Source organism: Xanthomonas euvesicatoria, assembly GCF_013112235.1.
Classification (GTDB): Bacteria; Pseudomonadota; Gammaproteobacteria; order Xanthomonadales; family Xanthomonadaceae; genus Xanthomonas; species Xanthomonas euvesicatoria.
Genome location: NZ_JABFFS010000001.1, coordinates 3,264,482 through 3,495,167 on the forward strand (window position 1 = coordinate 3,264,482; position 230,686 = coordinate 3,495,167).

A 230,686-nucleotide genomic window follows, 5' to 3' on the forward strand; every position below is an offset into this window, starting at 1 on the left:
AAGATCATCGTTCCCAAACCCGCACCCTGATCCACGTTCGCGCTTTACCACCTTCACCGCTGCTTTTTTGGAGAACCCGCATGTTGGAAGCCTATCGCCACCACGTTGCAGAGCGCGCCGCGCTCGGTATCCCGCCGCTGCCGCTGACCGCGCAGCAGACCGCCGAGGTCATCGAGCTGTTGAAGGCTCCGCCGGCTGGCGAGGAAGAATTCCTGGTCGAGCTGCTCAGCCAGCGCGTGCCGGCCGGCGTCGACGACGCTGCCAAGGTCAAGGCCTCGTACCTGGCCGCGGTTGCCTTCGGCACCGAGACCACCGCGCTGATCAGCCCCACCCGCGCCACCGAGCTGCTCGGCACCATGCTGGGCGGCTACAACATCCAGCCGCTGATCGACCTGCTGGACAACGCCGAGCTGGGCGCCACTGCCGCCGAAGCGCTCAAGCACACCTTGCTGGTGTTCGATGCGTTCCACGACGTGCAGGAAAAGGCGCAAGCCGGTAACGCGCACGCCAAGGCCGTGCTGCAGAGCTGGGCCGATGCCGAGTGGTTCACCAGCAAGCCGGAAGTGCCGCAGAGCCTGACCGTGACCGTGTTCAAGGTGCCGGGCGAAACCAATACCGACGACCTGTCGCCGGCGCCGGATGCGACCACCCGTCCGGACATCCCGCTGCATGCGCTGGCCATGTTGAAGAACAAGCGCGACGGCGCGGCGTTCGAGCCGGAAGAAGACGGCAAGCGCGGCCCGATCCAGGCCATTGCCGACCTCAAGGCCAAGGGCCATCTGGTGGCCTACGTGGGCGACGTGGTCGGTACCGGTTCCTCGCGCAAGTCGGCGACCAACTCGGTGCTGTGGTGGACCGGCGAGGACATTCCGTACATCCCCAACAAGCGCTTCGGCGGCGTGTGCCTGGGCAGCAAGATCGCCCCGATCTTCTACAACACCATGGAAGATGCCGGCGCCTTGCCGATCGAGCTGGACGTCTCGCAGATGGAGCACGGCGACGTGGTCGAGCTGCGTCCGTACGACGGCAAGGCGCTGAAGGACGGACAGGTGATCGCCGAGTTCGCGATGAAGTCGGAGGTGCTGTTCGACGAAGTGCGCGCCGGCGGCCGCATTCCGCTGATCGTCGGCCGTGGCCTCACCGCCAAGGCGCGCGAATTCCTGGGCCTGCCGGCGTCGGACCTGTTCCGCCTGCCGATGGACCCGCCGGACACCGGCAAGGGCTTCTCGCTGGCGCAGAAGATGGTCGGCCGCGCCTGCGGGCTGCCGGAAGGCCAGGGCATGCGCCCGGGCACCTATTGCGAGCCGAAGATGACCTCGGTGGGTTCGCAGGACACCACCGGCCCGATGACCCGCGACGAGCTGAAGGACCTGGCCTGCCTGGGCTTCTCGGCCGACCTGGTGATGCAGTCGTTCTGCCACACCGCCGCCTATCCGAAGCCGGTGGACGTCAAGACCCACCACACCTTGCCCGAGTTCATCTCCACCCGCGGCGGCGTCTCGCTGCGTCCGGGCGACGGCGTGATCCACAGCTGGCTCAATCGCATGCTGCTGCCCGACACCGTGGGCACCGGCGGCGACTCGCACACCCGCTTCCCGATCGGCATTTCGTTCCCGGCCGGCTCCGGCCTGGTGGCCTTCGCCGCCGCCACCGGGGTGATGCCGCTGGACATGCCCGAGAGCGTGCTGGTGCGCTTCAAGGGGCAGATGCAGCCGGGCGTGACCTTGCGTGACCTGGTCAACGCGATCCCGCTGTACGCGATCAAGCAGGGCCTGCTGACCGTGGCCAAGCAGGGCAAGAAGAACATCTTCTCCGGCCGCATCCTGGAAATCGAAGGCTTGCCGAACCTGAAGGTGGAGCAGGCGTTCGAACTCTCCGACGCCTCGGCCGAGCGTTCGGCGGCCGGTTGCACCGTGCACCTGGGTAAGGCGCCGATCATCGAGTACCTGACCAGCAACATCACCCTGCTGCGCTGGATGATTGCCGAGGGCTATGCCGATGCGCGCACCCTGGGCCGCCGCATCAAGAAGATGGAAGACTGGCTGGCTGACCCGCAGCTGCTGCAGCCCGATGCCGACGCCGAATACGCGGCGGTCATCGAGATCGACCTGGCCGATATCCATGAGCCGATCGTGGCCTGCCCGAACGACCCGGACGACGTGAAGACGCTGTCGGAAGTGGCCGGCGCGGCCATCGACGAAGTATTCATCGGCTCGTGCATGACCAACATCGGTCACTTCCGTGCCGCGGCCAAGCTGCTGGAAGGCAAGCGCGACATCCCGACCCGCCTGTGGGTGGCACCGCCGACCAAGATGGACGCCTCCGAGCTGACCAAGGAAGGCCATTACGGCACCTTCGGCGCGGCCGGTGCGCGCATGGAAATGCCGGGCTGCTCGCTGTGCATGGGTAACCAGGCGCAGGCACGCGAGGGCGCCACGGTGTTCTCGACCTCCACGCGTAATTTCCCGAACCGGTTGGGCCGCAACACCAACGTGTACCTGGGCTCGGCGGAACTGGCGGCAATCTGCTCGCGCCTGGGCCGCATTCCGACCAAGGACGAGTACATGGCGGATGTCGGCGTGATCAAGACCAGTGGCGATCAGATCTACCGCTACATGAACTTCGATCAGATCCAGGAATATCAGGACGTGGCAGAAACCGTCGCCGCCTGATTCTTCCGGCAGGTTTGCTGTCCCGAAATGCCCGGCACTGCCGGGCATTTCGCTTTTCGGGCAATGGTTTCGTGTAGTCGTCACGATGCCCGGCGTTAAAGCAAATACCAGCTGACTGGATTGTGGCATTGCAACAAAAATCTGAAGTGCGCAGGTCTAGAGTCCCGCCGCTCTACCACTGCCCGTTGATGCCCATGCCCACTTGCACAATCTCCGGTCAAACCCTGCATTACACGCAACACGGCCGCGGTTTCCCGGTCTTGCTCGGCCACAGCTATCTCTGGGACGCTGCGATGTGGGAGCCGCAGATCCAGGCGCTGTCGCAGCATTACCAGGTCATCGTTCCCGAGCTATGGGGACACGGGCAGTCAGGTCCGTTGCCGCACGGCACGCAGCAGATCGGCGATCTTGCCGGGCACATGCTGGCCCTGCTGGACGCACTGAAGTTGCCGCAGTGCGCGGTGGTCGGCCTGTCGGTGGGCGGCATGTGGGCCGCCGAGCTTGCCCTGATGGCGCCGGAGCGCGTGCGCAGCCTGGTGTTGATGGATACTTTCCTGGGCGCCGAGCCAGCCGCCACGCGTGCGCGCTATTTCGGCCTGCTTGATGCCATCGAGACGGCCGGGCAGGTGACGCCTGCGCTGATCGAGGCGATCGTGCCGATCTTCTTCCGCCCTGGTATCGATCTGAGCTCGGCATTGCCGGCCGCCTTCGCGCAGCGTCTGGCGGCGATGTCGGCCGAGCAGTTGCGCGCATCCATCGTGCCGCTGGGCCGGCTGATCTTCGGCCGAGCCGACCGCCTGGATGCCCTGTCCGCGCTGGATCCGGCCAATACCTTCCTGCTCGGTGGCGCCGAGGACATTCCGCGCCCGCCCGAAGAGGTGTGGATGATGGCCGAGGCAATCTGTTGCGATTACGAGCTGATCCCGGACGCAGGCCATATCGCCTCGCTGGAACACCCGGCCTTCGTCAACGCGCAGTTGCTGGGATGGCTGAAGCGGACGGTGGGTGAGACCGAGGTGGAGCTGATGCGAGTGGGATGAGGTAATGACCTCGCCCGACGAGGGATGAGGCGACTGGTTCCTTCTCGCCGCCTCACTTTTTACGGACAGGAGGCGGGCTTGAAGCGCTCTCTCCTTGGAGATGGCTGAAGCGCCGCCGTTGTCAGGATGATGTTTCCCTTTTCCGGTTGGGACACTGTCCTCCTTTATGGAGGAGAAGGTGCCCGCGGGGCGGATGCGGGTACGGCGTCGGCGCGATGCGTGGTTGGCCGTACCCTCACCCCAACCCCCCTCTCCCGCGGGGAGGGGGGCTTAAAGCCCGCTTTCGTAGGGAAGGGCTTGCAGCGCTGCTCTTCTGCAGGAGGAGGCTCATGACTTGCCACGCCATGGCCCGCCTTTCCTGGCTGGAAGGAAGTTCGAAGCGGTGATCGTTCGACGGTTGCGTTATGACGGTTGCGCGCCCAGCCAGGCTTCCAGTGCCTGGGCCGGTAGCGGCCGCGAGAACAGATAGCCCTGAAGCACCTCGCAACCCAGGTCGGCGAGGAACAGGCGCTGCGCTTCGTTTTCCACACCTTCGGCGACCACGTGCTTGCGCAGGTGCTCGCCGATGCGCAGCACCGAGGTGGTGAGCGCGCGCGCGTCTTCGCTGTGTTCGATATCGCGGACGAAGCTCATGTCCAGTTTGAGTTCGTCGATCGGCAGGCGATGCAAGTGGCTCAGGCTGGAATAGCCAGTGCCGAAATCGTCCAGCGACAGCGAGATGCCGGCTTCGCGAATGGCGTGCAGGTTTTCCAGCACGCCCGGTTGCCCGGACAGCATCACGCTTTCGGTCAGTTCCAGGGTCAGATCGGACGGCTGCACGCCCAGTTCGGCGATCAGCTGCAGCAGGTCGGGAAGCATGCGCGGGCTTTCGAAGCCGCTTGCCGACAGATTTACCGACACGCGCGCCACCGGCACGCCACGCTGGCGCCAGTCCGCGACCTGTTCGCAGGCACGTCGCAGTACCCAGGCGTTGAGCTGCGGCATCATGCCTTGCTCTTCAGCCACCGGCAGAAACCGCGCCGGCGATACCGCGCCCAGTTGCGGATGATTCCAGCGCAGCAGCGCTTCCACACCATACAGGGCATGCGGCGCGGCGCTGTGCATCTGCGGCTGGTAGTGCAGCTGCAATTGATCGCGGCCAATGGCCTGGCGCAGCTCGGCCTCCAAGGCCACGCGTTCCTGCGCCATGCGGTTCATGTCGGAACTGAAAAAGCGGAAGCGCCCACCGCCTTCCTTCTTGGCGCGATTCATCGCCAAGTCGGCATGGCGCAGCAGGATGTTGATGTCGTGGCCATCCTCGGGAAACATCGCCACGCCGATACTGGCCGAGGGATGCACGGTCATATGGCCAACCGGCAGCGGACTGGCGATGCTGACCAACAAACGCTCGGCGGCGGCGCTGGCCTGCTCTGCGCTGCATTGCGGCAGCGCGAGCGCGAACTCGTCGCCGGATAGCCGCGCCAGCATCGCTGTGGCGGTGATCTGGTCGTTGACGCGCAAGGCGATATCGCGCAGCAGGCCATCGCCTGCGGCGTGCCCCTGGCTATCGTTGATGAGCTTGAAGCGATCGATGTTGATGAACATCAACGCGGCCGGTTCGCCGGCGTATTCGGCCTGGGTCAGTGCCTGCTCGGCACGCGCGCTGAACATGATGCGGTTGGGAAGGCCCGTGAGCGTGTCGTAGAACGCCAGTTGATGCACGCGCTGGCGGATCTGCTCGCGTTCTAGCGCCAATGTGCACAGCTGCTGGCACAAATCGGTGAGCCGCATATGCCAGGCATCGGCACGTTGCGGCTTGCGGTAATACAGCGCGAAGGTGCCGAGCACGCGCGCGCTGTTGGAGCGGATCGGCGTGCTCCAGCAGGCGCGCAGGCCCCAAGGCAAGAGCGTGTCGCGATATGCCTCGAACAATGGGTCGGTGGCGATGTCTTCCACCATCACCGCGCGACCGCGCCAGGCCGCGGTGCCGCAGGCGCCGGTGCCCGGGCCGATCTTCAAGCCGTTGACTGCGTCGGCGTATTCGGGCGGCAGGCTGGGCGCAGCCAGCGAATGCAGGCGACCTTGATTGTCCGCACTCATCACCGTGGCCAGCACATCCGGTGCGATGCGTTCGACCTCGGTGCAAATCAGCGTCATCACCTCGATCAACGGGCGTTCCTGCACCAGGGCCTCCAGCACGCGGTGCTGCAACACCTCGTGCATCTTGGTGTCGGTGATGTCGGTCAGTACCGCCACGTAATGCGAGGGAGCGTGGTTGGCGTCGTAGATCGGGTTGAAGTTCAGCGAGATCCACAGCGGCGTGCCGTCCTTGCGATAGACCAGCAGGTCGGCACGGGTGTGCTGCAAGGCATCGGCGCGATCGCGAACGCGAGCGACCTCGCTTTGGTCGCTTTGCGCACGGGTCAGGACATCGGAGGGACGCAGACCGACCAGCTCGGCTTCGGTGTAGCCGAACATGCGCTGGAAGCCGTCGTTGGCGTACAGCAGGCGCGATTGCAGGTCGCAGATGAGAATGGCGCTGCTGCTGCCATCCAGGGCTTCGGCGAGCAGACGCGCGCGGCGTTGGTCGGGTTGTTCGCCAGCCTTGGCCATGCCGGCGGTGACCGGGCCGGGCCTGATCTGGCCCGTGCCTGGGGCGTTGGCATGGATCGGCTCAGCCGTCAGCGGCGTGCGGTCCATCGCTGCATCCACGCCAGCGCCCACCGCGCTTCCCGGTGCCGGAGGAAGCGTTGGGTTGGTCGGGTGCGAGGGATGCGCGGCCATGCCGGATCAGCGCGCCTGCGCCGACAATGCGAGCAAGCGCTCGGCCACGCGGTCCAGCGGCACCACTTCCTGCGCGGCGCCAAGTTTGTACGCGGCACCGGGCATGCCCCAGACCACGCTGCTGGCTTCGTCCTGCACCAGCGTCGGCGCGCCGGCCTGCAGCATTTCCAGCAGGCCGCGTGCGCCGTCGTCGCCCATGCCGGTGAGGATGGCGCCCACCGCATTCGGGCCGGCATTGGCGGCAACGGAACGAAACAGCACGTCCACTGCCGGCTTGTGGCGATTGACCGGCGGGCCATCGTCGATGCGGCAGCGCCAGCGCGCACCGTCGCGAATGATGCGCAGATGCTGGCCGCCCGGCGGCAGATACGCATGGCCGGGCAGGATGGCCTCGCCATCGGTGGCTTCGCGTACCGACATGGCCGAATGGCGGTTGAGGCGCTCGGCGAATGCGGTGCTGAAGCTGGCAGGCAGATGCTGGGTCATCACCACCGCGGGCGCATCGGCGGGCATGTGTTCGAGCACCACGCGCAGCGCTTCGGTACCACCGGCGGAGGCGCCGATGGCGATCAAGCGGTCGGTCGTGCGAAAGCGCAGCGCGCTGCCGGCCACCGGTGCCGATTGCATATCCAGCGTGACTTTGGGCGCGCTCGGACGATTGAGTGCGCTGACCTTGGCTTTGGCCGCCATCTTGACCTTGCTGACGATTTCTTCGGCGTAGCCTTCCAGCCCGCGTGCGACGTCGATCTTGGGCTTGGACACGAAGTCCACGGCGCCCAGCGACAGGGCCTGCAAGGTGGTGTCGGCACCGCGCTCGGTCAGCGATGAAATCATCACCACCGGGGTAGGGCGCAGGCGCATCAGGTTTTCCAGAAATACCAGGCCGTCCATGCGCGGCATTTCCACATCCAGCGTGATGACGTCCGGATTGAGGCGCTTGATCTTTTCGCGCGCCAGCAACGGGTCGGCGGCCGAGCCGACCACTTCGATGCCGGCGTCGCGCGACAAAATTTCGGTGAGCATCTGACGCACGACCGCCGAATCGTCGACGATCAATACACGCACAGGGGTTTCCAGCGTCATTCGAACAACTCCACTCCACCGGTAACCGGTGCTTTGGACAGACGGGCGCGCACGGCCGATTCGGTGGCGGCGACTTCGGCTTCGTGTGCGTGCGGCAAGCGCTGCACGACGACGCGGCCAGTGGTCGCGAAGAACCACACCTTGCGCGGATGGATGCCACACAGATCTTCAGCGATGATGGGAATATGTTCGGCCTGCAGGTACTGGCGCACGAACTCGGCGTTGCGGGTGCCGACCGGGTTGCTGGTGAAGCCCTTCAGCACGTTGGCGCCACCGAAGACCTTGGCTTCGATGCGTTTGCGGTGCGCGCCGCGCTTGAGCATGTCGTTGATCAGCAACTCCATGGCATAGCTGCCGTAGCGCGTGGGCGCTCCGTCGCCGACCTGGCCTTCGGGCAACAGAAAGTGGTTCATGCCGCCGATCTTGAGCACCGGGTCGCGCAGGCAGGCTGCAACGCACGATCCCAAGGTGGTCGTCAACGCGGTGTCGTCGTCCACCACCAGGTATTGGGTGGGCAGCAGTTTGGCGGCAATGGTCTGGAACCGCGAATCGCGGTAGCGCATGACGTCGTCGACTTGCACGGCGGTACTCATGCTCAGGCTCCTGCGCGCGGTGCGCGCCGATACAGCGTGCGCCCGCACGGCTGGATCAGATCGGCCGCGTGCAGGTAGTTCTCCGAGTGCCCGGTGTAGAGCAGACCGTCCTCGCCCATGTGGCTGACCAGGCGCGACAGGATGCCGCGCTGGGTGGGCTTGTCGAAGTAGATCATCACGTTGCGGCAGAACAGTGCCGCATACGGACCGCCGACGTCGTAACGCGGTGCCAGCAGATTCAACTGGCGGTATTCGATGAGCTGGCGCAGCGCCGGAATGACCCGGCATTTGCCTTCATTGGGGCCGCTGCCGCGCTGGAAGTACTTGCGCTTGATCGCTGCATCCAGCGAGGCGACACGGTCGATGGCATAGACGCCGCGCGAGGCGGTTTCCAGTACCTGCGTGTCGACGTCGGTGGCGACGATGCTCACCGGCGGGGTCAGCGTGCCGAAGGCTTCGCAGGCGGTGATGGCGATGGAGTAGGGCTCCTCGCCGGTGGAAGCGGCGCACGACCAGATCTTCAACGGCGCCTGCGAGGCGCGCTTTTGCAGTTCTTCGCGCAGCTTGTCGAAATGGTGCGGCTCGCGGAAGAACGAGGTCAGGTTGGTGGTCAGCGCATTGGTGAATGCCTGCCACTCTTCTTCATCGTTGCCGGCTTCGAGCTGGTCGAGGTAGTCGCGGAACGAGCGCAGGCCGAGCACGCGCAGGCGACGCGACAGGCGGCCATACACCATGTCGCGCTTGGCCGGCGCCAGTGCGATGCCGACACGCTGGTAGATCAGGTCGCAGACACGCTTGAAGTCGCGGTCGCCGAAATCAAATTCGCGTGTGTCTGAAGCGGAAGTCGTTGTCGTCATATCCATACGCGTCGTGAGCTATAACTGGATATCGGCCACGGAGCCGCGCAACTGAAGCGCCAATGCGTGGATTGGGCGCGGTTGGGTTCGCTAGCTCGTCCGATGGGGACGGCGGCTGGCGATGGGCGCTCAGAGGCAAAGATGCCCCATCGGTGTGCTGCCGCAGCGGACGCGGGGATCAACGCAGGTGCCTGGCCCAAATGCACAACGCCCCGGCAGTGCCGGGGCGTTGTGGTAATAGCGGTGAATCAGAACTCTTGCCAGTTACCGTCGGCCAGTGCGGCCTGGGATTTGGCTGGCCGCGACGCGCTTGCTGCTGCGCGTGCCACCGGCTTGGCGGCGCTCTTCACTGCAACCGGGCGCGAGGCGATCGGCCGGACGCGTGTGCTTTGTGGCGCCTGCGTAGCCGAGTCGTCCAGCTTGAACACCGACACCGCTTCGGCCAGATGACCTGCCTGCTCTTCCATCGAGCGGGCGGCGGCAGTGGCTTCTTCCACCAGCGCAGCGTTTTGCTGGGTGGTTTCGTCCATCTGGGTGATGGTCTGGTTGACCTGCTCGATGCCGGACGACTGCTCCTGCGAAGCGGCAGAGATCTCGCCCATGATGTCGGTCACGCGCTGCACGCTGGCCACGATGTCGGCCATGGTGGCGCCAGCCTTGCGCACCAGTGCCGAGCCTTCGGCCACCTTGTGCACGGAGTCGTCGATCAGGCCCTTGATCTCCTTGGCCGCACTGGCCGAACGCTGTGCCAGCGTGCGCACCTCGGAGGCGACCACGGCAAAACCGCGACCCTGTTCGCCGGCACGCGCTGCTTCCACCGCTGCATTCAACGCCAGGATATTGGTCTGGAACGCGATGCCGTCGATGACGCTGATGATGTCGGCGATCTTCTTGGACGAGGCTTCGATGCCGGACATGGTGGTGACCACTTGCGACACCACTTCACCGCCTTGCGAAGCCACGCCGGTGGCGCCGATGGCAAGCTGGTTGGCCTGACGGGCGCTTTCGGCGTTCTGCTTGACGGTGGAGGTGAGCTCCTCCATGGAGGCGGCGGTTTCTTCCAGATTGGCGGCCTGCTGCTCGGTACGGTGCGACAGGTCGCTGTTGCCCGAAGCGATTTCGCCAGCGGCCGAATTGATCGCAGTGGACGACATCTTGATGCGCCCGACGATGTCGGCCAGCTGCTCGGCGGTGGCATTGGCATCGTCACGCATCTGCGCGAACACGCCGCTGAACTCACCATGCATGCGCACGGTCAGGTCGCCACGCGATAGCGCGGACAGCAGGGTCGAAATCTGTTCCAGGCTGCCGGCATTGGCATCCAGCAAGCCGTTGAGCTGCTGCGCCAGCTGCAGGAAGAAGCCCTGCTTGCCGTCGGTTTCCACACGCCCGCTCATGTCGCCACTGGCGGCAGCGCGCACGATACGGGCCACTTCTTCTTCCACCTGCACTTCGATGGTGCGGTCGCGCCATTCGCAGACTTCGCCGCTGGTCTCGCCCTGTTCGTTCTTGATGGAGGTGACGGTCTGCGCCAGCACCACTTCGCCGAAACGCTCTTCGAAGCTGGTGACGCCATCGCGTTCCAGTGCGGCAATGGCCTTGCGCACGGTCGCATCCGACAAACCCAGGTAGCTGATGTGCTGGCCGATCACCTTGCTTGCGTCGAATTCGGGCGATGCCAGGCGGATGCTGCTTTCGTACTGCGCCACGATCTTCTTGAAGGCGTCGTTGGCGTAGATCATCACGCGCTCTGGATCGGTGATGAAGGTGCCGGTCGAGGACTTGTCCAGCGCGGTGCGGATGCGCAGGTTTTCGTCGGCAATCTCCTGGTCGCGTTCAATGCGTTCCTTCAGGTCGCGCTGCATGCGCTGCATGGAGCGCATCAACTCGCCCACTTCGTCCTGGCCCTGTACGTTGATCTGGCCGTCCAGCTTGCCGCCGGCAATTTCGGTGGCCGTGGTGACCGCGCCGCGCATGCTCTTGACGATGGAACGGGCGAACAGGAAGGCCAGGCCCAGGCCGCCGGCGATGCCGATCAACAGCACCACCAGGGTCAGCGTGACGGAGGTGGCGTGGACCTTTTCGGCCTTGGTCTTGGCCGCCTGCGCGAGCAGGTTGTCTTCGGCAATCAAGGCAGCCAGCGAATCCTTGGCCTTGTTGTGCAGGGTACGGGTCTCGCCGACGAAGGTGTCGATGGCGTCGTCGGGCAGATTCAGCTCCATCATTTCGTCGACGCTGGCATAGGAGGCCGATGCCTTCTTCCAGTCCGCCACGAACACGTCGAACAGCTTCTTCTGTTGCGGGCTTTCGATCAGACGCGGGTAGCCCTTGATGGTGGCTTCGATCTCGCCATTGAGCTTCTTGGCGCGGACCTTGGCTTCCTGCTTGACCGAATCGCTGGCGCGCACCAGGTTCTGGTAGGCCGCATTCCGGTATTCGCCGAGCATGCCGCGCAGATCGCCTGCCTCGCGCACGCTGGACATGGTGTTGCCGGCCAGGTCGCGGGTGACATTATTGAGCGAAGCCAGGCCCGAATAGGCGATGACGCCCTGGACGAGCATGATCAGCAGCACGATGCCGAACGCCAGCATCAGCTTGGGCATCAGTTTCAGATTGTTGATCCATTGCATTGACACGATTCCCCGTAGAAGTCAGTCCGCATAGCCGCAACAGCACATCGCCACGCGCGAGGGCGTGGCGATGTGCGAGGCGATTACTTGATGGTGGCGAGCTTCAGGCTGGCCGGGGAGCTGACTTCGATTTCGGCGCGCGAACTGTCGCGCTGGATCTTGCCGAGGACGCAGACGTCCTTGCCTTCGAGCGTTTCGGGGGCGAAGCTGAACTTGCCGCGGTTGGCGCCGTCGATGCGTGCGGAGAAGGTGTGGCGCGGGAACATGCCGCCCATGTACAGGAAGGTGGGTTCGCCTTCCGAGCTCTGCGCGTACTTGGCCTTTTCGACCTTGCCGCACACCATGCCGTCCTTGCCGACGAAGCGCGTCGCCATTTCCGGCGGAATCATTTCCTGCGACTGGGCCGACAGCGTGGGAGCAACGATCACGAGAGCAGCGACGGGGAGGAGCGAGAGCAGGAACTTCATTGGGATTCTCCAGAAATCAAAAGTCGAACGGTGACCCGTTGTGTGGACGCGGGCTTCATTCAGCTATCGGCTAACCGCCGTTCAACTTGAATCCGGAAAACGTGATTTTTATCTCATTTCCATCGAGTGGTGCGTCGCGTGTCGGGAGCTTCCTGACACGCGATCGTCGTAGATGCGATCGCACAAAAGCGTTGCGGCCGCCGGAGCGGTGCAGTGGGTGCAGGGTGCCACCGCATACGCTGAAAAGCGGCTACCGAACGGAGCGAATCAGCCAACGGTGGCGAGGGGCGCAGAAGCCGGAGTGCACATGTGCGACATCGGGATTCGGAGCGCCGACCACGCGCGTTCTGGCGGCCTGGCAGTCGTTTGGTAGCCGCTTGTCGTACATGGCGGCTCCTGCATTCCTCTACACCTCTCCGGCGACCGCAGGCGAGGCAACGCAGCCGTTTGAATCAGGCGGCTTCTTCCACCAGCTGCTGACCCAGCTCGGTGCTGTCCAGCAGGGTTTCGATATCCAGCAGGATCAACATGCGATCGTCCTGGGTGCCGATACCGGAGATGAAACGGGTGTCGACCGACGCACCGAATTCGGGGGTAGGACGGATCTGGTCGTCGTTGAGCGGAATCACGTCGGACACGCTGTCCACGACGATGCCGACCACGCGGTCCTCGACGTTGAGCACGATCATCACGGTGAAAGCGTCGTAGCGCGCTTCTTTCAGGCGCAGCTTCAGGCGCAGGTCGATCACCGGCACGATGGTGCCGCGCAGGTTGATCACGCCCTTGATGTAGTCCGGCGCGTCGGGCAGACGCGTGACCGAATCGTAGCCGCGGATTTCCTGCACCTTCAGGATATCCACGCCGTAGTGTTCTTCGCCCAAAGCGAAGCTGAGGAATTCACCACCTGTGCCGGTGGCAGTGCTTTTATCGTTCATGGAAACTCCGGGCGTTGCGGCTAAGTGTCGGGTTAGGCAGGACTGCGGCAGCAGAGACGGATGCGGGATGCCCTAGCAACATCGGCGGGGTAGGCGGCAACTTTAGGTGCCGGCCCCGCGTGGTACGCGAGGGTTCAGAACACGCCGCTCTTGCGCGCATTGCGCTGGCGGTCGACACGGAAAATGTAGCGCTGGATGGTTTCGTCGGCGCCGCGCGGCAGGTCGCTGAACTGCATGCCGATCCGGAAGCCTTCGCTGCCGTTGGGCAGGGCCTGCTTGTGCTGGCTGCACACGGTCAGCGGCAGCGTGATCGGGGCGGTGTCGGGCAATTGCAGGATGCAGTTGCGGTAGGTGCGTTGCAATTCGAGCAAGGGCATCCCGTCGGTGAGGGACACCGCCAGGCCGCCGCTGCTGATGTCGATCACGCGCAGCTGCAGGTTGAACTCGTTTCCCTGCGCCGCTTCCTGGCGGATGGTGCAGACGGGCGAATCGGTGATCGGCGTTTCCAGCCGGTACGATTCGCGCCGCTGCATGTGGTACATCGCGGCAGGCAGGTCGACGCGGAAGGCGACGTGGATGTCGCGCTCGATCCGTTCGGCCTTTTCCAGGCGGAAGCGGATGTTCACCCGTTCCAGTTGGGCGTAGCACAGCAGGTATTTGGCGCCCTCGATGGCGCGGTTGGAGGCATCGTTATGGCTGCCGTCCAGGATCACGCAGTCGTCGTCTTCGTCCACTTCCAGCACGGCGGTGGGCACGGCCATGTCGCGGCCAGCCACATGCATGGTCACGATGGCGCGTTGGTCGAGCAGCTGGCGCAGCAATCCACGGATCTGCCGCTTGTTGCGCAGCAGGTAGCGCTCGTCACCTTCGACGAGGTGATCGGCGTCGTGGTCCAGCTCTGAGGTATCGCCTTGGGACATGGGCACAAGCACAGTAGAAGCGGGAAGGCGCCTGGCGGGTTGTCCCGGCGTCGCCTTGATATCGGCGGCAAAGCCAAATCTTTAAGGCGGCCGACCAAACTCTATGCCGATCGGTGGCCAGGCGCAGCCGCGATGGTCTGTGTGCAGCGCGTTCAGCCAAGCAAGCGCCAAGGTCTGGCGCGAGGTCTTCGCTCTTCAATACGCCACCAGCGAACTAGCGGGTTAGGCACCGCGCCTTCAATGTCTTTGTGTTGGCTGCAGGGTCCTTGCCCGCCCACCATCGCAGGACACGCTGCAAGTGCGTCCCTAAGCTCCGTGGCGGCATCCATGCCGCCAAGGGTCCCGCGACGTTGGGCGGGCAAGGACCAGTCGCGTTGGTCGATGTGCAGGGTTTCAACACAGCAACCAGCAACCTCAAGCCGCGCGAAGCGGTGTCCTAAGCACTTCAGCAGCGCCAGCAGAAAACTGTCTGGCGCGGTGTCCTTGCCGGTTGCCGGACCGTTGGCGGCATGGATGCCGCCATCGAGCCGCCATGGACGGTTTTATGGCATGTCCCGCGGGCGGTGAGGGCAGCGCGCCCTCGATGCTGTGATCTGGCTGCAATGAATCGTCGTTGCCGTCTCAGCTGTAGGCATGGCGTGCGTTGGACAGCAGGGTGCTCAGGCGGTCCTGTGGCTCCAGGCGGAACACTGCCACCGCATCCACCAACTGTGCGGCCTGGTCTTCCATCGAGCGCGCGGCGGCAGTGGCTTCTTCCACCAGCGCGGCGTTCTGCTGGGTGGTTTCGTCCATCTGGGTGACGGTCTGGTTGACCTGGGTGATGCCTGCGGCCTGCTCGCGCGAAGCGCTGGTGATTTCGCCCATGATGTCGGTGACGCGCTGTACCGAGGTCACCACCTGCTGCATGGTGCTGCCGGCTTCGGAAGCCAGTGCCGCGCCGTTGCCGATGCGGGTGACCGAGTCTTCGATCAGGTGCTTGATCTCCTTGGCCGCGCCGGCCGAGCGCTGTGCCAACGTACGGACCTCCGAGGCCACCACAGCAAAGCCACGACCCTGCTCGCCGGCACGCGCCGCTTCCACCGCCGCGTTCAAGGCCAGGATATTGGTCTGGAAGGCGATGCCGTCGATCACGCTGATGATCTCGGCAATCTTTTTCGACGAGGCGTCGATATCGGCCATGGTGGTGACCACGCGGTTCACCACATCGCCGCCCTTTGCCGCCACACCGGCAGCATCCAGCACCAGGCGATTGGCCTGGTCGGCGTTGTCGGCGTTCTGCTTGACGGTGGCGGTGAGCTCTTCCATGGAGGCTGCGGTTTCTTCCAGCGCGGCCGCTTGCTGTTCGGTGCGACGCGACAGGTCGCCGTTGCCGGTGGCGATTTCGGTGGCGGCCGAATTGATCGTCAGCGACGAGTCCTTGATGCGGCGCACGATACCGGCCAACTGGTCGGCGGTGGCGTTGGCGTCGTCGCGGATGGTGGCGAAGACGCCCTGCAGCGCGCCGTCCATGCGTGCGGTCAGGTCGCCTTGCGACAGCGACGAGAGCAGGGCGGAGACGCGCGACAGACCGTCTGCGTTGTTGTCCAGCAGCGTGTTGAGCTGTTGGGCCAGCAGCAACAGGAAGCCCTGCTTGCCGCGCACGTCGATCCGCTCGCTGAGGTCGCCGGCCGCGGCGGCTTCCACCACGTGCGCGACTTCCTGTTCAACCTGCACTTCCTGGGTACGGTCGCTCCATTCGACCACATAGCCCATGCGCTCGCCGGTGGCAGCCACGACCGGGCTGACCACTTCCTGCACGATGCGGCCGCCGATTTCGACCTGTGCGGTGTGCGTACTCTTGAGTTGATCCAGCAGGCGTGCCTGCTCGGGATTGCGATGGAACTGGTCGATGCGGGTATTGCCCAGTGCAGCGGCATCGAAGTTGGGAAGATCGTGCCGCAGGACGTCCTGCATCTCCGAAAGCATGCGCTGCAGCGGGCGATTGACGTAAATGATGCGGCGCTCGGCGTCGGCGATCATCACATTGGTGCTGACGTCGTCCAAGGCGGTGCGCACGCGCAGTGCTTCGCTGGCGATCAGGTGGTCGCGTTCCAGGCGCGCGCGCAGGTCATCGCGCATGGTGCGCGCGTTGAGCAGCAGGCGACCGAGTTCGTCATGCCGGTCGATGTCAATCGCGTTGTCCAGGCGGCCGGCCGCCACGTCGCCAAGCACGCGTTCCACTGCCAGCAGCGGGCGGGTGACCATCTTGCGCGCGGCAATGAACACCACCGCGATGCACAGTGCCAGCACCACCAGCGAGAACAGCAGCATGCTGCCCATCAGCGCGTCCAGCGGGCCGTCGATGGCACTGCGCGGCTGCGCGCCAATCACTGCCCACTGCCACGGCGCGTAGCGCTGTGCGGTGACTTCGAAGGCCTGGCTGGCGCCCTTGCCATCGCGCAGCTGCAGGTTGGCGCTGGGCTGCTTGCCGTCCAGCACTGCCTGCAACAGGGCCTGCTGTTCGGCCGGCACCAGTGCCGCTAATGTGGCCGGGGTGCCCGGCGGAGCCGCGATGATCTGGCCCTGGTGATCGCCCGGCGACATGTCGGCAATGACGAAATAGCCGTCCTGGCCCAGTTTGGTGGTGCTGACCTGGGCCTTGAGCGCGGCCAGGCCTTGGGTGTAGTTGCGCCCGACGAACAGCGCGCCAATGACCTCGCCGGCGGCATCGCGCAGCGGCTGGTAATGGGTCATGTACTGCTCGCCGAACAGCTGCGCCTGGCCGGTGAAGCTCTTGCCTTGCGACAGGGCGGCGTAGGCCTTGCCCTTGCGATCGAGCAGGGTGCCGATGACGCGTTCGTTCTGCTTGTTACGCAGCGAGGTGGTGATGCGCACGAAGTCGTCGCCGGTACGGGCGAAGATCGTGGCAACGCCGCCGGTCGCCTTGGCAAAGCGGTCCACGGCGTCGAAATTGAGATTCAATGCCTGCTTGCCGGCACGCAGCGAGGGGGTGTTCTGCTCGCCGATGGTGACCGTGCTGGCGCTATCGAGTTCGCGCGCGCCGGTGGGGAGCATGTCGTCGAACACGCTGCCCAGACGCTGGGTGCCTTCGCTGAGCGTGACGTCGTACATCGCCACCGACTGCTGCATCAGTCGGGTGCTGGAGCGCAGCTCGGCCTTGACCTGCGATTCGATATCGCCAGCGGACTGGCGATAGATGGTCAGGGCCAGCAGCCCCAGCGAAATGGCGATGACCAGCGTGAGCAGTGCGGAGAGCCGCGTACCGACCGAGAGGCGGTTGAAGGAATGCATGAGGAATCGACCTTGCCCGGGGGAGGGCGTTACGAATGCGTGAGTTTGGTAGCGGCCGTTTATGCTCGAAATTGATTGTTCCCGTTGAAATCAGCACAAAATTGGGCATTCCATTCAGCATTCGCTGGCTGAAAGCGGTTTCACATCGTCCACCTTGTCACCGACGATTGTAAATTTTGGGTGAAACCAAAAGTGTCCTTGAGGGAGGCGACGGGCCGCATACGGCGGGCGAAATGGCGCCTTGCGGCCGCCCGTCCGAGCAACATCCTGGGCAACCAATGCGAGGGTTGCGCAGTCGCCAGGCGGTTATGGCCGGAGCCGGAATTGGCTCACATCCTCGGTTGCTACGCACCGCTTCGCCTGAAGAGCGCTGGTGCGGTCTGTCGGTCTTACTCCGGGATGGCAGCAAAAAAAAGGCCGCTTCCCCTCGCAAGGGAAGCGGCCCACAAGATCTGCGGAGCGCGGATCAAAGGCTCTCGAAACGTCTGTGTTGCTGGACAACGGTGTTGCGTGAAACGCGCATCGGCAGCTGCGACCGGTTGACGATGAGTACGGCGGCCGAATGCACCACCGCGACTAAAAACGATCCCGCTGGCGGTGCCGGTCGCCCGCCACTGCCGGCGACCGGTGGGCTCCGGCGCCGTCGCTTAAAACTCCTGCCAATTGCCATCGCCAACGGTCGACGTGGTTGCACTCACTGCCACGCGCCGCGGTGTCGCCGCGGCCACGGCGGCACGTGCAGCCGGGCGCGTCGCCGGCCGCTGGTGGCTCACAGCGCTGGCGATGGCTGACAACTTGCGTGCCACCGGTGCGTTCGCATCGACCTTGAAGACCGCCACCGCTTCGGTGAGTTGCTGTGCCTGTTCTTCCATCGCGCGCGCGGCGGCAGTGGCTTCTTCCACCAGGGCAGCGTTCTGTTGGGTGGCCTCATCCATCTGCGTGACGGTGAGGTTGACCTGTTCGATGCCGGCCGATTGCTCCTGCGAGGCAGCGGAAATTTCGCCCATGATGTCGGTGACGCGCTGCACCGATGAGACGATTTCGGCCATGGTGCGGCCCGCCTGGTCCACCAGCTGCGAGCCGTCGGTGACGCGCTGCACCGAGTCGCCGATCAGGTCCTTGATCTCCTTGGCGGCGGCTGAGGAACGCTGCGCCAGCGTACGCACTTCACTGGCCACCACGGCAAAGCCGCGGCCCTGCTCGCCGGCACGTGCCGCTTCCACCGCCGCATTCAAGGCCAGGATATTGGTCTGGAACGCGATGCCGTCGATGACGGAGATGATGTCGGCGATCTTCTTCGACGAGGCCTGGATGCCCGCCATGGTGTCCACGACCTTGCCGACGACCTCGCCGCCTTGCGACGCCACGCTGGCCGCACCGATCGCCAGTTGATTGGCCTGGCGTGCGCCCTCGGCATTCTGCTTGACGGTAGAGGTGAGCTCTTCCATCGAGGCAGCGGTTTCTTCCAGGTTGGCGGCCTGCTGTTCGGTACGTTGCGACAGGTCGTTGTTGCCGGCGGCAATTTCGCTGGCAGCCGCATTGATCGAGACCGCCGAGGTCTGGATGTGCCCGACGATACCGGCCAGTTGCGTCACCGTGGCATTGGCATCGTCGCGCATCTGCGCAAACACACCCTGGAATTGGCCATCCATGCGCGCAGTGAGATCGCCCGCAGCAATGGCCTGCAACATGCCCGACAACGCTTGCAGGCTGCCATCGGCAGTGGCCATCAGCTGGTTGAGGCTCTCGACCATGATGCGGAAGTCGTACTGGAACCGCGCTGCGTCGCCACGCGCACTGAAGTCGCCGGCCGCAGCGGCTTGCGCCAGCTGCTTGATCTGCCGATTCATCGCGGCCAGGTTGTGTTTGACCTGCGCCATGGTCTCGGTGAGTTTGGCCTGTTCGCCGGGCAGGGCGTCCATGTCGTCGCTGAGGTCGCCGATCGCATAGCGGCCCATGATCTGCGCCAGGCGCGCGGTGACCTGGATGTGGCTGTCGACCAGCGCATTGGTGTCGCCGGCCATGCGGCCGTAGTCGCCGGGGAACACGCCGGCATCCATGCGGAAGCTCACCTGGCCGGCATCGTGGCGCTTGGCCATGTCCAGCTGGGCGGTAATGAGGTTGCGCACCTGCGACTGCATCTTGTCCATGGCCTGCAGCAGACGCCCGGTTTCGTCGCTGGCATCGCTGTGCACAGCGTTATCGAGCTTGCCCTCGGCGATCGCTTCGGCAGCGCGGGTGGCGCGGCTCAGCGGCCGGGTGAGGCTGCGGGTGATCAGCAAGCCCAGAGTGCCGCTCAGCAATACCACCATCAGCGAACCGCCCACCAGCAACTTGCGCGAATCGTCCATGGACTGCAATGCCACTTCGGCTGCTTCGGAGGCGAGCTTGTCCTGAAGGGCAATGTTCTCGCCGATCTTGTCCTGCCATTTCTGCATCGCCGGTGCGGCCTGGGTAAGCATCAGCGGCAATGCTTGATCGCTGTGGCCAGACATCACCAGGTCGACGACCTGGTTGTTCAAGTCGCGCACCGGCTGCCCGAGGCGGTCGATCTCGGTACGGATGCCGATGCCCTGCGGCGAAGACGGGATGGCGTACAGCGCATCGTGCGCCTTCGCGTAGTCGGCGCGCGCCTGCTTGATGGATTCGATGAATTTCAGATTGTCTTCGTTGCTGGTCGGCAACACGACATTGCGTAGCTCCGCGGCGATGACGTAGTTGGCATTCATCATGTCGTTGGAGAGGCGGATCTTGGTCATGTTCTGGTGCACCAGGGCATCCACCAGCGCACGTGCAGAGGTCAGCCCGCGATAGCCGATGAAGGCGATGAACCCGGACAGCAGGATCAGCACGGTGAAGGCGGCAGCCAGGCGCGGCCCGACATTGAAACGCAGCAGAAGAGAGTTCATGGAATCGCTCGGCTCTAAAAGGTGGAATGCGGTTGCGCTGACAGGCTGGAAAAACGCATTGCGCTCACGTTGCTTGTCGCCAAAGCAGCGTTATCGGCGCTGCCTGCAATCGATTGAGTGAGCTCGGACGCTTGATACAGCTGGTTCTCAGGAATAAACACGGCAGTCGTTCGCAACCGACTGCCGTGCGTGACGCTGCCTTTGCGATCAGAACTCCTGCCAATCGCCCAGCTCTGCGGCCGATGTGGCGTTGCCCGCAGGACTGCGACGTGGCGATGCGGCCGCCGGGGTGACGCGTGCTGCCGGGCGCGGCGCGAAGCGGGCATTGGCCGGTGCGCTGGCAATGGCCGACAACCGACGCGCCACCGGTGCATGCGCAGCCACCTTGAAGACCGCCACCGCTTCGGTCAGTTGCTGGGCTTGTTCTTCCATTGCGCGTGCGGCGGCGGTGGCTTCTTCCACCAGCGCGGCGTTCTGCTGGGTGGTTTCGTCCATGCTGGTCACGGTCTGGTTGACCTGCTCGATACCCGCATACTGTTCCTGCGAAGCCGAGGAGATCTCGCCCATGATGTTGGTGACGCGCTGCACGCTGGCGACGATCTCGGCCATGGTGGTACCGGCCTGATCGACCAGGGTTGCGCCTTGCGTGACCTTTTCGACCGAGTCGTCGATCAGGTGCTTGATCTCCTTGGCAGCACCGGCCGAACGCTGCGCCAGCGTGCGCACCTCGGAGGCGACCACGGCGAAGCCGCGACCCTGTTCGCCGGCGCGCGCCGCTTCCACCGCCGCATTCAAGGCCAGGATATTGGTCTGGAATGCGATGCCGTCGATGACGCTGATGATCTCGGCGATCTTCCTGGACGAGCCCTGGATGTCGGACATGGTGGTGACCACCTTGGCCACCACATCGCCGCCTTGCGAGGCCACCGCAGCGGCGCCGATGGCGAGCTGGTTGGCCTGGCTGGCGTGCTCGGCGTTCTGCTTGACGGTGGAGGTGAGCTCTTCCATCGAGGCGGCGGTTTCTTCCAGGTTGGCGGCCTGCTGTTCGGTACGCTGCGACAGATCCTGGTTACCGGAAGCGATTTCGCCCGAGGCCAGGCCGATCGCGTCGGCTGCGATCTGGATGCGGCCGACGATGCTGGCCAGTTGTTCGGCGGTGGCATTGGCGTCGTCGCGCATCTGCGCGAACACGCCCTGGTATTGGCCACTCATGCGCGCGGTGAGGTCGCCGGCAGCGATCGACTGCAACAAGCCGGAGAGCGATTGCAGGTTGCCGTCGGCGGTGGCCATCAAGGTGTTGAGGCTTTCCACCATGATGCGGAAATCGAACTGAAACTGCTCGGCATTGCCACGCGCGGTGAAGTCGCCATTGGCCGCAGCCTGCGCCAGCTGCTTGATTTCGTTGTTCATGGTCGACAGGTTGTGCTTGACCTGGTTCATTGCCGCGGTGATGGCCGCCTTCTCGCCGGGCAACTGCTGCATGTCTTCGGACAGGTCGCCGATGGCATAACGCTCGATCAGGTGGATGGTCTGCATCTTCACCTTGATGTGCGCGGCCACCAATTCGTTGGTGTCATTGGCCATGCGGCCGAAATCGCCCGGGAACGCGCCGGCATCCATGCGGAAGCTGATCTGGCCTTCTTCATGGCGCTTGGCCATGCCCAGCTGTGCGGCAATCAGATTGCGCAGCTGGCCCTGCATGTTGTCCATGGCATGCAACAGGCGACCGGTCTCGTCGTTGGAGTTCGCGCTGACGTCGTTGTCCAGGTTGCCTTGGGCAATGGCTTCGGCCGCGCGCGTGGCGCGCGTCAGCGGAACCACCAGGCTGCGGGTGATCAGCCATGCCAGCAAGCCGCTGATCAGCACCACCGCCAGGCCGCCACCAATCAACATGGCTCGCCCGCGGGCCATCGCCGTGGTGGCCAGCGCATTGGCTTCCTGGGCACGTTGGCGCTGCAACGCCGAATACTCCAGCAGCGCGTCCTGCCATGCCTGCGTGGCCGGTGCGGCACGCTGCAACAGCAAGGGCATCGCTTCGTCGGTTTTGCCGGCCAGGTCCAGGTCGATCACCTGCTGGTTGAGCGCGCGGGCGGCCTGGTTGTTGGCATCGATCCTCTCACGTAGCGCCTGAGCTACAGGCGTTGCCGAGAAGGTGTAGAGCTTGTCGTGTGCTTCCTTGTAGATGCGGCGTTGCTCTTGGATGATCGCCACGAAGTGTTGATTTTCTTCGTCTGGCGTCGGCAATACGATGTTGCGCAGCTGCACGGCAATGACCGACACCGCGTTGTTCATTTCCTGCAGCCGCTGGACGATCACCATGTTGCGATTAGCGAGCGTATCCAGGCTTTGGCGCGCCTGCGCCAGCGTATACAGGCCAGCGACGACCAGGGCGCAGGACAGCAGGATCAGCGTGCCGAAGGCGAAGCCCAGGCGCTTGCCGACGTTGTAGCGTTGAAGAAGAGCAATCATGTTGGGATCTCGAGGGCGATGGGCAGGAAAGGGGCAGTGCGCAGGGCGGGGAGGCGTACTGGGTACGCTGGTGGCGCCGATGCGGGCATGCGTCGAACCGATCCATCGAGCGTTGCGACATCAAAAGGTCGCAACGCCAGCGATTGCAGGGCAGGTACACGTGCTTGAGGTTGGTAACGGCGCCCTGTCGGTGCTGCTGAACTCGCTAGCCCGGACGCGTATGGGTTGGCGTCACCGAGGTGAGCCTGGTGTGCACAACCGCCTGGAAATGCCTGTCAAACGGGGCATTCCTGGGGCTCTGAAAGATCGCGCCTTCACTTCCTGCTCACAGGCCTGACAGCCCATCAGGCGCCTGGATCCAGGGCGGTTTGGCATGTGTGGCTTGGATCTGCGCTCGCGCAGGGCCGCTCGACGCCTGCGCGCTGGCAATAGCGCTCTGCCGATCGCACTGGGCGAAGCGCGTGCGCGTTGATGATGTGCGGCCGTTGCGCCGGTGCCTGACCGATGCAGGCAGCGGGCAGTGAAAGGTGGGACGCAGGCGTGCGCGCAGCGTCCCAGGGGCCGATCGACCGCCAGGCGTTGCCTCAGGCAGCGTGGCCCAGGCGGCGATGCGCAGACCCGGCCTGCAACTGGAACACCGAGACCGCATCGCGCAATTGCTGCGCCTGTTCTTCCATCGACCGGGCGGCGGCGGTGGCTTCTTCCACCAGCGCGGCGTTCTGCTGGGTGGCCTGGTCCATCTGCGCGACGGTCTGGCCAACCTGTTCGATGCCTTGCGACTGCTGCTGCGAGGCCTCGCTGATCTCATGCATGATGGTGGTGACGTTCTGCACCGAATCGACGATGTCCTGCATGGTGCGACCGGCCTGGCCCACCAGCTGGCTGCCGTGTTCGACCCGGCTGACCGAGTCCTCGATCAGGTGCTTGATCTCTTTTGCCGCGCCGGCCGAGCGTTGCGCCAGCGTGCGCACTTCACTGGCCACCACCGCAAAGCCACGGCCTTGTTCGCCCGCGCGTGCCGCTTCCACCGCCGCGTTCAAGGCCAGGATATTGGTCTGGAAGGCGATGCCGTCGATGACGCTGATGATGTCGGCGATCTTCTTGGATGCAGTCTGGATGCCGGCCATGGTGCCCACCACCTCACCCACCACCGCACCGCCTTGCGAGGCGACCGTGGCCGCACCGACCACCAGCTGGTTCGCGCGGCGCGCATGCTCGGCGTTGTTGCGCACGGTGGAGGTGAGTTCTTCCATCGAGGCAGCGGTTTCCTCCAGATTGGCCGCTTGCTGTTCGGTGCGCTGCGACAGGTCCTGATTGCCGGTGGCAATTTCGCTGGCGGCATCGTTGATGGCATTGGTGGACTGCTGGATGCGCCCGACGATATTGGCCAGCTGGGTCACGGTGGTATTGGCGTCGTCGCGCATGCGCGCGAACACGCCATGGAAATCGCCGTGCATGCGGGCGGTGAGGTCGCCCGCCGCAATCGCCTGCAACACCGTCGAGAGCGCGTGCAGATTCGCATCGGCGGTGGCCATCAAGTGATTGAGGCTGTCCACCATCGCGCGGAAATCGTACTGGAAGCGCTGTGCGTCGCCGCGTACGCTGAAATCGCCATTGGCTGCGGCCTGCGCAAGCAGCTTGATCTGGCTGTTCATCGCCGACAGGTTGGCCTTGACGGTATCCATGGTGTCGGTGAGCACGGCCTTTTCGCCAGGCAGGCGCTCCATGTCCTGGCTCAGGTCGCCGATGGCATAGCGCGACATGATCTGCGCAAGCTTCATCTTGACCGCAATGTGCGAGCCCACCAGCGCGTTGGTGTCGTGCACCATGGTGGCGTAGGCACCGGGGAAACTGTCTGCCTGCATGCGGTAGCTGATCTGGCCGGCATCGTGGCGCTGCGCCATTTCGCTTTGCGCGCTGAGCACGCGCTGCAGTTGCCCTTGCATCTGGCGCATGGTGTCGAGCAATTGACCGGTTTCGTCGCGGCCGGCGGCACTGACCTGATCGTCCAGCCGACCCTGCGCGATATTGGCGGCCACCGTCGCGGCGCGGCGCACATTGCGGGTCAGGCGCGACAAGGTGTACCAGCACAGCGCGGCGATCAGCAGCGCCAGCACCGATAGGCCGGCGATCGCTTGCCACATCGCGTTGCGTGCGTCGACCAGGTGACGTTCGGATTGCCGCTGCAGCGCTTGCAGGGACACGTTGCTGAGGTCCCGCATGGTCTGGCCCAGCGCATCGAGTGCGGCATTCCACTGTGCGTCTGCCTTGGCATCGCTGCCGTCCAGGGCGGACCCCAGTGCAGCCAGTGCGGCGCTTGCCTGGGTCGCTTCGGCCTTGGCGGCATCGGCCAGCGCAGGGTCGGGCTGTTCCAACAAGCCCATCGCCTTGTCCAGTTCATGGCGGAAACGCACATGGTTTCGGTCAAGTTGATCGAGCTGCTCGCGCAGCATGGCGCGGCTGTCGCCCGCCTGCGAGGGGTCGCTGGCGGCGTCCAGACGGGTCAGCGATTCGGTGGTCTCGGGGCTGTAGATCAGCGTGGACACCACCAGGTGGTAGCTCTCGATGTACGGGGTGTAGACCAGCTGGCTGTCGTCGCGCAATGCATCGAGCGCGGCGAAGGCCTGCTCGCTCACGGCGGCGTAGCCTTCTGCGGCGGCACCGGCAACATGGCGCTGCTGCAAGGCCAGCAATTGCTTCTGGCTGCGTTCGAAGCCGGGCATGCCGGCCGTGGTGGCGAGCAGCTGGGCGAGATCGCGCTCGGCGCGCTGCGCGGCGTCTTTGGCGGCGCTGCCGCTATCCACATGGGCTGCGTGCAGGTCGGTGATCAGGCCCAGCATTTGGCCAAGCGGCGCGTAGCTGCGCAATTCGTTGCTACTGATGGCGACGCTTTCATTGAGCTTGCCGCTATAGAGCAGCACCGGAATGACCAGCCCCACCAACGCAAGCACGCCGATGATGCCGAGTTTCCTGGCGATGGCCAGGTCGTCCCAACGGCTGGTCCAGCGGCGTGGCGAAGCGGGAACGGTCTGCGGCGACAGGGTGGGTGAGGTGGTCATTGTTGCGTCTCATGGATGTAAGCAGGCTATCGGCTAACGACGTGTACGCCTTTAACGGGTCGGCAGCGCTGCCGACCCGTCCGGTTCAGTCAGTGCTGGCGATCTGTTCAGAACTCCTGCCAGCTGCTGTCGTTGCTGGGCGCAGCGACGACGGCGCGCAGCGTGGCGGCAGGGGCGCGGCCGGCTGCCGCCGCCCTGGCCGAAAGCGCGGGCGCTGCTGTCGGGCGTCGTGAGGCTGCACGCGATGCCTGCGATGCATCACTGCTGTCGGTCTTGAAGACCGCCACGGCCTCGGTCAATCCGAGCGCCTGTTCTTCCAGCGCGCGTGCGGCGGCAGTGGCTTCTTCCACCAGCGCGGCGTTCTGCTGGGTGGTTTCGTCCATCTGGGTCACCGTCTGGTTGACCTGCTCGATGCCGGCCGACTGCTCCTGCGAGGCCGCGGAGATCTCGCCCATGATGTCGGTGACGCGCTGCACGCTGGTCACGATTTCGGCCATGGTGGTGCCGGCGCTGTGCACCAGCAGCGAGCCTTCGGCCACGCGCTGCACCGAATCGTCGATCAGGCTCTTGATCTCCTTGGCCGCTGCGGTGGAGCGCTGCGCAAGCGTACGCACTTCGCTGGCCACCACGGCAAAGCCGCGGCCTTGTTCGCCAGCGCGCGCCGCTTCCACCGCGGCGTTGAGCGCCAGGATATTGGTCTGGAACGAGATGCCATCGATGACGCTGATGATGTCGGCGATCTTCCTGGACGAAGACTCGATCCCGCTCATGGTCTGGACCACCTTGCTGGCGATCTCCCCGCCCTGCGACGCAACGCGGGCGGCGCCGATGGCGAGCTGGTTGGCCTGGCGTGCGCTTTCGGCGTTCTGCTTGACGGTGGAGGTGAGCTCTTCCATCGAGGCCGCGGTTTCTTCCAGGTTGGCGGCCTGTTGTTCGGTACGCTGCGACAGATCCTGGTTGCCGGCGGCGATTTCGCCGGTGGCCGCGCTGATGCTGCCGGCCGCGCCCTGGATCCGCACCACGATGCGCGTGAGCTGTTCGGTGGTGGCGTTGGCGTCGTCGCGCATCTTGGCGAACACGCCGTGGAAGTTGCCGTGCATGCGGGCGGTGAGATCGCCGGCGGCGATCGATTGCAACAGTGCCGACAAGCTGCCCAGGCTGGTGTCGCTGACCTCCATCATCGCGTTGAGGTCCTGCACCATGCGCAGGAAATCGTGCTCGAACCGCTGCGCATCGCCGCGTGCGCTGAAGTCGCCGGCAGCCGCCGCGCTGGCCAGGCGCTTGATCTCGGTGTTGATCGCCAGCAGGCTGGCCTTGGCCGCATCCATCGATTCGTGCAGCACCGCGCGGCTGCCTGGCAGGCGCCGTGCATCGCGGCGCAGATCGCCGCGTGCGTATTCGTTGAGCACTTCGATGGCATCGACGATGGCGTCCAGGTGCTCGAACATCATCGTGTTGATGCCCTTGCTCAGTTCGCCATACACGCCGGGGAAGTCCTGCGGCATGCGGTGGCTGATGTCCTTGTCGGCGTGCAGCGCGATCATTCGCGTGGTTTCGCCGGAGAAACGCTGCAACTGCGTCTGCATCCTGGCCATGGCGCTGAGCAGCCGGCCCGGCTCGTCGGTGGCGGTGGTGTGCACGTCGCTGTCCAGGCGACCTTCGGCGATGGCCTCGGCGGCACGGGTGGCACGGCTCAACGGCTGGGTCAGGCTGCGGGTGATCCACCAGGCCAGCAGGCTGCTGACCAAGATCACCGCAAGGCCGCCGGCGATCAGCAATGCCCGGCCACGATCCATCGCGGTGTTTGCATCGGCATAGGCCGCCGCGCCACGGCTGCGCTGGCGTGCGGCATATGCATTGAGCGCGTCCTGCCATTGCTGGTTTGCCGGTGCGGCCTGCTGCATCAGCGCCCTGAGCGCCTGGTCGGGCTTGCCGTTCATGCCTAGGTCCAGCACCTGCTGATTGGCGACACGCGCCTTTTCGCGGGCAAGATCGATTTGCCGACGCATTGCCGCACCATTGGCGTCGGACGGCGGGATGGCGTACAGCTTGTCGTGGATGTCGCTGTAGTACTGCCGCTGCTGCTCGACGATTTTTGCGAAGCCGATGTTCTCTTCCTGCGTGGTCGGCAGCACGATGTTGCGCAGGTTGACGGCAATGTCCGCACTGGCGCTGCGCATCTCGCCGACATATTCCAGGATCGTCATGTTGCGCTTGACGATCGAATCCATGCGCCCGCGCGCTTGCGCCAAGGTCATCAGGCCCGCGACCACCAGGCCGCAGGACAACAGGATCAGAAAGCCGAACGCTGCGGAAAGGCGGGTACCGACGTTATAGCGTTGGAGAAAGCCGATCATGAAACATACCTGCCGGGAAGGAGGAGAGGGAGGCGCTTGGAGGCAACGGCGGCGGCCTCGCGATCACGGTCGGCACCCGCTGCAAGCTAGGGCGGCCGCATGACGCCTGGCGCTGGCGCTGCTGGCGTGCGTCGGCTCCGTCCCGATTGCAGGGCAGGTAGCGGCGACCTGGTCGTATACTTGAGCTCGCTATTTAGCGTTTGTTATAGCTGGCATCGTTCACGGAAGCGGGCAGCGACGCGTGCCGATGCAAGGCCCTGCCGGGCGAGGTGCAGCAGCGATGAGCGCGCGCGAAGGGAAGGGCGCTCGACATGCACGCCGGTCGGGGCGCCAATGCCACCTTGCGGCTGATGTTCCAGTGGGTCTTTGGGGAAGGGCCGATCAGAAAGGGGCAAGTCAGCCGACGCGTGCCGGCTGCAGGCGCGTGTCGCCCTGGCGGTTCGCGCTGGCAGTCGACGCCCTCCAGGGCGCAGCAGTCTGGCCCATCGCCAGCGGCGCCCATCAATGCAATGAGGGCCCGAGCCAGCGCATGCGGGTTGCATATGCTGGCTCGGGCCCTGCGTGTTGCAACGACTGATGTGTGGAGCGGCTGCCTGGCGCACGGCATCAGTGAGCACTCCCACCGACGCCAGTGCGTGCTGATCAGAACTCCTGCCAGCTGGTGTCGACGGTCGTCGATGCAGCAACCGCGCGCGGCTTGGCGGCAGCGCTGCCGCCGATCGAGGTCAGCTTGGCGCGCACGGCCGGCGCCGCCTTGGCGACGGATGCCGTGCGGACCGTGCTGGTGGTGCCTTGCTCGGTCTTGAAGACCGCCACGGCCTCGGTCAATCCGACCGCCTGTTCTTCCAGCGAGCGCGCGGCGGCAGTGGCTTCTTCCACCAGCGCGGCGTTCTGTTGGGTGGTTTCGTCCATCTGGGTGACGGTCTGGTTGACCTGTTCGATGCCGGCCGACTGTTCCTGCGAGGCGGCAGAGATCTCGCCCATGATGTCGGTGACCCGCTGCACGCTGGTCACCAGCTCGCCCATGGTCCTGCCAGCGGTATTGACCAGCACCGAACCGGCGGCCACACGTTCGACCGAGTCGGCGATCAGGTCCTTGATCTCCTTGGCGGCGCCGGAAGAGCGCTGCGCCAGCGTGCGCACTTCGGAAGCCACCACGGCGAAGCCGCGGCCTTGCTCGCCGGCACGCGCCGCTTCCACCGCCGCGTTCAAGGCCAGGATATTGGTCTGGAAGGCGATGCCGTCGATGACGGAGATGATATCGGCGATCTTCTTCGACGAGGCCTCGATGCCGGCCATGGTTTCGACCACCTGGCCGGCGATCTCGCCGCCCTGGGTGGCCACGCTGGCCGCGCCGATGGCGAGCTGGTTGGCCTGGCGTGCGCTTTCGGCGTTCTGCTTGACGGTGGAGGTGAGCTCTTCCATCGAGGCGGCCGTTTCTTCCAGGCTGGCAGCCTGCTGTTCGGTACGCTGCGACAGGTCGCTGTTGCCGGCAGCGATCTCGCTGGCAGCGGTCTTGATCGAGATGGCCGAGGCCTTGATGCCGGTGACGATTTCGGCCAGCTGCACGGCGGTGGCATTGGCATCGTCGCGCATCTGTGCAAACACGCCATGGAACTCCCCGCTCATGCGGGCGGTGAGGTCACCGGCAGCGATCGACTGCAACAAGCCCGAGAGGGATTGCAGGTTGCCGTCGGCAGTGGCCATCAAGGTGTTGAGGCTGTCCACCATCACCCGGAAGTCGTGCTGGAAATTCTCGGCATCGCCGCGGGCGCTGAAGTCGCCATTGGCGGCGCATTGGGAAAGGTGCTTGATGGCGTGATTGACCGAAGACAGGTTGCCCTTGACCTTGGCCATGGTGTCGCTGAGCACGGCCTTGTCGCCGGGCAGGGCTTCCATGTCTTCGCGCAGGTCGCCGACAGCGTATTGGCCCATGATCTGCGCCAACCGCATCATCACGGCCACATGCGAGGCGGCCAGGTCGTTGTTGCCGCGCACGATGGTGGCGTAGTCGCCAGGAAACGCTGCTTCGTCCAGGCGGAAGTTCAGCTCGCCCTGATCGTGCCGGCGCTTCATTTCCTGCTGGCCGTGCAAGACTTTCTGCAACTGCTGCTGCATCTTGCTCATGCTGGCGAGCAGGCGACCAGTCTCGTCGGTGCCGCTGCTGTCCACGCTGATGGACACGTTGCCGGCGGCAATCGAATCGGCCACGTGCGAGGCCTCACCCAGGCGATTGATCAGGCGACGACGGATCAGCCAGCCGCTGGCCAGCGCCACCAGCACCGCGACGCCGCTGCCGATGATCATCGACCAACGGCTGCTGGCCTTGGCGGCCTTCAAGGTTGCGCTGCGCTTGACCAGCAATTCGTTTTCCTGCGCTTCGAAGTCGACCAGCAGCTGACGGATCTGGCCCATCGCCGCACGTTCATGGCCGGCCTTGAATTGCGTCAGCAGTGCGGACAGCTCTGTATCACTGCTTTTGCCGCGCAGCGCGATCAGGTTGTCCTCAAAGCCCATGAACTGCTCATACGCCGCATGCAGGCGCTGCAGGCGTTCCTGCTGCACCGGGTTGTCGGCGGTCAAGGTCTTGGCGTTGGTGAATTCCTGTTCGAACTGCACCTTGCCGTTGTTGTACGGCGTGAGATGCTGGTCCTGCCCGGACAGCATAAAGCCGCGCGCGCCCGTCTCGATGTTGACCGTGGCAATGGACATGGCGCGGCCGGTGCCGATGACCTGATAGGTGTGGTCGTTCATGGCCACCGCGTCCGACAGCTGGGACTGCCCACGTAGGCCTACCGTTGCGACGATCAAGAGCACAAGAACAACTGTGCCGAAACCCAGTGCCAGTTGTGTCGAAAGACTTAGCTGTTTCATCGAATGTGCCTTGAGGTGGTAACAATCTGAGTAGTGGGAGCCATCCGTTCGGTCCCCCGTGATCGGCCGTGTGGTGGCGCAGTGCAGTGAGGCGTTCTCGCGCTCGCAGGCGTGCCTCGTTGCTGACATAGCTAGCGGCGCAACCACTCTCGACTGAAGAGTTTCGTCACGCATTCGTCACGCAATTTCGATGGCATTTATGTTCGAAAAAAGCGGGCTCTGCCGATGCGGGCTGTTGGCGATGGCACCCCGGTCTGATCAAGCGCATGCAAAGCCGGGGCGGGGCGTCAGTGCAGGCGCCACCGGAGGTTTTTTGTGTGTGCGCAAGCCCCATGCGGCCGTGCTGCCGCGACGCATGTGATGCCCGGCAATGCGCCTGGCGCCAGAAGCACTGCCCATAAAAAAACACCGCGCTCGCCGGCGAGCGCGGTGTCCAGGTGCAGCCCCGGGGCCGGTATTAGAACTCGGCCCAATTGGACGCGTCGTTTGCGACCGACGCGACGGCGGCGCGTGCCGTCGGGCGTGCGACAGGCGGCTTGATTGCAGGCTTGCTCACCGCAACCGGACGCTTGGCGGCAATCTGGCGCACCGCCGGCGCGGTGCGGGTTACCGTTTCCATGTCTGCCGACAGACGGAACAGTGCCACCGCTTCGGTCAGTTGCTGGGCTTGTTCTTCCATTGCGCGTGCTGCAGCGGTGGCTTCTTCCACCAGCGCGGCGTTCTGCTGGGTGGTTTCGTCCATGCTGGTCACGGTCTGGTTGACCTGCTCGATCCCGGCAGACTGCTCCTGCGAGGCCGCGGAAATCTCGCCCATGATGTCGGTGACGCGCTGCACGCTGGCCACGATCTCGCCCATGGTGGTGCCGGCGCTGTGTACCAGTACCGAGCCTTCGGCCACCCGTTGCACGGAGTCGTCGATCAGGTCCTTGATCTCCTTGGCCGCGCCCGAAGAGCGCTGCGCCAGGGTGCGCACTTCCGAAGCCACGACCGCAAAGCCACGGCCCTGTTCGCCGGCGCGTGCGGCTTCCACTGCCGCGTTCAAGGCCAGGATATTGGTCTGGAACGCGATGCCGTCGATGACGGAAATGATGTCGGCGATCTTCTTGGACGAGGCTTCGATCCCGCTCATGGTGCCAACCACCTTGCTGACGATCTCGCCGCCCTGCGAGGCCACTTTGGCCGCACCGATGGCGAGCTGGTTGGCCTGGCGTGCGCTTTCGGCATTCTGCTTGACGGTGGAGGTGAGCTCTTCCATCGAGGCAGCGGTTTCTTCCAGGTTGGCAGCCTGCTGCTCGGTACGCTGCGACAGGTCCTGATTGCCGGCGGCGATTTCGCTTGCCGCACCCCTGATCGACGTGGCCGAGGCCTTGATGCCGCTGACGATCTCGGCCAGCTGCGTAGCGGTGGCATTGGCATCGTCGCGCATCTGCGCAAACACGCCGTGGAACTCGCCACTCATGCGGGCGGTGAGGTCGCCGGCAGCGATCGCCTGCAACAAGCCCGAGAGCGATTGCAGGTTGCCGTCGGCGGTGGCCATCAAGGTGTTGAGGCTGTCCACCATCACGCGGAAGTCGTACTGGAAACGCTCGGCATCGCCGCGGGCGCTGAAGTCGCCATTGGCCGCCGATGTCGCCAGGTGCTTGATCTCGGTATTCATCGCCGACAGGTTGGATTTGACCTGCGCCATGGTGTCGGTGAGCACGGCCTTTTCGCCGGGCAGCTTGTCCATGTCCTCGCTAAGATCGCCGATGGCGTAGCGGCCCATGATCTGCGCAAGCTTCAATTTCACCGCGATATGCGATGCGACCAGATTGTTGGTATCGCTGGCCATGCGTCCGTATTCGCCTGGGAACGCCTCGGCATCGATGCGGAAGCTGATCTGGCCTTCATCATGGCGACGGGCCATGTCGGTCTGCGCGCTGAGCAGATTGCGCAACTGCTGTTGCATCTTGCTCATCGCCTTGAGCAGGCGCCCGGCTTCGTCGTTGAAGTGGGTGTCCACGTCGTTGTCCAGCTGGCCGTCGGCGATGGATTCGGCGGCGCGGGTCGCGCGGCTCAACGGCTGGGTCAGGCTGCGGGTGATGAGCACGCCCAGGGCGCCGCTCAACAATACGACCAGCAGCGAGCCGCCGATCAGCAACTTGCGCGAGTCGTCCATGGACTTGAATGCGACAGCCGATGCATCGGCTGCCAGCTTCTCCTGCAGGGCGATGTTTTCGGCAATTTTGTCCTGCCAGACCTGCATGGCGGGCGCCGCCTTGTTCAGCAGAAAGGGAAGTGCTTCGTCGCTGTGACCGGTCATCACCAGATCCATGACCTTGTCATTCAAACCCTTGACTTCGGCGCGGCGCGCATCGATCTCTGCACGCAGGATCTTGCCTTGCTCCGAGGCCGGCATGGCATACAACGCTTCGCGCGCCTTGGTGTAGTCGGCACGCGCAGACTGGATCTTGGCAACGAACTGGCGATTCTCTTCATCGCTGGTAGGCAATACCAGATTGCGCAGCTGCGTGCCGATAATGAAATTGGCGTTCATCATGTCGTTGGACAGGCGAATCTTCGCCATGTTCTGGTTCACGATGCCGTCGACCAAAGCACGTGCTGACGTCAATCCGCGATAACCGATCAAGGCGATCAGGCCCGACAGCACAATCAGCACAGCGAAGGCGGCCGCTAGACGTGGGCCGACGTTGTAACGTTGAAGAAGTGAGGTCATGACAGGGTTCCTGGCAAGCGTTGCGCGATAAAAGCGAGCGATGCGGAAACGCCAGTCGAGTGCAGTCTGACGTCTCGCTATGCCCAATAACGGCGCCTGAGAGCATCTACTGAATACCTCGATATCAAAAAAAATATAACTCAAGTTAGGCTTGTGAAATAAATTTTTATTCTGTCGGAGTTTTCCCTGTGGATTATGGTTGGCAATGCGAGCTCTACAGTATAAATTTAATTCAAATATGAAATTTATCTAATATTATATTGAATCGTACTGAAGAGTCTGTTTTCGACTGTGCGCCAAAATGAAAGCCGCGCTTTTTGAGGGCGCGGCTTCGATAACAGTTGCCATTTCAAGGCCATGCGGCTGATTGAACGACCGTACAACATGGCGAATAGTCCTACACTCGGAGACAGACTTCAGGATCCGCATACCTATGTGGTACTTGCCAGACCCGGCACAGGTCGCGCCCACTTGGCGGTGAGCGCAGCCGTCTCGCGCGCTTAGAACTCGGACCAGTCGGATTCGTTGGACGGCGCCATTGCCACTGCGGCGCGGCCCGCCGGACGCGCGGCATGCGGTTTGGTGGCAGGCCTGCTGGCCGCCACCGGGCGCTTGGCGGCGATCTGGCGTACCACCGGCGTTGCGCGGGTGACCGCTTCCAGTTCGGCCGAGAGGCGGAACAGCGCCACCGCTTCGGTGAGTTGCTGCGCCTGCTCTTCCATCGAGCGTGCAGCGGCGGTGGCTTCTTCCACCAACGCGGCGTTTTGCTGGGTGGCCTCGTCCATGTGGGTGACGGTCTGGTTGACCTGCTCGATGCCGGCCGACTGCTCCTGCGAGGCGGCAGAGATTTCGCTCATGATATCGGTCACGCGCTGCACCGAGGAGACGATCTCGGCCATGGTGCTGCCGGCCTGATTCACCAGTGCCGAGCCTTCGGCCACCTTGCTCACCGAGTCGTCGATCAGGCCCTTGATCTCCTTCGCTGCACCGGCCGAACGCTGCGCCAGCGTGCGTACTTCCGAGGCCACCACGGCAAAGCCACGGCCCTGCTCGCCGGCACGCGCCGCTTCCACCGCGGCATTCAAGGCCAGGATGTTGGTCTGGAACGCGATGCCGTCGATGACGCTGATGATTTCGGCAATCTTCTTGGACGAGGTTTCGATGCCGGACATGGTGGTGACCACCTGGCCGACCACGTTGCCGCCGTGCGATGCCACGCCTGCCGCGCCGATGGCCAGCTGGTTGGCCTGACGCGCGTGCTCGGCGTTCTGCTTGACGGTGGAGGTGAGCTCTTCCATCGAAGCGGCGGTTTCTTCCAGGTTGGCCGCCTGCTGCTCGGTGCGTTGCGACAGGTCGTTGTTGCCGGCGGCAATCTCGCCGGCGGCCGTGTTGATCGCCAGGGTGGAGTGCTTGATGCGGCCCACGATGTCGGTCAGGCGCTGGGTGGTCGCGTTGGCGTCGTCGCGCAGCCGTGCGAACACGCCGTGGAATTGCCCGTCCATGCGCGCGGTCAGGTCGCCCTCGGCCACGGCGCCGAGCAGCTGCGACAGCTTGCCCAGGTTGCGGTCGCTGACTTCCATCATCGAGTTCAGATCCGACACCATCACGGCGAAGTCGTACTTGAAGCGCTGCGCATCGCCACGCGCACTGAAATCGCCGGAGGCGGCCGCCTGTGCCAGGTGCTTGATCTCGGTGTTGATCGACAACAAGCTGGCCTTGGCCGCATCCATCGCTTCATGCAGCACCGCGCGGCTGGCCGGCAGGCGACGCGCATCTTCGCTCAGGTCGCCCTGGGCATATTGATTGAGGATGCGCACCGCATCGATGATGGCGTCGAGATGCTCGAAGATCATCGTGTTGATGCCGGTGGCAAGGTTGCCGTACACGCCGGGGAAATCTTCCGGCATGCGGTGGGTGATGTCTTCGGCAGCATGCAGGTGCGACATGCGCGCGGTTTCGTCGGAGAAACGGCGCAGCATCTGGGTCATGCCACCGGTGGCCTCCAGCATCTGGCCGATCTCGTCCTTGCTGGTCTTGCCGACCTGCACGCCCAGATCGCCACGCGAGACCGCCTGGATGGCGCCCAGCGCCTTGGCAAGCGGGCTGGTGATGCTGCGCGCGATCAACCAACCGAAGGTCACCGACAAGGCCGCCATCAGCAAGGTGCCGATCAGCAGCACGGCGCTGGTCAGCTTGAACGAGCTGGCGCTGGCAGTCACCATGTCGCCCAGCGCCTTGGACTGCTGTGCATACAGCTTGTCCACCGAGGCGAACAGTTCCTTGCGGATCTCGCCCGATTGCTTGCGCGAAAACTCCATCGCAGCGGCGCGGTCGGGCTCTGCATAGAGCTTGCGCAGCTGCTGGTTGGCGGCGAAATAGCGGGCGCTGGCATCGGTGAGCCTGGCGTACTCGGCCTTCAACGGCGAGGCCGCATCGATCTTGGCGTCCAGCTGCTTCTGCGTGTCGGCGTACTTGGCCTGGATTTCATCCATGCGCTTGAAGAAATACGCGTAGCGCTCCGGGTCTTCCAGGTTGAGGAACTGGCCCACTTCGTAGACGCGGAATTCGCCGGCAAAACCGCGCAACTCGGACAGGCGGCTCAACACCGGCACCACGTCCTGGTTGATCAAGGTGGTTTCGCTCTGCATCTGCTTCATGCGCGAAAAGCCCAAACCGCCCAGTAATGCGGTGAGCACGGCACTCAGACAGAAGGCAAACATGAGTTTGCGGCGGATTGGCCAGTCGTTGAACTTATTCATCACTTGCTCCGAAACATTGCCTAGTGGCGTTATCCAGCAAGCTAACGGCTGAAACCCCAACTTCTTTAGTTGTGAAGTATTAACGGGCAGGCAAGCGCCTGCCGATTACGCGAAAACGCCGCAATACAGTTGTCGCGGCGATGTGGCCGAGTCGCATGGCCGCTAAACAGCGCTCTGCGTCACGGCGCCAGATCCGGGCCGCCGTCGCGCGCCGGTCTTGCTCAGAAGTCCTGCCACTGGCTGTCGTTGCCGGCGGTGGCGGCGGACGCGTTCACTGCCGGCTTGCGAGCGCTCGGCGCACGCGTGCTGGGCTTGCTTGCCCGGGCAACGGCGACCACGGCGGGCGTTGTGGCCACAGGCATTGCAGCCTGCGCCTGCGGCGCATCGGCCAGGGTAAAGCGCGACACTGCGTGCGCCAGCTGGCTGGCCTGGTCCTCCATGGTGCGCGCAGCGGCAGTGGCTTCTTCCACCAATGCGGCGTTCTGCTGGGTCGCCTCATCCATATGGGTGATGGTGAGGTTGACCTGCTCGATGCCCGACGACTGTTCCTGCGACGCGGCAGCGATCTCGCCCATGATGTCGGTGACGCGCTGCACGCTGGCGACGATATCGGCCATGGTGGTGCCGGCCTGATGGACCAGCTGCGAGCCCTCGGCGACCTTGCTCACCGAATCGTCGATCAGATGTTTGATCTCTTTCGCGGCACCGGCCGACCGCTGCGCCAGCGTGCGCACCTCGGAGGCGACCACTGCGAAACCGCGGCCCTGCTCGCCGGCGCGCGCCGCTTCCACGGCGGCGTTGAGCGCCAGGATGTTGGTCTGGAACGCGATGCCGTCGATCACGCTGATGATCTCGGCAATCTTTTTCGATGAGACTTCGATGCCGGACATGGTGGTGACCACCTGCGCCACCACCGCGCCGCCCTGCGAAGCCACACCAGCCGCACCGATCGCCAACTGGTTGGCCTGGCGTGCGCTTTCCGCATTCTGTTTGACGGTGGAGGTGAGCTCTTCCATCGAGGCGGCAGTCTCTTCCAGATTGGCCGCTTGTTGTTCGGTGCGCTGCGACAGGTCGTTGTTGCCGGCAGCAATTTCGCTGGAGGCGGTATGAATGCTGCCGGCGGCCTGCTGGATACGCCCGATCACCAGCGCCAGTTGCTCGGCGGTGGTATTGGCGTCGTCGCGCATCGTGGCGAAAACGCCATGGAACTGGCCCTGCATGCGCGCACTCAGGTCGCCGTCGGCCAGCGCGCTCAGCAGGCGCGACACTTCGGCGATGCTGACCGCGTTGGCATCGAGCAAGGCATTGAGCTGTTGCGCCAGTTGCAGGAAAAAGCCTTGTTTCCCGGTACTGTCGATGCGCTTGGAAAGATCGCCGGCAGCGGCGCTACGCACCACGTCGGCAACGTCGATTTCCACGCGCGCCTCGGCCGTGCGGTCGCGCCACTCGCAGACAAAGCCCAGATGCGCGCCGGCCTCGTCGCGAATTGCCGAAACGTTCTGTGCGATGCAGGTGCTGCGGTACTGCACCTCGCGCTGGGCAGCGCCCTGGCGGTCCAGACGCTGATAGATCTCCGCGTCCTGTGCGTTGCCCACTTCCAGCAGCGAGACCGGTTGGCCGACCAGGTTGGCGGTGCGATTGAACGCGGGCGCACAGGCCTGGATATCGTCTGCGTAGGTGTGCAGCAGGTTTTGCAGCGCACTATTGGTGTAGATGATGGTGAGGTCCGGGTCGGCGATGTACATGCCGGTGGAAGCGTTATCCAGTGCGGTGCGGATGCGCAGGTTTTCGGCTGCGATGCTGCGCTCGCGCTCCAGACGCTCGCGCAGGTCGCGCTGCATGCGCGCCAATGCGGCCATCAGGCTGCGGCTGTGCTTTGCGGCGACCGGGATCGGTTGGTCCAGGCGGCCTTCGGCGATGTGTTGCGCGGCAGCCATGGCCAGCTGCGGCTCGCCGCCAAGCAGGCCGAATACCGAGCGCAGAATCCAGCCGGCCGCTAGCGCCAGGCACACGAATGCCAGCACCACGGCGCTACCCTGCTGCCACATCACGCGGTGGCTGTATTGCTCGGCCTGGCGGCGGCTGGCCTCGTTCAAGGCCAGGATGCGCTCGCTGATGGCGCCCATGCGGGTTTCAAGCTGGCCGAATTTATCGTTGAAATCCGCGTAGGCCGCTGCGCTGTCCGCATGCGTTTCGGCAGCCTTCACCACCTGGTCGGCGGATGCGATATAGGCCTGCAGCGCCGGCGTCACCGCGTCCAGATCGGCGCGCAATGCGGGGGCCAGCGGCAGTTTGCGGTTGGCTGCCAGCGACTCGCGGAATTCGCCGGCGTGTTCGCCCAATGCGCTGCGCGCGGCCGACACGGCTTTATCGTCTTTCGTGGAGGCAGCAAGCAACGCCGCGGTGACATCGCCGCGCAGGGCGTCGTGCATCATGTCCGCCTGCATATGGTTGCGCAGCGCATCGGAGGAGATGACCTGTGCGGCAATCGCATCGAGCAGGCCGCGTTGGCCGTTATAGCCCACGCCACCCAAGGCGAGCAGCGCCAATGCGGCCACCAGCACCAGGACGCCCAGCATGTGCATGATCTTCATGGTGCAACTCGTGTCAGAAGCGGAAAGACAGGCCCACGCCGAGCGCGTGATCCGGTGAGCGGTCGTTGAGTCCGCGGCTGTAGACAGCGTCCAGTTGGACGTCGTTGCTCAGCAGCCAGGCCGAGCCGACATCGAGCAGGGCCACGGTGCCGCCATCGTCGCTGTTGGCGATCTGCGGCAACGCCACTTCGACGAACGAGCGCACGCGGTCGTTCCAGGCCTTGCCGAGAACGGCACCGAAGATGCCGGCGGTATATCGATTGCCCTGGCCATCGTCGTCCCAGATCACTCCGGGCATCATGCCGGCGGAAATGCTGTCGCTGAGCTCCCATTCGGCCACCAGCCGGAACGAGGGGCGTGCACCATGGCCGCGCAACGCCTGCGCGCCGCTGGGCAGATCCACATGCAGCAACCAGGCCAGCGAAGTCTTGCCATCGTCGGAGCTGGCCAGGTGGTGCTTGATGCCGAGCGAGACGTCGGACATGCCGCTCACCTGCGCATCGCCGGGCAGGTCGATGCGCTGCCAGCCATCGGTTTCCAGCCGCAGTTCCCAGGTCTGGCCCAGGCCGTAGCGCAGTAGGGTGGGTGTGGAATACGCATCCACCGCGTCATCGCGTTCCCACGCGACGCTGGTTTCCACCTGCACGCGGCGGTCGCCGACAGTGAGGCTGGATTCCACGAAATCGGGGCGGTCGGTCGCGATCGGGTCTTCAGCGCGGGCATGACCCATCACACCCAACAGCACAAAACAGCTGGCGATAACAGACGGCTTCATGGCATCCCTTGCGTGACGACCTGCGGAAACAACTATCCGGATGCATGCGCTGGCTGCGTTGGTCGCGACAGCACGCATGCACTGCTGGACCGGCTGCTGCGGTGTGGCGCAGGCAGTCGATGTCATCCACACTAACGGCAACGCTGCATGATTCTTGATGCGCGTCGGACGAGCGGAAGGGGCAGGGCATGCACGGCGCGCCGATGACGCGCCGTGCGGGATGCAGTTGTGGAATGCAAGTAACGCTGCGTGCGTGCGATTACGCTTGTGTTCGCTTGCAATCCACTGCGCGCAGGGCGGTTAGAAATCCTGCCACTGGCTGTCGTGACCGGCAGTGCCGGAGGACTTGCCCACGGAGTGAGGCAGCAGTGTCGCCGCGCGCTTGCCGCGGGCGGCTGCCGGCTTGGTGGTGACCACCGCGCGCACCGCTGGTTTGACAGTGGACGCAGCCAGCACGGGCTTGACCGCATGATTGAGCTTGAAGACCGCCACCGCCTCGGTCAGCTGGCCGGCCTGTTCTTCCATCGCACGCGCTGCGGCAGTGGCTTCTTCCACCAGCGCGGCATTCTGCTGCGTGGCTTCATCCATCTGCGTCACGGTGAGGTTGACCTGCTCGATGCCCGACGACTGCTCCTGCGAGGCGGCGGAGATTTCGCCCATGATGTCGGTGACGCGCTGCACGCTGGCGACGATCTCGCTCATGGTGGTGCCGGCCTGATGCACCAGCGACGAGCCTTGTTCCACCTTGCTCACCGAATCGTCGATCAGGTGCTTGATCTCCTTGGCAGCACCGGCCGAACGTTGCGCCAGCGTGCGCACCTCGGAGGCGACCACGGCGAAGCCGCGGCCCTGTTCGCCGGCGCGCGCCGCTTCCACCGCCGCATTCAAGGCCAGGATATTGGTCTGGAACGCGATCCCGTCGATGACGCTGATGATCTCGGCGATCTTCTTGGACGAGGTCTCGATGCCCGACATGGTGGTGACGACCTGCGCCACCACCGAACCGCCATGCGATGCCACGTCGGCTGCGCCGATGGCCAGCTGGTTGGCCTGACGCGCATGCTCGGCATTCTGTTTGACGGTGGAGGTGAGTTCCTCCATCGAGGCGGCGGTTTCTTCCAGATTGGCGGCCTGTTGTTCGGTGCGCTGGGAAAGATCGTTGTTGCCGGCAGCAATTTCGCTGGCGGCTGCGCTGATCTGCGTGGCCGAGGTCTGAATGCCGGAGACAATGCCGGTGAGCTGCGCCACCGTGGCGTTGGCATCGTCGCGCATGCGGGCGAACACGCCCTGGAAGTCGCCGTCCATGCGTACGGTGAGGTCGCCTTCGGCCAGCGCACTGAGCAGGCTGGAAATCCGCTCCAGGCTCAGCGAAGTGGTTTCCAGCAGGCCATTGAGCTGCCGGCCGAATTCCAGATAGAACCCATGCTTGTCGTCCAGCGCCAGGCGCTGGCCGAAATCGCCCATCAAGGCGGACTGCACCAGCTCGGCCACTTCCTGCTGGGTGCTGACTTCGGCACTGATATTGCGCCACAGCAGCATGCTGCCGCTACGACGGCCATCGGGGGCATACAGCGGGGTCATGGTCAGATCCAGCGTCACCGGCCCGAAGCGGTAGCGCTCGGTGGTGGTGGACTGCAGCTGCCGCAGACGCTGCGTACGCGCGGCGCCTTCGCCATCGTTGCCGAACACGTAGTCCATCGGCTTGCCGACCACCGCATCGGCACTGAAGCCGGTCTGGCCCTTGGCATGAAAGGCGGGCTCGCCCTGCTTGAAGGAGGTGTGCAGCGCCTGGGTGATGAACACCGCGTTGTGCTGTTCGTCGGCCAGCAACACTTCCATTTCCGAATGTTCCAGCGCGGTGCGGATGCGCAGGTTTTCGTTGGCCACCTGCGCATCGCGCTCGATGCGCTCGCGCAGGTCGCTCTGCATGCGTTGCATGGCGCCCATCAGGCGGCCCACTTCGTCCTGGCGCTGCACGGCGATCTGGTTGTCGAGCTTGCCCGAGGCGATCGCATCGGCCACGTGCGCGGCGGCCTCCAGCGGCCGCACCACCTGGCGACGCAGCAGCGCAAACAGCGCCACGCTGAGCACCAGCGCCGAGCCAAGGCCGACGGCAAGGATGGTCCACAGCAGGTGATGCGCCTGCTGCATGATCGTGGCATACGGCACCACCACGCCCAGCGCGAAGCGCTCCTGCGCCTTGCCGATCTGCAGCGGAACGTAGGCGCTGACTGCGCCGTCTGCATCGGGGGTGAAATCCAGCGCGTCCTTGCCGGCCTTGATCGCCTCCAGCATGGTGCGGTGGCGTGCGTCGGTGACCTGCTTGCCGATGCGCGTGGTGTCGTGCGATGCCAGCACCACGCCGGCAGGCGAGAGCAGTTCGACATAACCGTCCTGCATCGGGCGCAAGGCGCCAAGGCGCTGCTGCAATGCCGCCAGTGCCACGTCCACGGTGACCGCGCCCAGATACTTGCCGTCCTGCAGGATCGGCGTGGACAAGGTGGTCATCAGCACGGTCTTGCCGCCGATCTTGTAATCGTAGGGTTCGGCCACGGTCTGCCGCAGCAGTGCACGCGGTTTCAGGTTCCAGTCGCCCAGGCCGGGGGTTTCGTAATCGGTGAGCGGCTCGCGGACCAGTGTCTGCTCACTGCGTCCCCAGTAGGTCATGAAGCGGCCGGTGGCGTCGTGGCCCTTGGCATTGGCAAATGCGCTGTCCTTGCCATCGAAGGCCTGTGGCTCCCACAAGGTGCCCATGCCGACCCACTCGGGGTGGTCCAGCAATTGGTCGTGCACCACTGCCGCGGCGCTGTCGCGGCTGATGCCGCCATTGGCGCGTTGCACCAGCAAGGTGGTGGCCAGCGATTGGCCGGTCGTCAACGCCTGGCCAAGCTCGCTGCCGATCTGCTCGGCCTGGTAGCGCGCGGCATTTTGCATCGTGGCCTGCGCAGAGGCGCTCAATGCGCGACTGCTTTGCCAATAGGTGATGGCTGCGGTCAAACCGAAGCACAGCGACGCAATGACTGCCGTACCGAACATCAGGCGGTACGCCAGGCGTCCGCTGAAACGTGAGTGGGTGGAAGGCGAGGTCATGGGCGTAGCCGCGGAAGGAAAAAGGAAAAGGGAGAAGACAACCCGGCCGAAGCGGGGCATGTGCGGTCAGTAGGTGGCCAGCGCAACCCGCGCCGGCGCGCGTGTGCCAGCATGGCCGAACGTCTTGGAGGTGGCAGCGACGATCCGGAAGCTGGACACCGCCTCATCCAGCTGCTGCGCCTGCTGCTGCATGGCATTGGCCGCTGCGGTGGCTTCTTCCACCAGCGCCGCGTTCTGCTGCGTGCTCTCGTCCATCTGGGTGACGGTGAGGTTGACCTGTTCGATCCCGGCCGACTGTTCCTGCGAGGCGGCAGAAATTTCGCTCATGATGTCGGTGACGCGCTGCACCGAAGAGACGATCTCGGCCATGGTCTTGCCGGCCTGATCCACCAGCAGCGAGCCCTCGGACACCTTGCCCACCGAATCGTCGATGAGGTGCTTGATCTCTTTGGCCGCGTTGGCCGAGCGCTGGGCCAGCGTGCGTACTTCCGAGGCGACCACCGCAAATCCGCGGCCTTGTTCGCCGGCACGTGCGGCTTCCACCGCGGCATTCAGCGCCAGGATATTGGTCTGGAAGGCGATGCCGTCGATGACGCTGATGATCTCGGCGATCTTCTTGGACGAGGTCTGGATACCGCACATGGTGTCCACCACCTGGCTCACCACCTGGCCGCCCTGCGAGGCCACGCTGGCGGCGCCGATCGCCAACTGGTTGGCCTGGCGTGCGCTTTCGGCATTCTGCTTGACGGTGGAGGTGAGCTCCTCCATCGAGGCGGCGGTTTCTTCCAGATTGGCGGCCTGCTGTTCGGTGCGCTGGGACAGATCGTTGTTGCCTGCGGCGATTTCGCTGGCCGAGCCGGTGATGGAACTGGCGGCCTGCTGGATGCGCCCGACGATGCCGGCCAGTTGGGTGGCCGTGGTGTTGGCGTCGTCGCGCATGCGCGCGAACACGCCATGGTACTGGCCATCCAGGCGCGCAGTGAGGTCGCCTTCGGCCAGGGATGCCAGCAGCTCGGACAGCTTGCCCAGGTTGCGGTCGCTGACCTCCATCATCGCGTTGAGGTCGTTGATCATGCGCGCCGAGTCGTGCTTGAAGCGCGTGGCATCGCCGCGTTGACTGAAGTCGCCGTTGGCTGCAGCTTGCGCCAGTCGCTTGATCTCGGTGTTGATCGCCAGCAGGCTGGCCTTGGCCGCGTCCATCGCTTCGTGCAGCACCGCACGCGTGCCGGGCAGGCGCGCGGCATTGCGCGACAGGTCGCCTTGCGCATACTCGTTGAGGATGCCGATCGCATCGACGATGGCATCCAGGTGCTCGAAGATCATCGTGTTGATGCCGGTGGCCAGTTCGCCGTAGACGCCCGGGAAATTGGTCGGCATGCGGTGGGTGACATCGTCGCCGGCATGCATGTGCACCATCACCTTGGTCTGCGCGGAGAAGCGCTCCAAGGTGTGGACCATCTCGTCGGTGGCCTTGAGCATCTGGCCGATTTCATCGGTGCCGTGTTCGGCAGTACGCACGCTCAGGTCGCCGCGCGCCACGCCCTTGATGGCCGCCAGGGCACGCGACACCGGCTCCAGGATGGAATTGCCGATCAGCCAGCCCACCAGCAGGTTGATCAGCACCAGGGCGCCACCGGCGAGCGCAACGATGCCGGTGAAAACCAGCGCCTGCGATTGGGTGTCGTCCAGGTACACGCCGGTGCCGATCACCCAGCCCCACGGCTTGTACAGCGCCGCGTACGAGGTTTTCTGCACCGGATCCTTCTGCCCTGGCTTGGCCCAGGTGTAGTCGACATAGCCGCCGCCGGCCTGCGCTGCGGTGACGAATGCTGGAAACACGCGCTTGCCGTCCGGGCTGAGCACGTCGCTCAACGGCTTGCCGACCAGGTCCGGGCGGGTGGGGTGCATCAGCATCGTCGGCGTCTGGTCGGTGACGTAGATGTAATCCACACCGCCACGTGCACGCATGGTCGACAGGGTATGCAGCGCACTCTTTTTGGCGGTCTCCACGTCGATCTCGCCCTTTTCGGCGCGCTCGGCATAGCCATTGACCACCGCAGTCGCCATCTCGATCTGGCTCTTGAGCCCATCGCGGCGCGTATCGGTCAGATCGAAGTACTGCATGCGTGCGGCGATCACCGCCAACGCAATGATGCCCAGCGCAACCAGGGCAGTCTGGGCGAAGAACCTGCGCTTGAGCGGCACATTGGCCAGCGTTTTTGCAACCGTGGTCTTCAGCGTCATGGCAGATATCCAGCAAAGGAATGTGACCGGCGTAAGTCGAATAGCGACCCGACTCCGAAAATGTTGAGCCGGGCGCACCGCAGGGTTGCGGACGATGTGTGGCGCAGGCCACGTGCGAATGGCCTGACTTTGCTCAGTGCGTTAACGCGCTGGCACGGCGCTTTGCGTGCTCGGCGCAGTGGCAGCGCGCTGGGCATGACAGCGAACCAGACAGTGCCTCAAAGACATGCTGTCACGCGATCGCCGACGGCGTGGGCACGGTGGCGGTTTGCACTTTCGGCGACCATTGAACGGCTCACAGCTGCCCGGCGAATTCATCAGGCAATGCGGTGACGGCGCTCAGCGTCCTGGCGCAGGCGCTGCGCATGCAGCACCGGGCAGCGCGCACGGTGTGAACGGCACCGGCGGGCGGGCCGGGCGTTTGTGCAGTCGCCGCGCCGATGAACTCGGCCGCACAAGGCGTGATGGTTCAGCGTGAACTGGCGCGTGCTACGCGTGATGTTGCCCGGGCGCTGCGTGGCAAGGTTTGCCTGCAGCGGCTCAGTTGCGCTGCGCGACGTTCACGCTGGCGACCGATTGCTGCAGGCTCTGCAGTTCGGTCCACAAGACGTGGCGAGTATCGCCGCTATGGCCCAGCGACAAGGCTTGTGCGTATTGCAGGTCGCCTTCGTGCAGGGCGCGATTGGCCTGACGGTGCTGTGCCAGGTACTTGCCCAGCTGCTGCTGCACCAGCGCGAATTTGCGTGCCTGTTCGCCCTGCGGCGCGGTGGCCTGGAAGTAGCCGGCATGCCGTGCGATCCGCTGGTGCAGATTGCCCAGACGCTCGTCGTAGGCTTCGATACGCGCCGCATCGTGCCTGGCGGCAAGCTGTGCACGTTGATCGTCGCGCAACTGCGCCAGATCCACCGCCAGCGCCTGCAATGCGGTAACCGGCACATTGTCCAGAAGCACCGAGACCGGCGCTGCCGGGGCGGCGAAGGAGGGCGGCAACGAGACGCCCGCAGCCAGCAGCGCGACGGTGAACACACAGCCCAGCACGGTGCGGGCAGAGCGGTTGGAGTTGGCGGTGTGCATGCGGACGTCCTTCGATCTAGCGCGGGCAATGCGGCCCTCAGTGCTTGTTGTATCGGCCGCACGGGCCTGCGCTTGACCGATTTTCGACCAGCGGCACGCTTGCATGGTCGTCGCAGTGACTCCCTTCTCGTGCGGGGAAAAAGCTGGTGCGCAGCGCCGGATGAAGGCACGCGCACAGCCTCATGCGCCCACCGCAAGCTGTCGACAACGACACGCGACACTGCCTCGGCAGGGTTTCCCCGCCAAAAAAAAGCCCCGACATTGCTGCCGGGGCCTGGGGACCACCTGCCGTCTGATCCGGCGGCCGTGTATCTGCAGTGGGCTTAGAACTCCTGCCAGTTCGACTCGCTGTTGCCGGCCGCGGCAGCCAGCCGGCGTTGCGCTGGGGCGGGGGCGGCGCTGGGTTTTGTAACAGCCGAGCCGGTCACGCGTTTGGCAACGCTGGCCGACGTGGCGGCGGCCAGGCGCAGCGGTGCAGGGCGCTTGGCCGCGGGCACCACACCGGCGACCTGCTGCACCTTGAAGATCGATACCGCATCGGACAACTGACCGGCTTGCTCTTCCATTGCACGTGCCGCGGCCGTGGCTTCTTCCACCAGCGCCGCGTTCTGCTGGGTGGTTTCGTCCATCTGCGTCACGGTGAGGTTGACCTGCTCGATCCCGGCCGACTGTTCCTGCGAGGCGGCAGAAATCTCGCCCATGATGTCGGTGACGCGCTGCACGCTGGCGACGATGTCGGCCATGGTCTTGCCGGCCTGGTCCACCAGGACGGAGCCTTCGGCGACCTTGCCCACCGAGTCGTCGATGAGGTGCTTGATCTCCTTGGCTGCGCCGGCCGAGCGCTGTGCGAGCGTGCGCACTTCGCCGGCCACCACCGCGAATCCGCGGCCCTGGTCGCCTGCGCGTGCCGCTTCCACTGCGGCGTTCAACGCCAGGATGTTGGTCTGGAAGGCAATGCCGTCGATGACGGAGATGATATCGGCGATCTTCTTCGACGAGACTTCGATGTCGGCCATGGTGGACACCACCTTGCCGACCACGTCGCCGCCTTGCGACGCCACAGCCGCCGCGCCGATCGCAAGCTGGTTGGCCTGGCGTGCGCCTTCGGCGTTCTGCCTGACGGTGGAGGTGAGCTCCTCCATCGAGGCCGCGGTTTCTTCCAGGTTGGCGGCCTGCTGCTCGGTGCGCTGCGACAGATCGTTGTTGCCGGCGGCGATCTCGCTGGCCGCGGTATTGATCGACACCGTGGCGTGCTGGATGCGCCCGACAATGCTGGAGAGCTGTTCGGTGGTGGCGTTGGCATCGTCGCGCATCTGCGCGAACACGCCGTTGAACTCGCCCTGCATGCGCTGGGTGAGATCACCTGCAGCAATGGCCTGCAGCACCTTCGACAGCGCGCCCAAATTACCGTCGGCGGTGGCCATCAGCCGGTTGAGGCTTTCCACCATTGCCAGGAAATCGTGCTGGAAACGCGCCGTATCGCCGCGTACGCTGAAGTCGCCATCGGCCGCAGCCTGGGCCAGCAGTTTGATCTCGCTGTTCATCGCCGTCAGGTTGGATTTGACGGTGTCCATGGTCTCGCTCAACACGGCTTCTTCGCCCGGCAGGCGGTCCATGTCCTGGCTCAGGTCGCCGATGGCGTAGCGCGACATGATCTGCGCGAGCTTGAGCTTGACCGCGATATGCGCATCTACCAGAGCATTGGTATCGCGCACCATGCTGCCGTATTGCCCGGGAAACGCATCCTGGTCCATGCGGAAGCTGATCTTGCCGCTGTCGTGCTGGCGGGCCATCTCCTGCTGCGCGGCGGCAACGGCCTTGAGCTGCTCCTGCATGCCGCGCATGCTGGTCAACAACTGGCCGGGCTCATCGCCTGGCTGCGGGCCGATCGGGTGATCCAGATCGCCGTGGGCGATCGCATCGGCGACCTGCGTGGCCTGCTTCAGCGGCCGCACCAGGCTGGCCGAGATCAGCCACGCCAACGCGGCGGCCAGGCCGGCCGCGAGCAGGCCGAAGGCGATCAAGGCACGGTTTGCCAGCGCCACGCTGCCCAGGATGGTGGCCGCGCCGGCGGCATTCTGCTGATTCTGCAATTCCACCGCGGCAGCAATCGCCTTGGAGCGGCGCTCCAGCAACGGCTGCGCCTGCCCACTGAGCAGCTGCTTTGCGCCCTCCAGGTCGCCTTCGCGTACCAGGCCCAGCAGTCGGTTGTTGGTGGCGCGGGCAGCGGTGAGGCTGTCTTCGATGGCCTGCCGAGCACGTAGGCCGTCGCTGTTGGTCGGCAGCTGTTTCAACGCGGTCCACAACTGCGCGTAATGTTCGCGATTGGCCTTGAGCTGCGCATCGACAGCGGGCCGCTGCTGCGGGGTCGCCAGCATGAAGTCGCGGATGTAGCGCTCGCCGAGCATGTTGCTCTCGCGCATCTGACTGAGCAGCGCTGCCTTGCGGTTATTGACCTCGACGATGATCGCGACCTGATGTTGGACGGTCTTGAACTGGGACAGCGCCAGGGCGGTGGAGCCGGCAAGCAACGCGATCAGCAACGCGAATGCCACCGCCAGGCGTCGCCCGACGGTCATGGAATGCAGGAATTTCATGGTGTTTCTCTCTGGGGAGGGTGGAAAAGAGATACACCGGTAGCGTTCGCCACCCGGAATTCTGAAGTCGCATGTTGCATTGCAGCATGCTGGCGTTCATGGTGCTCGGTGGGGCCAGCGCGAGGCATGGCCAAGCGATGCATCGCGCAGGCGTGGCGGCTGCGAGAATCTGCTGCTGTAATGGATGTTGGGATGCGTGCGCGTGAGCGTTGCTACAACCCGCACGCGCCAAAAAAAAAGCCCCGACATCGCCGCCGGGGCTTGCTCATGCTTGGTCGCCTCGTCGCCTGCTCCACGCAGAGGCGGCGGTCAGAACTCCTGCCAACTCGACTCGCCGTTGGCGGCTGCGGCAATCACCGGGCGTGGCGTTGCTGTGGCCGTGGCCGCGACACCGGCCGATACAGGGGCGCGCTTGGTCGTGGCCGATCTGGCAGCGCCTGGTTTGGCGGCGGCCAGGCGCGGCGGAGCAGGGCGCTTGGCTGCAGTGGCCACGGCAGCGACTTGCTGCACCTTGAAGATCGACACCGCATCGGACAGCTGACCGGCCTGCTCTTCCATCGCACGCGCCGCGGCCGTGGCTTCTTCCACCAGCGCTGCGTTCTGCTGGGTGGCTTCGTCCATCTGCGTCACGGTGAGGTTGACCTGCTCGATCCCGGCCGACTGTTCCTGCGAGGCGGCAGAAATCTCGCCCATGATGTCGGTGACGCGCTGCACGCTGGCGACGATGTCGGCCATGGTCTTGCCGGCCTGGTCCACCAGGACGGAGCCTTCGGCGACCTTGCTCACCGAGTCGTCGATGAGGTGCTTGATCTCCTTTGCCGCGCCGGCCGAACGCTGCGCCAGCGTGCGCACTTCCGAGGCGACCACGGCAAAACCACGGCCCTGCTCGCCGGCACGCGCCGCTTCCACGGCGGCATTCAAGGCCAGGATATTGGTCTGGAAGGCGATGCCGTCGATCACGCTGATGATGTCGGCGATCTTCTTCGAGGACACTTCGATGCCGGACATGGTGGTCACCACCTGCGCCACTACGCTGCCGCCTTGCGAGGCTACCGTGGCCGCACCGATGGCGAGCTGGTTGGCCTGGCGCGCATGCTCGGCGTTCTGGCGCACGGTGGAGGTGAGTTCCTCCATCGAGGCGGCGGTTTCTTCCAGGTTGGCCGCCTGCTGCTCGGTGCGTTGCGACAGATCGTTGTTGCCGGCGGCAATCTCGCTGGCCGCGGTATTGATCGACAAGGTGGCGTGCTGGATGCGCCCAACGATATCGGCAAGTTGCGCGGTGGTGGTATTGGCATCGTCGCGCATCCGGGCGAACACGCCATTGAACTGGCCTTGCATGCGCTCGGTGAGATCGCCCGCGGCAATGGCCTGCAACAGCTTCGACAGCGCGCTCAGGTTGGCATCGGCGGTCGCCATCAACTGATTGAGGCTCTCCACCATCGCCTGGAAATCGTACTGAAAACGTGCCGTGTCGCCGCGCACGCTGAAGTCGCCGTTGGCAGCGGCCTGCGCCAGCAGCTTGATCTCGCCGTTCATCGCCGACAGGTTGGCCTTGACGGTATCCATGGTGGAACTGAGCACGGCCTTCTCGCCGGGCAGGCGGTCCATGTCCTGGCTGAAGTCGCCGATGGCGTAGCACGACATGATCTGCGCGAGTTTCATCTTGACCGCGATATGCGAGCCGACCAGGCTGTTGGTGTCGCGCACCATGGTGCCGTAGTCGCCTGGAAACGCATCGTGTTCCATGCGGTAGCTGATCTGGCCGGCTTCGTGGCGCTTGGCCATTTCCGACTGCGCTGCAAGCACGGCCTGCAATTGCCGCTGCATGCCTTCCATGCTGTGCAGCAGTTGCCCGGCTTCGTCGCGGCTGTCGACGTGGATGGCGTTATCCAGTTTGCCCTGCGCGATGGCACTGGCCACCCGCGTGGCGCGAGCGAGCGGGCCGGCGATGCTGCGGGCGATGAACCAACCGGCAAATGCAGCCAGCAGCACGACCAGCACCATCGCCACGAGCATGACCTGCACCGAGCGTTGATAGGTCGCCTCGGCCTGCGCGATCTCGCTGTCCATGTGGGCGACGTTGAACTTGGTCAGCTCGACCAATTTCGCGAACAGGTCGCGCCGCGCCGGGCGCGATTGCTCATCGGAAACGCGATTGGCAGTGACCAGATCGCCGGCACGCACCGCGGCGCTGAGTGCGGCGTTGGCCTTGTAGTACGCGTCCAGTTTCAGTTTGACCTCGTCGTACAACTCGGTCTCTCTGCCGGCCGTGGTGGTCTTGGCGTAGGCGTCCTGCGCCGTCGCGACGTCGGCGCGCGCCTTGTCCATGCGTTCGAAATAATTCTGCACCGCCTTCGGATCGTCGGCGTGTGCCAGCTGGGCAAGTTCGTAGGTGCGGAATTCGCCGAGCAATGCGCGCATTTCGCTCAGTTGCTGCACGGCCGGTGCCCACACGGTGCCGATCTCGCGCAACAGATGTGCGCTGGACTGCATGCGCACGAGCGCAAACCCGCCCAGGCTCAAGGTGATCAACGCGGTAAAGGAAAACGCCACGGCCAACTTGCGGGCAACGGCAAGATTGCGGAACCAGTTCATAGCGGTCTTCTCGTATTGCAGAGAACGACTGGCCTGGTGGGCGCCCGTCAGTGGTTGGGCGAATGACGATGGCAGCGTCGAAAGATCCGGACAAAGGGCCAGAATCTCCGCCGGTCGTGTCGGGCCGGACGGGTGTTGCTGATGCCGGCAGTCCCCATACTGCCGGCGATCGCTCCAGCACCCATCGTGCATCGATGGCGTGGTGGAGCCTTGCGCCGCGGCATCCACGCCGCGGCGAGTGCATTACGCGGCTTGCGGTACCTTGAGCGAGCGCACCAGTCCACCGATGTCCACGATCAGCGAGACCCGCCCATCGCCGAGGATGGTGGCGCCGGAAACGCCCGGGATGCGGCGGTAATTGTTCTCGATGTTCTTGACCACCACCTGCTGCTGGCCGAGCAACTCGTCCACTTCCAGCGCGATCTTCTGGCCGTCGCCTTCGACCACCACCACCAGCGATTCCTTGGAGGACTGTTGCCCGCCGAAGCCGTAGTAATTGGTGAGCGAGAGGATCGGCAGATATTCGCCACGCACCCGCAGTACCCGACCGTCGCCGGCCATCGCGCGGACGTCTTCCGGTGCCGGCTGCAGGGCTTCGAGCACGTAGGACAGCGGCAGGATCAGGGTTTCGCCGGCGACCGAAACGGTCATGCCGTCCAGAATGGCCAGGGTCAGCGGCAGACGGATCAACACGCGGGTACCGCTGCCGGCGTTGCTTTCCAGCTGCACTTCGCCACCCAGGCCCTGGATGTTGCGGCGGACCACGTCCATGCCCACGCCACGACCGGACAGGTCGGTCACCGCATCGGCGGTGGAGAAGCCCGGTGCGAAGATCAAGTCCCACACCTGCGCATCGGTCGGGTTGTCCGGCACGGCGATGCCGCGTTCGGCCGCTTTTTCCAGGATCTTGGCGCGATTGAGGCCACGGCCGTCGTCGCTGACTTCGATCACGATGTGGCCGCCCTGGTGCGATGCCGCCAGGGTAATCGTGCCGGTTTCGTCCTTGCCGGAGGCGCGGCGCGCATCGGGCATTTCCAGGCCGTGGTCGATCGAGTTGCGCACCAGGTGCACCAACGGATCGGCGATCTTTTCGATCAGGCCCTTGTCCAGCTCGGTGCTTTCGCCAATGGTGCGCAGGCGCACTTGCTTGCCGAGGCGGCTGGAGAGGTCGCGTACCAGGCGCGGGAAGCGGCGGAACACCGCATCCACCGGCAGCATGCGCACGCCGATGACCGCTTCCTGCAGATCGCGGGTATTGCGCTCGAGCAGATCCAGGCCGGCGAACAGCTGTTCGGCATGCGCCGGGTCCAGGCCGGTGGAGACCTGCTTGAGCATGGCCTGGGTGATCACCAGTTCGCCGACCAGATTGATCAATGCATCGACCTTGTCGACGCTGACGCGGATCGAGCTTTCGGCTTCGGCAGCGGCGGCCTTGGCCGGTGTCGCCGCGGCGGCAGCAGGTTCGGCAGCGGCGCCCGGTGCAGCGGCAACGGCTGCAACCGGTGCGGCCGCCGGAGCGTCCACGGCCAGGCTCGGCGGCGGGCCGGGCACCGCCATCGGGCGGATGTCCAGCTCGCAATCGTCCACCACCCAGGCGAAGGTGTCTTCGATCTTGCTGCGCGGAATCTTGCCGATCAGGCCCAGATCCCAGGCCAGGTAGGCTTCCAGCGGGTCGATGTTTTCAAAACCCGGCATGCGCTCCAGGCGTGCGGCAATCTGCAGCGGGCCCAGGTGCTCGAGCTCACGGATGATGCGCAGCGGGTCGTTGCCGCTCATGAACAGCGACGGCGCCGGGGTGAAACCGATATGCCAGGCTTCGGGTTCTTCTTCCTTGGGCTTGGCGACCGCCGCGGCGGCCGGCGCTTCGCCAGCGAGCACGGCATTCAACCGGGTGTGCACGGCCTTGACCGCAGCCGGATCGGCCGGGGTGCCGTGTTCGGCTTCGCGCAACAGGGCGCGCAGCACATCGACCGAGCCAAGCATGGCATCGACCGCATTGGGTTCGAGCTGGCGCTTGTTGGAGCGCAGCTCGTCCAGCAGCGTCTCCAGCACGTGGGTCAGCCCTGCGACGGCGTCGAAACCGAAGGTGGCAGCGCCGCCCTTGATCGAGTGCGCGGCGCGGAACACCGAGTTGATGATTTCCGGGTCGCGGTTGCCTTCTTCAAGCGACAGCAGCCCGGCCTCCATCGCGTCGAGCCCTTCACGGCTTTCCTCGAAAAAGGTGGCGTGGAAACGTTGCAGGTCCATGCTCATGGGCGTGAAATCCGAAGCTGAAGCGAGGAGGGTTTAACCGAGAACTTTCTGCACGGTGGCGATCAGCTGTTCTGGGTTGAACGGCTTGACCAGCCAACCGGTGGCGCCGGCTGCCTTGCCTTCGGATTTCTTGTCGGCCGCCGACTCGGTGGTGAGCATGAGCATCGGGGTGAACTTGTAGTCCGGCAGCTGGCGCAGCTCGCGGATCAGCGAGATGCCGTCCATGTTGGGCATGTTCACGTCGGTGACCACCGCATTGAAGCGCTGGCCCTTCGCGCGGCCCAGCGCAACGGCGCCGTCTTCGGCTTCTTCGACGGCAAAGCCGGCAGAGGTGAGGGCGAAAGAGACCATCTGGCGCATCGACGCCGAATCGTCCACCACCAAGATACGTGCGCTCATGCGGCGTTCTCCACAGATTTCAGGTTGTCATTGGATGCGGGGAGTCCGAGCGCGTCGGTGACGCCGAGCAGACGCGCTGCATCCCTAAAAGTGTCGTTGCAGCCATCGAATTCGGTGTGCAGGCCGGCCTGGCGGCGGCTCTGCACAAAGGCGCAGAGCAACTGCACGCTGGCGGTGTGGATGCGTCGGACTTCACCGGCATCAAGCACCAGGTCGCCGTCCTGGGTGAGGAATCCGGCAAGCTTTTGCTTGAGGTCGGCGCTGGTCTCGATGCCGAGATCCTCACCCAATGTCACTGTGCTCATTGTTGCTCCGAACGGATGGTTCTATGCGTACTAACGGCGGGGGGCGGAAAAGCTTTAACGGCGAATCGTTGTGCGTGCAGGTGCGAGCAAGCTAGGCGCGCATCAATGCAGCAGATGGGTGGCATCGAGCAGGATCATCGGCTGATGGCCCAGACGTGCGACACCGCGGAACAGGTTGTTGTAGATGCGGCACAGCCGGGCGTTGTCCGGCGGCTCGATCTGCTGATCGGTGAGGCTGGTGACGTCTTCCACGGCCGACACGCGCAGGCCCATGGTTTCGCCGTTTTCTTCCAGCACCACCACGCGGGTCTGCAGGTCCATGTCCACCGGCGAAGAGCCCAGGTGGATGCCCAGATCGATCACCGGGACCACCTGGCCCCGCAGGTTCATGATGCCCAGCATGGCGCTGGGCGTGCCGCGCAGCGGCAGCAGCGGCACCGGCAGCACCACTTCCTGCACCTTGAGCAATTCCAGCGCATAGGTCTGCTCGCCGCAGCGCAGACGCAGCCAGCGGGTGCTGCGTTCGCTGGCGCGGCGTTCGGCGTGAATCTTGTCGGCCTGGCCGGGTGCCAGCAGTGCCTGCAGCCCGGTCGGTGCCGGCGCGCGTGCCGGCGCCGGTGCCGCACGGGGGGCCGGGGCGGGCGCCGGTGCCGGGGCGGGTGCAGGCACCGCGACCGGTGCGGCCTCCAGCCCGAAGGCCGGGTCGGCATCCATTTCTGCCAGCAGATCGGCGGTGATCAGGTCCACTGCAGTGGGCGCGGTTCCGAACGCCGGATCGGCATCCATTTCGGCCAGGAAGTCGGCGGCGATGTCGGCGGCGCTGGGCGCGGCCTTGGCCGGCGGGGCGAATGCCGGGTCGGCGTCCATTTCGGCCAGGAAGTCGGCAGCGATGTCGGCGGCGCTGGGTGCGGCGTTGACCGGCGGTGCGAACGCCGGGTCGGCGTCCATTTCGGCCAGGAAGTCGGCAGCGATGTCGGCGGCGCTGGGCGCGGCGTTGACCGGCGGTGCGAAGGCCGGGTCGGCGTCCATTTCGGCCAGGAAGTCGGCGGCAATGTCGGCAGCGCTGGGCGCGGCCTTGACCGGCGGTGCGAACGCCGGGTCGGCGTCCATTTCTGCCAGGAAATCGGCGGCGATCGCATCGGCGCTGCGCGCTGCGGCAATCGCGTTGGAGGTGGCAGCTTCGGAGACGGTAGCGGCTTCGGGAAGTGCGGCCGTCTCGACCGGCGGCTCGGCCAGCGCAAGATCTGCATGCGCAAGTGCCGGCGTTTCGACCGTGGCTGCGGTGGCCGCAGGTGGGGCAACGCTCTCCACGCCCGCATCGTGCAGCAGGCCTTCCAGATAATCGTCCAATTCACCGTTGGCGGTGGGGTTGCTCATGCGGCTTGCTCCATACGCATCGCGTCATCGGCCAGCACCCATTCCAGCGCGCGGCGATACGCGGACAGGCCGCGGCCCTGATAGTCGCCGCCAACGGCGGGCACGGTCAGGGCGGCGGCGTTGCAGATTCGGGTGTCCACCGGCACCGCGTCTTCCCAGACGACCGGGCCGTAGGTGGCCTGCATTTCCTTCAGCGTTTCGGTGCCGGCGCGGGTGCGGCGGTCGAACAGCGTAGGCAGGATCGACACCGGCAGCCCGCGCCGGCGCGAGCGCTGCACCATGTCGGCGGTGCGCACCATGCTGGCCAGGCCATGCAGGGCAAGCGGCTCGGCCTGGGTCGGCACCACCACGCGGTCGCAGGCGGCCAGTGCGTTGATCATCAGCAGGCCCAGGGTTGGCGGGCAGTCCAGCAGGATGTAGTCGTGCTGGCCGGCATGCCGGGTCATGGCGTTCTGCAGCGCCAGGCCCAGGCCGGGCTGGTTGGCGCTGCGGCGTTCCAGCGTGGCCAATGCGGCTTGCGCGCACACATACGACAGGCCCGGAATGCTGCTTTCATGCGCCAGGCTGGCCAGGTCGCTTGGCGGAGTGCCGAACAGGTCCAGCACCCCGCGCGGCGGCGGGTCGATCGCCACGCCGAAGGCGCGGGTGAGCGAGGAGTGCGGATCGAGGTCGATCAACAAGACGCGGTGGCCGAGCGCGGCCAGGCCGCGACCCAATGCCAGCGTCGTGGTGGTCTTGCCGACGCCGCCCTTTTGGTTGGCGATTGCCCAGATACGCATGTCACTGCACTCCTTGAATTACGGCGGGGACGGAACTTGTGCCGCTTTCGGTGGTGACGGCCGTTTGGCCGCCGTCAGACTTGGGAAGCTTGGGCGCCCCGGCGGCGGTCGCATTTAATTGCGATGGCGGATCGGGTGCGAGTGAGCCAGCCGAGTCAGCGAGGATGATCAACACCACACGCCGGTTCGCATTCCGTCCCGCCTCAGTGCTGTTATCGGCACGTGCGCGGAATTCTCCATAGCCCACCATCGCCAATCGTTGCGGGGCGATGCCGTCGTCGGCGAACAGGTGCACCACGCTTGCCGCACGCGCCGCAGACAGCTCCCAGTTGGAGGGGAATTGCGCCGTGGCGATGGGCTGGTTATCGGTATAGCCCTCCACGCGCACGCCATTGGGCGCATCGCGCAGCACCGAGGCCAGCGTGGACAACGTCCCGCGGGCGCGGCCGGCCAGGGTGGCCGAGCCGGTGCCGAACAGGATGTCGCTGTTGATCTCCACCTCGATCCACAGATCGTTGCGGCGGATGGTGATCAGTTGCTTGTCGATCAGCGGGGCCAGCGTCTTGCTCAGCTGTTGCTCCACTGCATCCATCTGCCGCTGCGCACGCGCCAGTTGCGCCTGGTTGCGCAGCGACACCGGCATGCGCATCTGCGCGGCCATCGACGGCAGCAGGGTGGGGTCGGTCGGGCCATTGGAGGCCGCCATCGGCGCGCCGGCCTTGATCACGGATGGGCGGTCGTAATCGGCGCCCAGGGTCTGGGTCTTGCCCAGCTGCACCGGGCTGGCCTTGTTCGACGAGCCACCGAAGGCGCTGGTCAGCGCTTGCGCCATGACCTTGTATTTGCCTTCGTTGAGCGAAGAGATGGCGTACATCACCACGAAGAACGCCAGCAGCAGCGTCATCAGATCGGCATACGGAATCGCCCACGCTTCGTGGTTGCCATGTTCTTCGTGGTGTTTGCGACGACGGGCCATAACGCGCTAATGCAAGTAGCCTGCCAATTTCGACTCGATGTTGCGCGGGTTCTCGCCCTGGGCGATGGCGATCAGGCCTTCGATCGCCATTTCGCGCTCATTGGTGCTGCAATGGATCACGCTCTTGAGCTTGGCGGCGACCGGCAGAAATAGCAGGTTGGCCGAGGCGATGCCGTAGATGGTGGCGGTGAAGGCTGCCGCGATGCCATGCCCGAGCATGGCCGGGTCGGCCAGGTTCTTCATCACCGCCATCAGGCCCAGTACCGCGCCGATGATGCCCAGGGTGGGCGCATAGATGCCCATGCCCTCGAATACCTTGGCCGCGGCAAGATCCTGACGCTCCTGGTTGTCCACTTCGATCTCCAGCATGTGGCGCATGGATTCGGGCTCCACGCCATCGACCAGCATCTGCAGGCCTTTGCGCAGGAAGGCATCGTCCTGACGCGGCAACTGGTCTTCCAGGCCCAGCAGGCCCTGGCGACGGGCGATATTGCTCCATTCGACGATACGCGCCACCAGTTGCGGGCGATCGCTGGCCGGCGGCTGGATCACCCAGCGCAGGATCTTGAACGCGCGCCGGAAAACCGCCGGCGAGGTGTGCAGCAGGATCGCGGCCACCGTGCCGACGATGACGATCACGAAGGCAGCCGGCGACCACAGCGACGAAATGCCGGCACCTTTCAACACGCTGCCGCCCACGATCGCCACGATCGCCAGCACCAATCCGATTACGCTGAGTCTGTCCATGCATGCGGTATCGGCCCAGGCCCGGCGGACTTGATAGATGCGCCCGGTTGGCGCGCCAGAAAGTTGTCGTTCTGGGGGATGGGTCTGCGAATTGCCGACGTCGTTGCGGGCAATCGCGCGGGCGGGGACCGGTTCCCCGGTCGTAGAAGGTTGCGATGAACTCAATGGTGCCTCAGGTCAGCCCACGCGTTACCGAGACGGACACAGGAAGACACGACCGACGCGGCACTAAAGCCCCTCTCCCGCCGGGAGAGGGGTTGGGGTGAGGGTACGTCCATGCGCAGCTTCTGGTCCCCGGCTTAGGTGAGGGCGCGAGCGCGGCCGGGAACCGTCTCTTCGACTCTGCAACATTCTTGATAACTCGCCATCACCGCACGTCCCTGTAATGGCGATAGCCGGCAAGCGACGTGCTGTGGCCATGGGCAAGAGGTGCCGACACGCAGTTCGACCCTGCTTCTCGCTGAGCTCGGTGAGTGATGGAACGCGCGCAGGCGCCACGGTAAACCGCTTGCGCCTGGTTGCAGGCGAGGGCGCTTGCGGGCCGCGATTGAGCGGTTGCTGCAGCAGGCAGGCTGTAGCGTGTCGCGTGCAAGCGTGGCGAGCCCGGCCGCAATCGTGGCGCTTGCAACGCCGCCGGCCTGCTGCGCGGCAGAATGCGTTGGCGCATGGGCTGTGCTACTTAGGTTTGCACGGCATTAGAACGATCTAATCGCATCCGCGCAGAAGAGGGGAGAAGACCAGGAAAACCGGGCGCCGCAACGGTGCCGGATGTTTTTGCGTTACTTCGCGCGGCGTTGTTGTCCGGTCGTTGGATCGATACAAAGCCGCCGAGGCCGATCACCATTGGGAGAGCACGACCGAAATGAACTGCACGCCATTCGCACGCAACCGCAGCACGCTGTACGCCGGTATCGCCATCGCCTTGTTCGCGAGCGCCGCCTCCACCACTGTTTCCGCCCAGCAGGCCGACGGCACTCCGGCGCCCACGGGCCAGGCCGCGATGCAGGCCACGGACCTGGACGCGGTGACGGTGACCGGCTACCGCTACGCGATCGAAAAAAGTCTGGAGCAAAAGCGCAACGCCAACGCCGTGGTCGATGTCATCACTGCCGAGGACGTGGGCAAGTTCCCCGACAAGAACGTGGCCGATGCGCTGCAGCGCGTGCCCGGCGTGGTCATCAGCCGTGACGGTGGCGAGGGCAAGAACGTCAGCGTGCGCGGCCTGTCCTCGGAGCTGGTGCTGACCGAATTGAACGGCAACTACATCGCCACCGCCGAATCCAACGGCGACCCCACGCGCTCGTTCAACTACACGCTGCTGCCGTCGAACCTGCTGGGGAGCGCGGAGCTGTACAAGACCCCGGAAGCGCGCATCGACGAAGGCGGCATCGGCGGCACGGTGATCCTGCAGACGCGGCGCCCGCTGGAACTGGAGCCAAATTCCGGCTTCGTTTCCGCCGAGGGCACCTGGTCCGATACCAGCAAGAAGACGGACGGCCAGTTCTCCGGTTCGTACTCCTGGCACGACAAGGACAACCGCTTCGGTGTCTTCGTTGGCTACACGCAGCAAAAGCGCACCGCACGCACGCTCGATGCCAGTACCGAGAGCTGGCAGTGGTACGGGCGCGACGAAGTTGGCCCGGCGGTCGACGTCAACGGAAATCCGTCGGACTTCAACGCCAACTGGTGGGGCGGCACCGGTTTCTGGAACCAGGACGGCAATTACTCCACCGGTTTCATGATGCCGACGGCGGTCAGCCTGGACGCCAAACGCGAGGAGCGCGAGCGCAAGGGCGGGCAACTGACCCTGCAGTTCAAGCCCACCGACGACCTGACCCTGACCGCGAACTACTTCCGCTTCGACCTGTCGCAGAATTCGCAGACCAATACCATCAAGATTCCCGAGTGGAACATTGCCCGCTATTACGGCGACGGCAACTGGCGCGGCGGGCGCCTGCTCGACGCGCTGCAGTTCGATCCCAGCGGCACGATTGTCACCGGCGCCGCCTACAGCCTGCGTCCGGGCAAGACCTACTACTGCAGCGAGGCGCAGGCCGCCGCGGCCGGCCTGCCGCCGGGCGGCTGGGGCTCGGACGACTGCACGGTGCCGACGCCGCAGATCACCGGCAGCTACAACATCGAGAAATCGCAGTCGCAGACGGTGGACCTGGGCGGCGAATGGCGTGGCGAGCAGGTGGACGTGGCGTTCAAGGTTGGCCGCACCTGGGCCAAGGGCGGGCCGGAGCTGCAGTTTTCCTTACCGATCAAGCCGCGCCTGCAGAACGCCGACGGCAGCTGGAGCAACGGCAATTTCGCCAGCGCCTGGGACCTGACCGGCACGCCGTCCATGACATTCTCACCGCAGCTGATGCAGAACCTGCGCGACGGCATCCTGCAGGTCGACCTGGGCTCCACAGGCTCGTCCTGGACCCGCAACACCAATCAGCAGCAGTACGCGCAGATCGATACCACCTGGCATTTCGATGGCGAGGTCTTCGACTCGCTGCAGTTCGGCCTCAAGCGTCGCGACGGCGGCATCCACCGCAGTACCGGCAACAACTACTGGGTGTGCCCGGGCACCGATCCGGGCGACTACGACAACCGCTACTGGAACGGGCGCTGCAATGCCATCGCCACCCAGTTCTCGCCGGGCCTGCTGTTCGCGCAGGACAACCTGGCCGGTGGCGTCAACGCCAGCGCGTTCCCGGCGATCAACTTCCCGGGCTACATCGGCTACTTGAACCAGACATATGGCGCGATGCAGACCCGCAACGAAGACAACTTCGTCTACAACGTCGACGAAGAGATCTACTCCAGCTACCTGCAACTCAACTTCCACACCGAGCGGCTGCGTGGCAACGTCGGCGTGCGGGTGGCGCGCACCGGCCAGCGTGCCGCTTCCACCGACAAGGTGACTGCCTACAACGACTATTTCTTTGACGGCGCCGACGGCAATCCGCTGGCCTGCCAGCAGGGCGCCGCCACGCCCGGCGGCGCGCCGGCCGACACCTATTGCGGGACCGAAGGCTACTGGCGCTTGGCCGACAGCGTGCAACGCACCGAGTCGTTCGTGGTCAGCGGGCTGGACCGCAACTACACCGACGTGCTGCCGAGTTTCAACCTGGCCTACGACCTGACCGAGAACCTGTTGCTACGCGCAGCAGCCGCCAAGGTGATCGCACGCCCCAGCTACAACGACATCGCCGCGCCTGGCAGCCTGGAGTTCTACAGCCCCGAGTACGTGGCCGACCGGCGCCTGACCGGCGGTGCCAGCGAGCAGGGCTGGTACGGCTCGGGCAGCAACAAGAACCTGGAGCCATACAAGGCCAACCAGTTCGACCTGGGGCTGGAATGGTATTTCCACCCGGGTTCGGTGGCGGGTGTGGGGTTGTTCCGCAAGAACGTGGAGAACTTCGCGGTCGACGTGATCAGCGACGTCAACATGATGGTCGACGGGCAACCGGTCACCGTGCAGAACTACAGCACCCAGGCCGGCGGCCAGGACGCGGTCTCGCAGGGCGTGGAGCTGTACGCGCAGCACACGCTGCCGTTCGGCCTTGGTGTGCAGTTCAACTACACCTACAACGATGCCAGCAAGGCGGCGGTGCGGCTGGAAGACGGCACCGAGGCCGGCAAGACCTCCATGCCGGGCAGCGCCAGGAACCAGACCAACTTCACCGTGTTCTACGAAACCGACAGCCTGCTGCTGCGCGCCTCGTACAACCGTCGCGGCGAACTGGTGCAAGGCCTGGTCAATGGTCTGAACGTCTTTGAGGAGCCGTACTACCAGATCGATGTGAACGCGGCCTACAACATCACCCCGGCGCTCAGCCTCACCGCCTCGGTGCTGAACCTGACCAAGCAGGAGTCGCGCCAGCACCTGGGCGATGACACCCGCGCCCGCTTCTATACTGGCGGCTACGCCGGCCGGCTGGCGTACCTGGGGCTGACATACAAGTTCTAGCTCCCAATGTGTCGCGCCCATGCCTGCCGCGTGGCGGTATGGGCGCGATGGTTTGGCGATGGCCGAGCTGAGGTTCTATTGTCTGCGGCGACACTATCGTGTGTGCGCGGTCGTTTACCGCGGGATCTCTTCGCATGAAGTCTTTCCTGCTGCGAATGCTCGCACTGTCTGTGGCTAGCTATGCCGACGCTGGCTACCGCGGTGATCGGGCATGCCGATGCGGGTGGGTCGGCGGCCGATGTTGGCGGCAATGATCGCGGTAGGCGCACGGGCCATGTGACTGATTGCGGCGTTCCCCGGAGCCTCCCTTTCAATTGAACCATCCGGCGACGCCTCCCTGGAGCCGGAACTTGCTGAAAGAAGTGAACCTGGAACCGTTATTGGCGCGCTACGCCAGCGCGCAGATCTGCAACCGTACATTGGCCGTCCGGGAAGACTCTTGTCTCCGATTACCACGCGCGATTTGCCGCTGAGTCCCGCAAGCGGCCGCCTTCACTGCTCCAAGCACCTATGATTCGGACGGACTCAACAGCCGCTAGCGCCACGCGCCTGGCAGCTCAGGCCAGCCATCGACATTCGGTGGCGCGGAACAACATTGGTGCTATCAGGTACGCTGTTACCACATCTAGGCGGCGGCTGGTATCCCCATGCACATTCACCCGTAAGCGAGCGAATTCGAAGACTAGTCGTGACTCGCTGACCGTCACCCTAGATCCGTCAGGAGATTACATGCTATTAGTGAGGGCAGAATCAGACAGAAGCCACGAGGGGTGGCTTTGTGGCCAATCGGCTACCTGCTTTGTTAAACAGAGATTGCTAGCAGGTCAGGGAGGAACTGTATCAAATGAGGTTGGAAATTCAGCAGCGCATTGAAGCATTCAAAAAAATGCTCCTCGCAAACGGCATAGAACGAACGATGAATGAGTTAATTCTTCGGCACGATTGTTCAATTATTGGCGGCAGCATGGAAAGCTCCATCAGGACTGAAATTGCAGATTACTTAGATGTAGAGACCGAGGAAGTAATTATTGTTGGTTCAGCCAAGCTCGGCTTTAGCCCCAAACCGGGCCAGTGTTTCAAACCTTTTGATGAAGCATCGGATATCGATGTAGCGATAGTCTCACCAGAGCTTTTTGCAGCAATTTGGCACGAAGTTTTGGATATGAAAGCTGGAGGAGCTTTTATCAAAGACATCCAAGGCTTCCAGCACTATCATTTTCAAGGATGGATGCGGCCGGACAAAATGCCGGCATCCAGTACATATCATCGGTGTAGGGACTGGTGGGAATTTTTTCTGAGTCTTTCCAAAAAAGAAGAATACGATCGTCGCCCCATCAGAGGAGGGTTGTATTACGACACCTCCTTTTTGTCAAGATATCAAACGACGGCATTAGCTCAGATTCAGCGCCAAATATCCAAGAGCAATCCATGAAAACCTCTGCAACTAATCGACGAGTACACCAGCTTCTTACAGCAATTGCGAGCGGTAGACTGAACCCACGACCAGATTTTCAGCGACGCCAAGTCTGGACCAACGACGATAAGATAGCCTTTATCAGAACTGTTATTAGCGGGCTACCGTTCCCCGAGATATATGTCTGCGCGGGCACGCTCGACCCTGAGACCGGCGAGGCAACTGAATTTTTAGTTGATGGACAACAACGCATAACGACGCTACACCAATACTTTACCGCTTACGCAGACCTTAGACTCGGTGAACTTATGCCCTATGCTGAGCTGACACGTCCAGAAAAAGAGGAATTCCTCGAGTATGAGGTAGTTGTCAGAGACCTTGGTAAGCAACCGATCGAGGATATTCGGAAAATTTTTGAGGTCATAAATTCTGCCAACTATGCACTTAATGCAATTGAAATTCAGAACGCCAGGTATGCGGGAAAATTCAAGCAATTTTGCGAACGAATAGCAGATTCTGAGTTCTTTAAAAACTGGAAAACATTTACGCCAAGCGACATACGCAGAATGCAGGATTTGCGATTTTGCCTGCTTTTAGTAAGTACTGTTTTGTCAACTTATTTCAATCGAGACGACGGGATCGAGGATTTCCTCAAACAGTACAATGACGAATTTCCGCTGGAAAACGATCTGGAAGGGCAGATTCTTGAAACCATGCAATTTGTTAATTCATTGGAATTTGACAGGCACTCACGCGCACTTCGAAGAACTGATCTGTTCACTCTATTAGTAGAGACTTACCGAGCTCTTTTCAACAGAAGAGTCAGCCTAGATGGCGCAACCGCGCAACACAGATTGAATGAATTTTATGAAAAATTCGGCAACTACAGCTTTGCCGACACGCGCTTGGGCATGACCTACTACATTGCTAGCTTGAGGTCATCAACTGATCGTGTAAATCGGTATCGCCGGGGCGAAATTATTCAAAGCTTACTCGACCCTGAATATATTCCGAAACTTGATTTCACAGCGTTAGATGAAGCCTTTTCGAACGATCCCCAACAGCAAAGCTTAGATTTTACGACAGACGAACCCTGACCACGACCTGTGTAGCGTTACCTTTTGTATTCCCCATCTCATGACGGATCAAACGATTTACACCAAAAAGGGGTAGTAATTGCGAAGGCGATCACCTCATCGCTCACCCAGTCGTTGATCTTCACATGCGCGCCTGCGGCGGTTTGAGCTCGTTGGCTGCCCATACGGCTACGGCTTCACGGATCGAGCCGAAGCCGCCTGCGTTCTGCGGCACGATGCCTATGAATTGCAGCGGGATGCGCAGCGCGGCCAGCATGTCCTCGCGGGAAATGCCCTTGATGCCGCTGAACTCATCCTCGGCCGCCACTTCGCTGACCGGGAGCAGCTTCAGGCCATCCTAGTTGCCGCCTGGAGAGTACAGGAACAGATTGCGGAAGTTGCCCGTTCCCTTGACGCCCTTCATCGAAATAACGGTTCCAGGTTTTACTTCCACTACCGCCTGGCCTTCGCCAAACCACGCGCCCATGCCTGCCACGCGTCGGTATGGGCGCGACGGCCCGGATCTAGGGTCATCTGCACCAGCTGCGTTACCTGCAGTTTGAACGCGTTATCGACGGCTGCGGTTTTTCGTTGTATCTAACGCGGGCTCGTGGGGGTGTCGACTCCCCGCAATTCAATGCCAGCTAAAACTAGAGGTCTGCGGTTGATGTTGATCACGGAACTCAGCGGGCGTTAGTCCGCCCAGGCTGTCGTGCGGGATCTGTTGGTTGTAGTCGGCAAGCCAGTGTTCGGTCTGTTCGCGGACCTCGCTCAGCGTGCGGAAGAGATGCATGTCCAGCACGCCGCGCCTGTAGCTGCCGTTGAAGCGTTCGATAAAACCGTTCTGCATCGGACGCCCCGGTTCAATGAAGTCCAAGGCGATGCCCTTACGCTCGGCCCACTCGGACAAGGCCAGCGCGACAAATTCCGGCCCGTTGTCCAAACGTAGCTTGTTCGGATAGCCGCGCCAAGCTGCGATGCGTTCCAACGTGCGGATGACGCGGGCGGCCGGAAGATTCAGGTCCACTTCGATCGCCAAGGCTTCCCGACTGAAATCGTCGATGACATTGAACGTGCGAAAACGCCGACCGTCCCATAACGCATCGGACATGAAGTCGATCGACCATCCAGCATTGGGTCGATCACCGCAGGCCAGCGGCTGTGGATGACGCGTCGGTACCCGGCGCCTGCTGCGACGACGTTGATTGAGCTTCATCAGGCAATACACGCGCCAGACCCTCTTGTGGTTCCACACATGTCCGCGACGGCGGATGATTTGAAAAAGTTTTCCAAATCCACGCTCAGGAAAACGCTCGGCCAACTCGGACAACAGCGCGATAACCTCATCATCCCGATCGGGACGACGCTGATAGCGCATCGTCGAGCGCGCCACGCCAACCACCGAACAGGCCCGGCGCTCGCTCCAGCCATGCTGCTCGATGAGCCAGGCCAGAAGCGGGCGCTTGTGCGCCGGGTCTACAGTTTTTTTGCGATGACATCCTTCAATGCATGGTTTTCCATCGCCAGCTCGGCGTACATGCGTTTGAGCTTGTTGTGCTCGGTCTCCAGGTCGCGAAGGCGCTGCACATCAGCGGCCTCCATGCCGCCGTACTTGGATTTCCAGACGTAGTACGTCGCATCGGAAATCCCTAGCTCACGACACACATCCTTGACTTGGCGGCCACCCTCGACCTGCTTCAGCGTGGCGACGATCTGGCTATCGGTGAACTTGCTCTTGCGCATTGGTGGTCTCCTTGATGGCTAGTGTGCCCGGAGACCTCTAGTTATGGCTGGATCAAGTTTACGGGGAGTCGACAGGGGAGGGTCATCCCAATTGAGGGTCCACGAGCATTAGACAAGAACACCACCGCGTAGCCGCACGTAGCGGCGTAAATCGGGGCTAGAGGAAAACAACAACGGCCGCGCGAGGCGGCCGTTGTCGTCAAACCAGACAGACAAGATCGTCTTGCTGAATACCAAATCCCGATTCCAATAACGGTTCCAGGTTCACTTCCACGCAGCATGGCCTTCGCCAAACTATCTCGCCCATACCTGCCACGCGGCGGTATGGGCGCGATAGTTTGGCTCTCGGATCATCTGCATTATCTGCAAGTTGAAGGTGTTATTGACGGCCCTGGGCTTTCGCATAGCGCGGGGTTCGTGGGGAGGATCATCCCCATCGAGGTGTCTACTAGCATTGGATCAGCACACCAACTTACCGCCGCGCGCAGCGGCGTAGATCGGCAGCGAGGCTGGTAGTGAAACGACAACGGCCGCAGTACTCGGCCGTTGTCGTTAGGACCATGATGGGGTCAGGTGCACTTATCAGGCGACGGCGCTCGGCTCGCGTGGCCCGTATGGAACTACCCCAGCGGCGCACACAGCCGCGCGAGACCCGCCAGCGTGTATTGACACACCAGACCGTGCACTTGCAATCTACGGCCAAGGAGCGTCGAAACTCCTCTCATAGCGGTACCCACCTCCGTCAAACCGGTGGGTTTTTTGTGCCTGCATCCTGCAGGTACAAGCCGACGCGATGCCTGCGTCGGGAGGGCGGCTAATACAACACCCGCAAGGGGAATACGCCCGCCGGCTATGAGCGGTTTCGAACCTCCCGACATCCCGTCGCCGTTGGCGGCGGTTCTTGGGTTGTTCCAGGAGGGCGTTGCCATGTCTATCGCACCATCCATGCCGGCTTCGGTGCCGGGTTATCTGTTGCCAGCTTCCGCCCACAGCTTTCTGAGCGAAGTAGGCGAAGTACTGCGCCGGCTGGCCGCACGCGCGGCCGTTGAGCAGGCCAGCGACGATCTTGCGCAGCAGTTGCTCAACCAGCCCGGCGTGTTGTCGCAGGCTTTGCATAGCCTTTCTGCACGCATCGACGTGGCGTTGCAGCAGTGCGTCGCTGCACCCAGCGCTACCCGCCGTCAATCGGAGGCGCCATGACACGCCACCGCCCACCCACCACATCTGCCAGCACGCGGCCCACCCGCACGCGTGCGCGCCCCACGCCGCCCAAGCGGGTGCAGTGGGTCGTTGTGGAACCCGACCGCACCAAGCTGCCACCGATGCTGCCACCCGATCCGGACGCCTCTCCGCAAGGCCCCGGCACGCTACGCGCACCCCGCCGCGCCCGCCGCCCAGGCCAATGCACCGTTAGCTACACCCATTACCCCGGCGCCCACGACCATGCCGGCGACCAACACGTACCCCATGTCCGCCTCAGCGGCTTGTGGCTGGAACAACTGGGCTTCGCCATCGGCACCAAGCTGCGCATCACCGCGAGCGAAGGCCAGTTGTTGATGGAGGTGTTGCCGCCGGTGCAGGTGCCGGCCAAGGCGCGCAGCGTGCGGCGATGATGCTGCGACTGCCAGAGACCTTGCGATTGACCTGGGTGCCGGAGGCCACTAGCGTCGCAGCCATACCAGCGCACAACGGACGCTTCATGATCGCGCGCCCCCTCTACGCCTTGCTCGCCACCCTCGCTCTGGGCGCATGCGCCCACACGGCGGCCACCCCAGCCCCGGCAACCGTCACGGAGACATCTGCCATGAATTCATCCAGTCCTACCACTGTGCCGCCTAACAAGCCCACTGCGGAAGGCTTGCTTGGTCAGCTGCTTGTGTTAATCAAGGGCAGCCAGAACATCTCCGATTTCACTCCCGAGCGTCTGAATTCCACGATGGGGCAGGCGGTTCAGTTCGTGAAAGGCGACGAACGCCGATATCGGGCCTTCGGCCCGCTCACTAAGGATTGGAGTTATGGATTTGGAGTCGATGAAACCAAGCTTGATGGCAGATGGTTCGAATTCCGCTTCGATCGCAATGTGGCCGGTGCATCGCCTGCGATGACCGAAATTTGTCGCCTGGACTTTGATCGTTTTACCCAGCAGCTTGAGCAGATGGGATTTGCGCGTGAGCGCAACATCGTCGAAGACGGGCGCTGGATGAGTGATTTCTTTACGCGCCCAGGAATGCGAGTAGAGGTCTTTCCGCGAGGTGAGGCTGCGGAACCGCAAGAGTTTGTGGCGCACAAATGCGTCGAATGGGTCTACATCCGTTAAGTCCAAGGAGCGGACATGTCACTCAGTCCTGATGCTTTGAAAGTTTTGAATGATTTCGGCAATGAGCCTGGAGTTACCAAACCTCACGTCGATCAACTGAGGCAGCTTCTAACCGATTCGCCGGAACTTACGCGCCAGCTGAATGTGGCAATTGATCAAAAGCTGGTGACTAGTTTCAAGCCTCTCACCGATCCGCATGCTGGAGGCTCGTTTGATCCTGTTGGCCACTCAATCCAGTTGCCACTGACAAAGCTGGTGGGCCCCAATGGAGTTGCTCCCCCATCTGCCGGGGATCTGACTTTTGTCCTTGGGCACGAGTTGCAACACAGCACCTTCAGCCCGGACGCGGAGGCCGCAAGGCAGCAGTTTATGACTGAAGCTCGTACGATTGCGCGCACCACACACGACTACACGTCAGCCGCTGAAAAGGTCATTGCTAGCAACCGTGAGGATGAATCACGTGCAGAGATCGCGGGTTGGAACGCCACCCTCAGCAGGGTGAAGGGCAGTACACCTCAGCCGACCTTGGAGGATATCTATCGTGCGGCCCCAGGACGGATGCGTGACTTCATCGATACCGCTGCGGGAAGCCAAGGTCTCGTCTACACCTTAAAGCCAAATCTTTCCTTGAATCAAGATTTGACCATGTCAGCCACGCCGGCAAATATCGAGGCAATGGGTGTCAACTATTTCGATAAACCAGCACAGGATACGCAGATCGGTTATGGCGGCCTATCTGACTATCACAACCACTACGGACCTTGGGTCATCGGCACCGCAGCGATCTTTGAGCGTCACTACAATAAGGCGCAGCAGGGCACGCCTGAGCAACCGATGATCTTTAACCTGCAGCGGCTTGGTCTCAAAGAGGATGCACTAGAACGCAATGGTATTGACCTGGGCAGCAATACGCGCCCGATGCCTTACCTAGATAGCAGCACCCAGCCCCCGACGCCGGGCTTGTTCCAGCACAGCAAAAACACTCATCTGCATGTCTCGCCGATCTCTGCACAAGAGCTGGAGCAGGAGCTCCGTGCACGTGAATCCCCATCGCAAGGGACGTCACTTCACCTTCTTCCGTCAGATCCAGGCCATGCTGATCACCCGCTGTACCAGCAGATCAAAGACGGGGTGCAAAAGCTCGATAGCGCACATGGTAGGCAGTGGGATGCATCGAGCGAGCGCATGACAGCTAGCCTGCTTGCGCTGGCAAAAGAGGAAGGGTTGTCGCGGGTGGATCATGTGGTGCTCAACAACCCAACGGCTCAGCTTGCGGGCGGCGAGAAGGTCTTCGTCGTTCAGGGCGCCCTCAACGACCCGGCTCACCAGCGTGCCCATATGTCGACCATGGACGCCGTGCAGACACCAGAGACCCAGTCGTTCGATCGCCTGCAGGCAATCAACCAGACTCAGGCTCAGGCGCGCGAACAGCAGCAGGCGCTGGAGCAGTCCCAGCAAGCCGTCAGCCAGGCTGGTCCGTCGATGACGCGCTGAGTGTTTCGCAACAAGATAACGAGGTCCAAATAACGGTTCCAGGTTCACTTCCACGGCAGCCTGACCGTCGCTAAACCATCGCGCCCATGCTTGCGCGTAGCGACATAGATCAGCAGCGATGCTGGTAGTGAAACGACAACGGCCGCAGTACGCGGCCGTTGTCGTTAGATCAGGCAAACAGGATCGTCTTCCCGATTCCCGATTCCCGATTCTCCCAATCCCGAATCCCGAATCCCCAACCTCAATGATCGCTGGAACGCAGCCCATCCACATCCAGGATCAGCGCCATGCGGCCATCGCCGATCAGGGTGGCGCCGGCGTAGCCGGGCAGGCCGCGCAGGGCACGGGGCAGGGGCTTGATCACCACTTCCTCGCGGCCGCGGACCTGGTCTACCACCAGGCCGAAGCGGGTTTCGCCGGCCTGCAGCAGCACCACGGTCAGTAGCGGCGGCTGTTCGGCAGGCACGCCCAGCCAGCGGCGCAGGTCGATCAGCGGCAGGGTGTGCGAGCGGCGGTCCAGCACGGCGCGGCCGTCGAACCAGCCCAGCGAGGTTTGCGGTGCATGCAGCACTTCCACCACGCGCGCCAGCGGCAATGCGTAGACCGCTTCGCCGGCCTGCACCAGCAGGGTCGGCAGAATCGCCAGGGTCAACGGCACGCGGATCATGAAGCGGCTGCCGCGGCCCAGTTCAGACTGGATCTGGATCTGCCCGCTGAGTTCGCGGATACGCGACTGCACCACGTCCATGCCGACACCGCGGCCGGAGATGTCGGTGACTTCCACCTTGGTCGAGAAGCCCGGCATGAAGATCAGATGCAAGCACTCGTCGGTGCTCAGACGCGCGGCGGCTTCGGCGTCGATCAGGCCCTTGTTGCGGGCGATTTCGCGCAGGCGCTCCGGGTCGATGCCGGCGCCGTCGTCCTGGATTTCGATGCTGACGTAGTCGCCTTCCCAAATAACGGTTCCAGGTTCACTTCCACGTCGCCAAATCATCGCGCCCATGCCGGCGCGCGTAGCGGCGTAGATCGGCAGCAAGAAATAACAGTTCCAGGTTCACTTCCACTGCAGCCTGGCCGTCGCCAGGTCATGCGCCCGACCATGATTGGGTCAGGTGCACTTATCAGGCGACGGCGCTCGGCTTGCGTGGCCCTTATGGAAGCGCCAGCGGCGCACACAGCCGCGCGAGAACCACCAGCATGTATCGACACGCCAGACCGCGTACTTGCAATCTAGGCCCAAGTAATGTCGAAACTCTTCACGTAGCGGTACCCACCTCCGTCAAGCCGGTGGGTCTTTTGTGCCTGCATCCTGCAGGTAAAGGCCGACGCAATGCTTGCATCGGGAGGCTGCGCACCAGGACGAAAATCCGCCAGAAACCATAGCGGACCCGGACGGCTGCAATCTCTTCGATCCGTCGAATCAGTGGCGCGTCATCATTATCCCGAGGCTGGTAATACCAAGTCGATCGACTCTGCTTGACGACCGCGCAGGCTCCACGAATGCCAACGCGATGCCGGTCAATCAGATGGCCCACGTGCGTTTTGCGCTGCGCGGGCCTCAAAGCTTTTCTGACATCACGTCCTGCAACATCACGTTGTCCAGGCTCAGATCGGCCTCGAGCTGCTTGAGCTTGCGGTTCTCTTCCTCAAGCTGGCCTAGCCGGCGCAGTTTGGCGACGCCGAGCCCGCCGAACTTCTTGCGCCACGCATAGAACGTGGGCTTGGCTGATGCCCATCTTGCGGTAGATCTCATCGAACGTGGTGCGATCTCGGCCTGCTTCAGGGCGAACGCGATCTGCGCTTCGGTGAACTTCGACTTCTTCATGGCGACTGGCCTCCTTGGGCCTGAGTGTCGCCGAATTTTCTGGTTCGGGCCGGCCCAAATTATATGGATTAGGTCAGTCGACGTATTACCGCAACTTGCAGAAGGAAGCCGACGCGAACCTTAAAACCCTTTGACCGCTTGAGTCTGCACTGATAGTGTCGGCAAGCCACGGTTAAGCTCGCTTTTTAAGAAGCAAAACTTAAGGAGATCACATGGATTTGTGCTCAACGCTGCTACCAAAGACACTTACCTTCATCACAACGTACCGTTGCACAGCAGCCTGCACACAGTGCTGCTTCGAATCCAGCCCCAATGTTAAAGGGCGTCTCAGTCGCGACGAAATGATGCAAGCCCTTCACGATGTGAAGGACAGCTTCCCATCACTGCGCGTGGTGGTATTCACCGGGGGCGAAGCCACGCTGTTAAAGGACGACTTAATAGCCGTGATTGCAGAAGCTGCCTCGCTCGATTTGGTTACGCGAATTGTTTCCAATGGTTCTTGGGGCAAGACCAAGGCCTCTGCCACACGGATGGCCGGAAAACTGGCCGGCGCTGGGCTACGCGAACTGAACATTAGTACCGGTAAGGACCATCAAGAGTGGGTGCCGCACGAATCGGTTGTCAATGCCGCGGAAGCAGCCTTCAATGCGGGCGTGCTGACCTTATTGACGGTTGAGGCGGACACAGCAGAAAGCGATAAGTTGTCTGCTCTTGCGCGCGATCCAACTGTAAAGAGTCTCCGTGACAGGGGCCTACTGTTGCAATCGAACAGCTGGATGTCGTTCATTGCCAAGGGGGAGGAGCGCGAGCACGTTCTGCATACCGGACGCCGCGCAACGCCTTGCGAGCAAATCCACAACAATATCGCCATCACACCCTATGGAGAGGTGTCCGCCTGCTGTGGCTTGACCTTGGAGCACATCCCCGAAATGAAGTTGGGAACGATGGCCGAAGGTGTGTCCAACATCTACCTCCGTCAATATGACGACTTTATGAAGTACTGGCTGCGCATGGATGGGCCTGCGGAGATCGTGCGTAAGGTCATGGGAATAGAGCGCGCTGATCAATTGCTAGCCGGGTCGGTGCACATATGCCATGACTGTGCGGTATTGCATAAGAACCCGGAGATCCGCGAAAAGATCTCCGCCACCTATGAGCAGTTCGTACCGGAAGTGATGAGTCGCTATGCCTTGGCATCAGCGGTCGATCAAATCGTGGAAAAGCAGGGAGCGCAACGATGAAGCGACGCAAGTTCATTGAATCAAGCTTGGCAGCAGGTGCAGTCGCATCGTCCTCTGGTGGTGTCGTGGCTGCTGATCAAGCTATGCGTGTATTTGGTCAGCCTGCTAGCCTAACCGGCGGCACCGCTAACAGCGCTGCCACGAAGATGCTGCTTCCGCTCTCCCGTGGCGGTATGCCGACCGAAGGTTGGGACAGGTGGTCGAAGTTGACGGCCGCAGTAGTCGAAATGTTCTCTGATCCTTCGCAGCGAAGAGCCTTCAACAACAACCCGCATAAATTCTTGGCCAACCTTGGTTACGACAGCAGCGCGATGGAGGCACCAACCCTAGCATTGCTTGTTGCGTTGTCTGATCCGCTGGTGCAGAGCGCAGCGCTCGAAAAGGATTATATTTCGCTGCTCAATTACCTGCATGTGGCCGGCGCGCTCGAAAAGCCCAAGTCGGACGTCCTGACCCAGCAAATGTCCAAGGTGCTGTCCAGCAACCTTGCGATAATCAAAGATACGTTAGGTTTAGCACCCGACGCGCCGCTTGATGCCGAGACTGTTAAGCGTTTCGTGGGTGCGTCAGCTTCAGTGCCGACCGCTGCGGATCTCGCTGCCATTGGCAATATTGCCCAGTTGGTCCGCGTGGCGCCCGGGCAGGCGGTTGCGGGCGCGATTGCTGCAGTTGTGGCTGCCGTGGAGGCGGCGGTGGGCGTGCAAGTGGTGGCTGTGCTATTCAATTACGTCACGTTCGTTACGCATACTTCAGTGACGGGAGCAACGCCATCGCCGGGACAGCCACAAACATCGCAGTCAATGTCAACTGGAATATTCACGGGGCAGATGAGTAGGCTCGACCCGGATATTTGCGACAGTTGTACCGTGGCGCAGCGTGCCGCTGCAATGCTTGGCGCGCCTGAGTTGTACTCAGAGCATGCCAAGCTGGTCATTCACAACGAGGTGGCGTCTTTTCTGCGCGCCATGCAGCAGGTTGGATTGATTGGCTTCGAGGAATCGTCATTCGAGGCAATAGTGGATGCCGTGTACCAATACGGCATGCGTACCATTACAGCTTAAATAGGAAGTCAGCTATGAACTGTGACATCCCGCTGCACTTGGCCAATGGGAAAACATACTTAAGTATTTTTGGCCCATTCGTGTTCGCTCTGGCTTTCGTTGCGTTTCTCTACTTAGCTGGCAAGGCCCCGACACCACTGAAGAAGGGGGCTCTTGTGATCGTTGTCTTGGCCAATGTAGCGATAGCCGGTTTCTTGGTCTGGCAAGCTAGGAGCGCACGCGTGAGCATCAGTGGGAATGCCCTCATGCTGCGGGCCGGGACGGATAGTGTCGTTGTGCCATTGGGCGCCTTGCGTTGGGACGAAGCAGCAGACGCTAGCGCTATGCGCTTTCCCTTCCGTAAGGCGGGGACCGGCCTTCCCGGGATGCACGTCGGTTGGTTCCGTCGAGAGGGAGGCGGCGATGCCTTCCTGCTGCGCTCTTCGGAGCCCGCTACGCTTATCCCAACCACTAAGCAATTCGATGTGGTCATTCCTACCACCGCTTACGAACAAGCGCGCAAATGCGTTTATGACCATAAAACGGCTGAATAGTTGACTCTTTTCGCCGGTGGAACGGCTCATCCCTTTGAAAAGTAGCTGGTTAGGGACGATGTGTGCCTACAGGCAAATGGTTGCGGATATAGCCAGTGATGTAGGTCATGACGACTTGCACTCCAGCTGTCGTGGTCAAGTTTTGGTGGACAGCGCGATAGGTGATTTCAGGTAGTGGCTTTCTAGTAGTCGGCGGGTGATCGGTTGCCGAGCGCGGAGTGCAGCCGGAAGGTGTTATAGGAAATAGCAGTTCCAGGTTCACTTCCACGCAGCATTGGCGTCACCAAACCATCGCGCCCATGCCTGCCACACGGCGGTATGGGCGCACGATCCGGCTCTCGGATCATCTGCATTACCTTCAGGTTGAAGGCGTTATCGACGTCTGGAGTTTTTACCCGGTGCGGGGCTCGTCGAGGAGGATCACCCCATCGAGGTGTCTACGAGCATTAGACCAGCACACCAACTTACCGGCGCGCGCAGCAATGCTGCTAGTGAAACGACAACGGCCGCAGTACGCGGCCGTTGTCGTTAGATCAGGCAACAAGGATCGTTTTGACGATTCCCGATTCCCGATTCCCGATTCCCGCTTCTCCCAATCCCGAATCCCGAACCTCAATGATCGCTGGAGCGCAATCCATCCACATCCAGGATCAGCGCCATGCGGCCGTCGCCGATCAGGGTGGCGCCGGCGTAGCCGGGCAGGCCGCGCAGGGCGCGAGGGAGTGGTTTGATCACCACTTCCTCGCGGCCGCGGACCTGGTCCACCACCAGGCCGAAGCGGGTTTCGCCGGCCTGCAGCAGCACCACGGTCAGTAGCGGCGGCTGTTCGGCAGGCACGCCCAGCCAGCGGCGCAGGTCGATCAGCGGCAGGGTGTGCGAGCGGCGGTCCAGCACGGCGCGGCCGTCGAACCAGCCCAGCGAGGTTTGCGGTGCATGCAGCACTTCCACCACGCGCGCCAGCGGCAATGCGTAGACCGCTTCGCCGGCCTGCACCAGCAGGGTCGGCAGAATCGCCAGGGTCAACGGCACGCGGATCATGAAGCGGCTGCCGCGGCCCAGTTCAGACTGGATCTGGATCTGCCCGCTGAGTTCGCGGATACGCGACTGCACCACGTCCATGCCGACACCGCGGCCGGAGATGTCGGTGACTTCCACCTTGGTCGAGAAGCCCGGCATGAAGATCAGATGCAAGCACTCGTCGGTGCTCAGACGCGCGGCGGCTTCGGCGTCGATCAGGCCCTTGTTGCGGGCGATTTCGCGCAGGCGCTCCGGGTCGATGCCGGCGCCGTCGTCCTGGATTTCGATGCTGACGTAGTCGCCTTCCTGCTGCGCCGACAGACGCACATGGCCGCTGCGCGGTTTGCCGGTGGCTTCGCGCAGGGCAGGCGATTCGATGCCGTGGTCGATGGCGTTGCGCACCAGGTGCACCAACGGGTCGGCGAGGGCTTCGACCAGATTACGATCGAGCTCGGTTTCGGCGCCGATCAGTTCCAGCTCCACCTCCTTGGACAAGGTGCGCGCAACATCGCGGGCCACCTTGGGGAAGCGGGCGAACACCTTGCTCACCGGTTGCATGCGGGTGCGCATGACCGCGGTCTGCAGGCGTGCGGTGGCGATGTCCAGCGTGCTGACCGCGCGGTCCAGTTCTTCGTCGCGCAGGCGGGTGCGCAAGGTCTTCAGCCGGTTGCGCGAGAGTACAAGTTCGCCGATCAGGTTGACGATGGCGTCCAGGCGCTTGGTGTCCACGCGCACGGTCTGTTCGGCTTCGGCGCCGGTCTTGGCCGCGCCCTTGCCGGCCGCCTTGGGGGCGGGCGCATGCGCATCGTCGCCGTGTGCGGCGGCAACCGGCTTGGCCGCGGCCGCCTGCGGCGCGGCCTTGACCGCCGGCGGGGCGCTCTTGGCGTCGAACTGCGCGATCAACGTGGCCGGTGCGTGCGGCACGGCTTCGCCCGAGCCCATGGCATCCAGCATGGCCTGCAGATAATCCAGCGATTGTTGCGCGGCATCGAAGTGATGCGCCTGCAGCACCGCCTGGCCCGAGCGCGCCATGCCCAGGGTTTCTTCAGCGGCGTGGCACAGCTCCACCATGGGCTTGATCGCCAGAAAGCCGGCGCCGCCCTTGAGCGTGTGGAAGCCGCGGAACACCGCGTTGAGCTGGTCGGCTTCTTCTGGCGCCTGTTCCAGCGAGACCAACTGTTCGCCGAGGCGATCCAGGATTTCCTGGGCCTCGACGATGAAATCGGCAGCAATATCGTCTGGAACAGCACTCATGGTTACAGCCCCAATCCGGACAGCAGGTCGTCGGCATCGTCCTGCGACACCGCGTGACGGTCCAGGCCCTTGACTGCAGGACCGGCAAGACCGCCGTCGTCTTTCTTCGGTTCGATGTTCTTCGGCGGCAGGCCGAGCGCACCGAAGCCTTCATGCACGCGCCGCACGATACCGGCCACGCGCCGGATGATCTGGCCGCTCAGGTCCTGGTAGCTCTGCGCCAGCGACAGCTCGGTCAGGTTGTGGCGCATCTTTTCCAGCAGCGCGCCCTGGTCCTGATTGAGCCCGCCGTTGCGCAGCTGGTTGGCCAGCTCGCGGCATTCTTCGACCAGATCCAGCGTGCGATGGCTGGCCTTTTCGGTCATTTCCACCACGTGGTCCAGACGCGAACAGGCATCGTCCAGTTCGCCGGCTTCTTCGGGGATGGTGGGCAGCTCGCCCAGCGCCTGGCCGAGTTCGCGGGCGAGCCGGCTCAGGCTCTGCATCATCGGGCGCGTGCGCAGGGCGGCGAGATGATCCACCTCGCGACGCCAGGCGACCTGGTCACCGCTTTCCAGTGCATCGAGTGCGTTCTGCAGGCGCTCGATCAACGCGGCACGTTCGGCATCGGTTTCCATGGTCGCGTTCATCAGGCGGTCGCCGCCAGACGTTCGAACACCTTGCCCAACTTTTCTTCCAGCGTCTGGGCGGTGAACGGCTTGATGATGTAGCCGTTCACGCCGCACTGGGCCGCTTCGATGATCTGCTCGCGCTTGGCTTCGGCGGTCACCATCATCACCGGCAGGTGCTTGAGCTTGGCGTCGGCGCGGATGTTGCGCAGCAGGTCGATGCCGGTCATGCCGGGCATGTTCCAGTCGGTGACCACGAAATCGAACGGGCCGGCACGCAACGCCGCCAGGGCGCTGTTGCCGTCTTCGGCCTCTGCGGTGTTGGTGAAGCCGAGATCGCCCAACAGATTCTTGACGATACGTCGCATCGTCGAGAAGTCGTCCACGATCAGGATCCGCATGTTCTTGTTCACATCAAGCTCCTAACACGAAAAATTACGCGAAAAATTCAGTCGTCGACTTCGACGCCGGCATCGGCCAGTTCGAAGACTTTGAGGCGGCCACGCAAACGCACCACCGCCTGGCCGTGGATCTGGCACACGCGCGATTCGCTGACGCCCAGCACGGCGCCGATTTCCTTCAGGTTCAATTCCTGTTCGTAGTACAGCGACAGCACCAGCTGCTCGCGCTCGGGCAATTGGCCGATGGCCTTGCCCAGCTCGCGACCAAATTCGCCACGCTCCATCATCTGCTGCGGGTTGGGGCCACCCTTGGCGGTGGTGTCCAGCTCGCCGTGATCTTCGATGCGCGATTCCAGGCTCAGCACCTGGCCACGTGCGGCATCTTCCATCAGACGCAGGTAATCGGGCAGCGGCATTTCCATGGCGGCGGCCACTTCGGTGGCGGCGGCGGCGCGGCCGGTGTTCTGTTCGATCTTGCGCACGGCGGCGGCAGCGTCGCGGGCGCGGCGGTGCACCGAACGCGGCACCCAGTCGCCCCTGCGAATCTCGTCGATCATCGAGCCGCGGATGCGGATCGAGGCATAGGTTTCGAACGAAGCGCCCTGTTCGGAGTCGTAGCTGCGCGAGGCTTCGATCAGGCCGATCATGCCGGCCTGGATCAGGTCGTCCACTTCCACGCTGGCCGGCAGGCGCGCCGCCAGATGGTGGGCGATGCGGCGGACCAGGTCGGCGTGCTGGGTCACCACGTCGTTGGCGTTGTTGCGCTGCACGGCGCGGTACTGCGCGCTGGCCGTGGTTGCGGTAGCGGTGCTCATGCGGCCACTCCCCGTTGGATGATGCGTTCGACAAAGAACTCGACGTTGCCGCGCGGCACGGTCGGGGCCTGCCAGCGCGAGGTACGGCGTGCGATTTCGGCGATGGCCTGCGCCGACGGACTGGCGGGGTAGGCCTTGATGACCGGTTGCTGGCGCTGCACCGACAGGCGCAGCCAGTCGTCCTGCGGCACATGGCCGAGATAGTTCAGCGACACATCGCCGAGGAACTTTTCGCACACGCGCGAGAGCTTGTCGTACAGCAGGCGACCTTCGTTGGGGTCGCGCACCATGTTGGCGATGATCTGCAGGCGGTCCACGCCGCGTTCGCGCGAGAGCACCTTGATCAGCGCGTAGGCGTCGGTGATCGAAGCCGGCTCGTCGCAGACCACCACCACGGTGTCCTGGGCGGCCTGGCAGAAGGTCAGCACGCTGTCGGTGATGCCGGCGGCGGTATCGATGACCATCACGTCCAGGTCGCGTTCCAGTTCGGAGAACACGTTGACCAGGCCGATGTGCTGGGCCGGGGCCAGTTCGGCCATGTGGCGGCGACCGGAGGCGGCCGGCACCACCAGCACGCCGCCGGGGCCTTCGATGATGACTTCATCGAGCGTGCAACGGCCGGCGATCAGGTCGGCCAGGGTGTACTTGGGCGCCAGGCCCAGCACCACGTCCAGGTTGGCCAGGCCGAGGTCGGCGTCCAGCAGCAGCGTGCGTTTGCCCATGTCGGCAAGCGCCACGGCCAGGTTGGCGGAGATGTTGGTTTTCCCCACGCCGCCCTTGCCACCGGTCACGGCAATGGTGCGCACCGGGCCCAAAGGCTCGGGACGGGTCGCCGACAGGGGGAAGGCGTTGGTCAGCTTGGCGTATTCACGCGACTGCATGGTTGTGCTCCGGAGTACAGGGCTTATCGGCAGCGCGCCGCAAATCTTCAAGGCGAAGAACGAGACTGGCGGCATTGGCGCGGTGCAGGTCGTCGGGGACCCGCTGTCCGTCAGTCACCCAGGTGATGGGCATTTGGTGGTCGACCACCACCGACAAGGCGCTGCCGAAGCGGCCGGTCTCGTCGAGTTTGGTCAGCACCACGCCTTGGGGCTTGGCGTGGGCGAAGCGACGTACGACCTCGTCGAGGTCGGAAAAATGGGCGTTGGCAGGCAGTACCAGCAGCGAGGTGACCTGCTGGGCGGCACGCAGCCAGTTCAGCTGGGCGGCCAGGGCGCGGTCGCGCTGGCCCATGCCGGCGGTGTCGATCAGCACCAGCTTGTAGTCGCGCAGGCGCTCGAGCAGGTCCAGCAGGCTTTCGGCGCTGTCGGCCTCGTGCACCGCGATGCCGAGCTGGCGGCCGTAGCTGTGCAGCTGTTCGCGGCCGCCCACGCGCTGGGTGTCGGTGGTGACCAGGGCCACGTCGCGCGGGGCGTGCTGGGCGGCAAAGCGCTGGGCGAGCTTGGCGATGGTGGTGGTCTTGCCGGCGCCGGTCGGGCCGACCAGGGCGATGACGCCGCCACGTTCCAGCGGGTCGACCGGGGACACCGGCAACCGCTTGGACAGCAAGCCCAGCATCAGGCCGCGGCCACGGTGCAATTCGGTATCGGCCGGGATCTGCAGGGCGATATCGCGGGTCAGGCCGGCGTCGAAGCCGTAGTCGTCCATCAGTTCCAGCGCCTGGGCGCGCACCGGCGAGCCACGCAGGCGCTCGTCGGTGAGGCGGTTCATTTCGCGCTCGATCATCTGCCGCATCAGCGCCAGCTCACCGCGCAGTTGCTTGAGTTCTTCGTCGTTCTGCGGGATCGGCGCGGCCGCCACCGGCACTGCGGCCAGCGCAGCGGGGGCGGGCGGGGCGACCACGATCGGCGGCAGCGCGGCCGGCGGCAGGATCTGCGGAAGGGCGTCGTCCAGATCGAAGTCGGCTTCATCGGCGAAGGCGTCGTCGTCCTGGCCTGCGGCAGCAAACGCCGGGGCGGTGACCGTTGCCGCCGCGACCGGCGCGGGCGCCTGCACCGCCGTGGCCGGGACGGCCGGGCGCTGCACCGGTGCAGTGGTCAAAAAGTCGGCGAACAACTGTTCCGGTACGGCCGACAGCGCGTGTTCCTGGCGCGGCGCGGCGGTGACGGCAACCGCGTGGGCGAGTGCCTGGGCAGCGGGCGAAGGGATGCTGGCGGTACGCACCGGCGCGGCGACCGGCGCCTGGCGCGGCACGCTGACCGGCTGGCGCAGCGCCATGGCGGCAATCATGTCGTCGGCGGCGCTGGCGACGCGCTGGCGCTGGCTTGCTTCGGTGTCGGCAGACGGCTTGAGCAGGGCGTGCACCGGTGCCGAGGGCTTGGCCGGGGCTTGCGGGGCAGGCGCCGGCTGAGCGGGAGCCTGCTGGTGCTGTGCGGGGGCCGGGGTGTCGGAGCGCGCGGTTTCCAGGGCGCGCTGCACGAGCTCTTCGTCGTAATTGCTGGCAGCGACGATCTCGATGCCTTCGGCGGTGCGACGGTTGGACAGGATCACCGCGTCCGGGCCGTGTTCTTCACGCACCATGCGGAATGCGGTGCGCATGTCCGGGGCGACAAAGCGTTTGATCTTCATACGAAGTGCCTCCAGGAACGGGACCCGCCGGACGCCGGACGGGTGTGCGATGAATGTGGGTGTGTTGCCAGCGTCATGAGTTGCCTGTCCCGTTCGTTCGTCCAGTTCCGCAGCGGTGGTGCTGGCTGTGGTCTCGGCAGAGCTAATGCATGCGGTGTGCCAAAACGCGGTGCCAGCGTTCCGGCGCGGGGCGCCGGAGCATCAGGGCGGGGTGGGCGCTGTGCGTCTGGTCCCGTTGGAAGGCGTCAAGTCAATGAATTTATTGACTTTTTTCCGGGGCGGCGCGGCGCTGGCGTCTTTCTGCGGACCGCTGCACTCGCAGGCCGGACGTCCGGCCGGGCGCATCGGGAGTGCCTCGCAGCGGCCAGCGCCACGCAATCGATTGGAGGTCCGGGCCGGTGGCGGCTTTCCGACGCCGGGTGCGGTGGTCGGTTGCGGCAGGTATCCATCGCTGGCTGGCATGTCGGCCGGGCACGGGAATGGCTTGGTAGGAGCGCACTTGGGCGCGACGGGCTGTCCGGTAAAGGCGGTCGCGCCCAGGTGCGCTCCTACGGTGGTGTCGGGGCGGATGGCATGTTTCCCGGTCGCCTTGGATGTCGTAGGAGCGCACCCGGGCGGGACAGGCCGTCCCGGCAAGCCCGGCGGGGGATGGGTGCGTTGTGGTTGGGCGGTCTCAGCTGATCGTGCCGACCAGCTTCAGGCGCTTGTCTTCTGGCACTTCGCTGTAGGCCAGCACCGACAGGCTGGGCACGCTGTGGCGCACCAGACGGGCCAGTGCGGCGCGCACCTGGCCGGGCACCAGCACCACCGCCGGTTCGTTGCGGGCTTCCTGCTTGCCCACGCAATCGGCCAGGCTCTGGTGCAGGCGTTCGGCCAGCCCGGGCTCCAGCGCCACGCCGTTGCCGTGGGTGGATTCCTGCAGGACGCGCTCCAGCTGCGGGGCCAGGGTGAACACCGGCAGCTCGGCCGACATGCCGGCGATTTCCTGCACGATGAAGCGGCCCAGCGAGGTACGCACCGCGGCGGTGAGGGTGGCCGGGTCCTGGCTATGCGGGGCGTGTTCGACCAGCGCTTCGACAATCTTGCGCAGTTGCCGTACCGGAATCTTCTCGATCAGCAGGTTCTGCAGCACGCGCACCACCACCGACAGCGGCAGTGCCTTCGGGGTGAGGTCTTCGACCATCTTCGGCGCGGTCTTGGCCAGCGTGGCCAGCAACTGCTGCACTTCTTCATGGCCGAGCAGTTCGGGCGCATGCTCACGGATCAGGTGCGACAGGTGGGTCGCGACCACGGTCGCCGGGTCGACCACGGTGTAGCCCATCGATTCGGCATAGGCGCGCTGGTGCGGCTGGATCCAGGTGGCGTCCAGGCCGAATGCCGGATCCTTGCCGGGGATGCCGTCGAGCTGGCCGAGCGCACCGCCCGGGTCCAGTGCCAGTTCGCGGTCGGAATAGATCTCTGCGGTGGCCACCGGCACGCCATGCACCAGGAGCCGGTAGGCATTGGCCGACAGTTCCAGGTTGTCGCGGATATGCACCGGCGGCACCAGGAACCCGATGTCCTGGGTGAGCTTGCGGCGCACGCCCTTGATGCGCGCCATCAGTTCGCCGCCCTGGTTCTTGTCCACCAGCGGGATCAGCCGGTAGCCCACTTCCAGGCCCAGCGGGTCGATCGGGCGCAGCTCGTCCCAGCTCAGCTCGGCGCTGGCCTGGGCGGCGGTCGCCGCGGCCGCCGCCTGCGGATCGGCCGCCGGATCGCCGGCCGCCGGCTTTGCCAGGCTGCGCTTGTACAGCTTCCAGGCGATCACGCCCAGGACCAGGCCCAGCGTCAAAAACGCGACGTTCGGCATGCCGGGCACCAGGCCGACCAGGCCAAGGATGGCCGCAGCCACCGCCAAGGCGCGGTGCTGGCCGAACACCTGGCTGACCATGGCCCCGCGCATGTCCTGCGCACGCGAGGCGCGAGTCACCAGCAAGGCGACCGAAGACGAGACCAGCAGGGCCGGCAGCTGCGCCACCAGGCCGTCGCCGATGGACAGCAGGGTGTAGGTGGAGGCGGCATCCATGAAGCTCATGCCGTGCTGGAGCATGCCCACCGCCATGCCGCCGATGAGGTTGATGAACAGGATCAGGATGGCGGCGATGGCGTCGCCGCGGATGAACTTGTTGGCACCGTCCATCGCACCGTAGAAGTCGGCTTCCTCGCGCACTTCCTCGCGGCGGGCCTTGGCCTCCTCGCGCGTCAGCAAACCGGCGTTGAGGTCGGCGTCGATGGCCATCTGCTTGCCGGGCATGGCGTCCAGGATGAAGCGCGCGGTCACTTCCGACACGCGTCCGGCACCCTTGGTGATGACCACGAAGTTGATGATGGTCAGGATCGCGAAGACCACGATACCCACGGCGTAATTGCCGCCGATCACGAACTGGCCGAAGGCCTCGATGACCTTGCCGGCGGCGGCGTGACCGTCCTGGCCGTTGATCAGGATCACGCGGCTGGAGGCGACGTTCAGCGCCAGCCGCAGCATCGTGGTCATCAACAGCACGATCGGGAAAATGGTGAATTCCAGCGGGCGCTGCACGTACACCACCGCCAGCAGCACCATCAGCGAGATGGCGATGTTGAAGGTGAACAGCGCATCCAGCACCGGTGCGGCCAGCGGCACCATCAGCATGGCCAGCATGGCCATCAGGGCCAGCGGGGCGCCCAGGCCGTTGCGCAGCAGCTCCATCACGCGGCGGGCGTTCATCGGGGCGGGGCGGGCGCTCATGCGCTGGCTCCCTTGCCGAACTCATCCACCTCGAGCGAGGGCAATTCCGGCATCGGGCCGCCGTTCCAGCCACGCAGCTGGTAGACGTAGGAGAGCACCTGGGCCACGACCGAATAGAGTCTCACGGGAATTTCCTTGCCGATTTGCGCTTCCCTATACAAGGCGCGTGCCAAAGGCGGGGCAGTGACGATCGCCACCCGGTGCTGCTCGCCGGCTTCGCGGATGCGGAAGGCCATTTCGTCCACCCCCTTGGCCACCACGATCGGGGCGCGCATCTTGCCGCCTTCGTACTTGAGCGCCACCGCGTAGTGGGTCGGATTCATCAGCACCACATCGGCCTTGGGCACCGCTTCCATCATCTGGCGCTGCGACATCTGCATCTGCATCTGGCGGATGCGGCCCTTCACTTCCGGGCTGCCCTCGCTTTCCTTCATCTCGCGCTTGATCTCCTCGCGCGTCATCTTCAGCTTCCGCAGCCAGTTCCACTTCTGGTACGGCGCGTCGATGGCGGCCAGCAGCACCAGCGCGCCGGCGGTGTAGAACAATAGGCTCTTGGTGAAGTCCAGCCCGTTGCCGATGGCCTGTTCCAGCGGCTGGTTCACCAGCGAGCGCAGGCCGTGCAGGCCCTTGGAAATGCAGAAGCTGGCGGCCAGCCCGACAAACAGCAGGCGCAGCACCGACTTGATCAGCTCAGCCAGGCTGTTGCTGCCCCACATGCGCTTGATCCCGTTGGCGGGGTTGAGCTTGCTGAGGTCGGGCATGATGGCTTTGCCGGAAAAGCGCAGGCCGCTCATCATCAGCGGGCCGGCCAGCCCGGCAGCCAGGCAGATGCCGATCAGCGGCAGCATCACCCACAGCAACTGCAGCAGCAGATCGCCGAAATGGCCGAACAGCGCCATCGGGGTCTCGCGCAGCTTCGGGTCCGGGCTGAGCGCGGTCTTCATCCACACCGCAGCGCCATCGCCGATGCCGCGGGCCAGCACCATCAGCGCGAACACGCCGGCACCGAACACCGCTGCGGTCGACAACTCGCGCGATTGCGGGATGTTGCCCTGCTCACGGGCCTCGCGTAGGCGTTTTTCGGTGGGAAGCTCTGTACGCTCGCCGCCGTCTTCGGACTCGGACATGGAGGTGCCGGTGGGGGATTAATCCAACCGATGCAAGCGGCGTTCCAGTTTGTGGAGCTGGGAATCGGGATTCGGGATTCGGGATTCGGAAAAGCGGTGGCTGCGGGTTGCACCGTAGGCCAGACGCCGGGGCTGCAGCGAGCGGCTCAGCTGGCCAGGCGGCGCGGGCCGTCGCGCTGGGCGACCACGGTGGCGATGAAGCGTTCGGCGTCCATCGGCCGGCCCAGCAGATAGCCTTGCAGCTGGTCGCAGCCCAGCCGTTCCAGGGTGTTGCGCTGGGCGAGGGTTTCCACGCCTTCGGCCACTACTTGCAGGCGCATGGTGTGCGCCAGCGCGACCACGGCCGCCACGATGGCGATGTCTTCGGCGCTGCCGTCCATGGCCTGGACGAAACTGCGGTCGATCTTGAGCTCGTGCGCCGGCAGCTTGCGCAGGTAGAGCAGGTTGGAATAGCCGGTGCCGAAGTCGTCGATGGCAATGCGCACGCCCAGCGCGTTGAGCTGGCCCAGGGTGCGCAGGCAGGCCTCGGCGTCGCGCATGGCCATGGTTTCGGTGATTTCCAGGGTGAGCTGGCCAGGGGCCAGCGCATATTCGCTCAGCGTGGTGGCCACTTCGTCCAGCAGGCTGGGCGAGGCCAGCTGGAGGGCCGACAGGTTGACCGCCACCCGCCAGTCGCCGTGCCCAGCCTGCCGCCAGTCGCGCATCTGGCGGCAGGCCTGCCGCAGCACCCAGCTGCCGAGCAGGCCGATCATGCCGCTGCGTTCGGCCAGCGGAATGAAGCTGTCCGGCGGCACCAGGCCGCGCTCGGGGTGCTGCCAGCGGATCAGCGCTTCGGCGCCGATCGGGCGGCCGTCCTCGGCGCAGTACTTGGGCTGGTAATGCAGCACGAACTGCCCCAGTTCCAGCGCGCGCGGCAGTTCCTGCAGCAGCTGCAGGCGGTCGCGGGTGGTGGCCGTCATCGAGCGTTCGAAAAAGCTGTAGCGGTTGCGGCCGGCATGTTTGGCATGGGTCATTGCCGCATCGGCATGCGTCAGCAGCTGGTGCTCGCTACCGGCGTCTTCCGGGTACAGCGCAATGCCAATGCTGCTGCTCAGGCGCAGCTCGTGGTTGGCCACCAGGAACGGCACCGCCAGCGCCTGCACCAGGTGCGCGGCCAGCGCAGCGGCATCTTCCGGGTCGGCGATGTCGGCCACCAGCACGAATTCGTCTGCGCCCAGCCGCGCCAGGCTGCCATGCGCGCGCCGATGCGCGTTCAAGCGCTCGGCCACCACCACCAGCAGGCGGTCGCCCAACGCATGACCATAGCCGTCGTTGATCACCTTGAACCCGTCCAGGTTGATCAGCATCACCGCAAAGCGCTGCCCCTGGCGCTGGGCGCGTTCGATGTTCTGCACGAGATGCTCGTGCAGCAGGATGCGGTTCGGCAGCCGGGTGAGTGGGTCGTGCAGCGTGGCCAGTGCCAGTTCGGCATTGGCCTTGGCCAGCGACTGCGCCAGCACATCGGTGCGCTGCTGAAAGCGGCGCGACAGCAACGAAATGACCAGCGCCAGCATCAGCAGGACCAAGGTCACCAGCACCACCACCGCCGTCAGCCACGACAACGGCAGATGCGTATCGGCCACCGCGCCACACACGCTACCGGGCGCGAACCGGGCGGCGGCCATGCCGGTGTAATGCATGCCCACGATGGCCACGCCCATGATCGAGGCGGCGATCAGGCGCAGGCTGGAGCGCTGCCCATCGTGGCGCAGCCGGAACGCGATCCACAACGCGGCGGCAGAGGCGCCGATGGCGATGGCGATCGACAGCCCGAACAGCAGCGGGTCGTAGCGAATGGCCGGCACCATGCGCAGCGCATCCATGCCCATGTAATGCATCAGCGCAATGCCCAGTCCCATCAACAGCGCGCCCAGGCCCAACCGGAGCAACGGCAGGTCCGCGCGCGAGGTCAGCCAGAGCGCCAGCGCCGAGGTCAGGATCGCCGCCAGCATCGAATAGCACGTCAGCGCCAGGTCGTAGCCGACCGGAATCGGCAGGCGAAACGCCAGCATGCCGACGAAGTGCATCGACCAGATGCCGATGCCCATGGCAATGGCGCCGCCCACCAGCCACGCGGCTGCGATGCCGCCACGACTGGCAGTGGTGCGTGCGGCCAGATACAGCGCGGTGTAGGAAGCCAGCACGGCCACTACCAGCGACAGCATCACCATGCCAGGGTTGTAGGTTCCGACCACCTATCCACTTCCCACGTCGAAAGACGCGTTGCCCAAGACCTAGCGACCCCTTGGCCGACTTCTTGAGCGCGGGGAAGCGGCCAAGGCCATCAACCCGGCGTTGCCGCCAGAGACGGCACGCTCGAAGGTCCTGCGGCCGCCCTGCGTGCGCTGTCGGCATACGCAATCACGGCATGGTCGCGCATCGACTGCCGGTGCGCCGTGGCTTGCCGATGAGACGCGTGCGCTGCCTGCCTGCGTGTGCCCGCCGGGCCTGGCCGCCTGCGCGGCTCATGCCACCGAACTTTCCCGTTCCTCCGGCTCGATCCGGTTACGGCCGGAGCGCTTGGCCCGATACAGCGCCTCGTCCGCACGCGCCAGCAGCGAGGCAGCGGTATCGCCGACGCGGAACCAGGACACGCCCACCGAACAGGTCACCTGCAGCGGGCGTGCGGCGCCCACCTCGTAGGGCGCAATGCTGAGCGCTTCGTGGATGGCGCGCAGCCGGTGCTGGCTCTGTTGGCTCATGCCTGGCAGCAACAGCAGCAATTCTTCGCCGCCGTAGCGGCCCACCTTGTCCGAATCGCGCAGGCAGGCGGTCAGCCGCGCGCCCACCTTGGCCAGCACCGCATCGCCGACCAGATGCCCATGTTCGTCGTTGACCTGTTTGAAGTGGTCCAGATCGATCAACACCACCGCCAGCGGATGCTCGCCGTGCGCGCAGCCCTGCAGTTCTTCGGCCATCGCTTCCAGGATGCCGGAACGGTTGAGCAGGCCGGTCAGCGCGTCGTGGCTGGCCTTCAAGGCCAGCGCCGCACGTGCGTTTTCCAGTTCGCGTTTTTCGCGCTCCAGCTGGTAAGTGCGCTCGGACACCAATTCGGCCAGCATGCGTTCGCGCGCCACCAGATGGCGGTGCCGCCAGCGCCACAGGCCGATCAGCAGGCCGCCGCCGATCAACACGTACAGCGCGATCGCTGGCGGGCTGCGCCACCACAGTGGTGCGACCGCGAAGGGCAGGTCGGCGATCGGCGAGGCGGTGCGACGGTAGCGGTCCAGCACCTGCACCTGCAGGCGGAAGTGCCCGGAAGGCAGCGGTGGCTGGTCGATGGACAGGTTGTCGCTCTGGATCCATTGGTCGTGCAGGCCGAGCAGGCGATAACGCACCGTCAGGCGGCTGGGGTCGTCGTAGACCTCCATCGTCGACAGCTCGATGTGCAACGGCTTGTCGCTCCAGCCCAGCAGCTGCCCGCGCTGCACCGGCATGCCGCCGCGGCTGACGCTGTCGATGCGCACGCTGGGTTGGCGTTCGTCGAACAGGCGCGCCGGGTCGCTCACGTGGCTCACCCCGCGTGCGGTGCCGATCCACACCGAACCGTCCGGATCTTCGGCGAACGCGGCTTCGGAAACGTCATCCCAGATCAGCCCCTGCGACTGCGACAGATGCGCCCAGCGCTCGCCGTCGTAGACTTCGACGCCGCGCGCATGACCCACCCAGACCCGGCCGAAGCTGTCGCTGCGCAGCAGGTACACGCCGACATCGCGCAGCGCCTCGTCGCTGATTTCCTGCAGGTCCAGGCCGTCGTGCAACAACATGCCGTGCCACAGGCCGGGGCGATAGAACGCCAGCCACACCTCACCGCTGTCGCTGATATGGAACTTGGCGATCCATGGCTCCGGCGCGACGCCGTTGACCTTGACCCTGACCTTGGACCACCGCCCATCGCGCAGCTGAAACAAGCCGTTGGAGCTGGAAACCCACAGCGTGCCGTCGGCGGTTTGCTGGATGTCGGTGTAGGCGATGGCAGGCACGTCGGCCACGGCCTGCATGCTGCCGCCGTCGAGCGGGTGTTCGATCACGAACAAGCCGCCGGCGCTGAGCATCCATAGCCGGCTCTGGCGGTCGATCAGCAGGCGGCGCGCAGTGCGCGGCAACTTGGCGATCTGCGCGCTGCGCCCATCCGGCCAGGTGCGGCGCAGGAAACCGGCCGAATTGAGCGTCCACAAGCTGCCGTCTGCGCTGCGCTGCATGCCCACGACCTGGATCCCGGCGCTTTGCAGGGCCGGGACGAAGCGCTTGTCCGGCTCGGCCTGGCGGCCGATGCCGTGCTCGTTGCCGACCAGCAGTGCGCCTTGCGTGTCGCGGGCGATCGACCAGGTCGGCGCGGCCGGCATGCCTTGCGAGGCGTCCCAGTTTTCGATCCATTCGTAGCCGGCCCAGCGCACCAGACCTTCGCCGTCCACGGTCATCCAGATATCGCCATCGCGGTCCACCAGGATCGCGTCGCTGCTGCCGGGCGGTAGCCCATTGTCCGCGCCGAAAGTGCGCCAGTGGCCGTTTTCCCAACGCGCCAGGCCGTCGTTACGACGCACCAGCACGCGTCCTTCGCTGTCCATCACCAGTGCCGCCGGCCGCCCGACCGTGCTGCCATCCAGCAGCGGAAGCGAGCGAACACTGAAGGCACTCGCCCCGCGTGCGCGATAGAGCAGGGTGCCCGCACCGCGCACCCACAGCCCGCCGTCGTGGTCGCGCAACACGCTGTACCACCGGTCGTCCGGCACCCCGTGTTCGGGTCCGAATACCTGCACCTTGCGCTGCGCATCGATGGCGCACAGCTTGCGTGCGCAGCCCACCCACAGCGTGTCGCCGTCCACCGACAAGCTCAGCGACTTGGACAACTCGGGAACGCGTACCCGGGTTGCGGTGTCCAGCAACGGTTCGCTGTGCCAGCGATCGTTGGCGCGGCCCTGCAGGATTTCCAGCGTGCCGCCATTGGCCAGCACCGTGCCCCAGGGCAGGCTGGCGAGCTGCATCTGGTCCCCCAGGTGCTCGGCTTCATCGGGCTGCAGTTTGCGGAAGCCGTGCTCGTCGCCGACGAACAGGGCCTGGAAGCCGGCCACCCACAACCGCCCATCGGCGGTTTCGGCGATCGAGGTGGTGGGCTCGTTGCGCAGGCCATCCAGCGGCACCTGTTGGAAGATGCGCCCGTTGTAGCGATACAGCCCGCTCTCGGTGCACACCCACAGCAAGGTGGCGCGGGTCTGCAGCAGGCAGGTACCGGCAAGCCCGAGCAGGCCCTGGTCGTGGGCATAGCGGCGGATGCTGGCGCTTTGCGCACCGGCCAGGTCGGCCAACGACAGCAATGCCAACAGCACCACGACGGCAAACGGTGCACGCCGGTGCGACGACCTCCATTGGCGGTGCTCAAACCCCACGGACGTTGCAGTCTCCCACGCATCGGCAATGCGGTCCGCGCCCCTCGCGCGGTGTCTCAGGCTTGCCTTGGCAGCCCCCCGTTGCAGGCCGCATTGGAATCACTAGCGGCTGCCGACGCGTAATCCTTTAATGCTTCAGCGAGCACGACGGCGTGAGGAACTGGCATACGCGGCTGGTTGCTGGCGTGTTGTAGGACGCAGGTCACACGGGTGCGCAAGCGCGATTCACCTGTCGTCCCTGCCGGGCTTTGCACGGCGCGGTACTGGGCGGGCGCACGCTTGCGCTTGACCAGGCGTTGCAATCGATTGTCGGCGCTTGTGCGTCTCCGGCGTGCGGGTCGAACGGGTGCAACGCGCGGCAAGCTCAGCTGCGCTGCCGTCACACCTGATCGAACGTATCCAGCGGCACGTGGTCGTAATCGACGCGATTGCGGCCACTGCGCTTGGCCCTGTACAGCGCCGCATCGGCGCGAGCCAGCAGTTGCTCGAGCGTTTCGCCACGCTGGAACCAGGCCACGCCAACCGAACAGGTGACATGCAGCCAGCCGCCATCGATGGGGTAGTCGCCGCAGATGCCGTGGTGCAGGGCGTCCAGCCGATGGGTGGCATCCAGGTTCAGGCCTGGCAGCAGCGCCAGCAATTCTTCGCCGCCGTAACGGCCGATGCGGTCGTCGCCGCGCATCAGCGTGTCCATGCGGCGGCCGACCCCGGCCAGGACGGCGTCGCCGGCCAGATGGCCATGCTGGTCGTTGACCAGTTTGAAGTGGTCCAGGTCGATCAACACCACCGCCAGCGGACGCCCGGTGTGTTCGGCGTGCAGCAGCATCTCGCGCAACGCGGCCAGGATGCCGGCGCGGTTGAGCAGGCCGGTGAGTTCGTCGTGGGTGGCCTTGAGCGAGAGTTCGGCGCGCGCCGCTTCCAGATCGCGCTTGTCCTGTTCCAGCTCGGCGGTGCGCTTGGCCACCAGTTGCTCCAGTTCGCGCTTGCGTCGCAGCAGTTTGGCGGTGCGCCAACGCAGCAGCGCGATCACCGCCGCGATGCTCAGCAGCACGTACCCGACAATCGCCGGAACGCCCCGCCACCACGGTGGCACCAGCTCGAACCCGAAGCGGGTGATCGGGCTGCTGCTGCGCTGGTAGGCATCCATTGCCTGCACTTCCAGCGTGTAACTGCCTGGCGGCAGCAGCGGGTAGGTCAGGTGGCTGAGCGAGGTGCTGGTCCAACTGGCCTGATGGCCTTCGACCCGGTACCGGAAGCTGATGCGGTCCGGGCCGCCTTCCGCCCCCGGGGTGCTGAGCTCCACATCCAGCGGCACCTGCGACCACTCCACCCGGGATTGCGGCAGCAGCGGTTGGCTGCCGCGGCGCACATGCAGGATGTCCACCCGCAGCGGCGGTGCGGCGAACAGGCGCATCGGATCCAGCAGGTGGGTCAGGCCACGGCTGCTGCCGAGCCAGACGCTGCCATCGGTGTCTTCGAAAAATGCATTGGCCGACATGTCGTCCCACAACAGCCCTTCCGTGCGCGTGGCCCGCGACCAACGACCGTTCTGGTACACATCCAGGCCCTGGCTGCTGCCCAGCCACAGCCGGCCCTTGCTGTCGTGGCGCAGGATGAAGGGCATCACCCGCGCCACCAGCGGGTCGTCCACGGCGGCAAGCGTCAGCACGCCGTCGGCCTGCAGCCGGCCATGCCACAGCCCGGTATCGCGCAGCGACAGCCAGACCTCGCCATCGGCGCTGAAATCGAGCAGGAAGAAATCCTGGCTGGGCAGGTCGCCGCGCACCTGCACGCGCTGCCAGTTGCCGTCTTTTGCCTGCAGGAACAGGCCTTCGCGTGTGCTGGCCCACAGCCGCCCCTGCGGATCCAGGTCGATATCGCCCACGAAGGCTGCCGGCAGGGCCGTTTCGCGCTCGGCCCGCAGCGGCGTGCCGCGCTGTACGCGGTACAGCCCACGCGGGGTGGTGATCCACAAGGTGCCGGCCGTATCGAACATCAGCCTGTTGATCGGCAGGTCGAGCTGCAGCACATCGGTGGTCTTGCCGCTGCGCGGGTCGCGCCGCGCCACGGCTCCGGACGAGCGCGCCACCCAGGCCGCACCATCGTCCGGCGACAGTGCAATGGAAATGGATTGCAGCAGGGGTTGGCCGTTCTCCAGCGTCCACGGCTGCATGCGCCCGCTACGCGGATCGAGCATATTGGAACCGGCATCGCCACCGACCAACAGCTCACCGCTGGGCAGTCGCTGGCTCACCCAGGTCGGCGCTTCGGCCAGCCCCTGGCTTTCGTCCCAGTGTTCGACGGTGCCGTAGCCCAGCCAGCGCTGCACACCCAGGCCGCGCGTGCCGATCCACAGGTGGCCGGTGCTCTGCATCATCAACGGGCCAACCATGGGGCTGATCTGCAGCCCCTGGCTTTGGCCGAAGTAGCGCCAGTGGTCGCCTTCCCAGCGCACCAGGCCGCGGTCCGAACGCGTCAGCAGGCGGCCCTGCGCGTCTTCCGACAGCGTCGTGGCACCGGAGAGGGTGTTGAACCGGGTGCCCGCCGGCGCCGGACGATTGCGGAACACGCGCTCGCCGGCAGCGCGTGAGAGCACCAGCCCGCCCCCACGCAACCACAAGGTGCCCAGGTGATCGCGAAAGATCGCGCGCCATTGCCGTTCGGGCACGCCATCGTCCTCGGACAGCAGGGTGATCCTGCCGCCGGCATCGATCCGGCAGACGTGCTGGCCGCAACTGGCCCATAACGCGGTTCCATCGGCCAGCAAGGCCCTGCCGGCCGGCAAGAGGCGTCCATCGTCCATCTGCAAGGGCAGGGGGTTGACCGACCAGCCGCCTGCGGCATTGGGCGACACCCGCAGCAGGCTGTTTTCGCTGACCACCACCACGCCATCGGCGTAGGCGGCAACGACATTGCCGCTGTCGGCACGGATCGGCTTGCCCTCGCGCAGCACCTGCACGAAGTCGTTGCCCTCGCGCACGAACAGGCCATTGGCGCTGGACACCCACAGACGTCCGGCCGCATCCAACCCGAGCGCGCGGATATAGCGCGCATCCAGCCCGCTCTCCTTGCCGACCGGGGTGAAGTGTTCGCGTTCGAAACGGTGCAGCGCCAGCTCGGTGCCGACCCAGACCACGCCCTGGCGATCTTCGAGCAGGCTGTTGACGGTCATGCCCTGCAGGCCATCGGCCTGGGCGTAATCGCGGAAGCTGTAGGTTTGCGCCCAACTTGTGCCGCAGATCAGCACCGCTGCCAGCAACAGCCACGCCCTCGCACGCAGGCGAGCGCCTTGCAATCGCATCGGGGCCAACAGCGCAGGCACAGTAAGCATCGATTCCCGTGGGATGGGTAAGTGTTGGACGACGATACGCAGCGTCAATCGTGTAGGGGCTTTAGCGGCTGCGCGGCTAGAAACTTGAGGCGTGTCACGGTTTGGAAGGGTGCCGGCGGGGCGGCCCCGTCGGAGTGGTGGCGGCGCCGGCAAGTTGGCGGCCTGCCGTGCTTGCAGTGGTCGGCCATTGTCTAGTGTGGGTCAGGCCGTCAGCTCTCTGGCGGCATCGAAGGCGGTATCGAACATGCGTTGCACCGGCGGGGCGAACTCGCTGGCGAAACTCGACAGCAGGAACAGCCCCAGCAACACCGTCAGCGGCAGGCCCAGTTGCATGGGATTCAATGCCGGCGCCGCCTTGGCCAGCGCGCCGAAGGCCAGGTTGACCGCCAGCATCGCCACCATCATCGGCAAGGCCAGGGTCAACCCGCCGCGCAGGATCTGCAGGAACAGGGTGGGCGCCACTTCGGCGAATGCGCCGGCATCGGGCAACGCGGTCCCGATCGGCAACGCCTTGTAGCTGTCCACCAGCAATGCGATCACCGCCAGATGCCCGTTGGCCGCGAAGAACAGCAGCCCGAAGCCGAGATAGAACCACTGCGCGATCACCCCCGACGTCACGCCGCGCATCGGGTCGGACATCTGCGCGAACGACAGGCCGGTGGACTGCGACACCAGTTCGCCGGCCAATGCGCCGGCTTCGAAAATCAGCTTCAGCATGAAGCCCATACTGGCCCCGACCGCCAGCTCGCGCGCAATGCTCAGCACTGCCTGGGCGGTAAAGCCGTCCCACTCCGGCACCGGCGGCAGGATCGGCGCCAGCACCATCGCCAGCGTCCCGGCCAGCATCACCCGCACCCGTCCGGGCACCGCCCGCGTACCGATCAACGGCATGGCGGTGAGCAACGCACCGGTGCGCAGCATGGTCCACATGATCGCCCCGACCATCGCGAACGCGCGCTGGCCATCGATCACCATCTGGGTTGCAGAATCCATCCGGTCTGGCCCGCTAGCCGATCAGGTGTGGAATGCGCTGGAACAGCGCGATGGTGAACTCCACCAGATGCCCCAGCAGCATGCTGCCGGTGGCAAACAGCGTGGCCGTCAGCGCGACCGCCTTGGCCACGAAGGCGATGGTCGGCTCGTTCAACTGGGTGGCGGCCTGCACCACGCCAATCACCACGCCGACCACCAGCACGGCCAGCAACATCGGCCCGGCGATCCACAGGACGGTGACCAGGCCACCACGCAATTCAGTCAGGGCGATTTCAGGGCTCATGGGAGGTGCTGATGCAAGTGGGGTGCCAAAGGGGCGGGGATTCGGGATTCGTGGTTCGGGATTGGTTGGCGAACGGGGATCTGAGTTGCCTCGTGTTGCACTCGCTGTCGCTGTCGCTGTCGCTGTCGCTGTGCTCTGGCTTTGGTTTGCTGTTGCCTTGCTGTCGGCTTTACGGGCCCCCATACCGCAGCGGCAAGCCGGGTAGATACAACCCGGAGGGCGGCGCGCATGGATGCGCGACGTTTTTGTAAGGGACAAGGATGTCCCTTACAAAAATTTCTACCTGGATTGCGGACCTGGAGCGCGCAGCGCGGAAGGCGCGAGGACGGGGTGTGTTTCTTTGGTTACTTGATCAGCCTTCGGCTGCTGTAAAGCTCTTCTTTGCACAAGCAAAGAAAGTAACTCGCCCCCCGAAGGGGGACGAAAGCCTTGCACTTGCTTGTAGCTCTTGTTCGTCCATTTGATCCGGATACAGATCAAATGCTTTCACGCCCTGCGGGCGCGAGTCACTTTTCTTTGCTTGTGCAAAGAAAAGTAACCAAAAGAAAGCACACCCCGTCCTCGCGCCCTCCGCGCCTGCGGCGCTCCGGGTCCGCAGGCCATTCGGGAATTTTTCAAAGGGACGTCCATGTCCCTTTGAAAAACGTCGCGCATCCATGCGCGCCGCCCCTGCGGGGTTTGACCCGAATGGCCTGCCGCTGCGGTATGGGGCCCCGGAGAAGCAAGAACCTAGAACCTAAAATCAAGAGGCAACAAGCAACAACTAAGCACGAGGCCGCAAGCGCCTGGCCACTACAGCTGTGCTGCGCGGCGGCTTCAACAAGACACATTCAACTAACTGACAAGCGCTACCGCGCGCACCGCGCGTCCACACCTACGACGCATTAAAGCTCGCAGCCAGCGTCCCCACCACCAGCACCCACCCATCCACCAGGATGAACAGCAGGATCTTGAACGGCGCGGAGATCAGCATCGGCGACAGCATCATCATGCCCATCGACATCAGCACGCTGGCCACCACCAGGTCGATGATCACGAACGGAATGAAGATCAGAAAGCCGATTTCGAACGCGGTCTTCAGCTCGCTGGTCACGAACGAGGCCACCAGCACCGGGAACGGTACCGCGTCCGGGCCGGCGTACTTGCCGTCGCCGGCCATGCCGGCGAAGGTCATCAGATCGGTCTCGCGGATCTGGGCCAGCATGAAGGCGCGCAGCGGCTGCGTGGTAAGCGTCCAGGCAGTGGAAAAATCGATCTGGTTATTGAGATACGGCTGCAGTCCGGCGCCCCACATCTTCTGCCACACCGGCATCATCACCAGTGCGGTCAGGAACATCGCCAGGCCCAGCAGTACCTGGTTGGAAGGGGTCTGGCCGGTGCCCAACGCCTGGCGCAGCAGGCCCAGCACGATGGTGATGCGGGTGAAGGCGGTCAGCACCAGCAGCATCGACGGCAGCAGGGTGATCGCCGTCATCAGCAGCAAGGTCTGCAACGGCAGGCTCACCGGCTGGTCGCCGATGCGGCCCACGCTCACGTTCGGCAGCGACGGCAACTGATTGGAACCGGCCGGTACCGCGGCAGGGGTCGCCGCCGGTGCCGCGGCCTGCGCCATTGCCGGCAGCGCGGCCGGGCTGGCCGCGGCCAGCAGCGGGCAACTCATCACCAGCAGGATCAGCACCAGGCGCACACTGCGCCCCCAACGATTCCAACGGCTCAACATGTCACGGGTCCTTGCGCAGCTTCTGGGCGAGCAGCTGGGCGAAATTGGGAAGTTGCTTGAAAGTGGGCAGGGTGGGTGCGGGCGTGGGCGGCAGCGGTTCGGGCAAGGTGTGCAAGGTGCTGATGCCGCCGGCGGTGACGCCCAGCAACAACTGCTGGCCGTTCACCTCCACCACCACCACACGTTCCTTGGCACCGACTGCCAGGCTGGTCACCACACGCAGGCCCTCGGTGCTGCGGAATCCGCTGCCGGGCATGCGCTTGAGCAACCAGCCCAGGCCGACGATCAGCGCGAGCACCAACAGCAATGCAAAGACTGCGCCAAACAGACCGGGCGAGGACGGCGCCTGCGCGCCAACCCCGGTCGCCTTGGCCGCGACCGGCGCGGCAGTGGCCAGCAGGCCGATCACCGCAGCCTCCGGATGCGTTCGCTGGGGCTGACCACGTCGGTCAGGCGAATGCCGAAGCGGTCGTTGATGACGACCACCTCGCCGTGCGCAATCAGGGTGCCGTTGACGTAGACATCGAGCGGTTCGCCGGCGCCGCGTTCCAGTTCCACCACCGAGCCCTGGTTGAGCTGCAGCAGGTTGCGGATCGGGATGCGTGCGCGGCCCACTTCCAGCGACAGGGTCACCGGTACGTCCAGGATCACGTCCAGGTTGAGGTCGGCGGCGTTCTGGTCCTGCTCGGCCTGCAGGCTGTCGAAGGTGGCAGGCGAGGCGTCGAGGATGTCGGAGTTGATCATTTGCTGGGGTCCTGGGAGGGAACGGCGCGTGGGGCTTGCACGCCGGGCGGGCGTACGGCGGTGATCTTGACGGCGTTGTTGCCATTGGAAACGCCGAATTCGCCGGTGAATAACGGGATGTCTTCCACGCACAGCGGCACCTGGGCGGGCAGGTCGATCGGCAGGATGTCGCCGACCTTCAACCCGGTGAGCTGGCGCAGGCTCATGCGCTTGCTGGCCAGCACGCTGGAGAGCGTGACCTCGGCGGTGTCCAGCTGCTCGCGCAGCATCACGTTCCAGGAGTCGTCGCGGTCGTTGCGGTCGCTCTGGATGCCGGCATCGAGCAGTTCGCGGATCGGCTCCAGCATCGAATACGGCAGGGTGATGTGGATCTCGCCGCCGCCGCCTTCCAGCTCCACATGGAACCGGCACACCACCACGTACTCGCGCGGGGTGACGATGTTGGCGAAGTGCGGGTTGATCTCGGAGTTGATGTACTCGAAGTCCACGTCCATCACCGGTGCCCAGGCTTCCTTCAGGTCGGCGAAGGTCTGCTTGAGCATCAGCTGGATCACACGCATCTCGGTGGCGGTGAATTCGCGGCCTTCGATGCGGGTGTGGAAGCGGCCGTCGCCACCGAAGAAGTTGTCCACCACGGTGAACACCAGGGTGGGTTCGAACACGATCAGCCCGGTACCACGCAGCGGCTTGAACCGGATCAGGTTGAGGTTGGTCGGCACGTACAGCGAGTGCATGTACTCGTTGAACTTGACCAGGTCGATGCCGCGCACCGACAGGTCGGCCGAGCGCCGGATCAGGTTGAACAGGCCGATCCGCCACAACCGCGCGAAGCGCTCGTTGACCATCTCCAGGGTCGGCATGCGCCCACGGATGATGCGGTCCTGGCTGGACAGATCGTATTGGCGCGCCTCGCCGGGCAGCGGCTCCGGCTCGGTGTTGACCGCGCCCGAATCCACGCCATGCAGCAGGGCATCGATCTCGTCTTGGGAAAGCAGATCACTGACGCTCATCGGGCAGGCCTTACTGGGTCACGAAACTGGTGAACAGCAATTCTTCGACGCACTTCTTGCCGGTCTCGCTGGTCATGACCTTCTGCGCTTCGGCCAGGGCGGACTTCTGCAGCTTCTGCTTGCCAGCCAGGTCGGCCACGTCGGTGGCCTTGACCTGCGACAGCAGCATCAGCAGGTGCGCGCGAATGGCCGGCGCGTTCTCGGTGATGAGCTTGAGCTCTTCGGGGTCGCGGGTGACCAGCTGCACTTCGACCTGCAGGTACTGCGGGCCATCGCCGGGGTCGGCCAGGTTGACCACGATCGCCGGGTCCATCGGGAAGTACTGCGCCGGCTTGGGCACTTCGGCCACCTTGGGGGCGTCGTGCTTGCCGCCTTTTTCCTCGCCCTTGTGGCCCAGGAAGAACCAGGCGCCGCCGCCAGCGGCTGCCAGCACCACCACGCCGATGGCGATGAGCAGGATGGGCTTCTTGCCGCCCTTCTTCTTCTCGCCCTTGTCGTCTTTGTCGTCGGTCTTCTTGGTTTTTTCGGCCGCTGCCACAGTCTGCTCCAGGGGAATGCTCACCCTGTCAATGCAACTGGCATGCCAAAACCGCGTCGGTTTCCTGGCGCAGGCTGCGTGGAAACCAGAAAACCCCCGCAGGCCTTGCGCCGTAGGGGTGGAAGGGCGTCATCGGCCCCCGGCCGGGGGCGAGGATCAGCGATGCCGGGGTGGGTCCGGCGGGTCGTCTCAGGCGTAGGCGTCCAGCAATCCACGCTGGCGTAACACCACCGACGGAATTCCGACGGGCGGGGCGTCGTCCAGGGTCAGGCCGTTGCCGCTGTCGTTGCCGCCATTGCGATTGCCCGCCGACTGCTGCTGTTGCTGGCCGACATCGGCCTGGCCAAGCTGGAAGCCATTCTGGCCGAGCATTTCGCGTAGCCGCGGCAGGCTCTGTTCCAGCGCCTGGCGGGTGTCGGCATTGGCGGCGGTGAAGCTGGCATTGACCTTGTCGCCCTCCAGATGCAGGCGCACCTCGACCGGACCCATCTCGTTCGGAGTCACCTTGATGTGGGCATGGCCGATTTTCTGGTCTGCCAGCCAGCTCATGCGCGCGCCGATGGCATCGTCGAAATTGTCGCTGCCCAGGTCCGGGGTGGGCGTGGGCGAGGCGCTGAAGATCGGTGCGGCGTCCTGCAGGCGGGTGAGTGCCGGCGCGGTGGTGGTCGGCAACACGAACGCCGGGGCGTCCGGCGCTGCGGCAGCGGCGCTGTCGTCGGCGGCCGGCTCCAGCGCCTTGGCGGCCATGCTCATCAACGCGGCCGTCTGCGCATCGCCGCTTACGGCGGTGGTCGAGGTCGGCTTGGCGCCTGCAGCAGCGGCCGGCACCGGCGCTCCCAATGCGGGCAGGGCGGCGCCGGCGTTTGCCGTGGCGGCGGCTGCGGCTGCATCGGTGGGCAGTGCGGTGGCGGTCGCCGTCGCGCCGTTGGCGCCGGCCATGCTGGCCGTCAGTGCGGCGGCTGCGGCCGCCAGCACGTCGCCACCCGGCAACGCCTGCGCCAGCAGGCCCATGCCGAAGCCACCCAGGCCAGCCGGCGGCCAGCCGGCATCGGTCGCGGTGGCTGCTTCTGCGGGCGCGTCTTCGCCGGTCGCGGCGGCCTTGGCCGGTTTGCCGGTCTTGCTGGCAGTGGCGGCTGTGCTCTTGTCGGTGGTTGCCGCGTCCTTGGCGGCACCTGGCTTGGCCTGCTTGGCATCGCCGTCCTGCGCCCGCGGCCGGGCAGTGGCATCGCCGGCTGCATCGTCGTGGCTGTCCTCGTCGCTGCGGTTCTTGTCGGGCTGGTTGGGCCTGGGCGCGGCCTGCTTGGCAGGCACGCGCTCGGGTGCCTGCGGGGGGGCCTGGTTCGGCGTGTTGGCCGGATTGAGCATGCGCGCAAACTGGTCCTGGCCCGCGTCCGGTTCGGACGACGGGTCGCTGTAGCTGGATTTCTTGCCGGCGCCGGCAAGCGCACCAAGGCCGGCGGCGAAGGCGGACAAGGGGTTCATGCGGATTCTCCGTGGGTGTCTTGGCTGCGGGCCAGGCGCGAACGACGCGCGCCGAGGTCGTCCATCTCACGCTGGTCGCGGCGTTCGATCACTTTGTTTTCCTGGGCACGGTAGCTGGCGGCCAATTGCTCCAGCACCTGCTTCTCGCGGCTGGCCAGCAGCAGGCGGGTGCGCTCGGCTTCGACCTTGGCGATGTTGCTTTGCACGGTCTGCGCCTGTTGCAGCACGGCGCTGTCCAGGCGGTCCAGGAAGGCGCGGCGGTTGCTCAGCGCCACCGCGCTGGTGCCGGCCATCTGGCTGTTGGCGTATTCCTCGGCGTAGCGGCGCAATTCTTCCAGGCGCGACTGGTGGGTTTCCAGGACGCGCTGGCGCTCGGCCAGATCGCGGGCGACCTTGTCTTCCTGTTCCTGCGCGCGGCGCAGCAGTGGGTCGATCCGTTTGGACTGCATCATGGATTAGTTCTCGGGTTCGACCAGTTGTTGCAGGGCGGACAGGCTGTCGCTCAGGAGCGAGGCCTTGTGCACGTCCTGGCCGAGGAATTCGACGATTTCCGGCCAGCGCGCCAGCGCTTCGTCGGTGGCCGGGTCGCTGCCACGCTGGTAGGCGCCGATGGCGATCAGGTCGCGGTTGGCGGTGTAGGCCGAGAGCAGCCGCTTGAGCTTGCGGATGCGCAGGCGCCAGGTGTCGTCGGCGATGTCCTGCACCACGCGGCTGACCGAGGATTCCAGGTCGATGGCCGGATACAGGCCGCTGTCGGCCACCCGACGCGAGAGCAGGATGTGGCCGTCCAGGATGGCGCGGGCAGCGTCGGCGATCGGGTCCTGCGGGTCGTCGCCTTCGGTCAGCACGGTGTAGAAGGCGGTGATCGAACCGCGCCCCTTGGCGCCGTTGCCGGCACGTTCCACCAGCGCCGGCAATTTGGCGAACACCGACGGCGGGTAACCGCGGGTGGTCGGCGGCTCGCCCACCGACAGGCCGATCTCGCGCTGCGCCTGGGCGAAGCGGGTCAGCGAATCCATCAGCAGCAGCACGTTCAAGCCCTGGTCGCGGAACCATTCGGCGATGGCGGTGGCGCGGTAGGCGCCATGCAGGCGCGCCAACGGCGGGCGGTCGGCTGGTGCGGCCACGACCACGGCGCGGCGCAGGCCTTCTTCGCCCAGGGTGGTTTCGACGAAATCGCGCACTTCGCGGCCACGTTCGCCGATCAGCCCGACCACGATCACGTCGGCCGAGGTGAAGCGGGTCATCATGCCGAGCAGCGTCGATTTACCGACGCCGGAGCCGGCGAACAGGCCCACGCGCTGGCCACGGCCGATCGGCAGCATGGCGTTGATAGCGCGCACGCCGACATCCAGCGAGGTGGTGATGGGCTCGCGCGCCAGCGGGTTGATCGACACGCCGGCCATGCCGATGCTGCCTTCGGCGCGGATCGGGCCCTTGCCGTCCAGCGGGGTGCCGTCGCTGTCGATCACACGGCCGAGCAGGCCTTCGCCCACTTCCACGCCGCCGCGGCGGCGCGAGGGCACCACCCGGGCATTGGGCAGCAGGCCATGCAGTTCGGCGCTGGGCATCAGGTAGGTGCGTTCGCCGGCGAAGCCGACCACTTCAGCGTCGACCCAGCCGCCATCGACCTCGACCTTGCAGGTCGCGCCCATCGGCGCTTCGCAGCCGGTCGCTTCCAGGGTCAGGCCGACCGCGCGGCGCAGGATGCCTTCACGGATCAGGGTGCGACCGGCGGTGGGCTCCAGGCCGAGGGTGCCCAGGCGCGTGGCCAGGCGCAGATTGCGTGCATCCAGCCAATCGGCCGGGGTGGCACCGAACAGGGCGCTCACAGGCCCGCTCCGGATTTGCGCATGACCGTCTCCAGCGCAGCCCGCAGGCGCGCGTCCAGGGTGCCGTCGATGCGCACGCTTTCGGCGTGCACACGCAGGTCGCCGCGGCTCAGGCTCATGTCCGGGGCCACGCGGGTGGTGCTGCTGGGCGCCAGATGCGGCAGCAGCGCGGTGATGTCGTCCGGGTGCAGGCGCACTTCGACCTCGCGGCCGGCGCCGCCAACCGCATCGACCGCCTCGCCGACCAGGTCGGCCAGCACTTGCGGGTCGGCCTGGTAGGCACGGCCGACCAGCTGGCCGGCAATGCGCACGGCCAACTCGCCGAGCGCGCCGACCACTTCGTTTTCCAGCCGCGCCAGCGGGCGGGTGAAGTTGTCCAGAATGCCGTCGATCTGCGCGGTGAGGCGGCGCACTTCCGACTGGCCCTGGGCGAAGCCTTCGGCATGCCCACGCGCGAACCCTTCGTGCTGGGCGGCATCTTCGATGGCCTGGATCTCTTCCAGGGTCGGCGGGCGCAGCACCGGCTCGAGCATGGCCGGTTCTTCGTAGTCCGGTTCCGGCAGGGCTGGGACAAGCTGCAGGTCCGGGGCCAGCCAGCGGGTGACCACCTCGTTCATACCATGGCCTCCGCACCGGCGCCGCCCAGGCTGATGGCGCCTTCGTCAGCCAGGCGGCGGACGATGGTGAGGATTTCCTTCTGCGCCGCTTCCACGTCTGCAAGGCGCACCGGGCCGCGCGCTTCCATGTCCTCGAGCAGGATTTCGGCCGCGCGCTGGGACATGTTGCGGGTGATCTTTTCGCGCACCTTGACGTCGGCGCCGCGCAAGGCCAGCCCCAGGCGCTCGCCGGAGACTTCGCGCAGCAGCGTCTGCAGGCCGCGGTCGTCCAGGTCCACCAGGTTGTCGAACACGAACATCAGGTCCTGGATCTTGCCGGCCAGGTCGGCGTCGATCTTGCCGATCTCGCCCAGCACGCCCTGGTCGGCGCCGGTGTCCAGGAAGTTGAGGATGTTGGCCGCCACCTTGATGCCGCCCACGTTGGACGACTTCAGGTTCTGGTTGCCGGCGAATTGACGCTCCATGATGTCGTTGAGCTCGCTCAGCGCATTCGGCGGAATGCCGTCCAGGGTGGCGATGCGCAGCAGCACGTCGGCGCGGGTGCGCTCGGGCAGCAGCTTCAGCGCCTCGGCGGCCTGGTCGCTGTCCAGATGCGCCATGACGATGGCGATGATCTGCGGGTGCTCGTTGCGCACCAGGTCGGCGACCGCGCGCGGGTCCATCCACTTCAAGGTGTCCAGGCCGGTGGTGTTGCGGCCCAGCAGGATGCGGTCGATCAGCCCGCCGGCCTTGTCGGCGCCCAGCGCCTGGATCAGCACGTTGCGGATGTAGTCGTCGGCGCCCACGCCCAGCGAGGTCTTGCCGGCCAGTTCGCCGTTGAACTCGTCCATCACCTTCTCGACCTGGTCGCGCGAGATGCCGGTCATGGTGGCCATGGCGATGCCGATCTTCTGCACCTCCTTGGGGTCCATGTGCTTGAGCACTTCGGCCGCGTCGCTCTCACCCAGCGACAGCAACAGCACCGCGGCGCGCTGCACTCCAGTCATCGGTTGTGTATCAGGCTTCACTGGCGACCCATCCCTTCACGACTTGTGCGACACGTTTTGAATCGGCTTTGACGGCCTCGCGCGCCAGGCGCATGCGCTCTTCGTAGGCGTCTGGCAGAGCGATCGGGGTCTTCTTGTCCTGACCGATCTGCGCGGTGTCTTCTTCCAGGCGGGGCATCAGGTCGTCGTCTTCGTCGACCATCCGCACGTCGGCGCTCTGTGGAGTGCCATCCTTGCCAGCCTTGCCTTGCTTGTCCTTGACCGCGGTCACGCCGGTGAGCTGACGCAGGGTGGGGCGCACCACACCGAACAACAGCGCCAGCACCACCACCGCACCGACCAGCAGGCGCAGACCGTTCTGCACGCGCGGGTCTTCCCACCACTTCGGGCCTTCCTCGCCCGCCACCGCTTCGCGCACGAACGGGGCATTCATCACCGACACCGTGTCGCCGCGTGCCGCATCGAACCCCACTGCCTGCTTGACCAGGCCTTCGATACGGGTGAGCTCGGCAGCGGTGAGCGGCTGTTCGACCATCTTGCCCTTGGCGCCGGGGCGCGGGACGTTGTCCAGCAGCACCGCCACCGAGACGCGCTTGATGCGACCGGCCGGCTGGCGGGTGTGTTGCAAGGTTCGGTCCAATTCGTAGTTACGCGTGGCGCTCTTGGAACTTTCGGTCGGCGTGGCCGGGGCCGCGGCCTGGCCATTGGCGGCCGCCGGGGTGCCCGGCGCGCCGGCCACGGCCGGTGCCGGCGGCTGGCCGGGGCTATTGCTGGTGGCGCCCGGAGGGCCCTGCGGGCCGGTGGCGCTGGTGCTGGTGTCGCTGACCTGCTCGCTGCGCAGCTTGGCCGGCTCGCCGTTGTAGAGCTCGCGGGCTTCTTCGACCACCGAGAAGTCCATGTCCACGCTGGTTTCCGGATTGACCCGGCCCGGGCCGGTCATCGGCTCCAGCAGCTCGCGGATGCGCTGGTTGTAGGAGCTTTCCTGGCGGCGCACCTGTTCGAACTGGGCGGCGTGCTGGGCCGCGTCGCTGTTCGGGTCGGCAATGGAGAGCATGCGGCCGCTCTGGTCGACCACGGTCACGCGTTCGGGGGTCATGTCCGGGATGCTGGACGCCACCAGATTGACGATGGCATCGACCTGGTTGCGCTCCAGGCCCTGGCCGCCGCGCAATTCCAGCACCACCGAGGCGCTGGCTACATCGCGCTGGCGGGTGAAGGCGCTGGGCTTGGGAATGGCCAGGTGCACACGGGCCTCGCGGACCGGGCGCAGGGTGCCGATGGTGCGCGAGAGTTCGGTTTCCAGCGCGTGCTGGTAGCGGGCGTTTTCCACGAACTGGCTGACGCCGAAGCCCGGGTCCTTTTCCATCAGTTCGAAACCGCCGCCGGTTTCCTTGCCGGTCAGGCCGGAGCCGGCCAGTTTGAGGCGGGCGTCGTACAGACGGTCCTGCGGCACCGAAATGGCGCCGGTGGCCTGGTCGATCTTGTAGGGAATCTGCGCGGTGCGCAGCAGGTCGGCCGCTTCGGCATTGCCCTTCTCATCCAGGCCGGTGTACAGCGACTGATAGCCAGGCTTCTGCGACCAGAAGAACACCGCCAGACCGGCCGCGACCGCCAGGGCGATCATCGCCATCATGGTCAGCTTGCGGGTGATCTGCAGGCTGCGGACACGGTCGAACCATTGCCCCGCCTTTTCGGCGTTCTGGTTCATGTTTTCTTTGCTGATCGCGAGTGCCATGTGTCGTCAACCTTTACAGCGGCATGTTCATGACGTCCTGATAAGCCTGGACGAGACGGTTGCGGACTTCCACGGTGGCGCGGAAGGCCACCTGGGACTGCTGGGAGGCGACCATGACCCGTGCCAGATCGGCATTGGGGTCGCCCATTTCGAATGCTTTGGACAGCGCGCCGGCCTTCTGCTGGGCCTCGTTGACGCCGCCGATGGCGCCGCGCAAGGTCTCGCTGAAGCTCGGTGCCTGCGTCGCCGGTGTTCCCTGTGCGCCGGCCAGGCCCTGGATCTGGTTGCCACGCGCCGCATCGCCCACCGCGCCCATCGGGCCTTGGCCCATCTGCGTCTGGTAGCTGCGGATCTGCGAGAGGATGGAGGTGACGGAATCGCTCATGGGTGCGGTCAGCCAGGGAGGCATCCACACCAATGCAAGCGGCGTGCCGAAATGGCGCCGGGATTCCGGCGCGGGGGCGTTCCGGTCGCGGCCGCGTCGCAGCGATTGGCTTGTTTTCTCCCGCAGCCAGGTGTTCCTTCTCCCGCCTGCGGGAGAAGGTGGCGCGCAGCGCCGGATGAGGGCAACCCGGTGGGTGGTCAGCTGAAGCAGCGCATCCGCATTAGTCCGGCAACCAGGCGGCCCGCCAGGTGTCCAGATTGCTGCCGCTGAGCATCCAGTCGCGCCGCACCACCTCGCGCAAGGCCGCACCTTTGGCGCGTGCTGCGTCCAGGTCGGCCAAGTGCTCGCGGATGGCGCCGATCCAGTCGCGGTAGCGGTTCTTCACCAGCGTCACCGGCAGGCTGCCCTGGTAGCAGCGCACGTCGCTGGCGATCACCGGATAGCCGCAGGCGCCGTACTCCAGGAGCCGCAGATTGCTCTTGCATTCGTTGAACAGGTTCTGCTCCACCGGCGCCAGCGCCAGATCCAGGTCCAGCGCCGCCAGCGCGGCGGGGTACTCATCGATCGGCACACCCGGCTGGAACTGGTGAATATGCTGGCGCAGCGCAAACGGGTACATCCCCATGAACACCCATTCCACTTCGCCGGCCAGCTCCTTCACCACGTCGGCAATCAGCTCCAGGTCGCCGGTATGGCTGGCGCCCCCAGCCCAGCCGATCCGCGGCTTGCCACCCTGGCGTTCGGCCCGCGCAGGCAGATGTTCCCACCAATGCGGCGGCAGGCGGTTTTCGGCCACGCGGATATCGCTGTGCAACCCGGCGAACGCCTCGGCCAGGGCAGGGGTGGAGACCACGAAGCGGTCCACCATGCCGAGCCCGCGCCGCACCGTCTTCAAGATGTCCTTGGGCATGTGCTCGCGGTGCGCATTCTTCAGCGGCAAATTGGGCAGGTAATCGTCCAGTTCGTACACCTTGAGTGCGCGCGACAACGCCTTCATCCGCCGCATCGCCTCCAGCCGCGCTTCGCCGACCTGGCGTTGCAGGATCACCACGTCGGGATCCTGGCGCGCCAGCTCGCTGATCTCCAGATAGCCGTTGAACAACACCCCTTCGGCCATCCCGGCCTCGCGCAAGGCGCGCAGTGGCTGGATCACCCGGTAATGCCCGCAGCCTTCGATATCGGCCGGCAGCGCGATCACGCTCGGCAGCGGACGCCACGACTGCAACGGCCGCCAGCTGGCGCGCGGGTCGGCCAGCTGGAAGCCGGCGCCCGGGTCCAGCGAAAACCCCGGGTTGTAGGCCGGGTCGTTGGCCATCAGCGGCAGCCAACGCGCATACATTGCCTCTTCGTCCAGCGCCGTGGCGGCGGGCGCGTCCAGCGGGTCGATCAGCAGCTGCGCACGTGCGGCAAAGACATTGAGGTAGCCGGCCTGCTGCAGGCGCAGGCACAGGTCGACATCGCTCCACTGCGCCAGCGCCGGCTCCAGGTCGAAACCACCGGCGTCCAAAAACAGCTGGCGCGGCAGCATCAGGCATTCGCCACTCAACGCGCTGTAGTTCTGGTCCAATTGCAGGCGCTGCAGATAGCCCGATTCATCGAACGCCGCACCTTCGAACGCACGCGCTGCAGGTGCCCCCAGGCCGAGCAGCAGTCCGGCGTGATGCACGGTTCCGTCGCCGCGCAGCAGCTTGCCCGCAACCGCACCGACCTCCGGGCGCAGCGCGTGGTTGAGCAATTGCTCCAGCCAATCGGCTTTCATCACCGCCGCGCCTGCTGCCAGCCACAACAACACCTCTCCATGCGCGTGCTGGACCGCGGCATTGCACACCGCCTCACGCGGCGGTTCGGCGGCAAAGCGCAGCACGCGGATCTGCTGCATGCCCAGATTCTCGATGCCGCTCAGCCAGCCATGCAGATCCGGCTCGGTGGTGCCGCGATCCAGCAGCAACACCTCGTAATGCGGGTAGCTGGTATTGGCAAGAATGCTTTCCAGGCAGCGCTGCACCTGCGGCAGACGGCCATCGACCGGTACCAGAATGCTCACCAGCGGTTGTTGCGCATGGCGGTAGTCCAGCGCGTGCCGGCCGGGACCGGCACTGTGCACTACGGCGTCCACGTAACCGCGTGCGGCAAGATGGCGCGCAATCGCCTGGCGTTCGTCTTCGTCGTCGTGCTGCGGCGTGGCCGATGCGATCAGGATGGGTTCTGCAATATGACGGATGCAGGCCAACCCGTAACGCTCGATCAGGCCGAGTTGGTAATCCAGCTCGAATGCCGCGCTGGGCCCGGTGGGGAAGCCGCCATCGGCCAACAGCGTGCGGTGCCGGAACGCCCAGTGCCGCGAAAGCGTCGCCGGTGCGCTCAACAGCATGTCCAGATACAGCGCTGGCCGCAGCGCCAGCCCCAACTGGCCATTGTCCAGCGCCATCACTTCATCTGCGTAGACGGCCTGGCAGTCGTCGGGTAACGCGAGCATTTCCAGCGCCAGCATCATCAAGCCGCTGGCAGTGAACAGGCTGCCGGCATCAACCAGCAACACCCAATCGGTCGCATCCTGTGCGGCGATCACCCGGTTGAGCGTCGCTGCCAGGCCGTGCGCCTCGATCAGCACCCCACGCTCGCCGTGCGCGGCAACCTGCTGCGGCGAGCTGCTGATGACCCAGGTTCGATGCTGTTGATAGCAAGCGACCGCGTCCAGGCTGTCGCGCGTTGCAGCGACCGCTGCGGCATCGCCGTGACGGTCGATCAGCAGCACCGCGATGCGCGGCCCGCCGGCATGCGCATGCAGGCGCGCCTGGATCAATTCACGTTGCACCATGCTCGGATGGCGCACGCCCAACCAAGTCGTCGGCGACACGCGCTCGGCCATGCCGGCGCTTTGCATCAACGCATTGACCAGATCCACCGGCTTGAAGACGCGCGCCTTGTGCGGGCTGAGCGGGGCCACGCGCACCTGTCGATTGTCGCCAGTCTCGCGTCGCCAGCCGAGCTGGCGGATGCCCTGGCGCAGGTCGTCGTGTCCCTGGTCGCCGACCCCGACCTGATCGCGGCCGCCCTGGCTGAACTGCGCGCTGGAAACGCGGAACTGCGTCAGCGGGCTGGCCAGGAACGCCAGGTTGCCGTGGCGCAGCAGCTTGACGTAGATCGCCAGATCGCCCACCCAATCGATGGCCTTGCCGTTCAACGCCATCAACCCGTTGCCCAACGCCAACAGATCGGCGCGCCGCGCAAGTACGCAACTCGGCTCACCGATGAAATTGATGGTGTGGTCGGCCAGGAACGACACCAGTTCCGGCCCGTCGATCAGCACGTCGTCGGCAAACGGAAAGCAGGTGGCCAGGATGTCCGGCAGTGGCTGGCCATCGCCGTCGATACGCTGCCGGCGCGAGGAGGCCATCGCCGTACCCGGGTTGCGCTCGATTGCTTCCACCAGCTGCGCAATGCAATCGGGCGCCAGCACATCGTCGTCGTGCAGAAACTTGACGTACTCGCCCTGTGCCAGGCCAATCCCCTTGATCGTGCTGACCAGCTCGCCAAGCCGTGGCGTGTTGCGGTGGTAGCGAATGGGGAAGGGCGCATCCGCCAACCTTGGCGCCAGCAGCGCTTCGATGGCGCCATCGGCATTGTCGTCGCAAATCACCAGCTCCAACGCCGGATAGGTCTGCGCCAGCGCGCTCTCCAGCGCCTGCGCAAAGTAGCGCGACTTGTAGGTCGGCATGACGATGCTGACAAGATTCGGTGTCACTTTGCTTCACCCGAAAACCTGCTGAGGTAATCCAGATACTCCTTGCGCGTCAGCCCAGGATAGCGCCGTCTTAGGAGTTGGAATTTATTTACCAAGCGTCGAGATACTTCTCCGCCGTGTTCTCTCCGCACAACAAGCTCGCGGTCCAGATTCTCTACGAGTTCGGTGTAGGCTTCATGTAGCTCAGCTGCAACTGAGGGGCTAGTGCTTTTCTTTAGATTCGGAAATTCAAAGCACGGCCTGTCGTGGGATGCGGTGCAGGGCATAAGGCCGACCACATGGAGAAAATCAAGAAATTCCTTGTGCAGAGCTGGGTAAGCATTGTTCATTTCCGAGAGGTCAAGGTTCTCGAAAACTTCACGGATGTTGCTTCGGCTGTGAATGGTAGGGTCATAAGGGATGCGGAGGTATTCGCAAGTTTCCCTGGCCCTGGAATCCGGGTTGGTCACAATGGCGGGGACGCCGCTATTAATCGAGAGAATTCCGGAGTGAAGTCGGGTTCCAATCGTGAGGCAATGGTCGTTGCTTTTGAAGAACGTGGCCCATCGGCTGTAATCAGAGAAAAATTCCAGCCGTCCAGCCATGGCCTTGGCCAATAGTTGGAAGGACGTGGGTATTTCGTCGAGATTGAAAGGTTGCGCTGTGATGTTGCGGGTCGATGGCAGCGCTTTTTCAAGATAGAGCAAGTTGATGAAATACAATTCATCCTGCAGCAGATGGGATGTCCTCGGCAGCCCGGAATTGAAGAATGTGGCCGTAGTGATGACCTTGTCCGCATCCCACGGCTTTTTTTGCAGAGCCCGGGTGGGTCCGTTCTCGAAATAGCTCGGGCAGCCAATCACTCTGACGTTCTTTATGCCAAGGCTATTCAGGATCTCGGCGGAATAATTTCCGCGAACACCAATTAGCTTGGACTTTTCAGAGAGAAGGGAGAAATTTCGCTTTTGATTGGGGCTGAGGCGCTCGGCCAGGTTCGGGTCGTAGCCGTTGAATGAGTTCGCGCAAAGGCTCACCGGCACGATCGGGATCGTGATTTTTTCAAGAAAGTGCGTGATTCTCTCAATAGGGAGGCCCGAGAAGTCCTCCCGGATGTCGTCCTTCATCGTCCAGACAAGATGCGAATATTTTTGGTTGATCTCTTCTGCAAGTTGATCGGAGAGCTTTGCCTCAAGCGCGTTAGAGATGTGGTCAACTTTCACCGGGCGCCCGAACAGCGCTTTCAAAAAACCGTAGGCGATATAGCCGTTTCCTATATTCTGGCCTCTGACATTGTCTTGGGACGGCCCCATGCCTTTCAGGAAATCCGAAATTTCCAGGGATTCAGGAAGAGCTGAGTTGAAAAGGAAAATCTTGCTTGGGTCAGTCATCGATCCGCTCATTTTTAAGGCAGAGCGTTAATAAAAATAAAGGCAGGTATCCCAGCGATCCGGCGTGTGATGGCGCAGGCCGATCCTGTAATCCGGGTTCAGAGATAGGGCAAAATCGCTTAGATCTAGCAGGTCGGTAGCTCTGTGATAGGCGGAGATCGCCATCTTGGGCTTGCACTGAACAATCGCATTCTGCGCACCTTTCAGTGCCGAAAGCTCCGACCCCTCGATGTCCATTTTGATGAAGGTGGGTGCATCGTCGATGACATCGTCGATGCAACATACGTCGATCATGTCTGCCGGTTCGCAATCCTCACTCGAAGGCTTGACGAAGCCGCCGTGGCCACCCTCATGATTGAATGGGACCCTGCCTGTTGTCTCGCCTACGCCGCAGTCATGCAGACTGATTCTGGACGCCAGAGCTGTGCCTTCGTAGCGGCGCAGTACGTTCTTGAGTGTGCCGACGTTGATCCGATCGGGTTCAATCATCCAAGAACGCGAGAATTGGCCTTTGGTGGCGCCAATCAGGCCTGCGAGCGACTCGCCAATCGAGGCGCCGCAATCAACCATCTTTTCTCCGCTACCGAATTGCAGCAGGCCGGAGCGGAAGTACAACGTGGTGTAGGGGCGTTCGATTTCGTGGTAGTACTCGGGGTCACACGTCAGGTGGAAGTTGAGGACAGAGAACAGGGTTTGTGCCGAATAGGCATCGGAAAAGCGTTCTGCCAGGCGCTGAAACCTGGGAATGTTGCGCACGATCTCCCGTCCCCAATCGTCCACCCGGAAATCTACACGCCCCTGTAGACCGAAAGCGCGAACGGCCTGTTCAAAGTTGATATGAGCAATCCCGTGCTGCCTGCAGACCTGGTCAAAAAATCGCTTGGGTCCGTCATATCGGCAGGTGTTGAGGGCGATGATGTCGCCAGACTTGGTCAGTTCGATGAACCTGTCCGTCGAGATGATCGGAGTGCCGTAATACAGCGCACCGGAGTGATAGCGGAAGTCGTCCACCGAGGCGATCACATTGCAGTGCCGGTCCTGCTTCAGGTTCAGCAAGTGCGCGCCGAACCCCCCGGTTCCTAAAACGATCACCTTGACTTCGTCGCCAAATTTGGCAATGAGGTGGCGAACGTCCTCGGGAATACCGAACATCGGATCACCAGTCAGGCCTTCGGCGGCGACCTGAAACGTCTCTTCCGATGCCTGCGGGTCGATATTTAGTTTGAATTGGATAGCGGTTTGCATGATTGGTCCCCGGCTTAGGCTTCATAAACATGGATTGGAGTGTCGTAGCGGGCGTGGAAATAGGTCTTGGCCGGCACGTCCTCGCAGTAGACACGTGACCAGCCAAGTTCGCAGCTTCGCCCCACCTTGACGCCCCCACTCACGATGGCGCCGGTTCGCAGGATGCTATTGCTGCCGATCTCGACGCCCGCGCCGATTTGCACACCATGCTCTATCCAGCATGACGATTTAACGCGGCATGCGGGTCCCAGGTGCGCTCCGGCATGGATGACGGTGTTGTAGTCGATCCTGCACCCGTGCCCGACGACAGCATTGGCACCCACGAATGCGTTGAGGCCGATGACAGTGTCCGTGCCGATGGCGGCGCTGGGGTGTATGAATGGCTCCAGCTTGAAGCCACGCTCCATTGCTGCCTGCATCAGTTCCATGCGCTTGAAGTTGCCGAAGCGTTCGTCGAAAGCCACGAACATGGCGCCGTCGGTCGGATTCAGTCCATCCAGCACTTCCAGATCGAATTCGTGTTCCGAGTCCTGTGGTACATCGATCCTAATGACCGTCTCGTCCTGACGCGCATGCTTCCAGGCGTGAAAGGCCAGATCGAGGTATTCGCTGCCGCCGATGATCCACCTAGATCTCATGTTCGGTCTCCATCAGCGCCGTGTACCAGCGCTCAACCAGGCGATTCATGGATTCATAGGCTCCCTGGGTGGGTAGCGGGGCGTCTGTATGCAGTGCCGCCTGCACCCGCTCCATGATGTCCACGTCTTCTCCCACTACCACCTTGCTGCCGTGCATCTGCGCAAGCAGCACTTGGCTGGAAGAACGGTAAGGCTGTTTCTTGCGTGCGCTAAACCAATAGATTTCCAGGTCGGTCCGGTCCGGTGCGACGGGGATGTGGTGTTCCAGAGTGAAGGAATAGCCCCCGTTGGCGCTGGCGATATGCAAATTCGGGAAGGCAAGCCAGTTAAAGTAGGCGTCCTGCTTGCCCCAGCGTTCCACTTTAGCGTGCCAGCCGAAGTGCTTAAGGTTGGGGATGGTGGCTTCCGGGCCGCCGAAACTGAAGCGGCGCATCTCGCGCCTCAGCGCTACGGGCGATGTGTCCTGCAAGGCCTCCATGGACTCCTTAGCTTGTTCCTCGTTTACCTGGGGAGTGAAGTTGACGCTTTTGGCCAGGGTCTTGGGGTGGACAAAGCGCGGGTGGTTGGCGTCCCGCAGATTCTCGTAGGCCAGCTTCCAGTTGTACCGGCCATGCCATGTGGTCACCATGACCTCAGTGTCATAGGCGTTGGAACTACTTTCCAGCAAGGCGATGAAGTCTGCCGAAAACTGCTCCTCGATTGGCATGGGGTCTGGATCGAGGTTGACGAACAACAGGTTGCCGATGGCGCGCAGCGAGAATTCGCGCAGCTTCAAGTTGGCCTTTTCACTATTGTCCAGGTGGTAGATCGCATCGCAGTCCGGGATGTTCTTTACCCGGCCTTGTTCGTCGTAACTCCAGGCGTGGTAGGGGCACACCAAAGGCCGGCAACCGAGAGCAGCGGTTTGAATCAGTGCACTGCGGTGGAGGCAGACGTTCTCGAACGCACGGATTTGCCCGTGGAAGTTCTGGATCACCAGAGGAACACCCGCGATCTTGCGTGTGATAAAGCAATTGTGATCCTTCAGCAGCGTTTTGAGTCCTGCGAACAACCAGACCCTGCGGAAGATCTTGCGCTGTTCGCAGTCAAAGATTTCCTGCGACAAGTAATACTTGGGGTGCATCCTGGAGCGCATGGATCAGTCCATCTTGATGTTCTTGTGGAATACGATCTTGGCCGGATTGCCAAATACCGTGGCGCCCGCCGGCACATCCTTCAGCACGACCGCACCGGTGCCGACGACAGCGTGCTCACCTACCTTGACGCCAGGCACTAGGGTGGCACGTGGGTGCACGACTGCGAAATCGCCTATCTGCACACCGCCTCCCATGAAAACCTGTGCGCCCACATGAGCATAATTGCCAATGCGGACATCGTGTCCAATCACCGACCAAGTGAGCAGATTGGCAAAATCCCCGATCCACACATCGGGGCCAACGTGTACCTGGTTGCCGAGAAAGCAACCTGTGCCCAGACGCACGCGACGACTGAGGTGCGCCTCGGTGCAGATTGGGATGAACGCGGCCCCCTTTGCAAGCAGCGGTTGAATGTATTTATGCCGTTCCAATGGGTCGCCTTGCGCGCAGACAAAAGCCTCGTTGCCACGCGGCACGTATGTCAAAGGGTCACCGACGATGGGTACCCCGGTATCGAAGCCATCGAGAATATGCTCGCGGCTGTCCAGGAATCCGGTGACTTCCCATTCCTTGCGATGTGCAATATCACCTTGCATCTGCTCAAGAACCTCCCGGCCCCAGCCGCCCGCCCCGACGATGAGCACGGAATAGGTCATAGGACAGACCCACCGTCCATTACCAAACTGGTCCCGGTTACCCAGCGGCTGGCATCGGACAAGAGATAGATCGCAGCGTTCGCTACGTCCTCTGAGGTGCCCAAACCGAGCGGGTGGCGTTTTCGCTGTGCTTCCAGATGGGTTGCGTCCCAAATGGGCGTTATGACTGCAGAGGGAGACATGCCATTGACCCGGATCTTGCGTTTGGCCTGCTCCATGGACAGGCAGCGAATGATGCCGAGCAGGGCTGACTTCATGGCCGAATACGGTCCTACCCCGGGTGTGCCGATATGGGCCGCAGTGGAAAGCATGAAGACGATGGAACTTTGAGGCGCAAGAGCGTTGGCCTGCAACAGCCGCTGGGTGAGCATGACAGGGGCCAGGAAATTGACCGCATAGACATCGGTCATGAGCTTCTCGGTCAACTGCCTGATAGGGCTCAAGCGCTGCCTGCCAGCGCAGTGGACCAAGCCATCTAGGCTGGAAATGCCCTGTACTAGTCGTTCACGGCCTTCGGCTTCGGTCAGGTCGGCCAGCACTTGAAGGTGGCCTTGGCCATTCAACAAGTTGTAGGTTTCCTGCAGGCGTTCTGCATCCCGCCCGGTGATGACCAGGCGCGCCCCACGCCGCGCGCAGGAAACAGCGATTTGCCTGCCGATGCCTGATGAAGCGCCTGTGACCAAAATGGTCTTGCCATCCAGTGAAAAAGCGCGTTGCGCCGCGTTGGTCATGCGTAGATGTCCATCGGTACAGAAAAACCGCCATCAAGAATGAAGTGGTTGCGCGTGATCCAGCGGCTGGCATCGGAAAGATAGAACACTGCTGCATAAGCCACGTCTTCCGGCTCGCCCATGCCAAGTGGCGTCAATTCAAACAGGCTGTCCATATTGCCGCCGCTTCCCTGCAACCCATCCAACAAGGGAGTGCGTACATAACCCGGTGCAATGCAGTTGGCGCGCATACCTTGCTTTGCTACTTCCATGCCAAGCGAGCGCATCATGCCCAGCAGGGCGCTTTTGCTGGCAGCGTATGCGCTGCTTGCCAGTGGGCCGATATGCGAGGCAATTGAGGCAATGAATAGCAGGGATCCGCCCGGCGCGATCTGCTTCTTCGCCAATAGGCCTCGCGTCAGTAGCATGGGTGCGTAGGTGTTGCTTGCAAATGTCTCGTCAAGGTGCGCTTGACCGATCATTCGAAAGGGGGTCAGCTTGGACATGCCAGCTGCGTGCGCCAGGCCGTTGATGACACCGCTCGCAGCCACCACGTGGTCAATACCCTCCTGTACCGCCAAGTCCGCCACCACTTGCGTGTGGCCTTGGCCGTCCAGTTGGTCGAATGTGGCTTGCAAGCGCTCGGTGTTGCGTCCGGTGATGACAACGCTCGCTCCCATCTGTGAGCAAGTGATTGCAATTTGACGACCAATACCCGATGAAGCACCAGTCACGAGGACGCGCTTGCCTTCTAGGGAAAACGGATCACGCTCGGCGTTCATGCTTCGATCAGTGCCGGAAAAGCCGCGTTTTCGACGTCCACGATCGCCGTGCCCCACGACAAGCCGATACCGAAGCCGGCAAGCAACAGTCGGTGCCTGGCATTGATCAGCGTATCGTTCAGGCGGACGGTCATGGTGACGGGCAGGGAGGCGCCACTGGTATTGCCGAAGTCTCGCAAGGTTGACGGAACTTTCTCCGTCGGCAGCGCCAACTTCTTGCGGATGGTTTCGTTGATCATCTTGTTGGCCTGATGGAAAACGAAAAAATCAACGCTGTCCTTATCAACACCAGAATACTCAAGCAATCTTTCCACCGCTGGAGGTACTCGCTGGGTTGAGAAACTCAATACGGCAGGGCCATCCAGAATGAGTTCACCCGGCCAATGCAGCACACCGTTCTCGTCACGTGTAGGAGAGATATGTTGGGGGCCGTAAGGCTCACGATGTCCGCCTATGGGCAACATGATGGCTCGGTAGCCGCTACCGTCGCTGTTCAAATCGAAATGCATGGGTGGTGCATTCTTGTCGAACTCCAGCGCCGTGGCGGTGCCCGCGTCGGAGAACAATGGGTCCAGAAGCGTGGCCGAGCGGTCGCCGACCAGCAGAAGCGCCTTTTTGATGGTGCCCGCTGCAATCATGCTTCCCACCAGGTGTAGGCCAAAGGGATAGCCGGAACAGCCGAGATTGACATCAAAGGCGATAGCGGTCTGTGGCAATTGCAGCCGGTGCTGCATGATGATGGCCGTGGCCGGGATGGGGTAGTCGGGTGATTGCGTCACGACAATCAGTGCATCGATTTCTTCCTTATCCCATTGCAGCTCTGCAAGCAGCTTTTCCGCAGAGATGAGCGCCAAATCGGAAAATGTCTGCCAGCTTGGGCAAATGCGACGAAACTCGATGCCGATGTTACGCACCAGACGCTCGCGTTCTGAGCGCATCTTCGGCGGGCAATCGGTCAGGTTGGAAATGATCCGCTTGGGCACGCAACTCGCCATGCCCGCAAAACGGACATTGCTAAGAGTGGACAGTCCCATGGCTTTACCCCAGCAGTTTGTGAAGATCGTTCAAGGTGGCGCAGTTCTTGAGATCTTCGCCGGTAATGACCTTTCCGTAATCCACGTCGAACATGACGATTACCCCCAACGCGGAGAGCGAATCCCACTCAGGCAAGTCGGCCAGTGCGGTGTCCATGGTGACCTCCACCGGTTCCTGGAAGTCGGTGGCGGAGAGGAAGTTCTCGATAAATGTTGCCTGGGTCATGCGAGCTCGCCTGGTTGCCTGTTGAAGAGATGGGAGTCTGGAATGCAGCTGCAGCGTGTTGCGATCATGTTGCCTGTGCGCCGGCGATCAGATCGGCAATGGTATCGACCTGGTCGCGGGTCAGGCCAGGAAAGATTGGCAGGCACAATACCTGTGCGGCCACCGAGCGCGCGACCGGCAGCCATGCCGGCGCCGAGGAGGGTAGGGCGCGATACATCGGGAAATCGCTGATCAACGGATAGAAGTACCGCCGCACCAGGATGCCGTGCTCGCGCATCACTTGGTACAGCGCATCGCGCGACAGCGGGTAGTCGTCCTGCACCAGGATCGGAAAGTACGCGTAGTTGGCGCTGGCGTGATCGGGCCGTGCCACGCAGCGCACGCCGCGAACATCGCTCAGGCGCTGCCGATACTGCGCATCGATGGCGCTGCGCTGGGCGATGGCGTGATCGATGTGCTTGAGCTGCAGCAGTCCGAAGGCTGCGCTGATCTCATTCATCTTGCCGTTGATGCCCGGTGCCACCACCGTGGTCTCATCGACAAAGCCGAAATTCTTCAGATGCCCGATGCGCTGATAGGTCCTTTCGTCGGGACAGACAATCGCGCCGCCCTCGAAGGTATTGAAGACCTTGGTTGCATGGAAGCTCAATACGCTCAGGTCGCCGTGGCGCAGGATCGAGCCGCCGTCATCGCGCACCCCAAAAGCATGCGCCGCGTCGTAGATCACCTTGAGGTTATAGATATCGGCGATGCGGGTGATTGCGCTGGTGTCGCAGGCGGTGCCATAGCAGTGCACCGGCATGATCGCGGTGGTCTGCGGGGTGATGGCCGCTTCGATCTTCGAAGGGTCCATGTTGAGCGTCACCGGGTCGATGTCCACGAACACCGGGGTGATGCTTTTCCACAGCAGCGAATGCGCGGTAGCCACGAACGAGTAGGGCGTGGTGATCACTTCGCCGGTGATGCGCAGCGCCTGCAGGGCGGTGATCAACGCGGTGGTGCCATTGGTCAGCAGTGCAAGGTGCGGAACGCCCAGGTAATCGCACAACGCCTGCTCCAACGCCCGGTGCATCTCGCCACCGTTGCTGACGATGCGGCTGGTCCAGATCCGTTCCAGATAGGGCAGGAACTCTTCCAGCGGCGGCAGCAGCGGACTGGTGACGGGAATGGGCATCAATGCCTCGCTGGTGCGGGTGGATGTCGGGATTCCGCCGCAGCCGGCAGCTGCGAACGGAGTGATCCTGCTGAAGCAAGCGCTATGCCAGCGAGCGTGACCCGAGCGTGTGCTGGCTCAGTTGGCCAGCTCGGTCTGCTCGCGATCGATGCCGTACTTGCGCAGCTTCTCCACCAACGTGGTGCGGCGCAGGCCCAGCAGCTGAGCGGCATGCGCCACCACGCCCTGCGTGCGTTCCAATGCTTCGTTGATCAACGCCAACTCGATATTGGCCATATGCCCGCGCAAATCGATGCCATCGTCCGGCAGGCTGGACGTGGCGGCCGGTTCGGCATCGGCGGTCTTCGGTTGCAGCGTCACCACATTGCTCGGCAGGGCGCTGACTTCGACCGGTGCGGCCACCAACGCCGGCTCCGGCGGCAACTCGACCGGACTGGCCGAAGCGAAATCGCCGCGATAACGCGCCGGCAGATCCTGCACCCGCACCAGCCCGCCGGGATGCAGCACAGCCAGGCGCTCGACCAAATTGGTCAGCTCGCGCACATTGCCCGGCCAATCGTAACTGCGCAGCGCCTGCAGGGCCTCGTCGGCAAAGCGCACTTCGCCGCGACCGGTGCGTGCCAGCTGGCCCGCAATGGTCTGTACCAGCATGGCCAGATCGTCCACGCGCTCGCGCAGTGCCGGCATTTCGATCGGAAACACATTCAGGCGATAGAACAGGTCCTCGCGGAACTGGCCATCGCTGATGCGCGATTCCAGATTGCGGTGGGTCGCGGCGATCACGCGCACGTTGCAGCGGATGGTCTGCCCGCCGCCAACGCGCTCGAAGCTGCGCTCCTGCAGCACGCGCAGCAGCTTGACCTGCATCGGCAGGCTCATGTCGCCAATCTCGTCCAGCAGCAGCGTGCCGCCCTCGGCCATCTCGAAGCGACCCTTGCGGGTGGTCAGCGCGCCGGTGAAGGCGCCTTTTTCGTGCCCGAACAGTTCGCTTTCCAGCAGATCCGGCGGGATCGCGCCGCAATTGATCGCGACGAACGGCCCGTCGCGCCGCGGCGAATGCTGGTGGATGGCGCGCGCCACCACTTCCTTGCCGGTGCCGGATTCGCCCAGCACCAGCACGGTGGTGTCGAACGCGGCCACCTGGTCGATCAGCCGGCGCAGGCGGGTCACTGCCTCGCTGTTGCCGGTCGGGCCGGAGTCCTGCTGCACACCGGCCTGGTGCTCGGCGTCCAGCCGCTTGAGGCTGGCACGGCGCAGCAACGCTTCCAGCTGCGCATGCCGCAGGGGAGTGTCCAACGCCCACACATTGGCTTCGTGCAGGCCGTGGGATTGCGCAAATGCGCTCGGGCTGCCCTCCATCAGCAGTACCGGTGGCGGCAGCTTGGCATCGGCCAGCCAGTCGAAGAATTTGTCGGCCTGTGCGGCGTCCTGCGCCGAGCCCACCATCACCGCCATCCACTCATCGTGGCGGTGACGGCCAGGATTGATGTCGGCGCCGTCGGTGACCCAGCGGGGATTGAAGTCCATGAACTCGAGCAGCGACACGGTGCGCTCGGCGCGCACGGCGTCACTGTCGATCAACAGAATGCGGGACTCACTCATTCCTGGCTCCTTCCGTCAGGCCCTCCAGGATTGGCATGACTTCCTGGATATAGGACAGCTTGCTGACAAAATTGTCAGCACCCGCGCGAAGAGCGTGTTCACGATGCTCGGCATCATCGAAGTGGCTCGCGATGACAATATACGGCGGATCGTCCTGCGTCTTGATCAGACGCGTGGCCTGCAGCCCGCCCATCTCCGGCATGGCCAAGTCCATCAGCACGACATTGGGGCGCAGCGACTCAGAGCGCTCGATCGCTTCCAGCCCATTGGCGGCACTGCCCACGATATTGAGCCAATCGACCTTGCGAAAATGACGCATCGCAGCGTTGATGAAGCCCTCGTGGTCGTCGACCAGCAGCACGGTGAGTTTGCTCATAGTAGTCCTTATCCTGCCCGGGCAAGCAGCGGTTTAGTGGTGCGGCGGCGCTCGCGTGCCGGTGCGATATCAAGTTGTTCGCGGTACTTGGCCACGGTGCGGCGCGCAATGTTAACGCCTTGCCGCGACAGCAATCCGGCAATCGCCTCGTCGGCCAGCGGCCGGCCGGCCGGCTCGCTTTCGATCAAGCGGCGCACCATCGCCTTGACGGCCTGGCCGGAGACGCTGGCGCCTTCCAGCCGCACGGCGAAGAAGTGCTTGAGCTCGAAGGTGCCGCGTGGAGTCTGGATGTATTTGCCGGTGGTGATGCGCGAAATGGTCGATTCGTGCATGCCGATCTCGTCGGCGATTTCCTTCAGCGTCAGCGGTGCCATTGCTTCTTCGCCACGCGCCAGGAAGGCGGCCTGGCGTTCGACGATGGCACGCGTGGCGCGCAGCAGGGTCTCATAGCGCATCGACAGCCCGCGGGTCAGCCAGCGCGCTTCCTGCAGCATGTCGCGCAACGGCTGCGCGGCCTCGCCGGCGTCGGCCAGCGCGCGTTCGTGCACCGGATTGATGCTGACGCGATGGGTGGTGGCCGGGTTGAGTGCGACGCGCCAGCTGTCGTCGGCATGCCAGGCGAGCACATCAGGAATCACGCTGGCATTGCTTTCCTGCAGCAGGTCGTCGCCGGGGCGAGGTTGCAGCGACAGGATCAGCCGCACCGCTTCGCGGGCATCGTCCACTTCGGCATCGTGTGCGCATGCCAGCACCGTGTAGTCGTGCGCGGCCAGCAGCTCCAGATCGCCGTCGAGGATGCGCGCAGCCAGGTGGCGTGCCGGGACGCGGCCGGGCAGGGCGCTCAACTGGGCCTGCAGACACTCGCGCAGGTCGCAGGCGGCCAGGCCGGCCGGGTCGCCGTGCAGCAACCGCTGCCGGATCGCTTCCACCGCCTGCACGGTCATGCCCAGACGGGTGGCGCCCAGCTGTTGCAGCGTCGACAGCGCTTCGGTCAGATAACCGGCGTCGTCGGTCTGCTCCAGCCAGAACGCAGCGGCCCCCAATGCCGCCTCGTCCAGGTCCAGCGCCAGCTCGCGCAGGATGCGCACATGCGGGTCGGTCGACTCGCCGGCGGCCACGCGCTGCATGCGATCGTCGTCCCCATCGTTCCAACTGCCGCCCTGCACGTCCCACATCGTGCTTTCCGGCAGTTCGTCGAACGCGGCGATATCGCTGGCGCCATCGTTGTCGGTGGCGGCCTGATCCCCGTTATCGGCCAGCTCTTCCAACTCCAGCAACGGATTGGTTTCCAGGGCACGACGGATTTCCAGTTCTAATTGCATGCCGTCCAATTGCAACAGACGGATCGACTGCAGCAACTGCGGGGTGAGGTGCAGTTGCTGGCCAAGCTGGGCGGAAATGGTCGTCTTCATGGAAGCGCTTCCGATGGGCGCTGCACGCAGCAGCGATGGAATGCATCTTGCAGGACAACGCGACGGGTTTCTAATCAGGGAGTCAGGTGAGGTGACTCATGATTTTCCCGACAGTTTGTCAGGAACTTCCTGACGTTGCAGGCGGGCTCAAGCGTGCCCGCCGGAATCCCGTCACTGTTTTCAGCGTCGCTGGCCCACGCTTGCCCGGATGGCGCGTCAGACCAACTCGTTGTGATGTTTGGCGGCCAGCAGCACCAGATCGTTGGCGCGACGGCATCCGAGCGATTCCATCATGCGGGCGCGGTGGGTTTCCACGGTCTTGACGCTGATGCCCAAATCGGCGGCGATTTCCTTGTTGCTCTGTCCGCGGCCGATTTCGCGCAGGATCTCGCGCTGACGCGGCGACAGCGCGGCAATGCCGACCGGCTTTTCGCGGCCCAGCATCGGCGCAATCATCTTGGACGAGATCTGCGGGCTCAGGAACACCTGCCCGGCGGCGGCGGCGCGCAACGCCAATTCCAGTTCCAGCGGCGCGGCGTCCTTGACCACGAAGCCGACCGCGCCGCGATCGAGCGCATCGCGCACATGCACCGGGTCGTCGTGCATCGACATCATCACCACGTGCGTGCGCGGCGCGGCGCGCAGCACGTCGGTCATGGCATCCAGGCCGCTGCGGCCGGGCAAAGACAGGTCCATCAGCACCAGGTCGGGCCGGTGCAGGGACGTCATGTCCAGGGCTTGTTGCGCATTGCTGGCTTCGCCCACGACATCGATGCCGGCGAAGGTTTGCAGCAGCCTGGACAGGCCGGCACGGACAAGGGTGTGATCGTCGACGATGATGACTCGCACGGCGCAGAAGAGACCTTTTTCAGTAAAGGGCACCTTAGCTGACCCGGCGCCCGGCGCCAACTATCGGATCAACGCTGGCGGCGGGCGTCGGCGATCTGACGGCGGTGCAAGCGAAACAGGTGGCGTTCCAGCGCGTCCTGCAGGCCGGGCGCGAGCGGGGCAAACCGCAGCCACAGCCAGACATCGTGGCCATCGCTCGCGTTCGCCAGCACGGTAGCAGGAAGCTGTACAAGTTCAGGAAGCCAGTCGGACGGCTGCAGGCAAACGGCGCCGGTTGTGCCGGGCGGGTGACTGGTTGCGCAACTCAGGCGGATCCCGCGCACCGACCAATGCACCATTCCCTGGCTCAGGCCGCTGTCGCCCTGGCGCACCAGGCGGCCGATCAGCGCCAGCATCAAATCCAGTTTGGCGTCCATGCGCTGCACCAGCAGCGGCAGTTCGCCGCGGTCCTCGCTGGTTTCTTCGCTACGCAGGTCTTCGACCTGGCCAAGACTGCGCAACAGGGTTTCAGCGGCGCTGTGCGCGCCCGCATCGCTCCCGGCGCGGAAGCCGGCCGGCAACTGCAATTGGCAACTGAGCGTGTCGGCAAACAGCTCGGCATCGGCGGATGGCGCGAGTGTGCCGAGCGCGCTCATCAGATCCGTCCGACCCGCGCGTAGGCGCGGCTGGCCGACGATGAGGTGCGCTGTGCGCGGATCAGTTCCAGCAGCTTGCGCTGCCGCTCGCGCATCATCCGCATCAAGTCCTGATGCATGGTGAGCAAGGCCTGCAGCGCGTCGCGGTCCTGCTGGATGTCCACCTGCTGCGCGTATTCGCGCAGGTGCAGGTCGTGGTTGTCCAGCATCTGCGGCATCGCCTCGAACTCCTCTTGCGCCATGGCCAGGCGGAGGTCGGCGATTTCTGCTTGAAGGCTTTGCACGCTATGCATGGCAGGACTCACGAAACGGCGGAAAGGCCGCGTTGTTCGAGGGGGATGGAGTTCCACGCCGAGTCGATTTCGCTGAGCAACCTCAGCGCTTCGGTCAACGCGGTCTCGTCGTTGTGCAGGTTGGCCGCGGTCAGCCGCTGCATCACGTAGTCGTACAGGGCCGAGAGGTTACCAGCGATCTCGCCACCGGCTTCGTGATCGAGCGAGCCGTTCAAGTGACCGACGATCGCGCAAGCCTCGCCGATGGCCTTGCCCTTGCGCGCCTGGTCGCCCTGCGCCAGGCAGGCCTGGGCCAGACGGATGCGTTGGCAGGCACCGGCAAACAGCAGCGAAACCAGCTTGTGCGGGTCGGCTTCGGTCACGCTGGTGGCCACGCCGACCTTGCGATATTGCTCGGCATACTGACGATTGGAACCGTACATGGATGACTCCTCAATGGGCTGACCTTCGCTGGTCCCGTAGCGCTGCGCTCCTGCGACGACGCTCCTGCCGGAAGGCAAGGCCGAAATCACGATAGGCCTTACTTGTATCGGCAATACCCTGACAGGACTTGAGGATCGTCATCACGGAAATCAGCTTGTCAGCAGGCCGCTGAGCGAGCTGGTGCTGCCTTGCAACTTGCTGATCATGGCGTCCATCGCGGCGAACTGCGCGGTGTAGCGGTCGCTGAGTTTTTCCATGCGCGCATCGAGATCGTCCAGCTCCGATTCATAGCCCTTGATGGTCTTGTTCAAACTGTCCGAGCGCAGGGTCAGCGTGCCGTTGGTTGCATTGACGTTGCTGTCCAGCAGCTTGGTCAGGTTGCCACCGAATTTGCTGTCCTTGCCCAACACCTCGGCCGCGGCGCCGCCGTCGGAGGCGATGGCGGTGTCGAACTTGGCGCCGTCGAAACTCATCACGCCATCCTTGTCGATGGTCAGGCCGAGCGCCTTGAGTTCGTTGACGTTGCCGCTGACCTGGCCGCGCAGCTGTTGTTGCAGGCTGCGCACCAGCGAATCGCCGGTCAGCGCCGAGGCAGTCTTGGTGGTGGCGTCGTAACTGCTGCTCTTGGCCAGCAGCGTGTTGGCGGTGTTGTAGGCCGCGGCGAACGCGGTGAGGTTGCCCTTGAGGCCGCTGGTGTCGGCGGCCACGCCCAGATTGAACTTGGTGCCTTCAGCGGCCTTGGTCAGGGTGAGCACCACGCCGGGCACGATGTCGCTGACGGTGTTGGAGCTGGACGTGCGCTCGAAACCGTCCACGCGTACCAGCGCGTCGGCGGCAGCGACGGTCTGGTTCAGCCCGCCGGTGACGCCGGGGCCGTAGGTGAGGCTGCTCAGGCTGGGGTCGCTGGCGCTGATGGTCAGGGCGCCCTTGGTACCGGAGTCGACCGCATTGAAGACCAGGTGCTGGCCATCGTTGGCGGTGACCACGCTGGCAGTCACGCCCTTGCCGCCGGCGGCCTTGTTGATGGCTGCAGCGATGTCGGTGAGCTTGTCGGTGCCGCTGATGTCCACGGTGACGCTCTGATCGCCATAGCCGATCGTCAGCGTGCCGCTACCCACGGTGGCATCGGCAGCGAATGCACCGGAGGCCAGTTTCTGCGAGGTCGCCAGCGAGACCACTTCCACCGAATAGTTGCCCGGCGCCGCCGAGCTGGTGGTGGTGGCGGTGAAGCCGGCATCGGTCGGCACCGTGGCCTTGTAGGCGTTGGTGTCGGCGCTGCTGATCACCTTGTCCAGCGCAGACTTGAGCGTGGTCATGCTGCTCTTGATCTGGCTGATCGCCGACAACTGCGTGGTCGCGGCGGTGCCGGCCTTGTTGATGCGTGCCTGCTCGGGGTCTTTCTGCCGGGACACCAGGGTGGACACCACGGTAGGGATGTCCAATCCGGAGGCGGAAGTGCTGATCACCGATGCCATGTTGCATTCCTCGTCTGGGCGTCCGAAACAGACGGACGCATGGGATTACGTGACGGGTATCGGCCGCATCCGCTAGGACTTTAGCGGCGGCGAGGGTCACGTGCACGGTTGCTATCTGTGCAAGTTCCATGCCCGTCGCGGCCGGCGGCGCGCGTCAACAAACCGTCCATGGCGGGCGTGGACGGGCTGCGGCCACAAAATAGCCCCTCCGAAGAGGGGCTTTGGACATGCTGTGGAGCGCTGCCGCATTGCTGTGGCAGGTGACTGCCCGTTACTGCAGCAGGCTCAGCACGTTCTGCGGAACCGACTTGGCCTGGGCCAGCATCGCGGTACCGGCCTGCTGCAGGATCTGCGTGCGGGTCAGTTCGGCGGTGGCCTTGGGATAGTCGGTATCGGCGATCCGGCTGCGTGAGGCCGACAGGTTTTCCGAGGTTGCGCTCAGGTTGGCGATGGTGGAGGTGAAGCGCTTCTGCACCGCACCCATGTCGGCGCGCGAGGAGTTGACCGTGGTCAGCGCCTTGTCGACGATTTCCAGTGCTTTCTGTGCGCCGGAGAACGTGGAGATATCCAGGCTGCCCAAGGTCGAAGCGGTGGAACCGGAAGCGGCCGAAGCGGTGGTGATGCCGGCGCCGACGGTGATGCCAGCGGCGCTGGAGGTGCCGGCCGACAGCGAGGTGAAGTCCTGGCCAGCCTTCAGCGATTCGATCTGCACCGAGCCGTCGCTCTTGATCGAGGCGTACATGCCGGTCTGGTCGAGCTTGTCGTTGATCGCCGAGGCAACCTTCTTGTTGACGTCGGCAGCGGTGTCGCCGGCAGCGACCTTGACGTCGGCAATGGTGATGCTCTTGGCCGAACCGCTGGCGTCCTTGAACGACAGGCTGATGCCGCTGACAGAACCGGAGGCGGTGGCGGTGCCGCTCACGCCGGCGCCGGAAACGGCGGCAGCGAAGTTGGCCTTGCCCAGCGAATCGATGTTGGCGTCGGCGATGCTGTTGATGCCGATGGTCTGGCCGGCGTCGGCGCCGACCTGGAACAGCGCGCCGGAGAACGAGCCGTCCAGCAGCTTGGTGCCGTTGAAGCTTGTCTGATTGGCGACGCGGTCGATTTCCGCGGTCAGCTGCTTGACTTCGGAATTCAGGGCCTCGCGGTCGGTGGACGAGTTAGTTGCATTTGCCGACTGCACCGACAGCTCGCGGATACGCTGCAGATTGTTGCCGATTTCCTCCATCGCGCCTTCGGCGGTCTGGGACAGCGAGATGCCGTCGTTGGCGTTGCGCGAGGCAACGTCCAGGCCGCGGATCTGGGTCGTGAAGCGCTCGGCGATTGCGCCGCCGGCTGCGTCTACGGCAAAGCTGGTGATGCGCTTGCCAGACGAGAGCTGCTGGATGCTCAGCGCCAAGCTGGAGCTGTTGGTGTTGAGGTTCCGCTGAGCGTTCAGCGACATTACGTTGGTGTTGATTACCTGTGCCATTTTGATTTCTCCTAAGCGATTTTTCCGGCAAGGGGGACTTGCCTGGAGCCTCCGCAGGGGGGCCATCAAGTTGGCCGTTGCCGCTGCTGAGATGAATAACGGCGTTGCGTCGGGAACCTTTAGCGAAATTCAGTATTTTTTACTGTCTTTCTGCGTCGGGACGAAATACGTAAGCGTTGTGTATCAACGGTTTGGTTTATTCGGCAGCACCCCGCCAATCTTTAGCGTTGGTATAACTCTTCGGAAAATAAACACCGTACGCCTGCGCAAGCGCTCACGCGCAGGAGCGAAGAAAGCCCAGGTTTTCTGCGGCAAAATCAGCGGATGATGTTGAACAACGACGACGACTGCATCTGCTGAAAAATCGTTTGAGCGGCCTGCAACGAGGCCTTCTCGAGTTGGTACTGCCCAATCGCCGAGGCGTAATCCAGATCGCGGATCGACGACAGGCTGGTCTTGAGGGTGACTTCGTTGGATTCGAGCAATGCGTTGGCATTGTCGATGGCCGACAACTGCGCGCCGCCGGAGGCGCGCGCATCGATCATCTTCGAAGACGCCTGGGTGATGTCGCGCATCGACGACTGCAGCGTGTTGATCATCGCTGTCTTCTGTGGCGCGGTCAGCGTATCGGAGTTGAGCGCGCCGACCAGGTCGCCGATGGTGGAGAACACATCCTTGGTGCCGGAGGCGCCAATCTGGAAACTGTCGCCCACCGCCGGTGCGCCGCTGATGCGCATGCGCACGCCGGCGGCGTTGATGTCTTCGCCCTCCTTGTAGGTGCCGGTGCCGACCACCGTATTGGTGCTGTCGCGCACTTCATAGGTGTCGGCGGCGGTGAACTGCACGCTGTAACTTCCACCGTTCCAGCTGCCGGTGCTCGCGTCGCGGCTGAAATCCAGCAGCAAGCCGGTCCCCGTGTTGGCGGCGTTGGCGTGCGCATCCACGGTGCCGTCGCCGGTGCGGATGCGCATGAAGATTTCGCTGCCGGGCAGGGCGTCGCTGACGAAGGTGTCCGGCGCCACTTCGACCTGCTTCTGGGTCTGGTCGCCGTTGTAGGTGACGCTGCCATTGCTCTTGATGAAAGGCGCACTGCCATCGGCGGTGCCGCCGAACAGGTAGCGTCCGGTGCCGTCGGTGCTGTTGGCCAGGCTCACCATGCTCTCGCGCAGCGCTGTCAGTTCCGAGGCGATCGCCTTGCGGTCATCGGGGCTGAGCGAAGAATTGCTGGCCTGCACCGCCAATTCGGTGACGCGCGCCATTTTGTCGCCGGCTTGCGAGAGCGCGTTTTCCTGCAGCCCGAGCCGGTTCTGCACGTTGTTGGCGTTTTCGCCGAAGCGCGTGATCGCCGCCAGGGCACGGTCCAGGCCGACCGCCGTGCCCGCAGCCACCGGGTCGTCCTTGGCGGTGACCAGGCGCTGCCCACTGGAGAGCTGCGATTCGAGCTGGTTCAGCCGCGACTGCTTGGCGCCCATCGAGGCGACCGACTGGCTGTACATCATGCTGGTGGAGATACGGTCGGTCATCAGCGTACGGCACCCAGGATGGCTTGGAAGACGGTGTCGGCGGTAGAGATCATCTGTGCGGCGGCCTGGTAGGCCTGCTGCAGCTTCAGCATGTTGGCGGCTTCCTCGTCGAGGTTGACGCCGGAAATCGAATCGCGGCTGGCCTGCGCCTGGTCGTTGATGACCTTCTGCGCATCGGCCGAATAGCTGGCCGCACGCGCGGCCGAACCCACCGAGGTGGTCAGGCCGGAGAGCGCGCCATTGAGGGTGACCGTGCCGCCGCTGAGCGCCTTGGCATCGTCGATGTTGGCCAGCAATTTGGCATTGCCGTTGTCGCTGGAGCCTGCGCCCATCGGGCCGACGCCGAAGGTGTCGCCGGCCTTGGGTGCGCCGTCCAGCGCGAAGCTCCAGCCGTTGGCGCTGATGGTCTGGCCGGCGGTGTAGGCGAACGGGCCGGCGCCATCGATGGTGTACTGGTTGGCGTCGATGAACTCGATCGACGAGGGGGTCAGCAGCGCGGGATTCTGCGCATTGGTGACCTTGACGTCGCTGATCTTGCCAGTGCCCAGGTTGGCGACCGTGGCGGTGGCCTTGACCGGGGTGGCGGCGGCAATCCGCGAGGGATCGGTAATGGCCACCGACAAGCTGCCGGCCAGCCCGGCGGTGGGCTGCAGCAGGAACTTGTCGCCGCTGGCCGGCGTGCCGCCCACCACCATGCTGACGCCATTGAGCACCAGCGGGTCGGCGGCGGTGCCGGTACCGGTCATCGGCACGGCAGAGCCGGTACTGGCGTTGATGGCTTTCCAGGTGGTGCCGTCGAAGCTGAGCGTGACGTTCTGGCCGTCAACGGCACTCACGTTGCTGAAACTGGCGCTCAGCGATGCGCTGCCGGTATTGCTCGGATTGGCGGCAACGGTAGGCGAACCGATATTGAAGAAGTTGCCGCCCATCGCGCCATACAAGTCCATCCCCTGACTGTGGCCGGCATTGAAGGTGCTGGCCATGCCCACGGCCAGGCGGCCGAGTTCGGCCTGGGTCGGCTCCAGCACGCTGCTGCGAAATTCCAGCAGACCGCCGATCTGGCCGCCCAGCGAACTGGCGCTGAGGCTGACGTTCTGGCCTTGGGTCTGCATCGCCACCTGCAGCTTGGTCGGCTGATACGGGTCGGCAACGGTGACGAGTTTGGAAGAGGTGGTACCGACCACCAGCGGCTGGCCGCCGGCGGTGAAAACATTCATGAAGCCGCCGTCCTGGATCACCGCCGTGCCGCCGGTAAAACCGACCAGCTTGCTCACCAGCGCGTCGCGCTGATCCAGCATGTCCGGCGCTGCCGCCTGGGCACTGCTGCCGATGGTGCCGTTGAGCTTGGCGATCTGCTGCGTCAAGCGGTTGACTTCGTCCACCGAGGAGGTCAACCCGCTGTTGACTTCGTTGCTCAGGCTGTCCATCTGCCCGTTGAGCTGCTTGAAGCGCGTCGCCAGCGAATTGCCGCTGTCGAGCATGCTCTGGCGCTCGGGGGTGGAGGAGGCGTTGGACGACACCGCGCTGGTGGAATCGAAGAAATTCGACCACAGCCCGGCCACGTTGGTGGCGGTGTTGGAGTACAGCGCGTCGACGCGGTTGGACAGCGAGGACAGCTGCTGCAGGCGCGAGAGTTCGCCGCCGCTGTCGAGCAGGCGCGAGATGGCCAGCTGGTCGGCGACCCGGCCCACATCGGTGATCTTGGCGCCATTGCCCACGAACGCGTAGCCCATGTCGGTGGGCGTGCGCGTTGCAAATTCCACACGTTGGCGGCTATAGCCTTCGGTATTGATGTTGGCGACGTTATGGCTAACGGTCGACAACGCCCGTTGGAAGGCGATGAGCGCGCTGGTCCCGGTGGACATGATGGACATGAGCGTTTACCTCAGCGACGGATGGTTCCGAGCCCGACCGGCTCGACGGTACTGGCATAGCGGTTGGACAGATCGGCCGCCGCGTTGCCGATGGCGGCCACCGCACGGTCGATGGTCGGGCCGTTGGCGATCGCCGCGATCTTGGCCGCATAGCCCGGATCGGTGGCGTATCCGGCTTGTTGCAAGCCGCGTGCAAAACCCTTGATATCGGTGCCGGCCTGCAGCGCGGGCTGGTAACGGCTGTTGTTCTTCAGCAGCCGCACGTAGTCGGCAAAACTCTCCTCGGCCGAGCCATAGGCGCGGAAATCGGCGGTTTCGGTGGTTTTGACGCCGTTGACGTATTCGTGGGTGCCGGTGGTGACCTTGTCGCCGCTCCAGCCGGTGGCCTTGATGCCGAACAGGTTGTTGGAGTCGCCACCGTTGCCGATGCCGCGACGGCCCCAACCGGTTTCCAATGCGGCCTGGGCCACCAGCGCGCGCGGGTCCACACCCAGTTCGCGCGCAGCCTTTTGCGCATGCGTCCAGATCTTGGCGACAAAGCCTTCCGGGGTGCGTTCGCCCAGGCTGGCAGCGGCGCTGCTGGCGGCGCTCGCATTGACCGCGGCATTGGCATCGGCTGCATCGCTGGCGGCCACATCGGCCCAGCGATCGTTGGCCGACGGCCAGCTCAGTGCTGCAGCATCGTCGCTGCCGGCTTCGCCAGCGCCGGTACGCCCGGCAATCAGATCCAGCACCTGGCTCATGCCGATGCCGCTCAAGTTGCCTGCGCCCAGGGCCGCCTTCGCCACGCTGCTGGTCGTGATGCCGGTGGCCGCGCCGTCGCGGGCGGGCAGCGGCAACGAGGCGTCGCGCTTGCCGGCAACCAGGGCGTACGCCTTGGCCGCTTCGGCAGTGTTCAACGAGGTGTTCAAGGCCGGGCCGCCCGTGTCGCCACTGAGCTGCTTGGAGATCATCGCCGACAGTCCCAGCCCCTTGCCGTCGGTCAACGCCTTGGCCATCTGCTGGTCGTACATTTCGCGGAACATCTGGTTTTGGCCCGGAAACATCGGGTCGCCGGAGCTCGCATCGCGCATGCTCTTGACCAGCATCTGCGCGAACTGACCTTCGAGCTGACGGGAGACCTTGTCGATCTTTGCCGGATCGGCCTTGGTGCTCGGGTTGAGATCAATGGGCGAGGCTGCGATACGCATGTCAGATCACCTCTAGCTCCGCCGTCAGCGCACCGGCTTGCTTGAGCGCTTCCAGGATGGCCACCAGGTCGCCGGGCGCGGCGCCCACTTCGTTGACTGCGCGTACGATCTGATCGAGCGTGGTGCCGCCTTCGAACTTGAACATGCGGCTGCCTTCGGAGGTGGCCGTGATCGTCGATTGCTGGGTCACCGCAGTGCGGCCGCCACTGAAGGCGCCCGGCTGGCTGACGTTGGTGTTTTCGCTGATGGTGACGGTGAGCGAGCCATGCGCGATGGCGGCCGGCATCACCCGCACCAGCTGGCCGATGACCACGGTGCCGGTACGCGCATTGACCACCACCTTGGCCGGTGCATCTCCCGGGGAGAGCTCGACGTTTTCCAGCCGCGACAACAGGCCGATCCGCGCACCCGGGTCGGTCGGCGAGCGCACCGCCACGGTCACGCCGTCGACCGCACGCGCGGTGCCGGCGCCGAAGCTGCTGTCGATCGCCGCGACCATGCGCGAGACGGTGGTGAAGTCGTTCTGGTGCAGGTTGAGGGTGATCTCGCCGGTGCCGGCGAACACGTCCGGCAATGCTCGTTCGACAGTGGCGCCGTTGGGAATGCGCCCGACGCTGGGCACATTGACCGAAACGCGCGAGCCGTCCTTGCCTTGCGCACCGAAGCCGCCAACGACCAGGTTGCCCTGAGCCATCGCATAGACCTGGCCATCGGCGCCCTTCAGCGGTGCCATCAGCAGCGAGCCGCCGCGCAGCGACACTGCGTTGGCGATCGAGGAAATGGTGATGTCGATGGGCTGGCCGGGCTTGGCGAACGGCGGCAATTCGGCATGGATGGCCACGGCCGCGACGTTTTTCAGCTGCGGGTTGACGTTCGCCGGAACATTGACGCCCAGCTCGCCGAGCAGGTTCTTCAGGCTCTGCACGGTGAAGGGTGCCTGGCTGGTACGGTCGCCGCTGCCGTCCAGGCCAACCACCAGGCCGTAGCCGACCAGCGCGTTGCCGCGCACGCCGCCGACCTGGGCAAGATCCTTGATGCGCTCGGCGCTGGCCGGCGCGGCAATCGCGCACAGCGCGACGGCGGCAGCCAGCAGACGGAAGGGCAGGGAAGACAGGTTCATGGTCGCAGGCTCAGTAGGGCGACAGACGGGAATTGAAGAAGCGGCTCAGCCAGCCCATTGCATTGGACTGCGCGATCGCGCCGCGGCCGCCGTAAGCGATGCGGGCGTCGGCCACCTTGCTGGAGGGCACGGTGTTGTCCGGGGCGATGTCGGCGGCGCGCACGATGCCTTGCACCTGCACCAGTTCGTCGCCCTGGGTCAGGCGCAGGTTCTTCTGCCCCTGGATCACCAGGTTGCCGTTGGGCAGGCGTTGCATCACGGTGACGGTGACGCTGCCCTGCATGCGGTTGCTCTGCGCGGTGTTGCCCTTGCCGGCAAAGCTGCGGTCGCCGCTGGTGCTGTTCTCAAGCACGTTCAAGCCACCCACGGTGAGCGGCGCGCCCAGCAGGGTCGGCGCGGCCATGGTGGTGGCGTCCTTCTTGCTGATGCTGGTGTTGGCGGTGGACGAGGCGGTGGTGCTTTCGACCAGGTTCACCGTCAGCAGATCGCCGACATCGCGGGCACGGCGATCGCCATACAGGTTCAGGCTGGGGCCGGCGGCGTAGATCGCACCGGCGGTCGGCTGCGCCACCGGTGCCACCACCGGCACGATCGGCGCCAGTTCGGCGAACGGACGTACATCGCCGGCGGCCACGCAGCCACCCAGCAGCGCGCTGCAGGCAATGGCGAGGCACAGGCGGGAGAGAGAAGGCAGGCGTGACATGGCGTTGATTCCTGTGAGGGCGAGGAGCGGCGAGCCGATCAGACGTTGTTGTTCAAGTAACCGAGCATCGAGTCGGTGGTGGAGATGGCCTTGGCATTCATTTCGTAGGCGCGCTGCGTCTCGATCATGCTCACCAGCTCTTCCACCGTATTGACGTTGCTGCCTTCCAGCGCTCCCTGCACGGTGGTGCCCAGGCCGTTGAGGCCAGGCGTGCCGTTCTGCGCGGGGCCCGAGGCGGTGGTTTCGACGAACAGGTTTTCGCCCTTGGCCTGCAGGCCCGAGGGATTGATGAAGTCGGTCAGCGTCAATGCGCCGATTTCCTGCGCGGCGGCCTGGCCGGCCAGCGTCACGCTGATGGTGCCGTCGTTGCCGATGGTCAGCGACTGCGCGCCTTCCGGCACCTGGATGCCCGGCTGCAGCGGGTAGCCGCTGTTGGTGACCAGTTCGCCCTGCGCGTTGATCTGGAAGGTGCCGTCGCGGGTGTAGGCCGAGGTGCCATCAGGCATCTGCACTTCGAAGAAACCGCGACCGTTGACCATCACGTCCAGCGCGCGGCCGGTCTGCTGCTGGCTGCCCTGGTCGAACCCCTTGAAGGTGGACACCACGCGCACGCCGGTACCCAGTTGCAGGCCGGTCGGCAGCTGCGTCTGCGCGGAGGTCGAGCCGCCGGGCGCACGCACCTGTTGGTACAACAGGTCTTCGAACGCGGCACGGTCGCGCTTGAAGCCGGTGGTATTGGTATTGGCCAGGTTGTTGGAAATGACCGACATGCGCGTCTGCTGCGCATCCAGCCCGGTTTTGGCGACCCACAAAGCCTGATTCATGACCCGATTCCTCGTTAGACCCGGGGATGTGTTCCGGGTACGGGTGGGTATATGCACGTGCCGTGCCAAACCCGCGTCGGATTTCTGCCGGGTGTGCAGTGGGTCACGTGGGGTGGGGGGGGGGGGGCGAGCTGCGTGGGGCAGGGGCGGCAGCTAGCGGCAGCGGTGGGGCTGCGTGATAGATCCGCTTGGAGGTCTGTTGCAGGTTGCCGGTTGTAGCGTCTTGCTCGCTTGGCGGAGAGCGGTGGAGTTTGTTAGCCGCTTCTTGTTAGCGTGGTCCTGGATCAGGGCAAACTCTGAGTCGGTCGAGTGTGCGGTGCCCTCTCCGCTCGCGGGACACGCCGTGAACCCATCCCTGGGGGCTCGATGGCGGCATCCATGCCGCCAACGGTCCCGCAAGCGGCGAGGACACCGCACCAGAGAGTTTGTCGGTTCCTCCCTTAAAACTTGTCCATTGCCAGGTCTGAGGCCTGCATGGAGAAGATGACTGGATGGGCCGTGATCCCAGCAGCCCACGTCAGGCACGTGTGCACCATGCGCACCGACCATCTCGACAGGTCCTTGCCCGCCCACTGTCGCGGGACCTTACGCGGCATGGATGCCGCGTAAGAGCCTACAAGGACGTACTTGCGGCGTGTCCCGCGATGGTGGGCGGGCAAGGACCCTGCAGCCAAGTCACAAACCAGCCGCTCTGCAGCGAACCCGGGCGGCGGCCATCAAGGTGCTCGGCAGAGCAGCGAGCCACCGACGGTGCGGCCTTGGGCGCCAGTGGCGCTTAGCCGCTCACCCGCAACAGCGAATTGGCCGATTGCGCGTTGTCGTCGCCGTTCTTGATGATCTTGACCTGCATTTCGAACTGCCGCTGCAACTGGATCATTTCCACCAGCGCGCCGGCCGCGTCCACGTTGCTGCCTTCCAGCATGCCGCTGTTGACGGTCTTGCCGGTGGCCACCGCAAACGCCTGTGCCGGGTCGGTGCTGGTGTTGCGCATCAGCCCGTCGGGGCGCCGCGTCAAACGGTCGGCGGGCGCATCCACCACCTTCATCTTGCCGACGATGGCCATGGTCTGCGGGCCTTCGCCCTGCGGAATGATGGAGATGCTTCCGTCGCTGCCGATTTCCATCGCCTGGTGCGGTGGGATGGTCATCGGGTTGCCGCCTTCATCCAGCACCGCATGCCCGTTGGCGGTGACCAGTTGGCCATTGGCGGTGAGCGCCAATTCGCCGTTGCGGGTGTAGGCCTCGCTGCCGTCGGGCGACTGCACCGCCAACCAGCGGTCCTGTTGCAGCGACACGTCCAGCGGGTTGCCGGTGACCTTCTGATGGCCCTGGCTACGATCGAACCCTTGGTCTACATGCAGCGCATCGATCCGCGACGGATAGCCCTTGCCCTGGATCTTGAACGCCTCGGTGTTGGCCAACGCGGCCTTGAATCCCACCGTATCGACATTGGCGAGATTGTGCGAGACGGTGCTTTGCGCCTGCAGTGAGGCGCGGGCACCGGTCATCGCGACGTAGAGGGCTTTATCCATGGGACACCGGGATTTGAGATTCGGGATTTGGGATTCGTAAAAGCGGGCTGTTGCGACTCGGGATTTGAGGGGGCAGGGCCGGTCACCGATTGACGGAGTGCCGGCTTTTACCAATCCCTAATCCCGAATCACCAATCCCGGCTTTTAACGAATATTGATGATCGTCTGGGTGACCTGGTCCTGGGTCGAGATCATCTGCGAGTTGGCCTGGAAGTTGCGCTGGGCCACGATCATGTTCACCAGCTGCTCGGTCAGGTCCACCGTGGAGGCTTCCAGCGAGCCGGATTCGATCTGGCCCAGGTCCGAGGTGTCCGGCGCGCCGGTGCGGGCGGCACCGGAGGTGTAGCTCTCGGCCCACATGTTGTTGCCCTGCGACTGCAGGCCCTGCGGGTTGACGAAGCTGCTCAGCGCCACCTGGCCCAGCGGCTTGTCGGCACCGTTGGAATAGCGCGCGAACACCACGCCGCTGGTGTCGATGCTGATTTCGTTGAGCTTGCCGCTGGCGTAGCCATCCTGGCGCGTATCGCGCAGGGCGAAGGCTTCGCCGTACTGGGTGGAGCCAGTGACGTTGAGCTGCATGTTCAGCACGCCCGCGCCGGTGCTCGGGGTGAACGGGTCCATCGCGATGATGCCGTTGGCCGGGGTGGTCAGCGCGCCGGTATCGGAGAACTGCAGGGTGGTCGGGGCACCGACCGCAGCGCCGTCCACGTAGTTGTAGACCTGCCACTCGTTGGGGTTGGCGGTCTTGACGAAGTAGGAGGTCTGCACATGGCTGACGCCCAGCGAATCGTAGACATTGATGCCGCCGGTGGAATGGCTATAAGTCTTGTCGTCGGCCGGGTTGAACGGGGTCACCGTCGGCGCGGTGGCATTGCCGGGCAGGGTGAAGGCCAGGTTGACCGTGGAGGTGGATTTCGGCGGGCTGTCGGTGGTCAGCAACTGCAGGTCCGACAGGCGGCCTACGTCAAACCCGTTGCCGCTGGGATTGGGCGCGAACACCTGCAGGCGTGCGCCCTGCGGGTTGACCACATAGCCGTTGGCATCGGTCTGGAAATTGCCGGCGCGTGTGTACATCTTGGCGCCGTTGGACGAGACGGTGAAGAAGCCTTCGCCGGAGACCGCCAGGTCCAGGCTGCGCCCGGTCGGGTCGATATTGCCCTGCGAGAACTGCTGCGCCACGTTGCTGACGCGCACGCCCGAACCGACCGCATTGCGCGACAGGCCATAGCTGGTGCTCTGGAACATGTCGGCAAATTCGGCGCGTGATTCCTTGAACCCGGTCGTGTTGACGTTGGCGATGTTGTTGGAGGTGACGTTCAGATCGGCATTGGCTGCGTTGATGCCGGACAACGAGGTATTGAAGCCCATGGATGAGTTCCTTTAGGTGTTGGTTGCCGGCTCAGCTGACGCGGAGCACGTTGGCGAGCGGGGAAGTGCCTAGCCCGGTCAGGTTGAGATACAACCCGTCCGAGCCGATCGTGACGCTGTCCACCGGTGCCTGGACATAGGTAGACAACTTGCTTTTGGAGCCGGCGGTGTCGGTCTGGGTGGCAGTCACGCCGTATTTGCCGGCCGCCATGCGATTGCCGTTTGCGTCGGTGCCATCCCAGTCGAAGGACACCTCACCGGCGGCGCTGGCCGGCACGCTGATCTGTTTGACGAAGGTGCCGTTGGCGTCGGTGATTTCGAAATTGACGAAACCGGCCGAAGTCGCGGCCACCACGCCCTTGGCCGAGCCGGTGGCATCGATCGCTACCTGCGCCGAGGGCACCAGCACGTTGTGGCCAACCAGCGCCGCGCCCTTGAGCACCTGGTCGCTGTTCATCGAATCGGAAAAGTTGCTGACCTTGGTATTGAGGTCGCCAATGCCCTGCACGGTGGAAAACTGCGCCAATTGCCCGAGAAACGCGCTGTTTTCCATCGGCTTGAGCGGGTCTTGATGCTGCAGCTGTTCGGTCATCAGTTTGAGGAAGTCGGCCTGGCCGAGTGCCTCCTCCTTCTTGGCGACGGTGCTGCTGGTACTCAGGCCAAGGCTTTTGTAGAGATCGCTGCCGATCGTGCTCATGTGGAGTATTCCGTTGGTAAGGGTCAGCTAGGAAGGGTCAGCGACCCATGGTGAGGGTCGCGAGCGCCAGTTCCTTGGCGGTATTGAGCATTTCCACGCCTGCCTGGTAATTGCGCGAGGCGGAAATCATGTTGACCATCTGCGAGACCGGATCCACGTCGGGCGAGAACACGTAGCCGTCGGCGTCAGCCAGCGGGTGGCCGGGTTCGTAGCGGCGGATCGGCGGCGCATTGGTGGTGGTGATCTCCTTGACGTTCACCGAGGTCAGGCTGGGGTCCTGGCGGCTTTGCTGGGCCTGGAAGATCGGCTCGATCGGCTTGTAGGTCGCCTCGGCCGAGCCTGCGACCGAATCGGCGTTGGCCAGGTTGGAGGCAATGGTGCTCAGGCGCACCGACTGCGCGTGCAGCGCCGAGCCGGCCACATCGAAGATGGGAAGATTGCTCATGACTTATTGGCCCGTGATCGCGGTGAGCATCGAGCGCACCTTGGATTCGAGGAAGCTCAGCGACGCGCGGTATTCCAGCGCGGCGCGGCCGTAGGCGGCGCGTTCGGCATCGGGATCGACGGTATTGCCGTCAAGGCTGGGCTGATCGGCTTCGCGGGTGAACTGGAAAGGGTTGAGCCCGGCGCCGCCGCCCACTTCGTAATGCTTGGCGTCGGTGGTCTGCAGCAGACCGCCATCCTGCTCGCCCTGCGCCGACTTCAGCGCCGCCTCGAAGTTCAGGTCCTTGGCCTTGTATCCGGGCGTGTCCACATTGCTCAGATTGCTGGCAATGAGCTTCATGCGCTGCTCGCGCAGCGTCAACGCGTCGCCATGGACGCCGAGGAACGAAGAGAAGGGGCTGGACACGGTGCTCTCCCGCGAAGTGTTGCCAGGGAGCAAGCAATGTTTGTGCCAATCGAGGTGGTACGGGCTATGGAACGCGGAGAATGATCGGCGCTGCCGACGCACGCACGGCAGCTTGCTCTCCGAAAACGCGATGGCCACGCCATCCGTCGCGGAATTGGCGCGGTCACACTCACAGGCCGGAAGGTTCGACAGTTCCGAGGCGCAGTCTGGCGTCAGCAGATGTGACGTCGAAATCGCGTGGACGCGCTTGCCTCACCTTTCTGCGCTGCAGTGCTTCTGCAGCTGGGCAGCACCTTGTGGCTGCCATCGGCTCCGACCCGGCAGCCGCTTGGTCTTGCTCAGGCCGCTTCGGCGACCACTTTCAGGCGGGCCAGCACATAGTCGGCCAGTTCATGGGCGCTGTACTTGGCCACGAAGGCATTGGCGCCCACCTGCTCGACCATCGCGTTATTGAACACGCCCGACAGGGAGGTGTGCAACAGCACATATAGGCCTTGCAGGCCCGGCGTGCGCCGGATTTCCGTCGTCAGCGTATAGCCGTCCATTGCCGGCATTTCGATGTCGGAGATCACCATGGCGTAGCGGTCGGCCGGGTTTTCGCCCGAGGCGGCCACCTGCAGCAGGTGATCCAGCGCCTGGCGGCCATCGGACAGCAGGGTTGCCGAAACACCCAACTGGTCGAGCACGCTGCGGATCTGCTGCCGCGCCACGCGCGAATCGTCCACCACCAGTACCTGGAACTGGCGGTCGTAGGCCACCAGCTGCAGCGAGGGATCCAGCTGCACGTCCTTGCTTACCTTGGCGATATCGGCCAGCACGCTCTCCACGTCGATGACCTGGATCAGCTCGCCCTGGAAACGCGTCACCGCCGTCAAATAAGTGGCTTCGGCACCCAGTTCCGGCGGCGGGTGGATATCCTCCACCGCGATATTGACGATGCGTTCCACTCCGCTGACCAGGAAACCCTGGACCGAGCGGTTAAACTCGGCAACGACCAAATAGCCGGGGCCGTTTTCCGAATGCGAATCGCGTTCCGGGTGGCCGATGGCCAGGCCCAGATCCAGCACCGGCACCGAGCGCCCGCGCACGTCGGCCACGCCGGCGAACTCGGTCGGCAAGCCAGGCACCTGGAACAGTTCCGGCCGGCGCAGCACTTCCTGCACCTTGAAGACGTTGACGCCAAAAAGCTGGCGTCCGCCCAGCCGGAACAGCAGCAGGGCCAGTCGGTTGTGGCCAGCCAGTCGCGTGCGCTGGTCGATGCGGTTGAGCAGATCGTGGGTCATGGGGCAGATATCGACAGCGCCCTCTGGAAACTTGAGGGCTTTATGGTTGGTCGGGGGCGCTGTCGGGAATGGAGAGTCGGGAATGGGGAATCGTAAAAGCGAGGGATGCGGTTTTCCGCAGCAGGTCTGAGGCGAGGGGCTGTGACGTTGCTTGCTGATAGCGGTCACCTAATAAATCGCACGGCAGCAACGAAGGCCGACCACCTCTCAGCCACCAACCGATTCCCCATTCCCCATTCCCGATTCGAAAACAGGCACGCCGCTTGCAACGCCTGTCCCGTCTTCCTCCGGATCTGGTCCCATGCGCCTGCTCCTGCTTGTCATCTTGTTGGCTGCCGCTCCGGCCTGGGCCCAGAGCTATCAGTCCGTCGATTCCATTCGTGCTGCGGCGCTGGCCACCGTCGGCCCGGACGCCGAGGCCGAGGCCACGCTCGATCCGGGCCTGCGCATGCCGGCTTGCCCGATCGCGCTGCAGGCGCAGCCCACCGGCACCAATACGGTGGAAGTGGCGTGCCCGCAGCCGGCCGGCTGGCGCCTGTTCGTGCCGTTGAAGGTGCGTCGCAACCAGGACGTGCTGGTCTTGCGCCGCGGCATCAGCGCTGGAGAAACCATCTCGCTGGCCGATATCAGTATCGAGAAGCGTGACGCCGCCCGCATCGTCGGCGCGGTGCTGGCCGACCCGGTCGCTGCGGTGGGCAAGACCGCCCGCCGCGTCCTGCCGGCCGGCTCGCTGCTCTCGGCCAACGATCTGGTGACGCAGCGGCTGGTCCGGCGCGGCGACACCGTGCCGCTGGTCTCGCGCAATGGCGGGCTGGAGGTGCGCATGAGTGGTCGCGCCCTGTCGGACGCCGGCGAAAACGAGCGCGTATCGGTGGAAAATTCGTCCTCGCGCCGGGTGGTGCAGGGCATCGTTGAAGCGAGCGGAACCGTTGTGGTCTCCAGGTAAAAAATTTCTATAAAGTTTTTTTTCTGGGTGCCGTTATCCCCTACGACCTGTAGAGGAGTTCCTGACATGACCCAGAAAATCGAAGGCAATCTACCGACCGCTGCCACTCTTCGCACCACGGCCACCAGCAGCAAGATCGCTTCGGCCGGCGAAGACCGCGCGTCTCCGGTTGCCGCAACCCCGCCGACCGACAGCGTCAAGTTGACCGGCGAAGCCACCAACCTGCAGAACCTGCAGCGCGAGCTTTCGCAGTCCTCGGCGATCGACACCGGTCGCGTCCAGGCGGTGAAGGATGCATTGCAGAACGGCAGCTATTCCATCAACCCGGACGCCATCGCCAGCCGCATGATGGATCTGAATCAGCAACTGGCGGGTTGATCCCCGACGGAAAGGATGAACGTGAACGAGTTCCTGCAACGTCTCAGCGATGCGCTGGCCGGCGAACGCCAGGCATTACTCGAGAACGACATCGATGGGCTGATGCGACACACGCAGGACAAGCTGTCGGCGCTGCAAGCGCTGGAAGCGGCGATGCCTGCAGGCGAAGAAGAGCGGCTGCGTGAGCTGGCCGAAGCCAACCGCGCCAATGGCGCGCTGCTGGCACGCCGGCGCCGCGAAGTGAACTGGGCGCTGCGTCACCTGGGCCGCACCGAAAGTGCGCCGTCCTACGATGCCAAGGGGCAATCGAGCGTGTTGCGCGGCGGGCGTTCGTTGGCAGTGGCCTGAGTTGCAGGCTGTTCTGCAGCACGCCGGGCTGCAGATGGTGCGGCAAGCCTGGGCGAGCAGGCAGTGCCGTTGGCTCTGCGTCCCATCGCCGGGTAATGCAAGACGACAATACGGAGCGTCAATGGTTCGGCGTATATTGAGGCATCCTCTACGCCGCCTGCTCCCGTGACCGCCAAGTTTTTTCTCAATCAAGCCTTACTGCCTTCCCCGGATATCCTGCGCGCCTTCGGCGACCAGATGATGGAGGGGCTGCTGCTGTTCCGCGCAGACGGAAAGCTGATTCTGGCCAATGCCATCGCACGCCAGAGCCTGTGCAAGGAAGACCCCACCGACGATCGCAATCTGGGCGAGCGCATTTCGCAGGTATTGCCATCGGACGCACTCAATCAGGCGCGTAGCAAGGGCAGCTGGACCGGTAGCCTGCCGGTCGCCGACCGGGTGGTCATCGCGCATCTGTATTACAACGAAGAGTCCGGGCCCGGGCATTTTCTGGCGCTGTTCCACAACATCGAAGGCCAGCAGGATTACGAGCGCGAGCTGCAACAGCGCCATGCCGAATTACGCCAGGCCTATCTGCGCCTGAACGGTGCGCAGGACAAATTGCTGCAATCGGAAAAGATGGCCTCCATCGGCCAGCTGGCCGCAGGCGTGGCGCACGAAATCAACAATCCGATCGGTTATGTGCACTCCAATCTGGGCAGCCTGCAGGAATATCTGCGCAGCTTGTTCACCCTGATCGAAGCCTACGAGCGCGCGCTGCAGGCGCCGGATCCCAAGGCGCTGATTCCGGAAATCGACGAAATCCGCAACCGCGCCGACATCGACTTCATCAGCCGCGATCTGCCGCAATTGATGGCCGAATCGCGCGAAGGCATCGAGCGGGTGACCCGCATCGTGCGCGACCTCAAGGACTTCTCGTACTCGGACCGGTCCGAGTCGTGGAAGATGGTCGACCTGCATGCGGGTCTGGAATCCACCATCAACATCATCTGGAACGAGCTCAAGTACAAGGTCACGCTGGAGCGCAACTACGCCGAGTTGCCGCTGGTGGAGTGCCTGCCATCCGAGCTCAACCAGGTCTACATGAACATGCTGCTCAACGCCGGCCAGGCTATCGTCGAGCGCGGCACGATCACCGTGACCACCGGTCGCGACGAAGCAGAAAACGTCTGGATCCAGTTCCAGGACAGCGGTGCCGGCATCGCCCCGGATCTGTTGCAGCGCATCTTCGACCCATTCTTCACCACCAAGCCGGTCGGCAGCGGCACCGGCCTGGGCCTGTCGATTTCCTACGGCATCATCAACAAGCACCACGGCCGCATCGACGTGGAAAGCACGCCAGGGCAGGGTGCCAGTTTCAGGATCACGCTACCGATCCGGCAGCCGCGCTGACGCGCTGGGAATCGGGAATCGGTAAGGCAGCTTTTCGCTCGCTTGATCTGGTTGCGTGTTTGAGAAGCAACAACACGCAGAGGTCTGCTCTACCGATTCCCCAATCCCGATTCCCTATTCCCGGCCATTACGCAACTCATCATGCGTGCGGAATGCCTGGCGAATGTGCTCGCGCAGCTCGTCGTCGTTCCAGGGCTTGGTCAGGAAACGGTAGATCGCGCCGCGGTTGATGGCCTCGGTGACGGTGGCCAGGTCGGTGTAGCCGGAGAGCACCAGGCGCACCGTGTCCGGGTAGAGCATCTTGACCCGGCCCAGGAACTCGGTGCCGCTCATGTCGCTCATGCGCTGGTCCGACAGGATCACCTGCACATCGTTGGTGGCCAGCAGGTCGAAGGCGTCGCGCACGTTGCCGGCTGCCAGAATCCGGTAACCGTCGCGGCGGAACAGCCGCACCAGCGAGCGCAGCACGTTTTCTTCGTCGTCCAGCAGCAAGAGCGTGCGGTCGGGGCGGCTTTCGGCGAACGATTCCGGGCGCAGGTAGCGGCGACGCAGTGCCATGCCGGCCGACTCGGCCGACATCGGCTCGCCGAACAGGTAGCCCTGGAAGATGTCGCAATCGTTGCGGCGCAAAAAGCCCAGCTGCGCCTGCGATTCCACGCCGTTGGCAATCACCGTCATGCCGAGCTGGTGGCCCATGGCGATGATGGCGCGCGCAATCGCCGCCTCGCGGCTGCCGGCCGGTGCGCTCTTGATGAAGCTGCGGTCGATCTTGAGCCGGTCCACCGGGTAGCGCACCAACGCGCTCAGGCTGGAATCGCCGGTGCCGAAGTTGTCCAGGCTCAGGCTGATGCCTTCGTTGCGCAGATTGGCCATCGTCTCGTGGACGAAATTGACGTTGTTGGTCAGCGCGCTTTCGTTGATCTCCAGCGTGACGAACTGCGCCGGCACACCGGCGGTCTGCAGCATCGCCATCACTTCGTTGAAGAAGCCCGGGCGCAGCAGCTGCAGCGTGGAAACATTCACTGCAATGCTGAAATCGTCGAAACCCTGGTCTCGCCACAGCCGCGCCTGGCGCACTGCGTTCTGCAATACCCATTCGCCGATCTGCACGATCACGCCCAGGCGCTCGGCGGTACGCATGAAGCGTTCCGGCACCAGCATGCCCAGGGTGGGCGATTGCCAGCGCAGCAGCGCTTCCATGCCCACGATGCGGCCGTCGCGCGCACTCACCAGCGGCTGATAGCGCAGGCGCAATTCGCCGTGCGGAATCGCATCGACGATCTGCCGCGCAATGATGCTTTCGCTATGCGCGTTGGTGGCCGAGTTGCGCGTGTACAGCCGCACCGTGTTGCCGCCTTCGCGCGCGGCCTGGTAGCTGGCTTCTTCGGCGTAATCCAGCAGCGTGGACAATGAGGTGGAATGTTCCGGACACAGGCTGATGCCGACCTTGCCGGTCATGAACAAGGTATACGGCAGCACCGACAGCGGCAGTTCCAGTTGCTGGCGGATTTCCTCGGCAAAATCTTCCGGCAGGGGCGTGTCGTCGCGGCGCACCGCCACAACCACCATTTCATCGCTGCCGTGGCGCCACAGCTTGCCGCGCGTGCCGAGAAATTCCTGCAGCCTGCGCGCTGCCAGCGTCAGCGCCTGGTCGCCGACCTCGCCACTCATGTTCTCGTTGATCGAGGCGAAGTGATCGATATCGACGTGGAAGATCATCAGCGGCGGGCCGCCGGACGCGGCCGCATCCACCAGGTGCAGCAATTCGGGGTTGCCCGCGCCAAGCCGGGTGGGCTTGACGATTTCCAGTCCGGGCGGGATTACGGGACTCCACATGACTCAACGTCCACCATCGTCGTGGACGGACTCGCCGACCGGGTGATAGGGCAGGCGCAACGTCACGCGCGTGCCTGCTCCGGGGGCTGATTCTATCGCGAGCGTGCCGCCGACGGTTTGCGCACGCTCACGCATCACGATCAGTCCCAGCCCACGCGGACCCTCCGGCTCGAACCCATCGCCGTCGTCGCTGACTTCCAGGCGGAAACTGTCGCCATCGATCGAATGCAGACGCAGGTGCACTTCGCCGGCGCAGGCGTGCCGCAACGCATTGGTCAGGCTTTCCTGCGCGATCCGGAAGCAGGCCTGTTCGATCTCGTTGCCCGGCCGTTCCTCGAGTGCCTGAATATCGAGCTCCAGCCGAACCTGCGAGGCGCGGAACAGCATCGATGCCTGCCAACGCAGCGCTGCCTCCAGGCCCAGGGCATCGAGTTGTGGCGGGCGCAACAGCATCGACAGATTGCGCAGCTTGGTCACCGTGGTGTCGGCCAGCGACACGACTTCCAGCAAGTCCTCGCGGCGCGCATCCGCGTCCGGCTCATCCAGGGCTGCGTGCGCAGACAACTTCATCGCAGTGATCGCTTGCCCGATGTCGTCATGCAGGTCGCGCGAGATGGCACGCCGCTCATCTTCCTGCAACGAAAACAGACGTTTGGCCATCGCCTGCAGTTCGGCATTGCTCTCGGCCAGGGCATCGCGCATGCGCTCGGGTTCGCTCAGATCGCGCACCACCAGCAACTTGCAGCTGCGTCCGCCGTAGCGGATGTCGCCGGCCGACAGACCTGCGTAGAAGGTGCTGCCGTCGCGACGACGCATGGCGCGTGCGCTGGAGACCGGCTCATTGCGATCGCTGCCTGCGCGCAGGTATTCGCGCACCACCGGCAGGTCGTTGTCGCCCACCAGGGTCTGCAGTGGTTCGCCCAGGATGGTTTCGCCCTGAAAGCCGAACTGGGCCGAGCCGGCCGCGTTGGCGTACATCACATGCTCGTCGGCGAGAATCAGCACACCGTCGGGCAGCACGCGCACCAACTCGCGAAACTGCTCCTCGCGTTCGCGCAGCAGCCGGCGCGATTGCTCGCGTTCGCTCACGTCCTGCAAGGTGCCGTGCACATGGCGCACGCCGCTGGGGCTGGTCACGCTTTCGGCGCGCAGATGCACCGTGCGCGGTTGCGAATCGCCACCGGTCAGCGGCAGCAGCACATCGATCTGCACCTCGCCACCGGTACACATGTCTTCGATCATGCGTTCGATGCGCACCTGGGTCGCGCTGTCAGAGGCGGTCAGCAATTCTTCCAGCCGATGCTCACGACGGTGCATCGGCACGCTGCGCCCCAGCAGGCGGTAGACCGCCGGCGAATAGCGCCCCAGGCCGGTGGTGCGATCCAGTTGCCAGGAGCCCAGCCGCGCGATGCTTTGCGCCTCTTCCAAGCGTTCGAGCGCCTCGTCGCGCAGATCCTGCGCCCGGCGCTCTTCGCTGCGGTCTACGGTGACGACCAGACGGGCAGGGCCGCTGGCCAGATGCAGCTGGTTGCTGCGCACCTCGACATGCCGCGGGCCGCTGCGCGTCATCAGGTCTTCGTTCAACACGCAGGTGGCATCCCCCTTGCCACGGATCTGCGCAATGATCTCTTCCAGCCGCTCGCCATCGGCATTGGGCCAGATCGCCTGCAGCGTCTGCTGCAGGAACTCGTCGCGCTCCCAGCCGAAGAATTCCAGCGCCGCCGGATTGGCGTCGAGGATGCGCATGGTGGCCAGGTCGTAAATGAAGGCCGGGCTGGGCAATGCCAGGAACTTGGCTTGCAGCAACGCCTCGGACTGCGCCAGCTGGGCGTACTCGTCCACGATCAAGCCGGTAAAGCGGCGCAGCACCAGGTGGATGACGATGCTGGACAGCACCAGAAAGCTCGCGTCCGACCAGCGCTCCGGCATGGCGGCGCCGGCCAGGTTGAGCAGCCGGTTGCCCAGCAGCAGCCAGATCACGCCAACCAGCAGGTACAGGCCGGTCAGTGTCCACAAGCCTTGCTGCAGGCGCTCGGCCAGACGGAGGCAGGAGACGGGGGCAGACGAAAATGCGGGCGCGGCGACGGGCTGTTGCATGGATCCGCGGACGACCTTGAGTGCTGGCGATGCGGCCATCTTAGCCGTAACTCGGGCCGGTTCGGTCCAGCTCGCAACAGGTGCCTCAACTATTGGCCGGCACGGCCGTTATCCATTGCGACTCCGAAGGCCGGGGTCGATTCTTCGGAGTGTTCCAGAGTGGACTCAGGCGTCATTGCAAGCATGCTGCAGCACCCGCTGACCTCGGCGGTGGTGTTGTTGGATGCGCATGGCCAGCCTCTGGCGGCCAACCGCGTTGCACAATCCCTCGGATTGCCGGCAACCCTCGGCGCATACGCCGATGTGTTGGAAAGCAGCCGTGCCCAATTGGCCGAAAGCGGGGGCATGGCGCCCTGCGTATTGCCAGGCACCGGCGGCGGGCGGCTGGAGGGCTGGCTGCGTGCGGTCTGCGACGAGCACGGCCAGATCATGGCATTCACCCTGAGCATTCCCGAGCCCAAGGGTGCCGATGGCACCAGTCGCTGGGAGATAGGCCTGGACAGCGCCGATCATGGCTTGTGGGATTGGGATATTCCGGCCGATGTGGTGTACCGCTCCGAGCGCTGGACGCGCATGCTCGGTTATTCCGAGCAGCCGCTGCCGAACAATCTCACTGCCTTGTCCGGGCTGATTCATCCGGAAGACCATGCGCATGTCAGCGCGGCGGTGCAGGCGCATCTGGAAGGCCGCACCGATACCTATGTGGCCGAATTTCGGCTACGCCAGCACGACGGCCAGTGGCGCTGGATCCTGGATCGCGGCCGCGTGGTATCGCGCACCGCCGACGGACGTCCGTTGCGCATGGTCGGCACGCATACCGACGTGCACCATCACAAATTGCTCGAGCAGCAGCTGCGCGATCAGCAGGCGCAGCTCGAAGAAGCCCAGCGCATTGCCAGCATGGGAAGCTGGAGCTGGGATTCGCATCACGATGCGCTGTGGGTGTCGCAGGATTTCCTGCAACAACTCGGCATGACCCAGGTTCGTCTGCAAGGCATCCGCGACATCCTGCGCCTGCTGGCTGGGCCTTCGGTTGCGCAACTGCGCAGCGCCTGGCGCAAGATCAAACACGAAGGTATGCCGGTGCACTTCGAGATGGAAATCAACGGCCTGCTCGGTGCCAACCCGCATCATCTGCGCGTGTGGGCACAGCCGGTGTTCGATGGCGACGGCAGCATGGTGCGCGTGCTTGGCCAGCTGCAGAACGTCACCGAACAACGCCAGACCGACGCGCTGATCCGTTGGCGCACCGAGCTGCTCAATCGCGTGTCCGCGTTGGGCAAGATCGGCGGCTGCGAGATCGAGGTCGACACCCGGCGCATGCAATGGACCGAGGAGTGCTATCGCATTCACGGCCTGCGCAAGGAAAACATCACCCTGGAGCAGGCGCTGTCGCTGTATACGCAGGATTCGCGCGACGCTTTCGAGGCCGCGCTGCTGCGTATCTCCGATGGCGGCCTGCCCGAGCAGCTGGAGCTGTGTTTCTATCGCAACTCCGGCCAGCGTGTCTGGGTGCAGGTGCTGATCGAACTGGATCGTCGTGAGGGCTTGCCGCCGCGGTTTGTTGCCTTGTTCCGCGATATCACCCGCGAGCGCGAAGCCAACGAGCGCATCGAGCTGCTTGCCCATTACGACCGTCTGACCGGTTTGCCGAACCGCTTCTTGTTGCGCGAGCAGGCAGAAAACGCCATTCGCGAAGCGAGCGAGCGCGGCCAGACATTGGCAATGCTGCTGATCGATCTGGATGGCTTCAAGAGCATCAACGATTCGTTCGGCCACGCCACCGGCGACAACCTGCTCAAGCTGGCCTCGTCGCGCCTGCATCAACATCTGCGTAATAGCGACCTGTTCGGCCGCTTCAGCGACGACGAATTCATCGTGCTGCTGCGCGATATGTCCGAGCCCGAAGATGCCGGCCACGTGGCGCGCAAATTGATTGCTGCGCTCGGCGAGCCGCTGCGCAAGGAGCACGTCACCCTCAAGCTCGGCGCCAGCATCGGCATCGCGCTGCAGGGCGAAGGGCTGTCGGATTTCGACAGCCTGTTGCGTGCCGCCGACGCGGCGATGTACGCAGCCAAGGAGTCCGGGCGCAATACCTACCATTACTACAGCCAGGACGTGCTGCTGCGCGCGCAGCGCCGCCTGGAGCTGGAGCATGCGCTGCAAGGCGCGCTCGAGCGCGAAGAATTCACGCTGGTCTACCAGCCGCTGGTCAACACCGTGGACGATGCATCGCCGGCGATCGAAGCGCTGATGCGCTGGAATCGCCCTGGCCATGGACCCTGCAGCCCGGTCGAATTCATCCCGATTGCCGAAGAATGCGGCGAGATCGTGCGTCTGGGCGAGTGGGTCATCGGCGAAGCGTGTCGTCAGGCCGTGGTCTGGGATCGGGCCGGGCTGCATTTCAGCCGCGTTGCGGTGAATGTGTCTGCGGTGCAATTGCGCGAACGCGGCTTTGCCGAGCGCGTGCTGGAAATCTGCCGCGACAATGGCTGGCCGCCTTCACGCCTGGAGCTGGAGCTGACCGAATCTGCCTTGATTCGCGACTCCGATTCGCTACGCCGCTGCTTCGAATTGTTCGAACAGAACGGCGTGCTGCTGGCGGTGGACGACTTCGGCACCGGCTTCTCCAACCTGCATTACCTCAACCGGTTCCCGGTACAGCGTCTGAAGATCGACCGCAGCTTCGTGCAAGGCATGCTCGACGACGCCAATACGGCCGAAGTCACCCAGGCCATCGTCCATCTGGGGCATGCCCTGGGCATGCAGGTGGTCGCAGAAGGCGTGGAAACCGTGCAGGAAGATGCACTGCTGCGCCAGCAGGGCTGCGACGAAATCCAAGGTTACTTCTACTCACGCCCGCTATCGCCGCGCGACATGGCGCAGTGGTTGCGCGAAGCCGACGCCGGCATGCGGTTGGGCGCACGGCTGGTGATTGCCAGCTAAGCCGCTGACCTGCTGGCTGCGCATATGTGGTGTCGCGCACGATCACCCAGTGATGTGATCGGCTCCGTGCCGCTGCGGTACGAGGACAGGCGACAGCTTTGCTGCTTGCCTGTTGCTGGCGATCTGAGCCAAATCCCTACGTGATGTCCAGCACGTGCATCGCAAGCGGCGCGGATCGCGCCTGCTCATCCCACGGGGTATTGGCACTTTCTGCTGCAGACACCTAGATGGGGTCGTTGCTGGCCAGGGGCACAGTCCGGTCCAGACGCATCGCCTAATGGATCAATGCGGGATGTTATGGATCTCCCCGGAAGCGATTGGAGCATCCTCCGAACGGATCCAGAATGGCTCGATGGCGCGACGAAGAACCAGGGCTGTTGTCCCGTACGTGCATGCATGACTGCCGGCGTAGCCGTTTCACCCGGTAAGCATCGACTGATGCAGTGTGATCAATCGACATCCTACCGGTCATTCCGGTTCGAACAACAGCTCGCGCCTCCAGAGCAGCGGTGTGCGCGCTCGCCGTTGATCAGGGAAGAAAAGCGACAGATAGCCGGCCGCGATCGCACGGCTGCGAAGTTTCAAGCCAACGCCTTCCGCTGTCACCACGGTGACCCCGGTCACCGTGCCTTGCGGATTGACCTGCATTTCCCAGATAAGGCGGCCATGCCACTCGGCCGGTGGGATCGCTGCGTCATAGTTCGGGCGGCCGACGACATACGGTGTTCCCGGATCATTCGACAGGGGTGAGTCTGCCAGCCTGGCATGGACCTGCAGCGTCTCTTCCCCCGTGCGCCCGTCTCCTGTGCTAGCGCGAAATGTCCATAGGCCAGGCTTGCCTCCCTGGCCCAGATCGGCATCGTAACAGTGCTTGACGCCACGGTAGTCGGGGTACTGGTGGCTCGACACTTCCTGCCCGGAGGCATCGAAGGCCTTCACTACCAACCCACCTACATCGGTCTCGGCGAGATTGGTCGCGACACACACCTGGTGAGTGTGCTGACCATCGGTCAAAAACTGGATGGTTTGCTGGCGGGCAATCGAATGAGGTGGGCGGGCATCCCAGAGAAATTCGAGATACACCTTGTCATCTGCCGCAGTGGCCGAGTTAGAAAAGGCTGCCGCACACAACGCCAGGCAACGGATTTTCATGACATCCAGCGCTCAGTCCGAAGAAGGCAGCATGCTGATCGCCCGGGTTGGTGACGGGCTCAGGAGGAGAGGTGGATGGTAGAGGCCTTGGCCAGACCTGACAAACCACCGCCGGTGTGAGCGCGTCTCGGCCGGGCAGGGGGACAAGGAGCGCGTGCGCACGGCATCAGCGCTCCCGGGAGCAGCGAAAGCAGTGGACGGCTCAGAAAGCTGAGATCGGGCAGTTCAAACAACACAGCAGGGCGCCTGCCGAGGCATGCCCCGCTGTGCGGCGCTGGGCTTACCGCGCCGATCCGCTGACCGCGGCACCATCCAGACTGAGATCCCAGGCCACGGTTGCAAACAGCAGTTCTTCTTCGCTGCATGCACGGCGCGGGTTGATCAGGGCCAGCAGCTCCGCGCGTGCGCTGTGTTCCAGCCGTTCCAGCGCGGCCGGCATGCGGACGCGCCGCAATGCAGGCCTGGCCGCATCGCTTTGCGCGATGCGCTCGGCTTGTGCGGCTGCCAATGCAGCGGCCTGCAGTGCGGCGGTAGGGGCATCGATGGTCGGGGCAACAAGCGTCATGGGCGGAACACCAGGTCGTAACGGAACGACAAATCCCCGGAAGGCCGGGGAATGTCGGAATCAGCAGCTGCGTGGCGGCATCGGTCTTAGAACAACTCGACCGTGCCGGCACCCATGCCTTGCTGCGCCACCGGCTTGTGCGGCGGGCGCTCCCACTCCACGCGCATGTCGCGCAGGCGGTTGGACACCTTGGCCAGCGCGGCGACCAGATCGCTGTCGTATACGCCGCCATTGCGATGCAGCAGTTCCTGCAGCGCCACCGCTTCGCGGTTGATCGCGGTCAGGCGATCCAGGTGGGTGTGGATACCGCTCAGCGTCTGCGTGGCGATGTCCTCGAACTGCAGGGCACGCACCGCTTCGGCCACGCTGCCATCGATCGAGCGTGCGCATTCGGAGATCTCGCGCATGCCATCGCCCAACGAGGCGTTGATCTGGGCGACGTTCTCCAGCATGGCGGCCGATTCATGGCGCGCCTCGCGGGAGCGGTCCATGTGGCGCGAGGCCAGCTGCGAGACCGTTTCACGCACCTTGGCGATCGACTCCTTGGAGCTGTGTGCCAGCTTGCGGATCTGCTCGTTGAAGGTGGTGGAACGCTCGGACAGGTTGCGCACCTCGTCGGCAACCACGGCGAAGCCGCGACCGGCTTCACCGGCACGCGCTGCTTCGATGGCGGCGTTCAAGGCCAGCAGGTTGGTCTGGTCGGCAATCGACTTGACGTCTTCCAGCAGCGCGAAGATGCCATCCAGATGCTGCGCCATCTCGTCGATGTGATGGACGGTATTGGTACTTTGGCCGCTCACCTGTTCCAGCGCTTCCACCAACTGCTCCATGCGGGAGCTGGCGTGCTGGGCGAAGCGGGCGACGTCGACGCCGGCGCTGCCATCGTCACCGGCACGGTCGACGATGCGGGCCAGTGCCTGGCTTTGCTGACGCGATTTGCGATTCATCGCTTCGAAGCTGCCACCCAGGCCGGACACGGCCTGGCGGATCAGTTCGCGGGCACGCTCGACTTCCGAGCGCGAACCGTCGACTTCGTTGCTGACGAACGTGCGCAGTTCGTTGAGCAGTTGGTCCTGCTCGCGCAGGATGCGGGCCTGGTCCGGATTAGGCCGGAACTGGGAATACGTCACCCAGGCAGCGAAACCCAACCAACTGAGGGTCATGGTCGCCAGGATCGCCCAGCGCACCGAAGCGGGCCAGTCGAATCCGACAGCGAAGGGGAACAGCAAGGTCAGAGCCAAAGGAGCGGCTAGACGGATGAGTGGACGTGAATACATGGGCGTTCTCGGCAGAGTCACGGTTGCTGTATCGGCACTGCCCCCGTTGTCTTTAGCGACGATCGCCACATCGCCTGGCCCATTCAACCGCCGTTGGCGCGCGTCAGCGGCCGCTAGCGCGCAGATGCAGGCGGCTTTTTCGCGCCATTTAGCGCAACGCGCGGTCCACCGCTTCGATCATCGCGCGCTTGGCGAACAAAAAATCCCACAGGCTGCCGCCCATCTGCCGCCACAGCACCGCCGAGCGCACTGCTGCCAGCAACAGCGCGCGGATCTCCGCGACCACGCCGGCCTGGCCCAGGTAGTGCGGGTTGCCTTGGACCATGACCTTGGGCCGCAAGTGGCTGATGGTCTGTGCGTACAGCCCGCCGAGCGAGCTCAATACATCGGGGTGGCTGCTGTCGCCCAGCTGCTGGGCCTGGCGCGCTGCCGCGTCGATTCCGCTGGCGACAGTGGCGACGGTGCTGGTATCGCGCACGAACCGGCGCTCCAGCTGCAGCACGGCCAGCGCCAGACGCGGCAGCACTTCGTCCTGGCCCTGGTTGCGGAAGTAGTTGTGCAGCAGGCGCAGGCCAGGCGCCAGCGCCGCTGCCGAGCCGTAAACGGCCTCTGGCGAGGCGGCGTCCACCCGGAACACGCTGTCCATGGCGGTACGCACCGTCGCCGCTTCCGAATGCCCGGTCTCGGCGATCCGCCGCACCTGTTGCAGGGCCTGAGCGACGCCGGCAAGCGCCAGCACACGGTGATCCATGGAAACACTCATCAAGCCACTACCTCAGAGGAAAAAGAAGATCCCGCCAACTGGCGTTCCAGCGGTGCGTCGGTGGCGGCGATGACCGCGCCGCCCAGGCACTCCTGCCCGTCGTACAGCACCAGCGACTGCCCCGGCGTCACCGCCCGTTGCGGCCGTTCGAAGCGCACCTGCACGCTGCCATCGTCCTGCACATCCACCGTGCAGGGCTCGTCGGGCTGACGGTAGCGCGTCTGCGCAGTGCAGGTGAACCGGCGTGCTGGCGGCGCCCCGGTCACCCAGTGGGCTTGTTCGGACTGCAGCCAGCGCGATTGCAGCAGCGGGCTGTCGCGGTCCTGGTCCACATACAGCACATTGTTCGCCACATCCTTGCCGACCACATACCACGGCGCGGCCGCCCGCCCGCGCACGCCGCCGATGTTCAGCCCTTCGCGCTGGCCCAGGGTGAAATAGAACACCCCCGGATGCTCGGCGATGCGCTGCCCCTGCGGGTCGCGGATCTCGCCGGCGCGCGCGGGCAGGTAGCGGCCCAGAAACTCGCGGAAATCGCGTTCGCCGATGAAGCAGATGCCGGTGGAATCCTTCTTGGCATGGGTCGGCAAGCCGGCATCCTGGGCAATCCGGCGCAACGCGCTTTTTTCCAGGTCGCCGATCGGGAACAGGGTGGCGGCCAACTGCGCCTGCCCCAACTGATGCAGGAAATAACTCTGGTCCTTGCCGCGGTCGGCGCCACGTAGCAGCCGCCACCGCCCGCCGCGATGCGCCACCTGCGCGTAATGGCCGGTGGCGATGCGCTCGGCCCCCAGCGCCTGTGCTGCATCCAGAAAATGCTTGAACTTCACTTCGCGGTTGCACAACACGTCCGGGTTGGGCGTGCGTCCGGCCGCATATTCGGCCAGGAAATGCGCGAACACGCCGCTCCAGTATTCGCCGGAGAAATCGCGAAAATGAAACGGGATGCCCAGCACGCCGCACACCGCCACGGCATCGCGGCGGTCGTCTTCGGCGCGACAATCGCCGCTGCCGTCGTCGGCCCAGTTCTGCATGAACAGCCCCGCGATCGGCTCGCCTTGCTGCGCCAGCTTCCACGCCGCCACCGACGAATCCACGCCGCCGGACACACCCACCACAATCCGTGGCGTACTCATGCGACGTGCCGCACCAGGGAGAGCGGATAGCGCTGCCCGGCCAGGTAGTCGGCAACCACCTCCCACACCAGTGGGCTGCGCAGGCGCTCGGTGGAGGCGCGCAGTTCGTCCGGGGTCATCCACAGCGCGCGCACCACGCCGGTGTCGAGGCTGCGTTCGGAGTGATGGGCTAGCGCATCGGCAACGAATGCAAAGCGCAAAAAGCACTGTCCGTTGGGGGCAACCCATTGGTAGGTACCGATGAACTGGGTCAGGCGCACGTCCCAGCCAGTCTCCTCGAGGGTTTCGCGCACGGCCGCATCCAGCAGGCTTTCGTTCGGCTCCAGATGCCCGGCAGGCTGGTTCAACAGCAGGCGGCCGCCGATGGCTTCTTCCACCTGCAAAAAGCGTCCATCGCGCACCACGACGGTGGCCACGGTCACATCGGGATGCCAGCGTTGCTCTGGCGTACTCATCGAATCTGCTCCAACGCGGTCGACCACCTGTGCGCCGCTTGCGCGGCGGGGCCGGCATCGCGGTGCCACCCCGGCACGGCTGCGCCGTCGTGTGCGGTGCGCATCGGGGCATCTGCGGTCGACGACGGCGCCAGCAGCTGCGCGGTCATGGGATCGGTCATCAAGGGCCAGCCAGGGAATTGGAGACAAATTGTGCGGGGCGCAGCGTAAATCGTCCAATGCGTGCAAGGTTGAACCGTATAATGGCCGGATGCCTCGGAATACCTCACACGAACACGACCACGGCCTGATGGTCGAAGCCAGCAAGCCCGAAGTGGCGCCACCGCCGCGCTACCAGGTGCTGTTGCTGAACGACGACTACACCCCGATGGACTTCGTGGTGACCGTCCTGGAGCAGTTTTTCAACCTGAATCTGGAGCAGGCCACCCAGATCATGTTGCACGTCCACACCCGCGGACGCGGCGTGTGCGGGGTCTACAGCCGAGAGGTTGCGGAGTCGAAAGTGGCCCAGGTCAACGAGTTTTCGCGCATGAACCAGCACCCGCTGCTGTGCACGATGGAACAGGCCTGAGGCGCCCGGCAGGTCATTCCAGCAGCGCAACAGTGTGGCTGCGATCACGTGCTAACGCTGTCTGAACATGCCTATCCGATAGGGTTGTGGAAAATCCCAACAAAAGCCGCATATTGTTGGCAACAGCCGTTCGGAGTTACCAATGTTCAGCAAAGACCTAGAGCAAACCATCGGCCAGTGCTACAAGCGAGCACGCGAGGCGCGTCATGAGTTCATGACCGTCGAGCACCTGCTGCTCTCGCTGCTGGACAACCCTTCCGCCCAGGCCGTGCTCAAGGCCTGTGGGGCAGACCAGGTGCGCCTGCACAATGACCTGGAACAGGCGATCGAGGCCTCGGTTTCGCGCCTGGCCGAGGACGACGGGCGCGACACGCAGCCCACCCTGGGATTCCAGCGGGTGTTGCAGCGCGCGGTCTACCACGTACAGTCCTCGGGAAAGAAGGAAGTTACCGGCGCCAACGTGCTGGTCGCGATTTTCGGCGAGAAGGACTCGCATGCGGTGTACTTCCTGAACCAACAGGACATCACCCGCCTCGATATCGTCAATTATCTCTCGCACGGCATCGCCAAGCTGGGTGAGGACGGCGAGCAGCCGTCCGCGCCGGATGGTGAGTCCAAGAGCGAAGGCGGCGAGGGCGAAGCCAAGGGAGACGCCCTGGCCGAGTTCGCCACCAATCTCAACGATCAGGCACGCAACGGCAAGATCGACCCGCTGGTCGGCCGTAGCGATGAGATCGAGCGCACCATCCAGGTCCTGTGCCGTCGGCGCAAGAACAACCCGCTGTACGTGGGCGAGGCCGGCGTTGGCAAGACCGCGATCGCCGAGGGCTTGGCCAAGCGCATCGTCGACAACGACGTGCCGGAAGTGCTCGCCGATGCGGTGATCTACTCGCTGGATCTGGGCGCCCTGGTGGCCGGCACCAAGTACCGCGGCGATTTCGAAAAGCGTCTCAAGGGCGTGCTGGCTGCGTTGAAGAAGGTGCCGAATGCGGTGCTGTTCATCGACGAGATCCACACGATCATCGGTGCCGGATCGGCGTCGGGCGGCACCATGGACGCCTCCAATCTGATCAAGCCGGCGCTGTCGTCGGGCGAGCTGCGCTGCATCGGCTCGACCACGTTCCAGGAATATCGCGGCATTTTCGAGAAGGACCGTGCGCTGGCGCGTCGGTTCCAGAAGATCGATATCGTCGAGCCGACCGTGGGCGAGACCTTCGAGATCCTGCAGGGCCTCAAGCCCAAGTACGAGGCGCATCACGGCGTGACCTACGCCGATGACGCGCTACAGGCCGCCGTCGACCTGTCGGTGAAGCATATCGGCGACCGTTTGCTGCCGGACAAGGCGATTGACGTGATCGACGAGGCTGGTGCGCGTCAGCGTCTGCTGCCGGAAGGCAAGCGCAAGGAACTGATCGATATCGAAGAGATCGAGACCATCGTCGCCAAGATGGCACGCATTCCGGCCAAGCAGGTCAGCGCGACCGACAAGGACGTGCTGCAGCACCTGGAGCGCAACCTGAAGATGGTGATCTTCGGGCAGAACCCGGCGATCGAGACGCTGGCCGGTTCGATCAAGCTGGCGCGCTCGGGTCTGGCCAATCCGGAAAAACCAATCGGCAACTTCCTGTTCGCCGGCCCCACCGGTGTCGGCAAGACCGAGGTCACCAAGCAGCTCGCGCTGCAGCTGGGGATTGAGCTGGTGCGTTTTGACATGTCCGAGTACATGGAAGCGCACTCGATCAGCCGTCTCATCGGTGCGCCCCCGGGCTACGTCGGTTTCGATCAGGGTGGCTTGTTGACCGAAAAGATCGTCAAGACACCGCACTGCGTGCTGCTGCTGGACGAAGTGGAGAAGGCGCATCCGGACATCTTCAACATCCTGTTGCAGGTCATGGACCGCGGCATTCTGACCGACACCAACGGGCGCGAGGCCAACTTCAAGAACGTGATTTTGGTGATGACGACCAATGCCGGCGCCACGCAGGCATCGCGTCGGTCGATCGGTTTTACCAAGCAGGATCATTCCACCGACGCGATGGAGTCGATCCGTCGCGGTTTCACGCCCGAATTCCGCAACCGTCTGGATGCGATCGTGCAGTTCCAGCCCCTGGCGTTCGACCACATCCTGCGGGTGGTGGACAAGTTCATTATCGAACTGGAAATGCTGTTGCAGGAAAAGCACGTCTCCCTGTCGGCCACCCCGACCGCGCGCGACTGGCTGGCCCAGCATGGCTTCGATCCGCTGATGGGTGCGCGGCCGATGTCGCGGGTGATCCAGGAGAAGATCAAGCGCCCGCTCGCCGACGAACTGCTGTTCGGCAAATTGGTGGACGGTGGCCGGGTCAGCATCGACGTCAAGGATGGCGAACTGGTGGTCGAGGCGCATCCGGAACCCGAACGCCTGCTGCCCGCGACGGTTGATTGATCGTAAGGTTGTTTTCGCAGTTGAGGAAAAGCCGCTCGAAAGAGCGGCTTTTTTACGTCTTCAGCGCGCATCGCGATCAGGCACCCTGACGATAGCACGCTTGGCGGGGATGGCCGCTGGGTGATGCGTTTCTACGCTGCCGGCAAGTCTTGCCGAGCCGCCGGTGCGGAGCAGGGCAGTGCGTCCGGGTAGGTGCCTGTCACTGTGCGCTCGAATTGCGGGCACGACAAAAAGCGGCCAATGGCCGCCTCGCGTCTCGGTACCAAAACCGCTTACTTCATGCGGTAGGTAATACGACCCTTGGTCAGGTCGTAGGGAGTCATCTCAACTTTGACCCGGTCGCCGGTCAGGATGCGGATGTAGTTCTTGCGCATACGTCCGGAGATGTGGGCGATGATTTCATGCCCGTTCTCCAGCTTGACCCGGAACGTGGTGTTGGGAAGCGTCTCGCTGACGCTGCCTTCGAATTCAATGGAGTCGTCTTTCGACATGTAATCCTGTGCAGTCACGGCTGGCCCGGCAGGGCCGTAAGGGACAGCATTTTACGCGCCATCTCCCTGCGGTGCAAATTTTATGTTAAGCGGGTCTCACGCAGGTCGCTGGCGGCGTGTTCGCGGTAACGCGCAGACCAACTACCCGGCGGTTCCGTCAGGGCAACCTGGCGTTGCACCTGGTGCAAAAAGTCAGCGCGCGGCAAGCGTTCGGCGCCCAGGCTCAGCAGGTGCGGATTTTCCACCTGCGCATCGATCAGTGGCCACCCTCGGCCATGCAGATTGGCGGCCAAGGCGGCTAGTGCCACCTTGGAGCCGCCGCTTTCCCCGCTGAACATGCTTTCGCCAAAAAACATCCGGCCGATCGCGACGCCGTAGATCCCGCCAACCAGGCGCGCGCCGTCGAACACCTCGATCGAATGCGCGTGGCCGAGACGGTGCAAGGCGATATAGGCCTGCTGCATTTCCGCGGTGATCCAGGTGCCGTCCTGGCCAGGGCGCGGACTCGCAGCACAGGCGTCGATCACCTGTTCGAAGGCGGTATCGGCGCGAACCGTCCAGGTGCTTGCGCGAAGCTGGCGCTTGAAGCGAGAGGACAGGCGCACGCCGTTAGTGCGAAAGACCATGCGCGGATCCGGGCTCCACCACAGGATCGGTTGGCCCTCCGAATACCACGGGAAAATGCCGTGCGCGTACGCGTTGAGCAGGCGCTGGGGCGACAGATCTCCGCCAACGGCAAGCAGTCCGTCGGGATCGGTCAGGGCGGCCTCGGCAGGCGGGAATGGGGCCGAGGCGGAAGTGCCCAACACGGTGGGACGACGAAAGGGCGTCATCACGCCGGCCACCGGCCGGATCGCCACGGCGCGCCACGCAGGCATGGAAATGGAGCGGCAAAGGGCATGGGCAGGTGCCTGGTTCGGTTCCGGCGATGGTACAGGTGCGCCTGCGGAGCACCCAGCTGGCTCAAGCCCGTCGCTGCCGGTCCCAGCTGGCGTAGTGCTCGTGCAAGGTCTGCTCGACCGGACGGTAGTCCACGCCCAATTCCTGGCGCGAGCGCCGGTTGTCCAGGCCGAAGCGGATGCCGAGATGATTGCGAATGTACTTGGGGCTCAGCCCGAAGAAGTGGCCGAGTAGCCGCAACGCCAAACCGGGAATCTGCAGACGCGGCAACAGGTAAGGGCGGCGGTGGACCTTGCGCAGGAACCGCGCGATTTCCAGGAACGAGATCATCTGTGCCGAGGCGACGATGTAGCGGCCGTGCGCGCTGGGCCGCTTGGCCGCGGCGATGTGTGCGTTGGCAACTTCACGCACGTCCACCGTGGCAAAGCTCAGGTCCGGCACGCCATAGAAGAACAGGCCGCGCATCAGTTCGTCGAGCAGGAACAGGCTGCCCGAATCCGAGCCTGCGGCCGGGGACGGACCGAGCACCAGGCCGGGATTGATGCAGACCAGGTCCCAGCGCTGCTGCGCACGGTACATGGCCCACGCCTCCTGCTCGGCGACCACCTTGGAGTAGTGGTAGGGATTGTGATCGAGGCTGCTGGTGGTGTTGAAGAAGGCTTCTGACAGCGTTTGCCCGGGCATGTCCAGCACGTCGCGGTAGTCGCCGAAGATCGCGCCGATGGTGGACGTGAGCACCACCCGCTCGACGCTGGAAGTCGCGTTCACCGTGGTCAGCACGTTCCTGACGCCTTGCAGCGCGGGTTCCAGCAGTTGGGTGCGGCCGTTCTTGATCTTTTCCGGCATCAGGAACGGCGAGGCGACGTGATGCACCACAGAGCAGCCCTGCATCGCACCGACGAAGGAGCCGGGTACCAGCAGGTCTGCTTCGAACAACCGCAATTGGTCCGGGTGGTCCGCCTGCAGCTGCCGTAAAGGCCGCAGCTTGGGCGAATCGTGCAGGCTGCGCACGGTGGCGTGCACGGTGTCGCCCGCTTCCAGCAACTGCTTCACCAGCCGGCAGGCGACATAGCCACTACCGCCGGTGACCAACACCGTTTGCTTCATGGGCCGATTCCGGTGCGGGCGACATGCCCGAATCAATAGTCAACGCTAGCATATTCTGCGGTAGCGTCCGCAAGTTCGGAATGATCGGGTACCAGGCACGGCAAATGCGCGGCTTGCGCAAGGGCTACGATGAGGACTGATGAACGGGTCTCGCGCGACGGCGCAGAGGCCTGCCACGTCGGCCTGCCACGTCAGGCGGTGCCTGGATTTGTGCGGCGGCGGTGCGATGTATCGACCCGGGATGGGTGGAGAAGCCGCCGCAGGGCGATCACGCTTGGCGGAACGGCGAATGGCGCAGCAGGGCGGCGGCGTGCTGCTCGACCTCGGCCCGCTCTTGCGCGCACCAGTCCGCCAGCGGCTCGCGAAAGCCCGGATCGGCAATCCAGTGGCGGCTGCGCACCAGCGTCGGCAGAAAGCCGCGCGCGATCTTGTGCTGGCCTTGTGCGCCAGGTTCGAAGCGGGTCAGGCCTTCGCGCAGGCAATATTCGATGCCCTGGTAGTAGCAGGTCTCGAAATGCAGGCCGGGCAGGGCTTCACCGCCCCAGTAGCGGCCGTACAAAGTGTACTGCCCGCGCAGGCAGAGTGCACCGGCGATGGGTTGCCCATCGAGGTCGGCCAGGAACATCACCAGCTGGCGCGGCATGGCCGTGGCCAGGTGCTGCAGGAACTGCGGCGTCAGCGCGGGCGAGTTGCCGTACTCGTTGAAGGTCTTGAGATAAAAGCCGTACATCGCGGCCAGCTCCGCATCGCTGGCCTCATCACCGTGCACCACGCGCAGTTGCACGCCGGCGCGCTGCACCTTGGCGCGTTCCTGGCGAATGTTCTTGCGGTGCTTGTGATCCATCGCCGACAGGAACGTCTCGAAGTCGCCCCAGCCGCTGGCGTTGTGCCAGTGGTACTGCAGGTCGTTGCGTTCCAGCCAGTCGGCATCGAAGGCGGCGTCTTCACCAGCGGGGTAAAAGTTCACATGCGCCGACGACAGTCCGCTGCGCTCCACCAGCTCGCGCATCGCCTTCAGCAGGTGGCCGCGCCACGTGGGCGCACCGAGCAGGCGCGGGCCGGTGACGGGCGAGTAGGGCACCCCACACAGCCATTTGGGGAAGTAGTCCTGGCCATAGCGCGCGTACGCATGCGCCCAGGCATGGTCGAAGACGAACTCGCCGTGCGAGTTGTTCTTGAGGTAGCCGGGAGCCGCGGCGACCAGAGTGTCACCCTCCCACAAGGTCAGGTGCAGCGGGTTCCACCCCCAATCCGGGCGCAGGCAACCCTCACGTTCAAGGCCTTGCAGAAACGCGTAGCCGATGAAGGGATGCGTGCCATCGTGCAGCGCATCCCAGGCGCCGGCCGGCAACTCGTCCAGCTGGCGACACCAGCGTGCGGTTATGCCCATGCGGGCAGCCCCTCGGCGATGCTGGCCGCGTGGCGCGGCCGGCAATCAGGCGCCATCTCAGGCGCTCTTGTCGAGGAAACGCTCGGCATCCAGCGCGGCCATGCAGCCGAAGCCGGCCGAGGTGATGGCCTGGCGGTAATGCTGGTCGGCCACGTCGCCGGCGGCGAACACGCCGGCCACCGAGGTCTCGGTCGCGGCGCCGTTCAGGCCGGAGCGGATTTCCAGGTAGCCGTTGTTCATTGCCAACTGGCCATCGAACAACTGCGTGTTCGGGTGATGGCCGATCGCCACGAAGAAACCATGCGCATCGATGTCGCGGGTGCTGCCGTCGATGGTGGACTTCACTCGGACGCCGGTAACCCCGGCATCGTTGCCCAGTACCTCGTCGATGGCATGGTGCCAGACGGTCTCGATCTTGCCGGCGGCCACTTTGGCGAACAGCTTGTCCTGCATGATTTTTTCTGCGCGCAGCGTATCGCGGCGATGCACCAGGTAGACCTTGCGGGCAATGTTGGACAGGTACAGCGCCTCTTCGACCGCGGTGTTGCCGCCGCCGACCACCACCACGTCCTGGTCCTTGTAGAAGAAGCCGTCGCAGGTGGCGCAGGCGGAGACGCCACGCCCCTTGAAGGCTTCTTCGGTGGGGATGCCCAGGTACTTGGCGGTAGCGCCGGTGGCGATGATGAGTGCGTCGCAGGTGTACTCGGCCCCGTCGCCGATCAGCCGGAACGGACGCTGCGACAGATCTGCCGTGTGGATATGGTCGAAGATGACCTCGGTCTCGAAGCGCTCGGCATGCGCCTGCATGCGGCTCATCAGGTCAGGACCCATCAGGCCGTGGGGGTCGCCCGGCCAGTTGTCCACCTCGGTGGTGGTCATCAGCTGGCCGCCTTGCTGCAGCCCGGTGATGACCACCGGCTTGAGATTGGCGCGGGCGGCGTAGACCGCGGCGGTCCAGCCGGCCGGGCCGGAGCCCAGGATCAACAGGCGGGAATGCTTGGCGGGGCTGGCAGAAGAGGCGCTCATGTATACTCGCGATCTAGGAATTGGTGGGGCAGGCGAAGTAATTCGCGCCCCCGTGGCGGCATAGAGTGGCGGTCCCCACCCGGTGAATCAAGGCGGCGCGATGGAACTGCTTGAACCGCAGATGGCATGCTCTGCTCCAACCACGTGCTCGACGCCGCCTTGTGCGGCGTTTTTCGTTGAGCGGCGCCTGGTTGGATGGCCAGGGCGCATGCAACTGCTGAAACCGTGGCTTCAGTCGTTTATTATCAAACACTAACAGCATTTTTCTAAGGTCTGGCTACAGGTGGCAAAGCAGGTTCCCGAACGCAGCAGCAAGCCCGCAGAGGGCAAACCGTCGTCGCGCAAGACGGCGGTGGCGGACAATCCGCGGCGGCAGAAGCTCTGGCGCGATCTGGCCTTGATCGCGGTGGCGCCGTTGCTGCTGTATTTGCTGGCCAGCCTGTTCACTTACTCGGCGACCGATCCGGGTTGGTCGCGCACCGGCAATTTGGTTGCGCCGATCCATAACATGGGCGGCCGATTCGGCGCCCTGGCGGCCGACGTGCTGCTGCAGCTGTTCGGGTATGTGGCCTTCCTGCTGCCGGTGCTGTTGGGAGCGGTCGCCTGGATCGCCTTGATCGGCGAGCGCGAGGAGCAGAGCCAAAGCGACCTGGGGCCGGCGCTGCGCCTGGTCGGGATGGTGGGGTTCCTGATTTCCTCGACCGGCTTCCTGCACCTGCGCCTGTTCCAGGGCGAGGTGGCCGAGGCCGGCGGCATCCTGGGCAAGTTGGTCGCCGGCTCGCTCAGTTCCGGCTTCGGTGCCTTGGGCGCGAACTTGTTCGTGTTGGTGCTGCTGCTGGTGTCGATCACCCTGGCGACCGGCTTGTCGTGGTTTGCGGTGATGGAGCGCATCGGCAAGTGGGTGCTGGCGCTGGGGCCGCTGATGCAGCGCAAGACCCATCAGGCCACCGAGTGGCAGCAGACCCGGGTGATGCGCGAAGAACGCGAGGAAGTGCGCAAGGTCGATGCGGTCAAGCAGGCCAAGCGCGAGCCGGTCAAGATCGAGCCGCCGCCGGCGCCGGTGGTGGAAAAGAGCGAGCGCGCCAAGCGCGACACCCAGATTCCGATGTTCCAGGGCGTCAGCACCGACGGCTCGGACCTGCCGCCGCTGGCGCTGCTGGACGACCCCAAGCCGCAGACCAAGGGCTATTCGGAAGAGACGCTGGAAACGCTGTCGCGCCAGATCGAGTTCAAGCTCAAGGACTTCCGCATCGAGGCGCAGGTGGTCGGGGCCTATCCGGGCCCGGTGATCACCCGCTTCGAGATCGAGCCGGCGCCGGGCATCAAGGTCAGCCAGATCAGCTCGCTGGACAAGGACATCGCGCGCGGGTTGTCGGTGAAATCGGTGCGCGTGGTGGACGTAATCCCGGGCAAGTCGGTGATCGGCCTGGAAATTCCCAATGTCAGCCGGGAGATGATCTTCCTCTCCGAATTGCTGCGCTCCAAGGAGTATGACAAGTCGGCCAGCCCGCTGACGCTGGCCCTGGGCAAGGATATTGCCGGGCGCCCGACCGTGGCCGACCTGGCGCGCATGCCGCACTTGCTGGTCGCCGGTACGACCGGCTCGGGCAAGTCGGTGGCGGTCAATGCGATGGTGCTCAGCCTGCTGTTCAAGGCCTCGCACAAGGAACTGCGGATGCTGATGATCGATCCGAAGATGCTCGAGTTGAGCGTCTATCAGGGCATCCCGCACCTGCTGGCGCCGGTGGTCACCGACATGAAGGAGGCCGCCAACGGCCTGCGCTGGTGCGTGGCCGAGATGGAGCGCCGCTACAAGCTGATGAGCGCGGTGGGCGTGCGCAACCTGGCCGGCTTCAACAAGAAGGTCAAGGACGCCATCGACGCCGGCCAGCCGATGATGGACCCGCTGTTCAAGCCGAACCCGGAACTGGGCGAAGCGCCCCGGCCGCTGGAAACGCTGCCGTTCATCGTCATCTTCATCGACGAATTCGCCGACATGATGATGATCGTCGGCAAGAAGGTCGAAGAGCTCATCGCGCGCCTGGCGCAGAAGGCGCGTGCGGCCGGCATCCACTTGATCCTGGCCACGCAGCGGCCATCGGTGGACGTGATCACCGGCCTGATCAAGGCCAATATCCCCACCCGCGTGGCGTTCCAGGTCAGCTCCAAGATCGACTCGCGCACCATCCTGGACCAGTCCGGCGCCGAGGCGCTGCTGGGCAACGGCGACATGCTGTACCTGCCGCCCGGCACCGCGCTGCCGGATCGCGTGCACGGGGCTTTCGTCAGCGACGAGGAAGTGCATCGCGTGGTCGAGCATCTCAAGGCCAGCGGGCCGGTGTCCTACGTCGAAGGCGTGCTGGACGAAGTGCAGACCATGGGCGATGGCACCGTGGTCGGTGCCACCGGCTTGCCGGAAAGCAGCGGCGGTGGCGGCGACGAATCGGATCCCTTGTACGACGAAGCCTTGCGCATCGTCACCGAGACCCGGCGTGCGTCGATTTCCGGCGTGCAGCGGCGTTTGAAGATCGGCTACAACCGTGCCGCGCGTCTGATCGAAGCGATGGAGGCGGCCGGCGTCGTCAGCCCGCCCGAGCACAATGGCGACCGTACCGTGCTGGCACCGCCGCCGCCGAAGTAGGCGCCGGCGATGTCGTGGCGCGTTTTATGTGCAGCTTCCGATCGGGCGCCTGCAGCAATGCCGCATTGTTGGAAGCCCGTGCCTGTCATTGCCTGGCACAACGGCTACCCTGTGGGTGAGGGCCGCTCCGGCCCGCCGTGATCGAGACCCATGTTGCATCGTCCCTCGTTAGTGCTCGTGCTGCTCCTCTGTCTCCCGCTGCTTGCCCAGGCACAGCAACGGCCCGCGCCCACTGCCAGTGCTGCAACACGCACGCAGGCCGACACCAATTACAGTTTCGTGCGCTACCGCGCCGACTACGAGGTGCGCGCCGACGCCAGCAGCGTCGAAACCGACGAATACGAGATCCTGCTCAAGACCAAGTCGGCCGTGGAGCAGTTCAGCCAGGTCCGGCTGAGCTATAGCGAGAAGATGGAAACGCTCGATGTGCTGCAGGCGTATACCGTCACGGCCGAAGGGCTGCGCCAGGACGTGGCGGCCGACAAGATCTATACCCAGGAAAGCTATTCCAGCGCCTCGGCAGCGATGTATGCCGACCGCAAGGTGAAAGTGGTGGTGTTCCCGAATCTGGCGCCGGGCGCGCGCATTGTGTACCGCGTGCGGCGGGCACAGAACACGCCGTATTTCCCCGGTTACTTCAGCCTGTGGGAGACCTTCAGCGTCTTCGCGCAGTACGACGATGCGGTGATTACGTTGGTCGCGCCGAAGGGGCTGCCGATGCATCTTTCTGCACGCGGGCTGCAGGGCAGCACCAAGCCGGTGGTGCGCGGCGACCAGGCACGCTGGGAGTGGCGCTACCAGCGCACCGCGCCGATGAAAAACCAGAACTGGAGCGCTGCGACCTGGGAGTTCAGCCCCACCTTGATGGCCAGCACCTTCGACAGCTGGTCGCAGATGGGCCTGGCGTACCACGTCAAAGGCGGGCGCGCTGCGGCGGTGACGCCGGCGATCCAGGCGCTGGCCGATGAGGTCACCCGCGGTATCGATTCCCCGCGCGCGCAGGCTGCCGCGCTGTATGCATGGGTGGCGCGCAACATCCGCTATGTGGCGGTGTATCTGGGCAATGGTGGGCTGGAACCCAACAGCGCCGAGAGCATCCTGGCCAACCATTACGGCGATTGCAAAGACCACACCGTGATTCTGGAGGCCCTGCTTGCCGCCAAGGGGATTGCCAGCACACCGGTGCTGATTGGGGCAGAGGGCGGCCCGACCTTGCCGCAGATCCCGGTGCTGGGCCGCTTCAACCACGCCATCACCTACATTCCCGCATTCGATCTGTACGTGGACTCGACCAACCCCTACGCACGCTTCGGCCAGTTGCCGGCCGGCGATCTCGGCGCGCCGGTGGTGCATACGCGCGATGGCAAGGTCACGCAGACGCCGCCGAACGACCGCAAGGTCAATCGCTATGTCGCCCGCACCGAATACCGGTTCACGCCGCAAGGCGATCTGCAGGGCACCACCACGCTCGACAGCGGGCAGACCGGCGAAGTGGGCTTGCGCGCGATGTTCGTGCAGCTCAATGCGCAGAATCGCAACCGGATCGAAGAGTCGATCCTTGCCCAGTCCGGTTTCGACGGCACCGGCGATCTGCTGATTCAGGGCGACCCGCTGGATCTGGATGCACCGTTCAACTACCGCTACACCTTCCAGGCCAAGGACGCGGTGGACTTCTCGGTGGTCGGCGGCATGACCTTGCCGGATATGCCAGGTGCCGAGTCAACGCGCGCCATCTACACCACCACCTCGGCCGAAAACAATCTGACCCCGTTCTACTGCAACGACAGCGTGCGCGAAGAAACCTACGTGGTGAGCTTTCCCGAGACGGTGCCGATCATCGCCATTCCGCGCAGCAGCACCTTTCGCAATGCCGCCGGCGAATACGTGGTTGAGTGGACACGGCAGGGGCAGACGGTCACCGCCGTGCATCGCCTGCAGCGTGCCGCCGTGCGCGGGCCACAGGCGTTGTGCCAGCCGCAGGATTACCGTGCGTTTCGCGAGCTCTACCAACAGGTGCGGCGCGGGTTTCGCGGGCAGATTGTCTATGGCGATCTGTCCAGGGTGCAGACGGCACGATGAGGCGGATTGCCGCGCACACGCCGCCATCTGAACATGCCGTGCGATAGCGCTCGCCCATTCATCTATGAAGTATCAGAATCTACGCATGTCCTTCTGGAAGACCGCGATGCATCGCCAGCTCCGTTATGCCGTCCTTGCCACTGCTCTGTTCGCCAGTACCGCGTTTGCCGGTGCGCGCCAGGAGCTGGACACCTTCACGCGAGGGTTGAAGGGACTGGATGGGCAGTTCAGTCAGCGGGTGACCGACGCGAACGGCCGGGTCAAGGAAACTTCGAGCGGGCGGGTCGCACTGGCGACACCGCGTCAGTTCCGTTGGGAATACGCCAAGCCCTATAAGCAGCTGATCGTGGCCGACGGCAAGAAGGTCTGGGTATTGGATCCGGATCTGGAGCAGGTCACCGTGCGCGCACAGGGCAGCGAAGAACAGAACAGCCCGCTGGTTGCATTGATCGACCCGGCGCTTCTGGACAAGAAGTACGATGTCAGCGAAGAAGCCGCGCCACGCGACGGCCTGCAATGGTTGTCGCTGACGCCCAAGGTGGACACCGACGCCAGCTTCCAGATCGCCTCGCTGGGGTTCGGCAAGGAGGGCCTGGCCAGGATGGAAGTGGTGGACGCAGTCGGCCAACGCACCGCGATCAGCTTTAGCGGCTGGAAGCGCAACCCGGCGTTTGCTGCAGACACCTTCCGCTATACGCCGGCCAAGGGCGTGGATGTGGTGGGCGACGCGCAGTAAAGCGTCTGCGGGGCTCTCGGGATGAACGCATGGCGCAGCGAGCGGCTGTGCCTGCGAGCGCGCAGCAGTTGTCGTGACCTGACAGATGCACCCGCACAGGAGCGATGCCACCACGCTACGGGACTGGCTCGTACGGGATCCACTGACCAACCGTCCGACTCGCCTCCGCTGCCTGGTTGGTCTGGCGTTTGATGAAGAAATCGAGGCCACGTTCGCGCTGGCGTTTGCCCTTTTCGCGCAGGATTAAAATGGTCGGTTCCCAAATGCTTGGGTGGCTGATGAGCTCATCGAACGCGCGATCGGCTTCTGCCGCTTGCGCTTCGCATCCGGCGACCCGCAATAGCTGGGCCTGCGCGCGCAGCGCGTCCAGGCGTGGTGCAGCCTCTGCCTGCAACACCCAGTCCACGATCAGCGAGGCGAACTTGTTGTCTTGCATGTGGAGGCGGACCCGGTCGATGAAGTCCTGCAACTGGCGCTCGGCCACCATATAGAGCCGTTGGTCATCGACCTTGCCCTGCAGTTTGGAGATTCCGTAGTGGGTCCATAACTGCCAGTTGCGCTTCACTTCGCGTTCGAATGAGGCGAAATTGAAGAATTCGAAGCCACGATCGGTGCGCACGGGATCGATTTCGTTGTTGAACATCCACAAGGTGGAGAACGTCGTGCTGCCGGCCGAGCGCAGTTCCCTGCTGTAGCCGAGATCAAGCGTGGCCATGGACAGCCGCGCCACTGGTGTGGGCGGCGCATTGCCGGTGCCGGGGTGCGTCCACTGCCGGGCGACGACACTGGCCGATGCGCGCCCTGCGATCTCTACCCTGGATTGCGCGCTCGAATCCTTCAGCACCATGGTCATGTAGCCTTCGATCGGCGTCTGCGACCGGGAGGTTTCGCGCCGGGCTTTCACGCCGAGCGACGCGCCCAGGGTGGCGCGACGCGGTTGGCCATCCATGTTTCCCACGCGCACGCCGGCAGCGACGCTGAGGCTGGATTCGGTGGCCGAAGTATTGCGTTCGGCATGGCCGATCAAGCCAACGGTGATGCTGGGGTGGTGCGCCAGCAGCTCCCCCAGGAAGTCGCGCTCGCTCAACTGGCCTGCATCGCCGCCGGATTGCTCGGCCAGTTGCAGCAAGTGTTCGAACATGGCCAGGAATTGCGCGCGCTGCTCCAGCTCCTGGCCCTTGCCCCGTCGCGGTACGCGGATTTGCACGCCATGCTCGATGCCCGATTCCTTTTTCATGCGCCATTCGGCTGCGCCCGTGATACCCACCGGTGCACGTTCGGTGCCCGGCAGCAGCACGCCCGCGCTAATGCCGGTACTGGCGTTGAACTGCCGCGCCTTCTGCCGCCCGATCTGCAGCGACAACCCGGTCCGCCCCATGTAAATCTCCACCGAGCGATCGGAACTGGTCTGGCCGCCCGCGGAGAGTTTCAGTCCCAGGCCGCTGGGGATGATCGCAAGTGCGGCCGACAGCGGCGTCGTATTGAGTCCGATCACCCGTTGCTCGGTAAGACGCAGCTTGTCGCGCCATTCCAGCCGTTCCAACAGGTTGCGCAGGCATTCGAACAGCGCACGTGGCGATCTGACGCGGGAGGTGTCGCCCTCGTGCAGAAGGCGACTTGCATGACCGATGGCCTGATGAAAGTGGGTGCGCGCGTCGGACGCCAGTTCTTCATCCAGGGTCGCTGCACCGACCGGCAGGTCGCTCGGCTGTCCGGCGTGGTCGAGCAGGCCACGCTGGATCAGACGCAGCGTTTCGGGCAGACGCATGCGGCCGGCGCGTAATGCACCCCATGCGGATGCGATGGCCGGATGGCACGCCGCCGGCTGCAGGTCGTCGGTCTCGTTCACGGAGGCAGCCACCGAGCGCTGAAGCTCCTGGGCACGCCGTTCGATCGTGCCCAGCACCTTGGCGGTGAAGGTCAGGTCGGTTGCGTTCTGCTCGTGTGGGAGCCATTGCACGTATTCCAACAGTGCCTGCATTGCCAGCTCGTCCTGCGACGGCATTCGCCCGCCCGCCAGCTGGATCTGGCGGCGCGCGACGAGCCAGCTGGTCAGGTAGCCGGCCGCTTCGCGAAAAGCGTCGTTGGCACGCCGCACGGCGGTGGGAAGCGCTTCGGAGGCGCCGACCTTCATTCCCAGCTCAAGTGCGTTGAAGGGATTGAGGGCGCGCCTGCCGCGCCGCCCACTGCCTGCGACCGCCCATTGCGCAAACATCTGCAGGCATGCGTTGACGCGCGCATAGGGTGAACCTGCCCGGGTGGTTTCGTAGCCATTGCGGAATGCGTGAAATGCGCTGCGCTGGGCATCGGTTGCAGACTGCAGGCCCTGCAGCGGCGAGTCTCCATGCACGGCATGGCGCGCTCCCATCTGCGCATCGCCCAGCCAGCTGCGTTCAGCCTGTTCTGCGTCCGGCGTCAGTGCAAGCCGGTGGCTGGCACGCAGATGGACCTGCGCCGCCTCCAACCATTCCCTGGAGGGGGGCGTGGCTTCTTCGCGCAGCATGTGCGAAAGAACCTGCATGCCGCGCGGAACGCTGGCCAACAGGCCGACGCAGGCGGTGACGGTCTCCATTGGCTGGGCCGCCTCGGCAGCGATGGAGACCTGTGGCCGCGGAATCAGCTCACGCAACCGCACCATGCCCAGGCGTCGCAGCACGTCGGCCGCTGCGGCGGCATCGCCTTCGCTGGCGATCGCCAAGGCCTGCAGGGCGATGCGCAACGTGTCGACCGGCTGCAAGGCGTCGCTCCCGAACGCAGCGCTGCGGCCATGCAGAGCGTCAGCCCAGGCGCGCAGAACCTGTCGACTCACGGGGTCGATGGTTTCCTCGCGAAAGCCGGGCAGGGCCTCAAGCAGTGCGTCCATGGTGTCGGCGACGATATCGGCAGCGACGGGCCGGGCCTCGTCGGCCGGCGACTGCGCGGCTGCATGTTCCGCCACGCGCTGCATGTCGCCGTTCGCAGCTTCCAGCGCGTTGACCGTCTGTTCGTGCTGCCACACCTCCTCGGTGTTGATCCGCGACGAATGCCGCGCTTGCTGCAGTTTTGCCTCGACCTGGTCGAGGCGCTGCTGTAGGCGCCGCGCATGCCGCCGACAGCGCTCGGCATGCGTGCGTTGCAGGGTCAGCATGTTCTCGTTGCGTCCCAGCCGTGTGCGCAGTGCCTCGACTTCTCGGTTTCGCTCTGCAGCAAGGTGCGCGCCGAGCGTGCGCAACGCCGGCCTGTTGGCAGAGTTGCCTGCTTGATCCGACTGCAACGCATCGCGTGCTTGCGCATACGCGCTTCGCAATCGATCGATTTCCGCGTTAGCTTCCGCAAGTGCTTGCTCTGCTTGTGCTGCCTGTGCCGAGCCGCGGCCGAAAAAGACCGCTTTGGCCAGCGCATCGCCGCGTGCGCGCGCCTGCTGCACTGCGTGCTCGAGCCGGGTGCAGGCGCGCTGCAGCTGTAAGCGATCGACGCCCTGCTGCGCGTCGGCCGAGGATGAGCCCGCGTGCGCTGCGACAGCGCGCGACGGCTGATCGTGCGGTAGCGCGTTCAATGCGGCGCGTGCGGAGAGGATGTCCGACTCGAGATCGTGGATCGCGGCCGCCACGGCATCAGTCTGCGCATTGCATCCATGCAGCTGTTGCAGCAGTTCGGCACGTTCGCGCGTCAGCGCGTTGATGCTGTCGCTCAGGTTGGCGGCGCGCCGGGCTCTCAGGGCCAACTGCTCGCGTGCAGCCTGTAGCGTTTGTGCATGCGCGTAGCTCAGCTCGTCCTGGCGACGCCGCCAGATGCGTGCGGCCAGGTCGTTGTTGGATTGTTCCAGGCGGGCGATCAGCGCCTCATTGAGATGCTGGGTGGCATTGGACAGCAGCGGGGCTGCTCGCAGATCACGGGCGGCATCGGCGTTGCAATCCGATGGGCCGGCTGGTGTGTCCCGCGCGTACTGCACCGAGGAATAGCGCAGCAGGCTCGTATGTGGTTCTGGCGAACCGCTACTGAGCCCCAAGCGTTCTGCGGCCTTCCTGCAGGGACGCGGGAGGGCGTGTTTGCGTTTGGGAGCGGCCTTCAGTCCGGGATCGACGACGCTTGGCTGTCTTGCTTGCTCAAGTAGCGTCGCGGACCAACCCAGCGGATCTTCCTGTGCCTGGATCAGTTCCGCCTCGAACGCGCATGGGTCCGGAGTCGCCAATTTGTTGTGCGTCTGCCGCCGCGCAGAAGGCTTGGATGGATGCGCAATGGTCTCGGCCATCCCTGGAAGGCAAGCGGCGATGACGGAGGGGCGAAGCGGAATGCGAGGCATGGTGGAATCCGTGCGCTGAACCTGCCGCTTGCGCTTGCGCAGCTCGTGGCCGATGCGGAATGCCGGCAAGCGATTGCGGTCACTCGTTACTCAGTAACAGTATTGCGCTACGCAGTCGATGCGTTGCACCTGCGCGAAGTGGTCGCTTGAAAAGAGAACGTCGGCGTGCCAGCGATGGCCGAACACTGCGTTGTGGAACGTCCATCAGGCGCAGGCGGTAGAATGAAGGGGTGAGCAAAGCCAAACGTCCCGACTCGATCACACCCGATCTGCTGCACGTCGATCGCAGCGCCATGGGGCCCTTGGCAGAGCGGATGCGGCCGCGCACGCTTGACGAGATGGTGGGCCAGAAGCGATTGCTGGCTCCCGACAGCGCCCTGCGGCGCGCGGTGGAATCCGGCCGCGTGCACTCCATGATCCTGTGGGGCCCGCCGGGATGCGGCAAGACCACATTGGCCTTGTTGCTCGCACATTACGCAGACGCCGAATTCAAGGCGATCTCGGCCGTACTCTCCGGCTTGCCGGAAGTGCGGCAGGTGCTGGCAGGGGCGGCGCAGCGTTTTGCCGGTGGCCGCCGCACCGTGTTGTTCGTCGATGAGGTGCATCGCTTCAACAAGGCCCAGCAGGATGCGTTCTTGCCGCATATCGAACGCGGCACGATTCTGTTCGTCGGCGCGACCACTGAAAACCCGTCCTTCGAGTTGAATTCAGCGCTGTTGTCGCGCTGCCGCGTGCATGTGCTGGAAGGCGTGTCGCCGCAGGATATTGTCGAAGCCTTGCAGCGTGCCTTGCGCGATGCCGAGCGCGGCTTGGGGGCAGAGACGATCCAGGTCAGCGAAGCGTCGCTGCTGGAAATCGCCAGCGCCGCCGACGGCGATGTGCGTCGGGCACTGACGCTGTTGGAAATTGCCGCGGAACTGGCGGCAGGCGAGGGTGGCGAGATCACGCCACAGACGTTGCTGCAGGTGCTGGCCGACCGTACGCGCCGCTTCGACAAGAACGGCGAGCAGTTCTACGACCAGATTTCGGCGTTGCATAAGTCCGTACGCAGTTCCAACCCGGATGCAGCGCTGTACTGGCTGACGCGCATGCTCGATGGCGGGTGCGACCCTGCGTATCTGGCGCGTCGGTTGACCCGCATGGCGATCGAGGACATTGGTCTGGCCGATCCGCGCGCGCAGAGCATGGCGCTGGAAGCCTGGGACATCTACGAGCGCCTCGGCAGCCCGGAAGGCGAGTTGGCATTCGCACAGCTGGTGCTGTACCTGGCCAGCACTGCCAAATCCAATGCCGGCTACGCTGCCTTCAACCAGGCCAAGGCCGAAGTGCGCGCCACCGGCACCCAGGAGGTGCCGCTGCATCTGCGCAACGCGCCGACCAAGCTGATGAAGACGCTGGGCTACGGTCAGGATTACCAGTACGACCATGATGCCGAGGGCGGCATCGCGCTGGATCAGACCGGGTTCCCGGATGCGATGGGCGAGCGCGTGTACTACAACCCGGTGCCGCGCGGGATGGAGATCAAGCTGAAGGAAAAGCTCGATCGGCTGCGCGAGGCGCGCGCGCTGGCACGGGCTGACAAGGCCGGCAAGCCCACGGCATAATCGGCCGCACAGGAGATGGCATTCCTCCTCGAACCGCGCGCACCCTGCGCGCTGATGATGCCTGCCCACCCCGCCGGGGCGGCAGGCCTGTGCCCCGGCATCGCTTTTGACTCACAAAGGATGACGCCGATGTCGCACACTTTTTTTTCGAACACACGCTCTGGTCGCGGGGTGCGCGTATGAACGCACCGGTGTGGTGGCAACAGCTGTTGTTGGCGATGACCGGTGGCGCACTGGGATCGGGCTTGCGTTTTGCGATCGGTGCCTCGTTGATCCAGCGCTTCGGTACCGGCTTCCCTTGGGGAACGCTGACGGTGAACCTGCTCGGGTCGTTCGTGGCCGGCGTGTTGCTGGTCTGGCTGGATGCACGCGGGCCCTCGAGCTGGCCGCTGCGGGCCCTATTGATCGTCGGCGTGATCGGTGGGCTGACCACGTTTTCGTCGCTGATGATGGAGTGCCTGGTGTTTGCGCGCACCGACCGCTCGACGATGATCGGCATCTATCTGGCGGTGACCTTGCTGGCTGGACTGGCGCTGGTCGTTGCAGGGGCGCGGACCGGTCAATGGTTGGTGGCGCGCTGAGCGTCGCCGTTTGCTAGCGGTATCTGCGGCGTCCCTATTGCGACAGCTGGATCGACGGCTTCAGTGGCCGCAGCGACATGACCGATGCATCAGAACGCAACGCTCAGCGTTTCACTGGGCACGCGGGGATATGCGTTGGATCGCCGCGACGTTGGCAAGACCGCATTGACCGATAAAGGAAAGGGCGTGCTTGCGCACGCCCTTTTGGGCACAGCATGGCAATGTGATCGCTAAAACCTGATCTCCGCGGATGGATGACACAGATGGAAACACCAGACCGACCCGGAAGGCCGACCCGGCGCTCCAATGCGCTTCACAGCGCTTCGATGATGCCCGCAGCGCCCATGCCGGTACCGATGCACATGGTGACCATGCCGTACTTCTGCTGACGACGGCGCAGGCCATGCACCAGCGTGGCGGCACGGATCGCGCCGGTGGCGCCCAGCGGGTGGCCAAGGGCGATTGCGCCACCCAGCGGATTGACCTTGGATGGATCCAGTTCGCTGTCGCGGATCACGGCCAACGCCTGTGCGGCGAAGGCTTCGTTGAGCTCGATCCAGTCGAGTTGATCTTTGGTCAGCCCGGCCTGCTTGAGCGCCTTGGGAATGGCGGCGATCGGTCCAATGCCCATGACTTCCGGGCGCACGCCGGCTACCGAGAAGCTGACAAAACGCGCAAGCGGTGTGAGGCCGTAATCCTTGATCGCCTGCTCGGAGGCCAGCAGCACGGCACCGGCGCCATCGCTCATCTGCGAAGAATTACCGGCGGTGACGCTGCCGCCGAACTGGCCGTTGCGGATCACCGGGCGCAACTTGGCCAGGCCCTCGAGCGAGCTATCCGGACGCGGGCCTTCGTCGGTGTCGACCAGGCGCTTGCGCAGCGCGATGACGTTGCCTGCCAGATCGGGCTGGTGCGAATGGATTTCGTACGGGCTGATTTCGTCGCGGAACTCGCCGGCGGCAATTGCGGCGATCGCCTTTTGATGGGAGGCCAGCGCAAAAGCGTCCTGGTCTTCGCGTGACACCTTCCACTCTTCTGCGACCTTCTCGGCAGTGATGCCCATGCCATAGGCAATGGCCACATGGTCGTCGGCGAACACGCTTGGCGACATCGCCACCTTGTTGCCCATCATCGGCACCATCGACATCGACTCGGTACCGCCGGCCAGCATCAGGTCGGCATTGCCCAGCCGGATCTGGTCGGCGGCCATGGCGATGGCCTGGATGCCGGACGAACAGAAGCGGTTGATGGTCTGGCCGGCCACCGAATTGGGCAGGCCCGCCAGCAATACGCCGATGCGGGCCACGTTCATGCCTTGCTCGCCTTCGGGCATGGCGCAGCCGATGATGGCGTCGTCGATGCGCGAGGTATCGATGCCCGGCGCCTGCGCGACCACCGCGCGCAGCACATGCGCCAGCATGTCGTCGGGACGGGTATTGCGGAACACGCCCTTCGGCGCCTTGCCCACCGGCGTACGCGTGGCGGCAACGATGTAGGCTTCTTGAATCTGCTTGCTCATGGCTATCTCCGATAGCCGGGATTCGGGATTCGGGATTTGGGATTCGTCAAAGCGAATCCGCGTGCCCGAATGTTCCTGCCCGGCGGATGAATTTGGTGGAAGCGAGAAAGTTGGAGGGCGGGGACCCGCTGTTGCGAATCCCCAATCCCCAATCCCGACTCTCAGTTCCTGAGTGGCTTACCCGTCTTGAGCATGTGCCCAATCCGCGCCTGGGTCTTTTCCTGCTGGGCCAGTTCGACGAAGTGCTTGCGCTCCAGCTTGAGCAGCCATTCTTCATCGACCAGCGCGCCGCGATCCACTTCGCCACCGCAGACCACCGTGGCGATGCGGCTGGCGATTTCGTAGTCGTATTCGCTGATGAAGCGGCCTTCCAGCATGTTGACCAGCAGCATCTTGAAGGTGGCGATGCCGACGTCGCCGGCGACCTGGATGCGGCGTGCCGGCAGCGGGGCGCGGTAGCCGCCCTCGGCCAGTGCGCGCGCTTCGGCCTTGGCGATGTGCAGACTCTCGTAGCTGTTGAACACCACCTTGTCGGTGGCACGCAGCAGGCCCAGTTCCTTGGCATTGACGGCCGAGTTGGAGACCTTGGCCATTGCCACGGTCTCGAAGGTCTTCTTCAGCTCGGCGAACACGTCGCCGCCCGGACCTGCGGCGATCGACGCACGCACCGCGATTTCCTTCAGGCCACCACCGGCCGGCAGCAGGCCGACGCCGGCTTCGACCAGGCCGATGTAGCTCTCCAGCGAAGCCACGGTCTTGGCGCTATGCATCTGGAATTCGCAGCCGCCGCCCAGCGCCAGGCCACGCACGGCCGAGATCACCGGCACCTGCGCGTACTTGATGCGCTGGCTGGTGGCCTGGAAATTGGCGACCAATGCTTCGAACGCATCGACCTTGCCGGCCTGCAGCAGGCCAAGCGCGCCGGCCAGATCGGCACCGGCGGAGAAGGGCTCCTTCTGCTGCCAGATTACCAGACCGGCGAAGTCTTTCTCGGCGCGGCCAACCACTTCCTGCAGGCCATTGAGCACGTGGTCGGAGACGGTGTTCATCTTGGTCTTGAAACTGACCACGGCGATGTCATCGCCGTCGTGCCACATGCGCACGCCGTCATTTTCGAACACGGTTTCGCCCGGCGAGAACTGCTCGCCCAGCAACGGATCGGGGAAGCGCTGGCGCTTGTACACCGTCAGCGATGAGCGTGGCAGCTTGGCGTCGCGCGCCGGGCTGTACGAGCCTTCGGCGCCATGCACGCCATCGCGACCGTCGAACACCCAGTTCGGTAGTGGCGCGCTGCTCATGCTCTTGCCGTTGGAGATGTCTTCGGCAATCCACTGCGCCACCTGCTTCCAGCCAGCGGCCTGCCAGGTCTCGAACGGACCCAGCGACCAGCCGTAGCCCCAGCGGATCGCCAGATCCACGTCACGTGCGGTCTCGGCGATATCGGCCAGGTGGTAGGCGCTGTAGTGGAACAGGTCGCGGAAGCTGGCCCACAGGAACTGCGCCTGCGGGTGCTGGCTTTCGCGCAGCTTGGCGAACTTTTCGGCCGGGTTCTTGATCTTGAGGATCTCGACCACTTCCGGCGCGGCGCTACGATCGGCCGGGCGATAGTCCTGCTTCTCCAGGTCGACCACCACGATGTCCTTGCCGACCTTGCGGAAGATGCCGGCACCGACCTTCTGGCCCAGCGCGCCCTTGCCGATCAGCGCATCCAGCCACTTCGGCGACTTGAAATACTGATGCCACGGGTCGTCGGGCAGGGTGTCGCCCATGGTCTTGATGACGTGCGCCATGGTGTCCAGGCCGACCACATCGGAGGTGCGATAGGTGGCCGACTTTGGGCGACCCACCAGCGGGCCGGTCAGCGCATCGACTTCGTCGAAGCCCAGGCCGAATTCCTGCGTGTGGTGGATGGTGGACAGGATCGAGAACACGCCGATGCGGTTGCCGATGAAGTTCGGGGTGTCCTTCGCATACACCACGCCCTTGCCGAGCGTGGTCACCAGGAAGGCTTCCAGGCCTTCCAGTACCGCCTTGTCGGTGCCCTTGGCCGGGATCAGCTCGGCCAGGTGCATGTAGCGCGGCGGATTGAAGAAATGCACGCCGCAGAAACGGTGACGCAACTGCTCGGGCAGCACGTCGGAGAGCTTGTTGATGCCCAGGCCGGAGGTGTTGGAGGCCAGCACGGCATGATCGGCCACGAACGGGGCGATCTTCTTGTACAGGTCCTGCTTCCAGTCCATGCGCTCGGCGATCGCTTCGATGATCAGATCGCAGTCGCGCAGCTGTTCCAGGCCGCTCTCGTAATTGGCCGGCGTGATCGCCTCGGCCAGCGCCTTGCTGGCGAGCGGGGCGGGGCTCAGCTTGCCGAGATTGGTGATCGCCTTGAGTACGATGCCGTCTGCCGGGCCTTCCTTGGCGGGCAGGTCGAACAACACGGTGTCGACACCGGCATTGGTGAGGTGCGCGGCGATCTGCGCACCCATGACGCCGGCACCGAGCACGGCGGCACGACGGACTAGCAACGGGTTGGACATAGCGATAGGCCTCTTGTGGAACGTTTACGGTGTGGAATGAGCGCGGAACCCGGGTTCCGCGAAACGGATGAGTTCGCGCGCCGCGCGCGCACGATGGTCGGCCTCGCTGACGCCCGCAGGCCGCTTGATGAGCCCGAAATCGGCCATGGCATAGGTCAGTGCGCCGGCCAGGAAGTCCAGCCGCCAATACAGCTCTTCCTTGCTCAGGCCCGGCACGCAGCCGGCGATGGCCTTGCCGAATTCGCGCAGCACATGTCCGTAGTGGTCGGACAGGAACTTGCGCAGGTTGTCGTTCTTTTCCGCGTAAGCGCGCGCAATCACGCGTACGAACGCGCCGCCGTTCTGGCGGTCCTGCGCCATGGCCAACGCCGGCTCGACGAAGGCAGCGAGCACGGCCGTGAGCTCGCCGGGCTGGGACTTCTTTGCCGTTTCCAGCTGCTGCAGGCGCGAGGCGGTCATCTCGTCCATGCGCCGGCGGAACACCTCGTTGACCAGGTTTTCCTTGGAGCCGAAGTGATAGTTAACCGCGGCGATATTGACGTCGGCCTGCGTGGTGAGCTGGCGCAGCGACGTGCCGGCGAACCCGTGCTGGGCGAACAGCTCCTCGGCCGCACCGAGAATGCGGTCCTTGGTGGAGAAGTGGGCGGGCTTGGGCATGCGCGAAGAGGGGACTCAATCAAACGATTGTTTGAGTCTACGGGCTCGCATGCGAGCGGGTCATGTCGCAACGCAGCACGATTCAGTGGGCGGTGTGCAAACGCAGCGTTGACGAGATAGAATTGACCATCGCAAAGAAGCCTAAGCCCGCGTTTTGTCGCGGGTTTTTTTCATGATAACCTCGGGCCTTCAGTGGCCCGCCCAACGGAGAACTTCCCATGGCGCTGGAGCGCACCCTGTCCATCATCAAGCCCGACGCCGTTGCCAAGAACGTCATCGGCGAAATCTACAGCCGCTTCGAAAAGGCTGGCCTGAAGGTCGTGGCCGCCAAGTACAAGCAGCTGTCGCGCCGTGAAGCCGAAGGCTTTTACGCCGTTCACCGCGAGCGTCCGTTCTTCAACGCGCTGGTCGAGTTCATGATCTCCGGCCCGGTGATGATCCAGGCGCTGGAAGGCGAGAACGCCGTTGCCGCACACCGTGACCTGCTGGGCGCGACCAATCCCAAGGACGCTGCGCCGGGCACCATCCGCGCCGACTTCGCCGATTCGATCGATGCCAATGCCGCCCACGGCTCGGATTCGGTCGAGAACGCTGCCAACGAAGTCGCGTATTTCTTTGCTGCCACCGAAGTGGTCTCGCGCTGAGGCCGAGTGAGTCGAATCGTGAATGAGGTCGTGATCCCTTCCGTGCTGCAGGACGGCTCCGTCCGTCCCCCGGAGCCGCGCAAGCAGAACCTGCTCGACCTCGATCGCGAGGGTCTGGAGCGCTTCTTCGCCGACACGCTCGGCGAGGCGCGTTACCGTGCCCATCAGGTGATGAAGTGGATCCACCATCGCTACGTCACCGATTTCGACCAGATGACGGACCTCGGCAAGGCGCTGCGTGCGAAGTTGCACCAGCATGCCGAGGTCCTCGTCCCGAACGTGGTGTTCGACAAGCCTTCGGCCGACGGCACCCACAAATGGCTGTTGGCCATGGGCGCCGACGGCAAGAACGCCATCGAAACCGTGTATATCCCCGACAAGGGCCGCGGCACGCTGTGCGTGTCCTCCCAGGTCGGTTGCGGCTTGAACTGCACCTTTTGTTCGACCGCCACCCAGGGCTTCAACCGCAACCTCACCACCGCCGAAATCATCGGCCAGGTGTGGGTGGCGGCGCGCCATCTGGGCAATGTGCCGCACCAGCAGCGCCGTCTCACCAATGTGGTGATGATGGGCATGGGCGAGCCGCTGATGAATTTCGATAACGTCGTGCGCGCGATGAGTGTGATGCGCGACGATCTTGGCTACGGGCTGGCCAGCAAGCGGGTCACGCTGTCGACCTCCGGCCTGGTGCCGATGATCGACCGGCTCTCCACCGAAAGCGACGTGTCGCTGGCGGTCTCGCTGCATGCCGCCAACGACACGCTGCGCGAGAGCCTGGTGCCGTTGAACAAGAAATACCCGATCGCCGAGCTGATGGAGTCGTGCGCGCGCTACCTGCGCGGCAGCAAGAAACGCGATTCGGTGACCTTCGAATACACCTTGATGAAAGGCATCAACGACCAGCCGGAGCATGCGCGCCAGTTGGCCAGGTTGATGCGGCAGTTCGACAACGCCGTGCAGTCCAAGGACGCCGGCAAGGTCAATCTGATTCCGTTCAATCCATTTCCTGGAACGCGCTATGAGCGCTCGGGCGAGACCGAGATTCGCGCGTTCCAGAAGATCCTGCTCGATGCGCAGGTGCTGACGATGGTTCGCCGCACTCGTGGCGACGACATCGACGCCGCATGCGGGCAGCTCAAGGGGCAGGTCATGGACCGTACCCGTCGCCAGGCGGAGTTCCGCCGCACATTGGAAGGGCAGGCCGATCGAGATGCGGCAGCGTGAACTCGCGTTAATGGCGGCCGTGGCGATCGCGCTGAGCGCGGTCGGCTGCGGTGGTCGCAATGCCAAGGCCGGCTCGGCCAAGAGTGTGGAGGAAGTCGCGCCGGTGTACTCGTTCCGCGACGACAAAGCCACCAAGAATCGCTTGGCTGTCCAGGAAAAATTAGGCTTGGCACGCAATCGGCTGCAGACCGGCGATTACGCCAGTGCCGAAGAGCAGGTGCGCGCCGCCTTGAAAAAGGACGCGCAGTCGGTGGATGCCATCGGCCTGCTGGCGCTGATTCAGGGCGCCAGGGGCGATACGGCGGCGGCCGGGGCGTCGTACCGGCAGGCCGCAGAACTCGCACCGCAACGCGGCGACGTGCTGAATAACTATGGCGCCTGGTTGTGCGCGAATGGCTCGCCCGCCGAAGCGTTGACATGGTTCGATCGTGCGCTGGCCGACCGGACGTATGCCTCGCCTGCGTCTGCCTTGGGCAATGCCGGCGGTTGCGCGCTCAAGGCAGGACAGCCTGAACGAGCAGCGGGCGATCTGCGCAAAGCGCTCGATCTCGACCCGAATAATCCGTATGCGCTCGAATCGATGGCACGTCTGGAAGCCGGGCGCCGCAATTATTTCGAAGCCCGCGCTTTTATCGAACGCCGCCTTGCGGCTGCACCGGCAACTGCTTCCGTGTTACAACTCGCCATTCAGATTGAGCAAGGGCTAGGCGACAAGGTAGCTGCCGGCCGTTACCAACAGCGGTTGGTCAAGGAATTCCCTGACGCAGCGACCGCTACTCCCGGGGCCAATGCATTGTGATCAGTGATTCCAATCCGAACCTTTTCGAGCAGGAAAAGGGCTGCGGACAGCATTTGCGCGAAGCGCGCGAGGCAGCAGGTCTGAGCGTGGACGAGGTGGCCGGCAAGCTGCGCATGCCGGCCCACGTGGTGCACGCGTTGGAGCAGGAAGACTGGCAGCGGCTGGGCGCGCCGGTGTTCGTACGCGGGCAGCTGCGCAGCTATGCGCGCTTGTTGCAGGTCGATCTGGAGCCGCTGTTGCAGCAGGCCACCATTGCGCCGATCGAGCCGGTCAAGCTGGTCAGTCACACGCATACGCCGCGTGCGCGGCGCATTCTCGAAAGCACCGCGCGCAAGGCCATGTACGTGGTCATCACCGGCGTGTTTGCGGTGCCGGTCTGGTACGCGACGCGCTCGCATCTGGATGGCAAAGCGCCTAGCACGGTGTCCTTGGACAGCATGCCTGAGGCTGCAAAGTCCGCTGCGCCAGGTACGCCGGTAACGCAGCCGGCCGCCGCGCCGCGCGAGCAGCCGGCGCCGTATATCGCGTCGATGACCCCGGTGCCGCGTGCGACCGCCGACGCCAAGGCGCCTGCGGCAGCAGCTGCTCCCGGCGGCAGTTTGTCGCTGAGTTTCAGCGGCGACAGCTGGGTGCAGATTTTGGCACCGGATGGCAGTGCGGTGGAAAAAGCCCTGATACGTGCCGGTGAACAACGCACGTATTCGCCCGGTCAGGTGGGGCGCATCGTGCTCGGTAATGCCTCGGCGGTACAGGTTCAGCAAGGCGGCAGTATCGTCGACGTGAAACCGTTCCAGCGCGCTAACGTGGCCCGTTTTGCGGTATCCTCCGACGGCTCCGTGGTACCTGCTTCCGAGTGAAGCGGACTGCGGTTTTTCATTTATCCCTTTTGATGTTCCGTGCCTCCGGGATGACGGAGCGAGAGTACGCATGGCGATCGACGATCTGCTGGACGAACACGAACAAGGCGAACGCGTTCGTTCCTGGTTGAGAAAGAATGGCGCAGGTCTGGTGGGCGGTGTCCTGCTTGGTCTGGCACTGATCCTGGGCTGGCAGTGGTGGCAGACGCGCACCAATACCGCATTGGTCGAGGCCAATGGCCGCTACGAGGCGGTGGTGAAGTCGATTCAGGCCAAGGACCTGGACAAGGCCGCCAAGGACATCGTGGCACTGGACGACGGCAAGGGCGGTATTTATGCCGAGCTGGCGGCGCTGCGGCTGGCCAAGGCCCAGGTCGATGCCGGCAAGAATGCCGAAGCGATCAAGACCTTGCGCGACGTGCCCGCCGAAGGCGAGCTCAAGCAGATCGTGCAGCAGCGCCTGGCGCGCGTACTGACCGAAAGCGGCAAGCCCGACGAAGCGATCAAGCTGCTGGCCGACGCGCAGGACCACGCCAGCCTGGAGATTCGCGCCGATGCATTGGTCGCGCAGGGCAAGCCGGATGAGGCGCGTGCGCTGTACACCCGCGCCCTGACCACGGTGGATGTGGCTTCGCCGCAGCGCCGGTTGCTGGAAACCAAGCTGATGGATGTGGGCGGCAAGGTGCCCGATCCGGCGGAGCAGATTTGATGAAGCAGGTTGATATGTATAAGCGCGTTGCGTTGATTGCCGTGATGGGTCTGTCGCTGGCTGGCTGCAGCACCGTGAAGGGCTGGTTCGCCGGGAAGGACGCTGCTGCCAAGAAGGCGCAGGAACCTGCCGAGCTGGTGAAGTTCGAGCCGTCGGTCAAGGTCGAGAAGATCTGGTCTGCCGGTGTGGGCAAGGGTGAAGGGCATATCGGTGTCCGTCAGCGCCCGGCCGTGGCCGATGGCAAGGTGTATGCAGCGGCGATCACCGGTGGCGTGGAGGCACTCGACCTGCAGACCGGCAAGCGGGTCTGGGAATACAAGCCCAAGAAAGAAGAGCGTAACGACCGCAAGTTCAAGCAGCGCCTGTCCGGTGGTCCCGGTGTGGGCGAGGGCCTGGTGGTGATCGGTAGCCTGTCCGGCGATGTGATCGCCTTGAACCAGGCCGACGGCACTGAAAAATGGCGGGCCAAGGTGCCGAACGAAGTGATTGCTGCGCCGGCCATTGCACAGAACCTGGTGCTGGTGCGTAGCAACGACGGTCGCGTGACTGCGTTTGATGCGGCAACCGGCGAGCGTCGCTGGTTCCATGCCGAAGAAGGCCCGACCTTGTCCGTCCGCGGCAATGCGCCGATCGTGACCGGCCCGGGCGTGGTGTTCGTCGGTAACGACAGCGGCACCTTGAGTGCGCTGGCGCTGCAGGACGGTCGCCCGTTGTGGGAGCAGGCCATCGGCGTGCCGGAAGGCCGTACCGAGCTGGAGCGCATGTCCGATGTGGATGGTGCGCCGGTGCTGGATGGCACCACGCTGTACGCGACCAGCTTCAAGAATGAAACCCTCGCACTGGAAGGCCCGAGCGGCCGTCCGCTGTGGACGCGCGATCACGGCGGCGCCGGTGGCGTTGGTGTGTCGTCGGCCGTCGTGGTGGTGTCCGACAATGCTGGATCGGTGTGGGGGCTGGACAAGAGCAGCGGTGCGGCGATGTGGTCGCAGGCTGCGTTGGCACGCCGTTCGCTGACCGGTGTGGCCATCCAGGGCGATTACGCCGTGGTCGGCGACTACAAGGGCTATCTGCACTGGCTGAAACTCAGCGACGGCGCACTGGCTGCGCGCGCACGTGCCGGACGCGATACGCTGCTGGCGCAGCCGCAGGTGGTCGACGGCATTTTGCTGGTACAAAACACCGACGGCGATCTCACCGCCTTCCGGTTGGCACAATAAGGACCTTGCGATGCTGCCCCTGGTCGCCCTGGTTGGACGGCCCAATGTCGGCAAGTCCACCATCTTCAATGCGCTGACGCGCACCCGTGACGCGCTGGTCCACGACCAGCCTGGCGTCACCCGCGACCGTAACTACGGGGTCTGCCGTCTCGACGAGCAGCAGCCCTTCATCGTCGTCGATACCGGTGGTATCGCCGGCGACGAGGAAGGTCTTGCTGGAGCCACGGCCCGCCAGGCACGGGCCGCCGCCGGCGAAGCCGATCTGGTGCTGTTCGTGGTCGATGGCCGCGAAGGCGCGTCCTCGCTCGATGACGAGATTCTGGCCTGGTTGCGCAAATTGGCGCGGCCGACCGTGCTGGTGATCAACAAGATCGACGGCACCGACGAAGAAACCGTGCGCTCGGAATTCGCGCGCTACGGCTTCTCCGACGTGGTGGCGTTGTCTGCGGCGCATCGGCAGGGCATCGACGAATTGCTTGACGAGGTGGGTGCGCGGCTGCCCGAGGAAGGTGCCGGCGAGCTGCTGGACAACGATCCGGCACGCGTGCGGATCGCCTTCGTGGGCCGGCCGAATGTCGGCAAATCGACGCTGGTCAATCGCCTGCTGGGCGAAGAACGCATGATCGCCTCGGAAGTGCCGGGCACCACGCGCGATTCGATCGCGGTGGACCTGGAGCGCGATGGCCGTCAGTACCGCCTGATCGATACCGCCGGCCTGCGCCGGCGCGGCAAGGTGGAAGAGGCGGTCGAGAAGTTCAGCGCGTTCAAGACGCTGCAGGCGATCGAGCAATGCCAGGTGGCGGTGCTGATGCTGGACGCTACCGAAGGCGTGACCGACCAGGATGCGACGATTCTCGGCGCGATCCTGGATGCCGGCCGGGCGCTGGTGGTGGCGATCAACAAGTGGGACGGGCAAAGCGATTACCAGCGTGCGCAGGCCGAAGACCTGCTGTCGCGCAAGCTGGGCTTCGTCAATTGGGCAGAGGCGGTGCGGATCTCTGCATTGCACGGCTCGGGCATGCGCGAGCTGTTCCAGGCCATCCATCGTGCGCACGCCTCGGCGACGCACGAATTCAGCACCAGCGAAGTGAACCAGGCACTGGAAATCGCTTACGAGACCAACCCGCCGCCGAGCATTCGCGGGCATGTCTCCAAGCTGCGGTATGTGCACCCGGGCGGTGCGAATCCGCCGACCTTCATCGTGCATGGCACGCGCCTGAAGGTGTTGCCGGAGTCGTACAAGCGCTATCTGGAAAACTTCTTCCGCAAGCGTTTCAAGCTGGTTGGTACGCCGGTGCGTTTCATCTTTCGCGAGGGCGCCAACCCGTACGAGGGCAAGAAGAATCCGCTCTCCGATCGCCAGGTGGCCCGCAAGCGGCGCCTGATGCGGCATGTCAAAGGGAAGTAAGGGCCCCAGGCTGCCTGAGCTGTGATGTTCAGGCGGTTCGGCAGGCGCGCAGATCGGTCAGGCTGCGCGTTCGCCGCGTGCAGGCAGGGTTCTAAACGTTCCGCGCCTCCTCCCGATCGCTCGATCGATACGTGAGGCAGTTCCTGCCGCGTGCAGCTTTTCGGTCTTTGGCGCGGGTGGCGGCGCGTGCCGGTGCAATCGAAGTCGCTCGCAGCGCGGCGCGTCGTTAAAGCCCATCTCCTTTGGCCGACGCGTGGCGCGGCCACCCTTCGCGTTGGCGATGCGCTGGTATCCTGCGCGGCATGACCGATTATCCTTCCCGCATTCCGTACGCGCAGGCGCTGCAGATTCTGCGCAGTGTCGCGGCCAGCAACCGTTCGCCCGATGAAAACATCGCCACCTCGCGCGCCGATGGGCGGATCTCTGCCGGCGACCTGATCGCACCGCTGGCGCTGCCGCCGTTTGCCAATAGCGCGATGGATGGCTTTGCGCTGCGGCACGCCGATGTTGCTGGCGGCGATGCGTCGCTGCAGCTGGTTGGCGAACAGTTTGCCGGCGAGCGCTGGGCCGGCACACTGGGCGCCGGGCAATGCCTGCGTATCACCACGGGCGCGCCACTGCCCGATGGCGCCGATACCGTGATTCCCAAGGAAGATGCCGACGAACGCGATGGCATGATGCAGTTTAAGACCGCGCCTGCACCGGGCGCAGCCGTGCGCCTGGCCGGCAGCGATGTGCGTGCCGGCGACCTGGTGATCCAGGCCGGGCAGGTGCTGACGCCTGCACGTATCGGTCTGGCCGCTGCGCTGGGCGTGTCGCGGCTTGCGGTCGCGCCGCGCCCGACCATTGCGGTGCTGGCCACCGGCGATGAGCTGATCGAGCCGGGCATGCCGCTCGGCCCGGGTCAGATCTACAACAGCAACCGCGACATGCTGATGGCGCAGCTGCGTGCACTGGGCTATGCGCCGACCGCGTGGCCGACCTTGCCGGACGACCCGCTACGTATCCGCACCATGCTGGAAGATGCGGCCGCAGCGTTCGATGTGGTCATCACCTGCGGCGGCGTTTCTGCTGGCGAAAAGGATTATCTGCCGCGTCTGATCGGCGAATTGGGGCGCATCCATTTCTGGCGTGTGCGGATGCGCCCGGGCATGCCGGCGGTGTTGGGGCAGATTGGCCGCTGCCTGGTCCTAGGCTTGCCGGGCAACCCGGTCTCTGTGCTGGCAACGCTGATCGCCTACGGCGTCCCGTTGCTGGATGGATTGCAGGGACGCAGCGAGCCGCGCCCGGTCTGGCATGCGGCGTTGGCAAGCCCATGGGACAAGCGCCACGAACGGCTGGAATTCCTGCGTGGGCGATTGGAATGCGGCGAAGATGGGCGGCTGACCGCGCTGCCGCACCGTGGCGATGCCTCGCATCTACTGCGTGGCGCGGCCGACAGCAATGCATTGATCGTGCTGCCCGAGCAGGCGCGGCGCTTTGAGGCTGGCGAGATCGTGCGGGTGATTCCTTACGCGTTGTGAGTGTTTGCTCGATCGTTGGTGCCCGGCAGAATGATGCGCGCCCTGTTGGAGTGTTTACGTCATGGGCAGCGCATGCGACGTGCGTGTCGCGGCGTTTCAACATGTAGGGCGATCGTCAAACTGCTCAAGCGTCTTGGGCGTGGCCTGGAAGCGAACGCCTCGACAATGGGAGCCAATCGCTCGATAGCCGCTCTCCCGGTGGGAGAGTGGTGAGGTGGGGCGCAAGACAGCCATCCACGCAAACGTCGCCGAAGTGCTTGACGTATCGATATACCTCGCATTGCATCGGTGGCAAGCCAATCAGTCAGCGACCGACACCACACGCCGCTGTGGGCTCGCTCAACCAACCGCACTGCCGCAGAACGCCGCGTAATCCGCATAGCCGCGAAATGCCGCGCCAGGCGCGCACACCGGGCAGTGCGGGTCCGGCGGCAAGCGGATGTCGCGAAAGCGCATCGCCAATGCATCGAAACTGAGCAGGCGGCCAGTGAGGCCGTCACCAATGCCGAGCAGCAACTTGATCGCTTCGGTGGCTTGCAAGAGTCCGATCACTCCGGGCAGTACGCCGAGCACACCAGCCTCGGCACAACTGGGCGCAAATTCCGGCGGCGGTGGTTCGGGAAACAGGCAGCGGTAGCAAGGCGCATGACCGCGGTGGCGGCCGGCATCGAACACGCTGACCTGTCCTTCGAACTGCTGCACGGCGCCGTAAACCAGTGGTTTACCGAATTTGACGCACGCATCGTTGAGCAAATACCGCGCAGGAAAATTATCTGCGCCATCCACCACCACATCCACATCCTGCAGCAGCGCTTCGACATTGTCGGCCGTCACGCGGGTTTGCACCGCCTCGATGTCCACGCGCGGGTTGAGCGCGGCAATGCGCTGCGCGGCGGAGTCGACCTTTGCAGTGCCGACGCTGTCTTCGGTGTGCAGAATCTGGCGTTGCAGGTTGCTGCGGTCCACCACGTCGTCGTCGGCAATGCGCAGATGCCCCACACCGGCTGCGGCGAGGTAGAACGCGGCCGGCGAGCCTAGTCCGCCTGCGCCGATCAGCAACACCCGCGCGCGCGCCAGGCGCCGCTGACCTTCCAGGCCGACCTGGGACAGACGCAGATGGCGTGAATAACGCTCAAGAAAATCCTGCTCGTCCGCCGGCAACGTCGGGCGTACCAACGGCAGGCCGGCGCTGGCCCATGCGCTGGTGCCACCGGCCACCGACGCCACGTGCGCATAGCCGTGCGCGCGCAAGATGGCGGCCGTGTGTGCCGAGCGTTTGCCGCTCTGGCAGATCAACACGATTGCGCGGGTTTGCTCCGGCAGATGGGCTGCAGGCTCGGTTTCCAGGGAGTTCTGTGCGATCGCCAACGCGCCTTCGGCCTGGCCGCCGGCACGCTCATGCAGTTGCCGGATGTCGACCAGCAGGGCGCCTTGCAGGGCGCGGGCACGGGCGTCGGCGGGAGAGATGTCGTGGCTGCTCATGCGGCCATTGTCGCGCAAACGCAGCAGCTGCGATGTGCAGTCTTGCCCATGACACGCACGCACCTCGCCGTTGATGAAAGGCGCGTCATGATTGCGGCGCGATGGCGGACGCGATCACGCTGCACTGCGAGCGGCACCGCTGTAATTCGGCCTTGTTCAACACCTCGCGGCTCGTCCGGCCCGGTTTGCCTGACTTGCGCGGGCGCGCCCAGCCGCGCGTCATCGCACTGCTGCCCCAGGAGGCCATCATGCTTGTTCCGTCGCAGCATGCGTCTGTCGCGCGGCGTGCCATCACGTATCGGCCGCTGGGTGTGTGCATCGGTTTGGCCCTGAGTTGCAACGCGGCGGCGCAACAGGCCGCGCCCAACCCCGATCCCGCGGCGCCGGCCACATCCACGTTGGAGGCGGTGCAGGTCAAAGGCGTGCGCAGCAGCGTGGAAAGCGCCATCGCGATCAAGCAATCGAATGCGGAAATCAGCGATTCCATCGTCGCCGAAGACATCGGAAAGCTGCCCGACAACAGCGTGGCTGCGGCCCTGCAACGCGTGACCGGCGTGCAGGTGGCGCGCGCCGGTGGCGAAGTGGGGCACGTGCTGGTACGCGGCTTGCCGAACGTCATCACCACCCTGGATGGGCGCAACGTCTTCACAACGGTGGGTCGCGACATGGAGTTGGCCGATGTTCCGGCCGAATTGCTGCGCAGCGTGGATGTGTATAAGACCACTGGCGCGCAATTTCAGGAAGGTGGGATCGCCGGGGTGGTCGATGTGCATCTGCGGCGGCCATTCGATTTCGATCAGGACAGCACCATTGCCGGCAGCATCAGCGCCTTGCGGGGCGACCAATCAGGCAAGACCGTTCCCAATGGCAGCCTCACCCTCAGCCAGCGCCGCGACACCGGGCTGGGCCGCATGGGCTGGATGGGAAGCGTGTCCTATCAACGCCGCCCGTATCAGGAATCCAACACGTTGTACGGCACTTACGACCGGAAGGCGAACCCGCTCGATCCGGCCCAGCAGATTTACGTGCCTTACAGCGCAGGCGGATTGATGGCGCGCGGCGATCGCAAGCGCAAATCGGCGAATTTTTCGTTTCAATGGGCGCCAAGCGAGAACAGCGAGGTGTATTTCGACACGCTGTACATCGGGTACGACAACCGGCCCCAAGTGAATTACTGGTTGCCATTCCCAGGGCTGGCCACGCCAGAGAACACCGAAGCGGTCAGCCTGCGGCCGGGCAGTGATGTGCTGGCTGGCCTGGTGGCGCGCGAGGTGCGCACGCTCTCCAGCACGCAAGCGCACAAGAACGCATCCGATACCTACCAAGCTGCGCTGGGCTGGCGTTGGACCGGCGAGCGCATGCGTGCGAGCAGCGAGCTCGCCTATACCCATAGCACTGCCGAGAACCGCTCGTTCACCCTGGACATGACCACGCAGGCGCCGCGATTGAACATGCGTTCGTCAGGCGGCGCTGCAGATGTCTGGATCACCCAGGCCGATGGCAGCGCTTATGACGTCACAGCGCCAGGAAATTGGGAACTGAGTCAGTACTACGACAGCTGGAACACGCAGAGAGGCGAAGAGTGGGCATGGCGGGCCGATGCCACCTTCGACCTGGAGCTGGGCCCGTTGCGATCGGTGGACGTAGGTGCGCGCGCAAGCCGGCGGACGGCGACCAATCACTCCGGCGATACCGGCGCGCGCAACAATCTGACCGGCGCACCGATCTACTTGAGCGAGGTGTCCGGCCTGGCATCGGTAACGCCCGGCAACATGCTCGACGGGGCGCGTGCATTCACCAGCGATCGCTGGGCATCGGCCAACCAGGACGTCCTGCTGCAGCAAAGCACCCGGTTACGTACCGTGATGGGGCAGCCGCCGGGCCGGCCCGATGAAAACCCTGCCTTGTTCTTCGACGATCGCGAAGACAGCTATGCGATCTATGCGCAGGTGAATTACGGGTTCTCGCTTGGGTCCATTCCTGTCGATGGGCGTGTGGGGGCGCGCGCGACGCGATTGGATTCGCAACTGCAGGGCAGCCAGTCGGTGGATGGCGTGCTGAGCCCGGTCAGCATCGATCTGCGTATCGACGAGGTGTTACCCAACTACAGCGCCAACCTCACCTTGCATGACAACCTGATGCTGCGGCTGGCAGGCAGCACCACGATCACGCGCCCGGAATTTGCCGATCTCAATCCGCAGCTGGCCTTGTATCAGTCCACCGAATCGTTGCCGGCGCGCGGCAATGGCGGCAACCCGCAGCTGCGTCCGGTGGAATCGCGCAATGCCGATGTGTCGCTGGAATGGTATTTCCGTCCCGGCTCATTGCTGTCGGTTGCCGGCTTTCATCGCAAGATCGATGGCTATATCCAGAATTACGCAGCCGATGAATCCATCGGTGGCATCGTCTATTCGATCAGCCGGCCGCGCAATACCGGCGAGGGCAGCTTGAAGGGCGTGGAGGTGGGATACACGCAGTTCTACGACTTTCTGCCGGGTGGGTGGTCCGGCTTCGGCAGCCAGCTCAACTACACCTATATCTCGGCGAAGGCCGAATCGCCGGAAGGGATCAGCCAGCCGTTGACCAACGTCTCCAAAAATTCCTATAACGCGATCCTGATGTACGAATACGCGCGGTTCTCGGCGCGGGTCGCCTACAACTGGCGTGGCGACTATGCGGTGAGCTTCAACAGCTCAGGCGATCAGCCCGAGCAAATCAATCAGGGGCGGGAGCAATGGCTGGATGCCGCCTTCAATTACGAGCTCAACAGGCATGTGACCTTGTTTGCCGAGGCCACCAATCTGCTCGGCACCACGACCAACAATTATTTCGGTCAGCGGCATGGCGATTTCCCGCGCGAGATCGCATCGCCCGAGCGGACTTACACCCTGGGTTTTCGCTTCCGTTTGTGATGCGGATAACGTTGATGCGGATAACGCGGTCTGCGCACCACGTTGGCATCGGGCTCACCGGCGCAGCGGTAGCGTGAGCACAGCAGAGGAGACCGTGATGACACCTGACATCGATGCACAATTGAAGCAGCTTGCCGAAGCGTTGCCGGAGATGCGCAGTCAGCACCCGGACGATTTTTGGGATGTGTTCCGGGCCCGTTCCGAGAAGATCACCGGTGCGGCGCAATCGCAGGAGCAGGCAGCGCAGATCGTCAAACGTATCGACGAGATATTGGCCGCCAATCAGCTGGGGCCGGCGGATCCTGGCGCATGACACGGGACGCTGACGGGATGCGGTAGGCTCGACCCTATGCCGTGAATCGACGTTGCAGCGACAAGCGCTGCAGCGACAGCTTGCCCGTGATTACGCCCTTGCTGCGGGACAAAGCGGCTCGCGGTGCGCGTGCATCGCCACAGCACTGCCAGTGGGACGATTGCAGCACAAAATGCACGTAGAGCCGATCCTCGATGTCTCGGGGGAAGCCGACCATTGCCTTGATGATTGCAGCGCCAGGCGCTGGCGGCGAGCGATTACGTTCCCAAACAGGGTTTTCGATAGCCGATGATGCGGTATCCCGCGCTGCCGCGCAGCGGCATGGTCGTCAGCGAATTCAAAGTTGGAGGAAAACCCCGACTGCGTGACCTTCACACAGTGTGACGATGCGTTGCGCTGCAGCACGCAGCCTTCGCCAGTTCTCGACGCTAGCGCGACGATCGAGTCACGCAGCCAAGCCCAGCATCGAGCTACATCATCCAGCTGGAGACTTCCATGAACACACGTCGCCCGATCATCCTTGTCCTGGCCCTGTGCGTTGGCGCCAGCGTATCTGCGCAAGCACAAAACCTGACACAGTCTGCAATGCCCGCCGGGCAGCAAACCGCGGGTGCAGCGACACCCAGCGAGGACGAGCGCGAGGCGCTCGGTATGCTGAGTGCCATCAACACCAGCGAAATCAACGCGGCAAATCTGGCATTGCAGAAGCAGGTGCAAGGCGGCGCACGCGACTACGCCACGCGCATGATCAAGGAACACACCGACAACAACCAGAAGATCGCCAAATGGCAACCGGACACGTCCGCCGCGGGTGCAAAGCTGCAGATGACGAAGGGCAAGGCGGAGTTGGCCAAGCTGCAGAAGCTGGACGGTCATGCATTCGAAACGGCCTATATCACTGCGATGGTGAAAGACCACACCGACGCATTAACGGCGCTCGACAGCAAGCTGATCCCGCAGGCAAAGACATCGCCGGTGCTCGAACACCTGCAGACCACGCGCCATCACGTCGCCGATCATCTGAGCAGCGCCAAGGCATTGCAGGCCGACGACAAGAACGCCGGAGCCCGCTGAGCCATGGCTGCATTACCGACCGATCCGGTACGTACCGACGATGACGGTACGCACATCGTACGCAGCATGACCATCCGTGCCGAACCTCATCAGATACTGGATGCCTGGTGCGATGCGAATGTGCAGCAACGCGTGTTGGAAGGTGCTGCCGAGCTGGTCTCCGGCGACGGCCATGCGTCCCGCTGGAAGCTGCACGCGCCGCTGCGTCAGGATGTGGAGGTGACCTTGCGCCGCGCAGATGCGCGGCTGGGCGAGTCGGTGCGTTACGAGGCCGAGGGCGAACATGGGCTGCAGCTCGCTATCGTATTGCAGGTGCGCCCTGCACGTGGGCGCGAAGCCAGCGAAGCGACGCTAAGCCTGCACTATGCGGTCGAAGGCCTGCTGGCGCAGGTGTTCACCAAGCTGGTGAATCCCGCGCCGTACGTGCTGGTCGGCAAGGGACTACGGCGATTGCGCGCATGGCTGGAGGCCGGCGAGGTGCCGACCTTGTTGCATACCCCAGCGGCGCGCGCGTCGACGCACGCGCATTCTTGAGGAGGGCTTTTCTGTGCGAGCACTGTGCTGGAATGGCATCAACGATTTGCGCGTGGAAACCGTGCCCGATCCGGTGCTGGTCAATCCCCGCGATGTGATCCTGAAGGTCGGGCTCACCACCACCTGCGGCTCTGATCTGCATTTCATCGATGGCTACCTGCCAACCATGCGCGAGGGCGATGTCATCGGCCACGAGTTCATGGGTACGGTGGTGGAGGTGGGCAACGCAGTGAAGAATGTGCGCGTGGGTCAGCGCGTGGTGGTGCCGTCATTTATTTCCTGTGGCGGTTGCTGGCATTGCGAGCGCAAGGAATTTTCGCTGTGCGACAACACCAACCCCAACTGGGAAATGCAGGAACCCTTGCTTGGGCATGCGACCGCCGGGATTTACGGCTATACGCACGCCTTTGGCGGCTACGCAGGTTCGCACGCAACCTACATCCGCGTGCCGCATGCGGATGTGGGGTGTTTCGAGGTGCCCGATGGGGTCTCCGATGAAGATGCGCTGTTTCTCTCCGACGCGGGGCCGACTGGCTTCATGGGTGCAGACTTTTGCAATGTCCAGCCCGGCGACACGGTGGCGGTGTGGGGATGTGGTGGCGTGGGGCTGATGGCCCAGCAAAGTGCACGTATTTTGGGCGCAGAACGCGTGATCGGCATCGACCGCTTGCCGGAGCGTCTGGCAATGGCGCGCGATGTGTTAGGTGTGGAGGTGATCGATTATTCGGCGGTCGACAGCGTGGTGGATGTCCTGCGCGAAATGACCGGTGGGCGTGGCCCGGATGCCTGTATCGATGCGGTCGGAATGGAGGCGCATGGCACCGGGATCGGCCATACCTACGATCGGGTCAAGCAGGCTTTGCACCTGCACACCGATCGCGGCCAGGCGTTGCGCGAAGCCATCCTCGCCTGCCGCAAGGGCGGCATCCTGTCGGTCTTGGGCGTGTACGGAGTGATGGACAAGTTTCCGCTGGGTGCCGTGATGAACAAAGGTCTGACGGTGCGAACCGCGCAGCAACATGGGCAGCGATACGTGCCCAGGTTGCTGGACCTGGCGCAGGCGGGACGTTTGAAATCCGGATTTTTGCTGACCCACAAGATGCCGCTGGAAGACGCCGTGCGGGGCTACGACATGTTCAAGCACAAACACGATGGGTGCGTGCGTGCGGGGTTTGTGCCCTAGCGTCGGAGAACCTTGGTCGCACTGAGTTGCGCTGCAGGCGCTGCCGGGAATCGCTTGGCATCTGGCGTGTGCAACAGGGCAGGGTACGTGCGTACCGCTAGCTGCATCGCGCGTTTTTCCAGGCTCTAACGCATTGCCAAGTACGCGCGCCACGCCTGACCCTGCTGCACGTTGGTGCAGCAGGGTGTCTCCTGGGCTCAGGGATGCTTGCCCCTTGCGTCGGTCACCCCGGGTATGGGTTGGGCGTTGGGAAAATGGGCACGTAATGCATCCACGCCTTCTTGCGGCTTTGCCAGCGGCACAAGCTCTTGACGGTTGGCGCGGCGCTCTGCGGTGGACACCGAAACGGCCTGATCGCGTTGCGCAATCAACGGTTGCTGCAACTCACCATCGCGATTGAACGACCACGCCAGCATCGGCTCGCCCAGCGGCAAGGTGTCGCCGGGCGCGGTGCCCTTGCGCGAATGCCAGGTGTGCCAAGTCTTGCCGTAGCTGTTGATCTTGCTGCGCATCAGTTCCTTCTCTGCGACCTGCGGCAGGTTGGGAGCAGAGAGCTGGCCGGAAAGAATTTCACCGTTATGCGGATGCCAGAAGTTGCGCTCGTGTACCGGCAACTGCGCAAATAACGTCTCCGAGATGATGTACTCGATACCGGTGAGGTTGGCACGGTCGGTGTTGCCGTCGTAGAGCGCGCATTGGGCAAGATCTTCATTGACCTGCTGGCAATAGTGATGCGCCTCCATTTGCTCATCTGGCGCATCCTTCATCGGATGGAAGCCGACCAGATAGATGTCCAGCTTGCCGACCGGGCCGCTGGGCTGCAGCACTTTCGCGCCGGCTTCCAGCACATTGGTTTTGGGCGTTTCCGGTGCGCCGGGCGGGGTGACCGACGGTGGGCTGCGCGAGCAACTGGCGCAGAGCGCAAGGCCGATCAACAGTGCGGAATGTCGCATGGCAATTCCCATCAATGAATGTGCTTCAAGCTAAGAGCGCCGGTGGTGTGCCAGGCGTGAGCATGGGCCGGGGCACGCAGTGCAGCTTCACCTCGCTTGAGCATCGGCTTAATCAAGCGGCGGTCATGCTGTTGCACCACGGAAGCGGCCATTTGCACCCATGTCAGGTACCTTACGTAAGATCGCGACGTTCAACGTCAACGGTATTGCCAGCCGTCTGCCACACTTGCTGGAATGGCTGCAGCGCGAGCAGCCGGACATCGTGGGCCTGCAGGAATTGAAATCGACGCAAGCTGCGTTTCCGGAGCAGGCAATCCGCGATGCCGGGTACGGTGTGATCTGGCAGGGCGAAAAGTCCTGGAATGGCGTGGCGCTGCTCGCGCGGGGGACCGAGCCAGTGGAGATTCGTCGCGGGTTGCCCTGGGATCCACGCGATACGCAAAGCCGCTATCTGGAGGCGGCGATCCATGGCGTGGTGGTGGCCTGCCTGTATTTGCCCAACGGCAACCCGCAGCCCGGGCCGAAGTTCGACTACAAGCTTGCATGGTTCGAACGCTTGATCCGGCATGCGAAAACGCTGGTGGACCTGCCGCATCCGGTGGCGCTGATCGGCGACTTCAATGTGGTGCCGACCGATGCGGATATCTACGACCCCAAGGGCTGGCGCAAGGACGCCCTGCTGCAGCCGGAGAGCCGCGAGGCCTACCAGACCCTGCTGGCACAGGGCTGGACCGACAGCCTGCTGGCCATCCATGGCCACACGCCGATCTATACGTTCTGGGATTACTTTCGTCAGCACTTTGCGCGAGACCGTGGGTTGCGCATCGATCATCTGCTGCTCAATCGCACGCTGGCGCCCGACCTTCAAGATGCCGGCGTCGACAAGTGGGTACGTGCGCTGGAAAAGGCCAGCGACCATGCACCCACCTGGATCAGTGTGCGTGTACCGGATGCGCCCGCCGAAGCAGCGGCGGATGCCACGTCGGCCGCGAAGGTGCGCAAGCCGGGCACAGCGAAAAAGGCGGCCGTGCCCAAGGCGGCCGCCAAGAAGACGCCCAGTGTCATCGCGAAAAGAGCGGCCAAGAAGATCGCTGCGAAGAGGGCCACAGCCGCTTCGGCAAAACCACACAAGTCGGCGAAAAGAACGGCTGACTAAGCTCGACCGGCCGGCAGGAGTCCACGCAGCCTGTCTACGCTGCGCGTTCCAGCCTGCGGCGCTTGACCCGCTGCAATGCATAGCCGATCAGGGCCGTCAGCAGGATCAGCACATTGCTGACGATAAACACCGCGTTGCCAACCAGATAACTGTAGAGGATGAACAACACCGAAGCACTGATCTGGCCGAGGAACAACCAGCGCGAGACGCCCTGCGCGGCGTCGGAGCGCCATTGTTTGTAGATCTGCCGGATCAAGGTGGCGATCAGGATGATGCTGGCGAGCCAGCCCACGACGTCGACGAATTGCATGCGTGCAGTTGCTCAAGGAAGGCCTGCAACCTTGCAGCGCACACTGTCTGCATACCGTTCGAGCAGCTTCAAGCGTGGTGTCTACGGTGATGCCCATCATGTGGCGGATGGACACACGACGGCCCCGCACGGCCACGCCTGTACCTGCTGCGCCAGGGGCCGGTATCCTAGCCGGGTCATCCATTGGTCGGCACTGTCCTGCACATGATCAGCTATGCCGAAGCACTCGCGCTGGTCCACGCGCACGTCGCACCCCTTGCCAGCGAGTGGGTGGCAAGCGCCGATGCCGAAGGTCGCGTGCTTGCCGACGCCTTGTCGAGCCAGGCCGAGTTGCCGCCCTTCGACAACAGCGCAATGGATGGGTTTGCATTGGCGACCGCGGGGAGGGGTGCGTTGGCAGACCGCGAGTACGTGGTGAGCGGTACCGTTGCGGCAGGGCAGGACGCCGGTGCGGCTGCGATCGGTGCGGCCTGGGAAATCATGACCGGCGCCGGCGTGCCGCCGGGTGCCGATGCGGTAGTGCCGATCGAGCAAGTGCAGATCCTTGAGCACGACGGCGAGCGCCCCAGCCGCATCCGCCTGCGTCAGCCGGTGCGTGCGGGTCAGCACATCCGTCGTCGCGGCGAAGACGTGCGCTTGCACGATCGCGTGATCGACGCCGGCACCATGCTGCGCGGTGCGCATCTGATGCTGCTTGCCGGCCTGGGCTGCGCGCATGTGCAGGTGGTGCGGCGGCCGCGCGTGGCCTTGATCGCCACTGGACGCGAGTTGATCGGCGACCCTGCACAACCCCTGCAGCCGGGCCAGATCCGCGATGGCACCAGCAGTTATCTGCTGGCTCAGTTGCGTGCCGCCGGCGCCGATGTCGTGTGGCGTGGGCAGGTAGGCGACGACGATGCTGCGTTCGATGCGTCACTGGCACAGGCCCGCCATGCCGGTGCCGATCTCATCCTGAGCACCGGCGCCGTTTCGCGTGGTCGGTACGATTTCATCCCGGAGGCATTGGCACGCCACGCTGCCGAAGTGCTGTTTCATAAGGTCGCAGTGCGACCGGGCAAACCGGTGCTGCTTGCGCGCTTTAGCGATGGCGCGCTGTATATGGGTTTGCCCGGCAACCCGATGGCCAGCGCGGCCGGTCTGCGCTTTTTCGTCGAGCCGGCATTGCGCGGTTTGTTGGGCATGCCGGTTGAGCATGGCGTGCGCGTCGCATTAGAGGCACCGATGCAGGCCAGGCCGATCTGGCGGCAGCATCTGCGGGCACGCCTGCTGTGCAGTGCGGCCGGCGCGTTGTCGGTGCAGATCCTGCCGCAGCAGGAATCCTTTCGTGTGGCCCCGTTGCTGCAGGCCAACGTCTGGGCGGTACTGGAGCCACAGGACGAAGGCGCCGCAGCGAGCACGCATGCCCAGGTCTTCGGACTGGGCCACCTGCACCCGGCCGCGCCGGCCATCGCGCCATGAACATGCCGGTGGGTGCCGCCCATCCCGGGGCTGTCGCATGACGCTGCAGCAGCCGTGGACGGGCGTGGTGCTGGCCGGTGGACGTTCGTCGCGCATGGGGCAGGACAAGGCCTTGCTGCCCTGGCATGGACGTCCGTTGCTGGAACAGATGCAGGCGCTGCTGCGCCAGGCCGGTGCGCAGCACGTGGTGGTCAGCGGCAACCGGCCCGAATATGCCGGCATTGCCGACGTCCATCCCGATCTGGGCCCGCTCGGCGGGCTGGCAAGCGTGATCGCGGGCGCGGCCGACGCGACCACGCTGGTGGTGGTGCCGGTGGATATGCCGCTGTTGTCGGCCGCGTTGCTGGGCAAGCTGCTTGCGCCGTCGCAGCATCGCTGTGTGGCCTTCGAGGACCAGATGCTGCCGATGTGCCTGCGCCTGGATGCCAGCGTGCGCGAGGCGTTGACGGTGCTGATGGCGGGCGCTGCATCGTCACGCTCGCTGCGCGCCTTGCAGCATTCACTGCAGTGCCATCGCGTGACTGTCACTGCCAGCGAACGCGCTGAGTTCGTCAATTGCAATACGCCCGAGCAATGGAGCCGGCTGATCCATGAAAATCCAGATTGAAGGCCAACATCTGCGCTTTCGTATCGACGAGGACGAGCTGGCCAGCCTGCTGGCCGGGCGCAGCGTCGACAATCTCAGCCGGTTGCCGAGCGGGCAGGGCGCGCGGTTGGTGAGACACAGCGTGAGCCTCACCGGCGGTCACGCCGCATGTAATTGCGCCACCGATCATTGGCAACTGGCGATCCCGCGCGACGCGCTGGAGGAACACGCACGCCAGCTACCGCGCCGTGACGGGCTTCAGTTCAGTTTCGATGCGGGCGCTGGGCATGCCGAGGCGATGACCTTGCAGGTCACCTTCGACGTGGATGTGCGCGACAGCACGCGCAAGCGTCTGTTGCGGGATTGATGGCTTGACGCGCCGGCAGCTGTTGGCTGGACCTGCACGCCATCGCTTGCGCTAAAGTGCGGCCGAGCGGTTGAGGCCGCATTGTCGCGAGGACGCAACGCATGCAAGACGTTCGGCTCCGGCCGGCTTGTACCGCTACATGGCACGCGCTGCATGGTGGCGTTATTGGCTGCACGGCACGCTGGCACCGCGGCGAACGCGAACGCTCCGCGGAGCACTGCTGAGCATGCCGCGTGCGCGCGCGGCCGTCACCCGCAGCCAGCCCATCTCCGAGGTCGGCAACGCGCGTCCTGCGCCGGCCGATAACCGCCGCACGGCCAACATCGTTCCCAACACCGTGCGCTCGCTGCTGGGCCTGGTCGAAGATCGCGGACACGCGCCGGAGCGGCTGTGCAAGGGGTTGGGGTTCACCCACCGCGACCTGCACGACCGCGACCTGCTGCTGTCCTACCAGCAGGTGCGTGCGCTGATCCTGCGCGCACGCCGTCTGCTGGACGAGCCGGCGATGGGCCTGGCGGCCGGCATGCGGCAACGGCCGGTGTCCTGGGGCCTGACCGGGCTGGCCATGCTCACCTGCGAAACCTTCGGCGAAGCGATCGCCTATGGCCTGGGGCATCAGCACGAAGCCGGGGCGATGATGCAGCACCTGTTCGCACAGCAAGGCCCCGAAGCCTGCATCGAACTGGTGCCGCATGTATTCGACCTGGAGATCGAGCCTTACCTCATCGAGGAAGCCTTTGCCGGTGCCCTCAATGTCAGTCGCTGCATGCTGGGGCCGGACATCCGACCGCGCGCGGTGGAACTGGCCTTCGCGCGATCGGCCCCGCTGGAGATCTACACGCGTTTTTTCCGCTGCCCGGTGCGGTTTGGCGCCGGCCGCAACCGGATGACGCTGGAGGCAAAGTGGCTGGCCGCGCGGTTGCCGGGCTACGACCGCACCACCTGCGGACTGTTGCGGCAACAACTGGAGACCCTGATCCAGCGGCCGCCGTCGCGCAACGAGTTGGTCGAATCGATCGCACTGCGGCTGCGCAGCGATGCCGAGCATGCGCCGCGGCAACCGGAGCTGGCGCGCCAGGCCAATTGCAGCGAGCGCACGCTACGGCGTCGGCTCGGTGCGCAACAGGTCGGCTACCGGGCACTGCGCGATGCCGCCCGCTACGAACGTGCGCAGGATCTGCTGCGCAATTCGCAGATGACCGTGGCCGAGGTGGCGCAAGCGGTGGGATACGCCGATGCACGGGCGTTTCGGCGCGCCTTTCAACGGTGGTCCGGTCGTTCGCCCGGACAGGCGCGCGATCCGCGCTGAGGGTTCGACCAGACACGGTACTTGGCCGCACTGCGCGCCGGTTTGCCCTCCAACAGCGCTGCCGCCGCATGCGCTGCGTGTGCGGGCGCCAGCAGCGGCTCAGGTCCGCTGCGTGGTTGCTCGCGCTGCGGCGAGGGTGTGCGGGTCTTCGCGGTGAGCGGGCGGCACCACTTCCCATCCGTCCTGGCGCGGGCGAATCAGGCCGCGCTGCTGCAGCGACGCAAGATAGTTGCGATGCCCACGCTCGGCGCTGCGTGCGAACAGCGGCAGGGCGCGCGTCAGCAGGTTGGGCAGCAGCATGGCCAGCCGCACCGTCCACGATTCGCTGGGGCGCACGAAGCGCTCCAGGCACGGTGCGTCCAGGCACCGCAACACCTGCAATGCGACTTCGTCCGGTTGTTGCGGCCGATCCATGAACTGCAACTTGTTGCCGCCGTTGAGGGCCTCGCGCATCAGCATCGGGGTGTCGGTGGCCGACGGGTTGACGATGGAGACGCGAATGCCCAGGCGTGCGCCGTCCAGTCCCAGGCAGAGCATGGCACCGCGCAGCCCGAACTTGCTGGCCGAGTAGACCGTCGATTCCGGCAACGGGAACATGCCTCCCAGCGAGACGATGTTCACCACGCGCCCGTCGCCACTGCGCTGCAGCAGCGGCAGCAACCGGTGCGTGAGCAACAACGGCGCCATCAGGTTCAACTCCAGTTCGCCGCGGATCGACGCCGGCGTGCGCTGCTCGAACGGCGTGGTGCCGACGATGCCGGCATTGTTGACCAACAGCTGCAACTGGCCCCAATCCGTGTCGAGCCGCTCGGCGAGACGGTCGCGCGCGGCCGGATCGGTCAGGTCGGCCACCTGCGCGCACGCCAACGGCCCCAGCGCCTGCACCGCACGTGCCAGTGCATCGGCATCGATATCCACCAGCAGGCAGCGCACGCCGCGCTGGATCAGGCGCGCGGCGGTCGCGCGTCCCAGCCCGCCGGCGCCGCCGGTGATCACCGCATTCCAGCCGCGCAGATCCTGCGGCTTAGCCATGGGCAACCTCGCTGTCGGCTAGCCGTGCGGTGGCGGTAGTGCGCATGCGTGGATCGCCACCGGCGTCGAGCTTGAGCGCGTCGTACATGTGTTCGCCCAGTTCGCCCCAGCCCAATCGCCTGCGCAGCTGATGCAGATAGCGTTTGAATGCATGCGCCTCGATGTAGACGGCGTGGCGCTGCGATGCCACGAAACGGATGCCGCCGGACAGGTCCGGTGTATCGTTTTCGATCAATGCATCGAAGCGGCGTGCGCTGGCAGGATCGCGGCGCTGCGCGGTCAGGTAGGACGCGATCATGTGGGCCTGGGTGTCGAACAGCTTGTACGCGCTGGAATTGGTTTCCAGGTAGCCGATCCCGAACAGATTGCGATGCGTGCGGTTGAACATCGACAGGTACATCTGCGGGCGTCCGCCGTTCCAGAGGAAATACTCGCTGGCATACGGGCAGCTCCAGCGGTAGCCGGTGGCGCACAGCAGCAGGTCGATCTGCTCGCGGCTGCCGTCCTTGAACACCACGTGCCTGCCGTCCAGTCGGTCGATATCGGGTTTGACGGCGATGTTGCCGTGCTGGAGATGGTGCAGCAGCTGGGCGTTGAGCAGCGGGTGACTTTCGAACAGGCGATGGTCCGGCTTGGGCAACCCCAGCCGGGCCAGGTCTCCGTTGACCAGCCGCAGCAGGGCCGAAAAGATCGGGCGTGCCAGCCACAGGGGCAGGTGCGGACCGGTTTCGGCGATCTGGTCGACCGGAATCCCCATCAGGTGCTTGGGGATGAAGTGATATCCGCGGCGCACGCTCAGAAAGGCGCGTTGCGCATGCATGGCCGCCTCGCAGGCGATGTCCGCGCCGGAGTTGCCGGCCCCCAGCACCAGCACGCGCTTGCCACGAAATTCGTCGCCATGCCGGAAACTCACCGAGTGGCGGATCTCGCCATCGAAGTGGCCCGGCAATTGCGGCATGCTGGGGTCCCAGTTGACGCCCGACGCGCAGATCACCGCGGCGTAGAGGCGCTGCGAGCCATCGGCCAACGTCACCTGCCAGCGCCCATCCGCCTGTTTGTCGATGCGCAGGACGGCGGTGTCGAACTGGATCTTCTCGCGCAGACCAAACGTCTCGGCAAAGCTGCGCAGGTAGGCCAGGATCTGCCGATGCGACGGGTAGTCGGGGTATTGGCGCGGCATGGGATGGCCGATGAAGGCCGACAGATCGCGCGAGGAAATGAAATGGGTGGAGTCGTAGATCGGCGAGCCGGGGTTGCTGACGTCCCAAATCCCGCCCAGGTCGCCGTGGCGTTCGAACTGGTCGTAGTCCAGCCCCTGCGCCTTGAGCGCACGTGCCGCACTGAGCCCACCCGGGCCAGCACCGATGATGCAGACCGCATCGCTGCGGTCGAGCGGGAACGTCTGGGACGGCGAAGGCGTCTGCATGGTGTGGCGATGTCCGAACCGGGATGACGTGCTCGACTGTAGGCGGATGCGCGCGCCGTGCTGGGGACTTTTTCGGCCAGGCAGGGGGTGAAACCGGTCACGCTGGGTGGCTGTTGCCTGCCTTGCTGCACGCCGTGACGCGGTGTCGATGGCATGCGCCGGCGGGTAGCAGTCGAGCGCCATTGCGCGGCCGCGGGCCGTCATTTCCCTGGGATGGTATCGGCGGGTGCTCCGGCGATCGTTGTGTCGAACGCACGGGTTGGCAGCAGGACACGGCGCGCCGAGCGTTGCTGGCGCGGTAGGCAGTCGCGTTCAAGCGCGTCGAATCCGGCAACGCGCTTGGAAAAATCTAGCGGAGCGGCAAGCCCGGAACCCGCACCGACAGGATGCCCTGCGCGTGCAGCGCGGCGTCCAGCTCCGCCGGGATGGCATCGCCGCTGCCCATGCGCAGGACCACGACCTGCAGCCCGGCGCCAACCAACTCCACTACGACGGCCTGCTGCGCGCCCGGCGTCTCCGGCCAGGCGCGCCGTTGCGCATCCCGGCGCGCCAGTTCCATCACCGCGGCGGGCACGTCCGACGCCAGCAGCAGCACGTCGGCCAGGTTCAGGGCACGCAAGGCATTGAGCGTGAGCAGGCCGGGATCGCCCGGGCCGGCACCGACCCATTGCACGCTGCCGCGCGCCGGAACGCTGTCCACCGCGTCCAACGCAGCGGCAAAGGCGGCTTCGGCGGCGACGGTATCGCCGGCCTGCAGCAATTGCGGCACCTTCCCGTCGATCACCTGGTCGAACCAGCGGCGCCGCCGGTTCATGTCCGGCAACTGCTGACGAATGCGCTCGCGGTGCCGGGCGAACAAGGCCGCCAGCGTACCCACCGACGCATGCAGTTCGCGCTCCAGTCGCTCGCGCAGTCGGCGCGCCAGCATCGGCGCCGCGCCCGCCGACGAAATCGCAATCACCAGCGGATCGCGGTCGACAATGGCCGGTACCTGGTAGGTGGAGAGCTCGGCATCGTCCACGACATTGACCAGACGCTGGCGTGCGCCGGCCGCTGCGGCCACACGTTGATTCAGATCCACATCATCGGTGGCGGCGACGACCAGCCACACGGTGTCGATCCAGGCAGGATCGAACTCGCCTGTCATTTGCTCGAAGCGCCCGGCCTGCAGCAGCTGGGCAAGTTCGGGCGAAAGCGCATGCGCATACAGCCGGATGTGCGCCTGCGCCTTCAGCAGCGCCAGCACCTTGCGTGTGGCGACTTCGCCGCCACCGATCACCAGCACGGCGCGCCCCTGCAGGTTGGCGAACAACGGGAACAACGGCATCGGACACTCCGAAAAGATGGCTCGCACGAGCGGCATGTTGCATGGCACCATCAGGCCACGTCCATGCCTCGCTGCTGTCAATGCGTGTTTTGCTGGTCAACGATACCGAAAAGCCGATCGGCGAACTGCGCCAGGCACTGACGCGCGCCGGCTACACGGTGCTCGATGACGTGGCCTCGGTCAGCGCGCTGCTGCATGCCGTGCAACGCCAGCAGCCGGATGTGGTGGTGATCGACGTGGATTCGCCTTCCCGCGATACCTTGGAGCAGCTGTCGATGTTGCATGCGCATGCGCCGCGGCCGGTGGTGATGTTCTCCGGCGATGGCGACGATGCGTTGATTCATGCAGCGGTCGGCGCGGGCGTGACGGCGTACGTGGTGGATGGCTTGGCGCCCGCGCGGTTGGCGCCGATCGTGCAGGTGGCGCTGGCCCGTTTTGCGCAGGAAAGCAGCATGCGCAAGCGCCTGGACGAGGTCCAGCAGGCGCTGCAGGACCGCAAGCAGATCGACCGTGCGAAGGGCTTGCTGATGGAAAAACGTGGCCTGAGCGAGGCCGATGCCTATGCGGCATTACGCCAGCAGGCCATGAAGCAGGGCGTCAAACTGGCCGAAGTGGCGCGCCGCATCGTGGCCATGGCCGAGTTGTTGGGATGAATCTATGAGTCAAGCCGAATATCCCGTCCTGCGCGTGGCCTACCTGCCATTGATCGACTGCGCGCCGCTGGTCGCTGCGCAACACCTGGGTCTGGACCATCGACATGGTCTGCAGCTGGAGTTGCAACGACAGGCATCCTGGGCCGGCGTGCGCGACCGTTTGCTGGCCGGTGAAGTGGAGGCAGCCCACACCCTGGCCAGTTTGGTGTATGCGATCGACCTGGGCATCGCCGGCCCGCAATGCCCGATGGCATTGCTGATGACGCTCAATCACAACGGCCAGGCGATCACGCTGGCGCCTGCACTCGCGCAGGCGTTGGCGGCCGGCCGCACGCTGCCACAGGCATTGGCAGGATTGGGGCGGCGTGCGGTGTTCGCGCAGACCTTTCCTACCGGAACGCATGCGCTGTGGCTGTACTACTGGCTGGCTGCAGGCGGGGTGGACCCGATCGGCGATGTGGATGTGCTCAGCATTCCGCCACCGCAAATGCCCGAGGCGTTGGCCAGCGGATTGGTCGACGGCTATTGCTCCGGCGAGCCGTGGGCGACGGTGGCCGAGGCGCAGGGCACGGGGCGGCGTGTGATCCGCAGCGGCGAGTTGTGGCCTGGCCATCCGGAGAAGGTGCTCGCCTGCCGCCGTGAATTTGCAGCACTGCAGCCGGAGTTGAGCGAGCGCTTGACCGCTTGCGTGCTGGAGGCCTGCCGTTGGCTGGACGCGGCGCCAGCCAATCGCGCGCACTGTGCGCAGTGGCTGGCCGAACCGCAGCATATCGGGGTGCCGGCGACGCGCCTGGCGGTGTGTCTGGGGGCGCATCCCGAGGTTGAGTCGCATGTTGGTTGCGTCGCTGCCGCCGATGATGCGACTGCGCTGGCCTTTCACTGCGGCGGGGTGGTGAATATGCCGTGGCTGTCGGACGGCGAGTGGTTCCTGGGCCAGTTCCAGCGCTGGGGATGGCATGACGTTCAAGGCGACGACATCGCCCGGCTCGGCGATATCCACCGACTCGACAACTATCGGCGTGCCGCCGCACGTGTGGGTGTCGTCGCGCCGGACAGCGATCATCGCAGCAATCGGTTGTTCGATACGCCGTAACGCGATGGATCAGGCGTGCTGGAGTCTGCGGTGATGGCTGGAGAGCGTAGAGGGATCGCAGGGAGAGCGGCTGGTCTGCAGTTTGGCTGCAGGGGCCCTTGCCGGCCCACCAGCGCAGGACAGGCTGCAAGTACGTCCATGTAGGCTCTACACGGCATCCATGCCGCGTAAGCTCCCGCGACGGTGGGCCGGCAAGGGCCAGTGGAGATGGTCGGTGCGCCAGGTTTCAAACAGAGCAAACAGCAAGCCGCACGAGGCGGTTTCCTCGCTCTTCCACAAACCGCCGGCCAACTCCCAGGTGCGGTGTCCTCGCCGCTTGCGGCATGGATGCGGCCATCGAGTCTGCACGGACGTACTTGCAGCGTGTCTGCGAGCGGTGAGGGCGCCGCGCGCTCCATCGGCCAGGCGTTTGATCTCGGCAGTCGCGCCAATGCGTTCGACTGCACCCAGTCACGCCGTCTAGCTTCCCTGACGCGCAATGGCCGGCCTGGCGCCACGATCATGCGTGGAGGGACGGCGTGTCGCAGGAATATCGATCGATCGCGTCCGCCAGCAACGCACGTTGTTGGTGCATTGCTGCACGAAAGCCGGGAATGGTGAGCTGCGCCAGCGGCTACCCGTTACCTCGCGCGAGACCGGCAACCAGCCGCCAACCCTTAATTTATCAAGCGCTTGCAGCGCAGTGAGGCCGCGGTGAGAAAGTTGGCACGTTGATTGCGTAGGACGCACGTGCAGGTACAACGGCGTGCCTGCAACAACATGCAGACGATGCCAGCGGCTCAACGGCGAGCCGCATGCATCCAGGACAACGGCGTCCTTCCGGTTTACCGGAGGGCGCCGTTTTTTTTTTGGCCATCGCACTCGAAGAGGTCTCTATGCAGCGCTCGTTCTGGCGATCAGGGCATACGCCCACGTTGTTCGCATCTTTCCTGTATTTCGACCTGAGCTTCATGGTGTGGTATCTGCTCGGCCCGCTGCAGGTGCCGATCGCGCAATCGCTGGGGCTGGATACGCAGCAGCGTGCCTTGATGGTGGCAGTGCCGATCCTGTGCGGCGCCGTGTTGCGCCTGGTACTGGGCATGTTCGCCGACCGGATCGGCGCCAAGCGTGCCGGCATGGTCGCGCAGCTGGCGGTGATCGCAGCACTGTTCGGTGCATGGCAACTGGGCGTGCACAGCATGGGGCAGGTGCTGTTGCTGGGCGTGCTATTGGGGATTGCCGGTGCATCTTTCGCGGTGGCATTGCCGCTGGCTTCGCGCTGGTATCCGCCCGAGCATCAGGGCACCGCGATGGGGATTGCCGGAGCCGGCAATTCCGGCACGGTGCTGGCGGCGTTGTTCGCCCCGATGCTGGCGGCCGCTTTCGGCTATCAGAACGTGTTCGGCCTGGCGTGCATTCCGTTGGTGCTGACGCTGGTCGTGTTCGCAACCATCGCCAAGGAAGCACCCACGCCGGTCGCGCGCAAGCAGTGGTCCGACTATGGCCGCGTGCTGGTGGGCAACCGCGATGCATGGCGCTTCATGTGTTTCTACGCGATCACCTTCGGTGGCTTCTCCGGCTTTGCCAGCGCACTGCCTGGTTACTTCCACGACCAGTTCGATTTCGATGCGCGTACCGCGGGGTGGGCCACCGCAGCGTGCGTACTGGCCGGCTCGGTGATGCGCCCGCTCGGCGGCGTGATTGCCGACCGCCTCGGCGGCACGCGCGCCCTGTTGGCGGTGTATCTGCTGGTCGCCGGGCTGGTGGCAATCGCCGGATTTGGTGCCGGCGGCGCCACGATCACGCTGGCGCTGTTCGTGCTGACCTTGTTGTGCCTGGGCGCCGGCAATGGCGCGGTGTTTCAACTGGTGCCGCAGCGCTTCGGCCAGGACATCGGCGTGATGACCGGCCTGATCGGCATGGCAGGCGGCATCGGTGGATTTGCGCTTGCCGCAGGGCTGGGCGTGCTCAAGCAGCACACCGGCAGCTACGCGATCGGCATGTGGTTGTTCGCTGCCTTCGCGCTCGGCGGCTGGGCGTTGCTGGCCGGCGTGAAGGCGCAGTGGCGCAGCGAATGGTCAACCGCAGGCGCGGCGCGCGTCTGATATGTCGACAGGAGCCCAGGCAATGAAGCAACCCAGACTCGTCGTCATCGGCAATGGCATGGCCGGTATCCGCACCGTGGAAGAACTGCTCAAGCTGATGCCGGGCATGTACCACATCACCGTGTTCGGCGCCGAGCCGCATCCCAACTACAACCGCATCCTGCTCTCGCCGGTGCTGGCCGGCGAGCAGGAATTCGACGACATCGTGCTCAATCCGTTGCAGTGGTATCAGGACAACGGCATCCACCTGCATTTGAACAAGGAAGTCACGCGCATCGACCGCGTGCGCCGCCGCGTGATTGCGGCCGATGGTACGCAAGCCGAGTACGACCGGCTGCTGATCGCCACCGGCTCGGTGCCGTTCGTGCTGCCGATTCCCGGTAACGACCTGAAAGGGGTGATTGGGTATCGCGATATCCAGGACACGCGCACCATGATCGATACCGCGCGTACCAAGCAGCACGCGGTGGTGATCGGTGGTGGGCTGCTCGGGCTGGAAGCGGCCAATGGGCTCAAGCTGCGTGGCATGGAGGTGACGGTGGTGCATCTGGCCGGCTGGTTGCTGGAGCGCCAGCTCGACCCGGTGGCCGGCAACCTGCTGCAACAGGCCCTGCGCGCGCGTGGCCTGCACTTCAAGCTGAGCACCGCCACCAGTGCGCTGCTGGGCAATGCGCAGGGCGAGGTGATCGGGGTGAAGTTCGCCGATGGCAGCGAGATTCCCGCCGATCTGGTGGTCATGGCGGCCGGCATTCGCCCGAACACGCGTCTTGCCGAAGAGGCAGGGATTCATTGCTCGCGCGGCATCGTGGTCAACGACAGCCTGCAAAGCTTCGACCCACGCGTGTACGCGGTGGGCGAGTGTGCAAACCATCGCGGCATTGCCTACGGCCTGGTCGCGCCGCTGTTCGAGCAAGCCAAGGTCTGCGCAAACCACCTGGCGCAGTTCGGTATCGGCATTTACCGCGGTTCGGTGGCATCGACCAAGCTCAAGGTCACCGGCATCGACCTGTTTTCTGCCGGTGATTTCATGGGCGGCGACGGCTGCGAAGAAATCGTGCTCTCCGACCCGGCCGGTGGCGTCTACAAGAAGCTGGTCATCCGCGACGATGTCCTGGTGGGCGCGTGCCTGTACGGCGATACCAGCGACGGCGGGTGGTACTTCAAGTTGCTCAAGGACGGCACGCCGATCCAGGCGCAGCGCGATCAACTGATCTTCGGCGAAAGCGCGCTGGGCGATGCCGGCACCGGTGGCCAGGACCGCGCCAGTGCGATGGCCGACAGCGATGAAGTGTGCGGCTGCAATGGCGTCTGCAAGGGCACGATCGTCAAGGCGATCAGCGAGCAAGGCCTGTTCACCGTGGACGAGGTGAAAAAGCACACCAAGGCGGCCAGTTCGTGCGGCTCGTGCACCGGCCTGGTCGAGCAGATCCTGATGAATTGCCTGGGCTCCAACTTTCAGGAAACCCCGAAAACCAAGGCGGTATGCAGCTGTACCGACCTCAGCCACGGCGAGGTGCGCCGCGCCATCCGCGAGCACAAACTGCTCACGCATGCACAGGCCTATGCCTTCATGGAATGGCGCACACCCAACGGTTGCGCCACCTGCCGGCCGGCAATCAACTACTACATGCTGTCGACCTGGCCACATGAGGCCATCGACGATCCGCAGTCGCGTTTCATCAACGAGCGTGCGCACGCCAATATCCAGAAAGACGGCACGTTTTCGGTGATTCCGCAGATGAAGGGCGGGGTGACCAATGCCAGCGAGCTGCGCCGGATTGCCGATGTCGCCGACAAGTATGCGGTGCCCATGGTCAAGGTGACCGGCGGCCAACGCATCGATCTGCTTGGGGTCAAGAAGGAAGACCTGGTCGACGTGTGGCGCGATCTGGGCATGCCCTCCGGCCATGCGTACGGCAAGTCCATCCGCACGGTGAAAACCTGCGTGGGCAGCGAATTCTGCCGCTTCGGTACCCAAAACAGCACGCAGATGGGGATCGATCTGGAAACCATGCTCGCCAACATGTGGAGCCCGCACAAGGTGAAGCTGGCGGTGTCCGGATGCCCGCGCAATTGCGCCGAATCCGGCATCAAGGACGTGGGCATCATCGCGGTGGATTCCGGCTGGGAGATCCATATCGGCGGCAATGGCGGCATCAAGACCGAGGTGGCACGCTTCCTGGTCAAGGTGGCCACCGCCGACGAAGTGCGCGAATACACCGGCGCGTTCCTGCAGCTCTACCGCGAGCAGGCGTATTACCTGGATCGCACGGTGCACTACATCGCGCGGGTAGGGCTGGATTACATCCGTGCGCAAGTGGTGGACGACGCCGCCAACCGGCGTGCGCTATACGAGCGCCTGCTGTATTCGCTGGAGGGTCTGGTCGACCCGTGGAAGGCGCGTATCGCCGGCGAGCGCCGACAGGAATACCAACCGCTGCGCGTTGCGGCGCCGGCCGCCACGGTGGAGCAATGAGCATGCATAAGCCGCCTGCCTGGATCCGCATCTGCGCTTTGCAGGAATTGCCCGCATTGGGCGCACGCGTGCTGGAGATCGAGGGCATCGAACCGATCGCGTTGTTCCGCACTGCCAGCGACCAGGTATTCGCGCTACGCGACCGGTGCCCGCATAAGGGTGGACCGCTGTCGCAAGGGATTGTTGCCGGCGACACCGTGACCTGCCCGTTGCATGGTTGGGCCATCGCGCTGCAGAGCGGGCAGGCATGTGCGCCGGATGTAGGTTGCGCGCCGCGCTATCCGGTGAAGGTGGAAGCCGATGCGGTATGGATCGTGTTGCAGCCGGTGACCGCGCCGGATGCCGTCGCCGAGCCCGCCGTATGAGCGAAGGCCTGCAGCATCTGTCGAGCGACGAAGCCGCGCAGCCGCAGGCCGCGTTACCGATGCACCGCATCACGCGTTCGACCTGCTGCTATTGCGGGGTGGGCTGCGGTGTGCTGATCCACAGCGAGCATGCCGCCGATAGCGAACGCATCGTCGGCATCGAAGGCGACCCGCTGCACCCGGCCAATTTCGGGCGCCTGTGCAGCAAGGGGCTGGCACTGCCGCAGACGGTGGCCAGCACGCAGGGGCGTGTGCTCCAACCGCAGCTACGCCGTCATCGCCAGGCGCCGCGTACCGCAGTGGGTTGGGAGCAGGCACTCGACCATGTGGCCCACAAGCTGGCCGCCATCATCCAGGAGCATGGCCCGGACGCGGTGGGGTTCTATCTCTCCGGGCAGCTGTTGACCGAAGACTATTACGTCTTCAACAAGCTGGCCAAAGGCCTGCTCGGTACCAACAACATCGACACCAATTCGCGGCTGTGCATGTCCAGCGCGGTGACCGGCTACAAGCTTGCGCTGGGTGCCGATGGCCCGCCCACCTGTTACGACGATCTGGAGCTGGCGCACACCGTGCTGTTTGCCGGCAGCAACATGGCCTATGCGCATCCGGTGCTGTTTCGCCGGCTGGAAGAGGCACGCGCGCGCAACCCCGACATTCGCTGGATCGTGATCGATCCGCGGCGTACCGACACGGCGGCCATGGCCGATCTGCACCTGGCGATCGAGCCCGGCACCGACGTCGCCTTGTTCAACGGCATGCTGCATCACCTGATCTGGGAGGACCTGGTAGACGCGCGTTTCGTCGCGGCACACACCGAGGAATTCGATGCCCTCAAGCGGATGCTGCGCGAGTACACGCCGCGCATGAGCGCCGAGATCTGCGGCATTGCGCACGAGGATCTGGTGCAGGCGGCCGAGTGGTTCGGGCGCAGCCCTGCAGCGTTGTCGCTGTATTGCATGGGCTTGAACCAATCCGTGCACGGCACCGACAAGAACCTGGCCCTGATCAACCTGCATCTGGCCACCGGGCAGATCGGCAAGCCGGGCGCGGGGCCGTTTTCGTTGACCGGTCAACCCAATGCGATGGGCGGACGCGAGGTCGGCGGCATGGCGACCATGCTGGCGGCGCATCGCGAGATTGCAAATGCCGACGACCGCGCCGAACTGGAACGGCTGTGGGGCGTGCCAGCCGGGCGAATCTCGCCAACGGCAGGCGCACCGGCCGTGCAATTGTTCGAGCGGCTGCGCGCGGGCACGCTCAAGGCGGTGTGGATCGTGTGCACCAACCCCGTACATTCGATGCCGGAGGTTGCCGGCATTCGCGCCGCGCTGGAAAACGCCGAATTGGTGATCGTGCAGGAGGCCTTTTCCGGTACCGACACCGTGCCGTATGCCGACGTGTTGCTGCCGGCCGCCAGCTGGGGCGAGAAGGACGGCACGGTGACCAACTCCGAACGCCGAATCACTCGCGTGCGCAAGGCGGTGGAAGCACCCGGGCAGGCACGTGCGGATTGGTGGATTGCCAACGAGGTGGCGCGCCGGCTGGAAGCGCGCCTGGCACCAGTGCGCGGGCAGGGCCTGTTCGCATTCAAGCACCCTGCGCAGATTTTCGACGAGCATCGCGCGCTCACGATTGGCCGCGACCTGGATATCGGCGGCCTGGATTACGCGCTGCTGGATCATGGCCCGCAGCAATGGCCGTTTCCGGCAGGCAGCACGCAAGGGCAGGCCCGGCGTTACACCGACGGCGTATTCGCGCACGCCAACGGGCGTGCACGCTTCCACGCCACGCCGTATCGCAAGGTGGCCGAAGCCACTTCGGCACGGTTCCCGATGCGGCTGCTCACCGGACGCCTGCGCGACCAGTGGCATGGCATGTCGCGCACCGGGCGGGTCGCGGCGGCATTCGCGCATAGTCCCGAGCCGGCGCTGCGCATGCATCCAGGCGATGCACAGCGGCGTGGGCTGGTGGCCGGCGAACTGGTGCAGATCGCAAGCAAACGCGGTGCGCTGGTGCTGCCGCTGGAACTGTCGGACGAACTGCGCTCGGGCACGGTGTTTGCCCCCATGCACTGGAGCGGGCAGAGCCTGTCCAGCGGCGGCATCAACGAAGTCAGCACGCCGGCAGTGGATGCGCGTTCGCAACAGCCCGAACTCAAACACACGGCCGTGCGGGTGGAAAGGATCACGTTCGGCTGGCATCTGCTGGCGGCGCGGCGTGGGGATGCACTCGCCTTGCAGCAGGCATTGCAACCGCTGTTGCGCGACCGCGGCTATGCCTCCCTGCGCCTGCATGCCGAGCCATCGAGCGGCACCAGGCGCCGTGCAGCCGGGGATTGGGTCGTGTTGCATGCCGCCTGCGAACGCGCACCCGATGCCAGCTGGATGGATCGCCTGGTCGTCGCCTTGCAGCTGCCGGCCGGCGCGGATGTGCTGGAGTACCGCGACCTGCGCCGCGGGCTGATGCGCCGCGTTGGCTGGCGCATGCAAGACGGGTATCACCATATCGACGGCGTGCTGCTCACTGCCGCGCAACCCGGCGACGCCGATCGCTCGTTGCTTGCCACCGCACTGGCCGGTGAACCGTGGCGGGGTGCGCGGCTGTCGGTCTTCGCCCATACCCACAGCGCACCGAGCGACCCGATTGTGTGCACCTGCATGCATGTCTCGGCCGCCGCGATTCACGCGGCCATCGACGACGGCGCCGATGTTGCGCAGCTCAAGCAACGCCTGGGCTGCGGCACCGTGTGCGGCTCCTGCGTGCCGCAACTCACTCGGCTGTGCCGGCAAACGCGGCTTGCGTGAGTGCACCTGTCCTCTGAATGCACCGTCCCTCCACACCCAACGAGAACTCCCATGTCAGTCACACCTTCCTGCGCACGTGATGTGGTGTTGTTGTCCGCCGGCCCGGGCGACCTGGAATTGCTCACCATCAAGGCGGTGAAGGCCCTGGCGTCGGCGCAGGTGCTGCTGCTCGACGATCTGGCCAACCCGGAGATCGTCGAACTTGCACCGCAGGCGCGCGTGATCCGGGTGGGCAAACGGGGCGGATGCCGTTCGACACCGCAGGAGTTCATCTGCCGGCTGATGCGTCGCTACGCGTTGCAGGGCCTGCGCGTGGTGCGCGTGAAGGGGGGCGATGCGCTGCTGTTCGGCCGCGCTGGCGAAGAGATCGCCTTTCTGCGGCGTGCCGGCGTCGGCGTGCAGGTGATCAACGGCGTGAGTGCGGCCTTCGCTGCGGCGGCCGCACTGGAGGTCTCGCTGACCCATCGCAGCCATTGCCATGGCATCACCTTCGTCACTGCGCATACGCACGACCACGGCGAACCGAATTGGGGTGCGCTGGCGGCCAGCGGCACGACGCTGGGTATCTACATGGGCCTGCGCCGCGCGGATGCGCTGGCCGCTGCATTGCTGGCGCATTTGCCGGCCAGCACGCCCGCCGCCATCGTGCAGGCCGCCACACGGCCGGAGCAGCAACGTCGCCTCACCACCTTGGGCGAGCTGGGGATGACAGCCGCCGCGCTGCCACCGGGCCTGCCGACCTTGTTGCTGGTGGGCGGTGCTCTGTCCGAAGCTGCGGCAGCGTGCGACGACCGCGATGGGCCGATGGTGGTGCAGGCCGTGGGGTGAGGCGGCGCACCACCGCTGACGCGGCTGCGGGGCAGGGCGATTCGGACTCACGGTTGCCGCCCGACATGGTGCGTGCGCGTCCGGAGACTGCTTGCCCAGCCTCTGGCGCAGCCGCATCCGGGCGTGGACGGCACGGCACGGCTAATGGTTCCGGCCCGGCGTCAACGTCGGCCAGTGGTACCCACTTGCACACAACCGCTAAGTCTTTCGCAAGGCGGGTAGCAACGCCTGAGGCGTTGATGGCGCATCAGTGCGTGCCCAGATCCACGCGCAGTCTGTGTGCGGGCCTTGCCTGTTTCAACCTGTGGCTGCGCCGCTGTCTGGCAGTCCAGTGGCGAATTGGCCGGGCGATCTGCGGCATCGGCAGCACACGCCTTGCGAGGCGCTGCGCACGCCGACACCGGGGCAACTGGCGCACGCAGACGATGAGTGAGCTGTACGCAGACGGCTGTTCCCGCACCGTGCGTCGCAGCCGGACTACGCGAGATTGCAACACACCTGCATCAGGGGCGGGCGCTTGGTCCAGGCATAGCGGCTGATCCCTGCGGCGCCTGCGCAACCCGTCCAGCGGCTGCAGACGGGTTGCGCCCCGTGATAGCGCTATCTACCTAAGAGGTAGGCCGAATCGTCCGGCGATGCGAAGGTGTGCAAGATTTGCGCAGCGAGCGCAGCCGTTTTTTCCTGCATCCATCCGCAATGCACCGCGGAGCCTGCCTTTCCGGGTTGGCACGAATGTTGCGGTTAGCCCAATACCCAGGCGTAACCGAAGCATCGAGAGGAGGCACAGTGGAAGACGGACAAAACACGACCCGTAGCCGGCGCGGCTTTGCCGCATTGGATCCGGAGAAGCGCCGCCTGCTGGCGAGTAGCGGCGGCAAAGCCGCGCATGCCAGCGGCAATGCGCACGAATTTACCAGCGACGAAGCGCGCGAAGCTGGCCGCAAGGGTGGCCAGGCCGTGAGCCGCGATCGCGATCACATGTCGCGGATCGGCAGCAAGGGCGGGCGTTCCAAGCAGGCCAAGCCGCAGGAAGAATCCGCTTAATCCAGCCATCGGCGCGCCATGGCGCGCCGGTTTGGGAGCGAATCTTGCGGAAGGCTGGACACAGGCGCTACGCCCATGCGGCTAGCGCCTGTGCTGTTTTCGGTTTGAAGCAAGCCGATTGCTGCACGCGGTAATGCGCAATCGATTGCAGATTTTTGCACGCCGTCATCGTGCGTGATGGCCTGTGCACCTGGAAAGATTCATGAGCGCCTGCTGTGCGACGCATCAAGCGCATGCGAGAAATTTTTGCAGTCGTGCATTGATGTCCGACATCGATTGCATGGAAAAATTTCACTCCAGCCACGATGCCGTTTCCAACATCGGCAGGATTTGCAGCCCACCCGGTTTGGGGCTCACCTGCGCCACGGCGGCATGAAGCGTCCCCACCATCGCTCGCAGGGCCCCGGGGCCTTAGATGGTCAGCGCGGTCAGTGACCCACGCATTGCATGCAGATCCCTCAGCGATCGCCGCGCAGATCCTCAGTTCCGTGCGACGACATACAGACAGGCTGTGGAAGGCGGAGCCGCCAGTGCCTCCGCGTCATGTCAATGCCACGTAGACGTCGCACGCAGCGTTCACTTGGAACAGTCACATCTTTCATCCGCGCCGCTGCAGGCTGGACATATCGCAAACACACAGGAGAACCCCATGGCCGAACCCCAAGAAAACCTGATGGACTGGCTGCGCGATGCGCATGCGATGGAGCAGCAGGCCGAGCAGATGCTCAAGGCCCAGGCTGCACGCATCGAGCACTACCCCCAGCTCAAAGCCCGCATCGAGCAGCATCTGGAAGAGACGCTGGGGCAACAGCGCCTGGTCGAGTCGTGTATCGAGCGCCTGGGCGGTTCGCCGTCGATCATCAAGGACGCGATGGGCAAGATGGCCGCGTTCGGGCAGGCAATGGGCGGCATGACCACCTCCGACGAAATCGTCAAGGGTGCCATGGCCAGCTATGTGTTCGAGAACCTGGAGATCGCGACCTACACCGCCTTGCTGGGTGCCGCCAAGACGGTGGGCGATACCGAAACGCAGCGCGTGTGCGAGCAGATCCTGCCCCAGGAACAGGCCATGGCCGATTGGCTGTTGGCGCATCTGCCGGAGTTGACCGAAGAGTTCCTGGTCCGCGACGCCACCCCAGGGGTCACGGCGAAGAAGTAAACATCAGCGACGCAGGTTTCATCGGCCCCGCAGCGCGGGGCCTTTTTGCTTCTGTGCGCAGAGCGCTTACCCTTGGCGGCTCCTTCGCACCGGTGTCTGCAATGACGACAAACCCAACGTATCCGATCGGCACGCCCGGGCAACCGTGGGGTGAGCCGGAACGCGCCCTATGGCGCGCACGCCAGCTGCAGCAACGCAGCTATGCGGAGGATGTCGTGCAGCAGGTCGCCGCACTGGCCGAACAGTACGAGCGCGTGCAGTACGGCACCATTACCCATGCGCAAGGGGAGTATCCGTTGCTGGCACTGCGCAGCGCGCAGTGGGACGACAGCCTGCCGTGCGTGTTGGTCACCGGCGGCGTGCACGGCTACGAAACCAGCGGCGTGCAAGGTGCGCTGCAATTCCTGCAACAGCGTGCTGCCGACTACGCAGGCAAATGCAATCTACTGGTGGCGCCGTGCATCAATCCCTGGGGCTATGAACGCATCCAGCGTTGGAATGCCGATGCAGTCGATCCGAATCGCGCGTTTCGCCGCGACAGCCCGGCCGAAGAGTCGGCTGCGCTGATGCGGCTGGTGGCCTCGATTTCCGGCCGAATGCTGGTGCATATCGATCTGCACGAAACCACCGATAGCGACGAGAGCGAGTTTCGCCCGGCGTTGGCGGCGCGCGACGGCGCGGTGTTTGTGCCGGGGAGCATTCCGGACGGGTTTTACCTGGTCGGCGACAGTGAAGATCCGCAGCCCGCCTTCCAGCAAGCGGTGATCGCAGCGGTGGCCGAGGTAACGCGTATCGCGCCTGCCGATGCGGATGGGCAGCTCATCGGTGCACCGGTGGTGGGGCATGGGGTCATCAATTATCCGGTGCGGCGACTGGGCTTGTGCGCCGGCGTCACCGATGCGCGGTATCGCACGACCACCGAGGTCTATCCGGATAGCCCACGCGCCACACCCGACCAATGCAATGCTGCGCAGGTGGCGGCAATCTGCGCGGCAATCGATTACGCACTGGCGCAGCACTGAGGGCAGGGCACCTGGAGCAGCTAACAAAACGACTGCACAGCCGCCAGGCCCACCTGACGACTGTTCGCTACGTTTGTTGGCCGCTCTTCGGCGCCACGCGGCAGGGTTGGCCGGCAAATCGCTTTACGTCGCGCGCCCGCAATTGCCCGCGCGGACTCGGGCCTGGGTTTTGCGGCGACGTCGCATGTATGCGGCCCATCTGCACGGCTGCGCATCGTCGAAGCACGAACCGGCGCCTTGCCTGCATGGCGAACAGAGGAGGGGCCGCACCCATGCGGCCTTGCGCGTACAGCACGTAAACTACGCGTTCATAAGTCGCAGGAGCGCAGATCCATGCAACACGATGCATTCAATGGCGCACGCAGGCGGGTGTTGGCTGGCATGGTCGGGATGACGCTCAGTGGTGGCGCGTTTGCACAACAGAACAATCCGAGGAAAACCATGGCGCAGGACAGCAGCTGGCACGCCGGAACCTGGCTCAACCGGCCGAAGACACTCGATATCAACGGCGACACGTTGGATGTGGTGACCGACCAGGCGACCGACTTCTGGCGCAAGACGCATTACGGATTCACCCGCGACAGCGGGCACTTTCTGGGCATCAAGGCGGGCGCAGGCTTCACCGCGCAGCTGCGTGTGCGCGCGCAGTACGAAGCCTTGTACGACCAGGCCGGCATCATGGTGCGCGTGGACGAGCAGCACTGGGTCAAGGCCGGGATCGAACTCAGCGACGGGCGCGCCATGCTCAGCAGCGTGTTGACCAACCCGGTTTCGGATTGGGCAACTGGGCCGTACGAAGCCGACCCCAAGGATTTCTGGATCCGTGCCACGGTTGCCGATGGCGTGCTGCGCCTGCAGGTCTCTGCGGATGGCCGTCACTGGCCGCTGGTGCGGCTGTGTCCGTTTCCGCCGGCAAGCGCCTATCTGGTCGGACCGATGTGCTGCACGCCCGAGCGCTCAGGTCTGAAGGTGCGGTTCTCCGATTGGGCACTGAGTGCTCCGCTGGGTAAGGACCTGCACGATCTCAGTTGAGCGCTAGGAGCATTGCTGCATTGCAGGCAGCAGGTTGGACGTGCATCGCATCGCAAGGCATGGCGCATGCATCCGCACGGCGCGGCGTGGTGCGGTTGCCTGTCCGGCGCATCCGCGCACCGCCGCGGCTCTACGGCAGACGCTGCAGCGCCCCGGTTTGTTTGACGTAGTCGGCCACCAGATGCGCCTCCATGGGTTTGGCGAGCAGATACCCCTGCGCCTCATCGCATCCCCAGCTCCGCAGCAACGCAATCTCATCGGCGTGCTCGATGCCCTCGGCCACGGTGCGATAACCCAACGCGTTGGCCAGGCGCACCACCGCCTCGGCGCGCATCTGCATGCCGGTTTTGGTGGCGATGCCAGTCACCAGCGACCGGTCCAGCTTGAGCACATTGACCGGCAACTCGGTGAGATAGCCGAAGTTGCTATAGCCGGTGCCGAAATCGTCGATGGCCACGCTCACGCCTGCATCGCGCAGCGCGCGCAGCCGCGGCACCGCTTCGACATTGCTGCGCAGCCAGCGGCCTTCGGTGATTTCCAGTTCGATGCATGTGGTGGGAATCGCCAGGTCCTTGCAGCGGTTGATCACATCCGCTGCCAGGTTGATGTTGCCGAAATCGCGCGACGACAGGTTGATGGAGATGGAAAAATCCAAGCCCTGGGTACGCCATTCCGCCAGCTGTACCAAGGCGCTTTCGATCACCCAATTGGTGACCGTGCACATCAGTGCGGTTTTTTCGAAGAGCGGGATGAACTCGTCGGGACCGATCGGGCCGAGGCTGGCGTGATGCCAGCGCAGCAACGCCTCGAAGCCGGTCACCGATAAGTCTTCAAGGTTGATGCGTGGCTGGAACACCAGCCGGAAATCGCCGGCTTTCAGGGCCTGTTCGGCATCCAGCGCCAGGCGGTACGAGCGTTGAATCGCATCGTCGTGCGAAGCGCTGTACCAGCACACGATGGCATGGTTGTTGATGGCATCGCCCAGCGCCACCAGGCCCTTGCGCATCACATCGTTGGTGTCCGGCTGCTGCGGGGCGAAGCGCACCACACCGGCATGAAAGGTCAGCGACATCGGTACGCCGGCGGCATCCACCGGCTTGTGCAGCATGTCGCGCAGATCCAGCAGCAGGTCTTCCATCTCGTCCGGCGCGGAGTTGAGCAGAAAGAACGCAAAGCGCATCGAGGCCACGTGGTAGACGGTGGCCTTGCCGCGCAAGGCGCGGGTCAACACGTAGCTGGCGTGGCGAACCAGCTCTTCCAGCGGCTGCATGCCCAGCGCCTGGCGCGCCTCATTGGCGGCCTGAGTGTCGTAGACCTCAATGAACGCTGCAATGGTAGGCACGCTATGGCTGCCGAAGGCGAGGGCGTCCAGATCCGATTGCAGCTGACGCGTATTGAGCAAGCCGCTGTGCGGCTCGCGTCGGCCCGCACCGAACTGCAGTTCCAGCTGTGCGGCAGCCACGTTGGCGAACATCAGCAGTTGCTGATGCTCCTGGCTTGCCAGCCGGCGCTCGCGCGTGTCGATCACGCACAGGGTTCCGGAAATTCCTGTCTGCGGCGCACCCACGGGCACGCAGGCGATGAAGCGCGCGGGCAAGCCGGGGAACGCGGCATCGCCGAGTTGAATTTGCGCAAGCGTTGCATGCTCGATCAACTCGGTCACGCCATTTGGCGCTGGCGGAACCTGCTGGCACAGCTCCATGGCCTGTTTGACATGACTGCTGCTGATGCCACGCGCTGCCAGCACACGCAGGCGCCCGCCCTCCGTGATGGTCAGCGCAGCAGCCGGCGCCACCAGGGCATGGCAGAGCAATCGTGCGATTTGCTCCAGGGGCTCCATGCCGCCCAAGTCGATCGGCACGCCTGACCAGTCGAAGTGGCGATCCTGCGGTTTGTCGTCCGGGGCAAGCGTCATGGCATCGGGTTCCGTGTCGAAGATCACACACTGCACCGCTACTAGAAACAAACCGAGGTCATCGATAGGTGACGGAAACTCCACGAACTACGTGTCGAGCCAATCACTTTCGATTTTTTCTGCAAACGTCGAGCAGCCTGGCAGTCCCGACAATAAACCATGCTGTTGCGCTCGCGATATACAAATACCGCACTCCACTGTCCGCTGTCGACTACAAAATGGTCTTAATCTCTAAAGCAAACTCCGAAACTGATTAGCACCCTGCTGGAGGGTGTGTCGGGCTTTGCAACGCAGCAAGTTTCGTTGAACGCGATTGTTATAAGTCACAGTTGCCGGCCCAGCTCAATTGCGCATCAGTCTGCTTTATCAAGCTCGGGCTCATCCGTTCAAATCACTTCAAAAAATTCAAAATTCCGCTTTGCAAGTGATGAATCCGGCATAGATGGTGTGGGTCAGTACAGATGAGGCTGCAAAACCTGCATTTAGCGGGCACGAGCAAACCAGTCCACAGATCTGGCCTGTGTCATGGATGAGGTGAGAGTTAGTGATATTCAGCACAGTTTCAATCGTATTGAATCGCCTATTAATTTAATGGCGCGGCGAATAGAGAGTGGTATTAACTCAACTTCTCCCTGCAAGCGATGTTCGCGGCTAATCGCCATTATTCGTCGAGGCGGCCTGGCTGCTTTAAACCAGCTCTACCGTTATTCCAATCCCGTCTTTGGAGGCGCGCGCATGGGTGCGCGCTGGTCTCTGCCCGGCAATCAGGGGGAATTCAAATGAATCGTGCATTTGCGCTGGTCTGGAACGCAGCCATTGGCAATTGGGTGGTGACGCATGAATTAGTGCGTCGGCGTCGCAAGCCTGGCTCAACCCGTCGTCAATTGCCGGCCCTGGTGGTCCTTGCGGTGGGGGCCGCCGCACCGATGCTGGCCTGGGGCGCATGCACGCCGGCCATCCCCGCGGCGGGCGCAACCGTCACCTGCTCGGGTACGCCGGTCACCAGCAACAGTTTTTCCAGTAGCGCCAACAACCTGACCGTGAATGTCGCCTCCGGCAGCCAGATGACCGCAGGCCTGTTGGGCGGCACCGGCATCGCCCTGAGCGGTACCAATTCCACACTCAACAACGCCGGCACCATCGACCCTTCCGTGCTTGGGCTGCTCTCGGTACTGAGCAGCGGCGTGACCATGGGCAATGCCAGCTCCACTGCAGTCACCGTCAACAATCTTGCCAGCGGAACGCTCTACGGCACCGGCGGCTTGCTGGGCGCCAATCTGCTCAATCTCGACGGCATGGCGCTGGGGCTGACGTCGGCCAGCAACGGAACGGTGCAGATCAACAACGCTGGCGTGATCGATAGTCGCCCGTTGCTGGGATTGTCAATTCTGGGGTCGGACACCCCGGTGATCGCGGTGACCGGTGGAGGCACCGTCAACGCGGTCAATACCGGCACCATCAACGGACGGGTGGGCTTTCAAAGTTCGGCCACCGGCAACACGTTCGTCAACTCAGGCACCATCAACGGCAGTGTTTCGATGGGGGCGGGCAGCACCAACAGCTTCACTGCGGTCACCGGTGGCAGCGTCAACAGCGGGGGAGGCCTTGCACTGGAATTGCTCGGCCCGGGCGGTTTGCTGAGCTTCGCGCAAACCGGTGTGGTGGATGGAGGCCTGGGCGGAAACAACACGTTGATCCTGCAAAATTCTGCGGTGGGTACCGGCAGCGGCAGCACCGGCAACGGAACGTTGAGTACCGCGCAATACATCAATTTCGGAAATTTGCGCGTCAATAGCGGCACCTGGTCGGTGGGCGGGGCGAGCAACTTCGCCAACAGCGCGCTCAATGGTGGCGTGTTGCAGTTTGCCAATCCTGCGCAGTTGGGCACCACCATCACCGCCAACGGAGGCACGCTCCAAGCCACCGCTGCTGGCCTGACCCTTGCACCGACCAATGGCATTGCGCTTGGCGCGGGCGGCCTGACTGTGCAGGGCACCAATAACCTGACCGTTGGCAGCGCAATTACCGGCACCGGCGGATTGACCAAGACCGGCACCGGCGGAGTGGCGCTGACCGGTACCAGCACGTTCAGCGGTGGCGTCAATCTGGTCGATGGCGCGTTGACGGTGGGCACCAACAGTGCCTTGGGCACCGGCACGGTCACCGCATCCGGCGGCAGCCTGTTGGCAGGTGCCGCAGTGAACTTGGCCAATGCGTTTTCGCTAAGCAACACGGTGGGTATTGGCGGCGCAAACGCGCTGCGAATCGGAGGGACGGTCAGTGGCACCGGGGCGCTCAACAAGGTTGGCGCCGGCACGCTGACCTTGGGTGGCAGCAATACCTACAGCGGTGGCACCACCCTGGGTGCAGGCAGCGTGCTGCTGGAGACTTCCGGTGCGCTCGGCACTGGCACGGTCACTGCGGCAGGCGGTTTGCTGGATAACACTGCACCACTGACCCTGACCAACAACTTTGCGCTCACCAATGCGCTGGGCCTGGGAGCCAGCGGCAACGCGTTGACCTTGAGCGGCACGCTGGCCGGCGCTGGCGGTGTCAATAAGACCGGCACCGGAACGCTGTCACTCAGCGGCACCAATACCTATAGCGGCGGCACCACGCTGGCAGCGGGCACGCTGCAACTGGGTACCGCGTCCGCGCTGGGCACGGGCGCATTGAATGTCACCGGCGCATCCAGCCTGAGCACCACTGCGCCGTTGACGGTGACCAATGGCATCAGCCTTGCCGCACCGTTGAACTGGACCGGCGCACAAGCGCTCACGCTCAGCGGCGCCATCAATGGTGCCGGCAGTTTGATCAAGAGCGGTACTGGCGATCTCACCCTGACCAACGCCAACACCTACACCGGCGGCACTACGCTCAGCACCGGGCGACTGGTGGTCGGTTCGAATGCGGCCCTGGGCACCGGCACGCTCACCGCCAGCGGAGGCGAGCTCGATGCTACGGCCGCGTCCACGCTGGGCAACGCGATTGCGCTGACCGGAAACCTGGGCGTCGGCAGTAGCGGCAACGCGTTGAATCTCACCGGCACCATCAGTGGCGCCGGTGCACTGAACAAACTCGGTGGCGGGACGCTGACGCTGGCTGGTCTGAACACCTATACCGGCGGCACCAGCCTCAATGCCGGCACCTTGCAGGTGGCCAGCGGCACCGCACTGGGCACCGGTACGTTGAATGTCACTGGCTCTGCGAGCTTGCAAAACACCGCCGCTGCCACGCTGAGCAACGCAGTGACGCTGAGCACCGGCGCGCTGACCCTCAATGGCGCGCAGGCGTTGACCTTGGGCGGCGCCATCAGCGGTGCAGGCAGCCTGGTCAAGGCCGGCGGCGATCTCACGCTCAGCGGCAACAACACCTATACCGGTGGCACCGCGCTCAACACCGGCAAGCTTACGGTGGGCAGCAATACCGCGCTGGGGAGCGGGACCTTGACCGCAGCGGCCGGCACGACGCTGGACAACGCAGCAGTGAGCACGCTCGCCAATGCCATTGCACTGGCAGGGCAGTTCACTGTGGCTGGGAGCAACGCGCTCACGCTGACCGGGGGCATCAGTGGCGCCGGCAGCCTGGACAAACTCGGCCCGGCCAGCTTGACCCTCAGCGGCAACAACACCTATCTGGGCGGCACCCGCCTGACGGCAGGCAGCCTGATTCTGGGCAGCGATGGCGCACTCGGGACGGGCAGCCTGAGCGTGAGTGGCGGCCTGCTCGATAGCACCGCTGCACGCGTGCTGGCCAACAACGTGGTGCTGGATGCGGATCTGCAACTTGGCGGCAGCCAGGACCTGACCCTCACCGGTGGCATCAGCGGCATCGGTGGCCTGGTCAAAGACGGTGCAGCAGCGCTGACACTGACCGGCGCAAACACCTTCGGTGGCGGCGTGGATCTCAACGCGGGGAGCTTGTCGGTCGGCAGCGGCGCGGCGCTGGGCAGCGGTGTGTTGACCGCAGCCGGCGGAACGCAACTGCAGGCCACCACCGCCACCACGCTTGGCAACGATGTGGTGCTCAATGGTGCGTTGTCATTGACCGGCAACAACAACCTGGGCTTGAGCGGTACCGTGAGCGGCGCCGGCAGCCTGGTCAAGCAAGGCACCGGAGCGCTCACGCTCAACGGAAACAACAGTTACACCGGCGGCACCGCGTTGAACGACGGTGCCCTGGTCGTGGGCAGCAATACCGCACTCGGTAGCGGCGCACTTACTGCTGCCAACGGCACGCTGCTCACCGCTGCCTCTGCGGTGACCTTGCAGAACGCGCTCACCACCAACGGTGCGCTGACGATCGATGGACAAAACCTCACGCTCGATGGCGCGATCGATGGCGCGGGCAGCCTGATCAAGACCGGCGCGCAGACGCTCACCCTCAATGGCAACAACACCTGGAGCGGTGGGCTGCAACTGCAGGGTGGTTCGTTGCTGGTTGGCAGCGACACGGCATTGGGCGCAGGTACCTTGACTGCCGCAGGCGGTACCACGCTGGATGCAAGCACCGTCGTGGCGCTGGGCAATGCAGTCGCCTTGAATGGCACGCTGACCCTGCCTGGCACGCAGGATATTGCGCTCAACGGCGTCGTCAGCGGCATCGGTGGCCTCGACAAGCAGGGCAGCGCCATCCTGACGTTGAGCAACGCCAATACCTTCACCGGTGGCGTTGCGCTGGACGCGGGCAGGCTGGTGCTTGGGAACAATGCCGCGCTTGGCGTGGGTGACATGCGAGTCAACGGCCCTGCCGAACTGGATGCCACTGCCGCGTTGACGGTAGGCAACAACCTCGCGTTGAACGATCAACTGACGTTGGTGGGCAGCAACGATCTGGTCTTGAACGGCAGCGTCAGCGGCACCGGCAGCCTGGTCAAGAATGGCGCCACCACCCTGTCGCTCACGGCCAGCAACAGCTACAGCGGCGGTACCAGCCTGACCGCAGGCACCATCGCGGTGGGAGCCGACAATGCGCTCGGCACCGGCAGCCTGTCGGTGCTCGGCAATTCGGTATTGAGCAATGCGGTCGCCGTGGCGCTAGGCAACGACATCGCGCTGGGCGCCGCGCTCACCGTGGATAACGCCGCAGACATGTTGGCAAGCGGTGCCATCAGCGGAAGCGGAAGCCTGGTCAAGACCGGTCTTGGCACGCTGACCTTGAGCGGTAACAACAGCTACACCGGCCCGCTGGCGATTCAGGCCGGCACCGTGGTGGCCAGTACCGCGGCCTCATTGGGCAACGCCAGCAATGTCGATGTCGCGGCAGGTGCGCTGTTGAACCTGACCAACGGTGGCTTGATCAACACGCTCACTGGTGCGGGCGGTGTAGACACCGATACCGGCGCCACGCTGCAACTAGGCGGCGGCGATTTCGCCGGCAGCCTGGGCGGTGGCGGCAACCTGGACAAGGTGGGGGCCGGCACCGTGCGTTTGCTCGGTACCAGCGCGATCGGTGGCAGCACGCAGGTCAGTGCGGGCACGCTCGATGTGGTCGGCAGTCTCGGCACCAGCGCCTTGAACGTCGCATCGGGGGGCACGCTGACCGGCACCGGCGCCGCCGGTAATGTGGGTGCGGCGGTCACCGTCAGCGATGGCGGCAGGCTCGCACTGACCAGCGGTTCGTCGTTGAGCGTGGGCGCGTTGACGCTCGCGCCAGGCGCGTTCGTCGATGTGGCGTTGGGCGCGCCAAGCGCAACCCGCTTGCTGGCCGTCAATGGCGATCTCACCCTGGACGGTACGCTCAACATCACCGATCTCGGTGGCTTCGGGACCGGCGTGTACCGGTTGATCGACTACACCGGCGCGCTCACCAACAACGGCATGCTGATCGGCCTGTTTCCGGGCAGCGTGGACATCAGCCAGCTCGCCCTGCAGACCGCCATCGGCCAGCAACTCAATCTGGTGGTGACCGCGCCGGGCAGCATCGTGCAGTTCTGGGATGGGGTACAGACCACGGCCAATGGCACTGTCGATGGCGGCGCCGGCACCTGGGGTGCAGCCACCAACTGGACCGGCCAGGACGGTAGCGCCAACAGCACGTGGCAAGGCGACTTCGCAGTGTTTTCCGGTACGGCCGGCACGGTGGGCGTGCAGGGTACGCAGAACACCGGCGGCCTGCAGTTCGTGACCGATGGATATCAGTTGACCGATGCCGGCGCGGGCGCACTGGCGGTGAGCGACCCGTTGACCGCCATCCGCGTCGATCCGGGTGCCACGGCAAGCATCGATGTGGCCATCACCGGCACCGGCGGCGTGCAGAAGCTTGATACCGGCACGCTGGTGCTGAGTGGTCCCAACACCTACACCGGTGGCACGGCGCTGGGCGGCGGCAGCCTGGTGCTGGGCAATGCGCTAGCGTTGGGCAGCGGCACGCTGACCGCCGCAGCGGGCACCACGCTCGATACCAACCAAGCATTGGCCCTCGGCAACGCGGTGGTGCTCGATGGCGCGTTGACGCTGCCCGGCAGCAACGACCTGACATTGGCCGGCGCCATCAGCGGTGCAGGCAGCTTGATCAAGAACGGCACCTCCACGCTCACGCTGGGAGGCAGCAACAGCTACCTCGGCGGCAGCGTGTTGAATGCCGGCACCCTGGCGGTGGGCAGCAATACCGCACTCGGCACGGGCAGCCTGTCGGTGCTGGGCGATGCGACGTTGAGCAATGCCATTGCCTTGGCCCTGGGCAACAACGTCAACCTGGGCGCCAACCTGACCATCGCCAGTGCGGACGATCTGGCGTTGACCGGCGTGCTCAGTGGCGCGGGCGCGCTGACCAAGACGGGCCTGGGGACCTTGACCCTGTCCGGCAGCAACCTGTTCAGTGGCCCGGTGTCGGTGCAGGGCGGCGTGCTGGCCACCTCCGCCACCGGCACGTTGGGGACCAGTGCCAGCGTGGACGTTGCGGCAGGGGCGGGGCTCTCGCTCGGCAGCAATACCGCATTGAGCAGCGTGACCGGCCTGGGCAATGTCGCGATCCAGGGGGGCAGCACCTTGCAACTGGGCGTTGGCAACGTCGGCAGCACCTTCGCAGGTGCGTTGAACGATGCCGGCAATCTCGAAAAAGTCGGCACCGGCACCGTGCAACTCACCGGCACCAGCGCGATCGGCGGCACCACGCAGATCACCGCGGGCACGCTGGATGTGGATGGCACGCTGGGCAGTGCCGGTGGCGTCACCGTGGGCACCGGCGGCACGTTGAGCGGCAGCGGCGTGGTCAATGCCGCGGTCACGGTGAATGACGGTGGCCGCCTGGTAGTGACCAGCGGTGCGCTGCTGACCACCGGCAGCCTGAACATGGCGCCCAATGCCACGCTCGATGCGTTTTTGGGGATACCCAGCCAGACCGGTGTGCTTGCGGTCAACGGCGACCTCACGCTGGATGGCACGCTCAACATCACCGACATCGGCGGCTTCGGCACCGGCGTGTATCGCCTGATCGATTACACCGGCACCTTGACCAACAATGGCATGGGTTTCGGCACCTTGCCGGGCACGGTCGACCCCGCCCAGCTCACGCTGCAGACCTCGCTGGCGCAGCAGGTCAACGTGGTGTTGTTGGCTTCTGGCAGCAACGTGCAGTTCTGGGATGGTGCGCAGACCGTCGCCAACGGCAGCGCCGAGGGCGGTACCGGCACATGGACCGCCGGCACCACCAATTGGACGTCGGTCGATGGGCTGATCAACAGCGATTGGCAGAACAGCTTTGCGGTCTTCGCAGGCACAGCGGGCAACGTGGGCGTGCAGGGCACCCAGGGCATCACCGGCATGCAATTCATCACCGATGGCTATGTGCTGAGCGATGCAGGCGGTGGCGCATTGAGCGCCAACGCAGCGAACACCATCATCCGCGTCGAC

Annotated in this window: 171 protein-coding genes, 5 pseudogenes and 1 riboswitch (2 of these 177 cut by a window edge); of the genes and pseudogenes, 56 read left to right on the forward strand and 120 right to left on the reverse strand. The window is 64.4% G+C overall.

All coding sequences use genetic code 11. From position 1 onward, the window contains the following. The 3 genes from HLH45_RS14165 to HLH45_RS14175 form a co-directional block, all read left to right on the forward strand. On the forward strand, window positions 1-30 hold the 3' portion of the coding sequence (locus HLH45_RS14165; RefSeq protein ID WP_008571495.1) for a type II toxin-antitoxin system VapC family toxin. It extends 381 nt beyond the left edge of the window; 30 of the gene's 411 nt are visible here — the last part of the coding sequence; the start codon falls outside the window, past its left edge; the stop codon is at window positions 28-30. Window positions 31-80: 50 nt separating this feature from the next. After that, window positions 81-2,672 (forward strand): bifunctional aconitate hydratase 2/2-methylisocitrate dehydratase, encoded by a 2,592-nt coding sequence (gene acnB / locus HLH45_RS14170; RefSeq protein WP_008571496.1) that lies wholly within the window; start codon window positions 81-83, stop codon window positions 2,670-2,672. Window positions 2,673-2,866: 194 nt separating this feature from the next. Next, entirely contained in the window at window positions 2,867-3,712 is an 846-nt protein-coding gene (locus HLH45_RS14175) for an alpha/beta fold hydrolase (RefSeq protein WP_033478484.1), read from the forward strand. A gap of 402 nt (window positions 3,713-4,114) precedes the next feature. Here HLH45_RS14175 and HLH45_RS14180 read toward each other — a convergent pair whose 3' ends face one another. From HLH45_RS14180 to HLH45_RS14330, 31 genes and pseudogenes are all read right to left on the reverse strand, one after another. Continuing rightward, on the reverse strand, window positions 4,115-6,403 hold the full coding sequence (locus tag HLH45_RS14180) for a sensor domain-containing protein (RefSeq protein WP_031422456.1): 2,289 nt from the start codon (window positions 6,401-6,403) through the stop codon (window positions 4,115-4,117). Window positions 6,404-6,481: 78 nt separating this feature from the next. After that, window positions 6,482-7,558 carry a protein-glutamate methylesterase/protein-glutamine glutaminase gene (locus HLH45_RS14185; protein ID WP_003486327.1) on the reverse strand — a complete coding sequence of 359 codons (1,077 nt, stop codon included), beginning with the start codon at window positions 7,556-7,558 and terminating at the stop codon, window positions 6,482-6,484. Continuing rightward, window positions 7,555-8,151, reverse strand: a complete 597-nt coding sequence (cheD, locus tag HLH45_RS14190) for a chemoreceptor glutamine deamidase CheD (protein ID WP_003486330.1) — start codon at window positions 8,149-8,151, stop codon at window positions 7,555-7,557. Before cheD ends, HLH45_RS14185 begins: the two co-directional genes overlap by 4 nt. Window positions 8,152-8,153: 2 nt before the next feature. Further along, window positions 8,154-9,014, reverse strand: coding sequence for a CheR family methyltransferase (locus HLH45_RS14195; protein WP_008571499.1), 861 nt, complete (start codon window positions 9,012-9,014; stop codon window positions 8,154-8,156). Between the two features lie 242 nt (window positions 9,015-9,256). Beyond that, window positions 9,257-11,638, reverse strand: coding sequence for a methyl-accepting chemotaxis protein (locus HLH45_RS14200; protein ID WP_008571500.1), 2,382 nt, complete (start codon window positions 11,636-11,638; stop codon window positions 9,257-9,259). An 83-nt stretch (window positions 11,639-11,721) separates the two neighbouring features. After that, window positions 11,722-12,105 (reverse strand): hypothetical protein, encoded by a 384-nt coding sequence (locus tag HLH45_RS14205; RefSeq protein WP_003486337.1) that lies wholly within the window; start codon window positions 12,103-12,105, stop codon window positions 11,722-11,724. Window positions 12,106-12,557: 452 nt separating this feature from the next. Next, window positions 12,558-13,040: a chemotaxis protein CheW gene (locus HLH45_RS14210; protein WP_003486339.1), complete on the reverse strand. Its 483-nt coding sequence runs from the start codon at window positions 13,038-13,040 to the stop codon at window positions 12,558-12,560. Window positions 13,041-13,174: 134 nt separating this feature from the next. Then, window positions 13,175-13,960: a flagellar brake protein gene (locus tag HLH45_RS14215; RefSeq protein WP_008571502.1), complete on the reverse strand. Its 786-nt coding sequence runs from the start codon at window positions 13,958-13,960 to the stop codon at window positions 13,175-13,177. A 621-nt stretch (window positions 13,961-14,581) separates the two neighbouring features. After that, entirely contained in the window at window positions 14,582-17,251 is a 2,670-nt protein-coding gene (locus HLH45_RS14220) for a methyl-accepting chemotaxis protein (protein WP_008571503.1), read from the reverse strand. 647 nt (window positions 17,252-17,898) lie between these two features. Continuing rightward, window positions 17,899-20,160: a methyl-accepting chemotaxis protein gene (locus tag HLH45_RS14225; protein WP_008578295.1), complete on the reverse strand. Its 2,262-nt coding sequence runs from the start codon at window positions 20,158-20,160 to the stop codon at window positions 17,899-17,901. 207 nt (window positions 20,161-20,367) lie between these two features. Further along, window positions 20,368-22,629 (reverse strand): methyl-accepting chemotaxis protein, encoded by a 2,262-nt coding sequence (locus HLH45_RS14230; RefSeq protein WP_046931801.1) that lies wholly within the window; start codon window positions 22,627-22,629, stop codon window positions 20,368-20,370. Between the two features lie 584 nt (window positions 22,630-23,213). Next, window positions 23,214-25,688, reverse strand: a complete 2,475-nt coding sequence (locus tag HLH45_RS14235) for a methyl-accepting chemotaxis protein (RefSeq protein ID WP_031422468.1) — start codon at window positions 25,686-25,688, stop codon at window positions 23,214-23,216. A gap of 107 nt (window positions 25,689-25,795) precedes the next feature. Continuing rightward, the gene (locus HLH45_RS14240) at window positions 25,796-28,045 is read right to left on the reverse strand and encodes a methyl-accepting chemotaxis protein (protein ID WP_046932738.1); all 2,250 of its coding nucleotides are present in this window, start codon (window positions 28,043-28,045) and stop codon (window positions 25,796-25,798) included. A 193-nt stretch (window positions 28,046-28,238) separates the two neighbouring features. After that, window positions 28,239-28,531 (reverse strand): annotated as a pseudogene (locus HLH45_RS14245) (hypothetical protein). Between the two features lie 156 nt (window positions 28,532-28,687). Next, on the reverse strand, window positions 28,688-30,799 hold the full coding sequence (locus tag HLH45_RS14250; protein WP_046931843.1) for a methyl-accepting chemotaxis protein: 2,112 nt from the start codon (window positions 30,797-30,799) through the stop codon (window positions 28,688-28,690). A gap of 577 nt (window positions 30,800-31,376) precedes the next feature. Continuing rightward, entirely contained in the window at window positions 31,377-33,635 is a 2,259-nt protein-coding gene (locus tag HLH45_RS14255; protein ID WP_008577045.1) for a methyl-accepting chemotaxis protein, read from the reverse strand. 500 nt (window positions 33,636-34,135) lie between these two features. Further along, window positions 34,136-36,394 (reverse strand): methyl-accepting chemotaxis protein, encoded by a 2,259-nt coding sequence (locus tag HLH45_RS14260; RefSeq protein WP_008577047.1) that lies wholly within the window; start codon window positions 36,392-36,394, stop codon window positions 34,136-34,138. Window positions 36,395-36,615: 221 nt separating this feature from the next. After that, on the reverse strand, window positions 36,616-38,988 hold the full coding sequence (locus HLH45_RS14265) for a methyl-accepting chemotaxis protein (RefSeq protein WP_008577048.1): 2,373 nt from the start codon (window positions 38,986-38,988) through the stop codon (window positions 36,616-36,618). 13 nt (window positions 38,989-39,001) lie between these two features. Beyond that, a complete protein-coding gene (locus HLH45_RS14270; protein ID WP_008577050.1) occupies window positions 39,002-39,763 on the reverse strand; it encodes a transporter in 762 nt (253 codons plus the stop codon). 300 nt (window positions 39,764-40,063) lie between these two features. Further along, window positions 40,064-42,853 carry a methyl-accepting chemotaxis protein gene (locus HLH45_RS14275; protein WP_046932734.1) on the reverse strand — a complete coding sequence of 930 codons (2,790 nt, stop codon included), beginning with the start codon at window positions 42,851-42,853 and terminating at the stop codon, window positions 40,064-40,066. Between the two features lie 66 nt (window positions 42,854-42,919). Next, window positions 42,920-45,097 (reverse strand): methyl-accepting chemotaxis protein, encoded by a 2,178-nt coding sequence (locus HLH45_RS14280; RefSeq protein WP_008577781.1) that lies wholly within the window; start codon window positions 45,095-45,097, stop codon window positions 42,920-42,922. A gap of 540 nt (window positions 45,098-45,637) precedes the next feature. Further along, window positions 45,638-46,171 (reverse strand): hypothetical protein, encoded by a 534-nt coding sequence (locus tag HLH45_RS14285; protein WP_008577780.1) that lies wholly within the window; start codon window positions 46,169-46,171, stop codon window positions 45,638-45,640. A 323-nt stretch (window positions 46,172-46,494) separates the two neighbouring features. Next, window positions 46,495-48,768, reverse strand: coding sequence for a methyl-accepting chemotaxis protein (locus HLH45_RS14290; protein WP_008577779.1), 2,274 nt, complete (start codon window positions 48,766-48,768; stop codon window positions 46,495-46,497). A 309-nt stretch (window positions 48,769-49,077) separates the two neighbouring features. Further along, entirely contained in the window at window positions 49,078-51,363 is a 2,286-nt protein-coding gene (locus tag HLH45_RS14295) for a methyl-accepting chemotaxis protein (RefSeq protein ID WP_008577778.1), read from the reverse strand. Window positions 51,364-51,606: 243 nt separating this feature from the next. Further along, on the reverse strand, window positions 51,607-53,616 hold the full coding sequence (locus HLH45_RS14300; protein ID WP_008577777.1) for a chemotaxis protein CheA: 2,010 nt from the start codon (window positions 53,614-53,616) through the stop codon (window positions 51,607-51,609). A gap of 33 nt (window positions 53,617-53,649) precedes the next feature. Next, a complete protein-coding gene (locus tag HLH45_RS14305; protein ID WP_002806565.1) occupies window positions 53,650-54,015 on the reverse strand; it encodes a response regulator in 366 nt (121 codons plus the stop codon). Continuing rightward, window positions 54,012-54,320: an STAS domain-containing protein gene (locus tag HLH45_RS14310; RefSeq protein WP_003489692.1), complete on the reverse strand. Its 309-nt coding sequence runs from the start codon at window positions 54,318-54,320 to the stop codon at window positions 54,012-54,014. The genes HLH45_RS14305 and HLH45_RS14310 overlap by 4 nt, the downstream gene beginning before the upstream one ends. A gap of 102 nt (window positions 54,321-54,422) precedes the next feature. Further along, window positions 54,423-55,697, reverse strand: a complete 1,275-nt coding sequence (locus tag HLH45_RS14315; protein ID WP_046932843.1) for a chemotaxis protein CheW — start codon at window positions 55,695-55,697, stop codon at window positions 54,423-54,425. Then, the gene (locus tag HLH45_RS14320) at window positions 55,694-56,476 is read right to left on the reverse strand and encodes a ParA family protein (protein ID WP_008576382.1); all 783 of its coding nucleotides are present in this window, start codon (window positions 56,474-56,476) and stop codon (window positions 55,694-55,696) included. The genes HLH45_RS14315 and HLH45_RS14320 overlap by 4 nt, the downstream gene beginning before the upstream one ends. A 1-nt stretch (window position 56,477) precedes the next feature. Beyond that, window positions 56,478-57,452, reverse strand: coding sequence for a flagellar motor protein MotD (motD, locus tag HLH45_RS14325; RefSeq protein WP_008576381.1), 975 nt, complete (start codon window positions 57,450-57,452; stop codon window positions 56,478-56,480). Between the two features lie 6 nt (window positions 57,453-57,458). After that, window positions 57,459-58,199 carry a flagellar motor protein gene (locus HLH45_RS14330; RefSeq protein WP_008576379.1) on the reverse strand — a complete coding sequence of 247 codons (741 nt, stop codon included), beginning with the start codon at window positions 58,197-58,199 and terminating at the stop codon, window positions 57,459-57,461. 808 nt (window positions 58,200-59,007) lie between these two features. On the opposite strand from HLH45_RS14330, the gene HLH45_RS14335 reads away from it, so the two are divergent. The 3 genes from HLH45_RS14335 to HLH45_RS14345 all read left to right on the forward strand — a co-directional run bounded on the left by HLH45_RS14335 (window position 59,008) and on the right by HLH45_RS14345 (window position 64,674). Then, window positions 59,008-62,163, forward strand: coding sequence for a TonB-dependent receptor (locus HLH45_RS14335; protein WP_008576378.1), 3,156 nt, complete (start codon window positions 59,008-59,010; stop codon window positions 62,161-62,163). 844 nt (window positions 62,164-63,007) lie between these two features. Then, window positions 63,008-63,595, forward strand: coding sequence for a hypothetical protein (locus tag HLH45_RS14340; protein ID WP_008576375.1), 588 nt, complete (start codon window positions 63,008-63,010; stop codon window positions 63,593-63,595). Next, window positions 63,592-64,674: a GmrSD restriction endonuclease domain-containing protein gene (locus HLH45_RS14345; protein WP_008576372.1), complete on the forward strand. Its 1,083-nt coding sequence runs from the start codon at window positions 63,592-63,594 to the stop codon at window positions 64,672-64,674. The genes HLH45_RS14340 and HLH45_RS14345 overlap by 4 nt, the downstream gene beginning before the upstream one ends. A gap of 38 nt (window positions 64,675-64,712) precedes the next feature. Here HLH45_RS14345 and HLH45_RS14350 read toward each other — a convergent pair. Continuing rightward, window positions 64,713-65,080: pseudogene (locus HLH45_RS14350) on the reverse strand (phage portal protein); the annotation flags it as partial. A gap of 207 nt (window positions 65,081-65,287) precedes the next feature. After that, window positions 65,288-66,396 (reverse strand): IS3-like element ISXca2 family transposase gene (locus HLH45_RS14355; RefSeq protein ID WP_087944180.1). Its coding sequence is split into 2 segments (ribosomal slippage): window positions 65,288-66,144 and window positions 66,144-66,396, totalling 1,110 coding nucleotides; the frame shifts between segments, so codons are not numbered across the junction. A 927-nt stretch (window positions 66,397-67,323) separates the two neighbouring features. Between HLH45_RS14355 and HLH45_RS14360 the strand changes: the two genes are divergently transcribed. The 4 genes from HLH45_RS14360 (at window position 67,324) to HLH45_RS14375 (ending at window position 70,207) form a co-directional block, all read left to right on the forward strand. Then, the gene (locus HLH45_RS14360) at window positions 67,324-67,596 is read left to right on the forward strand and encodes a hypothetical protein (RefSeq protein ID WP_033479453.1); all 273 of its coding nucleotides are present in this window, start codon (window positions 67,324-67,326) and stop codon (window positions 67,594-67,596) included. Further along, entirely contained in the window at window positions 67,593-68,009 is a 417-nt protein-coding gene (locus HLH45_RS14365) for a SymE family type I addiction module toxin (protein WP_033479455.1), read from the forward strand. Before HLH45_RS14360 ends, HLH45_RS14365 begins: the two co-directional genes overlap by 4 nt. Before the next feature lie 86 nt (window positions 68,010-68,095). Continuing rightward, complete coding sequence (locus HLH45_RS14370; RefSeq protein ID WP_074053428.1) at window positions 68,096-68,713, forward strand: hypothetical protein; 618 nt, start codon at window positions 68,096-68,098, stop codon at window positions 68,711-68,713. Window positions 68,714-68,728: 15 nt separating this feature from the next. After that, the gene (locus HLH45_RS14375) at window positions 68,729-70,207 is read left to right on the forward strand and encodes an XVIPCD domain-containing protein (protein WP_008577940.1); all 1,479 of its coding nucleotides are present in this window, start codon (window positions 68,729-68,731) and stop codon (window positions 70,205-70,207) included. A gap of 241 nt (window positions 70,208-70,448) precedes the next feature. On the opposite strand, the pseudogene HLH45_RS14380 reads toward HLH45_RS14375, so the two are convergent. Further along, a pseudogene (locus HLH45_RS14380) lies at window positions 70,449-71,159 on the reverse strand (chemotaxis protein CheA); the annotation flags it as partial. 606 nt (window positions 71,160-71,765) lie between these two features. After that, window positions 71,766-72,032, reverse strand: a complete 267-nt coding sequence (locus HLH45_RS22085; RefSeq protein ID WP_008577942.1) for a transposase — start codon at window positions 72,030-72,032, stop codon at window positions 71,766-71,768. Window positions 72,033-72,244: 212 nt separating this feature from the next. On the opposite strand from HLH45_RS22085, the gene HLH45_RS14390 reads away from it, so the two are divergent. From HLH45_RS14390 to HLH45_RS14400, 3 genes are read left to right on the forward strand one after another with little or no spacing between them, the layout of a single operon-like run. Then, window positions 72,245-73,273, forward strand: a complete 1,029-nt coding sequence (locus tag HLH45_RS14390; protein WP_033479457.1) for a radical SAM/SPASM domain-containing protein — start codon at window positions 72,245-72,247, stop codon at window positions 73,271-73,273. Then, window positions 73,270-74,334, forward strand: coding sequence for a hypothetical protein (locus HLH45_RS14395; protein ID WP_008577944.1), 1,065 nt, complete (start codon window positions 73,270-73,272; stop codon window positions 74,332-74,334). The genes HLH45_RS14390 and HLH45_RS14395 overlap by 4 nt, the downstream gene beginning before the upstream one ends. 14 nt (window positions 74,335-74,348) lie before the next feature. Next, window positions 74,349-74,867 carry a hypothetical protein gene (locus HLH45_RS14400; protein WP_008577945.1) on the forward strand — a complete coding sequence of 173 codons (519 nt, stop codon included), beginning with the start codon at window positions 74,349-74,351 and terminating at the stop codon, window positions 74,865-74,867. Window positions 74,868-75,479: 612 nt separating this feature from the next. Here HLH45_RS14400 and HLH45_RS14405 read toward each other — a convergent pair. From HLH45_RS14405 to HLH45_RS14690, 59 genes and pseudogenes are all read right to left on the reverse strand, one after another. Beyond that, a complete protein-coding gene (locus HLH45_RS14405) occupies window positions 75,480-77,138 on the reverse strand; it encodes a chemotaxis protein CheA (RefSeq protein WP_011347258.1) in 1,659 nt (552 codons plus the stop codon). A 2-nt stretch (window positions 77,139-77,140) separates the two neighbouring features. Next, window positions 77,141-77,767, reverse strand: coding sequence for a protein phosphatase CheZ (locus HLH45_RS14410; protein WP_005918195.1), 627 nt, complete (start codon window positions 77,765-77,767; stop codon window positions 77,141-77,143). Beyond that, window positions 77,767-78,159: a chemotaxis response regulator CheY gene (cheY, locus tag HLH45_RS14415; RefSeq protein ID WP_002813536.1), complete on the reverse strand. Its 393-nt coding sequence runs from the start codon at window positions 78,157-78,159 to the stop codon at window positions 77,767-77,769. The genes HLH45_RS14410 and cheY overlap by 1 nt, the downstream gene beginning before the upstream one ends. A gap of 35 nt (window positions 78,160-78,194) precedes the next feature. After that, window positions 78,195-78,962 carry an RNA polymerase sigma factor FliA gene (locus HLH45_RS14420; RefSeq protein ID WP_008576048.1) on the reverse strand — a complete coding sequence of 256 codons (768 nt, stop codon included), beginning with the start codon at window positions 78,960-78,962 and terminating at the stop codon, window positions 78,195-78,197. Next, entirely contained in the window at window positions 78,959-79,843 is an 885-nt protein-coding gene (locus HLH45_RS14425) for a MinD/ParA family protein (protein WP_005918202.1), read from the reverse strand. Before HLH45_RS14425 ends, HLH45_RS14420 begins: the two co-directional genes overlap by 4 nt. Beyond that, complete coding sequence (gene flhF, locus HLH45_RS14430; protein ID WP_046931949.1) at window positions 79,830-81,530, reverse strand: flagellar biosynthesis GTPase FlhF; 1,701 nt, start codon at window positions 81,528-81,530, stop codon at window positions 79,830-79,832. Before flhF ends, HLH45_RS14425 begins: the two co-directional genes overlap by 14 nt. A gap of 673 nt (window positions 81,531-82,203) precedes the next feature. Continuing rightward, on the reverse strand, window positions 82,204-84,276 hold the full coding sequence (gene flhA / locus HLH45_RS14435; protein WP_029819345.1) for a flagellar biosynthesis protein FlhA: 2,073 nt from the start codon (window positions 84,274-84,276) through the stop codon (window positions 82,204-82,206). 17 nt (window positions 84,277-84,293) lie between these two features. Continuing rightward, window positions 84,294-85,424 carry a flagellar biosynthesis protein FlhB gene (flhB, locus tag HLH45_RS14440; RefSeq protein WP_008572477.1) on the reverse strand — a complete coding sequence of 377 codons (1,131 nt, stop codon included), beginning with the start codon at window positions 85,422-85,424 and terminating at the stop codon, window positions 84,294-84,296. A gap of 146 nt (window positions 85,425-85,570) precedes the next feature. Beyond that, window positions 85,571-87,658: a putative bifunctional diguanylate cyclase/phosphodiesterase gene (locus tag HLH45_RS14445; protein WP_029819346.1), complete on the reverse strand. Its 2,088-nt coding sequence runs from the start codon at window positions 87,656-87,658 to the stop codon at window positions 85,571-85,573. A gap of 270 nt (window positions 87,659-87,928) precedes the next feature. Next, window positions 87,929-90,850 carry a ligand-binding sensor domain-containing diguanylate cyclase gene (locus HLH45_RS14450; protein WP_074053137.1) on the reverse strand — a complete coding sequence of 974 codons (2,922 nt, stop codon included), beginning with the start codon at window positions 90,848-90,850 and terminating at the stop codon, window positions 87,929-87,931. 379 nt (window positions 90,851-91,229) lie between these two features. After that, a complete protein-coding gene (locus HLH45_RS14455) occupies window positions 91,230-94,181 on the reverse strand; it encodes a diguanylate cyclase domain-containing protein (RefSeq protein ID WP_008572482.1) in 2,952 nt (983 codons plus the stop codon). Between the two features lie 201 nt (window positions 94,182-94,382). Continuing rightward, window positions 94,383-95,174 (reverse strand): flagellar biosynthetic protein FliR, encoded by a 792-nt coding sequence (gene fliR / locus HLH45_RS14460; RefSeq protein WP_008572484.1) that lies wholly within the window; start codon window positions 95,172-95,174, stop codon window positions 94,383-94,385. A 13-nt stretch (window positions 95,175-95,187) separates the two neighbouring features. Next, on the reverse strand, window positions 95,188-95,457 hold the full coding sequence (locus HLH45_RS14465; protein ID WP_005917968.1) for a flagellar biosynthetic protein FliQ: 270 nt from the start codon (window positions 95,455-95,457) through the stop codon (window positions 95,188-95,190). A 352-nt stretch (window positions 95,458-95,809) separates the two neighbouring features. Then, entirely contained in the window at window positions 95,810-96,115 is a 306-nt protein-coding gene (locus HLH45_RS14470; protein WP_128736387.1) for a hypothetical protein, read from the reverse strand. Between the two features lie 216 nt (window positions 96,116-96,331). Beyond that, window positions 96,332-97,177 (reverse strand): flagellar type III secretion system pore protein FliP, encoded by an 846-nt coding sequence (fliP, locus tag HLH45_RS14475; protein ID WP_005921349.1) that lies wholly within the window; start codon window positions 97,175-97,177, stop codon window positions 96,332-96,334. A gap of 1 nt (window position 97,178) precedes the next feature. Further along, complete coding sequence (gene fliO, locus HLH45_RS14480) at window positions 97,179-97,586, reverse strand: flagellar biosynthetic protein FliO (RefSeq protein ID WP_008577205.1); 408 nt, start codon at window positions 97,584-97,586, stop codon at window positions 97,179-97,181. Beyond that, window positions 97,583-97,921 carry a flagellar motor switch protein FliN gene (gene fliN / locus HLH45_RS14485; protein ID WP_007969679.1) on the reverse strand — a complete coding sequence of 113 codons (339 nt, stop codon included), beginning with the start codon at window positions 97,919-97,921 and terminating at the stop codon, window positions 97,583-97,585. The genes fliO and fliN overlap by 4 nt, the downstream gene beginning before the upstream one ends. Beyond that, window positions 97,918-98,931: a flagellar motor switch protein FliM gene (fliM, locus tag HLH45_RS14490; RefSeq protein WP_008577203.1), complete on the reverse strand. Its 1,014-nt coding sequence runs from the start codon at window positions 98,929-98,931 to the stop codon at window positions 97,918-97,920. The genes fliN and fliM overlap by 4 nt, the downstream gene beginning before the upstream one ends. A gap of 10 nt (window positions 98,932-98,941) precedes the next feature. Further along, window positions 98,942-99,493 carry a flagellar basal body-associated FliL family protein gene (locus HLH45_RS14495; protein ID WP_008577202.1) on the reverse strand — a complete coding sequence of 184 codons (552 nt, stop codon included), beginning with the start codon at window positions 99,491-99,493 and terminating at the stop codon, window positions 98,942-98,944. Between the two features lie 165 nt (window positions 99,494-99,658). Beyond that, the gene (locus HLH45_RS14500; protein WP_046932152.1) at window positions 99,659-100,951 is read right to left on the reverse strand and encodes a flagellar hook-length control protein FliK; all 1,293 of its coding nucleotides are present in this window, start codon (window positions 100,949-100,951) and stop codon (window positions 99,659-99,661) included. After that, entirely contained in the window at window positions 100,948-101,403 is a 456-nt protein-coding gene (gene fliJ / locus HLH45_RS14505) for a flagellar export protein FliJ (RefSeq protein ID WP_005918178.1), read from the reverse strand. Before fliJ ends, HLH45_RS14500 begins: the two co-directional genes overlap by 4 nt. A gap of 3 nt (window positions 101,404-101,406) precedes the next feature. Continuing rightward, a complete protein-coding gene (locus HLH45_RS14510; protein WP_005918170.1) occupies window positions 101,407-102,783 on the reverse strand; it encodes a FliI/YscN family ATPase in 1,377 nt (458 codons plus the stop codon). After that, window positions 102,780-103,400: a FliH/SctL family protein gene (locus HLH45_RS14515; protein ID WP_008573365.1), complete on the reverse strand. Its 621-nt coding sequence runs from the start codon at window positions 103,398-103,400 to the stop codon at window positions 102,780-102,782. Before HLH45_RS14515 ends, HLH45_RS14510 begins: the two co-directional genes overlap by 4 nt. After that, complete coding sequence (gene fliG, locus HLH45_RS14520; protein WP_005918162.1) at window positions 103,397-104,386, reverse strand: flagellar motor switch protein FliG; 990 nt, start codon at window positions 104,384-104,386, stop codon at window positions 103,397-103,399. Before fliG ends, HLH45_RS14515 begins: the two co-directional genes overlap by 4 nt. A gap of 10 nt (window positions 104,387-104,396) precedes the next feature. Continuing rightward, complete coding sequence (gene fliF, locus HLH45_RS14525) at window positions 104,397-106,121, reverse strand: flagellar basal-body MS-ring/collar protein FliF (protein WP_011347269.1); 1,725 nt, start codon at window positions 106,119-106,121, stop codon at window positions 104,397-104,399. Between the two features lie 13 nt (window positions 106,122-106,134). Next, complete coding sequence (gene fliE / locus HLH45_RS14530) at window positions 106,135-106,506, reverse strand: flagellar hook-basal body complex protein FliE (protein ID WP_008574166.1); 372 nt, start codon at window positions 106,504-106,506, stop codon at window positions 106,135-106,137. Window positions 106,507-106,726: 220 nt separating this feature from the next. Then, window positions 106,727-110,251, reverse strand: a complete 3,525-nt coding sequence (locus tag HLH45_RS14535) for a glycosyltransferase (protein WP_074053134.1) — start codon at window positions 110,249-110,251, stop codon at window positions 106,727-106,729. After that, window positions 110,248-111,618, reverse strand: coding sequence for a polysaccharide pyruvyl transferase family protein (locus HLH45_RS14540; RefSeq protein ID WP_046931956.1), 1,371 nt, complete (start codon window positions 111,616-111,618; stop codon window positions 110,248-110,250). Before HLH45_RS14540 ends, HLH45_RS14535 begins: the two co-directional genes overlap by 4 nt. A 27-nt stretch (window positions 111,619-111,645) precedes the next feature. Next, window positions 111,646-112,863: an FkbM family methyltransferase gene (locus HLH45_RS14545; protein ID WP_008575933.1), complete on the reverse strand. Its 1,218-nt coding sequence runs from the start codon at window positions 112,861-112,863 to the stop codon at window positions 111,646-111,648. A gap of 14 nt (window positions 112,864-112,877) precedes the next feature. Beyond that, window positions 112,878-113,501: an LbetaH domain-containing protein gene (locus HLH45_RS14550; protein WP_008575935.1), complete on the reverse strand. Its 624-nt coding sequence runs from the start codon at window positions 113,499-113,501 to the stop codon at window positions 112,878-112,880. Further along, window positions 113,491-114,636, reverse strand: coding sequence for an aromatic ring-hydroxylating oxygenase subunit alpha (locus HLH45_RS14555; protein WP_033479027.1), 1,146 nt, complete (start codon window positions 114,634-114,636; stop codon window positions 113,491-113,493). Before HLH45_RS14555 ends, HLH45_RS14550 begins: the two co-directional genes overlap by 11 nt. Window positions 114,637-114,639: 3 nt before the next feature. After that, a complete protein-coding gene (locus tag HLH45_RS14560; RefSeq protein WP_008575938.1) occupies window positions 114,640-115,293 on the reverse strand; it encodes a NeuD/PglB/VioB family sugar acetyltransferase in 654 nt (217 codons plus the stop codon). Next, a complete protein-coding gene (locus HLH45_RS14565; RefSeq protein ID WP_008575940.1) occupies window positions 115,290-116,024 on the reverse strand; it encodes an SDR family NAD(P)-dependent oxidoreductase in 735 nt (244 codons plus the stop codon). The genes HLH45_RS14560 and HLH45_RS14565 overlap by 4 nt, the downstream gene beginning before the upstream one ends. After that, window positions 116,021-116,785, reverse strand: a complete 765-nt coding sequence (locus HLH45_RS14570) for an SDR family NAD(P)-dependent oxidoreductase (RefSeq protein WP_033479028.1) — start codon at window positions 116,783-116,785, stop codon at window positions 116,021-116,023. The genes HLH45_RS14565 and HLH45_RS14570 overlap by 4 nt, the downstream gene beginning before the upstream one ends. Further along, window positions 116,782-117,819: a ketoacyl-ACP synthase III gene (locus tag HLH45_RS14575; protein ID WP_033479029.1), complete on the reverse strand. Its 1,038-nt coding sequence runs from the start codon at window positions 117,817-117,819 to the stop codon at window positions 116,782-116,784. The genes HLH45_RS14570 and HLH45_RS14575 overlap by 4 nt, the downstream gene beginning before the upstream one ends. 4 nt (window positions 117,820-117,823) lie before the next feature. Then, window positions 117,824-118,045, reverse strand: coding sequence for an acyl carrier protein (locus HLH45_RS14580; RefSeq protein ID WP_008575943.1), 222 nt, complete (start codon window positions 118,043-118,045; stop codon window positions 117,824-117,826). Window positions 118,046-118,109: 64 nt separating this feature from the next. Then, window positions 118,110-119,219: a DegT/DnrJ/EryC1/StrS family aminotransferase gene (locus HLH45_RS14585; protein ID WP_008575944.1), complete on the reverse strand. Its 1,110-nt coding sequence runs from the start codon at window positions 119,217-119,219 to the stop codon at window positions 118,110-118,112. A gap of 117 nt (window positions 119,220-119,336) precedes the next feature. After that, window positions 119,337-120,821, reverse strand: coding sequence for a sigma-54 dependent transcriptional regulator (locus tag HLH45_RS14590; RefSeq protein WP_008575946.1), 1,485 nt, complete (start codon window positions 120,819-120,821; stop codon window positions 119,337-119,339). Beyond that, complete coding sequence (locus HLH45_RS14595) at window positions 120,814-121,197, reverse strand: response regulator (RefSeq protein WP_003482992.1); 384 nt, start codon at window positions 121,195-121,197, stop codon at window positions 120,814-120,816. The genes HLH45_RS14590 and HLH45_RS14595 overlap by 8 nt, the downstream gene beginning before the upstream one ends. 8 nt (window positions 121,198-121,205) lie before the next feature. After that, on the reverse strand, window positions 121,206-122,609 hold the full coding sequence (gene rpoN / locus HLH45_RS14600) for an RNA polymerase factor sigma-54 (RefSeq protein WP_008575947.1): 1,404 nt from the start codon (window positions 122,607-122,609) through the stop codon (window positions 121,206-121,208). 216 nt (window positions 122,610-122,825) lie between these two features. Further along, the gene (locus HLH45_RS14605; protein ID WP_003482986.1) at window positions 122,826-123,458 is read right to left on the reverse strand and encodes a response regulator transcription factor; all 633 of its coding nucleotides are present in this window, start codon (window positions 123,456-123,458) and stop codon (window positions 122,826-122,828) included. Window positions 123,459-123,526: 68 nt separating this feature from the next. Further along, window positions 123,527-124,093: a PilZ domain-containing protein gene (locus HLH45_RS14610; protein ID WP_008575948.1), complete on the reverse strand. Its 567-nt coding sequence runs from the start codon at window positions 124,091-124,093 to the stop codon at window positions 123,527-123,529. Next, complete coding sequence (locus tag HLH45_RS14615; protein ID WP_008575949.1) at window positions 124,093-124,386, reverse strand: hypothetical protein; 294 nt, start codon at window positions 124,384-124,386, stop codon at window positions 124,093-124,095. The genes HLH45_RS14610 and HLH45_RS14615 overlap by 1 nt, the downstream gene beginning before the upstream one ends. A gap of 8 nt (window positions 124,387-124,394) precedes the next feature. Next, entirely contained in the window at window positions 124,395-124,808 is a 414-nt protein-coding gene (fliS, locus tag HLH45_RS14620; RefSeq protein WP_008575950.1) for a flagellar export chaperone FliS, read from the reverse strand. A gap of 150 nt (window positions 124,809-124,958) precedes the next feature. Further along, window positions 124,959-126,284 (reverse strand): flagellar filament capping protein FliD, encoded by a 1,326-nt coding sequence (gene fliD, locus HLH45_RS14625; RefSeq protein ID WP_008575951.1) that lies wholly within the window; start codon window positions 126,282-126,284, stop codon window positions 124,959-124,961. A 271-nt stretch (window positions 126,285-126,555) separates the two neighbouring features. Continuing rightward, the gene (locus HLH45_RS14630; RefSeq protein WP_008575952.1) at window positions 126,556-127,755 is read right to left on the reverse strand and encodes a flagellin; all 1,200 of its coding nucleotides are present in this window, start codon (window positions 127,753-127,755) and stop codon (window positions 126,556-126,558) included. Window positions 127,756-128,072: 317 nt separating this feature from the next. Beyond that, entirely contained in the window at window positions 128,073-129,278 is a 1,206-nt protein-coding gene (gene flgL, locus HLH45_RS14635; protein ID WP_008575954.1) for a flagellar hook-associated protein FlgL, read from the reverse strand. Then, complete coding sequence (gene flgK, locus HLH45_RS14640) at window positions 129,278-131,152, reverse strand: flagellar hook-associated protein FlgK (protein ID WP_008575956.1); 1,875 nt, start codon at window positions 131,150-131,152, stop codon at window positions 129,278-129,280. Before flgK ends, flgL begins: the two co-directional genes overlap by 1 nt. An 11-nt stretch (window positions 131,153-131,163) precedes the next feature. Continuing rightward, window positions 131,164-132,342: a flagellar assembly peptidoglycan hydrolase FlgJ gene (locus HLH45_RS14645; RefSeq protein WP_008575959.1), complete on the reverse strand. Its 1,179-nt coding sequence runs from the start codon at window positions 132,340-132,342 to the stop codon at window positions 131,164-131,166. A gap of 1 nt (window position 132,343) precedes the next feature. Next, window positions 132,344-133,462, reverse strand: a complete 1,119-nt coding sequence (locus HLH45_RS14650) for a flagellar basal body P-ring protein FlgI (protein ID WP_008575960.1) — start codon at window positions 133,460-133,462, stop codon at window positions 132,344-132,346. A gap of 10 nt (window positions 133,463-133,472) precedes the next feature. Beyond that, entirely contained in the window at window positions 133,473-134,165 is a 693-nt protein-coding gene (gene flgH / locus HLH45_RS14655; RefSeq protein WP_008575962.1) for a flagellar basal body L-ring protein FlgH, read from the reverse strand. A 38-nt stretch (window positions 134,166-134,203) separates the two neighbouring features. Further along, entirely contained in the window at window positions 134,204-134,989 is a 786-nt protein-coding gene (gene flgG, locus HLH45_RS14660) for a flagellar basal-body rod protein FlgG (protein ID WP_003482961.1), read from the reverse strand. 268 nt (window positions 134,990-135,257) lie between these two features. Further along, window positions 135,258-135,574: pseudogene (locus HLH45_RS21820) on the reverse strand (hypothetical protein); the annotation flags it as partial. Between the two features lie 190 nt (window positions 135,575-135,764). Next, complete coding sequence (flgF, locus tag HLH45_RS14665; protein ID WP_005914448.1) at window positions 135,765-136,520, reverse strand: flagellar basal-body rod protein FlgF; 756 nt, start codon at window positions 136,518-136,520, stop codon at window positions 135,765-135,767. Window positions 136,521-136,664: 144 nt separating this feature from the next. Continuing rightward, window positions 136,665-137,888, reverse strand: coding sequence for a flagellar hook protein FlgE (gene flgE / locus HLH45_RS14670; protein WP_003482957.1), 1,224 nt, complete (start codon window positions 137,886-137,888; stop codon window positions 136,665-136,667). A gap of 31 nt (window positions 137,889-137,919) precedes the next feature. After that, window positions 137,920-138,585 (reverse strand): flagellar hook assembly protein FlgD, encoded by a 666-nt coding sequence (locus HLH45_RS14675; RefSeq protein ID WP_005914450.1) that lies wholly within the window; start codon window positions 138,583-138,585, stop codon window positions 137,920-137,922. A 37-nt stretch (window positions 138,586-138,622) separates the two neighbouring features. Further along, window positions 138,623-139,030: a flagellar basal body rod protein FlgC gene (gene flgC, locus HLH45_RS14680; protein WP_005914451.1), complete on the reverse strand. Its 408-nt coding sequence runs from the start codon at window positions 139,028-139,030 to the stop codon at window positions 138,623-138,625. Window positions 139,031-139,033: 3 nt separating this feature from the next. Beyond that, window positions 139,034-139,435: a flagellar basal body rod protein FlgB gene (gene flgB, locus HLH45_RS14685; protein WP_003482950.1), complete on the reverse strand. Its 402-nt coding sequence runs from the start codon at window positions 139,433-139,435 to the stop codon at window positions 139,034-139,036. Between the two features lie 338 nt (window positions 139,436-139,773). Then, on the reverse strand, window positions 139,774-140,718 hold the full coding sequence (locus tag HLH45_RS14690; RefSeq protein WP_003482947.1) for a chemotaxis protein CheV: 945 nt from the start codon (window positions 140,716-140,718) through the stop codon (window positions 139,774-139,776). Between the two features lie 301 nt (window positions 140,719-141,019). On the opposite strand from HLH45_RS14690, the gene flgA reads away from it, so the two are divergent. The 4 genes from flgA (at window position 141,020) to HLH45_RS14710 (ending at window position 143,782) form a co-directional block, all read left to right on the forward strand. Continuing rightward, window positions 141,020-141,664 (forward strand): flagellar basal body P-ring formation chaperone FlgA, encoded by a 645-nt coding sequence (flgA, locus tag HLH45_RS14695; protein ID WP_008575794.1) that lies wholly within the window; start codon window positions 141,020-141,022, stop codon window positions 141,662-141,664. 66 nt (window positions 141,665-141,730) lie between these two features. Beyond that, on the forward strand, window positions 141,731-142,042 hold the full coding sequence (gene flgM / locus HLH45_RS14700; protein ID WP_003482943.1) for a flagellar biosynthesis anti-sigma factor FlgM: 312 nt from the start codon (window positions 141,731-141,733) through the stop codon (window positions 142,040-142,042). A gap of 15 nt (window positions 142,043-142,057) precedes the next feature. Further along, window positions 142,058-142,390 carry a flagella protein gene (locus HLH45_RS14705; RefSeq protein ID WP_003482942.1) on the forward strand — a complete coding sequence of 111 codons (333 nt, stop codon included), beginning with the start codon at window positions 142,058-142,060 and terminating at the stop codon, window positions 142,388-142,390. A 165-nt stretch (window positions 142,391-142,555) separates the two neighbouring features. Beyond that, window positions 142,556-143,782, forward strand: a complete 1,227-nt coding sequence (locus HLH45_RS14710; protein ID WP_008575791.1) for an ATP-binding protein — start codon at window positions 142,556-142,558, stop codon at window positions 143,780-143,782. 114 nt (window positions 143,783-143,896) lie between these two features. On the opposite strand, the gene HLH45_RS14715 is transcribed toward HLH45_RS14710, so the two are convergent. Continuing rightward, the gene (locus HLH45_RS14715) at window positions 143,897-145,618 is read right to left on the reverse strand and encodes an EAL domain-containing protein (RefSeq protein WP_008575790.1); all 1,722 of its coding nucleotides are present in this window, start codon (window positions 145,616-145,618) and stop codon (window positions 143,897-143,899) included. A 3-nt stretch (window positions 145,619-145,621) separates the two neighbouring features. Next, a complete protein-coding gene (locus tag HLH45_RS14720; RefSeq protein WP_008575789.1) occupies window positions 145,622-147,754 on the reverse strand; it encodes a sensor histidine kinase in 2,133 nt (710 codons plus the stop codon). A gap of 120 nt (window positions 147,755-147,874) precedes the next feature. On the opposite strand from HLH45_RS14720, the gene HLH45_RS14725 reads away from it, so the two are divergent. Next, on the forward strand, window positions 147,875-150,661 hold the full coding sequence (locus HLH45_RS14725; protein WP_171309844.1) for a sensor domain-containing protein: 2,787 nt from the start codon (window positions 147,875-147,877) through the stop codon (window positions 150,659-150,661). 468 nt (window positions 150,662-151,129) lie between these two features. Here HLH45_RS14725 and HLH45_RS14730 read toward each other — a convergent pair whose 3' ends face one another. From HLH45_RS14730 to HLH45_RS14755, 6 genes are all read right to left on the reverse strand, one after another. Further along, entirely contained in the window at window positions 151,130-151,813 is a 684-nt protein-coding gene (locus HLH45_RS14730; RefSeq protein ID WP_008575787.1) for a hypothetical protein, read from the reverse strand. A gap of 280 nt (window positions 151,814-152,093) precedes the next feature. Next, entirely contained in the window at window positions 152,094-152,378 is a 285-nt protein-coding gene (locus tag HLH45_RS14735; protein WP_008575786.1) for a hypothetical protein, read from the reverse strand. Between the two features lie 86 nt (window positions 152,379-152,464). After that, window positions 152,465-153,742 (reverse strand): methyl-accepting chemotaxis protein, encoded by a 1,278-nt coding sequence (locus HLH45_RS14740; protein WP_014090132.1) that lies wholly within the window; start codon window positions 153,740-153,742, stop codon window positions 152,465-152,467. 61 nt (window positions 153,743-153,803) lie between these two features. Further along, window positions 153,804-154,418, reverse strand: a complete 615-nt coding sequence (hflD, locus tag HLH45_RS14745) for a high frequency lysogenization protein HflD (protein ID WP_014090133.1) — start codon at window positions 154,416-154,418, stop codon at window positions 153,804-153,806. Further along, entirely contained in the window at window positions 154,418-155,554 is a 1,137-nt protein-coding gene (gene mnmA, locus HLH45_RS14750; RefSeq protein ID WP_008575784.1) for a tRNA 2-thiouridine(34) synthase MnmA, read from the reverse strand. Before mnmA ends, hflD begins: the two co-directional genes overlap by 1 nt. Then, window positions 155,551-156,009 carry an NUDIX hydrolase gene (locus HLH45_RS14755; RefSeq protein WP_008575782.1) on the reverse strand — a complete coding sequence of 153 codons (459 nt, stop codon included), beginning with the start codon at window positions 156,007-156,009 and terminating at the stop codon, window positions 155,551-155,553. The genes mnmA and HLH45_RS14755 overlap by 4 nt, the downstream gene beginning before the upstream one ends. Window positions 156,010-156,259: 250 nt before the next feature. On the opposite strand from HLH45_RS14755, the gene clpS reads away from it, so the two are divergent. Next, complete coding sequence (gene clpS, locus HLH45_RS14760; RefSeq protein ID WP_005914463.1) at window positions 156,260-156,580, forward strand: ATP-dependent Clp protease adapter ClpS; 321 nt, start codon at window positions 156,260-156,262, stop codon at window positions 156,578-156,580. 142 nt (window positions 156,581-156,722) lie between these two features. Then, window positions 156,723-159,005 carry an ATP-dependent Clp protease ATP-binding subunit ClpA gene (clpA, locus tag HLH45_RS14765; protein WP_008575777.1) on the forward strand — a complete coding sequence of 761 codons (2,283 nt, stop codon included), beginning with the start codon at window positions 156,723-156,725 and terminating at the stop codon, window positions 159,003-159,005. A gap of 272 nt (window positions 159,006-159,277) precedes the next feature. Here clpA and infA read toward each other — a convergent pair whose 3' ends face one another. The 5 genes from infA to trxB all read right to left on the reverse strand — a co-directional run bounded on the left by infA (window position 159,278) and on the right by trxB (window position 163,919). Then, entirely contained in the window at window positions 159,278-159,496 is a 219-nt protein-coding gene (infA, locus tag HLH45_RS14770) for a translation initiation factor IF-1 (protein WP_002813418.1), read from the reverse strand. 80 nt (window positions 159,497-159,576) lie between these two features. Further along, window positions 159,577-160,329: a leucyl/phenylalanyl-tRNA--protein transferase gene (gene aat, locus HLH45_RS14775; protein ID WP_046931955.1), complete on the reverse strand. Its 753-nt coding sequence runs from the start codon at window positions 160,327-160,329 to the stop codon at window positions 159,577-159,579. Between the two features lie 130 nt (window positions 160,330-160,459). Beyond that, the gene (locus HLH45_RS14780) at window positions 160,460-161,503 is read right to left on the reverse strand and encodes an NAD-dependent epimerase/dehydratase family protein (RefSeq protein WP_008575319.1); all 1,044 of its coding nucleotides are present in this window, start codon (window positions 161,501-161,503) and stop codon (window positions 160,460-160,462) included. Window positions 161,504-161,771: 268 nt separating this feature from the next. Further along, window positions 161,772-162,893: a GNAT family N-acetyltransferase gene (locus tag HLH45_RS14785; protein ID WP_008575321.1), complete on the reverse strand. Its 1,122-nt coding sequence runs from the start codon at window positions 162,891-162,893 to the stop codon at window positions 161,772-161,774. 57 nt (window positions 162,894-162,950) lie between these two features. After that, the gene (trxB, locus tag HLH45_RS14790; RefSeq protein WP_003482910.1) at window positions 162,951-163,919 is read right to left on the reverse strand and encodes a thioredoxin-disulfide reductase; all 969 of its coding nucleotides are present in this window, start codon (window positions 163,917-163,919) and stop codon (window positions 162,951-162,953) included. Between the two features lie 283 nt (window positions 163,920-164,202). Between trxB and HLH45_RS14795 the strand changes: the two genes are divergently transcribed. From HLH45_RS14795 to lolA, 3 genes are all read left to right on the forward strand, one after another. Beyond that, the gene (locus HLH45_RS14795) at window positions 164,203-166,560 is read left to right on the forward strand and encodes a DNA translocase FtsK (protein ID WP_008575323.1); all 2,358 of its coding nucleotides are present in this window, start codon (window positions 164,203-164,205) and stop codon (window positions 166,558-166,560) included. 171 nt (window positions 166,561-166,731) lie between these two features. Further along, window positions 166,732-168,639: a DUF3857 domain-containing transglutaminase family protein gene (locus HLH45_RS14800; protein ID WP_033478956.1), complete on the forward strand. Its 1,908-nt coding sequence runs from the start codon at window positions 166,732-166,734 to the stop codon at window positions 168,637-168,639. Window positions 168,640-168,703: 64 nt separating this feature from the next. Continuing rightward, complete coding sequence (gene lolA / locus HLH45_RS14805) at window positions 168,704-169,375, forward strand: outer membrane lipoprotein periplasmic chaperone LolA (protein ID WP_008575326.1); 672 nt, start codon at window positions 168,704-168,706, stop codon at window positions 169,373-169,375. Window positions 169,376-169,490: 115 nt separating this feature from the next. On the opposite strand, the gene xopZ is transcribed toward lolA, so the two are convergent. Then, on the reverse strand, window positions 169,491-173,657 hold the full coding sequence (xopZ, locus tag HLH45_RS14810; RefSeq protein ID WP_074053133.1) for a XopZ family type III secretion system effector: 4,167 nt from the start codon (window positions 173,655-173,657) through the stop codon (window positions 169,491-169,493). Between xopZ and HLH45_RS21825 the strand changes: the two genes are divergently transcribed. The 3 genes from HLH45_RS21825 to crcB all read left to right on the forward strand — a co-directional run bounded on the left by HLH45_RS21825 (window position 173,586) and on the right by crcB (window position 175,842). Beyond that, window positions 173,586-173,807, forward strand: a complete 222-nt coding sequence (locus tag HLH45_RS21825) for a hypothetical protein (protein ID WP_223866263.1) — start codon at window positions 173,586-173,588, stop codon at window positions 173,805-173,807. The two genes, xopZ and HLH45_RS21825, sit on opposite strands and share 72 nt — an antisense overlap. Window positions 173,808-173,887: 80 nt before the next feature. Then, a complete protein-coding gene (locus HLH45_RS14820; RefSeq protein WP_008575330.1) occupies window positions 173,888-175,261 on the forward strand; it encodes a replication-associated recombination protein A in 1,374 nt (457 codons plus the stop codon). 2 nt (window positions 175,262-175,263) lie between these two features. Beyond that, window positions 175,264-175,332: riboswitch (Fluoride riboswitch) on the forward strand. Between the two features lie 108 nt (window positions 175,333-175,440). Beyond that, window positions 175,441-175,842: a fluoride efflux transporter CrcB gene (gene crcB, locus HLH45_RS14825; protein ID WP_008575332.1), complete on the forward strand. Its 402-nt coding sequence runs from the start codon at window positions 175,441-175,443 to the stop codon at window positions 175,840-175,842. Window positions 175,843-176,155: 313 nt separating this feature from the next. Here the strand turns inward: crcB and HLH45_RS14830 are convergent, their stop codons facing one another. From HLH45_RS14830 to HLH45_RS14840, 3 genes are all read right to left on the reverse strand, one after another. Further along, a complete protein-coding gene (locus HLH45_RS14830; RefSeq protein WP_074053132.1) occupies window positions 176,156-177,361 on the reverse strand; it encodes an acetyl-CoA C-acyltransferase in 1,206 nt (401 codons plus the stop codon). Window positions 177,362-177,522: 161 nt separating this feature from the next. Next, window positions 177,523-179,895 (reverse strand): 3-hydroxyacyl-CoA dehydrogenase/enoyl-CoA hydratase family protein, encoded by a 2,373-nt coding sequence (locus HLH45_RS14835; protein ID WP_008575334.1) that lies wholly within the window; start codon window positions 179,893-179,895, stop codon window positions 177,523-177,525. A gap of 24 nt (window positions 179,896-179,919) precedes the next feature. Further along, complete coding sequence (locus HLH45_RS14840) at window positions 179,920-180,552, reverse strand: TetR/AcrR family transcriptional regulator (protein ID WP_008575337.1); 633 nt, start codon at window positions 180,550-180,552, stop codon at window positions 179,920-179,922. 218 nt (window positions 180,553-180,770) lie between these two features. Here HLH45_RS14840 and ndk point away from each other — a divergent pair, with 218 nt between their 5' ends. The 8 genes from ndk to HLH45_RS14880 all read left to right on the forward strand — a co-directional run bounded on the left by ndk (window position 180,771) and on the right by HLH45_RS14880 (window position 188,933). Continuing rightward, complete coding sequence (gene ndk / locus HLH45_RS14845; protein WP_002812972.1) at window positions 180,771-181,196, forward strand: nucleoside-diphosphate kinase; 426 nt, start codon at window positions 180,771-180,773, stop codon at window positions 181,194-181,196. 18 nt (window positions 181,197-181,214) lie between these two features. Then, entirely contained in the window at window positions 181,215-182,420 is a 1,206-nt protein-coding gene (rlmN, locus tag HLH45_RS14850; RefSeq protein WP_008575352.1) for a dual-specificity RNA methyltransferase RlmN, read from the forward strand. 10 nt (window positions 182,421-182,430) lie between these two features. Continuing rightward, the gene (gene pilW, locus HLH45_RS14855; RefSeq protein ID WP_011347312.1) at window positions 182,431-183,219 is read left to right on the forward strand and encodes a type IV pilus biogenesis/stability protein PilW; all 789 of its coding nucleotides are present in this window, start codon (window positions 182,431-182,433) and stop codon (window positions 183,217-183,219) included. Further along, complete coding sequence (locus tag HLH45_RS14860) at window positions 183,216-184,076, forward strand: helix-turn-helix domain-containing protein (protein WP_008575356.1); 861 nt, start codon at window positions 183,216-183,218, stop codon at window positions 184,074-184,076. Before pilW ends, HLH45_RS14860 begins: the two co-directional genes overlap by 4 nt. Window positions 184,077-184,146: 70 nt before the next feature. Then, complete coding sequence (locus tag HLH45_RS14865; RefSeq protein ID WP_008575358.1) at window positions 184,147-184,785, forward strand: YfgM family protein; 639 nt, start codon at window positions 184,147-184,149, stop codon at window positions 184,783-184,785. Beyond that, window positions 184,785-186,002, forward strand: a complete 1,218-nt coding sequence (bamB, locus tag HLH45_RS14870) for an outer membrane protein assembly factor BamB (RefSeq protein ID WP_008575359.1) — start codon at window positions 184,785-184,787, stop codon at window positions 186,000-186,002. The genes HLH45_RS14865 and bamB overlap by 1 nt, the downstream gene beginning before the upstream one ends. A 10-nt stretch (window positions 186,003-186,012) precedes the next feature. Further along, window positions 186,013-187,410: a ribosome biogenesis GTPase Der gene (gene der, locus HLH45_RS14875; protein ID WP_003482878.1), complete on the forward strand. Its 1,398-nt coding sequence runs from the start codon at window positions 186,013-186,015 to the stop codon at window positions 187,408-187,410. A gap of 302 nt (window positions 187,411-187,712) precedes the next feature. Further along, the gene (locus HLH45_RS14880; RefSeq protein WP_008575363.1) at window positions 187,713-188,933 is read left to right on the forward strand and encodes a molybdopterin molybdotransferase MoeA; all 1,221 of its coding nucleotides are present in this window, start codon (window positions 187,713-187,715) and stop codon (window positions 188,931-188,933) included. Between the two features lie 339 nt (window positions 188,934-189,272). Here HLH45_RS14880 and moeB read toward each other — a convergent pair whose 3' ends face one another. Both moeB and HLH45_RS14890 read right to left on the reverse strand, forming a co-directional pair. Then, on the reverse strand, window positions 189,273-190,478 hold the full coding sequence (moeB, locus tag HLH45_RS14885) for a molybdopterin-synthase adenylyltransferase MoeB (RefSeq protein WP_008575364.1): 1,206 nt from the start codon (window positions 190,476-190,478) through the stop codon (window positions 189,273-189,275). Window positions 190,479-190,500: 22 nt separating this feature from the next. Then, window positions 190,501-190,665, reverse strand: a complete 165-nt coding sequence (locus tag HLH45_RS14890) for a hypothetical protein (protein ID WP_154671618.1) — start codon at window positions 190,663-190,665, stop codon at window positions 190,501-190,503. On the opposite strand from HLH45_RS14890, the gene HLH45_RS14895 reads away from it, so the two are divergent. From HLH45_RS14895 to HLH45_RS14915, 5 genes are all read left to right on the forward strand, one after another. Next, a complete protein-coding gene (locus HLH45_RS14895) occupies window positions 190,664-193,327 on the forward strand; it encodes a TonB-dependent receptor (RefSeq protein WP_033478963.1) in 2,664 nt (887 codons plus the stop codon). The genes HLH45_RS14890 and HLH45_RS14895 overlap by 2 nt on opposite strands. Before the next feature lie 97 nt (window positions 193,328-193,424). Then, window positions 193,425-193,640: a hypothetical protein gene (locus tag HLH45_RS14900; RefSeq protein WP_008575367.1), complete on the forward strand. Its 216-nt coding sequence runs from the start codon at window positions 193,425-193,427 to the stop codon at window positions 193,638-193,640. 495 nt (window positions 193,641-194,135) lie between these two features. Further along, window positions 194,136-194,714, forward strand: coding sequence for a DUF4142 domain-containing protein (locus HLH45_RS14905; protein ID WP_033478957.1), 579 nt, complete (start codon window positions 194,136-194,138; stop codon window positions 194,712-194,714). A 3-nt stretch (window positions 194,715-194,717) separates the two neighbouring features. Continuing rightward, window positions 194,718-195,248: an SRPBCC family protein gene (locus HLH45_RS14910; RefSeq protein WP_008575371.1), complete on the forward strand. Its 531-nt coding sequence runs from the start codon at window positions 194,718-194,720 to the stop codon at window positions 195,246-195,248. Window positions 195,249-195,261: 13 nt separating this feature from the next. After that, entirely contained in the window at window positions 195,262-196,431 is a 1,170-nt protein-coding gene (locus HLH45_RS14915) for a zinc-dependent alcohol dehydrogenase (RefSeq protein WP_008575372.1), read from the forward strand. Between the two features lie 197 nt (window positions 196,432-196,628). Here HLH45_RS14915 and HLH45_RS14920 read toward each other — a convergent pair whose 3' ends face one another. Further along, window positions 196,629-197,399 carry an OBAP family protein gene (locus tag HLH45_RS14920; protein ID WP_033478959.1) on the reverse strand — a complete coding sequence of 257 codons (771 nt, stop codon included), beginning with the start codon at window positions 197,397-197,399 and terminating at the stop codon, window positions 196,629-196,631. Between the two features lie 145 nt (window positions 197,400-197,544). On the opposite strand from HLH45_RS14920, the gene xth reads away from it, so the two are divergent. Beyond that, window positions 197,545-198,540: an exodeoxyribonuclease III gene (gene xth, locus HLH45_RS14925; RefSeq protein ID WP_008575375.1), complete on the forward strand. Its 996-nt coding sequence runs from the start codon at window positions 197,545-197,547 to the stop codon at window positions 198,538-198,540. Window positions 198,541-198,574: 34 nt separating this feature from the next. On the opposite strand, the gene HLH45_RS14930 is transcribed toward xth, so the two are convergent. Beyond that, window positions 198,575-198,850 carry a PQ-loop domain-containing transporter gene (locus tag HLH45_RS14930; RefSeq protein WP_008575377.1) on the reverse strand — a complete coding sequence of 92 codons (276 nt, stop codon included), beginning with the start codon at window positions 198,848-198,850 and terminating at the stop codon, window positions 198,575-198,577. Window positions 198,851-199,033: 183 nt separating this feature from the next. Between HLH45_RS14930 and HLH45_RS14935 the strand changes: the two genes are divergently transcribed. The 4 genes from HLH45_RS14935 (at window position 199,034) to HLH45_RS14950 (ending at window position 202,570) form a co-directional block, all read left to right on the forward strand. Beyond that, window positions 199,034-200,308 carry a molybdopterin molybdotransferase MoeA gene (locus HLH45_RS14935; RefSeq protein ID WP_109291517.1) on the forward strand — a complete coding sequence of 425 codons (1,275 nt, stop codon included), beginning with the start codon at window positions 199,034-199,036 and terminating at the stop codon, window positions 200,306-200,308. Window positions 200,309-200,345: 37 nt separating this feature from the next. Then, entirely contained in the window at window positions 200,346-200,915 is a 570-nt protein-coding gene (mobA, locus tag HLH45_RS14940; protein ID WP_008575382.1) for a molybdenum cofactor guanylyltransferase, read from the forward strand. Further along, entirely contained in the window at window positions 200,899-201,261 is a 363-nt protein-coding gene (locus HLH45_RS14945) for a hypothetical protein (RefSeq protein WP_008575384.1), read from the forward strand. Before mobA ends, HLH45_RS14945 begins: the two co-directional genes overlap by 17 nt. A 226-nt stretch (window positions 201,262-201,487) precedes the next feature. Further along, complete coding sequence (locus HLH45_RS14950) at window positions 201,488-202,570, forward strand: AraC family transcriptional regulator (RefSeq protein WP_033478964.1); 1,083 nt, start codon at window positions 201,488-201,490, stop codon at window positions 202,568-202,570. A 99-nt stretch (window positions 202,571-202,669) separates the two neighbouring features. Here HLH45_RS14950 and HLH45_RS14955 read toward each other — a convergent pair whose 3' ends face one another. The 3 genes from HLH45_RS14955 to HLH45_RS14965 all read right to left on the reverse strand — a co-directional run bounded on the left by HLH45_RS14955 (window position 202,670) and on the right by HLH45_RS14965 (window position 206,355). After that, window positions 202,670-203,602, reverse strand: a complete 933-nt coding sequence (locus HLH45_RS14955) for an SDR family NAD(P)-dependent oxidoreductase (protein WP_008575387.1) — start codon at window positions 203,600-203,602, stop codon at window positions 202,670-202,672. Further along, entirely contained in the window at window positions 203,595-205,028 is a 1,434-nt protein-coding gene (locus tag HLH45_RS14960; RefSeq protein WP_008575390.1) for a flavin-containing monooxygenase, read from the reverse strand. Before HLH45_RS14960 ends, HLH45_RS14955 begins: the two co-directional genes overlap by 8 nt. Before the next feature lie 349 nt (window positions 205,029-205,377). Then, window positions 205,378-206,355: a siroheme synthase domain-containing protein gene (locus HLH45_RS14965; protein ID WP_008575392.1), complete on the reverse strand. Its 978-nt coding sequence runs from the start codon at window positions 206,353-206,355 to the stop codon at window positions 205,378-205,380. An 80-nt stretch (window positions 206,356-206,435) separates the two neighbouring features. Here HLH45_RS14965 and HLH45_RS14970 point away from each other — a divergent pair, with 80 nt between their 5' ends. The 8 genes from HLH45_RS14970 to HLH45_RS15005 all read left to right on the forward strand — a co-directional run bounded on the left by HLH45_RS14970 (window position 206,436) and on the right by HLH45_RS15005 (window position 217,705). Continuing rightward, window positions 206,436-207,008 (forward strand): ANTAR domain-containing response regulator, encoded by a 573-nt coding sequence (locus HLH45_RS14970; protein ID WP_008575394.1) that lies wholly within the window; start codon window positions 206,436-206,438, stop codon window positions 207,006-207,008. A 4-nt stretch (window positions 207,009-207,012) separates the two neighbouring features. Further along, window positions 207,013-208,101 carry a CmpA/NrtA family ABC transporter substrate-binding protein gene (locus HLH45_RS14975; RefSeq protein ID WP_008575396.1) on the forward strand — a complete coding sequence of 363 codons (1,089 nt, stop codon included), beginning with the start codon at window positions 207,013-207,015 and terminating at the stop codon, window positions 208,099-208,101. Window positions 208,102-209,015: 914 nt separating this feature from the next. Beyond that, the gene (locus HLH45_RS14980) at window positions 209,016-210,185 is read left to right on the forward strand and encodes a nitrate/nitrite transporter (RefSeq protein WP_029819404.1); all 1,170 of its coding nucleotides are present in this window, start codon (window positions 209,016-209,018) and stop codon (window positions 210,183-210,185) included. 58 nt (window positions 210,186-210,243) lie between these two features. Next, window positions 210,244-212,661, forward strand: a complete 2,418-nt coding sequence (gene nirB, locus HLH45_RS14985) for a nitrite reductase large subunit NirB (RefSeq protein WP_029819406.1) — start codon at window positions 210,244-210,246, stop codon at window positions 212,659-212,661. Next, complete coding sequence (gene nirD, locus HLH45_RS14990; RefSeq protein ID WP_008575400.1) at window positions 212,658-213,026, forward strand: nitrite reductase small subunit NirD; 369 nt, start codon at window positions 212,658-212,660, stop codon at window positions 213,024-213,026. The genes nirB and nirD overlap by 4 nt, the downstream gene beginning before the upstream one ends. After that, a complete protein-coding gene (locus HLH45_RS14995) occupies window positions 213,023-215,833 on the forward strand; it encodes a nitrate reductase (protein WP_008575401.1) in 2,811 nt (936 codons plus the stop codon). Before nirD ends, HLH45_RS14995 begins: the two co-directional genes overlap by 4 nt. A gap of 81 nt (window positions 215,834-215,914) precedes the next feature. Beyond that, window positions 215,915-216,661 (forward strand): uroporphyrinogen-III C-methyltransferase, encoded by a 747-nt coding sequence (gene cobA / locus HLH45_RS15000; RefSeq protein WP_008575402.1) that lies wholly within the window; start codon window positions 215,915-215,917, stop codon window positions 216,659-216,661. A 786-nt stretch (window positions 216,662-217,447) separates the two neighbouring features. After that, window positions 217,448-217,705: a KGG domain-containing protein gene (locus tag HLH45_RS15005; RefSeq protein ID WP_005916070.1), complete on the forward strand. Its 258-nt coding sequence runs from the start codon at window positions 217,448-217,450 to the stop codon at window positions 217,703-217,705. An 81-nt stretch (window positions 217,706-217,786) separates the two neighbouring features. Here the strand turns inward: HLH45_RS15005 and HLH45_RS22005 are convergent. Beyond that, window positions 217,787-217,987 (reverse strand): annotated as a pseudogene (locus tag HLH45_RS22005) (hypothetical protein). 367 nt (window positions 217,988-218,354) lie between these two features. Here HLH45_RS22005 and HLH45_RS15010 point away from each other — a divergent pair. The 3 genes from HLH45_RS15010 (at window position 218,355) to HLH45_RS15020 (ending at window position 220,918) form a co-directional block, all read left to right on the forward strand. Further along, entirely contained in the window at window positions 218,355-218,864 is a 510-nt protein-coding gene (locus HLH45_RS15010; protein WP_008575404.1) for a ferritin-like domain-containing protein, read from the forward strand. A 101-nt stretch (window positions 218,865-218,965) separates the two neighbouring features. Then, window positions 218,966-219,886 (forward strand): M14 family metallopeptidase, encoded by a 921-nt coding sequence (locus HLH45_RS15015; protein ID WP_008575405.1) that lies wholly within the window; start codon window positions 218,966-218,968, stop codon window positions 219,884-219,886. 333 nt (window positions 219,887-220,219) lie between these two features. Beyond that, entirely contained in the window at window positions 220,220-220,918 is a 699-nt protein-coding gene (locus HLH45_RS15020) for a DUF1349 domain-containing protein (protein ID WP_008575406.1), read from the forward strand. Window positions 220,919-221,048: 130 nt separating this feature from the next. Here HLH45_RS15020 and HLH45_RS15025 read toward each other — a convergent pair whose 3' ends face one another. Next, window positions 221,049-222,860: an EAL domain-containing protein gene (locus tag HLH45_RS15025; protein ID WP_008575407.1), complete on the reverse strand. Its 1,812-nt coding sequence runs from the start codon at window positions 222,858-222,860 to the stop codon at window positions 221,049-221,051. A 752-nt stretch (window positions 222,861-223,612) separates the two neighbouring features. Between HLH45_RS15025 and HLH45_RS15035 the strand changes: the two genes are divergently transcribed. Beyond that, a protein-coding gene (locus tag HLH45_RS15035; protein ID WP_046931943.1) for an autotransporter-associated beta strand repeat-containing protein crosses the window boundary here: on the forward strand, window positions 223,613-230,686 show its 5' portion. 3,120 nt of this gene lie beyond the right edge of the window; 7,074 of the gene's 10,194 nt are visible here — the first part of the coding sequence; it begins with the start codon at window positions 223,613-223,615; the stop codon falls past the right edge of the window.

Bases quoted from the DNA above. Each gene is read 5' to 3' on its own strand.
- acnB (WP_008571496.1), top strand. From the start codon at position 81: ATGTTGGAAGCCTATCGCCACCACGTTGCAGAGCGCGCCGCGCTCGGT.
- HLH45_RS14175 (WP_033478484.1), top strand. From the start codon at position 2,867: ATGCCCACTTGCACAATCTCCGGTCAAACCCTGCATTACACGCAACAC.
- HLH45_RS14185 (WP_003486327.1), bottom strand. From the start codon at position 7,558: ATGACGCTGGAAACCCCTGTGCGTGTATTGATCGTCGACGATTCGGCG.
- cheD (WP_003486330.1), bottom strand. From the start codon at position 8,151: ATGAGTACCGCCGTGCAAGTCGACGACGTCATGCGCTACCGCGATTCG.
- HLH45_RS14195 (WP_008571499.1), bottom strand. From the start codon at position 9,014: ATGGATATGACGACAACGACTTCCGCTTCAGACACACGCGAATTTGAT.
- HLH45_RS14200 (WP_008571500.1), bottom strand. From the start codon at position 11,638: ATGCAATGGATCAACAATCTGAAACTGATGCCCAAGCTGATGCTGGCG.
- HLH45_RS14205 (WP_003486337.1), bottom strand. From the start codon at position 12,105: ATGAAGTTCCTGCTCTCGCTCCTCCCCGTCGCTGCTCTCGTGATCGTT.
- HLH45_RS14210 (WP_003486339.1), bottom strand. From the start codon at position 13,040: ATGAACGATAAAAGCACTGCCACCGGCACAGGTGGTGAATTCCTCAGC.
- HLH45_RS14215 (WP_008571502.1), bottom strand. From the start codon at position 13,960: ATGTCCCAAGGCGATACCTCAGAGCTGGACCACGACGCCGATCACCTC.
- HLH45_RS14220 (WP_008571503.1), bottom strand. From the start codon at position 17,251: ATGCATTCCTTCAACCGCCTCTCGGTCGGTACGCGGCTCTCCGCACTG.
- HLH45_RS14225 (WP_008578295.1), bottom strand. From the start codon at position 20,160: ATGAACTCTCTTCTGCTGCGTTTCAATGTCGGGCCGCGCCTGGCTGCC.
- HLH45_RS14230 (WP_046931801.1), bottom strand. From the start codon at position 22,629: ATGATTGCTCTTCTTCAACGCTACAACGTCGGCAAGCGCCTGGGCTTC.
- HLH45_RS14235 (WP_031422468.1), bottom strand. From the start codon at position 25,688: ATGACCACCTCACCCACCCTGTCGCCGCAGACCGTTCCCGCTTCGCCA.
- HLH45_RS14240 (WP_046932738.1), bottom strand. From the start codon at position 28,045: ATGATCGGCTTTCTCCAACGCTATAACGTCGGTACCCGCCTTTCCGCA.
- HLH45_RS14250 (WP_046931843.1), bottom strand. From the start codon at position 30,799: ATGAACGACCACACCTATCAGGTCATCGGCACCGGCCGCGCCATGTCC.
- HLH45_RS14255 (WP_008577045.1), bottom strand. From the start codon at position 33,635: ATGACCTCACTTCTTCAACGTTACAACGTCGGCCCACGTCTAGCGGCC.
- HLH45_RS14260 (WP_008577047.1), bottom strand. From the start codon at position 36,394: ATGAATAAGTTCAACGACTGGCCAATCCGCCGCAAACTCATGTTTGCC.
- HLH45_RS14265 (WP_008577048.1), bottom strand. From the start codon at position 38,988: ATGAAGATCATGCACATGCTGGGCGTCCTGGTGCTGGTGGCCGCATTG.
- HLH45_RS14270 (WP_008577050.1), bottom strand. From the start codon at position 39,763: ATGAAGCCGTCTGTTATCGCCAGCTGTTTTGTGCTGTTGGGTGTGATG.
- HLH45_RS14275 (WP_046932734.1), bottom strand. From the start codon at position 42,853: ATGACCTCGCCTTCCACCCACTCACGTTTCAGCGGACGCCTGGCGTAC.
- HLH45_RS14280 (WP_008577781.1), bottom strand. From the start codon at position 45,097: ATGACGCTGAAGACCACGGTTGCAAAAACGCTGGCCAATGTGCCGCTC.
- HLH45_RS14285 (WP_008577780.1), bottom strand. From the start codon at position 46,171: ATGCACACCGCCAACTCCAACCGCTCTGCCCGCACCGTGCTGGGCTGT.
- HLH45_RS14290 (WP_008577779.1), bottom strand. From the start codon at position 48,768: ATGAAATTCCTGCATTCCATGACCGTCGGGCGACGCCTGGCGGTGGCA.
- HLH45_RS14295 (WP_008577778.1), bottom strand. From the start codon at position 51,363: ATGAACTGGTTCCGCAATCTTGCCGTTGCCCGCAAGTTGGCCGTGGCG.
- HLH45_RS14300 (WP_008577777.1), bottom strand. From the start codon at position 53,616: ATGAGCATGGACCTGCAACGTTTCCACGCCACCTTTTTCGAGGAAAGC.
- HLH45_RS14305 (WP_002806565.1), bottom strand. From the start codon at position 54,015: ATGAGCGCACGTATCTTGGTGGTGGACGATTCGGCGTCGATGCGCCAG.
- HLH45_RS14310 (WP_003489692.1), bottom strand. From the start codon at position 54,320: ATGAGCACAGTGACATTGGGTGAGGATCTCGGCATCGAGACCAGCGCC.
- HLH45_RS14315 (WP_046932843.1), bottom strand. From the start codon at position 55,697: ATGAGCAACCCCACCGCCAACGGTGAATTGGACGATTATCTGGAAGGC.
- HLH45_RS14320 (WP_008576382.1), bottom strand. From the start codon at position 56,476: ATGCGTATCTGGGCAATCGCCAACCAAAAGGGCGGCGTCGGCAAGACC.
- motD (WP_008576381.1), bottom strand. From the start codon at position 57,452: ATGGCCCGTCGTCGCAAACACCACGAAGAACATGGCAACCACGAAGCG.
- HLH45_RS14330 (WP_008576379.1), bottom strand. From the start codon at position 58,199: ATGGACAGACTCAGCGTAATCGGATTGGTGCTGGCGATCGTGGCGATC.
- HLH45_RS14340 (WP_008576375.1), top strand. From the start codon at position 63,008: ATGAGGTTGGAAATTCAGCAGCGCATTGAAGCATTCAAAAAAATGCTC.
- HLH45_RS14345 (WP_008576372.1), top strand. From the start codon at position 63,592: ATGAAAACCTCTGCAACTAATCGACGAGTACACCAGCTTCTTACAGCA.
- HLH45_RS14360 (WP_033479453.1), top strand. From the start codon at position 67,324: ATGTCTATCGCACCATCCATGCCGGCTTCGGTGCCGGGTTATCTGTTG.
- HLH45_RS14365 (WP_033479455.1), top strand. From the start codon at position 67,593: ATGACACGCCACCGCCCACCCACCACATCTGCCAGCACGCGGCCCACC.
- HLH45_RS14370 (WP_074053428.1), top strand. From the start codon at position 68,096: ATGATCGCGCGCCCCCTCTACGCCTTGCTCGCCACCCTCGCTCTGGGC.
- HLH45_RS14375 (WP_008577940.1), top strand. From the start codon at position 68,729: ATGTCACTCAGTCCTGATGCTTTGAAAGTTTTGAATGATTTCGGCAAT.
- HLH45_RS22085 (WP_008577942.1), bottom strand. From the start codon at position 72,032: ATGAAGAAGTCGAAGTTCACCGAAGCGCAGATCGCGTTCGCCCTGAAG.
- HLH45_RS14390 (WP_033479457.1), top strand. From the start codon at position 72,245: ATGGATTTGTGCTCAACGCTGCTACCAAAGACACTTACCTTCATCACA.
- HLH45_RS14395 (WP_008577944.1), top strand. From the start codon at position 73,270: ATGAAGCGACGCAAGTTCATTGAATCAAGCTTGGCAGCAGGTGCAGTC.
- HLH45_RS14400 (WP_008577945.1), top strand. From the start codon at position 74,349: ATGAACTGTGACATCCCGCTGCACTTGGCCAATGGGAAAACATACTTA.
- HLH45_RS14405 (WP_011347258.1), bottom strand. From the start codon at position 77,138: ATGAGTGCTGTTCCAGACGATATTGCTGCCGATTTCATCGTCGAGGCC.
- HLH45_RS14410 (WP_005918195.1), bottom strand. From the start codon at position 77,767: ATGAACGCGACCATGGAAACCGATGCCGAACGTGCCGCGTTGATCGAG.
- HLH45_RS14420 (WP_008576048.1), bottom strand. From the start codon at position 78,962: ATGAGCACCGCTACCGCAACCACGGCCAGCGCGCAGTACCGCGCCGTG.
- HLH45_RS14425 (WP_005918202.1), bottom strand. From the start codon at position 79,843: ATGCAGTCGCGTGAATACGCCAAGCTGACCAACGCCTTCCCCCTGTCG.
- flhF (WP_046931949.1), bottom strand. From the start codon at position 81,530: ATGAAGATCAAACGCTTTGTCGCCCCGGACATGCGCACCGCATTCCGC.
- flhA (WP_029819345.1), bottom strand. From the start codon at position 84,276: ATGAACGCCCGCCGCGTGATGGAGCTGCTGCGCAACGGCCTGGGCGCC.
- flhB (WP_008572477.1), bottom strand. From the start codon at position 85,424: ATGTCCGAGTCCGAAGACGGCGGCGAGCGTACAGAGCTTCCCACCGAA.
- HLH45_RS14455 (WP_008572482.1), bottom strand. From the start codon at position 94,181: ATGCTTACTGTGCCTGCGCTGTTGGCCCCGATGCGATTGCAAGGCGCT.
- fliR (WP_008572484.1), bottom strand. From the start codon at position 95,174: ATGGATTCTGCAACCCAGATGGTGATCGATGGCCAGCGCGCGTTCGCG.
- HLH45_RS14465 (WP_005917968.1), bottom strand. From the start codon at position 95,457: ATGAGCCCTGAAATCGCCCTGACTGAATTGCGTGGTGGCCTGGTCACC.
- HLH45_RS14470 (WP_128736387.1), bottom strand. From the start codon at position 96,115: ATGGATGCGCGACGTTTTTCAAAGGGACATGGACGTCCCTTTGAAAAA.
- fliP (WP_005921349.1), bottom strand. From the start codon at position 97,177: ATGTTGAGCCGTTGGAATCGTTGGGGGCGCAGTGTGCGCCTGGTGCTG.
- fliN (WP_007969679.1), bottom strand. From the start codon at position 97,921: ATGATCAACTCCGACATCCTCGACGCCTCGCCTGCCACCTTCGACAGC.
- fliM (WP_008577203.1), bottom strand. From the start codon at position 98,931: ATGAGCGTCAGTGATCTGCTTTCCCAAGACGAGATCGATGCCCTGCTG.
- HLH45_RS14500 (WP_046932152.1), bottom strand. From the start codon at position 100,951: ATGAACCCCTTGTCCGCCTTCGCCGCCGGCCTTGGTGCGCTTGCCGGC.
- fliJ (WP_005918178.1), bottom strand. From the start codon at position 101,403: ATGATGCAGTCCAAACGGATCGACCCACTGCTGCGCCGCGCGCAGGAA.
- HLH45_RS14515 (WP_008573365.1), bottom strand. From the start codon at position 103,400: ATGAACGAGGTGGTCACCCGCTGGCTGGCCCCGGACCTGCAGCTTGTC.
- fliG (WP_005918162.1), bottom strand. From the start codon at position 104,386: ATGACTGGAGTGCAGCGCGCCGCGGTGCTGTTGCTGTCGCTGGGTGAG.
- fliF (WP_011347269.1), bottom strand. From the start codon at position 106,121: ATGGCACTCGCGATCAGCAAAGAAAACATGAACCAGAACGCCGAAAAG.
- fliE (WP_008574166.1), bottom strand. From the start codon at position 106,506: ATGAGCGATTCCGTCACCTCCATCCTCTCGCAGATCCGCAGCTACCAG.
- HLH45_RS14540 (WP_046931956.1), bottom strand. From the start codon at position 111,618: ATGACTGACCCAAGCAAGATTTTCCTTTTCAACTCAGCTCTTCCTGAA.
- HLH45_RS14545 (WP_008575933.1), bottom strand. From the start codon at position 112,863: ATGCAAACCGCTATCCAATTCAAACTAAATATCGACCCGCAGGCATCG.
- HLH45_RS14550 (WP_008575935.1), bottom strand. From the start codon at position 113,501: ATGAGATCTAGGTGGATCATCGGCGGCAGCGAATACCTCGATCTGGCC.
- HLH45_RS14555 (WP_033479027.1), bottom strand. From the start codon at position 114,636: ATGCGCTCCAGGATGCACCCCAAGTATTACTTGTCGCAGGAAATCTTT.
- HLH45_RS14560 (WP_008575938.1), bottom strand. From the start codon at position 115,293: ATGACCTATTCCGTGCTCATCGTCGGGGCGGGCGGCTGGGGCCGGGAG.
- HLH45_RS14565 (WP_008575940.1), bottom strand. From the start codon at position 116,024: ATGACCAACGCGGCGCAACGCGCTTTTTCACTGGATGGCAAGACCATT.
- HLH45_RS14570 (WP_033479028.1), bottom strand. From the start codon at position 116,785: ATGAACGCCGAGCGTGATCCGTTTTCCCTAGAAGGCAAGCGCGTCCTC.
- HLH45_RS14575 (WP_033479029.1), bottom strand. From the start codon at position 117,819: ATGGGACTGTCCACTCTTAGCAATGTCCGTTTTGCGGGCATGGCGAGT.
- HLH45_RS14580 (WP_008575943.1), bottom strand. From the start codon at position 118,045: ATGACCCAGGCAACATTTATCGAGAACTTCCTCTCCGCCACCGACTTC.
- HLH45_RS14585 (WP_008575944.1), bottom strand. From the start codon at position 119,219: ATGCCCATTCCCGTCACCAGTCCGCTGCTGCCGCCGCTGGAAGAGTTC.
- HLH45_RS14590 (WP_008575946.1), bottom strand. From the start codon at position 120,821: ATGAGTGAGTCCCGCATTCTGTTGATCGACAGTGACGCCGTGCGCGCC.
- HLH45_RS14595 (WP_003482992.1), bottom strand. From the start codon at position 121,197: ATGAGCAAACTCACCGTGCTGCTGGTCGACGACCACGAGGGCTTCATC.
- rpoN (WP_008575947.1), bottom strand. From the start codon at position 122,609: ATGAAGACGACCATTTCCGCCCAGCTTGGCCAGCAACTGCACCTCACC.
- HLH45_RS14610 (WP_008575948.1), bottom strand. From the start codon at position 124,093: ATGAGCGCGCTCGGCACACTCGCGCCATCCGCCGATGCCGAGCTGTTT.
- HLH45_RS14615 (WP_008575949.1), bottom strand. From the start codon at position 124,386: ATGCATAGCGTGCAAAGCCTTCAAGCAGAAATCGCCGACCTCCGCCTG.
- fliS (WP_008575950.1), bottom strand. From the start codon at position 124,808: ATGTACGGTTCCAATCGTCAGTATGCCGAGCAATATCGCAAGGTCGGC.
- fliD (WP_008575951.1), bottom strand. From the start codon at position 126,284: ATGGCATCGGTGATCAGCACTTCCGCCTCCGGATTGGACATCCCTACC.
- HLH45_RS14630 (WP_008575952.1), bottom strand. From the start codon at position 127,755: ATGGCACAGGTAATCAACACCAACGTAATGTCGCTGAACGCTCAGCGG.
- flgL (WP_008575954.1), bottom strand. From the start codon at position 129,278: ATGACCGACCGTATCTCCACCAGCATGATGTACAGCCAGTCGGTCGCC.
- flgK (WP_008575956.1), bottom strand. From the start codon at position 131,152: ATGTCCATCATGTCCACCGGGACCAGCGCGCTCATCGCCTTCCAACGG.
- HLH45_RS14645 (WP_008575959.1), bottom strand. From the start codon at position 132,342: ATGCGTATCGCAGCCTCGCCCATTGATCTCAACCCGAGCACCAAGGCC.
- HLH45_RS14650 (WP_008575960.1), bottom strand. From the start codon at position 133,462: ATGAACCTGTCTTCCCTGCCCTTCCGTCTGCTGGCTGCCGCCGTCGCG.
- flgH (WP_008575962.1), bottom strand. From the start codon at position 134,165: ATGTCACGCCTGCCTTCTCTCTCCCGCCTGTGCCTCGCCATTGCCTGC.
- flgG (WP_003482961.1), bottom strand. From the start codon at position 134,989: ATGAATCAGGCTTTGTGGGTCGCCAAAACCGGGCTGGATGCGCAGCAG.
- flgF (WP_005914448.1), bottom strand. From the start codon at position 136,520: ATGGATAAAGCCCTCTACGTCGCGATGACCGGTGCCCGCGCCTCACTG.
- flgE (WP_003482957.1), bottom strand. From the start codon at position 137,888: ATGGGCTTCAATACCTCGTTGTCCGGCATCAACGCAGCCAATGCCGAT.
- HLH45_RS14675 (WP_005914450.1), bottom strand. From the start codon at position 138,585: ATGAGCACGATCGGCAGCGATCTCTACAAAAGCCTTGGCCTGAGTACC.
- flgC (WP_005914451.1), bottom strand. From the start codon at position 139,030: ATGAGCAATCTTCCCATCTTCGATGTGGCCGGCTCGGCGCTGCACGCG.
- HLH45_RS14690 (WP_003482947.1), bottom strand. From the start codon at position 140,718: ATGACCCACGATCTGCTCAACCGCATCGACCAGCGCACGCGACTGGCT.
- flgA (WP_008575794.1), top strand. From the start codon at position 141,020: ATGCGCCTGCTCCTGCTTGTCATCTTGTTGGCTGCCGCTCCGGCCTGG.
- flgM (WP_003482943.1), top strand. From the start codon at position 141,731: ATGACCCAGAAAATCGAAGGCAATCTACCGACCGCTGCCACTCTTCGC.
- HLH45_RS14705 (WP_003482942.1), top strand. From the start codon at position 142,058: ATGAACGTGAACGAGTTCCTGCAACGTCTCAGCGATGCGCTGGCCGGC.
- HLH45_RS14715 (WP_008575790.1), bottom strand. From the start codon at position 145,618: ATGTGGAGTCCCGTAATCCCGCCCGGACTGGAAATCGTCAAGCCCACC.
- HLH45_RS14720 (WP_008575789.1), bottom strand. From the start codon at position 147,754: ATGGCCGCATCGCCAGCACTCAAGGTCGTCCGCGGATCCATGCAACAG.
- HLH45_RS14730 (WP_008575787.1), bottom strand. From the start codon at position 151,813: ATGAAAATCCGTTGCCTGGCGTTGTGTGCGGCAGCCTTTTCTAACTCG.
- HLH45_RS14735 (WP_008575786.1), bottom strand. From the start codon at position 152,378: ATGACGCTTGTTGCCCCGACCATCGATGCCCCTACCGCCGCACTGCAG.
- hflD (WP_014090133.1), bottom strand. From the start codon at position 154,418: ATGAGTGTTTCCATGGATCACCGTGTGCTGGCGCTTGCCGGCGTCGCT.
- mnmA (WP_008575784.1), bottom strand. From the start codon at position 155,554: ATGAGTACGCCACGGATTGTGGTGGGTGTGTCCGGCGGCGTGGATTCG.
- HLH45_RS14755 (WP_008575782.1), bottom strand. From the start codon at position 156,009: ATGAGTACGCCAGAGCAACGCTGGCATCCCGATGTGACCGTGGCCACC.
- clpS (WP_005914463.1), top strand. From the start codon at position 156,260: ATGCCTCGGAATACCTCACACGAACACGACCACGGCCTGATGGTCGAA.
- clpA (WP_008575777.1), top strand. From the start codon at position 156,723: ATGTTCAGCAAAGACCTAGAGCAAACCATCGGCCAGTGCTACAAGCGA.
- infA (WP_002813418.1), bottom strand. From the start codon at position 159,496: ATGTCGAAAGACGACTCCATTGAATTCGAAGGCAGCGTCAGCGAGACG.
- aat (WP_046931955.1), bottom strand. From the start codon at position 160,329: ATGACGCCCTTTCGTCGTCCCACCGTGTTGGGCACTTCCGCCTCGGCC.
- HLH45_RS14780 (WP_008575319.1), bottom strand. From the start codon at position 161,503: ATGAAGCAAACGGTGTTGGTCACCGGCGGTAGTGGCTATGTCGCCTGC.
- HLH45_RS14785 (WP_008575321.1), bottom strand. From the start codon at position 162,893: ATGGGCATAACCGCACGCTGGTGTCGCCAGCTGGACGAGTTGCCGGCC.
- trxB (WP_003482910.1), bottom strand. From the start codon at position 163,919: ATGAGCGCCTCTTCTGCCAGCCCCGCCAAGCATTCCCGCCTGTTGATC.
- lolA (WP_008575326.1), top strand. From the start codon at position 168,704: ATGAAGTATCAGAATCTACGCATGTCCTTCTGGAAGACCGCGATGCAT.
- HLH45_RS21825 (WP_223866263.1), top strand. From the start codon at position 173,586: ATGCGCAATGGTCTCGGCCATCCCTGGAAGGCAAGCGGCGATGACGGA.
- xopZ (WP_074053133.1), bottom strand. From the start codon at position 173,657: ATGCCTCGCATTCCGCTTCGCCCCTCCGTCATCGCCGCTTGCCTTCCA.
- crcB (WP_008575332.1), top strand. From the start codon at position 175,441: ATGAACGCACCGGTGTGGTGGCAACAGCTGTTGTTGGCGATGACCGGT.
- HLH45_RS14830 (WP_074053132.1), bottom strand. From the start codon at position 177,361: ATGAGCAAGCAGATTCAAGAAGCCTACATCGTTGCCGCCACGCGTACG.
- HLH45_RS14835 (WP_008575334.1), bottom strand. From the start codon at position 179,895: ATGTCCAACCCGTTGCTAGTCCGTCGTGCCGCCGTGCTCGGTGCCGGC.
- HLH45_RS14840 (WP_008575337.1), bottom strand. From the start codon at position 180,552: ATGCCCAAGCCCGCCCACTTCTCCACCAAGGACCGCATTCTCGGTGCG.
- ndk (WP_002812972.1), top strand. From the start codon at position 180,771: ATGGCGCTGGAGCGCACCCTGTCCATCATCAAGCCCGACGCCGTTGCC.
- pilW (WP_011347312.1), top strand. From the start codon at position 182,431: ATGGCGGCCGTGGCGATCGCGCTGAGCGCGGTCGGCTGCGGTGGTCGC.
- HLH45_RS14865 (WP_008575358.1), top strand. From the start codon at position 184,147: ATGGCGATCGACGATCTGCTGGACGAACACGAACAAGGCGAACGCGTT.
- bamB (WP_008575359.1), top strand. From the start codon at position 184,785: ATGAAGCAGGTTGATATGTATAAGCGCGTTGCGTTGATTGCCGTGATG.
- der (WP_003482878.1), top strand. From the start codon at position 186,013: ATGCTGCCCCTGGTCGCCCTGGTTGGACGGCCCAATGTCGGCAAGTCC.
- HLH45_RS14880 (WP_008575363.1), top strand. From the start codon at position 187,713: ATGACCGATTATCCTTCCCGCATTCCGTACGCGCAGGCGCTGCAGATT.
- HLH45_RS14895 (WP_033478963.1), top strand. From the start codon at position 190,664: ATGCTTGTTCCGTCGCAGCATGCGTCTGTCGCGCGGCGTGCCATCACG.
- HLH45_RS14890 (WP_154671618.1), bottom strand. From the start codon at position 190,665: ATGATGGCCTCCTGGGGCAGCAGTGCGATGACGCGCGGCTGGGCGCGC.
- HLH45_RS14900 (WP_008575367.1), top strand. From the start codon at position 193,425: ATGACACCTGACATCGATGCACAATTGAAGCAGCTTGCCGAAGCGTTG.
- HLH45_RS14905 (WP_033478957.1), top strand. From the start codon at position 194,136: ATGAACACACGTCGCCCGATCATCCTTGTCCTGGCCCTGTGCGTTGGC.
- HLH45_RS14910 (WP_008575371.1), top strand. From the start codon at position 194,718: ATGGCTGCATTACCGACCGATCCGGTACGTACCGACGATGACGGTACG.
- xth (WP_008575375.1), top strand. From the start codon at position 197,545: ATGTCAGGTACCTTACGTAAGATCGCGACGTTCAACGTCAACGGTATT.
- HLH45_RS14930 (WP_008575377.1), bottom strand. From the start codon at position 198,850: ATGCAATTCGTCGACGTCGTGGGCTGGCTCGCCAGCATCATCCTGATC.
- mobA (WP_008575382.1), top strand. From the start codon at position 200,346: ATGACGCTGCAGCAGCCGTGGACGGGCGTGGTGCTGGCCGGTGGACGT.
- HLH45_RS14945 (WP_008575384.1), top strand. From the start codon at position 200,899: ATGAAAATCCAGATTGAAGGCCAACATCTGCGCTTTCGTATCGACGAG.
- HLH45_RS14950 (WP_033478964.1), top strand. From the start codon at position 201,488: ATGCCGCGTGCGCGCGCGGCCGTCACCCGCAGCCAGCCCATCTCCGAG.
- HLH45_RS14955 (WP_008575387.1), bottom strand. From the start codon at position 203,602: ATGGCTAAGCCGCAGGATCTGCGCGGCTGGAATGCGGTGATCACCGGC.
- HLH45_RS14960 (WP_008575390.1), bottom strand. From the start codon at position 205,028: ATGCAGACGCCTTCGCCGTCCCAGACGTTCCCGCTCGACCGCAGCGAT.
- HLH45_RS14965 (WP_008575392.1), bottom strand. From the start codon at position 206,355: ATGCCGTTGTTCCCGTTGTTCGCCAACCTGCAGGGGCGCGCCGTGCTG.
- HLH45_RS14970 (WP_008575394.1), top strand. From the start codon at position 206,436: ATGCGTGTTTTGCTGGTCAACGATACCGAAAAGCCGATCGGCGAACTG.
- HLH45_RS14975 (WP_008575396.1), top strand. From the start codon at position 207,013: ATGAGTCAAGCCGAATATCCCGTCCTGCGCGTGGCCTACCTGCCATTG.
- nirB (WP_029819406.1), top strand. From the start codon at position 210,244: ATGGCCGGTATCCGCACCGTGGAAGAACTGCTCAAGCTGATGCCGGGC.
- nirD (WP_008575400.1), top strand. From the start codon at position 212,658: ATGAGCATGCATAAGCCGCCTGCCTGGATCCGCATCTGCGCTTTGCAG.
- HLH45_RS14995 (WP_008575401.1), top strand. From the start codon at position 213,023: ATGAGCGAAGGCCTGCAGCATCTGTCGAGCGACGAAGCCGCGCAGCCG.
- HLH45_RS15010 (WP_008575404.1), top strand. From the start codon at position 218,355: ATGGCCGAACCCCAAGAAAACCTGATGGACTGGCTGCGCGATGCGCAT.
- HLH45_RS15015 (WP_008575405.1), top strand. From the start codon at position 218,966: ATGACGACAAACCCAACGTATCCGATCGGCACGCCCGGGCAACCGTGG.
- HLH45_RS15020 (WP_008575406.1), top strand. From the start codon at position 220,220: ATGCAACACGATGCATTCAATGGCGCACGCAGGCGGGTGTTGGCTGGC.